General features: G+C 72.2%; 201 protein-coding genes and 2 tRNA genes (2 of these 203 only partly in view). 81 read left to right on the forward strand and 122 right to left on the reverse strand.

The genetic code is table 11. From position 1 onward, the window contains the following. On the forward strand, positions 1-139 hold the 3' portion of the coding sequence (locus IE241_RS11630) for a helix-turn-helix domain-containing protein (RefSeq protein WP_308433671.1). It extends 965 nt beyond the left edge of the window; 139 of the gene's 1,104 nt are visible here — the last part of the coding sequence; the start codon falls outside the window, past its left edge; the stop codon is at positions 137-139. A 175-nt stretch (positions 140-314) separates the two neighbouring features. After that, entirely contained in the window at positions 315-1,193 is an 879-nt protein-coding gene (locus IE241_RS11635) for an HNH endonuclease family protein (protein WP_190021641.1), read from the forward strand. 53 nt (positions 1,194-1,246) lie between these two features. Here IE241_RS11635 and IE241_RS11640 read toward each other — a convergent pair whose 3' ends face one another. From IE241_RS11640 to IE241_RS11650, 3 genes are all read right to left on the reverse strand, one after another. Then, positions 1,247-2,443, reverse strand: coding sequence for a MarP family serine protease (locus IE241_RS11640; RefSeq protein ID WP_190021856.1), 1,197 nt, complete (start codon positions 2,441-2,443; stop codon positions 1,247-1,249). A gap of 584 nt (positions 2,444-3,027) precedes the next feature. After that, entirely contained in the window at positions 3,028-5,244 is a 2,217-nt protein-coding gene (locus tag IE241_RS11645; protein ID WP_190021642.1) for an MMPL family transporter, read from the reverse strand. Between the two features lie 112 nt (positions 5,245-5,356). Further along, positions 5,357-5,956, reverse strand: coding sequence for a TetR/AcrR family transcriptional regulator (locus tag IE241_RS11650; protein ID WP_229899140.1), 600 nt, complete (start codon positions 5,954-5,956; stop codon positions 5,357-5,359). A 218-nt stretch (positions 5,957-6,174) separates the two neighbouring features. On the opposite strand from IE241_RS11650, the gene IE241_RS11655 reads away from it, so the two are divergent. Continuing rightward, positions 6,175-9,525 carry a S41 family peptidase gene (locus IE241_RS11655; protein WP_190021644.1) on the forward strand — a complete coding sequence of 1,117 codons (3,351 nt, stop codon included), beginning with the start codon at positions 6,175-6,177 and terminating at the stop codon, positions 9,523-9,525. Between the two features lie 100 nt (positions 9,526-9,625). Here the strand turns inward: IE241_RS11655 and IE241_RS11660 are convergent, their stop codons facing one another. The 4 genes from IE241_RS11660 to IE241_RS11675 all read right to left on the reverse strand — a co-directional run bounded on the left by IE241_RS11660 (position 9,626) and on the right by IE241_RS11675 (position 12,523). Then, positions 9,626-9,811, reverse strand: coding sequence for a hypothetical protein (locus IE241_RS11660; protein WP_190021645.1), 186 nt, complete (start codon positions 9,809-9,811; stop codon positions 9,626-9,628). Between the two features lie 16 nt (positions 9,812-9,827). Next, positions 9,828-10,010: a hypothetical protein gene (locus tag IE241_RS11665; RefSeq protein ID WP_190021646.1), complete on the reverse strand. Its 183-nt coding sequence runs from the start codon at positions 10,008-10,010 to the stop codon at positions 9,828-9,830. Positions 10,011-10,109: 99 nt separating this feature from the next. Further along, the gene (locus tag IE241_RS11670; protein ID WP_190021647.1) at positions 10,110-10,988 is read right to left on the reverse strand and encodes an SDR family oxidoreductase; all 879 of its coding nucleotides are present in this window, start codon (positions 10,986-10,988) and stop codon (positions 10,110-10,112) included. Between the two features lie 11 nt (positions 10,989-10,999). Then, complete coding sequence (locus IE241_RS11675; protein ID WP_190021648.1) at positions 11,000-12,523, reverse strand: flavin-containing monooxygenase; 1,524 nt, start codon at positions 12,521-12,523, stop codon at positions 11,000-11,002. A gap of 138 nt (positions 12,524-12,661) precedes the next feature. Between IE241_RS11675 and IE241_RS11680 the strand changes: the two genes are divergently transcribed. Further along, the gene (locus IE241_RS11680; protein ID WP_229899142.1) at positions 12,662-13,543 is read left to right on the forward strand and encodes a MerR family transcriptional regulator; all 882 of its coding nucleotides are present in this window, start codon (positions 12,662-12,664) and stop codon (positions 13,541-13,543) included. A 207-nt stretch (positions 13,544-13,750) separates the two neighbouring features. On the opposite strand, the gene IE241_RS11685 is transcribed toward IE241_RS11680, so the two are convergent. After that, a complete protein-coding gene (locus IE241_RS11685) occupies positions 13,751-14,539 on the reverse strand; it encodes an exodeoxyribonuclease III (protein ID WP_190021649.1) in 789 nt (262 codons plus the stop codon). A 35-nt stretch (positions 14,540-14,574) separates the two neighbouring features. On the opposite strand from IE241_RS11685, the gene IE241_RS11690 reads away from it, so the two are divergent. After that, positions 14,575-15,057 carry a GNAT family N-acetyltransferase gene (locus IE241_RS11690; RefSeq protein WP_190021650.1) on the forward strand — a complete coding sequence of 161 codons (483 nt, stop codon included), beginning with the start codon at positions 14,575-14,577 and terminating at the stop codon, positions 15,055-15,057. Between the two features lie 53 nt (positions 15,058-15,110). On the opposite strand, the gene IE241_RS11695 is transcribed toward IE241_RS11690, so the two are convergent. Both IE241_RS11695 and IE241_RS11700 read right to left on the reverse strand, forming a co-directional pair. Next, on the reverse strand, positions 15,111-15,605 hold the full coding sequence (locus IE241_RS11695; RefSeq protein WP_190021651.1) for a hypothetical protein: 495 nt from the start codon (positions 15,603-15,605) through the stop codon (positions 15,111-15,113). 37 nt (positions 15,606-15,642) lie between these two features. Next, the gene (locus IE241_RS11700; protein ID WP_190021652.1) at positions 15,643-16,914 is read right to left on the reverse strand and encodes a sensor histidine kinase; all 1,272 of its coding nucleotides are present in this window, start codon (positions 16,912-16,914) and stop codon (positions 15,643-15,645) included. Between the two features lie 240 nt (positions 16,915-17,154). Here IE241_RS11700 and IE241_RS11705 point away from each other — a divergent pair, with 240 nt between their 5' ends. After that, on the forward strand, positions 17,155-19,521 hold the full coding sequence (locus tag IE241_RS11705; RefSeq protein ID WP_190021653.1) for an alpha-N-acetylglucosaminidase: 2,367 nt from the start codon (positions 17,155-17,157) through the stop codon (positions 19,519-19,521). A gap of 77 nt (positions 19,522-19,598) precedes the next feature. On the opposite strand, the gene IE241_RS11710 is transcribed toward IE241_RS11705, so the two are convergent. The 7 genes from IE241_RS11710 to galU form a co-directional block, all read right to left on the reverse strand. Continuing rightward, positions 19,599-19,672 (reverse strand) — tRNA-Ala (locus IE241_RS11710). A 100-nt stretch (positions 19,673-19,772) separates the two neighbouring features. Beyond that, positions 19,773-20,906: a divisome protein SepX/GlpR gene (gene sepX / locus IE241_RS11715; protein ID WP_190021654.1), complete on the reverse strand. Its 1,134-nt coding sequence runs from the start codon at positions 20,904-20,906 to the stop codon at positions 19,773-19,775. A 151-nt stretch (positions 20,907-21,057) separates the two neighbouring features. Further along, positions 21,058-21,621, reverse strand: a complete 564-nt coding sequence (locus tag IE241_RS11720; RefSeq protein ID WP_229899183.1) for a GNAT family N-acetyltransferase — start codon at positions 21,619-21,621, stop codon at positions 21,058-21,060. A gap of 56 nt (positions 21,622-21,677) precedes the next feature. After that, on the reverse strand, positions 21,678-22,184 hold the full coding sequence (locus IE241_RS11725) for a MogA/MoaB family molybdenum cofactor biosynthesis protein (RefSeq protein WP_190021655.1): 507 nt from the start codon (positions 22,182-22,184) through the stop codon (positions 21,678-21,680). After that, positions 22,181-22,684 (reverse strand): cyclic pyranopterin monophosphate synthase MoaC, encoded by a 504-nt coding sequence (moaC, locus tag IE241_RS11730; RefSeq protein ID WP_190021656.1) that lies wholly within the window; start codon positions 22,682-22,684, stop codon positions 22,181-22,183. The genes IE241_RS11725 and moaC overlap by 4 nt, the downstream gene beginning before the upstream one ends. Before the next feature lie 69 nt (positions 22,685-22,753). Further along, a complete protein-coding gene (glp, locus tag IE241_RS11735; RefSeq protein ID WP_229899184.1) occupies positions 22,754-24,034 on the reverse strand; it encodes a molybdotransferase-like divisome protein Glp in 1,281 nt (426 codons plus the stop codon). Between the two features lie 67 nt (positions 24,035-24,101). Continuing rightward, entirely contained in the window at positions 24,102-25,004 is a 903-nt protein-coding gene (gene galU / locus IE241_RS11740; protein WP_190021658.1) for a UTP--glucose-1-phosphate uridylyltransferase GalU, read from the reverse strand. An 81-nt stretch (positions 25,005-25,085) separates the two neighbouring features. Between galU and IE241_RS11745 the strand changes: the two genes are divergently transcribed. Further along, positions 25,086-25,679: a 5-formyltetrahydrofolate cyclo-ligase gene (locus tag IE241_RS11745; RefSeq protein WP_229899144.1), complete on the forward strand. Its 594-nt coding sequence runs from the start codon at positions 25,086-25,088 to the stop codon at positions 25,677-25,679. An 84-nt stretch (positions 25,680-25,763) separates the two neighbouring features. Here IE241_RS11745 and IE241_RS11750 read toward each other — a convergent pair whose 3' ends face one another. Next, positions 25,764-28,625 (reverse strand): penicillin acylase family protein, encoded by a 2,862-nt coding sequence (locus IE241_RS11750; protein ID WP_190021660.1) that lies wholly within the window; start codon positions 28,623-28,625, stop codon positions 25,764-25,766. A gap of 263 nt (positions 28,626-28,888) precedes the next feature. Between IE241_RS11750 and IE241_RS11755 the strand changes: the two genes are divergently transcribed. The 8 genes from IE241_RS11755 (at position 28,889) to IE241_RS11790 (ending at position 36,617) form a co-directional block, all read left to right on the forward strand. Beyond that, positions 28,889-30,538, forward strand: a complete 1,650-nt coding sequence (locus IE241_RS11755) for a potassium/proton antiporter (RefSeq protein WP_373300660.1) — start codon at positions 28,889-28,891, stop codon at positions 30,536-30,538. Between the two features lie 214 nt (positions 30,539-30,752). Continuing rightward, complete coding sequence (locus IE241_RS11760; protein WP_190021661.1) at positions 30,753-32,024, forward strand: MFS transporter; 1,272 nt, start codon at positions 30,753-30,755, stop codon at positions 32,022-32,024. 66 nt (positions 32,025-32,090) lie between these two features. Beyond that, positions 32,091-32,420 (forward strand): FmdB family zinc ribbon protein, encoded by a 330-nt coding sequence (locus IE241_RS11765; protein WP_190021662.1) that lies wholly within the window; start codon positions 32,091-32,093, stop codon positions 32,418-32,420. A 100-nt stretch (positions 32,421-32,520) separates the two neighbouring features. Next, positions 32,521-33,372 (forward strand): S-methyl-5'-thioadenosine phosphorylase, encoded by an 852-nt coding sequence (locus tag IE241_RS11770; RefSeq protein ID WP_190021663.1) that lies wholly within the window; start codon positions 32,521-32,523, stop codon positions 33,370-33,372. Positions 33,373-33,462: 90 nt separating this feature from the next. Further along, positions 33,463-33,936, forward strand: a complete 474-nt coding sequence (gene mscL, locus IE241_RS11775) for a large conductance mechanosensitive channel protein MscL (protein ID WP_190021664.1) — start codon at positions 33,463-33,465, stop codon at positions 33,934-33,936. A 34-nt stretch (positions 33,937-33,970) separates the two neighbouring features. Continuing rightward, entirely contained in the window at positions 33,971-34,180 is a 210-nt protein-coding gene (locus IE241_RS11780; protein ID WP_190021665.1) for a hypothetical protein, read from the forward strand. 114 nt (positions 34,181-34,294) lie between these two features. Further along, entirely contained in the window at positions 34,295-35,506 is a 1,212-nt protein-coding gene (locus tag IE241_RS11785; RefSeq protein ID WP_190021666.1) for a low temperature requirement protein A, read from the forward strand. A 13-nt stretch (positions 35,507-35,519) separates the two neighbouring features. Continuing rightward, complete coding sequence (locus IE241_RS11790) at positions 35,520-36,617, forward strand: P1 family peptidase (protein WP_190021667.1); 1,098 nt, start codon at positions 35,520-35,522, stop codon at positions 36,615-36,617. A gap of 292 nt (positions 36,618-36,909) precedes the next feature. On the opposite strand, the gene IE241_RS11795 is transcribed toward IE241_RS11790, so the two are convergent. From IE241_RS11795 to IE241_RS11815, 5 genes are all read right to left on the reverse strand, one after another. Then, positions 36,910-37,638 carry a VIT1/CCC1 transporter family protein gene (locus tag IE241_RS11795; protein ID WP_190021668.1) on the reverse strand — a complete coding sequence of 243 codons (729 nt, stop codon included), beginning with the start codon at positions 37,636-37,638 and terminating at the stop codon, positions 36,910-36,912. A 28-nt stretch (positions 37,639-37,666) separates the two neighbouring features. After that, positions 37,667-38,452 carry a class I SAM-dependent DNA methyltransferase gene (locus tag IE241_RS11800; RefSeq protein ID WP_190021669.1) on the reverse strand — a complete coding sequence of 262 codons (786 nt, stop codon included), beginning with the start codon at positions 38,450-38,452 and terminating at the stop codon, positions 37,667-37,669. A 63-nt stretch (positions 38,453-38,515) separates the two neighbouring features. Continuing rightward, a complete protein-coding gene (locus IE241_RS11805; RefSeq protein WP_190021670.1) occupies positions 38,516-39,475 on the reverse strand; it encodes an ABC-2 membrane transporter-related protein in 960 nt (319 codons plus the stop codon). Next, positions 39,472-40,383 carry an ABC transporter ATP-binding protein gene (locus IE241_RS11810; RefSeq protein ID WP_229899148.1) on the reverse strand — a complete coding sequence of 304 codons (912 nt, stop codon included), beginning with the start codon at positions 40,381-40,383 and terminating at the stop codon, positions 39,472-39,474. The genes IE241_RS11805 and IE241_RS11810 overlap by 4 nt, the downstream gene beginning before the upstream one ends. Beyond that, positions 40,380-40,826, reverse strand: coding sequence for a GntR family transcriptional regulator (locus IE241_RS11815; protein ID WP_229899150.1), 447 nt, complete (start codon positions 40,824-40,826; stop codon positions 40,380-40,382). The genes IE241_RS11810 and IE241_RS11815 overlap by 4 nt, the downstream gene beginning before the upstream one ends. 231 nt (positions 40,827-41,057) lie before the next feature. Between IE241_RS11815 and IE241_RS11820 the strand changes: the two genes are divergently transcribed. The 4 genes from IE241_RS11820 to IE241_RS11835 all read left to right on the forward strand — a co-directional run bounded on the left by IE241_RS11820 (position 41,058) and on the right by IE241_RS11835 (position 44,231). Beyond that, complete coding sequence (locus IE241_RS11820) at positions 41,058-41,810, forward strand: DUF6879 family protein (RefSeq protein ID WP_190021671.1); 753 nt, start codon at positions 41,058-41,060, stop codon at positions 41,808-41,810. Further along, entirely contained in the window at positions 41,807-42,652 is an 846-nt protein-coding gene (locus tag IE241_RS11825) for a helix-turn-helix domain-containing protein (RefSeq protein ID WP_190021672.1), read from the forward strand. Before IE241_RS11820 ends, IE241_RS11825 begins: the two co-directional genes overlap by 4 nt. Before the next feature lie 86 nt (positions 42,653-42,738). After that, the gene (locus IE241_RS11830; protein ID WP_190021875.1) at positions 42,739-43,071 is read left to right on the forward strand and encodes a hypothetical protein; all 333 of its coding nucleotides are present in this window, start codon (positions 42,739-42,741) and stop codon (positions 43,069-43,071) included. After that, on the forward strand, positions 43,068-44,231 hold the full coding sequence (locus tag IE241_RS11835; RefSeq protein ID WP_229899152.1) for a methyltransferase domain-containing protein: 1,164 nt from the start codon (positions 43,068-43,070) through the stop codon (positions 44,229-44,231). Before IE241_RS11830 ends, IE241_RS11835 begins: the two co-directional genes overlap by 4 nt. A gap of 170 nt (positions 44,232-44,401) precedes the next feature. Here IE241_RS11835 and IE241_RS11840 read toward each other — a convergent pair whose 3' ends face one another. The 3 genes from IE241_RS11840 to IE241_RS11850 form a co-directional block, all read right to left on the reverse strand. Then, positions 44,402-44,932, reverse strand: a complete 531-nt coding sequence (locus tag IE241_RS11840; RefSeq protein WP_190021673.1) for an NUDIX domain-containing protein — start codon at positions 44,930-44,932, stop codon at positions 44,402-44,404. 181 nt (positions 44,933-45,113) lie between these two features. Then, entirely contained in the window at positions 45,114-45,956 is an 843-nt protein-coding gene (locus IE241_RS11845) for an SCO4651 family lipoprotein (RefSeq protein WP_506004935.1), read from the reverse strand. Positions 45,957-46,126: 170 nt separating this feature from the next. Next, positions 46,127-47,605 carry an MFS transporter gene (locus tag IE241_RS11850; protein ID WP_190021675.1) on the reverse strand — a complete coding sequence of 493 codons (1,479 nt, stop codon included), beginning with the start codon at positions 47,603-47,605 and terminating at the stop codon, positions 46,127-46,129. 136 nt (positions 47,606-47,741) lie between these two features. Between IE241_RS11850 and IE241_RS11855 the strand changes: the two genes are divergently transcribed. Then, on the forward strand, positions 47,742-48,701 hold the full coding sequence (locus tag IE241_RS11855) for a helix-turn-helix transcriptional regulator (RefSeq protein ID WP_190021676.1): 960 nt from the start codon (positions 47,742-47,744) through the stop codon (positions 48,699-48,701). Between the two features lie 130 nt (positions 48,702-48,831). Here the strand turns inward: IE241_RS11855 and IE241_RS11860 are convergent, their stop codons facing one another. After that, entirely contained in the window at positions 48,832-49,833 is a 1,002-nt protein-coding gene (locus IE241_RS11860) for a sigma-70 family RNA polymerase sigma factor (protein ID WP_190021677.1), read from the reverse strand. 448 nt (positions 49,834-50,281) lie between these two features. Between IE241_RS11860 and IE241_RS11865 the strand changes: the two genes are divergently transcribed. Further along, a complete protein-coding gene (locus tag IE241_RS11865; RefSeq protein WP_190021678.1) occupies positions 50,282-50,728 on the forward strand; it encodes a hypothetical protein in 447 nt (148 codons plus the stop codon). A gap of 212 nt (positions 50,729-50,940) precedes the next feature. On the opposite strand, the gene IE241_RS11870 is transcribed toward IE241_RS11865, so the two are convergent. Beyond that, the gene (locus tag IE241_RS11870; RefSeq protein ID WP_190021679.1) at positions 50,941-51,735 is read right to left on the reverse strand and encodes a dioxygenase family protein; all 795 of its coding nucleotides are present in this window, start codon (positions 51,733-51,735) and stop codon (positions 50,941-50,943) included. A gap of 154 nt (positions 51,736-51,889) precedes the next feature. Between IE241_RS11870 and IE241_RS11875 the strand changes: the two genes are divergently transcribed. Continuing rightward, positions 51,890-52,429, forward strand: coding sequence for a MarR family winged helix-turn-helix transcriptional regulator (locus IE241_RS11875; protein WP_190021680.1), 540 nt, complete (start codon positions 51,890-51,892; stop codon positions 52,427-52,429). 215 nt (positions 52,430-52,644) lie between these two features. On the opposite strand, the gene IE241_RS11880 is transcribed toward IE241_RS11875, so the two are convergent. Then, entirely contained in the window at positions 52,645-54,150 is a 1,506-nt protein-coding gene (locus IE241_RS11880) for an MFS transporter (protein WP_190021681.1), read from the reverse strand. Positions 54,151-54,257: 107 nt separating this feature from the next. Next, positions 54,258-54,989, reverse strand: a complete 732-nt coding sequence (locus IE241_RS11885) for a TetR/AcrR family transcriptional regulator (RefSeq protein ID WP_190021682.1) — start codon at positions 54,987-54,989, stop codon at positions 54,258-54,260. A 276-nt stretch (positions 54,990-55,265) separates the two neighbouring features. On the opposite strand from IE241_RS11885, the gene IE241_RS11890 reads away from it, so the two are divergent. After that, entirely contained in the window at positions 55,266-56,558 is a 1,293-nt protein-coding gene (locus IE241_RS11890) for a M6 family metalloprotease domain-containing protein (RefSeq protein ID WP_190021683.1), read from the forward strand. Here the strand turns inward: IE241_RS11890 and IE241_RS11895 are convergent. Continuing rightward, on the reverse strand, positions 56,524-57,156 hold the full coding sequence (locus IE241_RS11895; protein WP_190021684.1) for a TetR family transcriptional regulator: 633 nt from the start codon (positions 57,154-57,156) through the stop codon (positions 56,524-56,526). The two genes, IE241_RS11890 and IE241_RS11895, sit on opposite strands and share 35 nt — an antisense overlap. 101 nt (positions 57,157-57,257) lie before the next feature. On the opposite strand from IE241_RS11895, the gene IE241_RS11900 reads away from it, so the two are divergent. The 3 genes from IE241_RS11900 (at position 57,258) to IE241_RS11910 (ending at position 57,853) form a co-directional block, all read left to right on the forward strand. After that, entirely contained in the window at positions 57,258-57,407 is a 150-nt protein-coding gene (locus IE241_RS11900) for a hypothetical protein (protein WP_190021685.1), read from the forward strand. Between the two features lies 1 nt (position 57,408). Continuing rightward, positions 57,409-57,741 (forward strand): hypothetical protein, encoded by a 333-nt coding sequence (locus IE241_RS11905; protein ID WP_190021686.1) that lies wholly within the window; start codon positions 57,409-57,411, stop codon positions 57,739-57,741. A 39-nt stretch (positions 57,742-57,780) separates the two neighbouring features. Then, positions 57,781-57,853 (forward strand) — tRNA-Arg (locus IE241_RS11910). Positions 57,854-57,901: 48 nt separating this feature from the next. Here the strand turns inward: IE241_RS11910 and IE241_RS11915 are convergent. The 8 genes from IE241_RS11915 to IE241_RS11950 all read right to left on the reverse strand — a co-directional run bounded on the left by IE241_RS11915 (position 57,902) and on the right by IE241_RS11950 (position 68,915). Then, positions 57,902-58,894 carry an aldo/keto reductase gene (locus IE241_RS11915; RefSeq protein WP_190021687.1) on the reverse strand — a complete coding sequence of 331 codons (993 nt, stop codon included), beginning with the start codon at positions 58,892-58,894 and terminating at the stop codon, positions 57,902-57,904. Between the two features lie 31 nt (positions 58,895-58,925). Beyond that, the gene (locus IE241_RS11920) at positions 58,926-60,338 is read right to left on the reverse strand and encodes an aldehyde dehydrogenase family protein (RefSeq protein ID WP_190021688.1); all 1,413 of its coding nucleotides are present in this window, start codon (positions 60,336-60,338) and stop codon (positions 58,926-58,928) included. Continuing rightward, positions 60,338-61,417: an AMP-binding protein gene (locus IE241_RS11925; protein WP_190021689.1), complete on the reverse strand. Its 1,080-nt coding sequence runs from the start codon at positions 61,415-61,417 to the stop codon at positions 60,338-60,340. Before IE241_RS11925 ends, IE241_RS11920 begins: the two co-directional genes overlap by 1 nt. Positions 61,418-61,527: 110 nt before the next feature. Continuing rightward, on the reverse strand, positions 61,528-62,793 hold the full coding sequence (locus tag IE241_RS11930; protein ID WP_190021690.1) for a 3-deoxy-7-phosphoheptulonate synthase: 1,266 nt from the start codon (positions 62,791-62,793) through the stop codon (positions 61,528-61,530). Between the two features lie 5 nt (positions 62,794-62,798). Further along, positions 62,799-63,494: a hypothetical protein gene (locus tag IE241_RS11935; protein WP_190021691.1), complete on the reverse strand. Its 696-nt coding sequence runs from the start codon at positions 63,492-63,494 to the stop codon at positions 62,799-62,801. Next, positions 63,491-64,864 (reverse strand): LLM class flavin-dependent oxidoreductase, encoded by a 1,374-nt coding sequence (locus IE241_RS11940; protein ID WP_268254378.1) that lies wholly within the window; start codon positions 64,862-64,864, stop codon positions 63,491-63,493. Before IE241_RS11940 ends, IE241_RS11935 begins: the two co-directional genes overlap by 4 nt. A gap of 44 nt (positions 64,865-64,908) precedes the next feature. Beyond that, positions 64,909-66,909: an asparagine synthase (glutamine-hydrolyzing) gene (asnB, locus tag IE241_RS11945; protein WP_308433674.1), complete on the reverse strand. Its 2,001-nt coding sequence runs from the start codon at positions 66,907-66,909 to the stop codon at positions 64,909-64,911. Positions 66,910-67,688: 779 nt separating this feature from the next. Then, a complete protein-coding gene (locus IE241_RS11950; RefSeq protein WP_229899190.1) occupies positions 67,689-68,915 on the reverse strand; it encodes an MFS transporter in 1,227 nt (408 codons plus the stop codon). Between the two features lie 208 nt (positions 68,916-69,123). Here IE241_RS11950 and IE241_RS11955 point away from each other — a divergent pair, with 208 nt between their 5' ends. Further along, positions 69,124-70,047: a LysR family transcriptional regulator gene (locus IE241_RS11955; protein ID WP_190021695.1), complete on the forward strand. Its 924-nt coding sequence runs from the start codon at positions 69,124-69,126 to the stop codon at positions 70,045-70,047. A 42-nt stretch (positions 70,048-70,089) separates the two neighbouring features. Here IE241_RS11955 and IE241_RS11960 read toward each other — a convergent pair whose 3' ends face one another. After that, complete coding sequence (locus IE241_RS11960; protein ID WP_190021696.1) at positions 70,090-71,379, reverse strand: cytochrome P450; 1,290 nt, start codon at positions 71,377-71,379, stop codon at positions 70,090-70,092. Positions 71,380-71,434: 55 nt separating this feature from the next. Continuing rightward, a complete protein-coding gene (locus IE241_RS11965) occupies positions 71,435-72,655 on the reverse strand; it encodes a cytochrome P450 (RefSeq protein WP_190021697.1) in 1,221 nt (406 codons plus the stop codon). Positions 72,656-72,985: 330 nt separating this feature from the next. On the opposite strand from IE241_RS11965, the gene IE241_RS11970 reads away from it, so the two are divergent. After that, on the forward strand, positions 72,986-75,100 hold the full coding sequence (locus IE241_RS11970; protein WP_190021698.1) for a restriction endonuclease: 2,115 nt from the start codon (positions 72,986-72,988) through the stop codon (positions 75,098-75,100). A 77-nt stretch (positions 75,101-75,177) separates the two neighbouring features. Beyond that, positions 75,178-77,091, forward strand: coding sequence for a DNA helicase RecQ (recQ, locus tag IE241_RS11975; protein ID WP_190021699.1), 1,914 nt, complete (start codon positions 75,178-75,180; stop codon positions 77,089-77,091). A 119-nt stretch (positions 77,092-77,210) separates the two neighbouring features. Here recQ and IE241_RS11980 read toward each other — a convergent pair whose 3' ends face one another. Then, positions 77,211-77,819 carry a class F sortase gene (locus tag IE241_RS11980; RefSeq protein WP_229899192.1) on the reverse strand — a complete coding sequence of 203 codons (609 nt, stop codon included), beginning with the start codon at positions 77,817-77,819 and terminating at the stop codon, positions 77,211-77,213. Positions 77,820-78,149: 330 nt separating this feature from the next. Next, on the reverse strand, positions 78,150-78,803 hold the full coding sequence (locus IE241_RS11985; RefSeq protein WP_190021700.1) for a GVDTG sorting domain-containing protein: 654 nt from the start codon (positions 78,801-78,803) through the stop codon (positions 78,150-78,152). Positions 78,804-79,139: 336 nt separating this feature from the next. On the opposite strand from IE241_RS11985, the gene IE241_RS11990 reads away from it, so the two are divergent. The 4 genes from IE241_RS11990 (at position 79,140) to IE241_RS12005 (ending at position 87,686) form a co-directional block, all read left to right on the forward strand. After that, the gene (locus IE241_RS11990) at positions 79,140-81,053 is read left to right on the forward strand and encodes a trypsin-like peptidase domain-containing protein (RefSeq protein WP_190021701.1); all 1,914 of its coding nucleotides are present in this window, start codon (positions 79,140-79,142) and stop codon (positions 81,051-81,053) included. Positions 81,054-81,187: 134 nt separating this feature from the next. Continuing rightward, entirely contained in the window at positions 81,188-83,554 is a 2,367-nt protein-coding gene (locus tag IE241_RS11995) for a tetratricopeptide repeat protein (protein ID WP_190021702.1), read from the forward strand. Between the two features lie 104 nt (positions 83,555-83,658). Further along, positions 83,659-85,323 carry a vWA domain-containing protein gene (locus IE241_RS12000; protein ID WP_190021703.1) on the forward strand — a complete coding sequence of 555 codons (1,665 nt, stop codon included), beginning with the start codon at positions 83,659-83,661 and terminating at the stop codon, positions 85,321-85,323. Further along, positions 85,320-87,686: a GlnX family signal transduction membrane protein gene (locus IE241_RS12005; RefSeq protein WP_190021704.1), complete on the forward strand. Its 2,367-nt coding sequence runs from the start codon at positions 85,320-85,322 to the stop codon at positions 87,684-87,686. The genes IE241_RS12000 and IE241_RS12005 overlap by 4 nt, the downstream gene beginning before the upstream one ends. A gap of 64 nt (positions 87,687-87,750) precedes the next feature. Here IE241_RS12005 and IE241_RS12010 read toward each other — a convergent pair whose 3' ends face one another. Continuing rightward, positions 87,751-89,610: a DUF8823 domain-containing protein gene (locus IE241_RS12010; protein WP_190021705.1), complete on the reverse strand. Its 1,860-nt coding sequence runs from the start codon at positions 89,608-89,610 to the stop codon at positions 87,751-87,753. Positions 89,611-89,765: 155 nt separating this feature from the next. Then, entirely contained in the window at positions 89,766-92,570 is a 2,805-nt protein-coding gene (locus IE241_RS12015; RefSeq protein ID WP_190021706.1) for a D-alanyl-D-alanine carboxypeptidase family protein, read from the reverse strand. A gap of 262 nt (positions 92,571-92,832) precedes the next feature. On the opposite strand from IE241_RS12015, the gene IE241_RS12020 reads away from it, so the two are divergent. From IE241_RS12020 to IE241_RS12030, 3 genes are all read left to right on the forward strand, one after another. Beyond that, positions 92,833-93,612 (forward strand): GOLPH3/VPS74 family protein, encoded by a 780-nt coding sequence (locus IE241_RS12020; protein WP_190021707.1) that lies wholly within the window; start codon positions 92,833-92,835, stop codon positions 93,610-93,612. A gap of 452 nt (positions 93,613-94,064) precedes the next feature. Beyond that, on the forward strand, positions 94,065-94,928 hold the full coding sequence (locus tag IE241_RS12025) for a helix-turn-helix domain-containing protein (protein WP_190021862.1): 864 nt from the start codon (positions 94,065-94,067) through the stop codon (positions 94,926-94,928). 272 nt (positions 94,929-95,200) lie between these two features. Further along, the gene (locus IE241_RS12030; RefSeq protein ID WP_190021708.1) at positions 95,201-95,404 is read left to right on the forward strand and encodes a DUF397 domain-containing protein; all 204 of its coding nucleotides are present in this window, start codon (positions 95,201-95,203) and stop codon (positions 95,402-95,404) included. 153 nt (positions 95,405-95,557) lie between these two features. Here the strand turns inward: IE241_RS12030 and IE241_RS12035 are convergent, their stop codons facing one another. The 4 genes from IE241_RS12035 to IE241_RS12050 all read right to left on the reverse strand — a co-directional run bounded on the left by IE241_RS12035 (position 95,558) and on the right by IE241_RS12050 (position 101,896). Next, entirely contained in the window at positions 95,558-96,667 is a 1,110-nt protein-coding gene (locus tag IE241_RS12035) for an ADP-ribosylglycohydrolase family protein (RefSeq protein WP_190021709.1), read from the reverse strand. Between the two features lie 56 nt (positions 96,668-96,723). After that, positions 96,724-97,968, reverse strand: coding sequence for a DUF8017 domain-containing protein (locus IE241_RS34165; protein WP_229899153.1), 1,245 nt, complete (start codon positions 97,966-97,968; stop codon positions 96,724-96,726). 304 nt (positions 97,969-98,272) lie between these two features. Beyond that, positions 98,273-100,867, reverse strand: coding sequence for a bifunctional FO biosynthesis protein CofGH (locus tag IE241_RS12045; RefSeq protein ID WP_190021710.1), 2,595 nt, complete (start codon positions 100,865-100,867; stop codon positions 98,273-98,275). A 168-nt stretch (positions 100,868-101,035) separates the two neighbouring features. After that, positions 101,036-101,896: a TIGR03619 family F420-dependent LLM class oxidoreductase gene (locus IE241_RS12050; RefSeq protein WP_190021711.1), complete on the reverse strand. Its 861-nt coding sequence runs from the start codon at positions 101,894-101,896 to the stop codon at positions 101,036-101,038. Between the two features lie 233 nt (positions 101,897-102,129). Between IE241_RS12050 and IE241_RS12055 the strand changes: the two genes are divergently transcribed. Both IE241_RS12055 and IE241_RS12060 read left to right on the forward strand, forming a co-directional pair. Further along, positions 102,130-103,707, forward strand: coding sequence for a CehA/McbA family metallohydrolase (locus IE241_RS12055; RefSeq protein ID WP_373300650.1), 1,578 nt, complete (start codon positions 102,130-102,132; stop codon positions 103,705-103,707). A gap of 623 nt (positions 103,708-104,330) precedes the next feature. Beyond that, on the forward strand, positions 104,331-104,825 hold the full coding sequence (locus IE241_RS12060) for a DUF7927 domain-containing protein (protein WP_190021713.1): 495 nt from the start codon (positions 104,331-104,333) through the stop codon (positions 104,823-104,825). Between the two features lie 164 nt (positions 104,826-104,989). Here IE241_RS12060 and IE241_RS12065 read toward each other — a convergent pair whose 3' ends face one another. Continuing rightward, positions 104,990-105,361, reverse strand: coding sequence for a DUF6415 family natural product biosynthesis protein (locus tag IE241_RS12065; protein WP_190021714.1), 372 nt, complete (start codon positions 105,359-105,361; stop codon positions 104,990-104,992). 282 nt (positions 105,362-105,643) lie between these two features. Between IE241_RS12065 and IE241_RS12070 the strand changes: the two genes are divergently transcribed. Then, the gene (locus IE241_RS12070; protein WP_190021715.1) at positions 105,644-106,513 is read left to right on the forward strand and encodes a helix-turn-helix domain-containing protein; all 870 of its coding nucleotides are present in this window, start codon (positions 105,644-105,646) and stop codon (positions 106,511-106,513) included. Then, entirely contained in the window at positions 106,503-106,733 is a 231-nt protein-coding gene (locus IE241_RS12075) for a DUF397 domain-containing protein (protein ID WP_190021716.1), read from the forward strand. Before IE241_RS12070 ends, IE241_RS12075 begins: the two co-directional genes overlap by 11 nt. 219 nt (positions 106,734-106,952) lie before the next feature. Here the strand turns inward: IE241_RS12075 and IE241_RS12080 are convergent, their stop codons facing one another. Both IE241_RS12080 and IE241_RS12085 read right to left on the reverse strand, forming a co-directional pair. Then, complete coding sequence (locus IE241_RS12080; protein ID WP_190021717.1) at positions 106,953-107,450, reverse strand: GNAT family N-acetyltransferase; 498 nt, start codon at positions 107,448-107,450, stop codon at positions 106,953-106,955. Between the two features lie 121 nt (positions 107,451-107,571). Beyond that, a complete protein-coding gene (locus tag IE241_RS12085) occupies positions 107,572-108,468 on the reverse strand; it encodes a sigma-70 family RNA polymerase sigma factor (RefSeq protein WP_190021718.1) in 897 nt (298 codons plus the stop codon). 96 nt (positions 108,469-108,564) lie between these two features. On the opposite strand from IE241_RS12085, the gene IE241_RS12090 reads away from it, so the two are divergent. After that, positions 108,565-109,026, forward strand: coding sequence for a carboxymuconolactone decarboxylase family protein (locus IE241_RS12090; RefSeq protein WP_190021719.1), 462 nt, complete (start codon positions 108,565-108,567; stop codon positions 109,024-109,026). A gap of 8 nt (positions 109,027-109,034) precedes the next feature. On the opposite strand, the gene IE241_RS12095 is transcribed toward IE241_RS12090, so the two are convergent. Continuing rightward, positions 109,035-109,607: a YceI family protein gene (locus IE241_RS12095; RefSeq protein WP_190021720.1), complete on the reverse strand. Its 573-nt coding sequence runs from the start codon at positions 109,605-109,607 to the stop codon at positions 109,035-109,037. 62 nt (positions 109,608-109,669) lie between these two features. On the opposite strand from IE241_RS12095, the gene IE241_RS12100 reads away from it, so the two are divergent. Continuing rightward, on the forward strand, positions 109,670-110,533 hold the full coding sequence (locus tag IE241_RS12100) for a serine hydrolase domain-containing protein (RefSeq protein ID WP_190021721.1): 864 nt from the start codon (positions 109,670-109,672) through the stop codon (positions 110,531-110,533). Positions 110,534-110,585: 52 nt separating this feature from the next. On the opposite strand, the gene IE241_RS12105 is transcribed toward IE241_RS12100, so the two are convergent. From IE241_RS12105 to IE241_RS12140, 8 genes are all read right to left on the reverse strand, one after another. Continuing rightward, complete coding sequence (locus IE241_RS12105) at positions 110,586-112,163, reverse strand: APC family permease (RefSeq protein ID WP_190021722.1); 1,578 nt, start codon at positions 112,161-112,163, stop codon at positions 110,586-110,588. Positions 112,164-112,634: 471 nt separating this feature from the next. Further along, positions 112,635-112,826 (reverse strand): hypothetical protein, encoded by a 192-nt coding sequence (locus IE241_RS12110; protein WP_190021723.1) that lies wholly within the window; start codon positions 112,824-112,826, stop codon positions 112,635-112,637. Next, a complete protein-coding gene (locus IE241_RS12115; RefSeq protein WP_190021724.1) occupies positions 112,823-113,080 on the reverse strand; it encodes a hypothetical protein in 258 nt (85 codons plus the stop codon). The genes IE241_RS12110 and IE241_RS12115 overlap by 4 nt, the downstream gene beginning before the upstream one ends. A gap of 159 nt (positions 113,081-113,239) precedes the next feature. Beyond that, a complete protein-coding gene (locus IE241_RS12120) occupies positions 113,240-115,006 on the reverse strand; it encodes an N-acyl-D-amino-acid deacylase family protein (protein WP_190021725.1) in 1,767 nt (588 codons plus the stop codon). A 143-nt stretch (positions 115,007-115,149) separates the two neighbouring features. Then, entirely contained in the window at positions 115,150-116,271 is a 1,122-nt protein-coding gene (locus IE241_RS12125; protein WP_190021726.1) for an LLM class flavin-dependent oxidoreductase, read from the reverse strand. Between the two features lie 127 nt (positions 116,272-116,398). Further along, on the reverse strand, positions 116,399-117,211 hold the full coding sequence (locus IE241_RS12130) for an SDR family NAD(P)-dependent oxidoreductase (protein ID WP_190021727.1): 813 nt from the start codon (positions 117,209-117,211) through the stop codon (positions 116,399-116,401). 170 nt (positions 117,212-117,381) lie between these two features. After that, positions 117,382-118,302: a TIGR03619 family F420-dependent LLM class oxidoreductase gene (locus IE241_RS12135; RefSeq protein WP_229899155.1), complete on the reverse strand. Its 921-nt coding sequence runs from the start codon at positions 118,300-118,302 to the stop codon at positions 117,382-117,384. A 124-nt stretch (positions 118,303-118,426) separates the two neighbouring features. Next, positions 118,427-119,653, reverse strand: coding sequence for an amidohydrolase family protein (locus tag IE241_RS12140; protein ID WP_190021729.1), 1,227 nt, complete (start codon positions 119,651-119,653; stop codon positions 118,427-118,429). 97 nt (positions 119,654-119,750) lie between these two features. Between IE241_RS12140 and afsR the strand changes: the two genes are divergently transcribed. From afsR to IE241_RS12155, 3 genes are all read left to right on the forward strand, one after another. Then, on the forward strand, positions 119,751-122,747 hold the full coding sequence (gene afsR / locus IE241_RS12145; RefSeq protein ID WP_506004936.1) for an SARP-family global regulator AfsR: 2,997 nt from the start codon (positions 119,751-119,753) through the stop codon (positions 122,745-122,747). 486 nt (positions 122,748-123,233) lie between these two features. Beyond that, positions 123,234-123,479: a hypothetical protein gene (locus IE241_RS12150; RefSeq protein ID WP_190021731.1), complete on the forward strand. Its 246-nt coding sequence runs from the start codon at positions 123,234-123,236 to the stop codon at positions 123,477-123,479. 624 nt (positions 123,480-124,103) lie between these two features. After that, positions 124,104-124,385, forward strand: coding sequence for a hypothetical protein (locus IE241_RS12155; RefSeq protein ID WP_190021732.1), 282 nt, complete (start codon positions 124,104-124,106; stop codon positions 124,383-124,385). Between the two features lie 21 nt (positions 124,386-124,406). Here IE241_RS12155 and IE241_RS12160 read toward each other — a convergent pair whose 3' ends face one another. Then, the gene (locus IE241_RS12160; protein ID WP_190021733.1) at positions 124,407-124,838 is read right to left on the reverse strand and encodes a pyridoxamine 5'-phosphate oxidase family protein; all 432 of its coding nucleotides are present in this window, start codon (positions 124,836-124,838) and stop codon (positions 124,407-124,409) included. An 89-nt stretch (positions 124,839-124,927) separates the two neighbouring features. Then, positions 124,928-126,625 carry an AMP-binding protein gene (locus tag IE241_RS12165; RefSeq protein ID WP_190021734.1) on the reverse strand — a complete coding sequence of 566 codons (1,698 nt, stop codon included), beginning with the start codon at positions 126,623-126,625 and terminating at the stop codon, positions 124,928-124,930. A gap of 261 nt (positions 126,626-126,886) precedes the next feature. Between IE241_RS12165 and IE241_RS12170 the strand changes: the two genes are divergently transcribed. Genes IE241_RS12170 through IE241_RS12180 form a run of 3 tightly spaced genes read left to right on the forward strand, consistent with a single transcriptional unit; the run spans position 126,887 to position 129,349 of the window. Continuing rightward, entirely contained in the window at positions 126,887-128,053 is a 1,167-nt protein-coding gene (locus IE241_RS12170; RefSeq protein ID WP_190021864.1) for a lipid-transfer protein, read from the forward strand. A gap of 4 nt (positions 128,054-128,057) precedes the next feature. Further along, positions 128,058-128,522, forward strand: a complete 465-nt coding sequence (locus IE241_RS12175) for a Zn-ribbon domain-containing OB-fold protein (protein WP_190021735.1) — start codon at positions 128,058-128,060, stop codon at positions 128,520-128,522. Continuing rightward, entirely contained in the window at positions 128,519-129,349 is an 831-nt protein-coding gene (locus IE241_RS12180) for an enoyl-CoA hydratase/isomerase family protein (RefSeq protein WP_190021736.1), read from the forward strand. Before IE241_RS12175 ends, IE241_RS12180 begins: the two co-directional genes overlap by 4 nt. Positions 129,350-129,461: 112 nt before the next feature. Here IE241_RS12180 and afsK read toward each other — a convergent pair whose 3' ends face one another. Then, a complete protein-coding gene (gene afsK, locus IE241_RS12185; RefSeq protein ID WP_190021737.1) occupies positions 129,462-131,999 on the reverse strand; it encodes a protein serine/threonine kinase AfsK in 2,538 nt (845 codons plus the stop codon). Positions 132,000-132,488: 489 nt separating this feature from the next. Here afsK and IE241_RS12190 point away from each other — a divergent pair, with 489 nt between their 5' ends. Continuing rightward, complete coding sequence (locus IE241_RS12190; RefSeq protein ID WP_168091090.1) at positions 132,489-133,136, forward strand: TetR family transcriptional regulator; 648 nt, start codon at positions 132,489-132,491, stop codon at positions 133,134-133,136. A gap of 179 nt (positions 133,137-133,315) precedes the next feature. Here the strand turns inward: IE241_RS12190 and IE241_RS12195 are convergent, their stop codons facing one another. Next, positions 133,316-133,807, reverse strand: a complete 492-nt coding sequence (locus IE241_RS12195; protein WP_190021865.1) for a nitroreductase family deazaflavin-dependent oxidoreductase — start codon at positions 133,805-133,807, stop codon at positions 133,316-133,318. Between the two features lie 56 nt (positions 133,808-133,863). After that, positions 133,864-135,225, reverse strand: a complete 1,362-nt coding sequence (locus IE241_RS12200) for an acyl-CoA dehydrogenase family protein (RefSeq protein ID WP_190021738.1) — start codon at positions 135,223-135,225, stop codon at positions 133,864-133,866. Positions 135,226-135,312: 87 nt separating this feature from the next. Between IE241_RS12200 and IE241_RS12205 the strand changes: the two genes are divergently transcribed. Together IE241_RS12205 and IE241_RS12210 are read left to right on the forward strand one after the other, a co-directional pair. Beyond that, on the forward strand, positions 135,313-136,491 hold the full coding sequence (locus tag IE241_RS12205; protein ID WP_190021739.1) for a thiolase C-terminal domain-containing protein: 1,179 nt from the start codon (positions 135,313-135,315) through the stop codon (positions 136,489-136,491). Between the two features lie 39 nt (positions 136,492-136,530). Next, positions 136,531-137,220: a pyridoxine/pyridoxamine 5'-phosphate oxidase gene (locus tag IE241_RS12210; RefSeq protein ID WP_190021740.1), complete on the forward strand. Its 690-nt coding sequence runs from the start codon at positions 136,531-136,533 to the stop codon at positions 137,218-137,220. Here IE241_RS12210 and IE241_RS12215 read toward each other — a convergent pair. Beyond that, positions 137,159-137,722 (reverse strand): Zn-ribbon domain-containing OB-fold protein, encoded by a 564-nt coding sequence (locus IE241_RS12215; protein ID WP_190021741.1) that lies wholly within the window; start codon positions 137,720-137,722, stop codon positions 137,159-137,161. The two genes, IE241_RS12210 and IE241_RS12215, sit on opposite strands and share 62 nt — an antisense overlap. A 186-nt stretch (positions 137,723-137,908) precedes the next feature. On the opposite strand from IE241_RS12215, the gene IE241_RS12220 reads away from it, so the two are divergent. The 3 genes from IE241_RS12220 to IE241_RS12230 are packed head-to-tail and all read left to right on the forward strand — an operon-like array spanning position 137,909 to position 141,750. Beyond that, positions 137,909-140,134 (forward strand): acetate--CoA ligase family protein, encoded by a 2,226-nt coding sequence (locus tag IE241_RS12220; RefSeq protein WP_190021742.1) that lies wholly within the window; start codon positions 137,909-137,911, stop codon positions 140,132-140,134. 37 nt (positions 140,135-140,171) lie between these two features. Then, positions 140,172-141,050 carry an enoyl-CoA hydratase/isomerase family protein gene (locus tag IE241_RS12225; protein ID WP_190021743.1) on the forward strand — a complete coding sequence of 293 codons (879 nt, stop codon included), beginning with the start codon at positions 140,172-140,174 and terminating at the stop codon, positions 141,048-141,050. Between the two features lie 49 nt (positions 141,051-141,099). Then, positions 141,100-141,750, forward strand: coding sequence for a flavin reductase family protein (locus IE241_RS12230; protein ID WP_229899157.1), 651 nt, complete (start codon positions 141,100-141,102; stop codon positions 141,748-141,750). 55 nt (positions 141,751-141,805) lie between these two features. On the opposite strand, the gene IE241_RS12235 is transcribed toward IE241_RS12230, so the two are convergent. Next, entirely contained in the window at positions 141,806-142,825 is a 1,020-nt protein-coding gene (locus IE241_RS12235; protein ID WP_190021744.1) for a hypothetical protein, read from the reverse strand. Positions 142,826-142,946: 121 nt separating this feature from the next. Continuing rightward, positions 142,947-144,344, reverse strand: a complete 1,398-nt coding sequence (locus tag IE241_RS12240; RefSeq protein ID WP_190021745.1) for an MFS transporter — start codon at positions 144,342-144,344, stop codon at positions 142,947-142,949. 102 nt (positions 144,345-144,446) lie between these two features. Here IE241_RS12240 and IE241_RS12245 point away from each other — a divergent pair, with 102 nt between their 5' ends. Continuing rightward, complete coding sequence (locus tag IE241_RS12245) at positions 144,447-145,478, forward strand: GlxA family transcriptional regulator (protein ID WP_190021746.1); 1,032 nt, start codon at positions 144,447-144,449, stop codon at positions 145,476-145,478. Between the two features lie 28 nt (positions 145,479-145,506). On the opposite strand, the gene IE241_RS12250 is transcribed toward IE241_RS12245, so the two are convergent. The 4 genes from IE241_RS12250 to IE241_RS12265 all read right to left on the reverse strand — a co-directional run bounded on the left by IE241_RS12250 (position 145,507) and on the right by IE241_RS12265 (position 150,204). Beyond that, complete coding sequence (locus IE241_RS12250) at positions 145,507-146,580, reverse strand: Zn-dependent alcohol dehydrogenase (RefSeq protein WP_190021747.1); 1,074 nt, start codon at positions 146,578-146,580, stop codon at positions 145,507-145,509. Between the two features lie 75 nt (positions 146,581-146,655). Further along, a complete protein-coding gene (locus IE241_RS12255) occupies positions 146,656-148,119 on the reverse strand; it encodes an aldehyde dehydrogenase family protein (RefSeq protein WP_190021748.1) in 1,464 nt (487 codons plus the stop codon). Continuing rightward, positions 148,116-149,279, reverse strand: coding sequence for an acyl-CoA dehydrogenase family protein (locus tag IE241_RS12260; RefSeq protein WP_190021749.1), 1,164 nt, complete (start codon positions 149,277-149,279; stop codon positions 148,116-148,118). The genes IE241_RS12255 and IE241_RS12260 overlap by 4 nt, the downstream gene beginning before the upstream one ends. 13 nt (positions 149,280-149,292) lie before the next feature. Continuing rightward, positions 149,293-150,204, reverse strand: a complete 912-nt coding sequence (locus tag IE241_RS12265; RefSeq protein ID WP_190021750.1) for an SDR family NAD(P)-dependent oxidoreductase — start codon at positions 150,202-150,204, stop codon at positions 149,293-149,295. Positions 150,205-150,306: 102 nt separating this feature from the next. Between IE241_RS12265 and IE241_RS12270 the strand changes: the two genes are divergently transcribed. Then, complete coding sequence (locus IE241_RS12270; RefSeq protein ID WP_190021751.1) at positions 150,307-151,230, forward strand: cyclase family protein; 924 nt, start codon at positions 150,307-150,309, stop codon at positions 151,228-151,230. Between the two features lie 245 nt (positions 151,231-151,475). Here the strand turns inward: IE241_RS12270 and IE241_RS12275 are convergent, their stop codons facing one another. From IE241_RS12275 to IE241_RS12290, 4 genes are all read right to left on the reverse strand, one after another. Further along, positions 151,476-151,946, reverse strand: coding sequence for an ATP-binding protein (locus IE241_RS12275; RefSeq protein WP_190021752.1), 471 nt, complete (start codon positions 151,944-151,946; stop codon positions 151,476-151,478). A 413-nt stretch (positions 151,947-152,359) separates the two neighbouring features. Then, positions 152,360-153,424 carry an acyl-CoA dehydrogenase family protein gene (locus tag IE241_RS12280; RefSeq protein WP_190021867.1) on the reverse strand — a complete coding sequence of 355 codons (1,065 nt, stop codon included), beginning with the start codon at positions 153,422-153,424 and terminating at the stop codon, positions 152,360-152,362. 2 nt (positions 153,425-153,426) lie between these two features. Then, positions 153,427-154,596: an acyl-CoA dehydrogenase family protein gene (locus tag IE241_RS12285; protein ID WP_190021753.1), complete on the reverse strand. Its 1,170-nt coding sequence runs from the start codon at positions 154,594-154,596 to the stop codon at positions 153,427-153,429. Positions 154,597-154,602: 6 nt separating this feature from the next. Then, positions 154,603-155,802: an amidohydrolase family protein gene (locus tag IE241_RS12290; protein WP_190021754.1), complete on the reverse strand. Its 1,200-nt coding sequence runs from the start codon at positions 155,800-155,802 to the stop codon at positions 154,603-154,605. A gap of 131 nt (positions 155,803-155,933) precedes the next feature. Between IE241_RS12290 and IE241_RS12295 the strand changes: the two genes are divergently transcribed. Next, positions 155,934-157,511 (forward strand): class I adenylate-forming enzyme family protein, encoded by a 1,578-nt coding sequence (locus IE241_RS12295; protein WP_190021755.1) that lies wholly within the window; start codon positions 155,934-155,936, stop codon positions 157,509-157,511. Positions 157,512-157,535: 24 nt separating this feature from the next. Here IE241_RS12295 and IE241_RS12300 read toward each other — a convergent pair whose 3' ends face one another. From IE241_RS12300 to IE241_RS12310, 3 genes are all read right to left on the reverse strand, one after another. After that, the gene (locus IE241_RS12300) at positions 157,536-160,676 is read right to left on the reverse strand and encodes a serine/threonine kinase C-terminal domain-containing protein (protein ID WP_190021756.1); all 3,141 of its coding nucleotides are present in this window, start codon (positions 160,674-160,676) and stop codon (positions 157,536-157,538) included. 364 nt (positions 160,677-161,040) lie between these two features. Then, positions 161,041-162,990: a serine/threonine-protein kinase gene (locus IE241_RS12305; protein ID WP_190021757.1), complete on the reverse strand. Its 1,950-nt coding sequence runs from the start codon at positions 162,988-162,990 to the stop codon at positions 161,041-161,043. Positions 162,991-163,341: 351 nt separating this feature from the next. Further along, positions 163,342-165,048 carry a glycerol-3-phosphate dehydrogenase/oxidase gene (locus IE241_RS12310; RefSeq protein WP_190021758.1) on the reverse strand — a complete coding sequence of 569 codons (1,707 nt, stop codon included), beginning with the start codon at positions 165,046-165,048 and terminating at the stop codon, positions 163,342-163,344. Positions 165,049-165,265: 217 nt separating this feature from the next. On the opposite strand from IE241_RS12310, the gene IE241_RS12315 reads away from it, so the two are divergent. Continuing rightward, a complete protein-coding gene (locus tag IE241_RS12315; protein WP_190021759.1) occupies positions 165,266-166,537 on the forward strand; it encodes a nucleotide sugar dehydrogenase in 1,272 nt (423 codons plus the stop codon). A gap of 55 nt (positions 166,538-166,592) precedes the next feature. Here the strand turns inward: IE241_RS12315 and IE241_RS12320 are convergent, their stop codons facing one another. After that, positions 166,593-167,744: a rod shape-determining protein gene (locus IE241_RS12320; RefSeq protein WP_058046777.1), complete on the reverse strand. Its 1,152-nt coding sequence runs from the start codon at positions 167,742-167,744 to the stop codon at positions 166,593-166,595. Positions 167,745-167,883: 139 nt separating this feature from the next. On the opposite strand from IE241_RS12320, the gene IE241_RS12325 reads away from it, so the two are divergent. Continuing rightward, positions 167,884-168,492, forward strand: coding sequence for a hypothetical protein (locus IE241_RS12325; RefSeq protein ID WP_190021760.1), 609 nt, complete (start codon positions 167,884-167,886; stop codon positions 168,490-168,492). A gap of 95 nt (positions 168,493-168,587) precedes the next feature. On the opposite strand, the gene IE241_RS12330 is transcribed toward IE241_RS12325, so the two are convergent. From IE241_RS12330 to IE241_RS12345, 4 genes are all read right to left on the reverse strand, one after another. Further along, the gene (locus IE241_RS12330) at positions 168,588-169,715 is read right to left on the reverse strand and encodes a GuaB3 family IMP dehydrogenase-related protein (RefSeq protein ID WP_071964501.1); all 1,128 of its coding nucleotides are present in this window, start codon (positions 169,713-169,715) and stop codon (positions 168,588-168,590) included. 217 nt (positions 169,716-169,932) lie between these two features. Then, positions 169,933-171,435 (reverse strand): IMP dehydrogenase, encoded by a 1,503-nt coding sequence (gene guaB / locus IE241_RS12335; RefSeq protein ID WP_190021761.1) that lies wholly within the window; start codon positions 171,433-171,435, stop codon positions 169,933-169,935. A gap of 191 nt (positions 171,436-171,626) precedes the next feature. Next, entirely contained in the window at positions 171,627-172,232 is a 606-nt protein-coding gene (locus tag IE241_RS12340; RefSeq protein ID WP_179081341.1) for a sigma-70 family RNA polymerase sigma factor, read from the reverse strand. Between the two features lie 369 nt (positions 172,233-172,601). Continuing rightward, positions 172,602-173,213 (reverse strand): response regulator transcription factor, encoded by a 612-nt coding sequence (locus IE241_RS12345; protein ID WP_003948568.1) that lies wholly within the window; start codon positions 173,211-173,213, stop codon positions 172,602-172,604. A gap of 400 nt (positions 173,214-173,613) precedes the next feature. On the opposite strand from IE241_RS12345, the gene IE241_RS12350 reads away from it, so the two are divergent. After that, positions 173,614-173,919, forward strand: coding sequence for a WhiB family transcriptional regulator (locus IE241_RS12350; RefSeq protein WP_030368345.1), 306 nt, complete (start codon positions 173,614-173,616; stop codon positions 173,917-173,919). A gap of 124 nt (positions 173,920-174,043) precedes the next feature. Here the strand turns inward: IE241_RS12350 and IE241_RS12355 are convergent, their stop codons facing one another. After that, a complete protein-coding gene (locus IE241_RS12355) occupies positions 174,044-174,955 on the reverse strand; it encodes a LysR family transcriptional regulator (RefSeq protein ID WP_190021762.1) in 912 nt (303 codons plus the stop codon). A gap of 79 nt (positions 174,956-175,034) precedes the next feature. Between IE241_RS12355 and IE241_RS12360 the strand changes: the two genes are divergently transcribed. The 3 genes from IE241_RS12360 to IE241_RS12370 all read left to right on the forward strand — a co-directional run bounded on the left by IE241_RS12360 (position 175,035) and on the right by IE241_RS12370 (position 177,458). Then, on the forward strand, positions 175,035-175,709 hold the full coding sequence (locus IE241_RS12360) for an MOSC domain-containing protein (RefSeq protein WP_190021763.1): 675 nt from the start codon (positions 175,035-175,037) through the stop codon (positions 175,707-175,709). 168 nt (positions 175,710-175,877) lie between these two features. After that, the gene (locus IE241_RS12365; RefSeq protein WP_190021764.1) at positions 175,878-176,651 is read left to right on the forward strand and encodes an SDR family NAD(P)-dependent oxidoreductase; all 774 of its coding nucleotides are present in this window, start codon (positions 175,878-175,880) and stop codon (positions 176,649-176,651) included. A gap of 93 nt (positions 176,652-176,744) precedes the next feature. Beyond that, positions 176,745-177,458 (forward strand): ester cyclase, encoded by a 714-nt coding sequence (locus tag IE241_RS12370; protein WP_190021765.1) that lies wholly within the window; start codon positions 176,745-176,747, stop codon positions 177,456-177,458. A gap of 109 nt (positions 177,459-177,567) precedes the next feature. Here IE241_RS12370 and groL read toward each other — a convergent pair whose 3' ends face one another. From groL to IE241_RS12385, 3 genes are all read right to left on the reverse strand, one after another. Beyond that, positions 177,568-179,190 carry a chaperonin GroEL gene (groL, locus tag IE241_RS12375; RefSeq protein ID WP_190021766.1) on the reverse strand — a complete coding sequence of 541 codons (1,623 nt, stop codon included), beginning with the start codon at positions 179,188-179,190 and terminating at the stop codon, positions 177,568-177,570. Positions 179,191-179,284: 94 nt separating this feature from the next. After that, positions 179,285-179,593: a co-chaperone GroES gene (groES, locus tag IE241_RS12380; protein WP_058046787.1), complete on the reverse strand. Its 309-nt coding sequence runs from the start codon at positions 179,591-179,593 to the stop codon at positions 179,285-179,287. Positions 179,594-179,914: 321 nt separating this feature from the next. After that, on the reverse strand, positions 179,915-180,835 hold the full coding sequence (locus IE241_RS12385; RefSeq protein WP_229899161.1) for a polysaccharide deacetylase family protein: 921 nt from the start codon (positions 180,833-180,835) through the stop codon (positions 179,915-179,917). 72 nt (positions 180,836-180,907) lie between these two features. Between IE241_RS12385 and IE241_RS12390 the strand changes: the two genes are divergently transcribed. The 4 genes from IE241_RS12390 to IE241_RS12405 all read left to right on the forward strand — a co-directional run bounded on the left by IE241_RS12390 (position 180,908) and on the right by IE241_RS12405 (position 183,689). Continuing rightward, positions 180,908-182,113, forward strand: coding sequence for a class I SAM-dependent methyltransferase (locus IE241_RS12390; RefSeq protein ID WP_229899163.1), 1,206 nt, complete (start codon positions 180,908-180,910; stop codon positions 182,111-182,113). Between the two features lie 29 nt (positions 182,114-182,142). Next, positions 182,143-182,790, forward strand: a complete 648-nt coding sequence (locus IE241_RS12395) for a Uma2 family endonuclease (protein WP_190021768.1) — start codon at positions 182,143-182,145, stop codon at positions 182,788-182,790. Positions 182,791-182,816: 26 nt separating this feature from the next. Continuing rightward, positions 182,817-183,131 carry a hypothetical protein gene (locus IE241_RS12400; protein ID WP_190021769.1) on the forward strand — a complete coding sequence of 105 codons (315 nt, stop codon included), beginning with the start codon at positions 182,817-182,819 and terminating at the stop codon, positions 183,129-183,131. A gap of 120 nt (positions 183,132-183,251) precedes the next feature. Then, a complete protein-coding gene (locus tag IE241_RS12405) occupies positions 183,252-183,689 on the forward strand; it encodes a hypothetical protein (protein WP_190021770.1) in 438 nt (145 codons plus the stop codon). 195 nt (positions 183,690-183,884) lie between these two features. Here IE241_RS12405 and IE241_RS12410 read toward each other — a convergent pair whose 3' ends face one another. The 4 genes from IE241_RS12410 to IE241_RS12425 form a co-directional block, all read right to left on the reverse strand. Beyond that, a complete protein-coding gene (locus IE241_RS12410) occupies positions 183,885-184,427 on the reverse strand; it encodes a Uma2 family endonuclease (RefSeq protein ID WP_190021771.1) in 543 nt (180 codons plus the stop codon). A gap of 1 nt (position 184,428) precedes the next feature. Continuing rightward, positions 184,429-185,316: a hypothetical protein gene (locus IE241_RS12415; protein WP_190021772.1), complete on the reverse strand. Its 888-nt coding sequence runs from the start codon at positions 185,314-185,316 to the stop codon at positions 184,429-184,431. Between the two features lie 256 nt (positions 185,317-185,572). Beyond that, the gene (locus IE241_RS12420) at positions 185,573-185,761 is read right to left on the reverse strand and encodes a DUF397 domain-containing protein (RefSeq protein WP_229899165.1); all 189 of its coding nucleotides are present in this window, start codon (positions 185,759-185,761) and stop codon (positions 185,573-185,575) included. Further along, positions 185,758-186,552, reverse strand: coding sequence for a helix-turn-helix domain-containing protein (locus IE241_RS12425; RefSeq protein WP_190021870.1), 795 nt, complete (start codon positions 186,550-186,552; stop codon positions 185,758-185,760). Before IE241_RS12425 ends, IE241_RS12420 begins: the two co-directional genes overlap by 4 nt. Positions 186,553-186,744: 192 nt before the next feature. Between IE241_RS12425 and IE241_RS34620 the strand changes: the two genes are divergently transcribed. The 4 genes from IE241_RS34620 (at position 186,745) to IE241_RS12440 (ending at position 187,827) form a co-directional block, all read left to right on the forward strand. Beyond that, complete coding sequence (locus tag IE241_RS34620; protein WP_268254381.1) at positions 186,745-186,876, forward strand: hypothetical protein; 132 nt, start codon at positions 186,745-186,747, stop codon at positions 186,874-186,876. Next, positions 186,873-187,034 (forward strand): hypothetical protein, encoded by a 162-nt coding sequence (locus IE241_RS12430; protein WP_190021773.1) that lies wholly within the window; start codon positions 186,873-186,875, stop codon positions 187,032-187,034. Before IE241_RS34620 ends, IE241_RS12430 begins: the two co-directional genes overlap by 4 nt. 122 nt (positions 187,035-187,156) lie before the next feature. Further along, positions 187,157-187,534, forward strand: coding sequence for a DUF6247 family protein (locus IE241_RS12435; protein WP_190021774.1), 378 nt, complete (start codon positions 187,157-187,159; stop codon positions 187,532-187,534). Then, positions 187,531-187,827, forward strand: a complete 297-nt coding sequence (locus tag IE241_RS12440) for a hypothetical protein (protein ID WP_190021775.1) — start codon at positions 187,531-187,533, stop codon at positions 187,825-187,827. Before IE241_RS12435 ends, IE241_RS12440 begins: the two co-directional genes overlap by 4 nt. A 16-nt stretch (positions 187,828-187,843) precedes the next feature. Here IE241_RS12440 and IE241_RS12445 read toward each other — a convergent pair whose 3' ends face one another. The 5 genes from IE241_RS12445 to tsaB form a co-directional block, all read right to left on the reverse strand. Beyond that, complete coding sequence (locus IE241_RS12445) at positions 187,844-188,209, reverse strand: hypothetical protein (protein WP_190021776.1); 366 nt, start codon at positions 188,207-188,209, stop codon at positions 187,844-187,846. Positions 188,210-188,270: 61 nt separating this feature from the next. Then, positions 188,271-188,879 carry a hypothetical protein gene (locus IE241_RS12450; RefSeq protein ID WP_190021777.1) on the reverse strand — a complete coding sequence of 203 codons (609 nt, stop codon included), beginning with the start codon at positions 188,877-188,879 and terminating at the stop codon, positions 188,271-188,273. 4 nt (positions 188,880-188,883) lie between these two features. After that, complete coding sequence (tsaD, locus tag IE241_RS12455; protein ID WP_190021778.1) at positions 188,884-190,029, reverse strand: tRNA (adenosine(37)-N6)-threonylcarbamoyltransferase complex transferase subunit TsaD; 1,146 nt, start codon at positions 190,027-190,029, stop codon at positions 188,884-188,886. Next, positions 190,013-190,495, reverse strand: coding sequence for a ribosomal protein S18-alanine N-acetyltransferase (gene rimI, locus IE241_RS12460; RefSeq protein WP_058047222.1), 483 nt, complete (start codon positions 190,493-190,495; stop codon positions 190,013-190,015). Before rimI ends, tsaD begins: the two co-directional genes overlap by 17 nt. Before the next feature lie 29 nt (positions 190,496-190,524). Further along, the gene (tsaB, locus tag IE241_RS12465) at positions 190,525-191,193 is read right to left on the reverse strand and encodes a tRNA (adenosine(37)-N6)-threonylcarbamoyltransferase complex dimerization subunit type 1 TsaB (protein ID WP_190021779.1); all 669 of its coding nucleotides are present in this window, start codon (positions 191,191-191,193) and stop codon (positions 190,525-190,527) included. Between the two features lie 180 nt (positions 191,194-191,373). On the opposite strand from tsaB, the gene IE241_RS12470 reads away from it, so the two are divergent. Further along, positions 191,374-191,991 carry a hypothetical protein gene (locus tag IE241_RS12470; RefSeq protein WP_190021780.1) on the forward strand — a complete coding sequence of 206 codons (618 nt, stop codon included), beginning with the start codon at positions 191,374-191,376 and terminating at the stop codon, positions 191,989-191,991. 25 nt (positions 191,992-192,016) lie between these two features. Here IE241_RS12470 and IE241_RS12475 read toward each other — a convergent pair whose 3' ends face one another. From IE241_RS12475 to alr, 4 genes are all read right to left on the reverse strand, one after another. After that, positions 192,017-192,229: a hypothetical protein gene (locus IE241_RS12475; RefSeq protein WP_190021876.1), complete on the reverse strand. Its 213-nt coding sequence runs from the start codon at positions 192,227-192,229 to the stop codon at positions 192,017-192,019. A 166-nt stretch (positions 192,230-192,395) separates the two neighbouring features. Continuing rightward, positions 192,396-192,953: a tRNA (adenosine(37)-N6)-threonylcarbamoyltransferase complex ATPase subunit type 1 TsaE gene (tsaE, locus tag IE241_RS12480; protein WP_229899167.1), complete on the reverse strand. Its 558-nt coding sequence runs from the start codon at positions 192,951-192,953 to the stop codon at positions 192,396-192,398. A 39-nt stretch (positions 192,954-192,992) separates the two neighbouring features. Then, a complete protein-coding gene (locus tag IE241_RS12485; protein ID WP_190021781.1) occupies positions 192,993-194,336 on the reverse strand; it encodes an alpha/beta fold hydrolase in 1,344 nt (447 codons plus the stop codon). A gap of 169 nt (positions 194,337-194,505) precedes the next feature. Further along, positions 194,506-195,663 carry an alanine racemase gene (gene alr, locus IE241_RS12490; protein WP_190021782.1) on the reverse strand — a complete coding sequence of 386 codons (1,158 nt, stop codon included), beginning with the start codon at positions 195,661-195,663 and terminating at the stop codon, positions 194,506-194,508. Positions 195,664-195,817: 154 nt separating this feature from the next. Between alr and IE241_RS12495 the strand changes: the two genes are divergently transcribed. Further along, the gene (locus IE241_RS12495) at positions 195,818-197,281 is read left to right on the forward strand and encodes an NAD(P)H-hydrate dehydratase (RefSeq protein ID WP_190021783.1); all 1,464 of its coding nucleotides are present in this window, start codon (positions 195,818-195,820) and stop codon (positions 197,279-197,281) included. Here IE241_RS12495 and IE241_RS12500 read toward each other — a convergent pair. Together IE241_RS12500 and IE241_RS12505 are read right to left on the reverse strand one after the other, a co-directional pair. Next, positions 197,262-200,597 carry a serine protease gene (locus IE241_RS12500; RefSeq protein WP_190021784.1) on the reverse strand — a complete coding sequence of 1,112 codons (3,336 nt, stop codon included), beginning with the start codon at positions 200,595-200,597 and terminating at the stop codon, positions 197,262-197,264. The genes IE241_RS12495 and IE241_RS12500 overlap by 20 nt on opposite strands. Positions 200,598-200,788: 191 nt before the next feature. Beyond that, complete coding sequence (locus IE241_RS12505) at positions 200,789-201,784, reverse strand: MerR family transcriptional regulator (RefSeq protein ID WP_190021785.1); 996 nt, start codon at positions 201,782-201,784, stop codon at positions 200,789-200,791. Positions 201,785-201,960: 176 nt separating this feature from the next. Between IE241_RS12505 and IE241_RS12510 the strand changes: the two genes are divergently transcribed. Both IE241_RS12510 and IE241_RS12515 read left to right on the forward strand, forming a co-directional pair. Next, positions 201,961-202,197 (forward strand): chaplin, encoded by a 237-nt coding sequence (locus tag IE241_RS12510; RefSeq protein WP_190021786.1) that lies wholly within the window; start codon positions 201,961-201,963, stop codon positions 202,195-202,197. Between the two features lie 156 nt (positions 202,198-202,353). Continuing rightward, positions 202,354-202,866 carry a hypothetical protein gene (locus IE241_RS12515; RefSeq protein ID WP_229899169.1) on the forward strand — a complete coding sequence of 171 codons (513 nt, stop codon included), beginning with the start codon at positions 202,354-202,356 and terminating at the stop codon, positions 202,864-202,866. On the opposite strand, the gene IE241_RS12520 is transcribed toward IE241_RS12515, so the two are convergent. The 4 genes from IE241_RS12520 to IE241_RS12535 form a co-directional block, all read right to left on the reverse strand. Further along, complete coding sequence (locus IE241_RS12520) at positions 202,863-203,360, reverse strand: RICIN domain-containing protein (protein WP_190021787.1); 498 nt, start codon at positions 203,358-203,360, stop codon at positions 202,863-202,865. The genes IE241_RS12515 and IE241_RS12520 overlap by 4 nt on opposite strands. Before the next feature lie 73 nt (positions 203,361-203,433). Continuing rightward, on the reverse strand, positions 203,434-203,997 hold the full coding sequence (locus IE241_RS12525) for an RICIN domain-containing protein (RefSeq protein WP_190021788.1): 564 nt from the start codon (positions 203,995-203,997) through the stop codon (positions 203,434-203,436). Positions 203,998-204,150: 153 nt separating this feature from the next. Continuing rightward, on the reverse strand, positions 204,151-204,627 hold the full coding sequence (locus tag IE241_RS34785; RefSeq protein ID WP_308433672.1) for a hypothetical protein: 477 nt from the start codon (positions 204,625-204,627) through the stop codon (positions 204,151-204,153). 143 nt (positions 204,628-204,770) lie between these two features. Further along, positions 204,771-205,016: a hypothetical protein gene (locus IE241_RS12535; protein ID WP_373300656.1), complete on the reverse strand. Its 246-nt coding sequence runs from the start codon at positions 205,014-205,016 to the stop codon at positions 204,771-204,773. Between the two features lie 244 nt (positions 205,017-205,260). Between IE241_RS12535 and IE241_RS12540 the strand changes: the two genes are divergently transcribed. Further along, positions 205,261-205,485, forward strand: coding sequence for a hypothetical protein (locus IE241_RS12540; protein WP_190021789.1), 225 nt, complete (start codon positions 205,261-205,263; stop codon positions 205,483-205,485). Further along, a complete protein-coding gene (locus IE241_RS12545) occupies positions 205,485-205,868 on the forward strand; it encodes a hypothetical protein (protein WP_190021790.1) in 384 nt (127 codons plus the stop codon). Before IE241_RS12540 ends, IE241_RS12545 begins: the two co-directional genes overlap by 1 nt. Before the next feature lie 78 nt (positions 205,869-205,946). Here the strand turns inward: IE241_RS12545 and IE241_RS12550 are convergent, their stop codons facing one another. Together IE241_RS12550 and IE241_RS12555 are read right to left on the reverse strand one after the other, a co-directional pair. Further along, a complete protein-coding gene (locus IE241_RS12550) occupies positions 205,947-206,261 on the reverse strand; it encodes a hypothetical protein (protein ID WP_190021791.1) in 315 nt (104 codons plus the stop codon). Between the two features lie 130 nt (positions 206,262-206,391). Next, complete coding sequence (locus IE241_RS12555) at positions 206,392-207,885, reverse strand: MFS transporter (RefSeq protein ID WP_190021792.1); 1,494 nt, start codon at positions 207,883-207,885, stop codon at positions 206,392-206,394. 96 nt (positions 207,886-207,981) lie between these two features. On the opposite strand from IE241_RS12555, the gene IE241_RS12560 reads away from it, so the two are divergent. Then, on the forward strand, positions 207,982-208,809 hold the full coding sequence (locus IE241_RS12560) for a helix-turn-helix transcriptional regulator (protein ID WP_190021793.1): 828 nt from the start codon (positions 207,982-207,984) through the stop codon (positions 208,807-208,809). A gap of 40 nt (positions 208,810-208,849) precedes the next feature. On the opposite strand, the gene IE241_RS12565 is transcribed toward IE241_RS12560, so the two are convergent. The 3 genes from IE241_RS12565 to IE241_RS12575 all read right to left on the reverse strand — a co-directional run bounded on the left by IE241_RS12565 (position 208,850) and on the right by IE241_RS12575 (position 211,430). Next, positions 208,850-209,218 (reverse strand): holo-ACP synthase, encoded by a 369-nt coding sequence (locus tag IE241_RS12565; protein WP_190021794.1) that lies wholly within the window; start codon positions 209,216-209,218, stop codon positions 208,850-208,852. Then, positions 209,215-211,062 (reverse strand): glutamine--fructose-6-phosphate transaminase (isomerizing), encoded by a 1,848-nt coding sequence (gene glmS, locus IE241_RS12570; protein ID WP_190021795.1) that lies wholly within the window; start codon positions 211,060-211,062, stop codon positions 209,215-209,217. The genes IE241_RS12565 and glmS overlap by 4 nt, the downstream gene beginning before the upstream one ends. Positions 211,063-211,190: 128 nt before the next feature. Next, a complete protein-coding gene (locus tag IE241_RS12575) occupies positions 211,191-211,430 on the reverse strand; it encodes a hypothetical protein (RefSeq protein ID WP_190021796.1) in 240 nt (79 codons plus the stop codon). 219 nt (positions 211,431-211,649) lie between these two features. Here IE241_RS12575 and coaA point away from each other — a divergent pair, with 219 nt between their 5' ends. Beyond that, complete coding sequence (gene coaA, locus IE241_RS12580) at positions 211,650-212,642, forward strand: type I pantothenate kinase (RefSeq protein WP_190021797.1); 993 nt, start codon at positions 211,650-211,652, stop codon at positions 212,640-212,642. Positions 212,643-212,727: 85 nt separating this feature from the next. Here the strand turns inward: coaA and glmM are convergent, their stop codons facing one another. The 4 genes from glmM to IE241_RS12600 form a co-directional block, all read right to left on the reverse strand. Beyond that, positions 212,728-214,086 carry a phosphoglucosamine mutase gene (glmM, locus tag IE241_RS12585; protein WP_190021798.1) on the reverse strand — a complete coding sequence of 453 codons (1,359 nt, stop codon included), beginning with the start codon at positions 214,084-214,086 and terminating at the stop codon, positions 212,728-212,730. A gap of 196 nt (positions 214,087-214,282) precedes the next feature. Next, a complete protein-coding gene (gene rpsI / locus IE241_RS12590) occupies positions 214,283-214,792 on the reverse strand; it encodes a 30S ribosomal protein S9 (protein WP_058046811.1) in 510 nt (169 codons plus the stop codon). 46 nt (positions 214,793-214,838) lie between these two features. Further along, positions 214,839-215,285 carry a 50S ribosomal protein L13 gene (gene rplM, locus IE241_RS12595; RefSeq protein WP_030368385.1) on the reverse strand — a complete coding sequence of 149 codons (447 nt, stop codon included), beginning with the start codon at positions 215,283-215,285 and terminating at the stop codon, positions 214,839-214,841. Positions 215,286-215,572: 287 nt separating this feature from the next. Continuing rightward, positions 215,573-217,192: an ABC-F family ATP-binding cassette domain-containing protein gene (locus IE241_RS12600; protein ID WP_190021799.1), complete on the reverse strand. Its 1,620-nt coding sequence runs from the start codon at positions 217,190-217,192 to the stop codon at positions 215,573-215,575. A gap of 65 nt (positions 217,193-217,257) precedes the next feature. Here IE241_RS12600 and IE241_RS12605 point away from each other — a divergent pair, with 65 nt between their 5' ends. Beyond that, on the forward strand, positions 217,258-218,364 hold the full coding sequence (locus IE241_RS12605) for a hypothetical protein (RefSeq protein ID WP_190021800.1): 1,107 nt from the start codon (positions 217,258-217,260) through the stop codon (positions 218,362-218,364). A gap of 28 nt (positions 218,365-218,392) precedes the next feature. Here the strand turns inward: IE241_RS12605 and IE241_RS12610 are convergent, their stop codons facing one another. Further along, on the reverse strand, positions 218,393-219,223 hold the full coding sequence (locus IE241_RS12610; RefSeq protein ID WP_190021801.1) for a hypothetical protein: 831 nt from the start codon (positions 219,221-219,223) through the stop codon (positions 218,393-218,395). Between the two features lie 419 nt (positions 219,224-219,642). On the opposite strand from IE241_RS12610, the gene IE241_RS12615 reads away from it, so the two are divergent. Beyond that, a complete protein-coding gene (locus tag IE241_RS12615) occupies positions 219,643-221,769 on the forward strand; it encodes a glycosyltransferase family 4 protein (RefSeq protein ID WP_190021802.1) in 2,127 nt (708 codons plus the stop codon). A gap of 80 nt (positions 221,770-221,849) precedes the next feature. On the opposite strand, the gene truA is transcribed toward IE241_RS12615, so the two are convergent. From truA to rpsK, 4 genes are all read right to left on the reverse strand, one after another. Next, the gene (truA, locus tag IE241_RS12620; protein WP_190021803.1) at positions 221,850-222,704 is read right to left on the reverse strand and encodes a tRNA pseudouridine(38-40) synthase TruA; all 855 of its coding nucleotides are present in this window, start codon (positions 222,702-222,704) and stop codon (positions 221,850-221,852) included. Between the two features lie 79 nt (positions 222,705-222,783). Further along, positions 222,784-223,248: a 50S ribosomal protein L17 gene (rplQ, locus tag IE241_RS12625; protein WP_087927579.1), complete on the reverse strand. Its 465-nt coding sequence runs from the start codon at positions 223,246-223,248 to the stop codon at positions 222,784-222,786. Between the two features lie 185 nt (positions 223,249-223,433). After that, complete coding sequence (locus IE241_RS12630) at positions 223,434-224,456, reverse strand: DNA-directed RNA polymerase subunit alpha (RefSeq protein WP_004946635.1); 1,023 nt, start codon at positions 224,454-224,456, stop codon at positions 223,434-223,436. Between the two features lie 133 nt (positions 224,457-224,589). Beyond that, positions 224,590-224,784: the 3' portion of a 30S ribosomal protein S11 gene (rpsK, locus tag IE241_RS12635; protein ID WP_003948617.1), read on the reverse strand. The gene runs 210 nt beyond the window's last position; the window shows 195 of its 405 coding nt (coding positions 211-405); its start codon lies off the right edge, out of view; it ends in the stop codon at positions 224,590-224,592.

Consider the following 224,784-nt stretch of genomic DNA (forward strand, 5'->3'; position numbering starts at 1 on the left):
ACTGCACAAGGGCCTCACTCTCGTCCGCGCGGGCGACCGCGAGGGCGGGGTGGCCTGCGCCCGGGCGGCGCTGGAGGCTCTGCCGCAGGACAAGTGGTGCGGCACGCTGCAGATGCTGATGGCGGAGATCGCGGCGTGAAAGTGCAAGCCTTCCGCGCATTCCGTACGAGTGAAACTCCCCTGCCCAGACAGGTGAATTAATCAGAATATACGCACATTTGACCCGCACTTGGTCAATTCCTCATGACGACCACCTCGGCATCCACAGCACCGCAGAGCACAGCACCGCACAGCAGAGTCTGAGGAGATGCGTCATGCGCCGGTACAGACGTCTGGGAATCGCCTTCGCCATCGCCGCCGCCGTCCTCCCGGCAGCGCTCCCCGGGACCGCGGCCCGGGCCACGCCCCCGCCGGAACCCGCCACACCGCAGGCCGCGCAGCAGGCCGGCCGGCACCAGCACCGGGCCCCGCTGGACTTCGACGAGAACGAGTGCGAGGGGCCGGCCGCGGACGAGGGGGACATCTACACGCGGCCCCCCAACACCGGGCACCCGGCGACCACGCCCACGACCACAACCACGACCACGCACACGCCCACGCCCACGCACCGCCGCGGCCTGCCGCTGAAGTGGCCCCGGAACCTGCCGGACCGCAAAGAGGCCGTGCGCATGCTGGGCGAACTCGACGTCAAGGCCTTCAGCAGCAAGGGCTATCACCGCAGTCACTTCGGCTCCGTCTGCTGGGTCCGGCACGGCGTCGACCGGTGCACCACCCGGCAGATCGCCCTCAAGTTCCAGTCCGTCGTCCCGGCGACCCTCGACGGCCGGTGCAAGGTCGTCGGCGGGCGGTGGCACAGCGAGTACGACAACAGGGACATGGGCGACCCGGTGCACGTCGACATCGACCACATCGTGCCGCTGCGGCACGCGTGGGGGTCCGGTGCGCGCACCTGGACGGCCAAGAAGCGGCAGGAGTTCGCCAACGACCTGACCGCCTCGCCGCAGCTGATCGCGGTGTCCACCTGGGCCAACCGGCGCAAGGGCGACAAGGGACCCGACAAGTGGATGCCGGTGGCCGGCGCCGAGTGCCTCTACAGCCAGGCGTGGATCGGGGTGAAGGACTACTACGGGCTGTCCGTCACCCGGAAGGAGAAGGCCAAGCTGCAGCAGGTGCTGGCCGGCTGCAAGAAGTGACCCGGGGCCGGGCGTGACCCGGGGCCGGGCGGCGCCGCTCCCCCGCCGGGGCGCTACAGCGCCGCCCGGCTCCCCGTGGTCACCGGCGCCGTCGCCGTGGCCGCACGCTCGGCGGCGTCCGCGACCTGGGCCGCCGTGAGGACGTAGCCCGTCTCCGCGTCCGCCGTGGAGCGGGCGAAGACCACGCCGTAGACCCGGCCGGCCGGGGTCAGGAGCGGTCCGCCGGAGTTGCCCGGGCGGATCGTGGACCGTACGGAGTACACCTGCCGGGTGGTCACGCCGTCGCCGTAGATGTCCTGGCCCTTGGCGCGGAGCTCGTTGGCGACCGTGGCCGCCCGGATGTCGAGCCCGCCGTTCTGCGGGAAGCCGGCGACGATCGCCGTGTCCCCGCGCTTGGCCGACTTGTCGAACGGCAGCACGGGGGCCTTCAGGCCCGGCACGTCCAGGACGGCGACATCCGTCCTCGGGTCGAAGAGGACGACCTTCGCCTTGTACGCCTTGCCGACGCCGCCGACGCGTACGGTCGGGCTGTTCACCCCGGCCACGACGTGGGCGTTCGTCATCACGTGCTGCGCGGCGTAGACGAAGCCGCTGCCCTCCTGGCCGCGGCGGCCCTCGCCGGTGTCGGCGACGCCCTCGACCTTGACCACGCTCTCCTTGGCCGCCCTGGTCGCGGCGGGGGTGACGGCGTCGCCCGACGGCCTGGGGACGCTCGTCGCCGGCTCGTTCTCGAAGGGGTTGAAGACCTGCGGGAAGCCCGCGCCGTTCAGGGCGTCCGTGGTGCGGCTGAACCACGTCGGCGCCTGCTCGGGCATCGCCTTCTGGACGGCGCCCAGCAGCGCCGACTCCCTGATCTGCCGGGTGAGCAGCGGCGAATTCGCCGAGGCGAGCACGCTCGCGGCCACCCAGCCGACGAGCAGCACGGCCAGGGAGTTCACGACGGCGCCGCCGACGCCGTCGATGCCGCGGACCGGGGCCCACGTCAGGCGACGGCGCAGGCCGTAGGCCAGGCGGGCGGCCAGGGCGTGGCCGATCGCGGCCGGGACGAGGACGACCAGGACGGCGACGACCGCGGCGGTGGCGGTCCCCGCCTCGAAGGGCTCCAGGGCGAACGGCAGCACCCACACACCGAGGACGGCTCCGCCGAGGAAACCGGCGAGCAGCACGACGCTGGCGACCAGGCCGCGGCGGAAGCCGGAGACGGCGTAGCCGAGGACGACGAGCAACAGCAGCAGATCGAGCAGGTTCAACACGGAGCCCTTTCCTTCGCGCGCGCCCCCGAACGCGCCCACGGGTCGGTTGACCCGTGGACTTGAAGAAACGCGGGCACGGCAGGGGGCGGTTCCCATTCCGGGCGAATTCATGGCGTACGCCACGTTGCCGCCGGGCGCGGGGCGTACGACCACGGCGCGCTCGGCACCGCCGGGCTCCCTGACGGTGGCTGCTCGCCGTCGCGGCGGGGGAAAGGCCCCGGCCCCGCCCTTTCACCGTTTCCTGGGGCAAGCCCCAGCCCCCGCCGGGTGCGCGGGCAGCGGGGCGCCGACCCGACCCGCCCCCCCCCGGGGGGCCGGGGAACCTCCCCCGGGAAACGGTGAAAGGGCGGGACCGGGGCTCCCCTCCCGCCGCCGCGGCGATCAGCCGAAACGGCGCGGCCCGGCGGTGCCGGATCCCACTTCCGTGGGGAAGGCACCGCCGGGCTCCCTGACGGTGGCCGGACGCCGTCGCGGCGGGCGGAACCGCTTGCCGCGGCGCCCAGCCGAAACGGCTGCGGCCCGGCCGCGCCTCCCCCACCGAGTGGGGTCGGCACCGCCGGGCCGCAGCCGCAAAGCGAAGGTCAGGCCTTGACCAGTTCCCGGTCCTCGTCCGCCTCCGGCGCCTTCGGCGCCCCGGGCTCGGCGAGCCGCTTCTGCAGGCCCTCGCCCTCGACGTCCACGTTCGGGAGGATCTTCGCGAGCCATCCCGGGAGCCACCAGGCCGACTGCCCGAGCAGGGCGAGCACCGCCGGCACGATCGCCATCCGGACCACGAACGCGTCGAAGAAGACCGCGATCGCCAGGCCGAAGCCGATCATCTTGATCATCTGCTCGGAGGAGCCGATGAAGCCGGCGAAGACGCTCATCATGATGACGGCCGCGGCCGTCACCACCCGCGCCCCGTGCTTGAAGCCGGTCACCACGGCCTGCCCGGGCCGCTCGCCGTGGACGAACGCCTCCCGCATCCGCGTCACGAGGAAGACCTCGTAGTCCATGGCGAGACCGAAGACGACGCCCACCATGAAGATCGGCATCATCGACATGATCGGGCCGGTCTCCTCGACCCCGAAGAGCGAGCCGAGCCAGCCCCACTGGAAGACCGCGACCACGGCGCCCAGCGCGGCGACCACGGACAGCAGGAAGCCCAGCGCGGCCTTCAGCGGCACGAGCACGGACCGGAAGACGACCATCAGCAGCAGGAAGGCCAGGCCGACGACCAGCGCCAGGTAGGGCAGCAGGGCGTCGTTGAGCTTCTGCGAGACGTCGATGTTCATGGCCGTGGCGCCGGTGACGAGCACCTCGGCGCCGGTGTCGGCCTTGAGCGAGTCGCCCTTGCCGCGGATCGCGTGGACCAGGTCCTCGGTCTCCGTGCTGGTCGGCTTGGACTTGGGCACGACGGTGAGCATGGCCGTGTCACCGGCCGGGTTGAAGGCCGCCGGGGTCACCGTGGCGACGTTGTCCAGGCCCTTCAGGGTGTCGCCGACCTTCTGGACGGCGCCCTTGCGGTCCTTGGCGTCGGCCACGTCCGTGATGACCATGAGCGGGCCGTTGAAGCCCGGGCCGAAGCCCTCGGACAGCAGGTCGTACGCCTTGCGCTGCGTGCTGGTCTTGGAGGCCGCCCCGTCGTCGGGAAGGCCCAGCTCCAGCGAGGCCGCCGGGACGGCGATCGCGCCGAGGCCGATCACGCCCGCGGCCAGCACCAGCAGCGGCTTGCGCAGCACGAAGCGGGCCCAGCGGGTGCCCATGTTGGGCTTGTCGCCGGCGACGGCGTCCGGCCCGGCCTTGCGGACCTTGCGGGCGAGCACCTGCTTGCCGGCGAAGCCGAGCAGGGCGGGGATGAGCGAGAGCGCGATCAGCACCGCGATGGTGACCGTGCCCGCCGCGGCCATGCCCATCTTCGTCAGCATGGGGATGTTGACGACCATGAGGCCCGCGAGCGCGATGACGACCGTCAGGCCCGCGAAGACCACCGCGGAACCGGCCGTGCCGACGGCCCGGCCCGCCGCCTCCTCGCGCTCACGGCCTTCGGCCAGCTCCGCGCGGTAGCGGGAGACGATGAAGAGCGCGTAGTCGATGCCGACCGCGAGGCCGATCATCATGGCGAGCGTGGAGGTGTTGCTGGAGAGGTCCAGCAGCGGCGCGAGCGCGGCGATGGACGAGACGCCGATGCCGACGCCGATGATGGCCGTCAGGAGCGGCAGCCCGGCGGCGACCAGCGAGCCGAAGGTGATCAGCAGGACGATCGCGGAGATCGCGATGCCGATGGCCTCGGAGCCGCCCTCGGGCATCTCCTGCAGCACGCTGCCGCCGACCTCGACGGTCAGCCCGGCGTCGCGCCCGTGCTGCGCGGCGTCCTTCAGCTCCTTGCGCGAGTCCTCGGTCAGGTCCATGGACTTGACCTTGTACGCGGCGGAGGCGTAGCCGGTGGTCTCCGCCTGGTTGACGGTGTGGCCGGCGAAGGGGTCGGCGGCCTGCGCGACCTGCGGGCTGCGCTTGAGCTCGCCGATGACCTTCTCGACCGCCGCCTTGTTCCCGGCGTCGGTGAGCTTCTGGCCCTCGGGGGCCTTGAAGACGATGCGGGCGGAGGCGTTCTGCTCGTTGTTGCCCGGGAAGCGCTTCTCCAGCAGGTCGAAGGCGCGCTGCGCCTCGGTGCCGGGGATGGAGAAGTCGTTGTTGGTGGACTTGGACGCCGTGGCGGCGCCGAAACCGGCGAGGACCAGCAGCGCCACCCATATGAGGGCGAAGTACCAGCGCCGCCGGAAGGCGGTCCGGCCGAGTCTGTAGAGGAACGTGGCCACGAGAAGTGGTGCTCCCGTCGGATCAGTGGGCTAACAGGGCATGGGGAAGCAGCCCGGCGACGAGAGCGGCACGTCAGGTGGGCAGTGTGGGGGAGGGTGAAACTGTGGGGGGTCAGGCGCCGAGGGCGGGGAGGACCACGGCGTCGATGTAGCGGGACAGGTACGCGGTGTCCGCGACCTTGTCCTCGATCAGGGAGCGGGCGACGAACGCGCCCAGCATCATGTGCGCGACGAAGTCGATCGCGGGGTTGTCCGCGGCCACCTCGCCCCGGTCGACCGCGCGCCGCAGCATCGCGCGGAGCCCTTCGTGCTCCGGCAGGATCAGCAGGTCGCGCAGTGCTTGATGCAGGTCGGGGTTGGTGTGGATCGCATGCCCCAGGCCGCGCATAAGGGCGGCGTCCTGCGCCATCCGGTCATCGTCCACCTCGCACGCCATCTTGCGGAGGTCGCCGCGCAGCGAGCCGGTGTCGATGTCCGCCAGCCTGACCGGCTTCTGGTGCCGCAGCGCGCTCGCGACCAGCTCCGGCTTGCCCTTCCACTGGCGGTAGAGGGTGGCCTTGCTGGCGTGCGTGCGGGCGGCGACGCCGTCCATGGTCAGGCCGTCGTAGCCGACCTCGCGCAGGATCGCAAGGACCGCCTCGTAGAGCTCGGCCTCGCGCTCGGGGGTGAGCCGGGTGCGGCGCGCCGCGGGCTCGGTCGGTTCCGTGGACACGTCCACCTCCTGGACCCCACTCCCGTACGAAACGGTTTCGTACACCCAGACGATACGACGCCGCGGCATCGAAACGGCGCCGTTTCGCAAGTGTTCTCCGTCACGGCCGGTTACCGCACCGGGTCACGGCCGGTTGCCGCATCAGGTCACGGCCGGTTACCGCACCGGCCCGGGCCGACCGAGTTGCCGCGGCACCCGGGGGCCGAAACGATGGTGGAGTGAGTGATTCTTACCTGAGATTTCCTCATCTCCACGGTGGCCTCCTCTGCTTCACGGCGGAGGACGACCTGTGGCTGGCCCCCCTGGAGCCCCCGGCCGGATCCCCGGCCCCGCCCGGCCGGGCCTGGCGGCTGACCGTCGACCGCACCCGGGTCGGCCACCCCCGCTTCTCCCCCGACGGCCGCCACATCGCCTACACGAACTGGCGCAGCCTCGACCCCGAGATCCACCTGGCTCCCGTCGACGGCGGCCCGGCCCGCCGGCTCACGTACTGGGGCAGCAGCGACGCCCGCGTGTGCGGCTGGGCCCCCTCGGACCGCGACGGCGGCTACGACGTCCTCGCCGTCTCCTCGCACGGCCAGCCGTTCTCGTACTTCTCCTGGGCCTACCGGGTGCCGACGGACGGCAGCCCGGGCCTGCGGCTGCCCTGGGGGCCGGTGTCCGACATCGCGATCGGCGAGATCGGGGGCGAGCACCGCACCCTGCTGCTGACCGGCAAGCCGCCGCACGAGCCCGCCGCCTGGAAGCGCTACCGCGGCGGCGCCATGGGCCGGATGTGGCTGCACGGCACCCGGCTGGTGCCGGAGATCGGCGGCCACCTCGACTCGGTGATGTTCGCCGGCGGCCGCATCGTCTTCCTCTCCGACCACGAGGGCGTCGGCAACCTCTACTCCTGCCTGCCCGACGGCTCGCAGCTGCGCCGCCACACCGACCACGACGACTTCTACGCCCGGCACGCCTCGACCGACGGCGAGCGCGTGGTCTACCAGTGCGCGGGCGAGCTGTGGCTGGTGGACGACCTCGGCCCGGACGGGAAGCCGCGCCGCCTGGAGGTGACGCTGGGCGGCCCGCGCGCCGGGCGCCGCCCGTACCAGGTGTCCGCCGCCTCCAACATCGACGGCGTCACCGTGGACACGACGGGCCGCGCGAGCGCCGTCCAGGTGCGCGGCAGCCTCTACTGGCTCACCCACCGCGACGGCCCCGCCCGCACCATCGCCGACACCCCGGGCGTGCGGGTGCGGCTGCCGGAGATGCTGGGCGCCTCCGGGCGGGTGGCCTACGTGACGGACGCGGAGGGCGAGGACGCGATCGAGATCGCCCAGCTGCCGCGCGCGGCCGGGCCCGCCGAGCCGCGCCGCATCGGCGCGGGCCGGATCGGGCGGGTGCACGAGACGCTCGCCTCCCCCGACGGCGAGCGGCTGGCGCTGGCCACGCACGACGGACGGCTGCTGCTCGTGGACACCTCGGCCGAGAGCGAGAGCGCGGGCGCGGGCGAGAGCACAGGAGAGGGAGAGGGCGGGGGCGGGAGCGCGGAAAAGGGCGCGAGCGAGGCCCCGGACGAGGTCAGCGAGCTGATCCGGTCCGCCAACGGGCCCGTGCGCGACCTCGCCTTCTCCCCCGACTCGGAGTGGCTGACCTGGTCCCACCCCGGCATCGGCCGCTCCCTGCGCCAGATCAAGATCGCGCGCCTCAAGGACCGTACGGTCGTGGACGTCACCAACGGCCGCTTCGAGGACGAGCAGCCGGTCTTCACCCGCGACGGCCGCTACCTGGCCTTCCTCTCCTGGCGCGGCTTCGACCCGGTCTACGACGTGCACACCGGCGACCTGTCCTTCCCGCTCGGCTGCCGCCCCTATCTCGTACCGCTGTCCTCGGCGACGCCCTCGCCGTTCGCGCTGACGGCCGAGGGCCGGCCCGCGGGCGGCGGGCTCGACCAGGAGGACACCGGGCCCGGCGGGCCGACGCTGGTGGAGGTGGAGGGGCTGGAGAGCCGGGTGACGCCCTTCCCCGTGGCCGCCTCGAAGTACTCGGCGCTGCGCCCGGTCAGCGGCGGCGGCCTGGTGTGGCTGCGCTGGCCGATCTCCGGCGCGCTCGGCGAGACCTTCGCCAACCCCGCCGACACCTCCGGCCGCCCCACCCTGGAGCACTTCGACCTCACCAAGGCCAAGCGCACCGAACTCAGCAGCTCCCTCGACTGGTTCGCGGTCAGCGGCGACGGCACCCGCCTCGTCGTCAACGACGAGGGCGACCTGCGGTCCGTCCCCGCCACGGACACCCCCGACCCCGAGTCGACGGTCTTCATCGACATGCGGCGCATCCTGCACGACGTGGACCCCGGCGCCGAGTGGCGGCAGGCCTACGAGGAGGCGGGCCGCATCGTCCGCGCGTACTTCTGGGAACCGGGGATGTGCGGCATCGACTGGGACGCGGTGCTCGGCCAGTACCGGCCGCTGGTCGACCGGGTCTCCTCCCCCGACGACTTCGCCGATCTGCTGCGCGAGGTCCTCGGCGAGCTGGGCACTTCGCACGCCTACGTCGTCCCGGCCCGCCGCAACGAGGGCCCGCCGCACTACCAGCGCGCCATCGGCCTGCTCGGCGCGAACTTCACACACCAGAAGGACGGCACCTGGACGGTCCGGCGGATCCTTCCCGGCGACTCCTCGGACTCCAAGGCCCGCTCACCGCTGGCCGGTTCGGGCATCCGCGAGGGAGCGGCCCTCACGCACGTCGACGGCCGCCCGGTCGATCCGGTCGCGGGCCCGTACCCGCTGCTCGCCGCCGCCGGCGGCACCACCGTCGAGCTGACCTTCCGGCCGACCGAGAGCGAGGGCCACGCGCGCCGCGTCGCCGTCGTCCCGCTGATCGACGAGCGCCCGCTGCGCTACCAGGACTGGGTGGCCAAGCGCCGCGCGGTCGTCCGCGAGCTGAGCGGCGGCAAGTGCGGCTACCTGCACATCCCCGACATGGGCGGCTCGGGCTGGGCGCAGTTCAACCGCGACCTGCGGATGGAGATGTCGCGCCCGGCGCTGATCGTGGACGTGCGCGGCAACGCGGGCGGCAACATCAGCGAGCTCGTCGTGGAGAAGCTCACCCGCACGATCATCGGCTGGGACCTCACGCGCGACGCCCAGCCCGTGTCGTACGCGAGCAACGCCCCGCGCGGCCCGGTCGTCGCCATCGCCGACGAGATGACCTCCTCCGACGGCGACATGATCACCGCGGCGTTCAAGCTGCAGGGCATCGGCCCGGTAGTGGGCCTGCGCACCTGGGGCGGCGTGGTCGGGATGACCGGCCGGCACCGGCTCGGGGACGGCACCTCGATCACCGTGCCGATGAACGCGGCGTGGTTCGACGAGTACGGCTGGACGGTCGAGAACCGCGGCGTCGACCCCGACGTCGAGATCGACCGCACCCCGCTCGACTGGGCCGAGGGCCGGCACCGGCAGCTGGACGACGCGGTGCAGATCGCGCTCGACCTGCTGGAGCGGCACGGCGCGGCACAGCCTCCGGACTACTCGGGGGCACCGGACCTGCGGCGGCCGAAGCTGCCTCCGCGGAGCGGGAACTGACGGGCGGAGCGGGAACTGACAGCGGGGCGCACCCCGTACGGGTGCGCCCCGGACTCCGGATCCCGACTCCGGTTCTCCGCCGTCAGATGGTTCTCCGCCGTCAGATCTCGAAGTTCTCGTCGAACGTGTCGCGACGGTCCCACTCCTCCTGCTCCTTGCGGATCAGTTCCAGGCGGGCCTTGTCGCTGGCGTTCTCCTTGGCCTTCTTGCTGCCGGTCCTACCGGCACGATCGGCCTGTTCCTTCTGCTGCTCGGCCTTGCTCTTGGCCCTGTCTCCCTTGGCCATGAGGCTCAGAGCTCCCTCAGGTGCGGTCGTCGAGCTCGTCGCGCAGGTCGTCGAAGGACTGCTGGCGGCCCTCCTGCTCGCGGCGCTCCTTGAGCCGGTCCTGCGCGTCCCGGCCCTTCTGCTGCGCCTGCTGCCTGGCCTGCTCCACCTTCTGCTTGGCCTGCTGGGCCTTGGCCTGCATCTCGTCCTTGATACCCATGGCTGTTCTCACTCCTCAGCGAGGGGAATTCGGGGCGTTTTACCCCGAAACAGCCTGACATCCACCATCTTAGCCCGCATATCGTATGACTACGCTGCGCTACGCGCCCGTACGCTCCTTCTCGTCCGCCGCCCCTCCCGCACCCACCAGCCCCGCGCGCATCCCGGCGATCCCCGGCTCGAACCGCCGCATCTCGCGCTGCGCGCCGAGCGCGAGCACCCCGGGCAGCCAGCCACGGGCGCCCTGCAGCAGCCGCAGCCACCCCTGCCCGTAGACGTGCGCCGAGCGCCGCTCGATGCCGTCGACCAGGCGGTCGGCGGCCGGGCCGAGCGGGTAGGTGCGGTTGGCGGGCCACGGCAGGCGCTGCCGCATCTCGCGCATCACCTCATGCTCGTCGGCGCCGCGCACCATGTCCGTATCGGTCCAGCTCAGATAGGCGACGCCGACCCGCACGCCCTTGTGGGCGACCTCGCCGCGCAGGCAGTGCGCGTACGCCTCGACGCCCGCCTTCGACGCGCAGTAGGCGCTCATCATCGGCGCCGGGGCCATCGCGGCGAGCGAGGCCACCTGCAGCAGATAGCCGCGGCTCTCCGCCAGCAAGGGCAGGAAGGCGCGGCCCGTGACGGCGCTGCCGACGAGGTTGACCTCGACGACGCGGCGCCAGCTCGCGAAGTCGGATGCGGCGAAGGGGCCGCCCGCGGCGACGCCGGCGTTGGCGACGACGATGTCGGCCTTCCCGAAGCGGGCCTTGACCTCGCGGGCCACCTGCTCCATGGCCGCCTGGTCGGTGACGTCGGCGTGCCAGTGGGCGGCGTCCTCGTGCAGCGAGGAGGCGACGCGGGCCAGCCGGTCCGGCTCCAGGCCCACCAGGGCGATGCGCACGCCGCGCGCGGACAGCTTGCGGGCCAGCTGCTCCCCGACGCCGCGGGCGGCCCCGGTGACGACGGCGACCTGCCCCTCCAGGCTCACCCTGCTCATGCTCACCGGGCTCATCGGGCGGCCTCCGTAGCAGCCGCGGGCACGGCCCTGCGCGGGGCGCGCGGCGGCCGCAGCACCTGGTACTCGGCGAGGTCGACCCGGCGGGTGACCCGGCGGAACTCGGCGGTGGTGCCGGGCCAGACGACGGTGTTGCGCCCGTGCTCGTCCAGGTACCAGCTCTGACAGCCGGCGTTCCAGACCGTGCGCTCCATGCGGCGCTGGAGGCCGCGGTTCCAGGCGTTCACGGCGGACGGGCGGGCGTCGAGCGCGGCCTTCCCGCCGAGGGTGTCCAACTGCCGCATGAAGTCGGCGAGATAGTTCAGCTGGGACTCGATGATGAGGATCATCGAGCTGTTCCCGAGGCCGGTGTTGGGCCCGATGACGAAGAGGAGGTTGGGGAAGCCGGCCGCGCTGGCGCCGCGCAGGGCCGCCATGCCGCCCTTCCAGTGCTCGGCGAGCGTGCGGCCGTCGGCGCCGGTGACCCGCTCGCCGATGGGCATGTCGGTGACCCGGAAGCCCGTGCCGAAGACGATCGCGTCGGCCTCGGTCTCCGTGCCGTCGGCGGCGACGAGCGTGGACCCGCGTATCGCGGTCAGCCCCGCGCTCACCAGGTCCACATTGGGGCGGGTGAGCGCCGGGTAGTAGTCGTTGGAGAGCAGGATGCGCTTGCAGCCGATGCGGTAGTCCGGCGTCAGCCGGGCGCGCAGGGCCGGGTCCGCGACGGCCCTGCGCAGGTGGGTCAGGGACAGCTTCTCGACCAGCCGCATCCGCTCCGGGCGCTTGGTGAAGTTGCTGACCTGCAGCTCCCGGATGCCCCAGAGGACGCCGCGGCGCAGCGCCGCGGTCGCGGGCAGCCGGGTGTGCAGGTAGCGCTCGGCGGCGGAGACGGGGCGGTCGAAGCGGGGCAGCACCCACGGCGGGGTGCGCTGGAAGAGGGTGAGGCGGCCCGCCTCGGGCTGTACGGCCGGCACGATCTGGATGGCGGAGGCGCCGGTGCCGATCATCGCGACGCGCTTGCCGCGCAGGTCGTAGTCGTGGTCCCAGCGGGAGGAGTGGAAGACCTTGCCGGGGAAGGAGTCCAGGCCGGGGACGTCCGGGATCCTGGGGTCGGAGAGCGGCCCGGTGGCGGAGACGACCACGTCGGCCGTGTAGTCCCCGGCGGCCGTGACGACCTCCCAGTGGAGCGCCTCGGGGTCCCAGCGCAGCTGCTGCACCTCGGAGTTGAAGCGCAGGTGGGGCCGCAGGCCGAAGGTGTCGGTGACGTGTTCCAGGTAGGCGCGGATGTGGGGCTGGCCGGAGAAGCTGCGCGGCCAGGCGGGGTTGGGGGCGAAGGAGAAGGAGTAGAGGTGCGAGGGCACGTCGCAGGCGCAGCCGGGGTAGGTGTTGTCCCGCCAGGTGCCCCCCACGGAGTCCGCCCGCTCCAGGACCACGAAGTCGGTGATCCCCTCGCGCCGCAGCCGGACGGCCGCCCCCAGTCCGCCGAAGCCGGACCCGATCACCGCCACCCGTACGTGCTGACGCCCATGCTCGGCCATGCCGCCGCCTTTCGGATCCGACACAACTGCGCCAGCGATTACTGGCACGATGGGGAGCGTAGGGCAGAGCCTGATCGAGCGATAGGGGTACGGGGAAAGGCAGTTACCGGCGGTCGCACGTACTCTTACGCTTCGCGCGTGGCCACGGACGGGAGGGGCGCGATGGGCGACGAACGGGGCCGCCGTGCGACGGGCGAGCACGAGGCCCGCACCACAGAGCCGCCCGGAGCCGCCGCACGGCAGCACCGCACGGCGGAGCCGGCCGAGGAGGCCGGCGCCCACGAGTACCGCACCGCGGAGCTCGCGGCGGCCGCCGGCATCACCGTGCGCACCCTGCGCTTCTACCGTGAGCGCAAGCTGCTCCCGCCCCCGCGCCGCGAGGGCCGCATCGCCTGGTACGGGCCCCGGCACCTGGCCCGGCTGCGCACGATCGGCGCACTCCTGGAGCGCGGGCACACCCTCGGCGGCATCGCCGAGCTGCTGAGCGCCTTCGAGTGCGGGCGGGACGTGGGCGAACTGCTGGGGCTCGCGGGAGCCGCCGTCACCGTCCCGTGGACGGAGGAGGCGGCGATCCGCCTCACCCCGGAGGAACTGGCCGACCGCTTCACGGGCGAGGTCACCCCGGAGAACCTCGCCGCCTCGCTCGACCTCGGCTACCTCGGCGTCGACGGCGAGGAGATCGTCCACGTCAGCCGGCGCCTGCTCGACGCCTCGACCGAGCTGGTGCGGCACGGCATCCCGCTGGCCGCGGTGCTCGCCGCGGGCCGTGAGGTACGGGCCCACGCCGACGCCCTGGCCGAGACCTTCACCGGCCTCATCCGGGACCACGTGCTGGCCGGCCTGCCGCCGGGCGAGGCCGGCGGCGCCGGCGAGACCCTGGAACGGCTGCGCGCCGTCGCCAGGACGGTCGTGGACGCGGAGCTCTCCATGGCCGTGGACCGGCGCGTGCGCACCGAGCTCGATTCCCGGCTCGGTGCGCACGGCGCCGCCGGCGAACCGGGACCCGCCAGACCCGGCTGACGGCGGCGAGGACGCACGGGCGCGCCATGCCGCGACCACACCCGCACGCCGGCCGGTCGGGCCAACTGTGCTCGTACAGAAGAGAATTGAAGCAGTCCGGCCCGCCCCGGAGGGCGGGAAGCCAAGGTCTGCCCGTGCAAACGGCGTGATTGCGCCGAAAGCAGCGGGACCCTCCCGTTCACGCGGAGGGCCGGTGCCCTCGGCTGCTCAGGCGAAGACGCCCGTCACCGGCGCGTGGTCCGACCAGCGCAGGTCGTGCGAGGCCGCCCGCTCCACCGTCGCCTTCAGCGCCCGCTCCGCCAGCCCCGGCGTCGCGACGAGGTAGTCGATGCGCCAGCCCGAGTCGTTGTCGAAGGCGCGGCCGCGGTAGGACCACCACGAGTACGGTCCGTCGACGCCCGGGTGCAGGGCCCGGACCACGTCCACGTACTCCCCGAAGACCTTCGTCAGCCAGTCCCGCTCCTCCGGCAGGAAGCCCGCGCTCTTGCGGTTGGCCTTCCAGTTCTTCAGGTCCGCCTCGGTGTGCGCGATGTTCCAGTCGCCGCAGACCAGAACCTCGCGGCCGTCCGCCGCCGCACGGGCCTTCAGGGCCACCAGATACGGCAGGAACTCCGCCATGAAGCGTTCCTTCTCGTCCTGCCGCTCCGTGCCGACCTCGCCCGAGGGCAGGTAGAGGCTCGCGACCGTCACACCCGGGAGATCGACCTCCACGTAGCGGCCGCTGCCGTCGAACTCCGCCGAGCCGAAGCCGATGCGCACGGCTTCCGGCTCGCGCCGCGAGTAGACCGAGACGCCCGCCCGGCCCTTGGCCGCCGCCGGGGCGTGGACCGTGTGCCAGCCCTCGGGCTCACGGACCTCGTCGGGCAGCTGGTGCGCCTCCGCGCGGACCTCCTGCAGGCAGACCACGTCCGCCCCGGTCTGCGCCAGCCACTCCACGAAGCCCTTCTTGGAGGCGGCGCGCAGCCCATTCACATTTACGCTCGTAACGGTCAGCATTCCGGCACGATACCGACTTCCGTACGATGCCTTGAATGCAGATCTTGCCGGTCGCATACGACCATCCCGACGCGGTGAAGCTCCAGGACCGGGTGCAACTGGAGTACGCGCAGCGGTACGGAGACGGTGATCTCACCCCGCTGGGCCCGGCCCAGTTCACCCCGCCGCGTGGCCTATATCTCATCGCCTACGAACCCGGCGGCACGCCCGTGGCCACCGGCGGCTGGCGCGCGCAGGAGGCGGGCGAGGAGGGCTACGCGGACGGCGACGCCGAGCTGAAGCGGATGTACGTGGTGCCGGAGGCGCGCGGGCGCGGCCTCGCGCGGCGGATCCTCGCGGCGCTGGAGGACAGCGCCCGGGAGGCCGGCCGCATACGCATGGTCCTGGAGACCGGCGACAAGCAGCCCGAGGCGATAGCGCTGTACGAGTCGTCCGGATACGCACCGGTGCCGCAGGAGAGGAAGTTCGGCACCTACCGGGAGTACGAGGGCAGCCGCTGCTTCACGAAGCCGCTGTAACGGCTCCGCAGGCAGGCGCCCGGTGCCGGGTGCCAGGCGCCGGGCGCCAGGCGTCAGTGCTGTGCGATCGCCGCCTCCACCTCGTGACGGATGTCCTCCGTCCGGTAACGCGTCGCCTCCCCGTACGGGGCGAGGATCTCGTCGGCCGCCGCCGGCCCGTCCTCGACGATCTCCACGGCCAGGACGGTGCTGCCCGGCGGGACCTCCGCCGCGAGCATCTCCAGGGCGGCGTTCGCGGCCGTGGCCTCGCGCGCGTCGCGCACACCGCCGATCAGGCCGCCCGCGCCGAAGCCGATCATGACGCCGAGCGGGCCGCCGAGGATGCCCAGCAGGCCGCCGATCAGGCCGCCGACGGCGAAGGCGCGGGCCGTGCCGGAGTTGTCGACGGCGTCGGGGAAGTCGAGGCTGCCGTCGTCGGCGCGGGCGATCACCGCGCCCTCGCGGAGCGTGAGGCGGCCCGCGGTGTGCCCCGCGCGGAGGTCGTCCAGGGCGCGGTGGCCCTTCTCGGGCGAGGGGACGTTCAGGAAGAGGACGTTGTCGTCTTTCATGGCTTCCACTGTTGGGCCAGTCGGCCCGCCCCGCACCTCAGGAGGCCTCGGGGTCCTCCTCGTCCCGCACCGACGCCGTCAGGTCCAGCGTCGCCTCCGCTCCCCCGCCGTCCCGGTTGGCGAAGGACAGGCCCGCGCCCAGCACCCGCGCCTGCCCCGCGGCGATCGTCAGCCCCAGGCCGAGGCCGGAGCCCGAGCCCGTACGGAAGCGCTGCGGGCCGCAGACCAGCAGCTCGGCCGGGAAGCCGGGGCCGCCGTCGCGGACCCGGACGGTGCCGCCGTCGACCTCCACCGTCACCGGCGCGCCGCCGTGCCGGAAGGCGTTGGTGACGAGGTTGGCCAGGATCCGCTCGACGCGGCGCCCGTCGGTCTCGACCAGGCAGTCGCGCACGACCCGCACCTGCACCGCGCCCTTGCCGTCCTTGCCGTCCTTGCCGTCCTTGCTGCCGTTGCCGTCGTTGGCGTCCGCCACGGAGCGGACGGCGCGCCGCGTCAGCTCGCCCAGCGCCCGGACCTCGGTGTCGGCGCGCTCGGCGGAGCCGTCCAGGCGGGCGACCTCCAGGACGTCCTCCATCAGCGCCCGGACCCGCTCCGCCCGCTCCCGCACCATCTCGGCGGGCCGGCCGGGCGGCAGCACCGCAGCGGCGGCGACCAGGCCCGCGACGGGGGTGCGCAGCTCGTGGGCGATGTTCGAGGTGACTTCACGCTCGGCCTGCAGGCGGTCGGCCAGCGCGTCGGCCATCGTGTTGACGGCGACGATCAGACGGGCGATCTCGTCCTGCCCGCCGCGCGGCTTGAGGCGGGCGCTGAAGTCGCCGTCGGCGATGCGCTCGGCCGTCCGGGCGGAGGCGTTGAGACGGCGTCCGGCGACGGTCGCGAGGCCCACGCCGACGATGCCCGCGAAGGCGGTGCCCAGGCCGCCCGCCCACCACAGGGCCTCGTCGAGCCTGCGGAGGTTCTCGGCCTGCCGGGTGTAGGGGTGCTTGACGACGATCGTGTCGCGGCCGAGGCGGCTGCCGGCCCACAGCATCGGTACGGTGCCGCTGCGGTCCAGATAGGTGGCACGCCTGCCCCCGTCGACGGCCTTCCGCAGCGGCCCGGGTATGTGCTCGGGGTTGATGAGCGTCCGCGGCCGGTGGACACCCGCGGCGTGGTCCTCCACGGCGGTCAGGAGCCGGCTCTCGATGGCCTCGCGCGCGATGTCCAGCTGGTTGCGGGCGGTGCGGTGATGCACGACCAGCCCCATGATGACGGCGACCAGGGCAGCGGTGGCGGTGATGGCCACGCCGATCTTCGTGCGCAGTCCCATGGCTTCTGGCTCCTCGGCGGCTAACGCGGGGGGACGGGCCGGCGGAGGGCCGGAGTGGCGGACGGGCCTAGCAGGTCGGGTCGTTCCGATGGGGCCATTCGTGCCAAATGTAACCGGCGTGGCTGGTTTGCCGACCGCGTCCTTGCCGTGCGGCGGTCATCGGCTCGTAGGATCACCGCGCCCACGTGGTCCGGTCCAGTCGCTGCAGCGTCACGCTCCTCGTCACGGTGGAGGTCACTCATGCATATTGCCCGTCGCAGGCTCCTCGGCGCCCTCGCGGGGGCGGCGGCCGCCGGCGCGGTGCCCGGCGTGGCCGCCGCGGCCGTGCCCGGGGGCCCGGGAGGCCAGGGAGGCGCGGATGCGGACTCCGCCGGCGCGGAATCCGCCGACGCCGACTTCGAGGACGTGACCTCCGCCGGGGACGAGGCCGCGACGACAGGGCTCCCGGAGACCGGGGCCGGGCCGGACGCCGGGGCGGACGCCGGAGCCGCCCCCGCCGCCCCCGCCGCCGCGGGCGCCGCCGGAGCCGCCGCGGCCGCCCTGGCCCGGCTGCTGCCCCGCCACCACCGCCAGGTCACCTTCCGCACGGCGGCGCGCAAGGGCGGGGCCGACACCTTCCGGGTGTCCGGGCGGGCGGGCGCGATCGTCGTGTCGGGCACGACGCCCGCGGTGCAGCTCACCGGCTTCCACTGGTACCTCAGACACCTCGCCCACGCCCACTTCTCCTGGAACGGGGCCCAGACCGCCGCCCTCCCCGACCGCCTCCCCGGCGTCCGTACCCCCCTCACCAGGACGGCGAACGTCACCCACCGCTTCGTGCTCAACGACACGAACGACGGCTACACCGGGCCGTACAACGGGTGGGACTACTGGCAGCGCGAAATCGATGTACTGGCGCTGCACGGCTTCAACGAAGTCCTCGTCTACGCGGGCGCGGACGCGGTCTACCACCGGACGTTCCGCGAGCACGGCTACGGCGACGCCGAGCTGCGCGCCTGGCTGCCGGGACCGGCCCACCAGCCGTGGTGGCTGCTGCAGAACATGGACTCCTACGGCGGCCCCCTGTCCACCGGGCTCCTGGAGCGCCGCACGGCCCTCGCGAAGAAGATCGTGGCCAGGCTGCGGGAGCTGGGCATGACGCCGGTGTTCCCCGGCTACTACGGCACCGTGCCGCCCGGCTTCGCCAAGCGCAACCCCGGCGCCCGCACCGTCCCGCAGGGCACCTGGGGCGGCTTCCGCCGGCCCGACTGGCTCGACCCGCGCACCGCGCACTTCCGCCGCGTCGCGGCGACCTTCTACCGGGTGCAGAAGGAGCTCTACGGCGCCACGTCGATGTACAAGATGGACCTGCTGCACGAGGGCGGCAAGCCCGGCGACGTGCCCGTCGCCGACGCCGCCCGCGCCGTCGAGAAGGCCCTGCGCGCCGCCCACCCGCGCGCCACCTGGGCCATCCTCGGCTGGCAGGAGAACCCGCGGCGCGAGATCGTCGACGCCGTCGACCGCAAGCGCATGCTCATCCTGGACGGGGTCTCCGACCACTACCCCAAGGTCACCGACCGCGAGGACGACTGGGGCGGCACGCCGTACGCCTTCGGCTCCATCTGGAACTTCGGCGGGCACACCGCCATGGGCGCCAACACCCGCGACTGGGCCGCCCTCTTCGAGGAGTGGCGCACCAAGCCCGGCAGCGCCCTCAAGGGCATCGCCCTGATGCCCGAGGCCGCCGACAACAACCCCGCGGCCCTCGCCCTCTTCAGCGACCTGGCCTGGACGGACGGCCGGGTCGACCTGGAGGACTGGTTCGCGCAGTGGCCGCGCTACCGCTACGGCGCCGCCGACCCGCACGCCGTGCGCGCCTGGGACGTCCTGCGCCGCACCGCCTACGGCACGACCCGCGCCGACGGCTGGAGCGAGGCCGCCGACGGCCTCTTCGGCGCCCGCCCCGACCTGGCCGTCGCCCACGCCGCCGCCTGGTCGCCCCGCGAACTGCGCTACGACGCCGACGCCTTCGACGCCGCCCTCCCCGAACTCCTGGCGGTCGCCCCGTCCCTGCGCCACAGCTCCGCCTACCGCTACGACCTCCTGGACGTGACCCGCCAGTCGATCGCCAACCGCAGCCGCACCCTCCTCCCCCGTATCAAGGCGGCCTTCGAGGCGGGCGACCGGGCGCGGCTGCGCGATCTGACGCGCCAGTGGCTCGACTGGATGACCCTCCTGGAGGAGACCGTCGCCACCGACGGACACCATCTGCTGAGCCGCTGGACGGCCGCCGCCCGCGCCTGGGGCGCGACGGAAGCGGAACGCGACCGCCTGGAACACGACGCCCTGACCCTGCTGACCACCTGGGGCCCCCGCCCCTCGGCCGACGGCGGCAAGCTGCACGACTACGCCAACCGCGAGTGGTCGGGCCTGGTGGGCGGCCTCTACCGCAAGCGCTGGAAGACGTACTTCAAGGAGCTGGACGCGGCCCTGTCGGCCCGCCGCAGGCCGAGGCCGGTCGACTGGTACGCCCTGGAGGAGGACTGGCTCCGCCACCGCCCGGCCCTGCGGACGAAGCCGGCGGGGGACGTGGTGAAGGTGGCCCGGAAGGTCGCGCGGCGCCTGTAAGCGCCCGGCGACAGGGCCGGAAACGCATCAGAGCCCCCGTCGGATTTCTCCGACGGGGGCTCTGATGCGTTGTGTTGTGGACCTGAGGGGATTCGAACCCCTGACCCCCTCGATGCGAACGAGGTGCGCTACCGGACTGCGCCACAGGCCCTTGCAACGAGTGAAACTCTAGCACCCCCATCCGGGTGCTCGGAAATCCGCTCGCCGCTGGTCAGCAGCGGGGGCCCGTCGAGGTGGCGCGGTGGCGCGGGTCACTCGTTGGCGGCGCGGGGGCGGTCGTCGTCGGCGTACTGGTCGAAGAGGGGGGTGCGGCCCCCTTCGCGGGGGCGGCGGCGGGCGCGGGAGCCGCGGCGCTCCTCGGCGGTGGCGCGCACCCGGTCCCCGGCCGGGTCGGCGGTGCTGGAGCGGGCGGAGCTCCAGGTGTCCGGAGCGCCCAGGTCGACGCTGTCGCCGGCGCGCGGGGCGACCGGCGCGGTGACGTACGTCGGCAGGGGGACGGGGACCGGTTCCCAGCTCTCGGCCGCGCCGCGGTCGCGCTGCTGGTCGACCCACTCGGCGTGGTCGGTCTGCTCCACGAGGGCGCGGCGGCCCGCGGCGGGCGAGGGCTCGGCCGGCCGCTCGGCGGCGGGCGCCGGGTGGGCGACGGTGTCAACGGGGTCGGCGGCGTCGTGGGCGTCCGCCGCCTGGCGAGGGCGGATGCGGCCCTCGCGCAGGCGCTGGGCGGCCAGTTCGGCGCGGCGCTGGTCCATGGTGAAGGCGAAGCGGCGCCGCTCCTGGATCCGCAGGTAGACGATGTACGCGCTGAGCAGCGCCGCCGGGACGGCCGGCACCCACAGGAAGGCCAGCCCGCCGACGCCGGCGACGACCGCGCCCAGGGTGAAGGCGAGGAAGAGGACGACCGTGGTGCGGCGACGGCGCGCGAGGACCTTCGTGCGCCGGGCGCGTGCGGCGGCGGCCGTCGGGGTCGCGGACGACGCGGCGCGCTCCCCCGCTGCCGCCTGGGCGCCCGGGGATGCCGCGGAGCCCTGGGGGCCGCCGGGCGGGCCCGCGGAGCCCGGCACTTCCGCCGGGGCCCCGCCCCCCGCCCCGGGCATGCCGAAGGGCCGGACGTCGACCATTTCGGTCGGCGCTTCCGGCTCGGGCGCACGGGCCGCCGGCTCCCCGGGCTCGCTTGAGACCGGCGCGTCGTCGGCGGCGCGCACTTCCAGGTCCTTGGCGTAACGGCGCTCCATCCCCGCCCGGCCCGACAGGAGCCGGATGGCGGTGCTGAAGCGTTCCGTCGGACGGGCTTCATTGAGCTCGTCCTGCCTACGGAGCCACATCGGCACCAAGTAGGCGGCCCAGGCCCCGACGATGACTGCGTAGATGAGGCCGCTGCTGCTCACACTTCACACCGTAGAGGGGTACGCGCAGGGGATTCCGCCAATTGGCCCGGTGTGTCGCACGATCCGGCTGATATCTCGAACTTTTTTTGTGATTGTTGGGACCGAGTCCACTCGAATACCGTCGATTGACGGTCACTTTCGAATATCTATTCTATTTCTGGGGGGTCCCGGGCCGGGAGCGGTGCCAGCGCTGCAGGAGCCCCTCGGGGACCTCCTCGGCCGTCAGTGCGTAGACCAGGTGATCGCGCCAGGCGCCGTCGATGTGGAGGTAGCGCGGCCGCAGCCCCTCCTCCCGGAAGCCCAGCTTCTCCACCACCCGGCGGCTGGGCAGGTTCTCCGGCCGGATGCACACCTCCACGCGGTGCAGGCCGACCGAGCGGAAGCAGTGGTCGACGGCGAGCGCGACCGCGGTCGGCATCACGCCGCGGCCCGCGACGGCCGCGTCCACCCAGTAGCCGATGTGCGCCGAGCACATCGAGCCCCAGGTGATCCCCGCCACGGTCAGCTGGCCGGCCAGCCTGCCCTGGTAGTCGATGACGAACGGCAGCATGCGCCCGGCGTGGGCCTCGGAGCGCAGGTGGCGCACCATCTGCCGGTACGTGGGGCGGTGCGCGACCGGGCCGCCCGGAGGGGGCGGCGGGATCGTGGCCTCCCAGGGGCGCAGCCAGTCGCGGTTGCGCCGGTTGACCTCCCGCCAGGCGTGCTGATCGCGCATCCGGATGGGGCGCAGGAGGACGTCGCCGTCCACGAGCTCCCCGGGGCGGCCGGCGTTCAGTGCGGGCCCCCCGGTCTCGGGTGGTCGCCCCCGTGCACCTGCTCCACGGCGTGGACCAGCAGCCGGCCCAGCACGGCGAGGCCGTCGCGGACGCCGCCCGTCGATCCGGGCAGGTTCACGATCAGCGTCCGCCCGGCGAGGCCGGCCAGGCCCCGGGACAGGGCGGCGGTGGGCACCTTGGCCAGCCCCTCGGCCCGGACGGCCTCGGCGATGCCGGGGACCTCCCGGTCCAGGAGGGGGCGGGTCGCCTCGGGCGTGCGGTCGGTGGGCGACAGGCCGGTGCCGCCGGTGGTGACGATCACGTCGTACGCGGCGGTGATGCCGTCCCGCAGGGCGGTCTCGACCGGCGGCCCGTCGGGGACGACGACGGGCCCGTCGACGGCGAACCCGAGGGCTTCCAGCCCGGCGGCGAGGAGCGGGCCGCCCTTGTCGGGGTAGACGCCTGCGGCGGCGCGGTTGGAGGCGGTCACGACGAGGGCGCGGTAGCCGTTCGGCCCGGTCATGACGCGTCCCTCACATAGCGGCCCGACTTGCCGCCCGTCTTCTCCTCCACCCTGATGTCCGTGACGGTCGCGCCCTTGTCCACGGCCTTGACCATGTCCACGACCGTGAGGGCGGCGACGGCGACGGCCGTCATCGCCTCCATCTCCACGCCCGTGCGGTCCGTCGTCTTCACCGTGGCCGTGATCTCCACGGCGTCGTCGGCGACGGACAGGTCGACCTTCACGCCGGAGACGGCCAGCGGGTGGCACAGCGGGATCAGGTCGGGGGTGCGCTTGGCGCCCATGATGCCGGCGATGCGGGCCGTGGCGAGGGCGTCGCCCTTGGGGACGCCCTCACCGCGCAGCAGCTCCACCACGCGCGGCGCGACGAGGACCCGTCCGCTGGCGCGGGCCGTGCGGGCGGTGACCTCCTTGGCCGAGACGTCGACCATGCGGGCCGCGCCCGCACTGTCGATGTGGGTGAGGCGGGAGGGCTCGGGCGGGTCCTGGGCGCTGCTCATGGTTCTCCTGGTCCGGTCCTGTTGGGCAGACACCGTACCGGCAGCACGCGGCGCACGACCGGCCGAGAGTCAGCCGAGGAGGACCACGTCGACCTCCGCGCCCGCGGGGACGGAGGTCGTCTCCTCGGGGACCACGACGAGGGCGTCGGCCTGGGCGAGGGCCTTCACCAGGTGCGAGCCGGCGCCGCCGACGAGGGAGACCGTGCCCTCGCCCGGCTCGTAGCGCGCCCGCAGGAACTGGCGGCGGCCCTGCGGCGAGGAGGCGACGGCGTCGGTGCACACGGCGCGCACGGTGGTGCGGTCGACGGGCGGGAGCCCCATCAGGGCCCGCACGGCCGGGCGGACGAAGAGCTCGAAGGAGACGTAGCAGCTGACAGGGTTGCCCGGCAGGGCGAAGAGCGGGACGCGGTCGGGGCCGATCCGCCCGAAGCCCTGCGGCTTGCCCGGCTGCATGGCGAGCCGCCGGAAGGAGACGCTGCCCTCCTCGCCCGCGAGCCCGGAGAGGGTCTCCTTGACCACGTCGTACGCGCCGACGCTGACGCCGCCGCTGGTGACGACGGCGTCGGCGCGGATGAGCTGGTCCTCCAGGGTGGCGCGCAGGACCTCGGCGTCGTCGTCGACGGCGCCGACGCGGTAGGCGATGGCCCCGGCGTCGCGCGCGCAGGCGGACAGCACGAAGCTGTTGGAGTCGTGGATGCGGCCGGGCGCGAGCTCCTCGCCGGGCTGGACGAGCTCGCTGCCGGTGGACATGACGACCACGCGGGGCCGCGGCCGGACCAGGACGGTGGCCCGCCCGATGGCCGCGAGCAGCCCGATCTGGGCCGGGCCGAGGACGGTGCCCGCGGCGAGGGCCAGCTCGCCCGTACAGGCGTCGCTGCCGCGGGCGCGGACGTGGGCGCGGGCGGCCACGGGCCGGTGGACGCGGACCTCCCCGCCGGAGCGCTCGGGGACCTTGCTGTGGGCGTCCATGGCGATGGCGGGGCCCGCGCCCGCGCCGCCGTCGGTCCACTCCACGGGCACGACTGCCTCGGCGCCCGCCGGCAGCGGAGCCCCGGTCATGATCCGGGCGGCCTCGCCGGGCCCGACCGTGACGGCCGCCCCGGCGCTGCCCGCCGCGATGTCACCGACGACGGCGAGGACCGCGGGGAACTCCTCCGTGGCGCCCTCGACGTCGGCCGTACGGACCGCGTAGCCGTCCATGGAGCTGTTGTCGAAGGGCGGCAGGGCGGCCGGGACCGTGACGTCCTCGACCAGGACGCAGCCCTGGGCGTCCGGCAGCTGCAGCTCGATCGGCTCCAGGGGACGGATCTTCGCCAGGATGTCGGCGAGGTGCTCCTCCACCGTCCACAGTCGGTCCGGGTCGTCCGCTGCGGCGGGGACGGGGTCGGTGGCCGTGTCGGCGGTACTGCTCAAGGTGCTACATCTCCTCGGTGACGTAACGGCGGAGCCAGGCGCGGAAGTCCGGTCCTAGATCCTCACGCTCGCAGGCCAGTCTGACAATGGCGCGCAGGTAGTCACCGCGGTCGCCCGTGTCGTAGCGGCGGCCCTTGAAGATCACGCCGTGCACGGGCCCGCCCAGGCCGGGCTCGGCGGCGAGCGCCTGCAGGGCGTCGGTGAGCTGGATCTCGCCGCCGCGGCCGGGCGGGGTCTCGCGCAGCACGTCGAAGACGGCGGGGTCGAGGACGTACCGGCCGATCACCGCGTAGCTGCTCGGCGCCTCGGAGGGGTCCGGCTTCTCCACCAGGCCCGTGACCTGCACCACACCGTCGGTGTCGGTGGGCTTCACGGCCGCGCAGCCGTACATCCCGATCTGGGCGGGGTCGACCTCCATGAGGGCGATCACGCTGCCGCCGTGCTTGCGCTGGATCGCGACCATGTGGGACAGCAGGGGATCCCGGATGTCGATCAGGTCGTCGCCGAGGAGGACGGCGAAGGGCTCGTTGCCGACGTGCGGGGCGGCGCACAGGACGGCGTGGCCGAGGCCCCGGGGGTCGCCCTGGCGGACGTAGTGCATGGTCGCCAGGTCGCTGGACTCCTGCACGCGCGCGAGGCGGGACTCGTCGCCCTTGCGGCGCAGCGCCTCCTCCAGCTCGTAGTTCCGGTCGAAGTGGTCCTCGAGCGGGCGCTTGTTACGCCCTGTGATCATGAGGACGTCCGAGAGACCGGCGAGGACGGCCTCCTCCACCACGTACTGGATCGCCGGCTTGTCCACGACAGGCAGCATTTCCTTGGGCGTGGCCTTGGTGGCAGGCAGAAATCGGGTGCCGAGACCGGCTGCCGGGATGACAGCCTTGCTGATCCGAGGACGCGAGTGAGTCATGGGCCGAACACTATCCGTTGAGATTGTGCGGAGGATGAGGCTCCACCGAGTATGCCCCCAGCCAAGGAGTTTGTACGCACAGTGATCAAGTACGACGGTAGCAAGGCCGGGTTGCGGCGCGCCCTCCTGGCGGTGAGAGCGGGGTTGACCTCGGATGACGTGACGGAGGCGGGGGCCGCGCTGGCCCGCCGCGCCCTGGAGCTCCCCGAGCTCGCGGAGGCCGGGACGGTGGCCGCGTACGTCTCCGTGGGGCGCGAGCCGGGCACCCGCGCGCTCCTGGAGGCGCTCCGCCGCCGGGGGGTACGGGTGCTGCTCCCCGTCCTCCTGGAGGACAACGATCTCGACTGGGCGCCGTACGGGGGCCCGGACCGTCTCGTACGGGCCGGGCGGGGGCTCCTGGAACCGGACGGGCCCCGGCTCGGGCCGGACGCCGTGACGTCTGCGGATGCGGTGCTGCTGCCGGGGCTGGCCGTGGACGGCCGGGGGATGCGGCTCGGTCGCGGCGGGGGGTCTTACGACCGGGTGCTGGCCCGGCTGGACCGGGCCGGGGCGACTCCGTCGCGGGTGGTTCTGCTGTACGACGACGAGGTGATCGCCGAGGTCCCGGCGGAGCCGCACGATGGTCCGGTGGACGCGGTGGTGACGCCGTCCGGCGTACGGCACTTTTCGCGCTGAACGCGCTCGTCCTCAAACGCCGGACGGGCTGGATTTTGCTGAGCTCAGCAAAATCCAGCCCGTCCCGGGCGCCGGAGGCAAGCCTTACGGCTTAAGGGTCAGCTCGGCGTCCGTGCCCTTCTTCACCGCATTCGGGCTGAACGCCCAGGGAAGGAGCTCGCCCTTCGCCCACTTGTCCGTCTGGTCGTAGTAGTGCGCGTTGTACGCGTGCCCGGACGCGCCGGTGAGGTTGATCCACCGGGACTTGTCGAGGTCCGCGAGGTTGACGACCATCCGCATGGACGGGACCCAGATCACGTCGTAGCCGCCGGCCGCGTTCCAGCCCGCCGCGTTGACCGCGGCCTCGCCGCCGGCGAGGTTCCACGGGCCGCGGTTGAGCATCCAGCGGACGATGCCGGGGCCGTCCTTGCCGAGGGTCTGGTTCTTCAGGTTCAGCTGGTGGAGGCGGCCCCAGCTCCAGGAGTTGACGTCCTTGCCGAGCTTGGAGGTCAGCTCCCAGCGGGCGTCCTTCATGGCGCGGGCGAGCAGCTCGTCGCGGTTGCCGGCGCCGGCGCGGCCGCCGGTCTTCCACCAGTCGTCGTTCGGCTTGTCGAGGATGCCGCGGACGACCTCGAACCAGCGGTCGCCGCCGTCGGGCTGCGCCGAGTCGGGGTCGCGCTCGCCGCACTCGCGCACCAGGCGGGTGTTGCCGTCGAGGTCCTCCTGGGGGCCGGCGTCGTTGGCCGGGCGGACCCGCAGGCACTGGCCCTTGACGCGCAGCTCCTTGGGGAGCTTGTTGCCGAAGGCGAGCTTGAGGGTGTTGCGCCACACGGCGTTGAAGTACGCGGCGGCGGCCGAGTCGGCCTCCTGGGTGTAGTCCCAGCCTTCCAGGAGCTTCTGGGCCTCGCGGACGTACTTCGTCTCGCGCTCGTTGTCGGCCTTGATGTCGATCTTCAGCAGGTAGGGCGTCAGCAGCTTGGCGATCTCGCTGCTGTTGTCCATCTGCATCTTCTGCATGTCGTCCGTCGAGATCTTCCCGCCGTCCTTGATCTTCGACTGGATGAGGTCGTCGATCCGCCGGCTGCGGGCGCCGTAGCCCCAGTCGCCGGTCAGGGAGTAGGGGTACTTCTTGTCGGTGACGGCCTGGTTGGCGGTGACGATGTAGCCGCGCTTGGGGTTGAGCTCCCACGGCAGCTCGCCCGGCTTGAGGAAGCCGGTCCACTGGTAGGCGGGGTCCCAGCCGGGCGCGGGCATGCGGCCGTCACCCTTGCGGACGGGGATGCGGCCGGGGGCCTGGTAGCCGATGTTGCCCTTGGTGTCGGCGTAGATCAGGTTCTGCGAGGGGACCTCGAAGCCGGCCGCGGCCTTGCGGAAGGACGCGAAGTCGGTGGCGCGGTCGAGGTCCATCAGGGCGTCCATCGTCCGGCCGGCGTCGAGCGCGGTCCAGCGCAGCGAGACGGCGTAGCCCTCGGCGCGGTCGGGCGCCGGGTCCTTGACGGGGGCGTCCTGGCCGACCTTGCCCAGCTCGCTGTTGCGGTCGGAGACGACGGGGCCGTTCCGGGTGGAGCGGACGGTGATGGTGCGGTCGCTGCCGCCGGCGACCTTGATGGTCTCCTTGCGGGTCGCGAAGGGGACCTGCTTGTTGTCGTAGAGGTAGCTGTCGGAGGTGACCTTCTCCAGGTAGAGGTCGGTCACGTCCGCGCCGAGGTTGGTCATGCCCCAGGCGATGTCCTGGTTGTGGCCGATGACCACGCCGGGCATGCCGGCGAAGGTGTAGCCGGCGACGTCGAACGGGCAGGCCGCGGACGTCTTGGTGCAGTGCAGGCCCATCTGGTACCAGAGCGAGGGCATCTGCGGGGCGAGGTGCGGGTCGTTGGCGAGCAGCGGCTTGCCGGTCGTCGTGTACTGGCCGGAGACGACCCACGAGTTGGAGCCGATGCCGTTGCCGGAGGGGCCCATCAGCGCCGGGATCTTGTCCAGGGTGCCGGAGAGCGCGGTCAGGCCGGAGCGCAGTCCGCCGGCCGCACCGGCGCCGCCGCCGGTGGCGGGGCTGCCGTTGTTGTTCTGGGCGCCGGAGGTGCCGGGGGTGCCGTTCGCGCCCGGCGTGCCCGCCGTGCCCGTACCGCCGGGCTGTCCGTTGCGGCCGTTCTGACCGGCCTGGCCGGTCTGACCCGTCTGACCCTCCGTCGGCGTGGCCTTCGGGTCGAACTCCTTGGTGGCCGGGTCGATCGCACCGCCCTCGACGACCGGCTTGTTCCGGTCGTACGGGTACGACGGGTACAGCTGCTCGATCTGCTGGGGGTTCAGGCGCGTCGAGGCGAGCGAGCGGTCGATCTCGCTCTGCAGGTTGCCGCGGAGGTCCCAGGCCATGGCCTTGAGCCAGGCGACCGAGTCGACCGGGGTCCACTTCTCGGGCTTGTAGTCGTTCTCGAACTCCAGGGCCGCGTACTCGACGGACAGCGACTTGCCCTGATGGTCCTTGAGGTAGGCGTTGACGCCGTCGGAGTAGGCCTGGAGGTACTTCTTGGTGGTCGCCGACAGCTTGGTGTCGTACTCCTCCTGTGCGACCTTCCGCCAGCCCATGGTCCGGACGAACGCATCCGTCTCGACCTGGTCGTCGCCGAACATCTCGGACAGGCGGCCCGCCGTCAGGTGGCGGCGGACGTCCATCTCCCAGAACCGGTCCTGCGCCTGGACGAAGCCCTGGGCGCGGAAGAGGTCCTCGGCGCTGTCCGCGTAGATCTGCGGAATGCCGTGGTCGTCACGCGCGACCTTCACCTGCCCATTGAGACCCTTGAGCTGGAGGGTGCCGCTGGTCTCCGGGAAGGAGGCGCGCACGGTGCTGACGCTCCAGTACGCGCCGAAGCCGATGCCCGCGACGAGCAGCAGCACGACGGTGATCACGAGCAGGCGGGCACGTCGCCCCTTCTTTTTCTTGCCGGAAGGGCCGGTCTTGTTGGCGGGCATCGCTGTCCTTAGAGGGGCAGGGTGGTCCTGGAGTGCTGGAAGCAACCATAGGCGCAGGGCGGTGAGCGCCCGGACGCGGATGCCGGAGCGTGCAGTGACCTCCGTCCCTCTCGGCCCCTCCCGGCACCCTCGCGAGGCCGACCGGCGTCAAGAACCCGTAAAATATTAGATGAGGAAATGAAGTTCCCCTCGGCCGGAGGAACGTTCCGGCCGTCGTCCGTGGCAAGACACTCGTCGCAAGACGCTCGTGAAGGGACCGGCCCCTGACTGTCCACCACCTCAACGAACTCCTGCTGATCTGCTCCCTCGTCCTGCTCGTCGCAGTGGCGGCGGTGCGCATCTCTTCGCGCAGCGGGCTGCCGAGCCTGCTCATCTACCTCGGCATCGGGGTCGCCATCGGCCAGGACGGCATCGGCGTCTCCTTCAACGACGTGGGCCTGACCCAGGTCATCGGCTACGCCGCCCTGGTCGTCATCCTCGCCGAGGGCGGTCTCGGCACGAAGTGGCACGAGATCAAACCGGCGCTGCCCGCGGCCGCCGTCCTGTCCACCTTCGGCGTCGCGGTGAGCGTCGGGCTGACCGCCGCGGCCGCGCACTACCTCGCGGGCGTCGACTGGCGCCAGGCCCTGATCATCGGTGCGGTGGTGTCCTCGACGGACGCGGCGGCCGTCTTCTCCGTCCTGCGCAACGTCCCCCTGCCGTCCCGGCTCACCGGTGTCCTGGAGGCCGAGTCCGGCTTCAACGACGCCCCCGTCGTCATCCTCGTCGTCGCCTTCTCGGCGGCCGGCCCCGTCGAGCACTGGTACCTGCTGCTCGGGAAGATCGCCCTGGAGCTGGCGATCGGCGCCGCCGTCGGCATCGCGTTCGGCCTGCTCGGCGCGTACGGGCTGCGGCACGTGGCGCTGCCCGCCTCCGGCCTCTATCCCATCGCCGTGATGGCCATCGCCACCGCCGCCTACGCGGGCGGCGCCCTCGCGCACGGGTCCGGCTTCCTCGCCGTCTACCTCGCGGCCCTGATCCTCGGCAACGCCAAGCTGCCGCACTGGCCGGCCACCCGGGGCTTCGCCGAGGGGCTCGGCTGGATCGCCCAGATCGGCATGTTCGTCCTGCTCGGCCTGCTCGTCACCCCGCACGAGCTGGGCGACGACATCATTCCCGCGCTGGTGGTGGGGCTGGTCCTGACCATGATCGCGCGGCCGGTCTCCGTCTTCCTGAGCACGGCGCCCTTCCGGACCCCCTGGCAGGAGAAGGCCCTGCTGTCCTGGGCCGGGCTGCGCGGCGCCGTACCGATCGTCCTGGCCACCATCCCGATGGTGGCCGGCGTGGAGGACAGCCGCACGATCTTCAACATCGTCTTCGTGCTGGTGATCGTCTACACGCTGGTCCAGGGTCCGACGCTGCCCTGGCTGGCGCGGCGCCTGCGGCTGGGCGAGAACGAGCCGGAGGACCTCGGCATCGAGTCGGCGCCGCTGGAGCGGCTGCGCGGCCACCTGCTGTCCGTCGCCATCCCCGAGGGCTCGCGGATGCACGGCGTGGAGGTCTCCGAGCTGCGGCTGCCCGCCGGGGCGGCGGTCACGCTGGTCGTCCGGGACGGCAAGAGCTTCGTGCCCCAGCCCGCGACCGTGCTGCGCCGCGGCGACGAGCTGCTCGTGGTGGCCACGGACCCGGTGCGCGACGCGGCCGAGAAACGGCTGCGGGCGGTCGGCGAGGGCGGCAAGCTGGCGGGCTGGCTGGGTGCGACGGGAAACCACCGGGAACGGTCCGCCGGACCGGCCCCGGGAAACCCCGGCGGGCCTTCTGCGGAGAGCCCCGCCGGACCCTCCGCCGGGCCCTCCGCCAAACCCCCCGCCGGGCCCTCTGTGACGAAGGCCATAGGCATATCCAAGGGTCCCCGTATGATAAAGAGGAAGTAATCATTCACTCCCGCTCCCAGCGGGAGATTTCCCTAGATTCACACCGAACCAACTCTGCCTGATGCAGGGCTGGCGCGACCGCACGGCGGCCGCGGTCGCACAAGGCGGCCGGAAGGCATCTACCACGGTCCTGCGCGAGAGGACAGCTCTCGGCGCGCTCCGTGGCGGCTTGCCGTTCGGTGGCGCGCTACCAGGCGGCGGAAAGGCCTGGGCCGTGGCATCCACGGTCAACGAACGGCCCGGATACGGGCAGCTGCTGCGCACCCCCGGCGCGTGGACGTTCCTGCTGCCGGGCTTCCTGGCCCGGCAGCCGTTCGCGATGCTGACGATCGGCATCCTGCTGCTGGTCAACGACACCACCGGCTCCTACGGCACCGCGGGTACCGTCTCGGCGACGGCGGGCGTGGCCATGGCCCTGTTCGCGCCGCAGAGCGGCAAGCTCGCGGACCGCTTCGGGCAGGCCGCGGTCCTGATCCCCGGTGTCGTCGTGCACGCGGCGGCGATCTCGCTGCTGACGGTGCTCGCGCTCTCGGACGCGCCCCTGTGGGCGCTGCTGGCGGCCGCGGTACCGGCCGGTGCGTCGACGCCGCAGATCGGCCCGATGGTGCGGGCCCGCTGGGCCGCCAAGCTGGACGGCTCCCCCCTGATGTCGACGGCGGCGGCCTTCGAGTCCGTCACCGACGAGTTCACCTTCGTGATCGGCCCGGTGCTGGCCACGGCGCTGTGCACCGGCGTCCACCCGGCCGCCGGTCTGGTCGCGGAGGCCGTGCTGACCCTGGGCGGCGGTCTGCTGTTCGCCACGCAGCGGCGTACGCAGCCGCAGGCGAGCCGCGCGGCGGCCGGTGGCGCCGAGGCCGGCAAGCGCGTCTCGGCGCTGTCCGTGCCGGGCGTGCGGGTGCTGGCGGTCGTCATGCTGGGCATCGGCACCGTCTTCGGCGGCATGCAGGTGTCGATGACCGCCTTCACCAAGGAGATGGGCGAGCCGGGCCTCAACGGTCTGATGTACGGCGCCTTCGCGGCCGGAAACATGATCGCGGGCATCGCCTGCGGCGTCATCGCCTGGAAGCTGAGCCCGCAGCGCCGTCTGCTGCTGGCCTTCCCGCTGCTGGTGCTGGCCACGACCCCGCTGTGGGCGGCGCACCACATGGTCCTGCTGGGTGCCCTGGGCATGCTGGTGGGTCTGTGCATCGCGCCGTCGCTGATCACCGGCTACACGCTGGTGGAGAAGCTGGTCCCGGCGGGCGCCCGTACCGAGGCGTTCACCTGGCTGACCGGCGCCGTCGGCCTCGGCCAGGCGGCCGGCGCGACCGTGGGCGGCCGGCTCATCGACGCCCACGACGCGAGCGCCGGATTCCTGGTGCCGCTGGGCGGTACGGCGATCGCGCTGGTGGTCCTGCTGGCGCTGCGGAAGGCGCTGACGCCGCACTCGGAGTCGGTCGTCGCGGCACGTGGGGTCGGTCACCGTGAGCCCGTCTCGGTGGACTGACGGACAGGAATACTGCAGTATGGACCGTCGTTAGCACTCAACGAGTGAGAGTGCCAGGAGGAGCAAGTGCCGACTTACCAGTACCAGTGCACCGAGTGCGGCGAGGGCCTTGAGGCGGTGCAGAAGTTCACCGATGACGCCTTGACCGAGTGCCCCGGCTGCCAGGGGCGCCTGAAGAAGGTCTTCTCTGCGGTCGGCATCGTCTTCAAGGGCTCCGGCTTCTACCGGAACGACAGCCGTGGCTCGTCGTCCAGCAGCTCGCCCGCGAAGCCCTCGACGACGTCCTCGTCGTCCGCCTCGAAGAGCTCGGACGCGAAGTCCTCGGCGTCCTCTTCTTCGTCGTCTTCGTCCTCGTCCTCGACGAGCACTGCGGCCACCGGCACCTCGGCCGCCTGACCGGGCACACCCGGCGCCTTTCTTCCCACAGAGCCCTTCGCCTCCCACCGGAGGCGAAGGGCTCTGTGGCATGCGCTGACGCGCCGTTAGGGTGGCTCCCATGGTCGACATGCACAGCGCGCGTGCGGATATAGGCGTCATCGGCGGGTCCGGTTTCTACTCCTTCCTGGAGGATGTGACCGAGGTCACGGTCATGACGCCGTACGGGTCACCGAGCGACTCCCTCTTCGTCGGCGAGCTCGCCGGACGGAAGGTCGCCTTCCTCCCCCGCCACGGCCGCGGCCACCACCTGCCGCCCCACCGCATCAACTACCGGGCCAACCTGTGGGCCCTGCGCTCGCTCGGCGTGCGGCAGGTCCTCGCCCCGTGCGCGGTCGGCGGGCTGCAGCCGCAGTACGGGCCGGGCACCCTCGTCGTCCCCGACCAGCTCGTGGACCGGACGAAGGCGCGGGCGCAGAGCTACTTCGACGGCGAGATGCTGCCCGACGGCCGGGTGCCCAACGTCGTCCACACCTCCTTCGCCGACCCCTACTGCCCCACCGGGCGCGCGGTGGCGGTCGCGGTGGCGCGCGGGCACGGCTGGGAGCCGGTGGTGGACGGCGGCACGATGGTCGTCATAGAGGGCCCGCGCTTCTCCACGCGGGCCGAGTCGCGCTGGCACGCCGCGCAGGGCTGGACGGTCGTCGGCATGACCGGGCACCCCGAGGCCGTGCTCGCCCGCGAGCTGGAGCTCTGCTACACCTCGATGGCGCTGGTCACGGACCTGGACGCGGGCGCCGAGACGGGCGAGGGCGTCTCGCACGACGAGGTCATGCGGGTCTTCGGGGAGAACGTGGGACGGCTGCGCGAGGTGCTCTTCGCGGCGGTCACGGCCCTGCCGGAGACCAAGGAGCGCGGCTGTCTGTGCGCGGACGTGCACAAGGGGTGGGACCTGGGTATCGAACTGCCCTGAGGCCGCCCCTGCCCCCGGCCGGATATGGAATCATCCATTCCGGAACATCCGGACCATCCGGGCGGAAGCAGTGACAGAAAGGCTTGAGCAGTGACGACGAAGACCGGGGTCCTCGGCGGTTTCAAGGCGTTCCTCATGCGGGGCAACGTCATCGACCTCGCCGTCGCCGTCGTCATCGGCGCCGCGTTCACGAACATCGTGAACGCGGTGGTCAAGGGCGTGATCAACCCGGTGGTGGGGGCCTTCGGCACGAAGGACCTCGACCACTACGCGGTCTGCATCAAGGGCCCGTGCGCCGTGAACGCCAAGACGGGCGAGGTCACCCAGGGCGTCTCGCTCCAGTGGGGGTCCGTGCTCAGCGCCTCGCTGACCTTCCTCATCACGGCCGCGGTCGTCTACTTCCTGATGCTGCTGCCCATGAAGCGCTGGCAGGAGCGGCAGGCGGCCCGGACCCCGGCCGCCCCGGCCAAGGAGACCGAGCTGGAGCTGCTCACCCAGATCCGCGACGCGCTGGTGGAGCAGCGGCGCGAGCCGGAGGCGGAGACGGTGCCGGCGCAGAGGTAGCCGCGCAGGCAGCCCCTCCCCGTACCCTGGACGCATGAGCGACACCGCCCCCGAGCCCGCCTCCGAGCCCGCACCGCAGCCCCGCAGGAAGCCTGCCGCCGCCCTGATCTTCGACGATCCGCTGGCGCAGCAGTCCTCCGACGACACCGACCGCGGCTGGGGCGAGCGACCGGGCAGCGGCGGCGACGGCTCTGCCGCCGACCTGGCCCGCTTCCTGGACGAGAAGCCGCCGCACCACGTCTGAGCGCGGGGCGCGGCTGCCTCCGCCGGGGCCCGGCTGCCTCCGCCCCGGCCCGGCTGCCCCCCCTTTACGCGCGCTCCGCGCGCGCCTCGCACGCCGTACGGTGAGAATCGCCGTATGAGCGAGGACGCCCCCCGCCCCCTGCCGGACGGCGGACCACCGCCCTCCCGCGTCCTGCGCCGGATGGCGGGCCGCGGGCGCGAGGAGGAGCACCGGGCGGCCACGCCTCTGGAGCTCTTCTTCGACCTGTGCTTCGTCGTGGCGGTGGCCGTCGCGGGGCGGGAGCTCGTCCACGCGCTGGCCGAGGGGCACGCGGCGCACGGCGTGCCCGGCTACCTGATGGTGTTCTTCGCCATCTGGTGGGCGTGGGTGAACTTCACCTGGTTCGCCTCCGCGTACGACACGGACGACGTCCTGTACCGGGTGGTGACACTGGTCCAGATCGCCGGCGTGCTGATCCTGTCGGCGGGCATCCCGCGCGCGTTCGACGACGCCGACTTCTCGGTGGTGTGGTTCGGCTATCTGGTGATGCGTCTGGCGCTGGTCTCGCAGTGGCTGCGGGCCGCGGCCTCCACGACGGGCGCGGAGCGGCGGACGGCGCTGAAGTACGCGGCCGGAGTGTGCCTGTGCCAGGTGGGCTGGCTGGGCGTGCTGTTCCTGCCGGACCATGCCAAGCCGTGGGTGTTCCTGCTGATGGCCGTCCTGGAGATGTCGGTCCCGGCCGTCGCGGAGATGCAGCAGGAGACGGCCTGGCACCCGCACCACATCGCCGAGCGGTACGGGCTGTTCACCATCATCGTGCTGGGCGAGACGGTCTCGGCGGCCACGGTGGCCGTGCAGTCGGCGCTGGAGGAGAACGAGGCGCTGGACGAGCTGCTGCCGATGGCGGCGGGCGGCCTGCTGCTGATCTTCGCCGCGTTCTGGATCTACTTCGCCGTCCCCATCCACCTGCACCTGGCCTCGAACCGGCAGGCGTTCCTGTGGGGCTACGGGCACTACCTCGTCTTCGGGTCGGCGGCCGCGATCGGGGCGGGCATCGAGGTGGCGATCGAGCAGGCCGTCGGCAAGGCGCACGTCTCCGCGTTCGCGGCGGCGGGCGCGGTGACGGTCCCCGGCGCGCTGTTCATGTTCTCGGTCTGGCTGATCCACTCCCGTCACTACAAACGGGGCCCGGCCCAGCAGTTGGTGCTCCCGATGTCCGCACTGGCCGTACTGGCCTGCACGTTCGCGGGGGACCGGGCGGTGCTGCTGACGGGGCTCGTCGCGTCGGCGACGGTGGCGACCGGGGTCTGGTTGTCCACAAGGAACCCACCGCCTACCGAGGCGTGATACGCATGGCTGTATGACGAACGCAGCCGCCCCAGGGGCAATGGACGCGCTCACCGACGTTCCCGGCATCCGCGTGGGACACGCACACCGCACGGGCCCCGGGGCCCTCACCGGCACCACCGTCGTCCTCACCGCGGAAGGCGGCGCCGTGGCCGCCGTGGACGTCCGCGGCGGCGGCCCCGGCACCCGCGAGACCGACGCCCTCGACCCGCGCAACCTCGTCCAGCGCGTGGAGGCCGTCGTCCTCACCGGCGGCAGCGCCTTCGGGCTGGACGCCGCATCCGGCGTGATGGCCTGGCTGGAGGACTCCGGCCGCGGCTTCCGGGTCGGCCCCGACCCCGCGCAGGTCGTCCCGGTCGTCCCCGCCGCCGCCCTCTTCGACCTCGGTCGCGGCGGCGACTGGCGGGCCCGCCCCGATGCCGCGCTCGGCCGGGAGGCCGCCGAGGCCGCGGCGGGCGAGGACGTGGGGGCGCCCGTCGCCCAGGGCAACGTCGGCGCGGGCACGGGCGCGGTGATCGGCGGACTCAAGGGCGGCGTGGGCACGGCCAGCGTCGTCCTGCCCTCGGGGACGACGGTCGCGGCGCTGACGGTCGTCAACGCCGCGGGTTCGGCGGCCGATCCGGCGACCGGGATCCTCTACGGGCGCGCCTTCGAGGGCGTGGCCGTAGAGGCCCCCGGCCGGGAGCGGCACGAGGCCGCGCAGAAGCGGCTGGCCGAGGCGAGGGAGGAGTCCGCGAAGCGCTCGGCGGCATCGGTCCGGCCGCCGCTCAACACCACCCTCGTGGTCGTCGCCACCGACGCCGCGCTCACCCGCGCCCAGGCACAGAAGCTCGCGGGCACGGCCCATGACGGCCTGGCCCGCTCCGTCCGCCCGGTGCACCTGCTCCACGACGGCGACACGGTATTCACCCTGGCCACGGGCGACCGCCCCCTGGTGGCCGAGGACGTCTTCGGCGATGCGGCGACCCTGCTGGCGGCGGGCGCCGTGAACGAGATCCTTGCGGCGGGCGCGGACGTAGTGACCCGCGCGGTGGTGAAGGCGGTCCTCGCGGCGGAGCCGGTGGACGGCCCGGGCGGGGTGTTCCCGTCGTACGGGGAGCTGTACGGCTGAAGGGACGGCGGGCGTCGTGCGCCCTGTAAGGGGCGCGGGGCGGTGTCGATCTGCGGCTCCGCCGCGTGAGCGCGACAGCAGGCGCCATGCGCCCCATAAGGGGCGCGGGGAACTGCGCGACCAGCCACATACGGCCCGCAGCCGAAGGAAGCCGTGCGGCTGAACGGACCCCCCGGCGGGTCCGCCGACGGCCGCAGCGGTCACGCGCCCCATAAGGGGCGCGGGGAACTGCGCGACCAGCCACGTACGACCTGCAGCCGACCAGCCGGCCGCACACCCCGCGGAGCCCCCGTCACACCCCGGCCGCACCCAGCAACGACCCCGCCCCATACGTAACCGCCATCGCAAGCGCCCCGCCCGCCGCATTCCGCAGCATCGCCCGCCCGGGCGGGGCGTCCCCCATCCGCGCACTCCCCCACCCGCACAGCACGAGCGCGGCGAGCACCGCCACGACGGTGACGGGCAGCCGTACGTACGGCGGCGGCAGGACGATGGCGAGCAGAGGCAGCAGCGAACCGGCCGTGAAGGCGAGGAAACTCGCCCCGGCGGCCTGCCAGGGGCTGGTGAGTTCGTCGGGGTCGATGCCGAGTTCGACCTCGGCGTGCGCGCGGAGCGCATCGTGTTCGGTGAGCTGCTCGGCGACCTCGCGGGCGAGGTCGCCGGTGAGCCCCTTGCCCTCCAGGAGGGCGGTGAGCTCGTCGAGTTCGGCCTGCGGAGCGGTGGCGAGCTCACGGCGCTCCAGCGCGAGCGCGGCCTGTTCGGAGTCGCGCTGGGTGCTCACCGAGACGTACTCGCCGGCGGCCATGGACATGGATCCGGCCAGCAGCCCGGCGAGCCCGGCGGTCAGCAGCGTGCCGCGTGCGTCGGTGGCACCGGCGACGCCGACGACGAGGCCGGCCGTGGAGACCACGCCGTCGTTGGCGCCGAGGACGGCAGCCCGCAGCCGGTTGAGGCGGTTGCCGAGAGCACCCTCGTGGGGCTCGCCTTCATGCTGCGTAGGGCCGTTGGTGTCATCGCTCACGAGGCGAGGTTCTCACCGGACGAAGCCCTTATTCGGGCAGGCACACCCGGATCTTCGACTGACCGTGCGGCCGCTTCTCCCAGTCCTCCATGAAGCGGGCCCGCAGCCCGTGCTTCTCGGCGAGGGCGACGAGCGTGCCGGTGCGGTAGTAGAAGTCCTCGCGGAGCACCTGGTGCTCCGCTCCCTCCGTACGGTCGAACGTGAAGTCGAAGAAGCCGCCGGGGGCGAGGATCCGGCCGACGTGGGCCAGGCACTCCTCGATCACCTCCAGGGGCGAGTGCGAGAACACGCTGTGGGCGTGGACGACGTCGAAGTGCGCGTCGGGGAGGAAGTCGAGGGTGAGGTTCTGGGTGATGGTGAGGTGCGGGAGCTTCTCCTGGAGCCCGTAGGTGGTCAGGGTCCGCTTGGCGGAGATGAGGATGTCGGGCGAGATGTCGATGCCGTAGTAGTGGCCGGCGTCGAGGTAGTCGATGAAGAGCCGGCCCGCGCGGAGGTTGCCGCAGCCGATGTCGAGCATGCGGTGGCGCGGGGCGAGGCCGTGTTCCTTGAGGTAGTCGAACTGCATCTTGCCGAGGGCGAGCCAGCGGTCGTGACTCTTGCTGCCGACGGCGGCCTCGGGGCTGCGGGCGGTGTCGGAGGCCATCACCGCGCGGTAGTAGTCGACGTGGTCGGGGTGCTTGATGCGGAGCCAGCCGTCGCGGGCGGTGCGCTTGAGGTAGGGGGCGATGCGGGCGGGGTGGGTCACCGCGTAACGGACCTTGTGGGAGAGGTTGCTGCGGTTCTTGAGCAGTGCGGTTGCTTTGCGCGAGGACACGGGCGGAACCTCCGTGGTGAGGGGCTATGCGGGTACGTAGAGGTACGAGGGGACGGACGGGGCCTACGGAAGGGGACGACGCTTCAGCACGACGCAGACGCCCGCTATGAGCACGGCGGCGAGACCGAGGAAGATGCCGGTCTCGATCCACTGGAAGGTCCAGAAGTCGCTGCTGGGGAAGACCGTGCGGTAGCGGCCGACGTAGCCCTGACCGGCCATGCAGCGGGCGAGGTTGTCGTCCACGGGGCAGGCGTCGGGGATGCGGATGCGGTGGCCGGCGGCGTCGAGGTAGCCGAACTCGCCCGTGGACCAGCCGCTGCCGATCTCCCGGCGGGACGCGTCGCCCTTGCTGATCCACAGCTGGGGCGAGATCCAGTCGGAGCGGAAGGTGTTGAGCGCGAACCGCAGGGCCACGACGGCACCGAGCACCACGGCCATCGCGGGCAGCGTGCGCCGGATCAGCAGGCCGGCGGCCGTGCCGGCGGCGAGACCGAAGAGGGCGCAGGCCACGGCGGCGGGGCCGGTGGCGTTGAAGATGTAGCCGTCGTGCCAGTAGAGGCCGTTGAGCATGTTCGAGACGGGCGACCACCACCAGGCGACGAGCGCGGCGAGGACGGCCGAGCCGAGCACGGTGCAGAGGGCGGCGAGCGCGAAGCGGGTGACGAACCAGCGGCCGGCGCCGACGCCCTGGGTGAGGGCGAGCTTCCACGTACCGCTCTCCAGTTCGCGGCCGATGAGCGGCGCGCCCCAGAAGACGCCGATGAGGACGGGCAGGGCGGCGCTGAGGGTGCCGAGGGCACGGATGGGGCCGGTGGTGTCGTCCAGCAGCTGGATCGTGGCTTCGCTCTCGCAGCCTCCGTCCCAGCCCTTGCAGCCGGCGGTGTCGATGTGGCGGCTGCTGATGAAGTCCGTCATGTCCGTGCGCATGATGACGACCCATGCCGTCACGGCGAGGAGGACGGCGGCGCCGGTCAGTATGAGGGCGCGCTGCTGGCGCCAGGCGAGCCAGAGGGTGCCTTTCATGCGGCGGCCTCGGGGGCGGGCGCGGGCGTGCTGTCGGAACGCAGATAAGCGAGCAAGAGATCTTCCAGGGAGGGGTTTTCGACGACCCACCGGTCGTCGCCGGGGAGGGGCCCGGTGTGACGGAGCAGGGCGTGCACCTGCCGCCCGGTGACGGAGGCCTCGACGACGCCGGCGCGGTCGAGGGCGGGCGGCAGCCCGTCGTCGGTGGACGGGTCGGCGAGCCCGGTGATGCGGACGTGCGTCTCGCAGAGCTGCTGGGCGTCGCCGTCGAGCCGTACGGCGCCCTGCTTGAGGAGCAGGACGTGGTCGCAGGCGTTCTCCAGCTCGGACAGCACGTGGGAGGACATGACGACGGTGATGCCGCGGTCGGCGACCTCCGCCATGACCAGGCCCATGGCCTCGATGCGGACGAGCGGGTCGAGGTCGGCGAGCGGCTCGTCGAGGAGCAGCAGCCCGGGGCGCTTGCCGAAGGCGAGGGCGAGGGCGACGCGGGTGGCCTGGCCCTGGGAGAGGGCGCCGACGCGGGCGTCGAGGGGGATGTCGCCTGCGCGCACGATGCGCTCGGCGGCGGCCTGGTCCCAGTCGCCGTTGAGCTCGCGGCCGAAGCGCAGGGTCTCCTCGACGGTGAAGCGGGGGTAGAGCGGCTTGTCCTGGGCGAGGAAGGCGGTGCGGTCGCGGGCGGCCGGGCTGCCGGGCTCGGCGCCGAAGACGCGCAGCTCGCCCGCGGTGGGCCGGAGCAGGCCGGTGGCGAGGTGGAACAGGGTGCTCTTGCCTGCGCCGTTGGGGCCGACGAGGGCGGTGATCCGCCCGGCGGGCAGGGCGAAGTCGCAGTCGCGGAGCGCCCAGCCACCGCGGAACCTCCGTCCCAGGCGGGTCGCCCGCAGGGCGGTGGTGGGGTCGTCGGTCACGTGTCTTCCTCCAGCGTCTGCGGTGATCGGGGGGCCGGGATGAAGGGAGGTGGCAGCTCGGGGGGCGGAAAGGAGTCGTCGAGGACGGAGGCGGCGAGCGCCGCGACGTCCTCCCGCTCCAGCCCGGCCGCGCGGGCGCGCGCCACCCAGGCGGCGGCCTCGGCCCGCAGCGGCGAGTCCGTGGCCGCGGCGGCCCGCGACAGGGACCGCCGCACGAACGTGCCCCGGCCGGGCCGCGGCTCGACCAGCCCCTCGCGCTCCAGCTCCCGGTAGGCGCGGAGCACGGTGTTGGGGTTCACCGCGATGGCCTCGACCACTTCCCTGGCCGTCGGCAGCCGGTCCCCCGGCTCCAGGACGCCCAGGCGAAGCGCCTGCCTGACCTGCTGAACGAGCTGCAGGTAGGTGGCCACGCCGCTGCGCCGGTCGATCCGGAACGCGATCATTCGGCACCCTCGTTTCACTAACGTGTTAGTGGAATGATGCGGAGGGGGTGCGGGGGTCGTCAAATCAGACAGTGTGTACGGGGTCGGCGACTGTGAGCTACGAGGGGAGCGCGGCGGCCCGGGCGGGGGCCCGCAGACACCGCCCCGTACGGCGTCCTGTCGCGTTTCTCGATCACCCCACTACGTTGCGCATCACGTCGGCACGAGCCGACGCGACGAGAGGGGTTCACCATGGCTCGCAGGCTCTGGATGATCGGCACGAACTCCGGGAACAACGGCTGCCCCACCCTGTACGAAGACCTCGACAGCAAGGAAATCCTCGTCCAGGGAGACCAGGTGACCGACCCGGACGACATCGCCCAGCTCAAGAACGTCAAGGACGGGGAGGGATTCGTCGTCGTGCCCCGGGAACTGCTCGCGAACTTCGGCCCCAAGGAGGCGGAACACGTGCCTGCGTTCATCAGCTTCGACGAGTTCGACGCCATGTTCGAAACGTTTGAGCACACGGCATGGCGGCTCGAAACGCGGCGCGCCTACCGGTCCGACGAGGAGACCGAGTCTTATCAGCGGTTCATGCAGGGCCGGGACGCGGGCTACGACCTCGACGACCCGTGGTGCACCTCGCGCCGCGAACAGTCCACTCTCGGAAAGCGGTTCGAACGCGTACGGGTCCTCGACAACCCGCCCACTCCCGGCCAGCTCTACCTCCTCGACGGAGCACGGCGGAACGCGGCCGTCGGGGAAGACATCCGCAATCTCTGGCGCAACGACGCGGAGCGCCTTCGGCTGCCCGCCGAGGATTTCTGGCTCTTCGACTCCCGGGTGGCAGCCCTCCTGCACTTCGACGGCGCCGATCGCCTCACCGGCGTCGAGCTGATCACCGACCCGGTGAAGGTCGTGCGCTACTGCCAGGTGCGGGACGCGGCCTGGCACCACGCGATCCCCCATGAAGAGTTCGCGGGTCGGGTAGCTTCCGCTGGGTGACGACCGATTTCCAGCAGGGCCGGATCGCCCTCGGTGTGCGGCTGCGAGAGCTGCGCACCGAGGGCGGGCTTACGGTCCGGCAGTTGGCCGCAAAGTGCGGGTGGCCGTACTCCAAGATCTCGAAACTGGAGAACGGCAAACAGACGGTCACCCCGGCCGACCTGGAGACCTGGGCGAGAGAAACCGGCTTCTCCGACGCCGGTGAAGAACTGAAGGCCCGGCTGCGCGGCCTGGAAACCAGCCAGCGAAGCTGGAGGCGGCAACTTGCCGCAGGCCACCGGCCGGTTCAAGAGGCCCTGGCAGTCGAGTACCAGCGCTCGGCAGTACTGCGGGCCTGGGAAGCCGCAATGATCGTGGGCGTGCTCCAGACCGCGGAGTACGCCCGCCACATCTTCACGGCCTACGCGGACCTGCATCGATCGGTCCGGGACGTGGACGAAGCCGTGAGGGCCCGCATGAAGCGCCAGGAAGCGCTGTACGCGCGCGGCAAGCAGTACCACGTCGTCATGGGCGAGGCCGCCCTCCACACCCTCGTATGCCCGCCCTCGGTACTCGCCGGGCAACTCGACCGCCTCATGGGCGTGGTGACGGGGCTGGACACGCTCTCCCTCGGCATCGTCCCGTTCACCGCACAACTGGGACTGCCGCCGGCCAACGGATTCTGGATCTACGACGAACGGCTGGTCATCGCCGAGGACTGGCACGCCGAGCTGTGGCTGGATGACGCGGAGAACGTAGCCCTGTACACGCGAGTGTGGGAGACCCTGAGGAAGAGCGCCGTCTACGGCCACCAAGCGCAGCGGCTGATCGCCCGCGCCCGCGCGTCTCTCGACCTCGCGTAAGCAACACCAGGACACACTCCTCCCCATGCGCGAAACATCGAGAAACACAGCGGGATGTGCGAAACAGCAGCCCGTACGGTCCGGACATGACCGCAGAAGCTGTTGCCGCTGCTCCCCGCAGCGCGCTGTGCAGGACATGCATCCGGCTCACCCTCGCGCGGGCGACCGCCGTGCGGGACGGCCGCTGGGGCGACGTCATCGCGCTCTCGGAGGCGAGGTCGCGGCACGAGCAGGAGCACGCCGAACAACCGGAGGGGCGCGTGATGAGCGTCCGATCGAGCACCCCGTACGTACGAACCGGCGGGCACGGAAAGCCCCAGGAGGAAGACGACGGATACCCCGGGCAGCCCTGGACCCCGACCGACGAGCCGACCCCGGACGGGTCGACGCCTCCCGGCGGCGGGACGCACGGCAAGTGACGCCGCCGACCGCGCAGGCCGTGGACTCCGGCCGGGACGGGCTCCGCCGTCTCCTCCTCGACACAGGCGCCCTCGAACCCGCGTGGGTCCCCGCCTTCGACGCCGTACGCCGGGCCGGCTTCCTGCCCGACGTGATGTGGCCGCACGACATGGGAACCGGCCGCAGCCGCACAGTGGACAAGGCACACGACCCGGACACGTGGCAGAGGTACGCCGACTCCGACTGCCCCATCGTCACGCAGTGGGACGACGGGGCCCACAAGGGACCCGAGCCGGGAAGGTCGTTCAGTTCCTCGTCGTCCATGCCGAGCCTGGTCTTCTCGATGCTGGCGGACCTGGATGTCGGGGAAGGGCACCACGTGCTGGAAATCGGCACGGGCACGGGATGGAACGCGGGGCTGCTCGCCCACCGAGTGGGCCCAGCCGGGAGCGTCGTCACCGTGGATGTGGACCGAGCCGTGGCCTCGGCAGGCCGGGAGGCACTGTGGCGGGCGGGCCTGACCGCCCGTGTCCTTCACCGTGACGGTTTCCTCGGCTTCCCCGAGCGCGCCCCGTACGACCGGGTCATCGCCACCTGCGGGCTGCGGACCATCCCGTTCGCATGGGTCGAGCAGACCGCCCCGGGCGGGGTGATCCTCGTGCCTTGGGGCACGTACTACGGACCGGAGGAAGCAACGGCGCGACTGGTCGTCGCGGAGGACGGCCGAAGCGCGTCCGGACCCTTCACGCAGCCGGTGGGCTTCATGCGGATGCGCTCACAGCGACTGGTGCGGCGGCAGCACGCGGCGTACGTACCGCCGGGCGCCATGGACCGGGCCGACGTCTCGGTCACCACCCTGCGCGCGGCGGACGCGGCCGGGTTCGTGATGGGCCTGCTCGTACACGATGCCACGCATGTGGCCGACCGCGAGCGAGACGGCCGCCGCGCCGTCTGGCTCTACGGACTCTCGGACACGTCATGGGCCGTGGCCGACTTCCGCGACGGCCGCGATGAGGCCAAGGTCTACCAGTCCGGGCCCCGCCGGCTCTGGGACGAGGCGGAAGCCGCGCACCAGTGGTGGGAGGCAGAGGGCCGCCCGGGGTTCGAACGCTTCGGATTGACGGTGATGGAGGGCGGACGCACCGCGCTCTGGCTGGACGACCCGGCCGGCGTCCTCTGACGGGACGGAAATCTGCCGGGTACCGGCATCGTCGTGGTGAGCATCAAGACAGACTGGCAGCTGCCGCGATGTGGTTGCGCCCGGTGGGGGCCGCTCCGCTCAACTCGCCGACACTGTGGTTGCGCGTTCGACTGCCGGCCTGTGGACAGAACCTGGCATCACGCAGCCCCCTACGGCGAGTTCGGGAAGTCCTCTCCGTTGCAGAGATAGACCGGACACCCGGAGGTGAGCGCGACCACTGCGGCGGCGAATCGGCGGGCGAGGCGGGGCCGGAGCATTGCGGCCGCTTTGCTGCCAGAGGTGAAGCGTGCTTCGGAGAGCTCGGCATCACGAGGCCGGAGGGCGGTGGCCGCCTCGTCGTCGAGGACTCCCCCGTCGAATATGAACGCCACCTGGTCGTCCCAGGGGCCGTGCGGAGCGACCCAGTCCACGACGAGGAGGCCACGTGTCGCCACCGCCAGGCCGAGCTCCTCCTCAAGCTCCCGGAGCACGGCCCGGTCCGGGGCCTCATTCGCCTCCGCCATGCCGCCGGGCAGGTCCCAGCCGGGCTTGTAGGTGGGCTTGACCAGGAGAAAGCGCCCGTCGGTATCGCGCAGGAGAACGTCGGCGGCGACGCGCTTCCGGGCCTGCTTGGCGTTCCCTTCGGCCAGGTAGGCATTCCAGGCGGCGGAGTCGGGGGCGTCCTCGGGGCCGGGCGTCATACCCGTATGACGCCCACCCACGCTGCAGGCGTTCCCCCTCACGAGGGCGCGCCCTCCGTAAACCCCAAGGCTCTCGGCGTCCGTGTTCTCGAGGACGCCGAGAGCGTTGTCCGTGCCTGCCAGGCCCGGGACGCGGCCTGGCATCACGCCGTCGCCACGGCGGACTTCCAGGCGCAGGCGGTCAGCCCGGGAGGACGCCGCTGATGGACGTCGCCGGGACGACGTCCGACTCCGCCGGGGGCGTCGCCTCCACCGGCTTGCCCAGGTCCGACAAGGTCATCGTCGCCACGCTGCCGACCGGGCCGAACGTGTACGACAGCCGGGTGCGGACGACGCGGCCCTTGGCGTCGACCCACGCTTCCGCGCGGACGGGGAGCTTGCCGCCCATCGCGTCGCGCACCTTGGCGCCCTTCGCTCGGGACTCCGGGGTCATGCGGAGGGTGAGCGTGTCGAAGTCGAGGTTGCCGCGGTAGTGCGCGGTGGGGGCGCCGTTGACCGTTTCCTCGCCCTCCTTCTTGACGTCGCGCATCGCGGACACCTGGCGCAGGACGTGCTCGGGGTCGTTGACGGGCGCGCGGAGGAGGTAGTGGGCCTCCGGCTTGTCGCGGTCCATGGAGCCCCACATGTCCGGGGACTCCGGGACGACGCCCTTCAGGTAGACCTTGCCGTCGGCGAAGATCTCCTCCAGGTGCCGCTTGCCCTGGAGGTCGACCTTCAGGCCTCCCTTGTCGCCCGCCATGTCGAAGTCGCCCTTGATGGTGAAGGTGAACTTCTGCGCAGGGCCGCCGGTCACCTCGATCTGTTCGTCGATCCGGGCCGTGCTGCGGCCCGTCGCCTCCACTGCCGCCCGCACCGTTGCCCCGTGGTCCGCGGAAGGAGTGGGGGCGGGGGCGGACGACGCCGGCGACTTCTCGGGGCGTTTCGCTTCCGTCGTCTGCGTTCCCGTGGAGTCCGAACAGCCCGCACACAGCATCAGGGCTGCGGCAGTAGCGCTGGCAACGACAAGGGGGCGGCGCAGGGGCACGTATTCTCCGGAAAGTGCGGTTCGGCCGGTTCGGCCGGTTCGGCCGGTTCGGCCGGTTCAGCAGGACAAGGCGTCAAATATACGTTCGATCACCACGCCTTGCGCACCATAAAAAAGCGCCGGGCGGGCCGAATATCCGGCCCGCCCGGCGCCCCGGGTCCCACGAAACGTCAGGCCGTCGCCAGCTCCGCCTCGTCCGCCGGTGCGGACGTCTCCGCCACCTTGTGCCTGGGGAGCAGGAACATCAGCCCGAACACCACCACCAGGCCGCCCACGACCCACCACATCGCATGCGTGAACGCGCCGCTGAAGATGTCGGCGATCGCCTCGCGCCGCGGGTCCGCCTTGTCCACGACGGAGAAGAACGCCACCGAGACCAGGCCGAGCCCGATCGCCTGGCCCAGCTGCATCGTGGTGTTGATCAGGCCGGACGCGGAGCCCGCGTGCTCGCGCGGCACCTCGGAGAGGATCGCGTCCGTGATCGGGGAGACGATCAGGCCCATGCCCGCGCCCATCACGATCAGCGGCAGCGCCATCTGCCAGGAGGAGATGTCCGCGCCGTAGCGGTCGGCCTCCCAGATGTAGGTCAGCACGCCGGCGGCCATCACCACGGCGCCCGCCGAGAGCACGTTGCGCCCGAAGCGCGGCACCAGCTTCTGCACGGACATGCCGGCCGCCACCGAGACGGCGATCGAGAACGGGATGCCGGTCAGGCCCGCCCGCAGCGCGGACCAGCCGAGGCCGAGCTGCATGTACATCGTCCAGACCATGAAGAAGATGCCCGTGGTCATGCCGAAGACCAGCTGGACGCCGACGCCGCCCGCGAAGCTGCGCACCTTGAACAGCGACAGCTCGACCAGCGGCGATCCGTCCTTGCGGGTCTTGTGGCGCTCGTACGCGACGAAGCCGGCGAAGACGGGCAGGGAGGCGGCCATGGAGACGAAGCCCCACAGCGGCCAGTCGTGCTCGCGGCCCTGGGTGAGCGGGTAGAGCAGCATCAGCAGGCCGGCGCTGGCCAGGGCCACGCCGACGAGGTCCAGCTTGAGGGCCTTCGGGGCCTTGGACTCGGTGATGAAGCGGCGGCCGAGGAGCAGGCCGGCGATGCCGACCGGCAGGTTGATCAGGAAGATCGGGCGCCATTCGAGGCCGAAGAGGTTCCACTGGGTGAGCAGGGCGCCCAGCAGCGGGCCGGAGACGGCGCCGAGGCCGACGACCGCGCCGAACATGCCGAAGACCTTGCCGCGCTCGTGCGCGGGGAAGGTGACGTGGATGATCGACAGCACCTGCGGCACCATCATGGCGCCCATGAGGCCCTGCAGGACGCGCGCCGCGACGAGCAGCTGCGGGTCGCTGACGATGCCGCACAGCATCGAGGCGAGCGTGAAGCCGCCCATGCCCAGCAGGAAGACCTTCTTGCGGCCGTAGATGTCGCCCAGCCGGCCGCCGGTGATCAGGCCGATGGCGAAGGCCAGCGCGTAACCCTCGCTGAGCCACTGCAGGACGCTGAACGAGGCGTCGATGTCGCGCTTGATGCTGGGCATCGCGATGTTGACGATCGTCACGTCGACCAGATCCATGAAGGAAGCGGTCATCACTACCGCGAGCGCCAGCCAGCGGCGGCGGTCGGTGGGCGGTGAATCGGTGGTCATGGACGGACCTGGCCTTTCGGTCGTGAGGTGGGTGCGAGGGTGGGCGTGAGGGTGGGTGTGGCGCGTTTGGCGTATGAACCGACCGTAGACCTCATATAGGACAGCTTGTGTCCCACTTGGCTGAGACCCTGGTGTTATGAGCGACACTCCGGCACGGCTCCTGAACCTGCTGTCCCTGCTCCAGACCCCGCGCGAGTGGCCCGGCAGCGAACTCGCCGAGCGGCTCGGGGTGACCACGCGCACCATCCGGCGCGACATCGAGCGGCTGCGGGACCTCGGCTATCCCGTGCAGGCGACCCTGGGCGCCGTCGGCGGCTACCGGCTCGCGGCCGGCGCCGCCATGCCGCCGCTCGTCCTGGACGACGAGGAGGCCGTCGCGATCGCCGTCGGGCTGCGGGCGGGGGCCGGGCACGCCGTCGACGGCATCGAGGAGGCGTCCGTACGGGCCCTCGCCAAACTGGAGCAGGTGCTGCCGTCCCGGCTGCGGCACCGGGTCTCGGCGCTGCAGGCGGCCACGGTGCCGATCACCTCCGGCGACGGCGCGACGGTCGACCCCCGGACCCTGACGATCATGGCGTCGGCGGCCACCGGCCACGAGCGCCTGCGCTTCGCCTACCGCAAGGGGGACGGCACCGAGATGCAGCGGCTCGTCGAGCCCCACCGGCTGGTGAGCACCGGGCGCCGCTGGTACCTCGTCGCCTACGACATCGACCGCGGCGACTGGCGGACGTTCCGCGTGGACCGGGTCAGCGAGCCCTTCGCCACGGGCGCGCGCTTCACACCGCGGGAGCTGCCGGCGGCGGACGCGGCCGAGTTCATGAACCGCTCGCTGGGCCGGATGCAGCCGACGGTGCGCGTCGTCGCGACGCTGCACGCCCCGGCGGAGTTCGTCGCGGCGCGGCTCCCCCAGCACCTCGGCGCACCGGAGCCGGTGGACGACCGCACGTGCCGCCTCGACCTGGAGCTGACCGACTCGGTGGAGTGGATCGCCTTCCGGCTGGCCCTGCTGGACTGCGACTTCACCGTCCACGAGCCGCCGGGGCTGGTGGAGCACCTGCGCGAGCTGGGGGCGAGGATCACCCGGGCGGCCGGGTGAGAGACGTACAGCGGACCGTACGGCGACAGGACCGCACGGCGACAAAGGAGGGCCCCGACGCAGGGGGGGTGGCGCCGGGGCCCGGTCTATGAGGTTATGCCCTATTAAGCCGCTACGTCACTACGGCGCACTACGCCGCCGCGTCAAAGCCCGTGTCGTGTGCCATCTTCTTGAGCTCCAGCAGGGCGTGCTTCTCGATCTGCCGGATCCGCTCACGGGTGAGGCCGTGCTGCTTGCCGACCTCGGTGAGCGTGCGCTCGCGGCCGTCCTCGATGCCGTAGCGCGCCTTGATGATCGAAGCGGTCCGCTGGTCGAGGCGGCCGATCAGGTCCTCCAGCTCCTCGCTGCGCAACAGGGCGATCACCGACTGCTCGGGCGACACCGCGGAGGTGTCCTCCAGCAGATCGCCGAACTGGGTCTCGCCCTCGTCGTCGACGGACATGTTCAGGCTGACCGGGTCACGGGCCCAGTCCAGGACGTCGCCGACGCGCTCGGCGGTGCTGCCCAGCTCCTCGGCGATCTCGGAGTGCTCGGGGTCGCGCCCGTTCTCGCGGTTGAACTCGCGCTGGACGCGCCGGATCCGGCCGAGCTCCTCCACGAGGTGGACGGGCAGCCGGATCGTACGGGACTGGTCGGCGATGGAGCGGGTGATCGCCTGGCGGATCCACCACGTCGCATACGTGGAGAACTTGAAGCCCTTGGTGTAGTCGAACTTCTCCACCGCGCGCACCAGGCCGGCATTGCCCTCCTGGATCAGATCGAGGAGGGGAAGGCCGCTGCGGGGATAGCGCCGGGCGACGGCGACGACGAGGCGCAGGTTGGACTTGATGAAGACGTCCTTGGCGCGCGCACCCTCGGCCGCTATGACCTCCAGCTCCTCGCGCTTGGCCGCCTTGGCACCCTTCCCGGGCTCCGCGAGGCCGTCGAGGAGCTGCTGGGCGTAGACGCCCGCCTCGATGGTCTGGGAGAGCTCGACCTCCTTGGCGGCGTCGAGCAGGGGCGTACGCGCGATCTCGTCGAGGTACATGCCCACCAGATCGCGGTCTGCGATCTCCCCGGAGACGCGCGCACTGCTCGCCCCCTCAGCGCCCTTGTCGGCAGTCTTACGACGGGCGACGGCACGGGTTGCCATGCGTACTCCCTTGCGATGAGTCGGTCGCGGGACGGACGGGCTCGATAGGGCTCCCTGTAAGGGCGGACCCTGTCACGTTTGCCCCGTCCGATGGAAAGAACGACTGGAATCCGGACAGAATTCCCACGGAACGTCTTCTTTTTGGTGATCATGCAGTACCCTGTGCGGCCGCAACCGGAACGCATGCCGAGGAGACCTACGGAAGCGCAGGTCAGACCAGACGGGAAGGCGTCCCGGGGACCCCATGGGCCCCTGCCGCCGCGGCCGGGTGAGACGGCCGTCACGCCCGCGCGACAGCCGTCCCTGACGGCCGGGAGCCGTCGCCCTTGACCGCGCTCCCACCCTCAAGGACGGCGCGGACGGCTCCGTGGTTGCCACGCTCCGTTTGATCGAGTTGCCCGCGCCCCGGCCCGGGTGTGCGCTGGTGGGACGAGAGAGGAGCCCCGCGATGACGCACTCGATCATGCCCGGGCACCACCACCACGCCCACGAGGGCCCCGGCCCGGTGGCGCGCGGCACTCACCTCCGCGCCGGGCAGCCGGCCCGCTGGCCCTGGGCCGTCCCCGTCGTCGGCGGGATCGCGCTCGGCCTGTTCGCCGTCTTCCTGGCGAGCAACAACGGCTACACCGTGGGCGCCGCCGTCGTCATCGGCGTCGTCGCCGGCCTGATCGCGATGGCGGCCGGCTACGCCCTGCTCCACGAACGCAACACGATGATCACCGAGGTCCGCGCGGCGGCCTTCGGGGCGCTCTTCGGCGGCAGCATGGGATTCCTGCACAGCCTCAGCGGCGGCACGGTGCTGCGCTCCACGGGCATCGGGCTGCTGACGGGGATCGGCATGGGCCTGGCCTCGTACTACGTCTTCTACTGGCACGAGCACCGGGCGGACGTGTGACGGCGCGTGACGGAGGCCGGCTCTGAAAACCGGGCCCCGGACCGGTGACGAGGTCCGGCGACGTAGGACCTCAGACGGTTCCGTGTATGTGACAACCGGCCCTAGCGTGAGGGCCGATGCCACGACGTGAACTGCACCTGTCCGAGCGGCGCCCGCCCGAACCGCATCCATCCGAACTGCATCCATCCGAACCGCAGCTACCCGAACTGCAGCTATCCGAACTGCACCGAGCGCTTCGCCAGTCCCATCCAGAACCCGTCGATGACACTGCGCTGGCTGTCCAGCTCGTCCTCGGCGGCGCCGAGCGTGACGAAGAGCGGTGCGAAGTGCTCGGTGCGCGGGTGGGCGAGGTGTCCCGCAGGGGCCTTGCGCTCGAAGTCCAGGAGCGCGTCGACGTCCCGTGCGGCGAGCACCTCCCGGCCCCAGGCGTCGAACTCCGCCGACCATCCGGGCGGCCCGGATCCCGCGTGCCGCAGCGCGGCCAGGTTGTGGGTGAAGAACCCGCTGCCGACGATCAGCACGCCCTCGTCGCGCAGGGGGGCGAGCCTGCGCCCGATCTCCATCAGCCGGCGCGGTTCGAGGGTGGGCAGGGATATCTGGAGGACGGGGATATCGGCGTCCGGGTACATCTCGACGAGCGGGACGTAGGCGCCGTGGTCCAGGCCCCGGTCCGGGACGTCCTGGACGGGCGTGCCCGCCCCGCGCAGCGTCTTGCGGACGCGCTCGGCCAGCCCGGGGGCGCCCGGGGCGGCGTAGCGGACCCGGTAGTAGTGCTCGGGGAAGCCCCAGAAGTCGTAGACGAGCGGCACGGTCTCGGTGGCGCCGAGGGCGAGCGGCGCCTCCTCCCAGTGTGCGGAGACGACGAGGATCGCGCTGGGCCGCGGCAGCTCCGCGCCCCAGGCGGCGAGCTGGGCGGTCCACAGCTCGTCGTCGGCGAGGGGCGGGGCGCCGTGGGAGAGGTAGAGCGCGGGCATGCGCGCGCCGGTACGGGTGTCGGTGGCCGGCATGGACCCTCCAGGTCGGGGCAGTACTCCAAGAAGTACTTGAACTCTCAAGCTCTTGGGTATGAGCTTAACTCTCCCTTATTTAAACTTCAAGGATCCAGAGCGCGACCGAGAGCGCGACAGCGACAGGAAGCCGGTGGGTGAAACAGTGGATGTCATGACCAAACGACCCGAAGAGGACATCGCGCGTCGGGAGCGGGAGGCCTCCGGCGCCGCGGCGGAGCCGCGCTGGCTCACCGACGCCGAGCAGGACGTCTGGCGGGCGTTCCTGCACGCCACCACCCTGCTGGAGGACCACCTCGACCGGCAGCTGCAGCGTGACGCGGGCATGCCGCACGTCTACTACGGGCTGCTCGTCTCGCTCTCCGAGGCGCCCCGCCGCCGGATGCGGATGACCGAGCTGGCCCAGCACGCCAAGATCACCCGGTCCCGGCTCTCGCACGCCGTCGCGCGGCTGGAGAAGAACGGCTGGGTGCGTCGCGAGGACTGTCCCTCCGACAAGCGCGGCCAGCTGGCCGTCCTCACGGACGACGGCTTCGCGATGCTGCAGCGGTCCGCCCCGGGTCACGTCGCCGCCGTCCGGGCCGCGCTCTTCGACCGGCTCTCCCCCGAGCAGGTCGTCCAGCTGGGCGAGATGTGCCGGACGATCGCGACGGGGCTGCAGCCGGCGGGCGCGGACCTGCCCTGGCTGCGCTGACTCCCCTTACGCGTGCGGGCGCTTTGCGTCCCTTTCGCGTACGCGTACGCGAAAACCCCTGCCAGGGACGGCAGGGGTTTTCGTGGATCCGGCGGCTCGCCACGGGGCTGCGCCCGTTCGGCACCGCCGGTCCGCTTCATGGTGGTGCTGCGCTGTTGCGGCGGGAAAAGGGCCCGCCGCAACCGGCGCGTTCGCCGTGACCCGCCGGGCGGGCGCTAGTGCGCCATGACCGGCACGGCGTTCTCCGCGCCCTCGCCGTCGCCCGAGCCGGCGACCGCGCCGCCCTGGTGACCGGCGTTGACGAAGACGACCGCGACCGCCGAGGCCAGCGTCAGGATGCCGACCGCCCACCACACCGCGGTGGAGTAGCCGTGCACCATCGACTGGAAGGTGAGCAGCTTCGGGTCGGACCCGGCGCCCATGTGCGACTTGAAGTAGTCGGTGGTGGCGCTGGCGGCGACGGTGTTCAGCAGAGCGGTGCCGATGGCGCCGCCGACCTGCTGCGAGGTGTTGACCATCGCCGAGGCGACACCCGCGTCACGGGCCTGCACCCCGTACGTGGACAGGCTCATGGCCGGCATGAAGGCCGTACCCATGCCGAGGCCCATCAGCATCAGACCGGGCAGGACGACGCCCGCGTAGGAGGTGTCCAGGTCGATCCGGGTGAGCAGGACCATGCCGACGGCCGCGAGCAGGAAGCCCGGGCCCATCAGCCAGCGCGCCGGGACGCGGGTCATCAGGCGGGCGCCGATCTGCGTGGAACCGGTGATCATCGTGGCGATCATCGGCAGGAACGCGAGACCGGTCTTGACCGGCGAGTACCCCCGCACGACCTGCAGGTAGTAGGTCAGGAAGAGGAACAGACCGAACATCGCGATGGCGGCGAGACCCAGCGAGACGTAGACACCGGCGCGGTTGCGGTCGGTGAGCACGCGCAGCGGCAGCAGCGGGGCCTTGACCTTCTTCTCCACGAGCACGAAGGCGAACAGCAGGACCGCGGCGGCGGCGAAGAAGCCGAGGGTGCTGCCGGCCGTCCAGCCGTCGGACTCGGCGCGGGTGAAGCCGTAGACCAGCGAGACCAGGCCGAGGGTGGCCAGGATGACGCCGGGGACGTCCAGCTTCGAGGGGTTGCGGCCCTCGGCCGGCTCACGGATGACGGCGATCGCACCGGCCGCGGCGACGACGGCGAAGGGGATGTTCACGAAGAACGTCCAGCGCCAGTTGAGGTACTCGGTGAACAGGCCGCCGAAGATCAGGCCGACGCCACCGCCCGCACCGGCGATGGCACCGAAGATGCCGAACGCCTTGGCGCGCTCCTTCGCCTCGGTGAAGAGGACGGCGAGCAGCGACAGGGCGGCCGGGGCGAGCAGCGCGCCGAAGACGCCCTGCAGGGCGCGGGCGCCCAGCAGCATCCCGGTGTTGACGGCGGCGCCGCCGAGCGCGGAGGCGGCGGCGAAGCCGATCAGGCCGATGACGAAGGCCCGCTTGCGGCCCCACAGGTCGGAGATGCGGCCGCCGAAGAGCAGCAGACCACCGAAGGCGAGCGCGTAGGCGGTGATGACCCACTGCCGGTTGCCGTCCGAGATGCCGAGGTCGGCCTGGGCGGAGGGCAGGGCGATGTTCACGATGGTCGCGTCGAGGACGACCATGAGCTGGGCCAGGGCGATGAATATGAGCGCTTTCCAGCGCTTCGGGTCGAGGGGGGTACTGGTGTCTGGCATGAGTGTGTCTACCTCGGCGGCAGTGGTGCGGGACGGTGGGGTCGTGGTGGTGGTGCAGACCCGGCGGGTCTGCGAAGTCCGGTGAGGTCCGGTGAAGTCCGGTGGGCCTACCGGGAACCGGAACCGGTGCCGGGACCGGCTTCGACATCGGATCCGGAGGCGGAACCGGGGTCGGCTGCGGAACCGGGGCCGGACGACGCGGAGCAGTGCTTGTGACGGCGCAGGTCCTCCAGCGTGGCGGCGGATCCCGGGAGTTCGGACCTGGCCGGGGCCATCAGGCCGTCGAGGAACAGCTGCAGATGCCGGTGGACGAACTGATCGAAGGTCGCGCAGCCCTTGCCCGGCAGCGGCCGGGTCAACTGCGTGATGGCGACGATGAGATCGCCGAGGCCGATGTCGTCGCGCAGCTGACCGGATGCCCGGGCGTCGGCCATGATCCGCTCGACCTGCTCGTCGAGGCGGTCACGCGCCGCCACCAGCTCGGGGTGGCCGGGGTCGATGCCCTCTTCCAGCAACGTGCAGAGGGCGCCGATCCGTTCGTCCGCGGCGTCATGGACGAACCGCCTCAGCGATCGGAAAGCATCGGGCTCCTCGGCTCGTGCCGCCTCGGCGCGGTCCGCAAGGCGGGCCATGACCGAGAGGGTGACGTGATGGATCAGCTCGCGGCGGTCCGCGAAGTGCCGGTACAGCGTGGCATTGCCGACCCCGGCCCGTCGAGCGATTTCATCGAGGGAGCTCTCCGCCCCGTACTCGACCAGCGCCTCCCGCGCGGCGGAGACGATCCGCTCGCGGTTGCGCAGGGCATCGGCGCGCAGGCGCGGCGGGTGGGCGATGACCACGGCCTTGCTCCTTCGGGATGGGGGTCTGCAACCGGGGACTGGTTCCCCGTTTTCCTCGGACGAGGGGTAAACGGGGAGAAGGTCCCCGGATATTTCCCGGGCGGAGCGTGACGCGCATCACGCTTGTACGCATCGCACCGCGTATGGGCATCACGCCGCCTATGGGCACCACGCCACCTATAGGCATCTCGCCGCCTATGGGCCTGTGTGACGCGCATGCCCCATCTGCCGCAGTCCGGGGAGCGCGCCGGGGGACGGCGGCGGAAAGTGATCATCATGAAGATCCTGGCCGTCGTGGTCATGGCGGCCACCACGCTCGCCATGACCTCACCGGTGCCCGCCGGGCGCACCGGGCCCGACGCCGAGACCGGGGCGGGCGGGCCGCCCGCCGCCGCGGACACCGGGGGGCGGCCCCCCTCCGGCCCGTGCGCGCTGCCCGGCGCCACCGACAACGTCTCCGAGACCGCGCACACGCCGCCCGGATACGCCCGCTCCAGCGGCACCGTCCGCGCCGTCACCTTCCTGGTCGACTTCCCGGACTCCCCCGCCACGACCACCCCGCAGGCGCGCTACGCCGAGTTCTTCCCGGCCGTCGCGGACTACTACCGGGCCGGCTCCTACGGGCGGCTCGACTACCGCTCGACGCCGGTGCTGCGCTGGATCCGGATGTCCCGCCCGTACGCCGCCTACGGGATCGAGCGCGGCACGCCCTTCGACGCGAGCAGCGACGACGGCTACCACGCGATCGCGGCGGAGATCCTGGACGCGGTGGACGACACCGTCGACTTCCGGCGCTACGACCTGATCAACGTGCTGGTGACGCCGGGCGCGGGCCCGCCGGCCACCGAGGACGTGCGGTCGGTGACGTTCGCCGGCTCCCCCACCGGGCTGACCACGGCCGACGGCACCCCCTTCAAGAACGTCTCGTTCATCTGGAGCCGGCAGACGGGCGACAGCCCCTTCCGCGTCCTCAACCACGAGAACGCCCACAGCTTCGGCCTGCCCGACCTCTACTACACGGGCCGCGGCGCCGCCCTGCTGAAGACGCCCGTGGGCCACTGGGACCCGATGGACGAGGACTGGGGCCCGTCCAACGACTTCCTCGCCTGGCACAAGTGGAAGCTGGGCTGGCTCGCCCCCGCCCAGGTGCGCTGCCTCGACGGGCCGGGCATCCGCTCGTTCGCCCTGACCCCCACGTCGGTCCCGGGCGGCCTCAAGCTCGCCGTCGTCCCCGTCTCCCGGCACACCGTGATCACCCTGGAGGCTCGGACGCCCGGGCCGCTGGACCACGCGGTGTGCCGCCCCGGCGTCCTGGTCACCGCGATCACGACCACCATGTACACCGGCTCCGGCCCCGTGCGCACGGCGGACGCCACACCCGCCAGCAAGGGCTGCTACACCACCGACCTGAACGTGAACGCGGCACTGAGCGACGCCCCGTACACCGCCGGGCAGCGCTACACCGGGCCCGGCGTCTTTGTCGACGTGCTCGGCGAGGACGACGAGGGCGACTGGCGGGTGCGCGTACGGACCGTCAGGCCGCGCGCCAGTGACGGCGGCCGAGACTGATCAGCCGCAGCTGCCGCCGGGCGGTGTCGGCGATGGCCTGCCCCTCCTCCGGGGACGCCTCCAGGAACGCCGACGCGGTCATCACCAGGTGGTCGACGTAGAGCCCGGCGAGCATCCGTACGTCCTCGGCGCTCCACCCCTGCGAGACCTCCTGCGCGGCGAGCGCGGCGGCCACCTCTTCCCCGAACCGCGCCAGCTCCGCCGCGATGGCCTCCCGCACCGCCCGCACCCCGCCGTGCCGCTCGCGGGCGATGAACCGCACGTGCGCCGGATGCCGCCGTACGTGATCCGCCACGGCCTCGACGCTGCGGTCGATGACCTCCTCGGCCTCCTGCTGCTCCGCCAGCACGGCCCGGATCATCACGTGCAGACTGCCGAGCGACTCCTCGACCAGCGCGACGCCGAGCTCCGCCATGTCCCGGAAGTGCCGGTAGAACGCGGCGGGCGCGACCCCCACGACCCGGGTGACCTCCCGCAGCCCCAGGCTGCTCAGGCTCTGCTCCTCCAGCAGCCGCAGCGCGGCGTCGAGGAGGGCCTGACGGGTCTTCAGCTTCTGGGCCTGGCGGACCCCGAGGGTGGCGTGGGTGCTGCTGCTCATGGATTCAGTAAACAACTGTTTGCCACGGGGCGCCAGGAGCGCTACGCTGGATTTCAGTGAACAACTGTCATTCCAACTGTTCACCCAAAGAAGGGAAGGACATGATCTTCCTCGTGGCGGCCGTGCTCCTGCTGGGAGTCCTCGTGGGCGCCGCCGCCCATCTCGCACTCCCCGTGGTCATCCCGGCGGCGGCGGCGATCGCACTGTGGCTGCTGGTCTTCGCGATCCGCGAGCGCAGGAGGGAGCACTGAGATGCCGACGACGACGCTGACGAAGAACACGGCAAGGCGGTCCGCGGCCCCGGAGGCGAAGGCGAAGGCGAAGGCGCCACAGGCGAAGTCACCCCGCCGCCGGGAGGCCGACGGCATGGCGGTCGCCTCCTTCGTCCTCGGCCTGATGGGCCTCCTGGTCTTCAACCTCGTCCTGGGCCCCCTGGCCCTGGGCCTGGCCGGCCTCGCCCTGATCCGCGGCACGGACCGCCGCGGCCGCGCCGCCCTGGGCCTCGCCCTGGGCACCGCCGACCTGATCGTCCTGGCGGCCCTGGCCACCACGGACCACACCCTGTCCTGGAGCTTCGGCCCCTGACCTCCGCCCGCCGCCACCCGCTACACTGGCGGCTACCTTGCCTCCGTAGCTCAGGGGATAGAGCACTGCTCTCCTAAAGCAGGTGTCGGCAGTTCGAATCTGCCCGGGGGCACGTCGCATCGGCCCCGGACTAATCGTCCGGGGCCTTTTGCGTGGGCGGTCAGGTGTTGAGCAGACGCATCGCGGGCTCGGCGTAGCGGGCTCCGGAGACCGCGTGCCGGGAGATCGCTTCCTGCAGTGCGCGGCGCTCCGGCTCCGGCAGCGACACCCCGGCCGCCTGCGTGTTCTCCGTCAGGTAGGCGATGCGCTTGGTGCCGGGGATGGGCACGATGTCCTCGCCCTGGGACAGCAGCCAGGCGAGCGCCAGCTGGACCGGGGTGCAGCCGATCCGCGCGGCCGTCGCGCGGACCGTCTCGACCAGAGCGAGGTTCCGCGCGAGGTGATCGCCCTGGAAGCGGGGGTCGTTACGGCGGTAGTCGTCGTCCGCCAGCTGGTCGAGGGAGGTCAGGGCACCGGTGAGGAAGCCCCGCCCGACCGGCGCGTACGGGACGATCCCGATGCCCAGCTCCCGGGCGGCGGGCAGGATCTCGTCCTCCAGCTCCCGTTCCCACAGCGAGTATTCGCTCTGGAGGGCCGTCACGGGGTGGACGGCGTGAGCCCGGCGCAGCGTGTCCGCGCTGACCTCGGAGAGCCCGATGTGGCGGACTTTGCCGGCCTGCACCAGCTCGGCCAGAGCCCCCATGGTGTCCTCGACGGGGACGTCGGGGTTGCGCCGGTGCAGGTAGTACAGGTCGATGTGGTCCACGCCCAGCCTGCTGAGCGAGGCGTCGCACGCCTGGCGGGCGTACGCGGGGGTGGAGTCGATCAGGGGACCGCCCGCCGGTCCGCCGCTCAGGGAGCGGATGCCGAACTTGGTGGCGATCACGGCCTCGTGGCGGCGGCCCTTCACCGCGCGGCCCACGAGCTCCTCGTTGTGCCCGTCGCCGTAGGCGTCCGCGGTGTCGAGGAGGGTGACGCCGGTGTCGAGCGCGTGCCGGATCGTCTCGACGGCGGCGTCCTCGTCGCGCGGCCCGTAGCACACCGACATGCCCATGCAGCCCAGGCCGATCGCGGATACGGACAGGCCGGACGAGCCGAGAGTGCGCTGTCGCATGAAGTGCTCCTTCAGTGTCCTTCACGGTCCTTCAGTGGGATGGGGCTCCTGTGCGGGAGCCCACGACGGCCTTGTTCCGCATGAGGAAGTCGCCGAGGTAGCCCTCGTGCGGGAGGTTGCCGTCGCTGTGCACGGTCGGCGCGTCGACGTGGACGTTCGTGATGCTCGGCTCGTGCAGCAGGGCGTCGATGAGGTCCGCGTCGTCGGTCATCGCGTTGACGACCAGCGAGTTGCGCAGCGGGGCGACGCCGTCGGCCTTCGTCCAGGGCGCGACCCAGACGCAGGGGAACGGCAGCTCCGTGGCCAGGAGGCCGTCATGGGGATCGTCGACGGTGAACACCGCGGGGCCGAGCACGACGCCCCCGTCCGGATGCGGTACCGCCACCTCGTCGAGGGGGATCACGGCGTGCGCACGGGACGCACTGCGCCGCAGATGCCCGATCAGCGCCTCGGCCGCCTGCTCGGTGACGCGCGGCCCGAGGTGCTGCGCTGTGGTCTGCCGCTCCCCGGCCCGTTCGCGGAGCACGCCCGCGAGATCGGCGGCGAAGCGGGCGTGGTCACCCTCGACGAGCACCGCGGTGGTGTTCACACAGGCCGCACCGGACAGGGCGGAGACGGACTCCGCGATGCCGCCGAGCGAGGAGGCGCCGGAGTAACCGCTCCCCACCAGCGTCTTGGTACGTCCCGGGCCGCCGACCTTGACCGTCGGCGACGAGCCGTACCGGGACTTGACGTCGTCGCCGCCGTAGACGAGCGCGAGGTCGGCGCGCCCCAGGAGGGCCGGCACTCCCGCGTGCGTCGTCGGCAGGTACACGGCGTCGGTGTCGCGGAACCCCGCCGCACGGAGCGCCGCGATGACCCGGTAGGCGGTGAAGGGTTCGCGGCGGGAGGGCCGCACCGCGACGCGGTATCCGAGGGCCAGGGCCTGCAGCCAGCCGTTCTGGATCGTCGGCGCGTTTCCCGAGAGCACGGCGGCCAGCGTCTCGCCGCGCCGGGTCCACACCCCGCTCCCGGGCCCTTCGACGGCCTCGCGCCACGAGCGCAGCGAACCGTTCGGCCGGGCGCGGTCGGCGCGGTCCGGCGCCTCGGCGATGCCCGCGGCGACGGCACGGCTCAGCTGCTCGGTGACCGGCACGTTGTGCCCGCTGACCCGGTTGACGTACGCGCAGTGCTCCTTGAACGAGAGCCCGCCGATCACGTCGTCCAGGAACCGCTGCGCCGCCTCGGCGAGGCATTTCGCCCGCTCGTGCGCGGGCAGCGGGGCGGCGTCCTTCTGCGCGAGGATGCTCTGCGAGGTGAGCAGGTCGGGGCTGAGCGAGAGGGAGGCCAGGGGGCTGCCGTCGACGGCGTGAACGATCTCCTGGGCGCGCGTGCTGCGCACCCCGCGGTGCGTCAGCAGCGGCAGCGCGACGACGTCGCCGGCCTTGTCGTCTGCGGCGGCCATCAGTACACCCCCTGGATCACGGGCTCCCCGTCGAACGCGGCGAGCGGCTCGGGCGATTGCAGGGCGTCGCCGACGCTCCCTTCAGCAGCGGGCACGCGGATCGCCGAGTCCCGTTCGAGGTTGTTCGGGATGAACATTCCGCTGCTCACGTGCGTCATCCGGACCTGGCCGCGCTCGCCGTACGCCACGGGCTCCCCGGTCTCGGGGTCGAGGACGGTGAAGACGACGAACGGCGAGTAGCCCTCGTAGACGGCGGAGAGCGGCGGTGCGGTGGGGGTGCGCAGCTTGGCGGTGGTCAGCACCATGGTGCTGCCGTAGATGTTCTGGATCACGGTGCCCGGCAGCGCGTCGGCGATGAGTTCGCAGGTGTCGTCGTCGAGGTGCGCCCCGGCCAGGGCCAGGTACTTGAGGTTCCGGCGCAGCGGCTCCGTCAGCCCCTCGTGCAGCAGCAGTTCCGAGAGGATCGGCGGCGTGGTCGTCAGGGCGGCGATGTTCTGCGTACGGATGATGTGGCCGAGCTGGTCGACCAGATGCGCGACGTAGGTGCCGGGGCTCTCGCCGGAGGCGATCAGCTTCTTCACCCAGCGCGGGTCGAGGTCGACCGTGTGGAGGACGGACCCCAGGGCCTTCGCCTGCAGCCGCGTCGTGTTGCCGAAGGCGTGCGGGCCGGCGGGCATGGCCACCAGCCAGGGCTCGCCGGCGGGGAAGCCGGCCTCCTTGAGCTCGGCCGTCTTCCAGGCGAGGGCGCGCTGCACCCAGCGGTCGGTGTAGACGAGGCGCTTGGGAGAGCCGGTGGTGCCGCCGGTCTCGAAGACGGAGGGGGCGGGCTCGTGCGCCAGCCCCTTCGGTATCAGATCCGCGACGGGCCGGTCCCGCAAGTGCCCGGCGATGTCCGGGAACTTCCCGAGGTCCGCGAACGAGCGGATGTCGGTGAGCGGGTCGAAGCCGAGCTGCCCGGCGAGGTCCAGCCACAGCCGGGAGCCGGTCTCCTCGGAGAAGTGCCAGCGCAGCGCTGCCTGCAGGTACTCCTCGGGGTCGATGGTCGCGGCGTTTTCGAGGTCGAGGAGGGAACGCACCATGGGGTGTCCTTTCGGGGATTGCCTGTGCGGGGACGGCTCGTGCGGGGATCGCTCGTGTGGGGATTGCCCGGGTGAGGCGATGTGCGGGGCGATGTGCGGTCGCGCCGCGGTCACACGAACCAGTGGCTCAGGACCCGTGCCGTCTGCTCGGGGTTGAGCCGGGGGTCCAGGAGCGTCCGGTAGCGGGCCGGGTCGCCGGGCTCGCGGCCGTTCTCCGCGCACTCGTACACGTCCTCCGGCGTCGCCTCCAGATGGAGACCGGCGGGGTGCCGGCCGGCGTCGCCGACGATGGTCTGGAACTGCTCCAGTTCGGCGATGACGTCCTCGACGTGGCGCGTCTTGAATCCGGTCGCCGCCTGGACGGTGTTGCCGTGCATCGGGTCGCTGATCCAGCTCACGTGCTCGACGCGCCGGTGCACGGCCTGCAGGATCGGGGCCAGCCGCCCGGCGTTCTTGCGGCCCATACGGGCGATGAAGGTGAGCTTGCCGGGCTCGTCGCCGGGGTTCAGCCTGGCCGCGAGCTCCGCCGCGTCGTCCGGCGAGGTGCCCGGACCGATCTTCACGCTGACGGGGTTGCTCAGCGTGGCCGCGACGGCGACGTGCGCACCGTCGAGCTGGCCCGTACGCAGTCCGATCCACGGCCAGTGGGTGGTCGCGAGGTGATTGCCGGTGAGCCCGTTGCCGGTGAGGTGGTCGCCGGTGAGGTGGTCGCCCGGCTCGCCGTGGCGCAGGAACTGCAACTCGTAGTCCAGGAGCAGCATTTCGTGGCTCGTCCAGATCGGATCGAGGTGCGCGGTCGACCGGTGGTAGTCGGCGATCGTCGCGTACGCCGTCTGTGCGGCGGCGTGTGCCTGCACGATGCGCGACGGCGACGGACGGCGCGCCTGGAGGATCGGGCGGGGGGAGTTGACGATCGGGCCGCGGAAGCTGGGCAGGGTCGTCCCGTCCACGACCTCGTGGTCCTGCGAACGCGGTTTGGCGTACTGACCGGCGAGGCGCCCGACGCCGATGACGTGCCGGCCGGTGCGGGCACGCAGGTGCGACCGGAAGTGCGTCAGGAAGGTGATCTTGTCGCAGGTGGCGGAGCGCACGTCGGTGTCGATGTCCTCGACGCAGTCCCCGAGCTGCAGGACCAGGCCGCCGCCGGTCTCCAGGTTGGCCAGCTCGCGCTTGAGCTCGTGCACCGAGGCGCGGGTCACGAGATCCTGCTGCGGCAGCGCGTGCAGCACCGCGTCGAGGGCTTCCCGGTCGGGCCATGCGGGCTGCTGGTGCGCGGGGAGTTCACGGAAACGGCGCCAGTCCGGCGCGGTGAGGGCGTTCGGCGCGGACGTGGTGTGGGACATGGTGTGGGACGTGGTGTGTGCCTGTGCCGTCATGTCGGTCATCCTTCGGACTCGTGGTGGCTGGCCTGTGCGGGTCGGCAGGGCTTGCGCGAGGCGGTCCAGACGCACCCCTTGCCGCTGGGGCCGTCGGTGAGTTCGTGTGCGGCGTTGAGTCCCTTGCTGGTGATCATCGCGGTGGTCGCGGGCACGCAGTATTCGCACGGCGACTGGAGGGTGATCGTGACTCCGCGCTTCCGGGCGAGTTCCCGGTAGTCCCAGATGGCGCAGTGCCGGATGTTCAGGACCGCGCGATCGGCGCCGTCCTCGACCCACTCGGTGTCGGAGTCGTAGAGGCCGGCCTGGGCGTCGAGCCGCTGCAGCGGTACGACGGCGTCGTGCTTGGGGGCGGAATCGACGGCCGCGTAGATCGTGCTGTTCGACGCGGCCCATGTCGCGAGTTCGTCGTGGCCGAAGTGGCCGACGAGGAACTGTTCCATCAGCGCCTGTCCCCGGAAGAACGCCGCCTTCCACTCCTGTTCCCCACCGCTCTCGGGGAGTGATTCGAAGATCGCGTTCTTGACCTTCAGCAGGCTCTGCATATGTGCGCCCGCCCTGGCTTCGACCACGAAACGGGTCAGTCCCGCTTCCGCTTCGAAGAGGCGCCGCTTCCACAGGGCCGTACGCTCCTCGGCGCCGGGCTGTGCATCCGCCTCCGTGGGTTCGGCGGAAACCAGTGCGGTGTTGATTTCGGTCATGTGCGGTTACCTGTCCTGTTCCCTGAGAGAAGCCGGGGGACGACGCTTTCGCAGAGTGCGTCGAAGTCGTTTCCGAGGATGAGCTGGAATCCGTCGACGCCGCCCTCGTCGTACCACCGGCGAAGCTCGTCACCCACCTGCTCGGGGGTGCCGGTGAAGCGTGCGTGCTCGCCGAGCGTGACCGCCTCCGCCGCGAACTCCCCCACGGACCGGCCGGGCACCCGGGCCAGGTCCCACAGCGGCAGATAGTGCGATCCCAGCGTCGCGAAGGCCTCGTCCGGATCCTCCGGAAGCACATCCGGGGGGAGCGGGTCGGCCGGGCTCGCGCCGTCCAGGCGCACCCGGGGGAACCGCGCCCGCAGCGCGTCGAGGGCGGGCTGCCCGCCGAAGGCGCCGGCACGCCGGGCCTGGGCGCGCGTCAGCATCTCGGCTTCCTCCCGGCTGCCGACGATCTGGACGAAGGCGCCCGGCAGCAGAGCCACGCCGTCCTCGGGGCGGCCGGCCCGCCGCACCTCCTCGCGGAGGATGCGCCGCATCTGCTGCGCCGCGCCCAGGGTGGCCGTTCCCGCGAAGACACCGTCGGCGGTGCGGGCCGCCAGGCGCAGACCGGCCAGGGAGGACGTGGCCTGCAGGGTGAACGGGAACGCGGCCGAGTACGGAGGCATGTCGAGGGGACCCGACTGGACGTAGAACTCGCCGTGGTGGCCGACGTCCGTGATGAGGTCGTCGCGGATGAAACGGCCCGTCGCCGGGTCGGGGACGTTCGCCCCGGGCGGCCAGCTCGCCCACAGCTTCCGGGCGACCTGCAGGAACTCCTCGGTCTGGTCGTGCCGGCGCTCGCGGGGAATGTCGCGCTGCATGCCGATGGCCGTGCCCGGCCGGAAGGACGATACGAGGTTGACCCAGGCCCGCCCGGTGGATATCCGGTCCAGGCTGGCGAGACTGCGTGCGAAGGAGAACGGGTGGGTGTAGAGCGTGGAGACGGTCGGCATGACCGCGATCCGCGTGGTGGCGCCGGCGATGATCGCGGCGGCCTGGAACGGTTCGAAAGCCGTCAGGGGCGGACCGGCCCGCAGCCCGGCGCGGTGCACGCCGGAGAAATCGGCCTGGAAGAAGGCGTCGAACCCTGCGGCCTCGGCCTGCTGGGCCGCCCTGACGAAGGTGTCCATCGTGAACGGGGAATCGGCACGCCCCGTATCGGTGCGCCAGTCCCGACTGGACGGCAGGTATTGCGCGTTGAGCAGCAGGACCGGTTTACCGCGGGGCTGACGCCCGCTTGCCGGCCCGGTGCCGGTCTCGGTGCCGGTTGCAGTTCCGGTTGCAGTTCCGGTTGCAGTTCCGGTTGCGGTTCCGTTGAGCAACGAGGTCATCGTCGTTTCCTTCCTGGTCCCTTTCTCCGGATCGCCGGTTGTGTCTAGACGACCAGTTGCGGGGAGTACTGCCGCAGCCACGAGGCGAAGTTGAGAATGACCTCGCCCTCGAAATTGCTGACCAGGCCGTGGGACCTCGCCGAATCGGCGATCCGGGCCGGGTCCAGCACATGGGCGGCGAAGATGTCCCGGAGCCCGTCGGGCGGGGCGGCGAGGACGCTCGCGACCTGCGCTTCGAGCTTGCGCGAGTAGTCCGGGTCGGGCGAGGTCGGATAGGGCGACTTCTTCCTGGTGAGCACGCCTTCCGGCAGCAGATCGCCGACCGCGGCGCGCAGTACGCCCTTCTCCCGGCCGCCCGCGTTGTGGATGCTCTGCGAGAGCGTCACCACGAGCTCGACGATCCGGTGGTCGCAGAACGGGACGCGCATCTCAAGGCCGGCGGCCATGCTCAGCCGGTCGCTGCGGTCCAGCAGCATGGTCAGGAAGTAGGTGACGGCGAGATAGATGATCTCCCGGTGCCGGCGCTCCGCCCTGCTCAGCGCGGGGTCGAAGGCGAGCCCGCCGAGCGCGGTCGCGTACTCGTCGCTCAGGTACTCGTCGATCCGCAACTGCTTGACCAGCTGGGGGTCGATCGTGCTCAGGACGCGCTGGTGGAGATAGCCGTGGGCGGGGCTGTCGGCGATCCAGGGAAACGTGTCCGCCCCCACTGCGGCGGGCTCCTGGAACCACCGGTAGCCGCCCAGGATCTCGTCCGCCGCCTCGCCGGACAGCGCGACGGTGGCGTGCTTGCGCACCTCGCCGCAGAGCAGGAGCAGGCTCATTTCCAGGTCGCCGAAACCGTTGGGCAGGTCCCGCGCACGCACGGTGGCGTCGCGGACGGCGCCGTCGGCGAGCCGTGAGCTGTCCAGCACGATGTTGGAGTGGTGCGAGCCGATGAACTCCGCGGCTTCGAGCGCATAGCGGCGGTCCAGCGCGGACCGCGAGTCGGCCGAACCGGCCGCGTCCGTGAAGTCCACGGAGAAGGAGCCGACCCCGCGCCGCCCGGGCAGGCCGTTCGCGATCGCCGTGATGGCCGAGGAGTCCAGACCGCCGGAGAGGAAGGTGCACAGCGGCACGTCCGAGATCGTCTGGCGGGCGACCGTGTCGTCCAGCAGCGAGCGCAGCTCCTCGGCCGCGTCGTCGAGGTCGTTCGCCTCGGCCGGCCGGACGATGAGCGACTTGAGGTCCCAGTAGCGGGTCGTGCGCACGCCCCGCCGGGAGAACTCCAGCACCTGACCGGGCAGCACCTCCGACACCCCGCGGTACGGGTTGGTCCCCGGGAACTTCAGCAACGGCAGTACGAGCTGCCGCAGACCGTCCTCGTCGATCGCCGTGGACACCCCCGGATGCGCGAGGACCGACTTGGCCTCGGAGCCGAAGATCAGACGGTCGCCTTCATGGTGATAGTGGAGCGGCTTGACGCCGAGGTGGTCGCGGACCAGCCACAGCGTCTCCTCCCGCTCGTCCCACACCGCGAAGGCGAAGATGCCGTTGAAGCGTTCGACGGCGCGCACGCCCCATTCCGCCCAGGCGGCCAGGATGACCTCGGTGTCGCTCGACGTACGGAAGGCATGGCCCCGGGAGGCCAGCTCGCTGCGGAGCTCCCGGTAGTTGTACAGCTCGCCGTTGTACGTGAGCACCAGCCGGACCTCGGATGCCGTCGGTCCGGGCAGGACCATCGGCTGAGCGCCGTTCTCGACATCGATCACCGACAAGCGGCGATGCGCCAGTACCGCGTAACGGGAAAGCCATGTCCCGGCCCCGTCCGGGCCCCGGTGCACGTGCTCGTCGTTCATTTTTTCCGCTACAGCCTGCGCGTCAGGGCCGAGCCCGGAGTATTCCACCCATCCGGATATTCCGCACATGACAACACCTCCTGGTTCTCTCGCATGGGACGGTGCCGTGGTATTCCAAAAAAGGACAGGAGCAACCTGCCCGGCACCCGTAAAAGGGCAGGGAGATATAGACCGGCCGCGCCGCGTGCGATCGACGCTGATCGCACGCATCACGAATGCGCGAATACACGAATGAATGCATGCATGAATGCATGAATACGCGAATGCGCGAGTACGCGAGTACGCGAACCGGTATCGGGAATGAAGGGAGTGCGCAGCGCCTCTGCGCCCCGCCGGGGCGGCGCACGCGAAGCCGGCCGAGCCGACGGTTCGCCGACCGCCGAGTCGATGGGTCGCGGGATTCCGCCGGGGCGGAAATGCCGCCGGAACACCACGTCCAGGCCTGAAAGGCCAGGCCAGGAGGGTGTGCACGCCCGTAGTGCGCGCTTACGGTGCGCGCTTGTAGGCGCACCCCCGTAGCCGGCCGGCAGGCCGGGACGGGATCAGCGCGATCCGGGGCGCTTTCGGCCGGATATCACAACGCCATCGCCCGGCAGGGGGGTGGTGGCACGGAAGACGCGGAACGGAGCGGGACCTTTTCCGGGACGCTCGACGTTGCCGGTGAAAATGGGTGAAGGTGTGGGAGGCGGGTGACTGATAACACGGCCGGACGCCCTCGTGGTCGGTTCTTGGGGGATAGATGGCACACCGGATGGACCTGCCGCACGCAACCCGCGGCATGTCACAGCTGCTTCAATTGCCCGGCAATACCGATGGCCGGACAATGAAACAGTAACTTCCATCTACATCTTCCGCAAGGACCATATAAACCGGTCCACCGACCGCATTTTTAAAGTGCAAACATTATGTGGCCTGGCTAACACGGCCCGCACGCCGGTGCATGCACCGGGAAAACCGGTTCATGCACCGGGAATACGTGACGGGCCGGTTCACGCTTGCGATCCGCCGGTCCCCGTGGCGGCGGCCGCCTCGACCGGCTCCGGGGCGGAGCCGGATGCGGAGTCGTCGCCGGTCCGGCCGGGCAGGGGGGCAGGGCGGGGGCCGGGGGCGAACAGCCCCACGGCGAGGGCCACGACCGCGAGCGCAGCGGCGCTCCACAGCAGCGGCGTGATGCTGGCCGCCTCCACGACGATGCCGCCGAGGAACGCGCCCAGGGCGATGGCGGCCGTGAAGACGCCCACGTAGAGCCCGGTGACGTGTTCGGCGCGATGCGGCGCGGACTGCGTCATCCAGATCTGGCCGGCCACCGACAGGCCGCCGTACGTCAGACCCCACAGGGCGATGCTGACGCCTGCGACACCGGCGATGGTGCCGAAGAGTGCGAGCAGCGCGATCGATACGCCGATGCCGACCGTCAGGCCCAGCATCGTGACCCGCGCGCGGCGTGCCGCCAGGGCGCCGGAAGCGAAGTTGCCGATCAGCCCGAAGACGCCGTAGAGCAGGAGGAGCAGGGCGATGGCGCCGGGCGACGAACCGGTGCGCTCTTCGAGGACGGGCCGCACGTAGGTGTAGGCGGCGAAGTGCGCGGTGACGAGGAAGACGATCAGTGCCAGGCCGGCGACCACCGGGGCGTTGCGCAGCAGCGGTTCGCGGCCGGCGTGGTCGTCCCCGGCCGGTGCGGCCGGGCGCGGCAGGCCGGGCAGTGCCATCAGCAGACCGGCCGCGAGGATCACCGCGGCGCCGGACAGGGAGCCGAACGCGGCCCGCCAGCCGAAGGTGTTGCCGACGAAGGTGCCCAGCGGCACGCCGATGACCGAGGCCGCCGCGACCCCGCCGATGGCGAGGGAGATGGCGAGCGTGGCATTGCGGGGCGCCACGAGCCGCGGCGCGACGGCGGACGCCAGGCCCCACACCGCGCCCATGCCCACCCCGATGACGATGCGGGAGACGACCAGCAGGCCGAAGCCGCCGGCCATGGTGGTCAGCGCGTTGCCGGCGGCCAGCACCACCATCGCCACGGCCAGCACGACGCGCCGGTCGAGCGCGCCGACGACGCGGGGGACCGCCGGGGCGGTGACGGCGGTGACCAGGCCGGTGATCGACAGGCTGAACCCCGCCGTTCCCGCGCTGATGTGCAGGCCCTCGGCCATGGGGGTCAGCACGCCGACCGGCAGCATCTCCGACGTCACGACCACGAACGTGCTCAACGACAACACGGCAACCGCCACCCACTGCCACGGCGTGGTGCGAGTCGAATGGGGGCCGGAGCCCTCGACCGACGTATGTGAACTCATGCTGCCAGCCAAGCAATGGGGCAGAGCCGGAACAACAGCGATCTCCTCAACGATCGATGAGCTAGCCTGATCGATGAGCTGCCGAACCACACCGCCGACCTGACCTGAAGAGACACCCGGGGAGGACGCGATGAACCAGGTCCACGTCCAAGAGATCGAGTGCCTGCTCACGCTGGCCGAGGAGTTGCACTTCGGCCGGACGGCCGTACGCCTGGGCTACTCCCAGAGCCGCGTCAGCCAACTCGTCGCAGGCCTCGAACGCCGCCTCGGCGTGCGGCTGGTCGAGCGCACCAGCCGGCGCGTACAACTGACCAGATTCGGCACGCAGTTCGCCGACGAGGTGCGTCCGGCCTACGAGTCCCTGCTCACCGTCTTCGCCCAGGCCTCCGAGCGCGCCAGCCGCGGCTCCCTGTGCCAGTTGCGCATCGGCTTCAGCGGCAGCGTCTACGAAGAGGTCACCGAGGCCTGCCGCCGTCTGCGCGCCCACCACGAGGTCGCGACGGCGCTGAGCGAGATCCCCCTGGGCTCGCCCTTCTCGGCCGTGCTCGAAGGGCGGCTCGATGCCGCCGTGGTCGAGCTCCCGGTCAGGGACGCCGCCCTGACCGTCGGGTTCCGCTTCCCTCCGCAGGACCGGCTGCTCGCCGTCGCCTCCTCCCACCCGCTGGCCGGCGCCGGCCGCGTGCACGTGGAGGAACTGGCGCACCTGGACGTCCTCCGCCCGACCGGGGACGCCCCGGACTACTGGATGGCCGCGCGGGTGCCGCTCACCACGCCCGCAGGGGCACCCGTCCGTTCGAGCACGGGGATCGCCACCCTCCAGGAGGGCCTCGTCCTCGTGGCCGCCGGCGACCACGCCATGCTGATCTGCCGCCCCCTGACCGAGCGCATCATCCGCAGCGACGTGCGCTACCTCGTGATCGACGGCCTGCCCGAGCCCTCGCAGATGGCCCTGGTCTGGCGCACCGACCGTGCCACCCCGCACCTGGCGATGCTCTCCCGGCTCCTCGGCGAGGAGTTCTCCCGGGTGGAGATCCCCGAGAAGCTCCCTGCGTGATCTGCGTGATCTGCGTGATCTGCGTGATCTGCGTGATCCGGTCTACCAGGCGACCGGAAGGGATTCCGGGCCGCGGTTGATGGAGCCCCGGCGCCAGCGCATCTCGTGTTCGGGGACGGCGAGCCTCAGGTCCGGGAAGCGGTCCAGGAGGGCGGTGAGCATGACCTCGGCCTCCATCCTGGTCAGCAGGGCGCCGACGCAGTAGTGCGGGCCGTGGCCGAAGGACAGGTTCGGGGCGTCGTCGCGGGTGAGGTCGAGGCGGTCCGGGTCGCGGAAGACCGAGGGGTCGCGGTTGGCGGCCAGGTAGGAGACGTAGACGACCTCGCCGCTGCGGATCCTCGCCTCGCCCACCTCGATGTCCTCGGTGGCGATGCGGGGCAGACCGACGCCGTTGCGGTGCGGGATGAAGCGCAGGAGCTCTTCCACGGCCTGGGGCAACAGGTCCGGTTCGGCGCGCAGCCGGGCCAGTTGCTCGGGGTGGGTGAGCAGCGCGTAGACCATGTTGGACACCTGGTTGCGGACGGCGTCCATGCCGTTGAGCACGAGCATCACCGCGAGCGAGATCAGCTCCGGCATGCTGAGGCCGTCCACCTCCTTGTTCTGGGCCTCGACCAGGGCGCTGAACAGGTCGTCGCCCGGGTGCTCGCGGCGGTGCGCGGCCATGGCCTTGAAGTAGCCCGCGATCTCGCCCTTGACGGCGTTGCTCTCCTGCTCGGAGTGGTTGCTGGAGAGGATGACGCTGCGCCAGTTCTGCAGCCGGCCGAGGTCGTGGGCCGGGACGCCGAGGAGCTCGCCGATGAGCTGGGCGGGCAGGGGACCGGTGAGCCACTCGGTCAGATCCGCCGGGGCGCCCTGCTCCGCCATACGGGAGAGCATCTGACCTGCGAGCTCCTCGGCGCGGGGGCGCAGGGCGGCGACGCGCTTGCGGCCGAAGGTGAGGGCCACGTGACGGCGGATCCGGGTGTGGTCGGGCGGGTCGGTGCGGCCGACGCCTCCGGCCGGGGCCACGACGTGCGGCGTCATGCTGGTGACCGGCCGGTCGACGGTGAGGGCGCGGCTCAGCCGGGGGTCGGCGGCGACGGTCTTGACGTCCTCGTACCGCGTGGCCAGCCAGGCGTCGCCCTCGCCGAACCGCAGCCGGATCCGGGCGATCGGCTCCTCGCGCAGCAGGCGGTGCATGAGCGGGTCGAATTCCAGGCCGGGGAGGTGCTCCACCGGCCAGTCGTGGACCGTCTCGCCCGGTGTGCGGAAGGCGGGGCAGGACTCCCCGGGCCCGGCGGGCTCGGGGGCGGACGACGCATCGGGTGCCGGATTCGTCAGCGGTTCGGCCATCGGACCCTTCCTCGCATACCGGGCTCGCCCATCAGGCTCAGGGCACTCACCACGCTCACCACGCGACGGGCAGGTGCTCAGGCCCCCGGATGAGCGCGCTCCGCTGCCACCGGATCTTCTCCACCGGCTCCGCGAGGCGCAGGTCCGGGAAGCGCGCGATCAGGCTGGTGAGGATGATCTCGGATTCCAGGCGGGCGAGCATCGAGCCCAGGCAGAAGTGCGGCCCGTGCCCGAAGGACAGGTGCGGATTGTGCTCCCGGTCGAAGTCGAGCTCGTCCGGGTGGTCGAAGACGGAAGGGTCGCGGTTGGCCGTGAGGTACGAGGAGTGCACCACTTCCCCGGCCCGGATCAGGACGCCCCCGACCTCCACGTCCTCCATGGCGATGCGGCCGAGGCCGACGGCGTTGCGGTGCGGGATGTAGCGCAGCAGCTCCTCGATCGCCTGCGGGAGCAGCCCGGGCTCGCGGCGCAGCCGCTCCAGGTGGTGGGGGTGGGTGAGCAGGGCGTAGACCATGTTGCTGCTGTTGTTGCGCACGGCGTGGGCGGCGCTGGCCTGGATGAGCAGGGCGATGGCGACGGCTTCCTCCGTGCTGAGGTCGCCCTTCGCGATGGCGGCGGCCAGCTCGCTGGCGAGGTCGGGGCCCGGCTCCGCGCCCTTGCACGCCAGCATCTCCACGAAGTAGGCCGCCATCTCCGCCTTGGCGCGGTCGCTGGCCTCCCGCCCGTGGCCCGCGGACAGCAGGACCTCCGTCCAGCGCGCCATGCGCGGCAGGTCCTCCTCGGGCACGCCCATCAGATCGCTGATGACGGCCAGGGGCAGCGGCCCGTTGAGGTGTGCCATCAGATCCGCCGGGGGCCCCTCGCGCTCCATGGCGTCGAGGAGTTCACCGGCCACGCGCTCGGCACGCGGCCGGAGCCGCTCCAGGCTGGCGGGCGTGAAGGAGCGCGCCACGGCCTTGCGCAGCCGGGTGTGCTCGGGCGGATCGGCGAAGCCCACCGCCTCGTCGAGCGGGATGAAGTGGGGGGCCAGCCGGGTGATCGGGCGGCCGAGCACGGCCTGCCGGCTGAACCGCGGGTCGGACGTCACGAACTTGACGTCCTCATAGCGCGTCACGAGCCAGGCGTGCCCCTCGCCGTGGGGGAGCTTCACCCGGGCGATGGGCTCCTCCCGGAGCCGCTCGGCCATGAACGGGTCGAAATCGAGCCCGCGAAGATCCTCCACGGCCCAGAAGCGCACCGGGTACTGATCCGAGTCGGATGCTGTCGTGGTCACCATCAGCTGTCCCACCCACCCTGTTGCTTGCGAATGCTGGTGCTTGCGAATCCTTGTGAACGCTTGCGAACCGGCCGTCTGTGAACGATTTCCCTTCCAGGGCAAGCTCCCCGGAAAGCCGCACCTGCAACGGGGCACGCCGGGAAAATCACCCGTACGGCTGAGGAGACCGCCGAGGAGGGGTCCGGCCTCTTCCACACCGCCCCCCTCGTACGACTTGCAGCTGATCGGATTGTCCGTCAGGCGGCTAAAGTCGACTTGACCACTGGTTGTCGGGGCCAGTGCACGTGGTTCCGGGACGCCGGGTGTCCCGGGGGGAGGGCATGTATCCGCATGAGTCGTCGCTCCAGTGGACTGATAGGGATCTGGGCCGAAGCGCAGCGTCAGCAGCAGCGCCGGCGTGAGGCCGAGCACCGGGAACAGGTGCAGTTCCAAAGGGAGCAGGAGCGGCGGGAGCGTGCGGCGGCGCGGGATGCCTCGCGGGCCGACCGGGAGCAGCGGGCCGCCTACCGGCAGCGGCGCGAGGCCGAGGCCCGGCGGCGTACGGAGGAGATAGAGGCGCGCGTCGCGGAGCTGACCGGGCTGCTGGTGACCGGGTGTCAGGTGCCCGCGTTCTCCACCGCCGCGCTGCGCCGGCCCGAGGCCGTGGAGCCCTTCAGCCCCGGCCACCTCGGGCAGCCCGTCCCCATGCCGGACCCGGGGCTGTACCAGGCCCAGGGCGGCTGGGGCTTCGGCGCGGGGCACGGCCGTGAGCAGTACGAGCACGACCTGCGGACCGCGCAGGCCGCCGAGGCCACGCGCGTGCAGCAGCTGGCGGCGTACCGGGGGCAGTACGAGCAGTGGGCCGCCGGGCAGCTCGCCGAGATCCGGGAGCACAACGCGGGCGTGGAGGAGATGGTCACGGCGCTGCGCACCGGGGACCCCGACGCCGTCGTCGACTACTTCTCGGCCGCCCTCTACGCCTCCTCCGCGTGGCCCGGCGAGTTCCCGCACCAGGTGGCGGCCGCCTACGACCCGGCCGCGCGGCAACTGGTGCTGACGTGGGAGCTGCCGGGGTACGACGTCGTGCCGGAGGCGAAGGCCGTGCGGTACATGCCGACCGCCGACCAGGAGAAGGAGACGGTGCGGCCCGCGGCGCAACGCCGGGCCGTCTACCGGGACGTGCTGGCCCAGTGCGTCCTGCTGGTGCTGCGCGACCTGTTCGCGGCGGACGGGTCCGGGGCGCTGGAGTCCGTCGTCGTCAACGGCTTCGTCGACGACCACGACCCGGCCACGGGCCGCCGTGCACAGATCGTCCTCGCGTCGGCCACCGTCTCCCGCTCCGTCTTCGCCGGGCTGCACCTGGAGCAGGTCAGCGCCGTGGACTGCCTCACCGACGGGCTCGGCGGGCTGCTGTCCGCCCGGCCCGACCAGCTCGCCGCCGTGCGCCCGGGCCGGATGCCCGCCGACGTCGGCCGCGGCGTCGTCTCCCACGGGGGCGGCGACGACCCCGACCTCTACGAGATGGACCCGGTCGCGTTCGAGGCGCTCGTCGCCCAGCTCTTCCGCGCCCGGGGCATGCAGGCCGTGATGACGACCCGCTCCAACGACGGCGGCGTGGACGTCGAGGCCCTGGACCCCGACCCGATCAGCGGCGGCCGGATCATCGTGCAGGTGAAGCGGTACCGCAAGACGGTCCCGCCGACGGCCGTCAGGGACCTGTACGGCACGGTCCAGGGCGCCGGTGCCAACAAGGGCGTGCTGGTCACGACGTCCGGCTTCGGCCCCGGCTCGTACACCTTCGCGAACGGCAAGCCCCTGACGCTCGTCTCGGGCGAGGAGCTGGTGGGGCTGCTGGGGCGGCACGGGCTGCGGGGGCGGCTCGGCGGCGGCAGCGGGACGTCCGGCGGCCGGCAGCCCGCTCCCCCGGCGGGCGCCCCGGACGACGGCACGGCCGGAGAGCACGGCGGGGCCGGAGAGCACGCGGAGCACAACGTCCTCGGCATGTCCTGGTCCGGCGCCGTCGCCCTCGACGTGTGCGCCCTCGTCTGCCGGGGCACCAGCGTGCTCAGCGACGACCACTTCGTCTTCTTCAACAACCCCGCCACCCCCGACGGGGCCGTGCGCGCGGTGCCGCCGCCCCGCGGGGACAAGGCCGCCGTCCGCGTCGCCTTCGACGCGCTCCCGGCGGACGCCGACCGGCTCGTGCTCGTCGCGGCGATAGACCCCGCCGTCAACCCGGACGCCGATCTCGCGGGGTTCACCGACGCCCGGATCCGGCTGGCGGACGGCGCCGGGGCCGAGCTGGGGCAGCTGGAGGTCTCCGACGGCCGCGCGGGCGAGACCGCGCTCGTCCTCGGCTCCTTCCGGCGGCGCACGAGCGGCGACTGGGACTTCGTCCTCGGCGGGCAGGGGTACCGGGGCGGGCTGGAGGAGCTGCTGGGGGACTACGGGATCGAGGTCGCGTAGATCGCCGGGGCGGTGCGGGCCCCGTGAGTTATCCACAGGCCCCCGTGCGTGTCGGCGGCCCGCCCTAGACTTTCCGCATGGCCGACCTCACCGAGACCGCCCGCCCCGCTGACCCCTTCCCTTCCCCCTCCCCCACACCCGATGCCGCGGGCAGTGAGGCTCTGGGCTGCCTGCGGCGCGTCTTCGGTTACGACGCCTTCCGGGGCGATCAGGAGGCGATCATCGAGCACGTCGTCGCCGGCGGCGACGCGCTCGTCCTGATGCCCACCGGCGGCGGCAAGTCGCTGTGCTACCAGATCCCGGCCCTGGTCCGGCCCGGCGTCGGCGTCGTCGTCTCCCCGCTCATCGCCCTCATGCAGGACCAGGTGGACGCCCTGCGCGCCCTCGGCGTGCGCGCGGGCTTCCTCAATTCCACGCAGGATGCGGACGAGCGGCGGATGGTCGAGGCCGAGTTCCTCGCCGGCGAGCTCGACCTCCTCTACCTGGCGCCCGAGCGGCTGCGCGTGGAGAGCTCGCTGCGCCTGCTCGACCGCGGCAAGATCTCCCTCTTCGCCATCGACGAGGCGCACTGCGTGGCCCAGTGGGGCCACGACTTCCGGCCGGACTACCTGGCCCTGTCCGCGCTGCACGAGCGCTGGCCGGACGTGCCGCGCATCGCCCTGACCGCGACGGCCACCGAGGCCACCCACACCGAGATCGCGTCCCGGCTGAAGCTGCAGGACGCCCGGCACTTCGTCGCGAGCTTCGACCGGCCGAACATCCAGTACCGCATCGCGCCGAAGAACGACCCCAAGAAGCAGCTGCTGGAGCTCCTGCGCACCGAGCACGCCGGGGACGCGGGCGTCGTCTACTGCCTCTCCCGCAAGAGCGTGGAGGACACCGCGCACTTCCTGGCGCAGCACGGCATCGACGCCCTGCCGTACCACGCCGGGCTCGACGCGGGCACCCGCGCCGCCAATCAGGCGCGGTTCCTGCGCGAGGACGGGGTCGTCGTGGTGGCCACGATCGCCTTCGGCATGGGCATCGACAAGCCCGACGTCCGCTTCGTCGCCCACCTCGACCTGCCGAAGTCCGTCGAGGGGTACTACCAGGAGACGGGCCGCGCCGGGCGCGACGGCCTGCCGTCCACGGCCTGGCTGGCGTACGGCCTGCAGGATGTCGTCCAGCAGCGCAAGATGATCGACGGCTCCGAGGGGGACGACGCCCACCGCCGCCGCCTGGCCGCCCACCTCGATGCGATGCTGGCCCTGTGCGAGACCGTCGAGTGCCGCCGGGTGCGGCTGCTGGCGTACTTCGGGCAGGCGAGCGGCCCCTGCGGCAACTGCGACACCTGCCTCACCCCCGCCGAGACCTGGGACGGCACGGTCGCCTCCCAGAAGTTCCTCTCCGCGGTCTACCGGCTGGCGCGCGAGCGGCGGCAGAAGTTCGGCGCGGGCCAGATCATCGACATCCTGCTCGGCAAGAAGACCGCGAAGGTCGTCCAGCACGACCACGACGGCCTCACCGTCTTCGGCATCGGCACCGAGCTGAGCGTCGCCCAGTGGAGGGGCGTGGTGCGCCAGCTGCTGGCGCAGGGTCTGCTCGCCGTCGAGGGGGACTACGGCACGCTCGTCCTCACGGAGGCCAGCGGCGAGGTGCTCGGCGGGCGGCGCGAGGTGCGGCTGCGCAGCGAGCCGGAGCGGCCGGCGCGGGCCTCGGCGAAGTCGGGCGGCTCCGGGTCCGGCTCCGGCAAGCGGGCCGCGCCCGTCGACCTGCCCGCCGAGGCGGTCCCGGTCTTCGAGGCGCTGCGGGCGTGGCGCGCGGCCACGGCCAAGGAGCAGGGCGTCCCGGCCTACGTGATCTTCCACGACGCGACGCTGCGGGAGATCGCGACGGCCGCGCCCGCCTCGCTCGACGCCCTGGCCGGGGTGAGCGGCGTGGGCGAGAGCAAGCTGGCCAAGCACGGCGAGCGGATCCTGGAGCTGCTGGCGGAGATGCGGGGCGAGGAGTGAGCGGGCCGGGCCCGGGGCCGCGGCCGGGGCCGTGATCAGCGGGCCGCGGCGGCGGCCGTGATCAGCGGGCCGGGCCCCGGGGCCGGGGCCGTGATCAGCCGGCCGCGTGCCGCGTGCCCTCACCTCACCCCGGTGAGGTGGGCGTAGACGACCACGTTGCCCATGTAGGCGTGGCTCTCCTCGGAGAACCCTCCGCCACAGGTGATCACCCGCAGCTCGGCGCGCTTCGACGGCCCGTACACCTTCTGCGACGGGAAGTCCGTCCGGCTGTACACCTCGATCGCGTCGATGGTGAAGAGCGCCGTACGGCCGTCCGCGCGCGCCACCTCCACCCGGTAGCCCTTCTTCAGGGCGCCGAGGTTGTAGAAGACGGCGGGCCCGGTGTCGGTGTCGACGTGGCCTGCGACGACGGCGGTGCCGGTCGCGCCGGGCGCCGCGCCGTCCGCGTACCAGCCGACGAGGTTGGTCTCGTCGTCCCGCGGGCTGGAGAGGCTGCCGTCGCGCAGCAGGCCCAGCGGCTGCAGCGGCGCGTCGACGTCGATCGCCGGGATCCGGAACCGCGTCGGCACGGCGACCGGCAGCGGCGGCACCGCGCGCTCGCCGCGCACCGGGCCCAGGGGCGCCCCGGCGGCCGGGAAGGCCTCGGCCGCGGAGGGCTGCGGGGGCGGGTCCTGGATGTCGGCACCGCGCTGGATCAGCCAGCTCCCGAAGCACAGGGCGACGGCGATGCACGCGGCGGCGACGGCCTTGCGCCGGGACTCGCGCCGGGACTCGCGCGCCTGCTGCGAGGACCGCGGGGGGCGGCGAGGTCCGCGCGGGAGGGCTGCGGAGGGCCCGGCGGAGAGCGGGGCCGCCGGGGACACTGCGGCCGCCGCGGCCCGTCTGTTCGGATTCCGGCGCATCCGCCGCGAGTTCCGCGGCTTGCGGGAACCGTGCGCCCTGCGGACGGCCCGTTCGCCTGCGTTCTGCGACTGGGACATCGATCTCCTCCACCGCGCCCCTGGTCCCCGGACGCGCGCGCGTTCGGGGACCAGGGAACGGAGCCGGCCGGGGGCGCGTCAGACCCGGTTGCCGTTGCTGCCACGGCGCCGCAGGTACCAGGTGCCGCCCACCGCCGCGGTGGCCAGCACGGCCGCACCCGCCATGAGCTCGGTCATTCCGGAGTCGTCGCTGGTGGAGCCGACACCGGTCTTCATGCCGCCCTTCGGGGGCTTGGCCGGGGTGGAGGAGGAGCCGGAGCCCGAACCCGAGCCCGGTGCCGCACTCGCGCCCGACCCCGACCCCGAGCCCGAGCCCGACCCCGAGCCCGAGCCCGAGCCCGACCCCGAGCCCGTCGCCGGGCCGGCGCTCGATCCCGAGCCCGTGGAGACGACCAGGTCGCCCGTGGCCTCCTTGCCGCTGTGGCACTTGACGCCGATGCCGTACGTGCCGGCCTTCGCGCTGTTCGGAACCTTGAAGGTGCCGGCGACGGACTCCTTGTGCGAGCCCGGCTTGAGCTGGAACGAGGCCGGGCCGCCGACGGCGCTGGCGTCGCCCGTCCCCGAGCCGTTGGAGCCACAGGCGGTGGTGTTCACCGTGACCTCGGTGCCGGGCTTCGCGGGGTTCGGGCCGACCTCCAGCTTGCCGAAGTCCCCGGCGAGCGCGGGAGCGCTCGCCAGCCCGAGGGCGGCTATGGACAGGGCGGTCCCGGTGAGCACTCGTGAGTTACGCATGCTTGTTCCTCCGTGAGCGCGGCCGCGGCACTTCGATGTGCCACCGAAAGGAGTGGGGGGTCCGCGCTCCTCAGAGCCGAGCGAACCGGGATCCGGCCCCTCCCGCACCCTGACGTCACATCAGAATCGCCGGTCCGGAACGGCCCGGGCGCCTTGGCGGCAGCCGTAAGGGCAGGTCACGGAAGGTGACCGTACGGTAACCGGAACGATCGCCGCCGGACGCGGCAAACGGGTGAACCCCGGGGGGCGCGCGGCGCCCGCCGTGAATCACACGGAACGGTGACCCCGCAGTCGGAGGGGGCATTTCCGCCGGACGCGCGCGTATGCTCTGCGCCCATGGGGGAGGAGACCGAGGTCCCCGTCAACACCGAGATGCGCGGCGAGACTTGGCGGGTCCGCATTTCCACGTCCGGCGGGGACGTCCTGGGTGCCGGCATTCTGCTGGCCGCCGATGCGGTTCTCACCTGCGCCCATGTCATTCCCGCCGGTCCCTGTGACCCCGATCCCCGTACCCCCGGTCCCCGCGCCCCCGGTTCCCGCGACCCCCACGCCCCCGCCTCCCCGGCCGCCCCCGCCGGCGAGGTGCTGGTCGAGCTGGTCGGGGTGCCAGGCGCCCGCGCCGTCCCGGCCCGAGTGGCCGACGGCTGCTGGGTGCCGGAGCTGGAGGACTCCCGGGGCGATGTCGCCCTGCTCACCCTGGCCGAGCCGCAGGACGTCCGCCACGCCGCCCCGCTGCACCGCGTCGCACCCACCCGCGGCCGGACGGTATGGATGTGCGGCTTCCCCAGCACCAGGGAGCTCAAGGACGGGGTGTGGTTCCGGGCCACCCTGGCGGGTCCGTCGGGGCCGCGCGGCGAGTGGGTGCAGATGTTCCCCGTGACGCCGGAGGAGACGGTGCGGCCCGGCTTCAGCGGGGCCGCCGTGACGGACGCCGAGACCCACCGCGTCCTCGGCATGGTCGTCAGCCGCTACGACGACCGCTCGTCGGCCGCGCCCGCCGATCAGCGGCTGCACCTGTCGTACATGATCCCCATCGAGACCGTCGTCCGGCACCTGCCGGTCATCGCCCGCTACGTGAGCGGCGAGCGGGGCAACGGCCTGCCCTCGGTGCCGCGGAGCGCGGCCCGGGACCGTGACTTCGCCCGCTGGCTCGCGCGCTGGTTCGCCGGCGAGGAGGGCACGCGGCGGATGGAGGCGATCGTCATCAAGAAGGGCGAGGCGGTCCGCTCGGCCACGCTGAGCAGGGCGGTCGCCCTGGCGGACCGGGAACTCCCCGCGGACGCCCCGGATCCGGCCGGCGCCACCGCCTCGCCCCCACCGCACCTGCCCCCACCACACCTGCCACCGCATCTGCCACCGCAGAGACCCGACCCCCGGCCCCCGCCCCGCGCCAACGGCACCTCCCGCCGCCCCCCGCCCCCGTACGAGACGGAGGACGACGTCCTGCCGCCCCTCGGCAGCGTCGACCTCGCCCTGGACGTCTCCGGGGAGACCGTCGCCCGGGTCGCCGAGCGCGTCGCCGACCGCCTCGGGCTGCGCGCCGCCGACGGGGAGGGATCGGCGGTCGGCCGCCTCGGCGCGGCGAGGAGCGTGCCGCTGACGATCGTCGCCGAAGGCGTCGACTACGCGGTGGCCCCCCTGGCCCTGGTCGAGTTCACCGGGCTGCTGGCCGCCCGGGGCGCCCGGCTGCTCCTCGTCTTCCGCAACCCCGAATCGCAGAGCCTGGAGCTGGCGCTGAGGATGGCTGACCCCGCCAAGGACGACATCGCCGCCCGGCTCGACCGGGTGCGCGAGGGCATCGACAACATCGCGCGCCGCGAGCGCACCGCTTTCGAGAAGACCGCCCTGATCGCCCCGGTGCCCCCCGTGCCGCAGCGAGCGGCCGCCCTCCGGCTGGACCTCACGGCGCTGCGCAAGCACCCGGAGCCCGGCGGCGGGCGCTTCCTGACCGACCTCGGCGCCTTCGAGCGGACCGTGCAGTCGGCGCTCATGCGCATAGAGGAGGTGATCGGCCTGGCCGAGGCCCGGATCGCCCGGCGCAACGAGCTGCGCGGCCGGCTGGAGGCCTTCTTCGCACTGCTCGCCGCCCGCAGCCTGGAGGAGGAGCGGGCCGCCGCGCCCCTCTACCGCACCGCCCACAACCTCCTCTACCAGGCGCCCTGTGAGCTCACCGAGGCCGAGCGCGCCGTGGAGCGCTTCGCCGACGCCGTACGGCACCACACCCACCGCCCGCGAGGGGGCGACGCCTGATGACTCCACCCGGGAATCCCCCCGACCGCTGCAACCGGCCCGGCTGCAGCGGTCGTATCGAGGCGACCGGCTTCTGCGAACGGTGCTGCCGCCGCCCCCTGCCCGAGGCCCCGCCCTCGCCGGAGAGCCCTCCCATGCCCGAGAGCCCGTCGACGGCGGAGAGCCCGTCCACGGCCGGCACCCAAAGGCGGGCCCGGACCGACCGGCTGTTCACCGTGGGCCCCGCGGGCGACGGCCTCCTCGACCTGCCCCACATCGCCACGCCCTCCCCTGAAGCCCTGGTCGTCGAGGACCCCAAGGTCCCGGCCGGCGGCAAGACCTGCGGGCACGCCGGGTGCACCGCGATCGTCGCCCGTCCCTACGGCGGGCAGCCGGCCCTGCCCAAGGGCTTCTGCGAACGGTGCGGCCACGCCTACGACTTCACCCCGCGCCTGGCCCCCGGCGATCTGGTCGGCGGGCAGTACCGCGTGGTGGGGTGCGTGGCCAACGGCGGCCTCGGCTGGGTCTACCTCGCGCACGACATCCGGCTGGAGAACAACCCCGTGGCCCTCAAGGGCCTCATCAACACCCGCGACCCCGACGCCCTGCACAACATGGGCGTGGAGCGGAACAACCTCATCAGCAACAGCCACCCCGACATCGTCCGCATCATCAACTTCGTCACCCACCCGGAGCCCGCGGCAGGCGGCGGCGCACCGGACGGGGACGGCCCGGACAGCAACGGCGACGGCGACGGCAATGGCGACAGCGACGTCCCCACCCGTTACATCGTCATGGAGTTCGTGCGCGGCATGCTCCTCTCCCAGGTGCGCGAGCGGATCATCCGCCGCGAGGGCCCCTTCGGCGAGGACCGCATCTTCGAATACGTCCTGTCCTACGGCTGCCGCATCCTCGACGCCCTGGAGAGCCTGCACCGCAAGAACTACGTCTACTGCGACCTCAAGCCCAACAACGTCATGCACTACGCGGACCAGATCAAGGTCATCGACCTCGGCGCCACCCGCAAGCTGGGCGACGAGGACGGCGTCCTCTTCGGCGCCCGCGGTTTCACCGCCCCCGAGGTCGTCCGCCTCGGCATCCGGGGCCTGTCCGTCCGATCGGACCTCTTCAGCCTCGGCATGACCCTGCGCGCCCTCTCGGACCACGCCGACCGGCAGCCCCCGGGCCTCGGTGCCGAGTCCTACCGGCGGGCCATCGCCCGCGCCACCGCGGAGAAGGCGGCCGACCGCTTCGCCTCGGCCCGCGAGATGGCCGAGCAACTGCGCGGCGTCCTGCGCGAGATCCGCTGCCTGCGCACCGGCACCGAGCACCCCGAGCCGTCCACGCTCTTCGCCCCCGCCGCCACCCTCCTCGACGCCTCGCTCGGGCGCGTGCCTCCCCTGGAGCGCTGGCTGAGCGGCGAGCGGCGCCCGCTCCTCGACCCCGGCCTGCCCGCGGCCGACCGCGTCCCGCGCCACCTGCCCGTGCCCTACCCCGACCCCGGCGACCCGGCCGCGGCCCTGCTGGGCCAGCCCACCACGAGCGGTCCGCGCCGCCTGATCCAGCAGCTGTCCACCTCGGAGCACAAGCGGGTGTCGGTGGAGATCCGCCTCCGGCAGCTGCGCGCCCACCTCGAACTGAGCGAACTCGACGCCGCGGAGCAGCGTCTGGCGACCGCTGGGAAACTCCTGGGCGACCGGGCCTCCCACGACTGGCGGATCTCCTGGCACCGGGGCCTGATCCACCTCGCCCGGAGCGAGCCGGGCGCCGCGGAGGGCGAGTTCGACCGCGTGTACCGCGATCTGCCCGGCGAGTACGCCCCCAAGCTGGCCCTCGGCTACTGCGCGGAGCGGCGCGGCGACGCGGCCGCCGCCGAGCGCTACTACCAGGCCGTATGGCAGCGCAACCGCTCCCAGGGCAGCGCCGCCTTCGGGCTCGCCCGGCTGCGGCTGGCCGACGGCGACCGCACCGGCGCCGTCGAGATCCTCGAAGGCCTGCCCGAAGCGTCCCGCCACTACGACGCCGCCCGCATCGCCTGCGTGCGCATCTTCTCGGGGCGCCTCTGCGCCGACGGCGACAGCGCACCACCCGGCCGACCACCCGGCCGACCGCCCGGCCACGGACCGTCCTGCCCCGGGCTGCCCGGCCGCGCCGACCTGGCCTCGGCCCTGGACCGGCTGCCCCGGCTCTATCTGGACGAGGGCCACCCCGGCGGCCCGGCCCGCGACCGGCTGGAGGCGGAGACGCTCGAAGTGGCCCTGGAACGCGTACGGGCGGAAGCGGCGGCCGGCGTGCGGGGCGGCACGGCCGGCGGCGGAGGCGAGCGCGTGGGCGGCACGGCCGGCAACCAGGGCGGCGGCAGCACCGCGCTCTTCGGTGCGGGCGACGAGGAAGAAGAGTTCGCCCTCCGCACCCGGCTGGAGGCGAAGCTGCGTCGGCTGGCCCGGCAGGCGCCCACCCCCGGCGGCCTCGCCGCCCTGGTCGACCTGGCGAACAGCGTCCGCCCCAGGACCCGCTTCTGACACGAGGGAACGCATGGACCGAGGCAACGGACCGAAGCAAGGGACCGAGGCAGGGGACCGAGGCAAGCGAGGCAAGGGACCGACGCGATGAACCGAGATACGCGATGAACCGGGACGACGCCGCGGGCCCGCAGGACCGCGCACCGACGGCGGCCCTGCCCGCTCTCACCGTCCAGCTGGGACAGAACAAGTACCTGCCGGCCGGCCCCGAAGCCGTGCCGGCCCACGCCATCCTCACCGTCGAGGGCCACGGCCTGGGCGGGCTCACCGCCCACGCCTCCTCCGCCGAGGTCGTCGTCATCGACTGCTCGGGGTCGATGAACTGGCCCAGCACGAAGATCTCGGCGGCCCGCAAGGCGGCGGCCGCCGCCATCGGCGTCCTGCGCGACGGCACCCGCTTCGCCCTCGTCGAAGGCACCGACAAGGCCCGCGTCGTCTATCCCGCGACCGGCCGGCTGGCCGTCGCGGGCCCCGCCACCCGGGCCGACGCCGCCCGTACCGCCCACGCCCTCGTCGCCGCGGGCGGCACGGCCGTCGCCTCCTGGCTCGCCTGCGCCCGCGATCTGCTCACCGCCCCGGAGCAGGACCACCCCATCCGGCACGCCCTCCTGCTGACCGACGGCAGGAACGAGCACGACCGGCCCGGCGAGCTGGAGCGCGTCCTCGCCGACTGCACGGGGAAGTTCACCTGCGACGCGCGCGGCATCGGCGACCAGTGGGCGGCCGCCGAGCTGCGGGCGATCGCCTCCCGGCTGCACGGCAAGGCGGACGCCGTCGAGCGCGACTCCGACCTGGAGGACGAGTTCCGCACGATGATGACGAGCGCCATGGCCAAGGCGCTGCCCGGCATCCGCATCCGCGTCCGGCCGCGCGCCGGCAGCGAGATCCGTTTCTTCAAGCAGGTCTTCCCCACCGAGCTGGACCTGACGAAGGAGGGCGTGCAGTCCGGCGAGCGCAGCTGGGATTTCCCGACCGGCGCGTGGGGCGACGAGTCCCGTGACTACCACCTGTGCGTCACGGCCGACCGCGCCGGCGACCCCATGGGCGAGGACATGCAGCTGGCCTCGGTGTCGCTGGTGCCCGACGCCGTCGGCGACCACCCCGCCGAGGCCGTCGTCGCCGTGCCCCTGCCCGTGCCGCTGCTCGTCCACTGGACCGACGACGCCGGCCTGTCCACGCAGGTCCATCCGCGCGTCGCCCACTTCGCCGGCCACGCCGACCTGGGCCGGGCGGTCAACGCCGGCTGCGAGGCGTACGAGCGCGGCGACCGCGCGGCCGCGGAGGAGGAGTGGGGCCGGGCCGTGCGGCTCGCCCACGAACTCGGCGACGAGAAGATGCTGCGCCGGCTGCGGCGCCTGGTGCGCATCGACGACGCCGGGGAGGGGCGGGTCCGGCTGCTCGGCGTCATCGCGGCCGGTGACCTCAACGCGGCCTGGGTGGGCTCCGACCACAGCACGCAGACGCACAAGTCCTGGGAGCCGCCGCCCGGGTCGCCCGAGCCCGCTCCGCCGCCCTCCGTGCCCGGGCCGCGGCGGGTGCCCGGTGCGGCGGACGCCCGTATCTGCGGCGCCCCCGGCGCGTCCGGTGTGCCCGACGTCGTATGTCCCCGCCCTCAGTGCGGGCGCATCTCCCCCGGCACGGCGAAGGTCTGCCCCAAGTGCGGGCACAGCCTCCCGGCGAGGGGCGCGTCGCCCGCGTCACCCGCGCCGCTCGCCCCGCCCGAGCAGCACGAGCGGCCGGAGCACGAGCCACCGGAGCCGCCCGCATGACCACCCCCGCGAACAGCTCTGCGAACAGCCCGGCGAACAGCTCCGCAGACGGCTCTGCGAACAGCCCGGCCCGCAGTCCCGCGCACAGCCTCGCGTACGGCTCCGCGCACACCAGACCCTGGCTGATACGCCGGCTGGCCGCCCTGCTGGTGGCGACGGTGCTGGCCTGCGGCGCCCTCCTCGCGGCGTACTACGGGGTGAGCCGGGACGCCGCCCAGGTGCCGGACCGCACCGTGCCGGCGATGGCCCACGTCGCCGCGACGGAGAAGGCCCTGCAGGACTCGCTGAAGGCGGCGGACACCGCCCTGCACAGCCCGGCCGCCGCCACGGAGGGCCCCGGCGAGGACTACCGCGCAAAGATCAACGCCGCCTTCAGGAGCCTGGAGAAGGCGGCCGCCACCACCGTCGCGGGCTCCGCAGGGCAGAGCGCCCTGAGCACGGTGGCCGGCCAGCTCTCCTCGTACGACTACCTCATCGGGCAGGCCGCCCGCAGCCAGGCCGACGACAAGCTCCGCGACACCTATCTGCACTACGCCGACAGCACGCTGAACCGCAAGAAGAGCGGCGCCATCGCCCGGCTCGCGAAAGTCCAGGACCGGCAGACCGCCGTGCTGGACTCCCAGACGTCGACCGGCTGGCTGCTCAAGCTCGCCTGGGGCGTGGCGGTCCTCCTGTGGTGCGCACTGGCCTGGCTGCTCGTCGACACCCAGCTCTTCCTCCGACGCCGCTTCCGCCGCCGCTTCAACGGCCCCCTCGCGGGGGCCACCCTGCTGCTGGCGGGGCTCGTGCCGCTGCTCCTGGCCGCCGCCGTGCAGCTCCAGGACGACCTCGGCCTGGCCTACGACGCGGCCCGCGGCGGCGAGGTCTCCGGCAGCGTCCCGGAGACGGTGCGCGACGGCATGCAGGACACGCGGTGGCTGACCGCCGTGCCCGCCTGGATCCCCCTGGCGGCCGTCGTCATCGCCGCGCTGGCCGTCCTCGGCCTCCAGCCTCGCATCGAGGAGTACCGCTTCGCGCGCGTGCCGCAGAGCCTGGGGCGGCGGATCCGCTCCTTCGAGGCCGCGACCGTCCTCCTCGTCGTGTGGCTGGTGCTGTTCCCCGCCGTCGGCAGGGGCGACGCGCGCACCGAGCACCACGGGCGCGTCAGCGTCCTCGCCCCGTGGACCGACACCGAGGAGAAGCGCTTCCGCCAGGTCCTCGACGCGTACTCCGCGAAGTACCACGTCGACGTCGACTACCAGGGCACCACGGCCCTGCGCGAGGTGCTGCTCTCCCGGCTGAACGCGGGCAACGCCCCGGACGTCGCGATCCTGCCGAGCCCCGGCGAGGTCCGCGAGTACATCGGCTCGGAGACCCCGCCGCAGGAACTCACCCCCGTCCTCAAGGGCGCCCTGGACGGGTACGGCCCGCTGTGGGCCCCCAGGACCGGCGACAAGGTCTACGCCGTCGCGGTCAAGGCCGATCTGAAGAGCGTCGTCTGGTACGACCCCGGCCGCGGTCAGGACCTGCGCACGCTCGCGGCCCAGGGCGGCCGGTGGTGCGCGGGCATGGGTGACGACGCCACCTCCGGCTGGCCGGGCACGGACTGGATCGAGGACATCCTGCTGCAGCAGAGCGGCACGGTGGCCTACGAGGAGTGGGCCCGGGGCAAGCTGCCGTGGTCGCGCGGGGCGGTGGCCGAGGCCTGGCGGACGTTCGGGGGGATCTTCACCAAGGGCCCGGCCGCGGCCGCCCTGAGCCAGGACTTCGCGAAGAGCATCTTCTCCTCGCCGTGCTCCCTGCAGCACCAGGGATCGTTCATCCGCGACGCCGACTACACCCGCCGCGCGGCCTTCGTGCCCACGCGGGAGGTGCTCCCCGAGATCGCCCGGCAGCCCGCCGCCTCCGAGGTGTCCGCGGACTTCGCGACGCTCTTCGGGAAGAGCGGGGCCGCCCGGGATCTGATGCGCTTCCTCGCCTCCCCGCAGGGCCAGCGCGCCTGGGCCGAGGCACCGGCCCCCGACCCCGGCCCCGGCAAGGACGGGCAGCAGGGAGCGGACGGAAAGGCCGCGAAGGACCCGGGCAACCCCGGCCGGCCCTTCTTCGTCACCGCGGACGCACCGCAGCCCGGCCCCTCCGAGCGCGTCAACGCCGCCGTCGCCGAGGCCCTCCGCGACCGGAAGCCGCCCAAGTGCCTGGACGCCTCGGACGTCATGCCGCTGCGGATGCGCTTCGCCTTCCAGCACGCGGTGCTGGACTACCTGAGCGACCCCGGCCCGGAGCGGCAGCAGAAGGTGCTGGACTACCTGGAAGGCGTGCGGAAGGACCTCAAGCCCCCGCAGGGCACCGCCGCAGCCGGGTCACCACCGCAAGTCTGCGAGTGACCCGGCAGATCCGAAAGATCCGGCACGTCCGGCAGGTCCGGCAGATCCAAAGGATCCGGCAGCGCTACTTCGCCAGCTTGTCCGGGCAGCCCGTGCCGCGCGGCAGCTTGTAGCGCGCCACGATGTGGTACGTGCCCGGCTTCGGCGCGCGCAGCAGCGTCCAGTCGTCCTCCGGCCGGTCCTCGCGGGCCTCCTGGACCTCCTTGGACAGGCAGCCGTTGACGTTGACCGCCGGCTCGCCGCGCGGCCCCGCCTTCGGGGGCTGGACGTCCTTGCCGTCCTTGTCGACCAGGCCCAGCCACGGCGAGTACGGGATGCGGATGAGCACCGGGCCCGGCTTGTCCACGGTGATCGTGAGGCCCTCCGCGTCCGTGCGCTCCACGACCGCAGGGGGGTCGGCGAGCGGCGTCGGCGCCTCGACCTCGTACAGCCGCCAGTTGTCGTCGGACCACACCTGGCGCAGGTAGGGCTGGCCCTTGGCGACGAGCTTGGCCTCGTCGACGGCCGCGGGGTCCGGCTCGTCGGTGGGCAGCACGACGTAGTGCACGGCCCAGCGGTCGAGCCAGGCGCGGTAGCTGGAGGAGTTCAGCAGGCCGGGCTCGTAGAAGAGCGGGTTGCGCTCGCGGTCGGCCTGCCGGTTCCAGCCGCGGGCGAGGTTGACGTACGGGGTGAGGGCCGAGGACTCGCGGTGGCTGCGGGCGGGCACGACCTCGACCCGGCCCCGCGCCGCGTCGGTCTGCTGCAGCCGGTTCACCAGGGGCGCGAGTTCACGCGCCCAGGAAGCGGCGGGCGTGGTGTGGATGATGTCGCCGATGGCGTTGGCGAGCTGCCACGACGTGCACGTGACGAGGGCGAGGATGAGCGCCGTCCAGCGCAGGCCGCTCTTGAGCAGCTCCGCCGGCCGCGGCACCTTGAGCTCCGGCAGGGCCGCGACGAGCACCGTCCCGCCGAAGATCATGCCGAGCCGGGAGACGTTCGTACCGATCTGGGAGGGGATGAGCCAGACCAGCAGGACGGCCAGGACGTAGAGCGCCGAGGCCATCCGGACCGTGCGCCACTCCTTGGGGACGAACACCACCCCGAAGACGCCGCTCAGCAGCGGCAGGATCGCCGAGACGAAGGCCATCGGCTGGTGACCCGAGAACGGGAACAGCCACGCCGACAGACCCACCACCACGGCCGGGGAGACGCCCAGCGCGTACGCCGCCGGGCGCCGCTTGCCCAGCCACAGGGCGGCCGCGACGAAGCCCACGAACAGGCCGGCCACCGGGCTCGACGCCGTCGCCAGCGCGGCCGCCAGCGCGGCCAGCCCCGCACGGCCCCAGCGGTACTTGCCCACCGAGCGCCAGCGCATCGGCCAAGCGAAGATCACGGCGACGGCCGCCAGGCCGAACATCGTGCCGAGCCCGAAGGTGACCCGGCCGGATATCGCGTTGCACGTCAGCGCGAAGGTGCCGTACAAGGCCGGCACGAGCGGCCGGCGCACGACCCTGCTGCGCACGAGCAGCAGGGCGATCAGGCCGGCGGACAGCGTGCCCGCGATCATCATCGTGGTGCGGACGCCGATGCTGGCCATCAGGTACGGCGAGATCACGCTGTACGAGACGGGGTGCATGCCGCCGTACCAGGCGAGGTTGTACGCCGAGTCGGGGTGCTGGCCCACGAACTCGGCCCAGGCGTCCTGGGCGGCCAGGTCGCCGCCGCTGTTCGCGAACACGTACACCCAGAGCACGTGCGCCGCCGCCGCCACACACAGGGTGGCGAGGACGGGGCGGCCGGCCGTCGCGCGGCCCGCGCGCCTCAGACGCCCGCGCAGGCCTGTGCCGCCGGAGGGTTGCGGAGCTCCTGGGAAGCCGGAGCCTCGCCCGTCCTGCTCACCCGGCTCGTCCGGCTTGCCGGCCCGTGCCGGGTCCACGGTGGTCACTGCAGTTCTCCCCGTCTTCCCCCGGAGGTCATCCCCCATCTTCGCGCTGCCCCGGTCCTACGGGTAGCGGCACGGCGCCGGCCGTGCTCAAACCCTCGCGACGCTAGCACGCCGCGAGGGTCCGGCCGGAGCGGCGAGCGCCGCTCCCGCGCAGCTCAGCCCAGGCGCGTGAGCTTCGCACCGAAGCCCGGCTCGGCCAGCGGCGCCTTCAGCGCCACCGGCACCCGGACCTGGCCCTGGCCGCTGCCCACGGTCAGCATGCCGACCTCGGCACCGGACTTCGCCGCGTGCGGCAGCTTGTGGCCGCCGTCACCGAGCTCCAGGCCGACGGTCAGGCCCGCCCAGCCGACGGCCGTGACGTCCTTGGTCGCCACGACCGGGGTACGGCCGCCGAGGCCGTCGTCCACGGCGCCCACGACGTCGCCCTTCTTGACGACCGTCTTCGCCTCCAGCGCCTTCTTGGCGGACTCGATGGCGTCCTTGGTCGCCGCGACCACCGAGTCGATGATCGGCGTCTTGTGCTGCGCCAGCACCGCTCCGACGATCAGCTGCGTGGTGCCGCCGATCTTCTTCTCCGCGGCGAAGAGCAGGTTGCCGCCGGCCGCGGTGGTCGTGCCGGTCTTGATGCCCGTGCCGTACAGCGGAACGATCGGGTTGAAGTTCTTCTGCTTCTCGCCGTTGCTGTCGATGTACTCCGTCAGCCCGGAGATCTCCTTGAAGACCGGATCCGCCATGGCCTTCTTGCCCAGCTTGACCAGGTCCTTCGCGGTGCTCTTCGTCGTGGCGTCGAAGCCGCTCGGGTCGGTGAACGTCGTGTTCACCATGCCGAGCTCCTTGGCGGTGTCGTTCATCTTCTTGACGAACGCCTCCTCGGAGCCGGCGTCCCAGCGGGCCAGCAGCTTGGCGATGTTGTTCGCCGACGGCAGCATCAGCGCTTCCAGCGCCTCGTACTCCGAGAGCTTCTGGTTCTCGGTCACGCGGACCAGGGACTCACCCTCGGGCTTGCCCTTCTGGTAGTCGCTCACCGCCTTGGCGTCGACGGTCATCAGCGCGCCCTTCTTGTCACCCTTCTTCATCGGGTGGTCGCGAAGGGTGATGTACGCGGTCATCACCTTGGTGACGCTCGCGATCGGGACGGGCTTCTCCTCGCCGGCCTCGCCCAGCGCGCCGAGGCCGTCCACCTCGACGTACGCCTGGCCCGACGACGGCCACGTCATCTGCGCCTTGTCGCCGTCGAACCTGAACGTCTTGTGCGCCGTCAGCACCAGCTTCGGCTCCGGCAGCGGGCGGAACGCCTGCACCACGCAGAAGACGATCGCCAGCAGGACCACGAGCGGGGTCCAGATCTTCACCCGGCGCAGGACCGTGCGGACGGGCGTCTCCGGCGGCGGAGGCGTGTTCGTCAGCTGCGCCAGCAGGTCCAGCGGCGCCGCGGGCTGCCCCGCCGCCGGGGGGACCGTGGGGCCGCCGCCGTCCGGCTTCGGGGGGAACGGCTGCTGCTGCGTCCGCTCGGAGGGGGCGGGCGGGGTCACGCTGACCGGTATGGCGGGCTTGGCGGGGGCGCCGCCCTTGGCGGAAGCGCCGCCCTTGGCGGGGGCCTTCGCGGGGGCGGGCACCGGCGCCTTGGCGGGCGCCTTGGCGGCGTCCTTGACGGGCACGGCCGGCTTCGCGGGGGCCGCGGACTTGGCCGGGGCGGCCGCCTTCGCGGCACCGTCGAGCGACTTCAGCGGCACGAACTGGCTGGTGCGCTCGGAGTCGGAGTCCGCGGGCCCGGCAGCGCCGTCCTTCTTGGAGGCGCCGTCCTTGGCGGCGGTGTCCTTGGAAGGGCCGTCCTTGGCGGCACCGTCCTTGCGGGCGGGCTCCTGGACGACGGGGGCCTTGATCAGGGCGGTCGGCTGATCGTCGGCGACGGGGGCCTTGATCAAGGCGGTCGGCTGATCGTCGGCGACGGGGGCCTTGCCGTTGGCGGAGGGGGTGCCCTTGCCGGACGGGGCCTTCGCGGCGTCGGCGGACGTGCCGTCGGCCTTCGGCCGGACCGTACGGAAGACGGCGGTGGCCTGGTCGGCGGCAGGGGAATCACTGCCCTTGCCTTCGCCGGAGGCGGACTTCGCCGCCTCGGCGGCCTTGCCGTCACCGTCACGGGACGAAGCGCCGGCCTTCGGCCGGACCGTACCGAAGAAGGCGGTGGCCCGGTCGGCGGCAGCGTCCTCGGCGTCCTTGCCCTCGCCGGAGGCGGCCTTCGCGGCGTCGGCAGCCTTGCCGTCACCGTCACCGTCACCGGACGAGGCACCGGTCTTCGGCCGGGCCGTACGGAAGACAGCCGTGGCCTGGTCGGCAGGCGCGGAGTCCTCACCCTTGGCGGCCGAAGCCTTCGAGGCCGTGCCGTCACCGGCGGCGGCCCGGTCCGCGGCGGAACCGTCCTCGCCCTCGCCGGAGGCGGACTCCGCACCGGCCTTCGGCCGGACCGTACGGAAGACAGCCGTGGCCCGGTCGGCAGGCACACGCTCGCCCGGCGAAGCCTTCGCACCCTCGCCGGAGGCGGACTCCGCAGGGGCCTCGGAGGCAGCCTCAGGAGCCTCGGAGCCCTCTCCGGCCTCCTCCTCGTCCGTACCGGCCACCCACGCCGCCACCGCGGCCTTCAGGCGGGCATCGCCGCCCGCCGCCGGACTGCCCTTGCCGGAAGGCTTCGCGGAAGGGCTCCCGGAAGGCTTCGCCTTCGCCGGGGCCTCCGCAGAGGACTCGCCCTTTGCATCCGCATCGGCCTCACCGGGCGCCGGGGACACTTCTTCACGGCCGCCTTCGGCGGCATCCGCGGCATCCGCGCTCTCGGGCGCGTCAGCTTTCCCGGACGGCTTTCCGGAGGTTTCCCGGAAAACCCCGAGTCGCGGGTCGTGCTCGCCGCCAGTCGTCTCCCCCGACGACTTCCGCTGCTCCGACTTGCCGGGGGACTCGCCCGCCACCGATGCCTCCTCGAATTCCCACGCGATACGCCACCGCGGGGTGCTCCGCACCCCGCAGGCCGAACCTTCTCAAACGCTTACCAGTGTCCTGTGTCGCAGCCCCGTCACCGCGCAACCGCACCGCCAGAAGGGATCGACCGGCCTCACCGTCGTGCTAGACGAGACGACATACCTACCGGTTCCCACCCGAAGCCACCACGCACTCTCGACAGACCAATGTGAGAGGGGTCACCCTGTCAGTCATCCACGCGGGGAGGCATGGATGGGCAGGAGCCGCAGAACAATTCCGGAGGAGCTTCTGCTGCTCGCTTTGGACCCGGCCACGGGAACCACGGCGCAGCCGCAGTCGCTCGACCTGGGTCTCGCCGGGGCGCAGCTAGTGGAGCTGGCTCTGGCTGGACGGATAGCCCCAGACGGGGATCGTATCGCCGTGGTGATGCCGCGGCCGACAGGAGATCCGACGCTGGACACCGCGCTCGAACTGCTGCGCCGCCGCGGCAGTCCGGTGCGCGCCGTCCACTGGATCGGCGGGCCCCGGCTGGGGCTGCGCCAGACGTATCTCACGCACCTGGAGCGGTGCGGCATGGTGCATGCCGTGGCGGGCCAGATGTGCGGGGTGCTGCCGACGACGCGCTATCAGGCGACGGACACCGCGATCAGCCGGGAGATCAGGGCCCGGCTGGACAGCGCGATCCGCACCGGCGTCCCGCCGGACCCGCGGACCGCGGCGCTCGCCGCCCTGGCCCACGCGGTGGGTCTCGGCAAGCACCTCTACCCGGGCAACGAGGGGCGGTCCTCCCGCTCCCGGCTGCGGGATCTGATCAGGCACGACCCCATGGGCGGCCTCGTGGCGCACGCCGTGATGGACGTGCAGAACGGCGTCGCGGCACAGCCGCGGCGGGCCGCCCCGGCGGCGGCCGGTTCCGGCGCGGGCGCCCACGGCACCGGCGGCTCGGGACGGCGCACGTCCGTCCGGGGCGGGGCGTCCGGGCAGCAGGTGGCCCAGGGGACGGCCGTGATGGCCCGGGCCGGGGCCTCGTGAGCCGACGCCGGCGAGGGCATCGAGGGCGTCGATCGCGCCGCTGACCGCCCAGGACCGCCCGGCATCGCTCGGCACTGCCCGGCACCGCCCGGAGAACAGCGCAACGCACCACAGCACGTCGCACGACAGCACCTCGCAACACCGCAGCACCGCAACACCCGTACAGCAACACCCACAGCACACCCAGAGCTCGACCGACCGCAGCGCAGTCCCCCGGCCCGGTTCGGGAGCCGCGATATCGCGCGGGGTGGTGGGCCGGCCGCCCGGGACGGCGGTCCGGACCACCACCCCGCGTGCACATGCACGGGACGATGCACGGTCCGCAGCGGCCGGCCCCGGCAACCCTTCACCGCAGGCGGACTCTGTGTGGCATTTTCCAGCGCCGCCCCGGCATGTGGTGGCAGGCTGCGAGGTCAGGAGACAGCAGCATGACGGAGCCGGAGGTGCGTCCCGTGGCGTCCAGTGTCAATCCCACCGTTAGGCGGCGCCGCTTGGGGCAGGAGCTGCGCAAGCTCCGCGAACTCAAGGGCATGACCGCCGAGGAGGTCGCCGAGCGGCTGCTCGTCTCCCAGTCGAAGATCAGCCGGTTGGAGAACGGCCGCCGCAGCATCAGCCAGCGCGACGTACGCGATCTCTGCGGGGTGTACGGGGTCGAGGACCACCGCATTGTCGATTCGCTGATGCAGATGGCCAAGGAGTCGCGCCAGCAAGGCTGGTGGCACGCCTTCGGCGACACTCCCTACAGCGTCTACATCGGCCTGGAGACGGATGCGGCCTCACTGCGCGTGTACGAGGCATCTCTCGTACCGGGTCTGCTGCAGACGCCCAATTACGCGAGCGCCGTGACCGAGGGCTCCTGGCCGGAGGCGACGACGGCGGATATCGAGCGGCGCGTGCAGGTGCGGATGCGGCGGCAGGAGCGGATCACCGATCCGGAGAATCCGCTGCGGCTTTGGGCGGTCATCGACGAGTCGGCGCTGCGCCGGATCGTGGGCAGCCGGGAGATCATGGCGGAACAGATGCGCCAGCTCGTGCAGTTCAGCCTGGAGCCGCACATCACGGTGCAGGTGCTGCCGTACGACGTGGGTGCACATCCGGGCATGTACGGAAAGTTCTCCATTCTTGAGTTCAACGACCCGCAGGATGCCAGCACGGTCTATCTGGAGGGGATCACCAGTGACCTCTACCTGGAGAAGCCGAACGATGTGCAGACCTACAGCGTGATGTACGAACATTTGCGAATGCAGGCTCTCAACGCGGATCACTCCCGGCAGTTCATCGACCGGGTCGCGGAGGAGTGGGCGGCGGAGGTCTGAGCGGAGGTCTGAACGGCGGTCCGCGCGAAGGCCCGAGGGCGGCCCCGTACGCGGCCCGTCCGGACCATCCGGCCCGTCTCCTGGGCAGCCGCCGCACGGTACACCCTCCCCCCGTCTACAGGGAAGGGCGTTCCTGAATATGCCATCCGGTCGAGTGAATGGCCCGTTCATCAGGTGATGTTGGCGCGTAACGTCGGTCGCACCTCGGGAAACCGGCGTAACGACCGGCGTTTCTGATCAAGGCACATACTCACCAAGGCATGGGAGCAATCATGGCCATCCAGCAGGGAAACACCACGTGGCGCAAGTCCTCGTACTCGCTGGCCAACGGCGACTGCGTGGAGGTCGCTTCCCCTCTCCCCCAGTCCATCGCGGTCCGTGACTCCAAGGACCCCCAGGGGCCGATTCTCGGTTTCACGCCCGGCGCCTGGTCCTCGTTTGTGACGACCGTTTCCCGTCGCGCATACGACTTCTGATAAGTCCGGCCGATACGACGTCTTCACCACCCCTAGGCAGTTCCGCGCAGAACCCCCTCGACTGGTCCGCCGTCCCGGCCGAGGGGGTTCCGCCGTATCCGGAGTCTGCGACGGCACGGCCGCAACCCACGGGTTGTGCGATCGCAACGGCCGCTAGCCCAGCGGGTAGCGCTCCGTCCACACCGTCGAGGTCACGCCCGGGCCGTGCAGCTGCGCCCCCTGGGTGATCTCCAGGGCGAAGTCGTCGGCGAGTTCGGCGATGGCGGCACGGCCCTCCAGCTCGGCCAGCAGGTCCGGCGGCAGCGCGGTCTCGCCGTGCAGCGCGCCGAGCAGGTTGCCGCAGACCGAGCCCGTGGAGTCGGAGTCGCCGCTGTGGTTGACGGCGAGCAGCAGCCCGTGCCGCATGTCCTCGGCGACCAGCGCGCAGTACAGGCCCATCGCCAGGGCCTCTTCGGCCACCCAGCCCTCGCCGAGCGCTTCCAGCCGCTCGGCGCTCGGCGCCCCCTGGCGTACGGCGTCGAGCGCCTGCCGGACCGCGGCCGTCACCTCCTCGTGGCCGCCCCACTGCGCCAGCAGGTCGAACGCCTGCCGCACCGAGGTCTCCAGCGTCCCGCCGCGGACGATGCCGTGCACGATCGCCGCGAAGGCGGCCGCCGCCAGGATGCCCGAGGCGTGGCCGTGGGTCTGCGCGGCACACTCGGCGGCCAGCCGGAAGACCTCCGCGGGCTCCCGGTCCACCAGCAGCCCGAACGGCGCCGAACGCATCACGGTGCCGCAGCCCTTGGACCCCGGGTTCTTGGGCGCGGTGAGGGTGCCCATCCGGTCGTCGTCGAGCCCGGACAGGCAGGCGTTGCCGGGGGCCCGCTGCGCGTGGAGCCACGGCTGGCGGCCCAGCAGTCCCAGGGCCGGGTCGCGCAGGTCCGGCTCCTGATACCGCTGGGTGGCCCGCCAGCGCAGGTACGCCCGGTGCACCTCCTCGGCCGCGGGCCAGGTGCCGCCGTCGCGCCGCACCTGGGCGCGGATCAGGCCGTCCACGGTGAACAGCGTCATCTGGGTGTCGTCGGTGACGGCGCCGCGCCGCCCGTAGGCCCGGACGTAGTCGGCTACGCCGGCGGGCCCGTGGTTCCCGCGGATCATGTCGAGCGAGTGGAACTCGATGCCCGCGCCGAGGGCGTCGCCGATCGCCCCGCCGAGCAGGCAGCCGCGGACGCGGGCGCGGAAGTCCTGCTGCTGCGCCCGGCTCCACAGTGCGGTGGTGGTCATGGTGCCCCGCCCCTTCGTGCCTGTTCCTGCCTGTTCTTGCCTGTTCCTGCCTGTCCTCAGCCCTTGAGCGGGCGGACGGTCTTCATGATCTCGTCGATCCGGGACTCCGGCAGCGCGCCGGAGACGCCCTGGTCGGCGTACATGATCCAGCTGCTGAAGCTGCCGTCGGGGAGCTTGGTGACGATGCTCTTGACGATGGCCGTGGGCGGCACGCACGGGCTGGGGCGGTTGAGGACCTTGACCTTGGCGGTGGCGGTCCAGCCGTCGATGCCGTTCTGCTTCCAGGGCTTGGCTTCGCTGACCTCGATCTTGGGCTTGTTGCCGAGACCGCCGTACGCGTAGACGCCCCAGTTGCCCGCCCAGTTGCGGGCGTTCTCCTGGATGCTCAGGGAGGAATCGCCGCTCGCCGTGCCGACGGTGGCGAGCTGGCCCTTGCCCGCCTCGCCGACGGCGTTGGGGTTGGCGGACGAGGAGCAGCCGCCCTCGCTGAAGTTGGCGGTGTCGCGCATCGTGATCTGCGGCTTACCGGAGGCGTCCGCGTACGCGATCATCGTGTCCTGGGGGAAGATCTTCCACTTCTCCCCCGTGCCGGGCACGTCGTACTGGAGCTTGTACTTCTTGCTGGTCTGCGTCTGCCACCCGGCGGGCGCGGCCTGCGGGCCGTCCGACGGGGCCGGGTTGTCGGCACCGCCCGGGGCGGGCTGCTGCTGATTGCCCGCGGCCGGGGCGCCGGAGGCCTGCGGCGTGCCGCCTGCCTTGGCGTCCTTCTTGTCGTCGCCGCCCTTGAGGAAGAAGAACGCGCCGCCGCCGATGACGGCGAGCGCCACGACGCCGCCGACGACGGCGAGCAGGGTCTTGTTGTTCCGGCCACCGCCGCCACCGCCACCGCCGTTCGGCGGGGCGGGCGCGGGGGCCGGAGCCGGGGCGGGGGCCGTCCAGCCGCCCGGCGGCGGGGGCGGGGGCGGCACGGAGGCGCCGCCGACCGGCTGCGGGTGCCCCTGCGGGTGCTGCGGCTGGACGGCGGGCTGGGCGAAGACGGTCGGCTGCGCGTGCGCGCCGCCGCCCTGCGGCGGGGCGGGGGGCGGCTGGACCGCGGGCTGCGCGAAGGCGGTGGGCGCCGCGTGGACCCCGCCGGGCGGCGGGGCGACGGCAGGCTGATCGACGGCAGTGGCCTCCGGCCCACCCCACGCCCCGCCCTGCGGTGCGCCCTGCGGTGCGCCCTGCGGTGTGCCCTGCGGAGGCTGCGACGGATGCGGCTGCGGCGGCTGGTGGGGCTGCTGGGGATTCTGAGGCCAAGACATGCGGGCCACCCTAGACGGCCGTCGGTTGCCGTCTTGTCGAGGCATCTCGACAAGACGGCAACATCTGTGACGCGCTGGTGGCCAACAAGCCCGGAACCACGGCCCGGGGCGCAGCCCCACCCACCCCACCCGGGGGTCCGGGGGCGCAGCCCCGGGAAACTGGGGGCACCTCCCAGCGGTAGCTGGGGGAGAAAGGGTGGGACCGGGGCCAATCCCCCGCCGCGACGGCGAGCGGCCACGACGGTGCGGGTCCGGCGGAATCCGCGACAACCGCACCGCACCCCGGGCCGACGAAAAGCGACGGCTAGTCGCCCAGCACCGGCAGCAACTCCGGCAGGTGCCCGTCCGAAGCCATCGCGGCAGCCACCCGCTCCGCCGGCACCTCCCCGTACAGCGTCGTCCGCGCCCGGGCCGGCCGCCCCGCCGCCTCCGCGATCGCGATGAGATCGCGGACCGACCGGTACGAGCCGTACGAGGATCCCGCCATCCGGGAGATGGTCTCCTCCATCAGCGTCCCGCCCAGATCGTTCGCCCCGGACCGGAGCATCTCCGCCGCCCCCTCCGCGCCGAGTTTGACCCAGCTCGTCTGGATGTTGGTGATGTGCGGGTGGAGCAGCAGCCGGGCCATGGCCGTGACCGCCCGGTTGTCCCGCATGGTCGGGCCGGGGCGCGAGATGCCCGCCAGGTACACGGGCGCGTTCGTGTGGATGAAGGGAAGCGTCACGAACTCGGTGAACCCGCCCGTCTCCTGCTGGATCTCGACGAGGCGGCGGAAGTGCCCGAGCCAGTGCCGCGGCTGGTCCACGTGCCCGTACATCATCGTGGAGGAGGAGCGGATCCCGAGCTCGTGCGCCGTGCGTACGACCTCGATCCACGTCGCGGCGGGCAGCTTGCCCTTGGTGAGGACCCAGCGGACCTCGTCGTCCAGGATCTCCGCCGCCGTCCCCGGAATGGTGTCCAGCCCGGCCTCCTTCGCCGCGGCCAGCCACTCCCGTACGGACATGCCCGTACGCGTCGCACCGTTGACGATCTCCATCGGCGAGAAGGCGTGCACGTGCATGCCCGGCACGCGCTCCTTCACCGCCCGCGCGATGTCGAAGTAGGCGGTGCCCGGCAGGTCGGGGTGGATGCCGCCCTGCATGCAGACCTCGACCGCGCCGACGTCCCACGCCTGGGCGGCGCGGTCGGCGACCTGGTCCAGGGAGAGGGTGTACGCGTCGGCGTCGGTGCGCCGCTGGGCGAAGGCGCAGAAGCGGCAGCCGGTGTAGCAGACGTTGGTGAAGTTGATGTTCCGCGTGACGATGTAGGTGACGTCGTCGCCGACGACGTCCCGGCGCAGGTCGTCGGCGATGCGGCACACGGCGTCGAGCGCGGGCCCGTCGGCGTGCAGCAGGGCGAGGGCCTGGGGGTCGGTGAGCCGGGTGGGGTCGTCGGCGGCCTGCCGCAGCGCCTCGCGCACGTCCGCGTCGATCCGCTCGGGCGCCATGCCGGGCGCCGCGGCCTCGCGCAGCGCCTCCCAGTCCCCGTAGACCTCGTCGAAGTCGTCGCGCCGGTCGGCGGTGCGGCCCTCGGTGTCGATCGCGCGGTGCAGCTCCGTACGGCCGGAGGGGACGAAGACGTCCTCGGGCTCCTGCCAGGGCAGGCCCTTGACCTCGGCGTGCTCGTTCGCCAACCCGGTCTCCGGGTCGGCCAGGGCGCGTACGTGCGGCAGTACGCGCGGGTCCAGCCAGGGCTCGCCGCGCTGCACGAACTCGGGGTAGACGGCGAGGCGTTCCCGCAGCCGGAAGCCGGCGGCGGCGGACCGCTCGGCCAGCTCGTCGATCTGCGGCCAGGGGCGCTCGGGGTTGACGTGGTCCGGGGTGACCGGGGAGACGCCGCCCCAGTCGTCGATGCCGGCGCCGATGAGCCGCTCGTACTCGCCCGCCACGAGGTTGGGCGGCGCCTGGAGACAGCCGGACGGGCCCATGATGTGCCGGGCGACGGCGACGGTGGCGACCAGGTCGTCCAGCTCGGCGTCGGGCATGCCGCGCATCGCCGTGTCCGGCTTGGCGCGGAAGTTCTGCATGATCAGTTCCTGGATGCCGTGGTACGCACGGGAGATGCGGCGCAGCGCGAACAGCGACTCGGCGCGCTCCTCGTAGTTCTCGCCGATCCCGATCAGCAGGCCGCTGGTGAACGGCACGGAGCTGCGCCCGGCGTCCTCCAGGACGCGCAGCCGGACGGCGGGCTCCTTGTCCGGGGAGCCGTAGTGCGGGCCGCCCGGCTCGCTCCACAGCCGCTCGGCCGTGGTCTCCAGCATCATGCCCATCGAGGCGGAGACCGGCTTCAGCCGCTGGAAGTCCGTCCAGCTCATCGCGCCCGGGTTGAGGTGGGGCAGGAGGCCGGTCTCCTCCAGGATGCGGATGGAGATGGCGCGGACGTAGGCGATGGTGTCGTCGTAGCCCGCCGCCTCCAGCCACTCGCGGGCCTCGGGCCAGCGGTCCTCGGGGCGGTCGCCGAGGGTGATGAGGGCTTCCTTGCAGCCGAGTTCGGCGCCGCGGCGGGCGATGGCCAGGACCTCGTCGGGGGACATGAACATGCCGTGGCCCGCGCGGCGCAGCTTGCCGGGGACGGTGGCGAAGGTGCAGTAGTGGCACTTGTCCCGGCAGAGGCGGGTGAGGGGGATGAAGACGCTCTTCGAGTACGTGATGACGCCGGGGCGCCCGGCGGCCTCCAGCCCCGCGTCCCGCACCCGGGCCGCGGACGCGCACAGGTCGTCGAGGTCCGCGCCGCGGGCCTGGAGGAGCACGGCGGCCTCGGCGACGTCCAGGGCCACACCGTCCCGGGCTCGTTTGAGGGCGCGCCGCATGGCGTTGGCGGTCGGTGCGGATCCCTGCGGGGGCGGCGGGGTGGAAGTCATTGTCCGAGCATACGAGCGGGTGACGGTCCGTCCGGTGGAGGCCGGGCAGTGACTCGTGTGCGGCTCGTCACGCCAGCCGGAGGAGGCCTCCGTATGCCTGGTACGGGTCTCCATGCCTGGTACGCGTCTCCGCCGCCTGCGGCGTGCCGCGGCTACGGCGTGCCGCGGCTACAGAAACTCGGCGTGGGCGTCCAGCGCCCGCAGGATCTCCGCCTCCCCCGCCGACGGCAGCCCCACCACGACCTCGCCGAGCCCCAGGTCGGCGAAGTGTGCGAGCTTCCCGGCCGACGGGTGCACCGCGTACGGGACGACCTGTGGCTCACCCGGCCGCCCGGCCTCCTGCCAGGCCCGCTGCAGCTGCGGAACGGTCTCCTTGAGGCCGCTGCCGCCGACGGGCATCCAGCCGTCCGCGTACTCCGCGATGTGCGCGAACAGCTTCGGCCCGGCGGCTCCCCCGATCAGGGTGCGCGGCCCGATCAGCGGCGGCACGTCCGCGCCGCGCTGCCGCGGCGTCCGCAGCGGCTTGGGGTGCGCGAAGCTGGCGCTGACGGCGCCGAACTCGCCGCGGTAGCCGGTCGGTTCCTCGGCCCACAGCGCCCGCATCATGGCCATCCGGTCACGCACCAGATCGCGCCGGGTCTTCCACTCGACGCCGTGGTCGACGGCCTCCTCCACGTTCCAGCCGAAGCCGATGCCCAGCGTCAGGCGGCCGCCGCTGAGGACGTCGAGCGTCGCGATCTGCTTGGCGAGCGCGATCGGGTCCTGCTGGGCGATCAGCAGGACGCCCGTGCCGAGCTCGATCCGCTCGGTGACCGCGGCGGCCTGAGCGAGCACCACGAGCGGGTCCAGGGACCGGCCGTACTCGCGCGGCAGCGGGTCGCCCATGGGCGCCGGCGTCTCCCGGCTGACCGGGATGTGCGTGTGCTGCGGGACGTACAGCCCGTCGAAGCCCCGCTGCTCCAGCTCACTCGCGAGCCGGACCGGGCTGATCGTCTCGTCAGTGAGGAAGACCGTGGTCGAGATCCGCACGGGCCGGCACCTCCTTGCGTCCTCGTGCGCGTGCTGCGTGCGCGTCCTACGTGGAATGGGGCTCACCGTAAGCCCAAACGGGCTCCGGGGGCCCTCGGCGGGGCGGTACCGCCATGCGAATGTCGCAATACGAATGTCGCAATCGCGGGGCTTCCTGTACCCCTGCACGCCATCGGGGCGTACAACAGTGCCCCCAGTACCCCCGAAGGACCCCTCTTCCGCGGGAGGACACCATGAAGCGAATGCACCGACGACGCGACGTGCTCACGGCTGTCGCGGGCGCGGCGGGCGTGCTTACCCTCGATACCGTGACGTTCGCGAGGGACGGACAGGGCGGCCAGGGCGGCCAGGGCGGCCAGGGCGGCCAGGGCGGCGAGAACGGCGGGGACGGCAGGGACGGCGAGGCCGTGACCCGCAAGGTCTCGGGGCGGCTCCCGGCCGGAGCGCCCGACTACGTCTACCTGCCCGTGGAAGTGCCGGCCGGCGTGCACGAGATCGCCGTCTCGTACGCGTACGACAGACCGTCCGTACCCGCCGGCACCCAGGGCAACGCGTGCGACATCGGCATCTTCGACGAGCGCGGTACGGGGCTGGGCGGCGCGGGCTTCCGCGGGTGGTCGGGGGGCGCCCGGACCGAGTTCGCGATCAGCGCCGATCGGGCCACGCCCGGCTATCTGGCGGGCCCCGTGCGGCCCGGCACCTGGCACGTCGTCCTCGGCCCGTACACGGTCGCGCCGCAGGGCCTGGCGTACGAGGTGACGGTGACGCTGCGGTACGGGGCCGGGGGCACGACCCCCCGTCCGGTGTACCCGCCGCAGCGCGCCCGGGGCCGCGGCCGCGCCTGGTACCGCGGCGACAACCACCTGCACAGCGTGCACTCCGACGGCAAGCGCACCCCCGCCGAGATCGCGGCCGCGGCGCGGGCGGCCGGCCTGGACTGGTTCACGACGACCGAGCACAACACGACGTCGGCGCACGGCGCGTGGGAGGGCCTGTGGGGCGACGACCTCCTGATCCTCACAGGAGAAGAGGTCACCACGCGCAACGGCCACGTGGTCGCCCTCGGCACCGACCCCGGCGTCTTCATCGACTGGCGCTACCGCGCCCGCGACGGCGCCTTCGGCCGCTTCGCCCGGGCGATCCACCGGGCAGGCGGACTGGTCGTGCCCGCGCACCCCTACGCGACCTGCGTCGGCTGCAACTGGAAGTTCGGCTTCGAGGACGCGGACGCGGTGGAGGTGTGGAACGGCCCGTACACGCCGGACGACGAGATGGCGGTGGCGGCGTGGGACGCGATGCTGGTCGCGTCGGTACGGGACGGCGGCCGCTGGCTACCGGCCATGGGCAACAGCGACGCCCACCGCGAGCCGCAGGTGGTGGGCCTGCCGCAGACGGTGGTCCGGGCGGACGACCTGACGCGCGAGGCGCTGCTGGCGGGGATCCGGGCGGGGAGGAGCTGGATCGCGGAGTCGTCGGCGGTGAAGCTGTCCTTCACAGCGACGGGCGGCCGCGGCCGCCACGCCGGCATCGGCGAACGCCTCCCGGTCGGCCGGGACACTCCGGTGACGGTCCGCCTGGAGGTCTCGGGGGTACCGGAGGGCTGCACGGCGTCCTTCGTAACGGACCAGGGCCGCCTGTACGAGACACCGCTGCCCGCCTCGCTGCCCGCCTCGGGCAAGGGAACGATCGAGTGGCGGACGACGCCCTCGTACGCGGCGTACGTACGGGCGGAGGTGCGGCGCGCTCCGGCAGCGGGCTCGGGGATGCCGGGGGCGATGGTGGCGCTGACGAATCCGGTGTTCCTGGGATAGCCGACCAGACTCCGGATCGAACACGAGGCGCACAGAAAAGGGCCGATCAACCTTTCGTGGTATCCGCCGAGTTGGCCCCATTCATGGCGATAGAGTCACGCTCAGCGCTTCGAGAGCGCCCCCCTTCAAGAGGTCCCGACATCGGGATGTCGCTCCAGGGTGTCCCGGTCCGGGCTCCCTCCGGCGCGGTCACCGGATTCTGGCCGCAGCCCGATGAAGGGGGGCGCCAGTGGGGCGTCACCGTAAGAAGCCTCTGCACGAGCGGATCGCAGCCGTGGTTCGCGAGCTGTGGAGGTGGTGCACCAAAAGGTGACCACCGGACGGCGACCGGCAATCCTCACACCAGCTGAGGACTGACGGTCGGATCCGTCCCTTACGGTTGGCCCTCGCCCGGGTGTCCGGCCCGAGGCGGGGGCCTCTTTGTATCGATCCCTAAGCTACCCAGGGATCGCGTCACATGCGAGCCCTTCCGTGAGCGGGCGAGCGGCGAGTTCCTCGAACACCGCCGTGCAACCATGGCCGGCCTGAGCGCGCGTTCACCCCTTGGGGCGGTTTATGGGTAGTGCTCATGTCCCGGTGCAAGCCATCTCCCCACTGAATGCGTGCAGGGAGAGGGGACAGCCATGCCTGATCGTCTGCCCAGAGTTCTGACCCTCGTCGCCTTCCTGGTGGGCGTGGGAGTGATCACCGGCGCCGCCATGATGCCGGCGGCGCCGTTCGACACCATGGCGACCTCCATCAGAATCGCCAAGACCGCAGACCGGACGACGGCGCGTCCCGGCGACACGGTCAACTACACGGTGACGGTGACCAACACCGGCACCACCGCGATCAACGGCGCCGAGTTCTCCGACGACCTGTCGGACGTGCTGGACGACGCCCGGCTCAACTCGGCCACGTCCGACAGCGGTTCGACCCGGCACTCGTCCCACGCCCTCACCTGGCAGGGCGACCTGCCCTCCGGCGCCAAGGCCACGATCAGCTACTCGGCGAGGGTCACCGACCCCCGGGCAGGCAACGGCCGCCTGACCGACAAGGTCACCTCCACGACGACTGGCAACAACTGCCCTGCGGGCAGCCGGGATTCGGCCTGCTCGACCAGCACGCCGGTGTCATAGGGGCGGGCTCTCCCGGCAAGTACAGCCAGGCAGGGCTGTGAGCGCGGCCGGGCCACTGGTGTGAGGAACAGGCACCGGCCACATCCGGGCGCCCGCCCGGCGCGGGCCCGACGGTAAGACCCGCGCGGGCCGCCACCACGTGCGCAGGGATCTCCAGGCCGCCCTCATTTCAGCCCCCGCTGGAGGCTGAGGAGATCCTTAGCCGCCAGGCCCAGGCCCCTCGCGAAGGTGATCGCCGAGGCGTACCCGTCCCCGGGCCCGAGCCCCAGCCGGTGCCGGGCCTCGCGCACGGTGGCGAGGGTCTCCTCGCCCGCGCCCGCGCCCGCTTCCAGCGCGGAAGCCGCCTCGGCGATGTAGACGCGGAGGCGGTCGGTGATGGCACTCACGCGGCTGGGGGCGGGGAGCCAGCGGTCCATGGCGATGGCGTCGCGGATCACCGCGTCGATTCCGTCGAGCGTGCGCCCGGCCGCTGCGGATGGCGGCACGACGAAGGTGAGGCCTCCACCGGTGTGGCCGGTGTACGGGCATAGGGGCATGACGGCTCCTTCGGGGGCGACGTGAGAGCGGTCCGCGCGAATCGGTGCGGGCTGCTGAACCACGGTCCCGCGGCGGCTCCTTCGGTCGCAACCTCAATCAACCCCGTACAACAAATTGGCATATGACAGACCGCGGACAGAGCTTGCCCGACGGGGTACAGGCAGTGGGAAACTCCCAACAGGGCTGCTGCGAGGGGTAGCTGAGCATCGCCGCAAGGCAGCACATCCGCGCCCGCGGAGAACAAGAGCGCGCCGAGAAAAATATCTTCAGGGAGCTCACGAGTGGCAGCACGACGCGGTCCGACGTTTCGTCGGAGAGAGCTGGGCAAGGAGCTTCGGCGCCTGCGAGAAAGGAAGGGGTACGGCACCAAGGAAGCCGCCGCGGCCATCGAGAGCTCGGAGGCGAAGCTCAACAGGGTCGAAACAGGCCACAACCAGCTGCCTCGTGTTCGCGACCTGGAAGACCTGCTCGATTTCTATGGCGTCACCGACCCCGACGACCGCGATCACCTGCTGATGTTGCACCGCGAGTCACTCAGCCACGATTGGTACAGGCCGTACCAGAACTTCCTGCCGTCAGGAGCACAGCTGTACGCGGGTCTAGAATCCGATGCGGCCACGATCCGAGCATGGCATTCACAGGTCGTCTTCGCGCACCTGCAGACCGAGAGCTACGCCCGGTCCATCTTCATGACGTCGAAGCCCGTTGACGAGAGGACAACCGAGTTCGTTGAGGAGAACGTAGCCCTCCGCATGAAGCGCAAGGAGATCCTGCTCCGGGAAGATCCGCCTGAGCTGCGCGTCATCCTTGACGAAGCGGCGCTGCGCCGCGTCATCGGCGGCCCGGAGATCATGCGTGAACAGTACAAGGAGATCGAGCGTGTGGCTGCGCTCGACCACGTGACGGTGCAGATCCTCCCCCAGAACCTTGCGACGTACCGGTCTGGGGCGGATTTCGTTCTCTTGAACTTCGACGCCAAAATCGACTCCGTGGTCATGCTGGACAGCGCACTGGGCACGACTTTGTCCGACAAGGCACGTGAAGTCGGGGCCTACACACGGCGGTTCGACGCCATGCGTGAAGGCGCCCTGGCACCGGTGAAGACTCCCGAATTCCTCCACAAACTGGCAGGAGAGCTCGATGTCGACTGATACCCGCATAACTGCTCTCGAAGCAGCCGATGAATCGGCCTGGTTCAAGTCCTCCTACAGTGGCGACAACCACGGCGTCAGTTGCGTCTCGGTCGCGGCGCTGACTGACAACGTCGCCGTGCGTGACTCCAAACAACACAACGGCCCCGTCTTCGTTACCCCGACCGCGGCGTGGTCCTCCTTCGTCCGCGAGGTCCGGTCCGGGAATTGGCCGGCATAGGGCGAGTCACCGCCGCCCCGGCGGGCGCGTACGCGCGCAGGGTTCGGGCGATCTTGCCCGGGCTGGCGGGGAGCGGGCTGCTGCCGCGATGTGACTGAGCCCGTCGTGGGCGCTTCGCTCGGCTCGCCACCATCGTGGTTGCGCGTCCGGCTGCGGATGGTGGTGGGTGGCGGCCTTTCGGGCGCGGAAATCAACCGGCCGGTGGCAGGGGGCGGCGGATCAGACAGCGGCCAGGCTCTTCGCCATGACCCGCTCCCTGCCAACGCCATCGGACAGAAGCTCGCCGGGCTCACCCGTGTCCGTGAAACCGTGCCGCTCATAGAGCGCGGTCGCCTTGCGGTTGTCCGGCATGACGGACAACCGCAGCGTCGTGGCACCGCGCTCCACCGCCCACCGCTCGACCGCCTGGATCAGGCAGTCGCTCACGCCCCTGCCCCGAGCCGTGGGGCTGACCCACATCGAGATCAACTCCACCTTCTCGGCTCCCTCGCCCGGCACTCCGCTGGCTATGCCCACCGGAAGGCCGTCGAGGAACGCGACGAGATCGTGCGCGCCAGGAATCGACAGACGGGCGCGCCAGCGTTCCTCTCGGTCGCCGGAGCCCTGCCACTGAGCCAGCGTCGATCCGAACGCGTAGGGCGCCTCAGCGAGCGCGGCCAGTCGCAACTCCCGCCAAAGGGGCCAGTCGTCTGATTCCACAGTGCGCAGTTCAAGCATGATCCAGACCCTGCCCGCCCGCCGGGACGGACAGCAAGTTGATTACCACCATGCAAACGAGGTCGTTCAGCCCTGCGACCAACGCAAAGAAGGGGGCGGCCACCGGCCGCCCCCGCCCGACTCACCTCATCAGCACACTCACATCGATCCGCGCCAGCCGCTCCGGGTCCGTGAGGATGTCCAACGCAGTGACCCTGCCGCCCTGGATGGTGAAGGCCATGACCGACATCGGCCGGCCGTCCGCGACGGCCACGAATCCCGGCGTGCCGTTGATCAACGCCGGAAGCGCCGCCTCGGCGAAGCGGGCGAACATGAGCGCCTGGGAGGCGACCTCGGTCGCGCCCCGGAGCAGCCCGCCCGGGCGCAGTGTGCCGCCGTCCGAGCGGGCCACGATGTCCGGGTCGAGGACGGCGACGAGGGCGTCGAAGTCACCGCCGCGCGCGGCGGCCAGGAAGGCGTCGACGACCCGGCGGCGGGCGGCCAGGTCGGTGTCGGGCGCCGGGGCCTGGCCCTGCACGCGGCGGCGGGCGCGGCTGGCGAGTTGCCGGGTGGCGGCCGGAGTGCGGTCGATGACCTCGGCGATGTCGTCGAAGGGCACGTGGAACATGTCGTGCAGGACGAAGGCGAGCCGTTCCGCGGGGGCGAGGGTCTGCAGGACGACCATGAGGGCGATGCCGACCGAGTCGGCCAGGAGGATCTCCTGTTCCGGATCGATGCGGTCCGCCCCGCTGATGACCGGGTCGGGGAGGCGGACCACCTGCCCGTCCTGGTCGTGGAGCGGCTCCTCGTGCCGCGTGGCGCGCGAACGCAGCATGTCCAGGCACACCCGCCCCGTCACGGTGGTCAGCCAGCCGCCGAGGTTGCCGACCTCGCTGACGTCGGACCGGCTCAGCTTGAGCCACGTCTCCTGCACGGCGTCGTCGGCCTCGGAGAGCGAGCCGAGCATCCGGTAGGCCACCGCCCTCAGGTGCGTCCGGTGCTCCTCGAACCGCCGCGCCAGAATTTCTTTCTCGGTCACCTGTCACATCCCCCTGTTTCCATCCGTCAGTGAAGTGAACGGACGACAACCGGCCGGGGAGGACGCCCCGGCCACCATGACACAGAGGATTTGATCATGACCGCTCGGATGAAGAACCCTGCGAAGGTCCTGCCCGACACCATGACGGGTATCCAGAATCTCTTCAAGGCCATTCACAAGGGCGGCGTGCCGCAGGAGCTCCTGGAGCTGGTCCACCTGCGGGTCAGCCAGATCAACGGCTGCAGCGCCTGCGTGTACGGCGGTGTGGCGAGCGCGAAGAAGGCGGGGGTCGGCGAGGACCGGCTGCACGCCGTAGCGGCCTGGCAGGAGGCCCCGTTCTTCACCGACGCCGAGCGCGCCGCGCTGGCCCTGGCCGAGGTCTCCACGCGGCTCGCCGACCACACCGGCAAGGCGGTGCCGGACGACATCTGGGACGCGGCCGCCGACCACTTCACCGAGGAGCAGCTCGCCGCGATCATCCTCATGGTCGCCACGAGCAACTTCTTCAACCGCCTCAACACCACCATCGAGGAGCCGGCCGGGACGACCTGGAGCTAGGCCGCTCGTTACGCCGCGGCGCCGCCGCCCTCCTGCACCGCCTCGACGTCAACCGTGACGTCGACCATGTCGCTGACGACCACACCACCCCGGTCGACCACGTCGTTCCAGCTCACCCCGAAGTCCTGGCGGTTGATCCTGGTGGTGGCCGTGAATCCGGCCCTGCGCCTGGGGCCGGCATCGCGGCCGTCCTCCCACCAGGGGGTGTCCCACTGCCCCAGGTACGTGACGTCGAACGTCACAGGGCGCGTCACCCCGCGGATGGTGAGGTCCCCGGAGACCTCGAATTCCGTCGCGCTCGCCTGATGGACGCCCGTCCCGGTGAAGGTCCATTCCGGGTGGTTGTCGCAGTCGAAGAAGTCCGCACTGCGGAGGTGGGCGTCGCGCTGTTCCTGGCCCGTGTACACCCCGGTCGCGTCGATCACCGCTTCCACGCGGGCGTTCTCCGGGTCGTCGGGATCGACCTCCAGCGAGCCGCGTACGTTCTTCAACTGCCCGCGCACGTAGGTGACCATCATGTGCCTGGCGCGGAATTCGGCGCCGGTGTGGCCGGGCTCGAAGAACCATCTGGTGCTGCCCATGGCACCTCCCGGGCAGAGGTTTCCACCCTTCGGACCTGCCCCTTCCGCCAGGATAGGTCGCCATGGAGTTCTCTGCGCCTTCGTGCGTCCTGGGCAGCGACGGCCTCTGCGCGCCCCACACCGACCGCGGCCACGACCCCGGTGCCTTCGTCGAGATCGGCTCGCTGACGAAGGTGCTGACCGGAACGCTGCTGATGCAGCTCACGGCCCAGGGCGTCGTCTCCCCGGACGATCCCGTGGAGCGGTGGCTGAAGACGCCCGCGGGTACGGGCATCACGTTGCGGCATCTGCAGGAGCACACCTCGGGGCTGCCCCGCCTGCCCCCTCCGCTGCCCGGCACGACCCGCTCGGACCCGTACCGCCCCTTCACCGACCAGGCGCTGCGCGAACTCCTCGCGGCCGGCCTCGGCCCCCTCGTCGCCGCTCCTCCCGGGGAAAAGGAGGAGTACTCCAATCTTGGTTACGCCGTGCTCGGCGCCGCGTTGTCGGCAGCGGCGGGTGGCCCGTACGCCGACCTGCTGGCCGCGCACGTGCTGGATCCGCTCGGCATACGCAGCGACGTCACGCACCGGCCGCCGCCCGGGCGGAGCCTTGTTCCGACCGGCCTCTTCGGCCGGCGGCTGCGGCCGTGGACGATGACCGGCGCGATTCTCCCTGCGGGCGGCATGTGGGCGACCCCGCGCGCGGCGGCCCGCATACTCACCGGCCTGGTGGTGGAGCGTGTGCTGGGCGAACCGGCCCCGGCGTGGCAGCGGGCGGGCGAACTCGTCTGGCACAACGGCGCCACCCGGAACTCCTCCGTCTTCGCCGGCGCCTTCCCGGACGGCCGCTGGATCCTCGTCCACCGCCTCGGCGGCACCGCGGACACGACGGACCGCATGGCCGTCGACCACCTGCGGGGGACGAGGTGCGGCCGCGCCGGCTGAGCGCCCCGACGATGCGGCCGGGGCCGAGCCCCCGGCCAGGCTGCGCCCCCGGTTACTCCTCCACCACCAGCGCCGGCGTCGACCGCGTCAGCACCTCGCCGCGGAAGAACGCCGGGCTGCGCCTGCGCATCAGCTCCATGAGGACCGCGCCGGCCAGCAGCAGCCCCACCCCGATCACGAAGACCGAGCCCACGCCCAGGACGGAGCTCCCGCTGCCGTACGACGGGTCCCACATGTCGTACAGCGTCTTGCAGAAGACGGCGGCCAGCAGCACGCCGCCCAGGACCGGGAAGACGCCCTTGAAGAGCGCGTCGCGCGCCGAGCGGCCCAGTTCCCCGCGGAAGTACCAGGCGCAGGCGAAGGCCGTGATCGAGTAGTAGAAGCAGATCATCAGACCCAGCGCGTAGATGGTGTCGATGAGGACGTTCTCGCTGAGGAAGCTCATGGCGGCGTAGAAGACGCCGGTGGCGATGCCCGCCGCGACCGTCGCGCGCCCCGGCGACTTGAAGCGCGGGTGGATGCGGGCGAAGGACGGCGGCAGGGCCTCGTAGGCGCTCATGGCCAGGACCGTGCGGGCCACGGGCAGGAACGTCGTCTGGAGGCTGGCGGCGGCCGATGCCAGGACCGCCACGAACAGCAGCACGCCCAGCGCCGTGCCCATGACCGGGTCGGCGAGGGCGGCGAAGACGTTGCCGGCGGTCTCGGGGTTGCCGAGGCCGGTGCCCTCCTCGCCGACGCCCGCGAACATCTGGGCGGCGACGGCGGTGACCAGGTACGAGCCGACGAGGACGGCCATGGCGAGGAGCGCGGCGCGGCCGGGGGTCTTCGCGCTGCCCTCCGTCTCCTCGTTGACGGTCAGGCACGCGTCCCAGCCCCAGAACATGAAGATCGAGAGGGAGAGCCCGGCGGTGAAGGCCGCGAAGGACTGGACGGCGAAGGGGTTCAGCCAGGTCCAGGAGAAGCCGATGGAGGCGGGCAGGTCGCCCGAGCGGGCCTTGGCCAGGGCCATGACCGCGAAGACGGCCAGGACGGCGAGCTGCAGGGCGACCAGGGCGTACTGCACGCCCTTCGTCGCGGTCATGCCGCGGTAGCTGATGGCGGTGGCCACGGCGATGAAGGCGAGGCACGTCGCCACGTGCACGGGGCGGTTCCCGTCGAGGGCGGCCACCGCATCGCTTCCGGTGATCTCGCCCAGCAGGAGGTAGAAGAAGGACGTGGCCACGCCGGCCAGGTTGGACAGCACGATGATCGTGGCGATCACCAGGCCCCAGCCGCACATCCAGCCGACGCGCGGCCCGAACGCCTGCACCGTCCAGGTGAAGGACGTGCCGCAGTCGGGCACGGCCTTGTTCAGCTCGCGGTAGGCGAAGGCGACCAGCAGCATCGGCAGGAACCCGGCCAGGAAGACGGCGGGCATCTGCACGCCGACCTGGCCGACGGTCGGGCCGAGGGTGGAGGTCAGGCAGTAGACGGGGGCGACGGTGGAGATCCCGATGACGGCGCTGCCGAGCAGGCCTACGGAGTTGCCGCCGAGGCCTTTGCCCTGGCCTTTGCCGGTGCGCTCACCGGTGCCCTCGGCGACGCTCGTCACCGTGTCTCCGGCCCCGGGCCGCGGGTGTACCTGAACCATGGGCAGGACGGTAGGGGGTGCTGTTTCCGCAACCGGAGCCCAGACATCCAGAAACTGGACCTTGAACATCCGGCGCCTGCAGGCCAGTTGACCTGGCAAATGAAGGCCATACGCGAGTTACGTTCGGTAACAGCAAGGAGGCTGCCACGATTCCCTCCACTGCGAGAACCGCAGCCCCGCCCCCTTTGCCCCGATTCAAAAATTTCCCGTGACCGCTCCGGAACGTCTCACACGTCTCACACCGTGACCGTCGTGCCCCGGTCGTCCCAGCCCCAGGTCCCGAAGGGCCGCCAGCCTCCCCAGGCGCCCGCCCTGAGATGCACCTTCCGGTCGCTGCTCAGCCAACCCGCTCCGTACAGCGTGGCCCGCGACGTCGACGTGCCGGAATCGCCGTTGCCGCACGGGGCTTCCAGCAACTTCCACGATTCGCCACTGCCCCCGTATTCGAGGCCCATGTCAGGGTAGGCCGCATTAGTAGTAGTTCTGGAACGGCTCGTACTCGCCCCCGTGGGAGTACCAGACGTTCGCCGTGGCCGTCGCAGCCGAAGCCGGCGTGGCCCCGCCCACCGCCATCACGGCCGATACCCCGGCGCACGCCAGGCCGCGCAGCGCCCTGCGGGCCACCCCGGCCACCCCGGCCGCCCTGCCCGTCACGGCCTTCACAGGAGACTCCCCGGGCCGTCGACGTACTGCCCGACACCGGGCACGACGTGGTCCAGCTGATTCCCGATCCCGGCGGCGAAGGCATCCTTCACATTCAGCGGGATGCCCTTGTCGAATACGAGGTTCTCGATTCCGAGCGGCGTTTCGATCGAGCCGCCGCCGACAGCCGAAGGCTCCGCTGCGGATGCCGCGCCCACGGGCGCGAGAACCAGCAGTGCGGCAACGACAGCGGGAAATCCGTAGCGCTTGAACACCTGCACCCCATCCCGGATCGCCGCCCGCGCGACACGACCGGGGCGGGTCGGAAAAGGGCTGCCCAGCGCCCGTTCAGGGCATGCCGACGCCTCCCGGAGCGACCACATCGGGCGATCCCATGAACAGAGGTCCAGCCGAATATCCGCTATCAGCATTCCTCACCCGATCGCCGTCCCCACCGTCTCCGTATCCCGCCCCGACCGCAGCACCGTCCCCGGCAGCGCCCCCGTCACCACGTCGTGCCGCACCGTCTCCACCCCGTTGACCCGTACGCTCACCACCCCCACCGCCCGCGAGTCCAGCCGCGGCCCGTCGCCCGGCAGGTCGTGGACGAGCGCGGCCGGTCCGGCGTCGATGCGGCCGGGGTCGAAGAGGACCAGGTCGGCCGCGTACCCCTCGGCGATCCGGCCGCGCCCGCGCAGGCCGAACAGGCGCGCCGGCTCGTCCGTCAGCATCTGCACGGCCCGCTCGACCGGCACCAGCTTCCGGCCGCGCAGGCAGTCGCCGAGGAAGCGCGTCGTGTACGGCGCTCCGCACATCCGGTCCAGGTGCGCGCCCGCGTCCGAGCCGCCCAGCAGCACGTCCGGGTGCTCCCAGGTGTCCCTGCGCAGCTCCCAGCTGGCGGGGTCGTTGTCGGAGGGCATCGGCCACAGGACGGTGCGCAGCTCGTCGGCCGCGCAGATCTCCACCAGGCACGCGAAGGGGTCGAGGCCGCGCTCGGCGGCGATGTCGCCCACGACGCGCCCGGTCAGGCCGTCGTTCTCCTTCGCGTACGTATCGCCGATCACGTACCGCCCGAAGTCGGCCAGCCTGCGGAAGACGCCCGCCTCGGGGCTGCGCGCGCGGCGCAGCATGTCGGCCTGGACGGCGGTGTCACGCAGGGCCGTTATGCGGTGCGGCACGGGCAGGGCCAGGATCTCGCCCCAGCCGGGGATGAGGTTGAGCGCGCAGAAGGTGCCCAGGGACATGTTCATGGGCGTGAGGATCGGCATGGTGAGCGCGACGATCCGGCCGCCTGCGGCGCGGGCCCGCGCGCTCGCGCCGAGCTGGCGGGGCACGCGCTCCGGGACGGCGGCGTCGATGGTGAGGACGTTCCAGTTGAGGGGGCGGCCGGCGGCGGCCGTCATGTCCGTCAGCAGGTCGATCTCGGCGTCGTCGAACCGGTCGAGGCAGCCGGAGACGATCGCCTCGATCTGGGTTCCCTCGTGCTCGCCGACCGCGGCCGACAGCGCGAGCAGCTCGGCGGGCAGGGCGTGCCGGGAGGCGACGGGGCAGCCGTCGCCGTCGGAGTGGGTGGACGACTGCGTGGTGGACAGGCCCCAGGCGCCCGCGTCCATCGCCTCGTGCAGCAGGGCGGTCATGCGCCGCAGCTGCCCGGCGTCGGGCTGCCCGCCCACGGCGTCGGGACCCATCACGTACCGGCGCAGGGCACAGTGCCCGGCCATGAAACCGGCGTTGACGGCGATCCGCCCGTCCAGCGCGTCCAGGTACTCCCCGAACGACGTCCAGTCCCAGGGCGCCCCCTCCTCCAGGGCGGCCAGCGACATGCCCTCGACCTTGCTCATCATGCGCCGCGTGTAGCCGGCGTCGGCGGGCCGCGCGGGGTTCAGGGGCGCGAGGCTGAAGCCGCAGTTGCCGCCGACGACGGTGGTGACGCCGTGGCTCAGGGAGGGCGTGGCGTAGGGGTCCCAGAAGAGCTGGGCGTCGTAGTGGGTGTGCGGGTCGACGAAGCCCGGGGCGAGGACCAGCCCGGTGGCGTCCTCTTCGGTGCGGGCCCGCTCCCCCAGCCTGCCGCCCGCCTTCACCCGGGCCGGGGACCGTCCGATCAGGGCGATGCGCCCGTCCCGGATGCCGACGTCGGCCACATAGGAGGGGGCTCCGGTGCCGTCGATGACGGTGGCGCGCTTGATCAGGTGGTCGAGCATGGTCGCATCACCTTTGCTGTCAGTCGCCTGCTGTCAGTCGCCGTGGCCTGCGAAGACATCGGCCGGAGGCCCGGGCCGGGGCGGCGGATCCGGGAAGACGCCGCCCCGGTGCACGAAGGAGGGTCCCAGGACTGAAGGGACCCTCAAGCAGCCCGCCGCATCCGGGTCGTCCGGTGCACGGGATCCGTGTCGATCTTCGGGATGACGTGCTCGCCGATCAGCCGGATCGTCCGCATCGTGTCCTCGTAGGGCACCCCGACCGGCAGCCCGAACGACAGCTGGTCCGCGCCCGCCTGCTCCCACCGCTTGCACTGACGGAAGACCTCGTCCGGATCGCCGCAGATCATCAGCTCCTCGGCGATGAGGAGTTCGATGATCTCCTCGGTGTACTCGGGCAGCAGCTCCGGCCACCGCGGGATGCCCTCGGGGCGGGGGAACGTGTCGTGGTAGCGGAACAGCAGCGACTGCAGGTAGTGCAGCCCGCCCGCGGCCGCGATCCGCACGGCCTGCGCGTGCGTCTCCGCGCAGATGGCCGTGGACGTGACCATGACGTTGTCGTTGACGTAGGCGCCGACGGGCTCCGCGGACGCGATCGCCGTCTTGTACGAGTCGACGACCCACTCCATGTCGGCGACCTTCTGCACGCTGAAGCCGAGGACGCCGAGGCCCTTGCGGGCGGCCATCGCGTACGACGAGGGCGACCCGGCCGCGTACCACATGGCGGGGTGCGCGGGCCCGTACGGCTTGGGCAGCACCTTGCGCGGCGGCAGGGACCAGTGCTCCCCCCGGAAGCCGGGGTACTCCTCCTGCAGCCACATCCGGGGGAACTCGGCGATCGTCTCCTCCCAGATCTCCTTCGTGCGGTTCATGTCGGTGATGCCCGGCAGGAACCCGAGGATCTCGTGGCTGCCCGCGCCGCGCCCGGTGCCGAACTCGAAGCGGCCGCGGGAGAGGTGGTCGAGCATGGCGGCCTTCTCGGCGACCTTGGCCGGGTGGTTGACCTGCGGCAGCGGGTTGAAGATGCCGGAGCCGAGGTGGATGCGATCGGTCGCGTGGGCGAGGTATCCGAGGAAGACGTCGTTCGCGGAGAGGTGCGAGTACTCGTCGAGGAAGTGGTGTTCGGAGGCCCAGGCGTATTTGAAGCCCGACTTGTCGGCCTGGATGACGTACTCGGTCTCCTCCATCAGCGCGTGATGCTCGGCCTGCGGGTCACCCCGCCTCCGGCTCTCCGGAACGTAGCCCTGCACGAAGATCCCGAATTCCACGGAGGTTCACCGTCCGTCCGCTCGCTCGTTCACTCACTCATTCATTCATTCGTTCATTCGCTCAAGATTTTCTGACGCTAAGTCAGATTGGAGATGGAGGAGACTCTGGCACCGGCGCACGGGAGCGTCAAGACACCGGCAGCGGAACCCCGGCCAGCCACCCGCCGTCCACGACGAAGTGCTGCCCCGTCACGTACGAGGAGTCGTCCGCCGTCAGGAAGAGGGCCAGCCTCGCCACCTCCTCCGGGCGCCCGATCCGGCCCAGGGGCACCGCCTTCCGGTAGAACGCCGCGGCTGCGGCCGCCGCCTCCGCCGCCCGGCCGGGGTCGGCGGAGGGGTCGGCGGAGGGGTCGAGGACGGCCGGGTCGGTCATGGGCGTGTCGACCGCGCCCGGGCACATGGCGTTGACCCGGATGCCCCGGCCCGCCAGCTCCAGGGCGGCCACGCGGGTCATGGCGAGGACTGCCGCCTTCGAGGCGGCGTAGGAGGTGAGGAAGGGCATGCCCGCCAGCGCGGCGTACGAGGACGTGTTGACGATGGTGCCGCCGCCCGCCGCCGCCAGTCCGGGCGTGACCGCGCGCATCCCGAGGAACGCGCCGAGCTGGTTGACGCGGCAGACCTCCGCGAACTCCTGCCGGGACGTGTCGGTCAGCTGGTTGCAGCGCAGGATGCCGGCGTTGTTGACGAGCCCGTCGAGTGAGCCGAAGGTCTCCGCGGCGGCGGCGACGGCCGCAGCCCAGTCCGCCTCCTCACCGACGTCCAAGTGGACGTAGGCAGCGGCGTCCGGCCCCAGCTCCTTCGCCACGGCGCTCCCCTGCTCGTCCAGGATGTCCGCGAGGACGACCTTCGCGCCCTCTTCGGCGAACAGCCGTGCCTCCTGCTCGCCTTGCCCGCGCGCCGCACCCGTGATGAGCACGACGCGGCCGTCGAGTTTGCCCATGGTGTGTTTTTACCTCCGTGGTATTGATCAGGCGGGTGCAAAAAATGCTGGTGCGTGCGGCGCCACGCCCCGTAAGGGGCGCGGGGAACTGCGCGACCAGCCACAGACGACCCGCAGTTACATGCCCCCCGGCTCCCCGCGCCCCGCGCCCCGCGCCCCGCGCGAACCGCTCAGCCGTCCAGCAGCGGCGCCACCCCGTCCGCGAACGCCTCCATCTGATCGAGCAGTTCGCCGAGGTCGCGGCAGCGGAACCGGACCTGGATCTGGTTCACGCCCATCGCCCCGTACACCCGCAGCGACTCCGCGAGCGTGCCGGGGAGCCCGGTCAGCGTGCGGGCGCCCGTGTCCCAGGTGAGCGTGCCGACGTAGAGCGCCTCGGAGATCGCCCCGACCGCGAACGACCCCCCGAGCCCGCCCAGCCCGGCCTCCTCGCGCAGCCGCCGCAGCGTGGCGATGCGCTGCGGCAGCTGATCGCGCCGGTCGCCCTGCGACAGCCAGCCGTCGCCCCGCTGCGCCGCACGGCGCAGCGCCGCGGGCGAGGAGCCGCCGACCCAGATGGGCGGCCGCGGCGTACGGGCCGGGCGGGGTGCCTGCCCGAGGCCGCGGAAGGCGAAGCGGCGGCCGCTGAACTGCGGGAATTCGGACGGCCCCAGGGCCTCTTTGAGCGCGTCGACCGTCTCGTCCAGGATCGCGCCGCGCCGTCCGAAGTCCACGCCGAGCGCCTGGAACTCCTCGCGCACGTGCCCGGCGCCGACGCCGAGGACCAGCCGGCCCCCGGCGAGCCGGTCGACGGTGGCGTACTGCTTGGCGAGCGCGAGCGGGTGCCGGAGCGCGGCCACGGCGACGTGGCTGACCAGCAGGGTGCGCTCGGTGACGGCGGCGAGGTGGGCGAGGGTGGCCACGGGGTCGTACCAGACGGTGCCCATGGCGGCGGCCAGGCGTACGGGGACGGCGACGTGGTCGCAGGTCGCGAGGTAGGCGAAGCCGAGCCGGTCGGCGGCCGTGGCGACCTTCCGCAGGTCGGCGGGGCCGGCCTCGACCTCCCACGGTTCGGCGTAGAGGGTGCTGAGGGAGGTGATGGGCAGCTGCATGCCGTACGAGAGACGCCCTTCGGGGAGGACGCGCAGGCCCTCCGGCCGAACCGCCCCTCCCTCAGACAGGCCCTCCCGCGGAACCGCCCCTCCCTCTCCCGCCCTTCCCCCGACCGCCCCTCCCTCAGCGGGCGGCATGCGCCCACAGCCCTTCCTCCGTGAGCCCCAGCAGCTCGATCGCGTTGCCCCGTACGATCCGCTCCACGACATCCGGCGCCAGGTGACCCATCTGCTCCTCGGCGACCTCCTTGGAGCGTGGCCAGGTGGAGTCGGAGTGCGGGTAGTCGGTCTCGTAGAGGACGTTGCCGACGCCGATCGCGTCGAGGCTGCGCAGCCCGAAGGCGTCGTCGAAGAAGCAGCCGTGGACGTGTTCGGCGAAGAGTTCGGAGGGTGGCCGCAGGACCTTGCCGGCGACGCCGCCCCAGCCGCGGTTCTGCTCCCAGACGACGTCCGCGCGCTCCAGGGTGTACGGGATCCAGCCGATCTGCCCCTCGGCGTACATGATGCGCAGGTCCGGGAAGCGGTCGAAGGCTCCGGACATCAGCCAGTCGGCCAGGGAGAAGCAGCAGTTGGCGAAGGTGATGACCGAGCCGACGGCGGGCGGGGCGTCCGCCGAGGTGGACGGCATGCGCGAGGAGGAGCCGATGTGCATGGCGATGACCGTGCGGGTCTCGGCGCAGGCGCGCAGGAAGGGGTCCCAGGCGTCGGTGTGGACGGAGGGGAGGCCGAGGTGCGGGGGTATCTCGGAGAAGCAGACGGCGCGCACGCCGCGCTCCGCATTGCGGCGGACCTCGGCGGCGGCGAGTTCCGCGTCCCACAGGGGGACGATGCCGAGCGGGATGAGTCGGCCGTGCGCCTCGGGGCCGCACCACTCCTCCACCATCCAGTCGTTGTACGCGCGCACGCCCAGGAGGGCGAGTTCGCGGTCCGGGGCTTCGGTGAAGGTCTGCCCGCAGAAGCGCGGGAAGGTGGGGAAGCAGAGCGCGGACTGGACGTGGTTGCGGTCCATATCGGCCAGGCGTTCCGCGACGCTGTAGGAGCCCGGGCGCATCTGCTCGTACGTGATTCCCTCCAGTCTGACGTCGTCCCTGGAGTATCCGACGGCGGTATCCAGCCGAGTGAGCGGACGGTGCAAATCCTCATAGATCCACCAGTCCGCCTCCGGGCCGTCGTCGCCCGGGGCGCCCATGACGGGAGCGAACCTTCCGCCGACGAAGGTCAACTCCTTGACGGGCGCCCGGACGATCCGCGGCCCGACGTCGCGGAACTTCGCCGGTAGCCGGTCCGACCAGACGTGAGGAGGCTCGACCGTGTGATCGTCCACCGAGATGATCCTGGGGATGCTCTCCATGGCTGACACGTTAGCGACGATCTGACGATCCGTCAGTAAGCTGCGTGCGCAGCCGTGGTCGGTCTCTGGCAGGCCTTGTGGAGAGGCCGGACCCCTGCTGACGCAGAGCCCCCGGACAAGGCAGACTGGCCGTGCGACCGAGCGGGACAAGCAGGGGGTCACCATGGCCGGCGATACAGGGCACGGGCAGCAGCTCCGATTCACCGTGCTCGGGCCCGTGCGGGCCCGCCGCGGCAGGGAGCTGCTGAACACCGGCTCGCCGCAGCAGCGGGCGCTCCTCGCCGCCCTGCTGCTGCGCGGCGGGCGGACCGCCACCGCGCCCGAGCTGGTGGACGCCCTGTGGGGGGACGAGCCCCCGCACGCCGCCCTCGCCGCGCTGCGCACCTACGCCTCGCGGCTGCGCAAGGCCTTCGGGCGCGACGCCGACGCCCTGGTCAGCGAGTCCGGGGGGTATGCGATCCGGATCGGCCTGGGCTGCCTCGACATCGACCGGGCCGAACACCTCGTCGCCGAGGCCGAGAAGACCCGCGCCTCCGGCGACCGCCACCGCGCCCGCGATCTGATCAACGAGGCCCTCGGCGTGTGGGACGGCGAGCCGCTCGCCGGCCTGCCCGGCCCGTACGCGGAGACGCAGCGCACGCGCCTGGACGAGTGGCGGCTGTCGCTGATCGAGACCCGCCTGGACCTGGACCTGGAGGTCGGCAGCCACGCCGAGGCCGTCTCCGAGCTGACCGCCCTGACCGCCGCGCACCCGCTGCGCGAGCGCCTGCGCGAACTGCTCATGCTCTCCCTCTACCGCAGCGGCCGCCAGGCCGAAGCCCTCGCCGTCTACGCCGACACGCGCCGCCTCCTCGCCGACGAGCTGGGCGTCGATCCGTGCCCGGAGCTGTCCGAGCTGCAGCAGCGCATCCTCAACGCCGACGCCGACCTCGCCCTGCCCTTCGTCCCGGACGACCGGCCCTGCGCGGGCCCCGCCTTCATCCGGCCCGCACAGCTGCCCGCGACGGTCTCCGACTTCACCGGGCGCGCGGCCTTCGTGGACGAGCTCGGCGACCAGCTGGCGACGTGCTCCGGCGGGGTGATGGCCGTCTCCGCGGTGGCGGGCATCGGCGGCGTCGGCAAGACGACGCTCGCGGTGCACGTCGCGCACGCCGCGCGCCACCACTTCCCGGACGGGCAGCTCTACGTCGACCTGCAGGGCGCGGGCCCGCTGCCCGCCGAGCCGGAGGCAGTGCTCGGATCGTTCCTGCGGGCGCTCGGAATCCCGGATGCCGCCATTCCGGAAGGGGTGCAGGAACGGTCCGCGCTCTTCCGCTCCACCCTCGACGGCCGCCGCGTGCTGGCCCTGCTGGACAACGCGCGCGACGCCGCCCAGGTCCGCCCGCTGCTGCCGGGCACGGAGGGCTGCGCGGCGCTCGTCACGAGCCGCACGCGCATGGTGGGCCTGGCCGGGGCCCATCTGGTCGACCTGGACGTGATGAGCCCGGACGAGGCGCTGGTGCTGTTCACCCGCATCGTGGGCACCGAGCGCGTGGAGGCCGAGCGGGACGCCGCGATGGACGTCGTGGCCGCGTGCGGGTTCCTGCCGCTGGCCATCCGCATCGCCGCCTGCCGCCTGGCCGCCCGGAGGACGTGGACGGTGTCGGTGCTCGCGCGCAAGCTCGGCGACGAGCGCCGCCGCCTGGACGAGCTGCGCGCCGGCGACCTCGCCGTCAAGGCCACCTTCGAGCTGGGCTACGGGCAGCTGGAGCCGGGCCAGGCCCGCGCCTTCCGGCTGCTGGGACTGGCCGACGGCCCGGACATGTCGCTCGCGGCGGCCGCAGCCGTCCTGGACCTTGACATCGATGCCACGGAGGAGCTGCTGGAGTCGCTCGTCGACACCTCCCTCCTGGAGTCCGCCGCACCCGGCCGGTACCGCTACCACGACCTCGTACGCCTCTACGCGCGTGCATGCGCGGAGCGGGACGAGCAGCCTCCCGAGGAGCGCGAAGCCGCCCTGTCGCGGCTGCTGGACTTCTACCTCGCGACGGCGGCGGGGGTGTACGTCCTGGAGCGGCCCGGCGACCAGCTCCTCGCCCACCTGACGCCCACGAGCCACCCGGGGCTCGTCTTCACCGACCGGTGCGCGGCGAGCGACTGGCTGTTCGCCGAGGCCGGGTGCCTGCTCGCCTGCGTCCGCCAGCACGCGACCGCCTCGGGCGACACCCTGCGCCGCGCCGTCGACCTGCTGCTGGCCGCCAAGGACCTCGCCGAGTCCGGCGCCGACTTCCGGCTCTACGAGCAGGCCGCCACGGCGCTGCTGACCGCCGCGCAGGCGACCGGGGACGCCCGGGCCGAGGGCCGCGCCCGGACCGTGCTCACGCACGTGAACAGCCTCGCGGGCCGCTTCGCCCAGGCCGACGAGCACGCCCTGCACGCCGTCCTCCTCGGCCGCGCCACGGAGGACCCCATCCCGTGCGGGTACGCCTCCAACAACCGCGGCATCGTCGCCATCTACCAGCACCGCTACGACGACGCCGAGGCGTACATCAGGCAGGCCCTGGAGTGCTTCCGCGACGACGGCAACCGGCCGTGCGAGGCGACCGCCCTCAGCAACCTGGCGCGGGTCCACCTCGACAGCGGGCGCTCCGCCTCGGCCGTCGCGCTCGCCGAGCAGGCCATCGGCATCTTCCGGGAGATGAACGTCAGCTGGCGGATCGCGAACGGCCTCTACACGTACGGTCTGGCGCTCACCCGGGCGCGGCGGTACGAGGACGCGCTGCGGCAGCTGAGCGAGGCCATGCCGATCTTCATCGACAACCGGCAGCGGCTGTGGGAGGGCATGACCCACTACCGGATGGCCGAGGTCCACCTCCTGGCCGGGCGGCCGACGGCCGCCGCCCACCACGCCGAGCAGGCGCTGAAGCTGCGCGGCATCGGCGGGGAGTGGCGGCGCGGCAACGTCCTGACCGTGCTCGGGCGCTCACTCGACGCCCTGGGGCAGCCGGGCCGGGCGCGCGCCTGCTGGACGGAGGCGCTGGCTATCTACGACCAGCTGGGGTCGTCGGAGGCCGACGAGGTGCGCGATCTGCTGTCGGTGGCGACTGCGGCGTAGGGCGGGGGCGGCGCCGGGCGGTGGGTGGACTCCGGACGGTGCGAGGACTGCCGGGCGGTGGGAGGACTGCCGGGCGGAGGATGAACTGCCGGGCGGTGGGTGGAACTCTGCGCTCCGGGGTAGCGGACAAGTAGCGGGCGTCAGGGCACGGCGCGGAATCCTGCATTTCGCAGTGAGTCCGGCGTGTTGTGCGACACATGGAACGCCTCTCCGGACGTCCTCCGGAAGCGGTCACCGCAGCCGTACAGCCCCGGAAAAACGCTGTCACGTGCCCGTTCATCGATCGTTTATCGCGACAGGGCAGTCTGAGTTCTGTCGATCCGTCGCGTCGGGGGGCAGACGGGTCGTAGGTGAGGCCTCACCTCAGGGGTGATCAGCCCCAGTCCCCGTCCGGCGGCCATCGGGGGAGTCGCCGGGCGGGTTCTGCATCCCAGCACCAACCCCTCACGCCAAACGACTCGCACCGACCCATCGGAGTTGATCGCTATGAGCGACGAGCGCAAGCTCACGCCAGGCGTGGCCACACCGCAGGACGACCATCCCACGGGGGGACCGTTCAACGCGGCGCAGCAGTTCGCGCCGCCGCCGGACGACCACGCCACCATCGGGGAGCCCATCGCCCTCAAGGGCGACAAGGTCCTGAAGAAGAAACCTCTCCCGGGCGACGAGCTGGTCGTCATGGACGACCACGCCACGGGGGACAAGCCCAAGCCCGCATCCGGGCTGGTCTGATCGGCTCCCGGGGCGGGGGATTTCTGGCCGGAGACATCGGCGGGCAGGAATCCCCCGGCCGGGGGTCTCAGGGGGAGCACGACACGGGGACGTTCCGGGGGAGGAAGATCCGCAGGGAACGCACCCGGGCACGACGTACGACGGGGGAATCGTACGGGGGACGTACGGGGGAGACGTACGGGGGACGTACGACGGGGGAACGCACGACGGGGGAGATCCAACGGGGGATTTCCAACGGGGGTCGTCCGACGCAATGAGCAGAACGGGGGGCGTCGGGCGGGGAGAAAGGCGCCACTGCACGGGGGAAATCACGAAGGACCGTACGGGGAAAGCACGGGGGACCCGTACGACAACTGAATAGGGTCAACGGGGGAACGCGCACAACAACTGAACAGGGATGTTCCAACGGGGGACTGTCAGGGGCCGGCGTCGGCAGCACGGAGGGGAAGCCGTCGACGCCGACCCCTGCGGTCATGCGCCAGTGGCGCTGAACTGCATGCAAAAGGACCGGAGTTCGGCCACGCACTTCGATCCGAACGGCGGACGTAAGCCATCCTCACCCGCTACCTTCGCCGTCACGTGCACCACCACTGCACCATCACCCCTGAATCAGAGGAGTCGGAAATGAACGGTACGAGCAGGCGCACGAAGAAGGCGCTTGTCATAGCTGCGATAGCCGCCATGACCGGCGCCGGAACGCTGGCCGCAGCGGGCCCCGCAGCCGCCGACCACCACGCCGGCGTGGTGCGGCTCGCGCACCCGGTCGGTGACAACGCGGACGCTCCCGGGGACGACCACGGCACGGGCGGGCGCGACGACCACGGCACGGGCGGCGGCGACGACCACGGCACAGGCGGACGCGACGACCACGGCACCCTCTGGGCCGGCTCCGCAGCGACGCGCTAGGCGCGGCACCGGCCCTACCGGTCAGCTCGCGCCGCCCAGGTCGGCCGAGAGCCAGTGCTGCGGCCGCATCCTGATCGCCACGACCGCTTCCGGGTCGGCCATGATTCTCTCCACGTGCGCGTCCACTGCCGCTTCCGTCGGCAGGTAGCGGACAGCGATCTCCCTCGCCAGCTCCTCCGTCGCCGTTTCGAGCGACACGAGCTCGCCTTCCACGGAGACGTACCGGTACGTCGGAGACGTCTGGTCCACCAAGAGCGTAAATCGCCCGGCATCGGCGATGAGCTGCGCTTTGCGGGAGGCGCGGCCGGTGACGAGTACGACCTCACCACCCGGACGGTAGACGTACCAGACGGGCACGTTCACCGGTCCGCGTCCCCCGCCCGCCTCAACGGCGATCGCCGCAACGTGCGGGCCGGCCAGGAATTTCTCACGCTCTTCGACGGAAAGCGGCATCGCTCCACCTCGTTCACGGTCGGTCGGGGCTCCGAGGCCATCTTCACCCCCTGCCCCGTACAGCGCAGTCGGCCGCGCCGCTGTTCCCCTCATTGCCTTCTCATGCGTCCCTCATCCGCCTGCCCCTCACCGGACGGCCGCAATCCGCCCTTGACCACCTTGCCGGAGGCATTCCGCGGCAGCACGGCGACGAACTCCACCTCGCGCGGCACCTTGTACGCGGCCATCTCGTGCCGCGCCCAGGCGATGAGCTCCTCGGCGGACGCTGCCGGGCCGCCGCGCCGGCGGACCACGAAGGCCTTGCCGGCCTCGCCGAGCCGCTTGTCCGGCACGCCGACGACGGCGACCTCGGCAATGCCGGGGTGCCGGGCCAGCGTCCGCTCCACCTCCGCCGGATAGACGTTGAAGCCGCCGGCCACGAACATGTCCTTGATCCGGTCGGTGATCCGCAGATTGCCCTCGCCGTCCAGCACCCCGATGTCACCGGTGTGCAGCCAGCCGTCCACGTCGACGGCCTCGGCCGTGGCGCGCGGGTCCTCGAAATAGCCGGCCATCACCTGATAGCCGCGCACCAGGACCTCGCCCGCACGCCCCGGCGGCAGCGCCTTCCCGTCGTCCCCCACCACCTTGACCTCGGTGTCCGGGATGGCCCGCCCGGAGGTGCCCGCGATCACCTCGGCGCGGTCGTCGCGGCGGCACATCGTGACGACTCCCGTGGCCTCGCTCATCCCGTAGGCCGTCAGCACCATGGGGATACCGGCCTCGTCCCGCAGCCGCTCGACCAGCCGGGGGTCGACATCCGCCGCTCCCGTCACCACCAGCCGCAGCGAGGACAGCCCTCCGGCGGTACGGGCCGGATGGTCGAGCAGGGCCTGATGGAGGGTGGGCGGGCCGGGCAGCACGGTGATGCGCTCCGCCGCGACATGGGCCAGCACCGCGTCCACCGCGAAGACGGCCTGCGGCACCATCACCGCGCCGCGCATCAGGCAGGCGAGGACGCCGGCCTTGTAGCCGAAGGTGTGCGAGAAGGGGTTGACGATCAGATAGCGGTCTCCTCTCCGCAGCCCGGCCAGGTCGCTCCAGGCACCGAAGGTACGCAGACTCTGGGCATGGGTGACGACCACGCCCCTGGGTTCGCCCGTGGTGCCGGAGGTGAAGATGATGTCCGACGGCGCCTCGGGGCTGACGGCGTTCGCCCGCGCTCTCACCGACCAGGCCGGCATCGCATCGCCCGCCGCGAGGAACTCCTTCCACGTCCGGAAGCCCGACGGCGCGTCCTCGGCCAGCACCACGACCTCCCGCAGGTGCGGCAGCCCGGGCAGGGGTACATCGGGGCGGTGGCTGCCACTGGCAGCGCCGGTGCCGCCGATGCCGCTAGGGCCGCCGGCCGTGTGCGTACCGCCTGCAGCGCGGCGCAGGGCGGCGACGTAGGAGGTGCCGAGGAACGTGCCGGTGACGAACAGCAGCTTCGCCCGGGTGCGCGCGAGCACCTGCACCGCCTCGGCTCCCCTGAGCCGAGTGTTGACCGGGACGAGGACCGCGCCGGCCGTGACGGCTCCCAGGGCGGAGACGATCCAGTCGAGCGTATTCGGCGCCCAGACGGCCACGCGGTCACCGGCCTCGACGCCCGCCGCGAGGCATCCGGCCGCAGCCCGCTCGATCCGGGCGGCCAGCTGCTCGTAGCCGATCCTGGTCCGGCCCTCGACCACGGCCTCGCGGTCCCCGTAGCGCGCGGCGGCCGTGCGGACCAGCCGGGGTATGGACATGAACTCCAGGTCTCCGCGCATCGCGTGCCCTTCCCGCCGCCCCGGCCCGCCCACTGCTGCTGACTGTTCGTCAGATTAGCGATACCCTTCCGCGCTGTCAGCAGGGGCAGCAGCGACAGCAGGGGGAGCACCCGGGGCACAGAGGACACGGAGGCCACGGAGACGACGGAGGCCACGATGGCCGCGAGACGTACGACACCCGCAGGACCTACGGCGCGCACGAGCGCCATGACCACCGCGGCCGCCAGGGCCGCCACGGCCACCACACCCGCCACGGCGTCGATGACGGCGCCCCCGGCGCCCCCGACCCTCAAGGACGCCACCGCGATCGTCGGCATAGGACAGACCCCCTTCGCCCGCCGGCTCGATGCTTCGGAAAAGACCCTGGCCTGCCGCGCGATCCTGGCCGCGCTGGACGACGCGGGCATCCCCCCTTCCCAGGTCGACGCCTTCGCCTCCTACACCATGGAGGAGACCGACGAGGTCGAGGTCGCCAAGGCCGTCGGCGCGGGCGACGTGACCTTCTTCGCCAGGACCGGCTTCGGCGGCGGCGCCTCCTGCGCGACCGTCGCCCACCTCGCCGCGGCCATCGCCACGGGCCAGGCGTCCGTCGGCGTGGCCTGGCGCTCCCGCAAGCGCGGCTCCGGCCCCCGCCCCTGGACCGACACCCGCAGGCAGCTCCCCACCCCGGCGCAGTGGACCCGCCCGTACGGCCTGCTGCGGCCGGCCGACGAGATCGCCATGCTCGCCCGCCGCTACATGCACGAGTACGGCGCCACCCGCGACCACTTCTTCAACGTCGCCCGGGCCTGCCGCAACCATGCCCACCGCAACCCTGCCGCGATCATGCACGGACGCCCGCTGACCCGTGAGACCTATATGAGCTCCCGCTGGATCAGCGAGCCGCTCTGCCTCTTCGACAACTGCCTGGAGACGGACGGAGCCCTGGCCTGCGTCGTCGTCTCCGCCGAACGCGCCCGCGACTGCCGCCGCTCCCCCGTCTACGTGCACGCCGCCGCCCAGGGGCTGCCCGCCCAGCACCACGGCATGGTCAACTACTGGAACGACGACCCGCTCACCGGCCCCTCCTGGACCGCCGCCCGGCAGCTGTGGAAGACGGCCGACTTCGGCCCGGAGGACGTCGACGTCGCCCAGATCTACGACGCCTTCACCCCGCTCATCCCGCTCTCCCTCGAGGGCTACGGCTTCTGCGGGCGCGGCGAGGGCGCCGCCTTCACCGAGGACGGCGCCCTCGAACTCGGCGGCAGGCTCCCTGTGAACACCGGCGGCGGCGGGCTCAGCGAGGCCTACGTCCATGGCTTCAACCTCATCACCGAAGGCGTCCGCCAGCTGCGCGGCACCTCGACCGCGCAGGTGCCCGGCGCCACGACCTGCCTGGTCACGGCGGGCGAGGGAGTCCCCACTTCGGCTCTGCTGCTGAGGAGTTGAGCTCATGTCCTCCATGATGAGGGGCACCACTGACAACGGCCTGCTGCCGCCCGAGCCCGACGACGACGGCGCGCCCTTCTGGGAGTTCGCGGCCCGCGGCGAGCTGCGCATGCAGGCCTGCGCCGGGTGCGGCGAGCTGCGGTTCCCGCCCCGCCCGTGCTGCCCGCACTGCGCGTCCTTCGGCAGCGAATGGCAGCGTATGACCGGCCGCGGCAGCATCTGGTCGTACGTCCTGCCCCACCCGCCACTCCTGCCCGCCTACGCGGCGCGGGCCCCGTACAACGTCGTGGTCGTGGAACTGGCCGACGCGCCGCACATCCGCCTCCCCGGCAACCTCGTGGCGGCGCCCGACGCGGACATCGACTCCGTCGACCCGGCCCTCCTGTGTATCGGCGCGCCCGTGCGCGTCACCTTCGCACGGCTCACCGGCGGCGTCGTCGTGCCGCGCTGGCTGCTGGAGGCGTCATGAGCGGCGACGGCGGGGAGGCAAGTGCAGGCGGGGAGACAGGCGACGGCGGGGAGACAGGCACCGGCGTCCGTACCGAGATACGCGCGGACGGCGTCGCTCTGGTCACCCTCGACCGGCCCGAGCGGCACAACGCCCTCGACCTGGCGACCGCCGCCGAACTCACCGCCGTATGGCGCCGCTTCCGCTTCGACGACAGCGTCCGGGCCGTCGTGCTGACCGGCTCCGGGGACCGGGCCTTCTGCACCGGCATCGACCGCTCCGCCGCCGTCCCCCAGCCGGGCTCGCCCTACTCCCTGGACGATCCCCTGCGCACCGTCGGCCCCAAGTCGTCCGACCTGTGGAAGCCCGTCGTCGCGGCCGTCGGCGGAATGGCCTGCGGCGGGGCGTTCTACCTGCTCGGCGAGGCGGAGTTCGTCGTGGCCGCCGAGAACGCCACGTTCTTCGACCCGCACACGACCTACGGCATGGTCAGTGCCTACGAGGCGATCCACATGGCGCAGCGCATGCCCTTCGGCGAAGCCGCCCGCCTCGCCCTGATGGGCACCGCCGAGCGGCTCTCCGCGCGTCGGGCGTACGAGATCGGCCTGGTCTCCGAGCTGACCGCGCCCGGCGGGGCCGTCGACGCCGCCCTGCGCGCGGCCGCCGTCATCGCCGCCTGCCCGCCGGATGCGGTGCAGGGCACGGTGCGGGCCCTGTGGGCGGCGAAGGAAGCCACGCTGGAGCGCGCCCTTTCCCTCGCCCCGCACCTGATCTCCCTCGGCAACCTGCCGCCGGAGCAGCAGGCGCGGCTCTTCGCGTCACGCGAGCGGGGGCACCGCCTGCGCTGAACGGCCACCACGCCGGGCGCCCGCCGTCGCTCCGCGGAGCCCGCCCCGCGGAGCCCGTTACGAGGAGCGGCAGTCACGCAGAGCGGCCGTCATGCCGCGCGAAGGGCCGTCCTCACCTCCGTGAGGACATGCCGGTCCCCTTCGCGGCGTCCAGCGCGTACACGCAGCGGTCCTTGCTGCACGCGTACACCACGCCGCCCGCCACCACCGGCGAGCCGGTGATCTCCCCGCCCGTGGCGAGCTTCCACCGCAGCTGACCACCCGCTGCGTCGACCGTGTACAGGCAGTGGTCGGCGGAGCCGAAGTGGATGCGGCCGTCGGCGACGACGGGCGCGCCCACCACATCGCCGCCGGCGGCGAACCGCCACTTGGGCGTGCCGGTGACCGCGTCCAGCGTGTAGAGCGCACCTCCGCTGCCCAGGTGGACGGAGCCGGCCGCGACCAGCACCGGCTCGGTGGACTGCCGGGCCTCCGTGGCGATGCGCCAGCGGTCACGGCCGGTGGCCGCGTCCAGGGCGTAGACGGTGCCCAGGTAGTCGGCGATGTAGACGCCGCCTCCGGTGACCGCGGGGCCGGGAGCGTAGGCCGGCGGGCTGAGGAAGACGGCGGGCGCCTCGAATCGCCAGCGCACGTCACCGCGCGCAATGTCGATGGCGAGGACGCGCGTACCGGCGGCGACGTACACCACGCCGTCGGGGGCCGTCAGGAGCCGGACGGGCACGCCACCGCAGGAGGCGGTGTCGCCCACGGGGTAGGACCAGCGCTCGGCGCCGGTGCGGGCTTCGAGGGCGCGCAGCCGGGCGTCGGCCCATACGTAGACGGTGCCGTCGTGGATCAGGGGGCCGCAGTCGGGCGTCTCGAAGTCCGTCTGGGCGCCGCCCATCTCCCACAGCAGCTCGCCGTTGGCGGCTTCCCAGGCCTGGACGCCGCCCCCGCGGGTGCCCGTGACGACCGTGCCGCGGTCGGCCCGGAGGGAGTAGACCCAGCCGTCGGTGGCGAGCCGCCAGCGCTCGGAGCCGTCGGCCGCGTCGAGGGCGTAGAGGGTGGGGCCGTCGGAGGCGTGGATGCGCCCGTCGGTGACGGCCATGGCCCAGGCCACGTCCCGGGTCTTGAACTGCCGCCGCCCGGTGGCCACATCGAGGGCGTGCACCTCGAACGAGGTGACGTACAGCAGCTCGCCGGCCACCGTGGGCGTGCCCCAGACGTCGTTGGACATGCGGAACCGCCAGGGGCGCCAACGCCCCTGGTCACCGGGCGCATTGGTGGCGCCGTCGGCCGCCGGGCCGGCCGTCTGGGCGGGAACGGACGCGGGGGCGGGCGCACCGCCGGGCACGCCTGCGGGCGGGCGCACCCAGCCCGTCGCGGGCCCGGTGCCCCCGGGGGAGCGGGTGTCACGGCCTTCGGCGACGCGCGGGCCGGGGCCGATGGGGACCTGCGAGCCCGCCAGCCGTACGGCTCCGTCGTGCGCGGGCGCCGCGGCGTAGCGGCCGGGGGCGGCGAGCGGGGCGGTGCCTCCGCCTGCGCGGGAGTCGTGGGGTGCGCTCAGGCCGCCGCGCGGGTCGTGCCCGACGGGCATCGGGGAGCGGCCGGTGCCGGCCGCGCCGCGGCCGTCTCCCCAGGCGGGGCCGCTGTGGGCGGGCGCCGGCGGCGCATAGGAGGGCGCGGGGGTGGGCGGCTGCGCGGGCCGCGGAGGGGCGGCGGACCGGGCACGGCCGGGCCTGCCGGCGCCTGCTCCGGCGGCTGTGGGCCGCTGGCCGGCGCGCCGCTGCTCGATGAGCGAGACGGCGTTGTCCGGCAGCCAGGCGGAGGCCGTGCCGCTGTCGTCGCCCCCGCCGGAGGCGAAGAGGTGCGGAGCGAGCTCGGACTGCAGGTCGGCCGGGCTGGGCCGCTGATCGGCGGCCATCTGCATACAGGAGTCGATCAGGGGCCGCAGCTCGTCGGGCAGGCCGCTCAGGTCGGGGCCCTCGCGGAGCAGCATGAAGACCGTCTCCACCGGATTCGCGCCGTGGAAGGGTGCGTGGCCGGTGGCCGCGAAGACGAGGGTGGAGCCGAGGGAGAAGATGTCGCTGGAGCCGGTGACGCTGCGGGAGTCCCGCGCCTGCTCGGGCGACATGTAGGCGGGGGTGCCGACGGCGACGTTGGTCATCGTCAGCCGGGTGTTGGAGACGCCGGAGGCGATGCCGAAGTCGATGACGCGCGGGCCGTCCTCCACGACCAGGACGTTGGACGGCTTCAGGTCGCGGTGGACAAGACCGGCGCCGTGGATGGACTGCAGGGCCTCGGCGATGCCGGCCGCGAGCCAGCGCACGGCCTGGGCGGGCAGGGGCCCGCACTCGTTGACGATCTCCTCCAGGGAGGGCGCGGGCACGTACGCGGTGGCCAGCCAGGGCACGGCGGCGCGCGGGTCGGCGTCGACCACGGCGGCGGTGTAGAAGCCGCTGACCGCGCGGGCCGCCTCGACCTCGCGCGTGAAGCGGACCCGGAAGAGCTGGTCCTCGGCGAGCTCCGTGCGCACCGTCTTGATCGCCACCCGCCGGCCGGACGCCGAGCGGGCGAGATAGACCAGCCCCATGCCACCGGCACCGAGTCGGCCGAGCACCTCGAACGGGCCGATCCGTCTCGGGTCGTGCTGCGTAAGCTGCTCCACCACTGACCTGCCACCTCCCCGTCGGGGCTTGAAGGGTTTCAGCCCCGTGCAGCGTCTCACCGCGAATTATCCCGGGGTACGCATGCTGATTCTTCCTGGCGAACGACGCGGTGGCGAACCCGGGTCGCGCTTCACCCTCTCTCCACCACATGCGGAACGCCTCGCCCCGCGCCTCCTACCCCCGCTTCCCGTCCCCGATCCGCCGCCGCCCCCAAGAGCTTCCGCCATGGCCCGCGGGGTGTGTCACGACTGCCACGTTAGCGGGGGACCGCCGCCTTCCGCGGGGCCTGTGGACAACCGTGCGAAGGGGCTCGGGAGGGCGTTGTCCACAGCCTGTTGATAAGAGGATTCACCGGTACGGGCCAATCCCGTCCGATCTTCCCGCGGCCCCCCGCAACCCCCCTGAGCTGGCCTTACACCCCACTCCACACCCCTGCCCCCATTTGCATGCGGCCGAATCGCGCTCCGATCACCCCTCGGTAAGCTGACGGCATGACAGGACAAGTACGCACCGTCGACGGCCGCGTGGCCGGCCGACGCGGCCAGGCGACGCGGCAGAAGCTGCTCGACTGCCTCAGCGAAATGCTCAGCTCCTCTCCCTACCGAGACGTCAAGGTCATCGACGTCGCCCGCAAGGCCGGCACCTCGCCCGCGACCTTCTACCAGTACTTCCCGGACGTCGAGGGCGCGGTCCTCGAGATCGCCGAGGAGATGGCGAAGGAGGGCGCGAGCCTGACCGAGCTCGTCGCCGGCCGCTCCTGGGTCGGCAAGTCCGGCTGGCAGGCCGCCGAGGAGCTCGTGGACGGCTTCCTCGGGTTCTGGCGCAAGCACGACGCCATCCTGCGGGTGGTCGACCTCGGGGCGGCCGAGGGCGACAAGCGGTTCTACAAGATCCGCATGAAGATCCTCAACGCCGTCACCAACTCCCTGACGGACTCCGTCAAGGAGCTCCAGTCCAAGGGCAAGGTGGACAAGGACGTGAACCCCGCGGCCGTCGCCGGGTCGCTCGTCGCCATGCTCGCCGCGGTGGCCTCACATCAGAAGGGCTTCCAGAGCTGGGGCGTCAAGCAGGCCGAGCTCAAGCCCAACCTCGCCCTCCTGGTGCACCTGGGCATCACGGGCAAGAAGCCGACGAGGTAGCGCTTCCGGCACCTCGCACGTCTGCACGTCCTGTCATCGCAGCGGCGGGCCCCCTCCCGGCCGGGCCCGGAGGGGGCCCGCCGCAGTGATTTCCCCCTTGATCCGCCCCTTGGGCCGCCCCTTGATCCGCCCCTCGGTCCGTCCCCCTCGATCCGTCACTCCTTACGGCCCGGGTTCCCTCACTCCTCGCCGTCCGGACGCGGCTCCAGCCGGAACAGCCGGATCTCCCGCTCCACGCGCGCCTGGTACCGCGCATACGGCGGCCAGAACGCCACCACCGCCTTCCACGCGGCCTCCCGCTCCGCACCCCGCAGCAGCCGGGCCCGCACGGGCACGTCCCGCCCTCTCCAGCTGATCTCCGCCTCCGGGTGCGCCAGCAGATTCGCCGTCCAGGCGGGGTGACCGGGTCGGCCGAAGTTGCTTCCCACCAGCACCCACGCGGCCGGCGGTCCCCCCTTCGGCCCCTCCGTCATGCACGCGAGCGGCGTGCGCCGCGCCTGCCCCGTCCGCGCACCGGTCGACGTGAGCACCAGGCCCGGCAGCAGACGGGCGCTGAGCAGCGTCCTGCCCCCTGTCAGCCGGTGCACTGCACGGTCCAGGGCCGGCACGCAGCGGGGTGCGATCCGCGCGAACGTACGGGTCGAGGAGAGCCTCTGCACCACGCGCTCCAGGCGCTCCGGGCGCCCCCTGCCTTCTCCGCGCTCCCTGCGCTGCGCCGCGGTGCCTTTCACGGGGCCACCGCTTCCCGGTCCGGACGGGTGGCAAACAGCCCGGCGAGCTCCGCGGCCCGGCCCCGCAGCCTGTGCGCCGGGCCGAAGAGCAGGTCGTCCGACGCAGCCCGTTTGAAGTACAGCTGCACGTCGTGCTCCCACGTCACCCCGATGCCCCCGTGCAGCTGGACGGCCTCCGCGGCCACCGTCCGCAGCGTCTCCAAGGCCTGCGCGAGGGCAACCCCCGCGTCCCCGCCGGAGCCGCCATCCGGCGCCCCCGCCCCCGCCTCGGCCTCCCCCTCCGCCTTCGGCCGGTTGCCGGCCACGGACCCCGCCTCCTCGGATCGGTTGCCGGCCACCGATCCGAATTCCTCCTCCGGACCGACCGGCGCCCGGCCCGCCGCCCACGCCGCGTAGTACGCCGCCGAACGTGCGGCCTGCACGGACACGTACAGATCGGCAAGGCGGTGCTTGACGGCCTGGAAGGAGCCGATGGGTCGCCCGAACTGCTCACGCGTCCGTACGTGTTCGACCGTCAGCTCCAGCGCCCGGTCCGCCGCGCCGACGGCTTCCGCGGCCAGCATCGCAGCGACGCTCCCGCCCAGCCGGGCCAGCGCTGCCGTCACCCCGCCGTCCGCGCTGCCCAGGAGGTCGGCCTCCGCGTCCCGCAGCTCGATTCGGGCTTGCGGGCGCGTCTCGTCCAGCGTGGTCAGCCGCGTGCGACGCACCCCGCGGACCACGTCCGGCCGCAGGACGAACAGCAGCGTGCGGCCGTGGGCGTACCCGCCCGCGCGAGCGGCGACCAGCAGGACCCCCGCGCTGTGCCCGTCGAGGACCTGCGCGGCCTCGCCGTACAGCCGCCAGCCCGGTCCGTCCCCGGCCGGCCGCGCCTGCACGCCGCCCGCCCTGCCGCCCCCGGCCCAGTCGCCACCGTCCGGCCCGGTCGGGGGACCGACCGCGGGGACAGTCAGGCCGAGCGCCGCCGGGAGCGGGGCACGGGGCAGCGCGAGCGCGCCCGTCAGCTCACCGGAGGCGATGCGCGGCAGCAGCTCCGTCCGCTGCGTGCGCGTGCCCAGCGCGGCGACCAGGGGGGCCACGAGACCCGCCGTGGCCAGCAGGGGGGACGGCAGCAGCACGCGGCCCGTCTCCTCACAGGCCAGGGCGAGCTCCGCGGGGCCGCACCCCACGCCTCCGTAGCGCCGCTCGACGGCGAGCCCGGGCAGTCCGAGCTGTTCGGCCAGCTGCCGCCACAGCGACTCGTCGTAGCCGGGCCGGGTGCGGACAGCGGTCCGCACCCCGTCCGGTCCGCAGCGCTTGAGCAGCAGTTCGCGCAGGGTGCGCCGGATCTCGCCCTGCTCCTCGGTGAATGCGGCATCCATGGGACACGCCCTCCCGGATCTGACGGGCCGTCATCGTAAGTGCGGCAACCCGACTTTCCCACCCCCTATCTGATGTAGCGTCAGTTCATGGCCTCCGTCCGCCGCGCACGCAAGGTCGCCGTCGTCGGCGTCTCCCTCTCGGACTGCGGGAGGACCGATTCCGCCACCCCTTACGACCTGCACGCGCAAGCGGCCCTTCGCGCTCTCGCCGACTCCGGGCTCGGCAGAGCCGCCGTCGACGGCCTCGCCTCCGCCGGACTGGGCACGCTGGCCCCCATGGAGATCGCCGACCACCTGGGGCTGCGCCCCACCTGGGTGGACTCGACCTCGGTCGGCGGCGCCACCTGGGAGGTCATGGCTGCCCACGCCGCCGACGCCATCGCCGCCGGGCACGCCAACGCCGTCCTCCTCGTCTACGGCTCCACCGCCCGCGCCGACCTCAAAGCGGGCCGCCGGACCGCCGGCCTCTCCTACGGCACCCGGGGCCCGCTGCAGTTCGAAGCCCCCTACGGGCACACGCTCATCGCCAAGTACGCCATGGCCGCACGCCGCCACATGCACGAGTACGGCACCACACTGGAGCAGCTCGCCGGCATCGCCGTCCAGGCGCGCGCCAACGCCTTCCACAACCCCCACGCCATGTACCGTGAACCGATCACCGTGGACGACGTCCTCGGCGGTCCGGTGATCGCCGACCCGTTCACCAAGCTCCAGTGCTGCATCCGGTCGGACGGCGGCTGCGCCGTGCTGCTGGCGGGCGAGGAGTACGCCGCGGACGCCGCCCGGCCGCCCGTGTGGGTGCTGGGAGCCGGCACGGCGGTGTCCCACACGGCGATGTCGGAGTGGGAGGACTTCACCGTCTCCCCCGCCGCGCGCTCCGGACGGCTCGCCTTCGAGCGCGCCGGCGTCACCCCCGCGGACGTGGACGTGGCCGAGCTGTACGACGCCTTCACCTATATGACGCTCGTGACCCTCGAAGACCTCGGCTTCTGCGCCAAGGGCGAGGGCGGCGCCTTCGCGGAGAAGGACAGGCTGACGGTGGGCGGCGGGCTGCCGGTCAACACGGACGGCGGCGGCCTCTCCGCCTGTCACCCCGGGATGCGCGGCCTGTTCCTCCTGGTCGAGGCCGTGCGGCAGCTGCGCGGAGAGGCCGAGGAGGGCCGCCAGGTGCGCAGGCCGGACGGGGCGCTTCCGCAGATCGCCGTCGCATCGGGCACGGGCGGCTGGTTCTGCTCGGCGGGGACGGTGGTCCTGGCGCGCGACTGAACCGGGCGAGTGCGGCATGCGGCCGTGTTGTATAGCCCCATGAGCGACGACGCCCCGGACATCCGTCAGCAGAACTTCCGTGCCCTCCTCCGCTCCCTGCCCGTCTGGGACACCGAGCTGCCGCACTTCGACCCGGCCTCCGCCCCCGCCGACCCCCTGCCCCTCTTCCAGCAGTGGCTGACCGAGGCCGCCGCGGCCGGAGCGCCGGAGCCGCACACGATGACGCTCGCCACCGCCGACGCGACCGGCCGGCCCTCCCTGCGGACGCTGATGCTCCACGACGCCGACGAGCACGGCTGGCACTTCGCCACCCACCGCACGAGCCGCAAGGGCCGGGAACTGGCCGTACGCCCGGAGGCTGCCCTGGGCTTCTACTGGGCGGCGCTCGGGCGGCAGGTCCGTATCCAGGGCATGGTGACGGCCGCGGGCGCCGCGGAGAGCCGGGCGGACCTGGCCAAGCGGTCTACCGGTGCGCTGGCGGCGGCGCTGGTGGGCAGGCAGAGCGAGGTGCTGGCCTCGTACGAGGAGCTGGAGCGGGCCTCGGACGCGGCCTGGGAGCGGGCCCGCCGCGAGCCGGACGCCCCGGTCGGCAGCTGGACCCTCTACGTCCTGGAGGCGCAGGAAGTCGAGTTCTTCCAGGGGGACGCGCAACGGCGCCACGTACGCCTCAACTACCGCCGTCGCCCTCCTGCGGAGGGAGGCTGGACGACCGAGCTGCTCTGGCCGTGACCGCATCAGGAGCCGTATCCGGGGATGCGTCCGATGCAACCCCGAACACCGGTATGCACAGGGGTGGTTCGCCTTCGGTCCGCGCCCCCTCCAGTTCCCGGAAGCGGACCGTCAGCGCCATGCCGATCCGCAGCCTGCTCTCCGCGCACCCGACGACTTCGGTCATCATTCGCGGCCCTTCGGCGAGATCCACCACGGCCGCCGTATAGGGCACCCGCCCGCCGAAGGGCGGGAGGTCGTTCACATGGACGACCGACCAGGTGTAGAGCACGGCCCGGCCGCTCGCCGCCTCCCAGACCACGTCCTCGCTCCAGCAGCGCGGACAGAACTCCCTGGGGTAGTGGTGTGCCAGCCCGCAGCCGGCCGCGCGGCAGCGGCGTATCAGCAGCCGGCCCCGGCCCGCCGCTTCCCAGTAGGGACGAGTGAAGGCGTCGACCTCGGGGATGTCGAAGCGCGGCGCCCGCGGACCGGCGGAACGCGACGTCGCGGAACGCGGCGGCAATGACGCCGGTGGACGATTCGCGTGCAATTCACCGGCCCCCTTGTATTCCGCGCCCGTTTCCACGGGAGTTTCCCCGCCCCCGCCTTCCGTTTGTTTGCCCGTCGCGCCATTCCTGACAGTACGTCAGCTCTGTAGCCTGACTATACGTCAGCTTGTCGGCCATTGAGCAGGAGTGGACGAGACACGATGCTTGGATCGACTCACGGCACCCTCACCACCACCTCCCGTCCGGCCCGCGTGGTGGCCTGCGGCGAGCGTCCGGGCCCCGCCGTCCACGGCACGGCCGACGGCACCGAGGACGTCGACGTCAGCGGCAGGCCGTTACGCTCGGAGACACCCGACCTGGACCGGCTCTTCCGCCCCGAGACCGTCGCCGTCGTCGGGGCCTCGGACGCCGAGGGCCGCCCCAACACCGGCATCACCCGGCAGCTCATCGCCTGGTCCGAGAGGGTCGGCGCGCGCCTGCACCCCGTACACCCCACCCGTACGTCCGTCTTCGGCCTCCCCTGCCATCCGTCCGTCCGCGACCTGCCCGAACGCGTCGACCTCGCCGTCCTCCTCGTGGGCGATCCGCTCCCCGTACTGGAGGAGCTGGACGGCTCCAAAGCCGCCTTCGCCGTGGCCTTCGCCGCCGGATTCGCCGAGACCGGCCCCGCGGGCGCCGCCGCCCAGGCCGCCCTCGCGGAAGCCGCCCGGCGCTCCGGGGTCCGCCTCCTCGGCCCGAACACCAACCTCAACGCCTTCGAGCACTTCCGCGAGGACCTCGACGGCCCCGCCATCGCCCTGATCACCCAGTCGGGCCACCAGGGCCGGCCGGTCTTCGCCCTCCAGGAGCTCGGCATACGGCTCTCGCACTGGGCGCCCACGGGCAACGAGGCGGACCTGGAGAGCGCCGACTTCATCTCCTACTTCGCCACCCGGCCCGAGGTCGGGGCGATCGCCGCGTATGTGGAAGGGCTCAAGGACGGCCGCGCCTTCCTGCTCGCCGCTGACCGGGCCGCCCGGCACAAGGTGCCCGTCGTCGCCGTCAAGGTCGGCCGGACGGAGGCCGGCGCCCGCACCGCCGCTTCCCACACCGGCAAGCTGACCGGCGCGGACGACGTGGTGGACGCGGCCATGCGGCAGTTCGGCGTGATCCGCGTCGACAGCCTGGACGAGCTGCAGGACACCGCGGCGCTGCTGGCCCGCGCCCGGCCGCCCCGGGCCCCCGGCGTCGCCGTCTATTCGATCTCCGGCGGCACCGGTGCCCACTTCGCCGATCTGGCCACGGCCGCCGGGCTCCCGCTCCCGGCCCTCTCCGCCACAAAACAGGCCGAGCTCCACCAGTGGATCCCGGAGTACCTGAACGTCGCCAACCCCGTGGACTGCGGCGGTCACCCCGTGGGCGACCGGCGCGGGCGCCGGATCATCGACGCACTGCTGAACGACCCTTCCGTCGGCGTGCTCATCTGTCCCGTGCCGGGGCCCTTCCCGCCCATGAGCGACAGGCTCGTGCGCGATCTGGCCGACGCGGCGGAGCAGACGGACAAGCTGGTCTGCGTGGTCTGGGGCTCCCCCGTCGGCACCGAGGACGCCTATCGCACCACCCTTCTCGGCTCCTCGCGCGTGGCCACCTTCCGCACCTTTTCCAACTGCATCACCGCCGTACGCGCCTATCTCGGCCACCACCGCTTCACCGAGACCTACCGCTCCCCCTTCGACAACGCGCCCCGCACCCCGTCCCCTTCGGCGCGCAAGGCCCGGGAGCTCATGCGCCCGGGCGAGCAGCTCAGCGAGCACGCGGCCAAGCAGCTGCTGCGCGCGTACGGCATACGCGTGCCGCGCGAGCAGCTGGTGACCAGCGCGGCGGCGGCCGTGCGGGCGGCCGGCCTCGTGGGCTACCCGGTGGTGATGAAGGCCTCGGGCCCGCAGCTCGCCCACAAGACCGAGCTGGGCCTGGTCAAGATCGGGCTGACCTCGGCCAGCCAGGTCCGCGACGCATACCGCGAGCTCACCGACATCGCCCGCTACGAAGGGCTGCCACTGGACGGCATCCTCGTCTGCCAACTCGTGGGCTGCGGCGTCGAGATGGTCGTCGGGATCTCGCCGGACAGCCTCTTCGGCCCGACGGTGACGGTCGGCCTGGGCGGGGCGCTGGTGGAGGTCCTGCACGACACGGCGGTGGCCGTGCCGCCTTTCGGTGAGGGCCACGCGCGCGCCATGCTCGAAGGACTGCGCGGTCGCGCCCTGCTGGACGGCGTCCGGGGGGCGCCCCCGGCCGACGTGGACGCGCTCGTGGAGACCGTCCTGCGTGTCCAGCGCATGTCTCTGGAGCTGGGCGGGGCACTCGCCGAACTCGACATCAACCCCCTGGTGGTGCTCGAGCGCGGTCAGGGCGCCGTGGCCCTGGACGCGCTCGCCTTCTGCCACTGACCAGCGCGCGGCAGCGCGTGGAAGCAGGAGAACCCCCATGTCCCTCTCCCCCCGTGACAAGCCGCTCGGCCGCGGCGGTCCCGATGACTCAGTGATACTCCACACCACTGACAACGGGGTCTCGTGGATCACGCTCAACCGGCCCGAGGTCATGAACGCCATAGCCCCCGAGCAGCGAGAACGTCTGATTTCCCAGCTTTCCGGGGCCTCGGCCGACCCGGCCGTCAGGGCCGTCGTCATCACGGCCACGGGCGCGGCGTTCTGCGCCGGCGCCGACCTGCGCGCCACCCCGTCGAGCGCCATGGACCCGGCCGTACCGGGCGTGTCGGCCGCCTCCGTCGCAGCCGGCCGGCTGCCCGGCGACGTGGCCCGTACGATCCGCCGCGGGGCCCAGCGGCTGATCGCCGCCGTGCTGGACTGCGAGAAGCCCGTGATCGCCGCCGTGAACGGGACCGCGGCGGGGCTGGGCGCCCACCTCGCGCTGGCCTGCGACCTCGTCCTCGCGGCCGAATCCGCCACCTTCGTCGAGGTGTTCGTCCGCCGCGGCCTCGTCCCCGACGGCGGCGGCGCGTATCTGCTGCCGCGGCTGGTGGGGCCGCAGCGGGCGAAGGAGCTGATGTTTTTCGGCGACGCGCTCACCGCCGCCGAGGCCGAACGGATGGGGCTGGTCAACCGCGTCGTGGCCGGGGCGGGGCTGGCGGCGACGGCGCGGTCGTGGGCCGAGCGGCTGGCCACGGGTCCGACGCGCGCCCTCGCCCTCACGAAACAGCTGGTCAACGCCTCACTGGACAGTGACCGCGCGGCCGCGTTCGCCGCTGAGGCCGCCGCTCAGGAGATCAACATGACGACGGAGGACGCACGGGAGGGCGTCAAGAGCTTCCTCGAACACCGCAGCCCCGCCTACCGGGGGCATTAGCGGCTCCGGGAGCCTTCAAAACTGACACTGCATCAGTTTCAATGAATGCATGATGGGACACGCAGGCATGGCCGCGCTCGCCGTCCGGTATCTGCGGCCCGCCGGCGCGCCGGTCCCCGGAGCGCGGCCGCCCGACCCGCTGCCCCGGCCGGAGCTTCGGGCCGTCCGGACGGACGAGAAGCCGCCACCCGCTCCCCGCGAACTGCGCCGTGTTCTGGGCCGGTTCGCCAGCGGCGTCACCGTGATCACCGCTCCCGGTGCCGACGGCGGACCGGCCGCGGGATTCGCGTGCCAGTCCTTCGCCTCGCTCTCCCTCGACCCGCCGCTCGTGGCCTTCATGGTCGGGCGCACCTCCACCACCTGGCCGCGTATCGCCCGCGCCGGGGTCTTCTGCGTCAACGTCCTCGGCGCCGGGCAGAGTGCGCTCTGCAAGGCCTTCGCGGTGAGCGGCGCACAGGCTGCCGACAAGTTCGAGGGCGTACGGCACAGCCCTTCGCCCGCGACGGGGTCGCCCCTGCTCGCGGATGCGCCCGCGTGGGTCGACTGCACGGTGCACGCCGTGCACACGGGCGGGGACCATCTCATCGTCGTGGGGCGCGTCGAGGCACTGGGGGCGGACGAGGGCGAGGCCGCGGCCCAGGACGGGCCGCTGGTCTTCTACGGGAGCATCTTCGGAACCTTCGCCGCGCTCAACCAGTGACCCGCCGGGTCCACCGCATCAGTGACCGCCGGGCCCACCGCGCGTCCGCCGCAAGTCACTTCTTGTGCTTGACGACCTTCGTCAGGACGTACCGCTTGCCGGAGCCGGGCTTGCCGATTTCGTGGAAGAGCCGGGGCTCCTTGTCGGTGCCGCTGACGCTCCAGTTGCGCTTGAGCTCGCAGGAGCCGATGCGCAGCGACAGGCCCTGGATCCTGCCCTGGTCCTTGACGGGCTGCCACGTGCCCGAGCCGTCGCAGTCCTTCGGCCTGTCCTTGCCGGTGCCGTCCCACACGTAGTTGTCGAGGCCGTCGGCCACGGCCGTGCCGTCGGCGGCCAGCTTGACCGTACCGTCGCGGCCGTCGGTCCAGACGCCGGCGAACTGCGCAGTGTCGAGCTTGGGCGGCTGGTAGACCTTGACCGCTCCGGTCCCATAGACCGCCGCCCCGACGGCCCCCACGGCGAGCCATGCGATGACGCCGTCGCGCACCACCCTGCGAGCCACGCGCGCGTACCGGCCGTCACGGACGCGCCGTCCGGCGACTCCGGCGATCAGGGTGGCGGGCAAGAGGGCGACCGTGAGAGAGGCCCACCACAGGAGGTACTTCAGCGGGGCTGCCAGGGAGAGGCTGCCGACGGCCGACACTCCGCCGAACACGGCCACCACGGCAGCCGATACGAAGGGCACCGCAGCGGCGTTCCACAGCAGGCCGTCGCGACGGCCCAGACGGCGGGTGACCGTACGGGCGAGCGCCAGTGCAGGCATCACGGTGACGGCAGTGACGAACCCGCTGACGAGAACGCCGAGCAGGGCGACCGCGAACACGAGCCCGGCGATCACGAGGAGGCCGTGCGGCAGTCCTTCGTGCTCGCGCGAGAGCATCACGAGGATGCCGGTGGTCCCGGCGACGGCAGCCTCCGCGCACAGCGCGGCCATGGACGCGCAGAAGGCCGCCCCGAACCCGTCCGGGTGCATCACACGTTTCTGCGCCCGAGAGGTCTCCTCGGGCCCGGTCCCCGCCTCCGCGTCGACCGGTGCCGCTTCCGGTATCGCGCCCGGCTCAGCCTGCTGTGTCATCACTGCCCCTCTCTCCAAGACAGATTCCCCGGGAGGCTGAGAGGTTGCTTTTGCCGACTGATTAATCCCTGCTTGCCCTGATACGGGCGGGTGGCAGCGATATACGGGCGGGCAGCAGCGGTCACGCCGGCTCCGCCGCGAGCCGCCCGTCCGCACGCGGCCGCCTGCGGATGACCAGGGCCATGAGGGCCGCCACGGCGCACAGCGCGCCGGAGGCGTACCAGACCACGTCGTACGACCCGAAGGCGTCACGGGCCACGCCGCCCAGGAAGGCCACCACTGCGGCGCCGACCTGGTGGGAGGCGAGCACCCAGCCGAAGACGATCGCGCTGTCCTCGCCGTAGTGCTCGCGGCACAGGGCGATGGTGGGCGGCACGGTGGCGACCCAGTCGAGGCCGTAGAAGACGATGAAGAAGATCATCGGCGGGTGGACGGACGGCGCCAGCAGCATCGGCAGGAACATCAGGGACACGCCCCGCAGCCCGTAGTAGACGGCCAGCAGCCTGCGCGCCTCGAACCGGTCGGTGAACCAGCCGGAGGCGATGGTCCCGACGACGTCGAAGACGCCGATCACTGCGAGCAGGCCCGCTGCGGCCGTCACCGGCATGCCGTGATCGTGCGCGGCGGGCACGAAGTGCGTCTTCACCAGACCGTTCGTGGAGGCGCCGCAGATCGCGAAGGTCCCGGCGAGCAGCCAGAACGGTCCGGTGCGGGCCGCGCCGAGGAGCGCCCTGACCGCGCGCCGCGCCGCGCCGGGCGCGGGGACCGGCTTCGGTACGGGGGCATCGCTGCCGTAGGGGGCGAGGCCGACGTCCGCCGGGTGGTCGCGCAGCAGCAGCCACACGAACGGCACGACGACGAGGGCGGCGACGGAGACGGTCACGGCGGCGGGCCGCCAGTCGTGGTGCTCGACGATCCAGGACAGCAGCGGGAGGAAGACCAGCTGCCCGGAGGCTCCGGCGGCGGTGAGGATTCCGGTGACCAGTCCCCGGCGGGCCGTGAACCACCGGTTGGTCACGGTGGCCGCGAAGGCGAGGGCCATCGAGCCGCTGCCCAGGCCGACGAGTACGCCCCAGCACAGCACAAGCTGCCACGCGGTGGTCATGAAGACCGTCAGCCCGGCACCGGCGGCGATCACCGTCAGGGCGCAGGCTACGACCTTGCGGATGCCGAACCGGTCCATCAGGGCGGCGGCGAAGGGGGCCGTGAGGCCGTACAGGGCGAGGTTGACGGAAGCGGCGAAGCCGATCGTGCCGCGCGACCATCCGAACTCACCGTGGAGCGGCTCGATCAGCAGCCCGGGCAGGGAGGCGAAGCCGGCCGCGCCGATGATCGTCACGAAGGTGACGGCGGCCACGGACCAGGCGCGGTGCAGGCGCGGGCGGCGCCTGCCGGGGCCTGCGGCGGGGGCCGATCGTGCGGAGGGGCTCTCCGGCGGGGTGGGAAGTCCGGTTGTCTGGGTCACGCCCTCAGCATCGAGAGACGCTCCCACCCGGGCGAGTGGCCGAAAGGACAGCATCCGCTAGGATCGGGCCACGCGGCCCGGCGGGATCGCGGGATCCGGGATCGCGGGATCTCTCCGCGCCGGCCCGGAACGAAAACGCTTTGGGGGCGGACGGGAATGACGCAGCAGGCAGCCGGAATCACTCGCTCCGATCAGCATCCCGATGCGCCGCCGCACCGCGTGGCCGTGCTCGCCCTGGCCGGCGTGATTCCGTTCGAGCTGGCCATCCCGTACCGGATCTTCGGCAAGGCCAGGACGTCTTCGGGAGACCCGCTGTACGAGGTGGTGACCTGCGCCCTGGCGGCCGGGCCGGTGCAGACCGACGCCGATTTCTCGATCAACGTCGAGCTGGGCCCGCAGGCCCTCGCCGAGGCGGACACGATCGTCGTTCCGGCCTCCTACGAGTTCGGGCTGCCGTACGACGAGGGCCGGCTGGGCGACGAACTGTCCGCCGCCTTCGCCCTCATACGGCCCGGCACGCGCATGGTGTCGATCTGCACCGGCTCGTACATCCTCGCGGCCGCAGGCCTCCTCGACGGCCGCCCCGCGACCACGCACTGGTCCAGCACGGAGCGCTTCCAGCGGCTGTTCCCGTCCGTCCGGGTGGATGCCAACGTGCTCTTCGTCGACGACGGCGACGTCCTGACGTCGGCCGGGGTGGCCTCCGGCATCGACCTGTGCCTGCACATCGTGCGGCGCGACCACGGCACCTCCGTGGCGAACGAGGTGGCCCGGCGCAGCGTCGTCCCGCCGCACCGCGACGGCGGCCAGGCGCAGTACATCCAGCGGCCGGTCCCCGAACCCCAGCTCGCGACGACCACGGCGGCCCGCGCCTGGGCCCTGGGGCGGCTGGACCAGCCCATCCAGCTGCGCGACATGGCCGAGCAGGAGGCGATGAGCGTGCGGACGTTCACGCGCCGCTTCCGTGAGGAGGTCGGCATCAGCCCGGGCCAGTGGCTCACGCAGCAGCGCGTCGAGCGGGCGCGGCACCTGCTGGAGGACAGCGACCTCTCCGTCGACCAGGTCGCGCGGGACGCCGGGTTCGGCACGGCCGCCTCGATGCGGCAGCACCTGCAGGCGGCGCTCGGGGTGTCCCCGTCCGCCTATAGGCGGACGTTCCGCGCGGTGAACCAGGCCTCGCGCGGCTGAGGACGGCGGGGCGATGCCGTCCGGAGCCTCAGCGGCGGAAGGTGAGGACGGCGCGGGAGACGCGGCCGTGGAGGGTGTCGTCCGCGGCCTGCGCGAAGTCCTCGACCGGGTAGGTCCTGGTGACGAGTTCGTCCAGGAGGAGGCGTCCCTCCTGGTAGAGCCGGGCGTAGAGGGTGATGTCGTGCTGCGGGCGTGAGGAGCCGTAGCGGCAGCCCAGGATCGCCTTGTCGAGGTAGAGGGAGGAGACGCGGAAGGACGCCTCGGCCCCGGCGGGCGGCACACCGAGCAGCACCGCCTGGCCGTGCCGGTCCAGCAGGTCGATCGCCTGCCGGACGAGTCCGGTGTCGCCGACGCACTCGAAGGCGTGGTCGGCACCGGCCGGCAGGATCGCGCGGACGGCCGCCGAGCTGTCGGGGACCGCACCGGCATCGATGAAGTGGGTGGCGCCGAACCGCCGTGCTGCCTCCTCCTTGCGCGGGTTGGCATCGACGGCCACGATGACCGAGGCCCCCGCGATCCGCGCGCCCTGAAGGACGTTGAGCCCGATCCCGCCGGCGCCGATGACGACGACCGATTCGCCGGGACCGACCCGGGCCCGGTTGAGTACGGCGCCGACGCCGGTGAGTACGCCGCAGCCGATCAGCGCCGCCGAGGTCAGCGGTATGCCGACGGGAATCCTGACGGCCTGGACCGCTTTGACGACGGCGCGTTCCGCGAAGGCGGAGCAGGATGCGAAGTGGAAGAACCGCTCACCCCGGCGGGTGAACGGGCGGGCCGGTTTGCCGATGGACTCGCGGCACATGGTCGGCCGGCCCCGGTCGCACTCGCCACAGGCGCCACACCCGGCGAGCGTGGACAGCGCCACATGATCACCGGGTGCGACGTGGGTGACTCCGGGGCCGACCGCTTCGACCACACCTGCGCCCTCGTGCCCGAGCACCACGGGCAGCGGGTAGGGGATGGTGCCGTCGGCCACGGAGAGGTCGCTGTGGCACAGGCCGGCGGCCGCGACGGCGACGAGCACCTCACCGGGGCCCGGGTCACGGACTTCCAGATCGTCGGCGACCAGGACGTGCTTTCCGTCGAAGATGACGCCTCGCATGGCTGCGGTCCTCTCGGAAGGGTGCGGCGCGGGGAGATGCGGTGCGGCACGGCGGGCCTCAGGCGACCAGCAGGTTCAAGAGGCCCAGACGACCGACTGGAGTTCGCTGTACGCGTGCAGGCCGAACGAGCCGCCGTCCCTGCCGACGCCGCTCTCCTTGAAGCCGCCGAAGGGCGTCTCGGGGTGCCGTTGGACGGTGTTGATGCCGACGTTCCCGCTGCGCAGGCGCGCGGCGAGGGCCCAGGCGCGGGCGGTGTCTGCGGTGAAGACGTAGTCGTGGAGGCCGTAGGAGGTGCTGTTGGCGATGCGGACGGCTTCCTCGTCGTCCTCGAAGGGCAGGGCGACGACGACGGGCCCGAACAACTCCTCGCGGACGACCGGGCTTTCGGGGTGGACGTCGGTGATGAGGGTCGGGGCGACGTAGAAACCCGGTTTGACGTCGGGGCGTGTGCCGCCGACGACGATCCGGGCGCCCTCCGCACGGGCCGCGGCGATGGACGCCTCGACCCGGTCGCGCTGGGCGGCGGAGATCAACGGACCGACGACCGTGGAGTTATCCACAGGGTCCCCGATCTTCAGCGCCCGGGCGTAGTGTTCAAGACCGGCGACGACCTTCGCGTACAGCGGCCGCTGCACGAGCACCCGGGTCGGAGCCGTGCAGACCTGCCCGCTGTGGAAGGACCAGACCGAACCGACCGCCCCGATCGCCGACTTGAGCACCGTGTCGTCGGCGTCCCCCAGGACGATGGCCGCGCCTTTGCCGCCCAGCTCGAGCAAGGTGCGCTTCATCGACCTCCCCGCGGCCTCGGCGATCTGCCTTCCGACCGCGGTGGAGCCGGTGAAGCTGATCATGTCGACACCGGGGTGGGACACGAGCGCTTGCCCGGCGCCCGGTCCCGAGCCCGTGATGACGTTGAAGACACCGTCCGGGAGGCCGGCCTCCCGGAGGATCGGGCCCAGGGAGAGGCAGCAGAGGGGATCCTGCGGCGCCGGCTTGGCGACGACTGCGTTTCCCATGGCCAGGGCGGGCGCGAGCTTGCCCGCGAGGTTGACGACCGGGAAGTTGTAGGAGGTGATGCAGGCGACGACGCCCACGGGCCGCCGGGCCGCGGCGGCGCCCATCAGGCCGCCGGGAGCGAGCGGGCTGCCCTGCACCGGGTGCGGCGCGAGCGGGAGGACCGCCGGCTCCACCGCCCCGCGGGCGTAGCGGCGGAAGCGGTCCACCGCCGGGGGCAGTTGCAGGGCCGAGGTGACGCGCGCCGTCGCGCCTGTCTCGGCCTGGAGCAGGGGCAGGAGCTCCGCTCCGTGTTCGGTGAGCAGTTCCGCTGTCCGGTCCAGTACGGCCGCGCGCTCGCGCGGATCCGTACGGGACCAGCCGTCCTGCGCGGCCTGCGCGGCGGTCACGGCGGCGGCGACCTCGGCGGGGGTCGCCTCCGGTGCCGCCCCGACGACCTGCTCGGTCGCCGGATTGACAACTGGATAGTGACCCTTTTCGGGCGTGCGCCACGTACCGCCGATCCAGTGGCCGTACGTCCTCATGGCCGGGGCTCCTTCGGCAGGCCGAGTACGCGCTCGGCGATGATGGTGCGCTGCACTTCGGCCGACCCTCCGTAGATCGTGTCGGCTCGGGAGAAGAGGAACGACCGCTGCAGCGCATCGAGTTCGTAGGGCTTCTCCGCACTCCAGGCGTGCGGCCCGAGGGCGGCCTCCGGGCCTCGTACGTCCATGGCCAGTTCGCCGAGGCGCTGGTGCCAGCTGCTCCACAGCAGCTTGGCGACGCTGGGGGCACCGGGGGCGTCCGCGCTCCCCAGGGTCCGCAGGGCCGTCCACCGCATGGTCCTCAGCTCGGCCCACTGCCGTACGATCCGGTCGCGCACCGCCGGATCCGCTGCGGCTCCGTTCTCCTGGGCGAGGCGGACGATGCGGGCGAGCTCGGCGGCGAAGCCGATCTGCTGCGCGAGGGTGGCCACGCCTCGCTCCCGTCCGAGGAGGTCCATGGCGACGCGCCAGCCGTTTCCCTCCCCGCCCAGCACATGGTCGGCGCGGGCCTCGGCGCCGTCGAAGAACACCTCGTTGAAGTCGGCCTCGCCGGTCAGCTGCCGGATCGGGCGGACCTCGATGCGGCCGGGCTGGTCCATCGGCACGAGCAGAAGGGAGAGACCGTGGTGCCGGTGGGAGCCTGCGGTGGTGCGGGCGAGCAGGAAACACCAGTCGGCCTGGTGGGCGTAGGAGGTCCACAGCTTCTGGCCGGTGATGCGGTAGATGCGGCCGTCGGCGTCCTTGACGGCGGCGGTGCGGACGGCGGCGAGGTCGGAGCCGGCGCCGGGTTCGCTGTAGCCCTGGCACCAGATCTCCTCGCCTCGGGCGATGGCGGGAAGGAAGCGGGTGCGCTGCGCGGGGTCGCCGTGGGCGAGGAGGGTGGGGGCGAGGAGGTGCTCGCCCATGTGGCCGAGGCGGGCGGGTGCCCGGGCGCGGGAGTACTCCTCGGCCCAGACGACCTGCCCGGTCAGGGCGGCGGTGCGGTTGCCGTAGCTGCCGGCTGCGGGGTCCCAGCCGAGACCGATCCAGCCGTCGGCGCCCAGTTCGCGTTCCCAGGCGCGGCCCGCGGTGGGGGCCGGCTCCCCGGCGAGGTGTTCGGCGAGCCAGGCGCGCGCCTCCTGCCGGAGGGCCTCGTCCTCCGGCCCGAAGGAGAAGTCCATGGGTGGCTCCCGGTCACGCGTTGGGGCGGGCTTTGGCGGCGGCCGCTTCGGCCATCGCCTCCAGGTGGGCGAGCATCGGCATGGGGTCGGTGCCGACGGTACGGGGGAGCAGGTCGGCGACCCTCTCCGGCGTCCAGGGGCCTTCTGCGCAGACGGAGCGCAGTTCGCGGGGCTGGGCCCACACCGCGATCCTGGGCCCGGCCACCGTGTAGACCTGCCCGGTGACGCCCTGTTCGCGGGCCTGTTCACCGAGCAGGTAGACGACGAGCGCCGCGACGTCCTCGGGGTCGCCGATCTCCTGGAGTTCCACCGGCACGTTGGCGGACATCCGTGTCCTGGCCACGGGGGCGACGCAGTTGGCCGTGATCCCGTATTTGTGCAGGCCGAGAGCGGCGCTGCGGACGAGGGAGATGATGCCCCCCTTGGCGGCGGAGTAGTTGGCCTGGGCGACGCTGCCCTGGTGGTTGCCGCTGGTGAAGCCGATGAGGGTGCCGTGTTTCTGGCTGCGCATGACCGCGGAGGCAGCGCGGAAGACGGTGAAGGTGCCCTTGAGGTGGGTGGCGATGACGGGGTCCCACTCCTCCTCGGTCATGTTGAACAGCATCCGCTCGCGCAGGATCCCGGCGGCGCAGACGGCGCCGTCGAGCCGCCCGTACCGGGCGAGGGCCGTGTCCACGATCCGCTGTCCGCCGGACATGGCCGACACGTCGTCCGCGACGGCGACGGCCTCGCCTCCGGCCGCCTCGATCTCCTTGACCACACCGGCGGCGACCTCGCTCGTGGGCTCGTTCCCCTCGATGGAGACGCCGTAGTCGTTGACCACGACCTTTGCGCCCTCGGACCCGCAGGCGAGGGCGACGGCGCGGCCGATGCCGCGGCCCGCCCCGGTGACGGCGACCACCTTTCCGGCCAAGAAGCTCCCCACGGCGCACGCCCCTTCCCGCTCCATCTGACGGACCGTTAGATTTTTGGGCAGAGCCGGCGAAGGCACAAGCCCCGCACAGGCACCGATCCGGGGAGGGAGCCCATGCCACTGCCACCGGAGTTCCACGAGATCGCCAAGCGGGTCAACAACTGGGGCCGTTGGGGCGAGAGGGATGAGATCGGCACCCTCAACCTGATCACGGATGCCGTCGTCCGCGAAGCCGCGGCCACCGTGCTCACCGGCCGGAGAGTGGCCCTGGCCGTACCCCTGCGGCAGCGCGGGATCCAGACCGGCCTGATCCCCGGCAGGGTCAACCCCCTGCACACGATGATCTCCATCAACCAGGAATGCGCCCCCGAATCAGTGGCCACGAGCGACGACGCCGTCATCATGGGCCTCCAGGCGGGGACGCACTGGGATGCGCTGCCGCACGTCTCCCACGGCGGGAGGATCTACAACGGCCGCCCGGCGGACTCGGTCACGGCCCATACGCGCGCCGCCTTCAGCGGCATCGAGAAGGCCCGGCACGTCGTCTCGCGCGGGGTGCTGCTCGACGTGGCACGCGCCCGGGGTGTGGCGCACCTGGAGCCCGGCCGCGCCGTCACCCCGGAGGATCTGGAAGCGGCCGAGGACATGGGCGCGGTCGCCGTGGGCCCCGGCGACATCGTGCTCGTTCGCACGGGCCATATGCAGCACTACCTGTCGGGCGACCGGCGGACGTACGGGCATTCGTCGCCCGGGCTGTCGATCCGGGCGCCCGAGTGGTTCCACGCCCGGGATGTGGCGGCCGTCGCCAATGACACGCTCTGCTTCGAGGTCTTCCCGCCGGAGATCGAGGGCCTGTGGCTGCCGGTGCACGCACTGCACCTGGTGGAGATGGGGATGCTGCAGGGGCAGAACTGGAATCTGGAGGAGCTCTCCGCGGCCTGCGCGGAGGAGCGGCGCTACGCCTTCCTGCTGACGGCGACGCCCGAGCCCTTCGAGGGCGGGGTGGGGGCGCCCGTGGCGCCGGTCGCCGTGCTCTGAGCCGAGGCGGAGGAGTTCCGGGGGACGTGGGCGGGCGGCGACGTGCCGATGCGCACCCCGAGCACGGCACCGCACGTCGCCGCCGGCTCCGGCGCTGGAGCCCTGCAGCGCGCCGGACCGCGACCCGCACTCGCCAAGGCGGCCCGGTGACCATGGGCCTCTCGACGTCCCCTCGCAACGAATCGCTGCATCCAAGGGTGATCACGTGGACACTTCACGTCAACACCTGGTCTGGACTTTGTCGATTAAGCCCGATTTATGACGGCGCGTGGGGAGTCGAAAGCGCCGACCCACGAGGAGCCCGTGCGGTCGACCTCGCACCAGATGCGCTTGCCGCTGCCCTCCGCCTGCCAGCCCCAGCGGTCGGCGAGACCGTCGACCAGCTCCAGGCCGCGGCCGCCGGTGTCCTCGCCGCCCGCGCACCTGCGGCGGGGCGGGCGGGCGCTGATGTCGGCGACCTCGACGCGGACGGTGCCTCCGTAGGCGCCGGCCCCGGCGCCGCCTGCTCCCGGGAAGAGCATGCGCAGCACGGCCGGGCAGCCGGTGTGGACCACGGCGTTGGTGACCAGCTCGGAGATCAGCAGGATCAGCGTCTCGGCGAGCGGCTCATCGACGCCTATCCCCGACCCGGCCAGTCGCGATCTCGCCCACCTGCGGGCCCGCCCCACTTCCGCGGGGTCGGCCCGGACCTCCATCTGCATCTGAAGCACCTGCACCGCTCACACCATCCGTACCGGCGGACACAACGCCTCGCGTCTCCGAGGGATCACGGAACGTGATCTCCTTCCGAGACAGCATGGTTGACGCACAGTCACCCCAACAAGCGCTTCGGGCATATTCCGGCGCAAAGGAGTATGGCTACTGCATACTGTGCGACGCGTGCTGCGGAGACTCGAACACCGAGGGCCTTTCGGGCCCGTTCCGGGACGAGCATCAGACATGCGCACGCCCGGCGACGCCACATGGGCAACTTCCGCCTCGCCGCGCTTCTGAACCTCTCGCATTCAAGGGAGAGTACCCGAGCCGGGCCCTGACTCCGCCCTGTGACGAGTAACGTCCGGGACACAGCCTGATATCGACATGCTGCGAGCGGTTCGGCATGACATGCCCGGCATTTCGCCCATGACGATTACGCCGTGACATTCTCTGCGTCCAGAACATCCGTTGCATCATTCGCCGGAAGGCGCTCCGGGATGTGTGAAGCCTCGCAGAGCAGGGTATTCGCAAGCAATTCCTCGGAATCGATCGACGACTGCCATTGACGGAGCCTCAGCCAGGCGCGTTTGAGGTGCAGATGAACGTCCGATTCCCAGGTGAACCCCAGGCCGCCATGCACTTGCAGACAGTCACGAGCGTTGCGTACAGCTGCACTGTCAGCGAGCAGTTTGGCTGCAGCGATTTCAGCCGGTTCGTCGGGTTCCATCGAGAGTGACGCCGCGTACACCGCGGCGCGCGCGAGCTCGGCGCGCACGAGCATCTCCGCACACAAGTGCTGCACCGCCTGGAAGCTGCCGACCGGGCGGCCGAACTGGGAGCGGCGCCGGGCGTGGGAGACCGCCAGTTCGACGGTCCGGAAGGCGCTGCCGAGTTGCTGCGCGGCGGTCAGCAGGGCGGCCTCCAGCCGCATCCGGGCGGCATCGATGGGCAGAGCCGCATCACTCCCGTCCGGCATCCGGGGCAGCTGCCGTACGAGGTGGAGGGGCGTCGTCGGGTCCACGCACCGGACGGGGCGTGCCCGCAGGGCGCGCGGGGCTCCCCCGGCGCCCGTGCGCAGGAGCCGGGCGGCCGGGCCGTCGAGCAGCAGGACGGCGTCCGCGGAGGCGAGGTGCTCGGCCGCTCCGGGCCCGTCCAGGGCCGTGACGACGCAGCCGCCCTCGGCCGCGCCCGGGACGAGGCCCGCGGCGAGGTACGTGGCGACGAGCGGGCCGGGCAGCAGGGCGCGCCCGGCCTCCTCGAAGAGCAGCACCGCCTCGGGCATCCCGAGCCCCACGCCGCCGTCCTTCTCCGCAAGCCGCAGGGAGAAGAAGCCCGCCTCCCCCAGGGCCCGCCACAGCGCAGGGTCCGGTGCCCGGGGGCCGTCCGGGGAAGGCGAATCGGCCAGGGCGCGCAGCCGCTCGTGGGGATGGCGGGCGGCGAGGAGGCCCCGCATTCCCGCCCGCAGGGCCCGCTGGTCGCCGGTGAGGCGGAAGTCCATGGTCATCGCCCCTTGGGGAGGCCGAGGATGCGCTCGGCGATGATGGTGCGCTGGATCTGGGAGGTGCCCGCGGCGATCGTGTAGGAGAGCGAGGACAGGCGCTGCGCCGTCCATTCCTGGCGGGCGTCCAGGGACTCCGGTCCCAGCACCTCGGCGGCCGCGTCGTAGAGCTCCTGGCGCGCCTGGGAGTAGCGCAGCTTGAAGACGGATCCGCCGGCGCCCGGCACTCCGTCGCCGCCGGTGCGCGCGGCGTGGGCGGCTTCGCTGACGTTCCACTGGACGAGCCGCCACAGCGCCGTGAACTCGGCGTGCAGGCGCCCGAGGCGGCGGCGCAGGACGGCGTCGTCCCAGCGGCCGTTGGCGCGGGCGGTGCGGGCGAGCCGGGCGAGGGTGCGGCGGCAGGCGACGACCTCTCCCGCGAAGGCGGTGCCGCGCTCGTAGGAGAGGGTGACCATGCTGACGCGCCAGCCGTCGTTCTCGGCGCCGATGCGGTGGGTGGCGGGCACCCGTACCTCGTCGAGGAACACCTCGGCGAACTCCGCGGTCCCGGCGAGGGTGCGCAGCGGCCGTACGGTGACGCCGGGGGCGTTCATCGGCAGGGCCAGCCAGGAGATGCCGCGGTGCCGGGGGGCCGCGGGGTCGGTGCGGACGAGGAGTTCGCACCAGTCGGCGATCTCGGCGTAGGAGGTCCAGATCTTGCTGCCGGTGACGACGTAGGAGTCGCCGTCGCGGACGGCGCGGGTGCGTAAGGAGGCCAGGTCGGAGCCGGCGTCGGGTTCCGAGAAGCCCTGGCACCAGATCTCCTCGCCGCGCAGGATCGGGGGCAGCCAGCGGGCGCGCTGGGCTGCGGTGCCCTCAGCGGCGATGGTGGGGCCCGCGTGCAGGAGCCCGACGAAGTTGGCGCCGACGTAAGGGGCTCCGGCTCGCTCGGCCTCCTCGATGAAGATCAAGTGCTGGGTGGGGGTGGCGCCTTGGCCGCCGGCTTCGGGAGGCCAGTGCAGGCCTGCGTAGCCGGCGTCGTGGAGGGCGCGCTGCCAGGCGCAGTCGTAGGCGCGCCGTGCGGGCCAGTCGTCGGCGGGCGGCTCGGGGGGCAGTCCGGGCAGGGTGTCGCGCAGCCAGGCGCGGAGGCGTCGGCGGAACTCCTCCTCGGCCCCGGTGAGAGTGAGGTCCATCGCGCATCACCCGCCCAGGGGGTCGAGGTCCAGGCCGAGCATGCGGATGGCGTTGCCGCGCATGAGCTTGCGGACGGTCTCGTCGTCCAGTCCCCGCACGTGGTCGAGGGCGACCTGCCTGGTGTGGGGGAAGGTCGAGTCGACGTGGGGGTAGTCGGTCTCGAAGGTGGCGTTGTCGCGGCCGACGACGTCGAGCGAGGCGATGCCGTGTTTGTCGCGGAAGAAGCAGCAGAAGATCTGGCGGTAGTAGTAGGTGGACGGCGGCTCGGGGATGATGTCGCGCACGCCGCCCCAGGCGCGGTGTTCCTCCCAGACGTCGTCGGCGCGCTCCAGGGCGTAGGGGATCCATCCCATCTGACCCTCGCTGTAGGCGAGTTTGAGGCGGGGATGGCGCACGAGGACGCCGCTGAAGAGGAAGTCGGCCATCGAGGCCATGGCGTTGTTGAAGGACAGGGTCGCCTGGACGGCGGGCGGGGCGTCCGGGGATGCGGCGGGCATCTGCGAGGAGGAGCCGATGTGCATGTTGACGACGGTGCCGGTCTCCTGGCAGGCGGTGAAGAAGGGGTCCCAGTAGCCGGTGTGGATGCTGGGGAGGCCGAGGCAGGTGGGGAGCTCGCTGAAGGTCACGGCCCGGACGCCGCGGGCGGCGTTGCGGTGGATCTCGGCGACGGCGAGGTCCACGTCCCACAGCGGGATGAGGCACAAGGGGATGAGCCTGCCGCCGCTGTCGCCGCACCACTCCTCGACCATCCAGTCGTTGTAGGCGCGTACGCACGCGAGGGCGACTTCCTTGTCGTGCGCCTCGGCGAAGGTCTGGCCGCAGAAGCGCGGGAAGGTCGGGAAGCAAAGAGACGCCTCGACGTGGTTGAGGTCCATGTCCTTGAGGCGTTCGGCAGGATCCCAGCAGCCGGGGCGCATCTCGGCGCGGGTGATGCCCTCAAGGGTCATCTCGTCCCGGTCGAAGCCGACGGCGGCGATGTTGCGCTTGTAGGGGAAGCGGAGGTCCTCGTAGATCCACCAGTCGGCGGGTGGCCCGTCGGGGTCCATGGAGATGGCGTACTTGCCGCCGGTGTACTCGAGCCGGCCGATGCCGGCGGTCAGGGGGCGGGGGCCGCGGTCGCGGTAGCGGGCGGGCAGCCAGCGCTCGAAGAGGTGGGCGGGCTCGATGACGTGGTCGTCGACGCTGACGATGCGGGGCAGTTCCATCGGGGGCGCTCCCGTTATCTGACGGTCAGTCAGCTTCGAGGCTAGCCCCCGCCCCCTGGACCGACAAGCCGTGACGGCCTACGCTTCGCGGCACTTCTCTGACGTACAGTCAGTTTCAGTGGAGGCCCGCCATGACCCGCGCCGCCGACGACCTGTCCGCCTCCCGCACCCTGTGGGAGCTGCTCGACCGCCGCGCGGAGCTGACCCCCGGCGCACCGGCCCTCATCCAAGCCGGCGGCCAGGACGGCGCCGGGCCCGGAGCGGATGACCGCACGGCGACCTTCGGAGAGCTGCGGACGCGCGCCGAACGCACGGCCGCCGGGCTGTACGAGCTCGGGGTGCGGCCCGGCAGCCGGGTGGCCTGGCAGCTGCCGACCCGCATCGAGACCGTCGTCCTGTCCTTCGCCCTGGCCCGGATCGGCGCCGTGCAGACACCCCTCATCCCCTCCTACCGCGACCACGAGGTCGGTCACGCGCTGCGGGCCACCGAAGCCGGATTCTTCGCCGTCCCCGGCATATGGCGGGGCTTCGACCACTCCCTCATGGCGTGCCGCCTCGCCCTCGCGCTCCCCGCGCCGCCGCTCGTCCTCACCGCCCACGGCAGCCTGCCCGAAGGGGACCCCGCGGTGCTGCCGCCACCGCCCGCCGACGGCACCGCCGTCCGCTGGATCTACTGGACCTCCGGCACCACCTCCGCCCCGAAGGGTGTCCTGCACACCGACCGCGGGCTCATCGCCGCCGGCGCCTGCCTGGCCGCCGCACTGCGGCTCACCCCGCAGGACGTCGGATCCATGGCCTTCCCCTACGCGCACGTCGCAGGCCCCGACTACACCGTGATGCTCCTCCTGCGCGGTTTCCCCGCCCTCCTCGTGGAGCACTTCTCCCTGCCGGGCTCGCTCGACGCCTACCGCCGCAACGGCGTCACCGTCGCGGGCGGATCGACCGCCTTCTACTCGATGTTCCTCGCCGAGCAGCGCAAACAGCCCGGGCGGAAGATCATCCCCACGCTCCGGCTCCTGGCGGGCGGCGGCGCGCCCAGGCCGCCGGAGCTCTACGACGAGGTGGTCCGCGAGCTGGGGTGCCGGCTGGCTCACGGCTACGGCATGACCGAAGCCCCGATGATCACCATGGGGGACCCGGAGGACACGGCGGAACACCTGGCCCGCACGGAGGGCCGGCCCCCCGCAGGCATGGAGATCCGCGTGACCGATGCGCACGGCGCGCCCGTGCCGGCCGGCACCGAGGGCGGGATACGGCTGCGCGGCGAGGCCGTCTGCCAGGGCTACCTCGACGCCGCACAGACGGCCGAGGCCTTCGACGCCGACGGCTTCCTCGTCACCGGCGACCTCGGATTCCTCACCGCCGGCGGCCACCTCGTCCTCACCGGCCGCGCCAAGGACGTCATCATCCGCAAGGGCGAGAACATCTCCGCCCAGGAGGTCGAACAGCTCCTGCGGCGCCACCCGGGCATCGAGGACGCCGCAGTGATCGGCCTGCCCGACCCCGTACGCGGAGAGCGCGTCTGCGCCGTCGTCCAGCAGGTTCCCGGAGCCCCGCCGCTCACGCTCGGGGAGCTGGCCTCCCACCTGACGGACGCCGGGCTGTCCGTGTACAAGATCCCGGAACAGCTGGAGCTGGTCGGCCTGCTCCCCCGCGACAACACCCTGCGCAAGGTGCTCAAGTACAAACTGCGGGAGCGCTTCTCCTGACGAGCGCTTTGTCGTAACGCCTGCTCAGCGGGCCCGGTAGCCGGCCGCCGCCTGCTCGAAGAAGCGGTCCACCGCGCGCTGCTCTTTCACCGGCCCGATCACCTGCAGCAGGTGATAGCGGCCGTCCAGGATCGTGGCGGAGTTGCGCACGTAGACCTCGCGGCCGCTGCTGTCGGTCCAGTTGAACGTGCCCTCCGCCGACGCCGTCCTGCCGACGTCGATACGGCGCAGCCCTGAGGCGCCGGACCACGACGAGGAGCGGAACGCGGCCAGCTCCGGCTCCTTTTCCTGCTGGTACGTCATCGGGTCGCTGCCGAACTCCGCCACCTTGTCCCGGCCGGGCACCACGATGAGCCGGTAGTCCCCGCCGGCGTAGACGACCTGCCCGCGGTCGTTCTCCCCCCGCCGCTGCCAGTCCTTGGCGACGGGCACGGTGAATCCCTTGGGGTCCTCGCGCAGGGTGAAGCCCTCGGCAGGGCCGCCGGACTCGGCGGCCCTCGCCTCCGGGGTGGCCCGTGCCTCCGGGGTGGCCTGCGTGGCCGGCGAGCCGCTCCCGCCCGACTTGCCGGTGGTGGCCGGAGCCTTCGGCGGCGCCGCACTGCGCGCACCGGCCGCGCCCGTGCGGTCCGCGGGCGCCCGGTCCGCGCTCTCCTCGGCGCGCGGCATGAACAGCATCGCGTACAGCACCGCACCGATGAGAAGCAGCAGGACCAGCCCCAGCAGCAGGCGGCCCAGGCTGTACGCCGAGCGGGCCGGGCGGCCGCGCTGCTCCTGCAGGTGGCCGGTGCGGGGTTCCGCGGGGCGGGGGGCCGGGGCGTTGTCCTTGACCGTCTTCTTGTGGCGGCCGTGCGCGGCCGGGGCGGCGGTGTCCACGGCCGTGATGGGACGGCCGCGCCTGCGGCGCACGACCTCGCCCTTGCGCCGGACGATCGGGAGGCGGTGCTGGTCGGCCGGGGCTTCCGGAGGGGCGGGAGGCACCGTGAGGGTGCGGCCGCCGGGCTCCGGTTCCGGGGCCGAGCGGATCAAGGAACGCAGCCAGCCGCGGAGCTCCTCGAACTCCGGGCGTTCGGCAGGGTCCTTGCGCATCAGCGACTCGACCACGGGACGCAGGGCGCCGCACTCCTCCGCGAACGCGGGCGGCTCCGCGCACACGACCTGGACCAGCTCGGCCGCGCTGTCCTCGGGGTAGGGGGCGTGTCCCTGCACGACGCGGAAGAGCAGGGCTCCGAGCGCCCACAGGTCGGCCGCGGGGCCGACGGGCGGAGCCAGCTGCCAGTTCTCCTGGACGGGCCACGCCTGCTCCGGGGCCCACCGTTCGGTGACGGCCCCGACGACGACGATGCGTGCCTGCCGGGCCCGCTCCGCGGCGAGGGCATTCGCAGGCTGCTGCCCGGCGGCTCCCCAGGCGACCGGGGCACTGTCTTCAGGGCGGCGCGGCCCGGGTGGGGGTGCGGGCGTGGGAGTGGGCACGGGTGCAGGTGTGGGTGCAGGTGTGGGTGGGAGCAGGGGCGCGGCGCCGGGGCCTCCGGCGGGGGCGGCAGGCGCGCGGGGCGGGGTCAGGCCGGGAAGCCCGGGAAGGCCGGGCCAGGAGGCGGCTGTCCCGGGGAGCTTCACCTCGGGGACGTCCGGCCTGGCGGCGTTCGTCCCCTCGGCGGGGTCGCCGGGCCGCTTCCTGCCGGAGGACGTGCCCTGGAGGGGGCCGACGGCCCAGGGCCGGGGCGTCGGGGCGGACCCGCTGGCGGCACTGCCGCCGCCCCATGTGGACGAACCTGTCGGCGTCGCGGGCGGCGCGCCCTCCCCGGCCGCACGGGCGGCCGCGGCCCGGGCGGCGCCCGCGCGATAGGCGGCGATGGCCGACGATCGCACCTGCCGCGCCCCGCCCTCCCGGCCGGACTGCCCGACACCCTGTGAGCCCGGATGCCCGGCACCCTGCGAGCCCGGACGCCCGGAGCCCTGATCGCCGGGGCGCCCGGCGTTCTGACCACCCGACGCCCCCGTGCCCTGACCGCCGGGGTACACAGCCCCTTGCCTGCCCGGCAATCCAGCGCCCGGCCCACCGGGATCCGCAGTTCCCCGCCCGTCCGGGCGGCCCGCGCCCGGACCGCCCGGACGTCCCGCGCTCTCTCCGCCCGGATAGCCGCCACCCTGCCCACCCGGACCTGGGCCCGGACCCGGACCCGGGCCCGGACCCGGGCGCCCTGCGCCCCGGCCGGACGGCGACGGCCCCGCGCCCGGACCGCCCGCCGCCGGACGGAAGCCGTCCGGCGGCCAAGGCCTGCTGCCCGATGGGCCCGCGGTGCTCGGCGGCAGGAATCCGCCCGCGGCGCCCTGGTCCCGGTACGGCGGGTGTTCCGGCCTCGGTCCCCGCCCGCCTGAGTCCGGTCCGCCACCGGACCCGCGCCCGCCCCGCCGGTCTCCGTCCCCGCCCCCGCCCGGCACGCCCCCCGGGCCCGCCAGGCCTGCCGGGGCCCCCGGGCCGCCTCGGCCTCGCGGCGCCGGCATTCCGCCCCGGTCGCCCCGGCCCGCAGGCGAGGTGACGCCTTCCGGGACGGGGTCGTAGCCGCAGAGCGCTTCCTCGGCGGCGCCGGCGGCCAGGCCGGTGAGGATGGCGCGGCCGTCGTCGCAGATGAGGACGGTGCGCGTGGTGATGTTGCGGTGGGTCCAGCCGTGGGCGTGCAGGGCGCGCAGCGCGGTGAGGACGTCGGCGGCGACCTCGGCGGCACGGTGAGGCGAGAGGGGCCGCTCGGCCAGGAGCGCGGCGAGCGGGCGGGCGGGCAGCAGCTCGCTGACGACCCACAGGCTGCCGCCCTCGGCGAAGACGTGGAAGACCTGGTCGAGCCGGGGGTGATCGGGGACCTGCGCCGCGGCCGCGGCGGCGGCCAGGGCCCGGCTCACCACCGGATCGCCGACACCACCAACGACACCGGCACCACCGGCTGCCGCTCCCGGCGTACGGCCTCGGCCTCGGCGTCCTCCGCCGCCCGCGCCACCCGCGCCGTCAAGCACCTCCGCGTCCACGACCTCCGGCAGCGGGATCTGCCGGACGAGGACCTCCTGGCCGCTGAAGGTGTCGAAGGCGCGGGTCTCGACGAGCTCGAAGACGTCGGACGGCGGCAGGGGCAGGCGATACCGGTCGGCCAGGACCCGCCCTGCGTAGTCGTCCACGACGCCTCCCCAAGCGCGCGATCCGCACCTCGCCCGTATGCCCGGACAACCGCCAACAGCGTTCAATTTGCTGCCTATTGCGGCTGCGTACCGTCCACGACACCTCACGATACGTGCCGAACCCGCCCCTTCGGGCGCGTACGGCTCAGTACGTGGTCCGGTAAGTGGCTCGGCACGGGGCCCACAGGCGGACCGGGGCGCACCCGTCTCGCCACACCCGTCCGCCGGGTCGGCACCAGCCTCCCGAGCCACTGACACCTAGGCGCCTAGGTACGCAGGCGCCTAGGTACACAGGAACAGCCACGGGCAAAGGCGCAGACACACAGGCACAGAGACGCAGAGACACACAGGCCCAGGGAGCCGGTCAGTCCTCCGGCGAGAAGGTCTTGAACGCAGCGTCACGCAACGCCCGGCAGTCGGCGTCGCCCCACTTGCCCTTCTCGCACGTGATCATGATGGCGTAGCCGCGCTCGTCGTCCACCTTGAAGCCGCGGTTGAGGACCTGGACGCGCTTGCCGTTCTGGTCGCGCTCGAACGACCAGTCCGCGATGGTCGGGTAGTCGTGCCCTTCCCATCCGCGGATCTCCTGAATGGAGAGCGTGTTGTAGTTCGGCATGCTCTGCCGGGCGCCGGACTCGGCGTCGCGCCACGCCTTGACGGCGTCCGGCTTCGGCTCGGAACCGAAGTCGACCTGAATGCGCGGGAAGCCGCCCGAGGCGCTGTAGATCGCGCCCGAGTGCTCACCGGCGGTGCCGGTCTGCTTCCAGCCCTCCGGTACGGCGATCCCGAAGTGGTAATCGTCGTTCTCGATGTGCTTGAAGCCGGCGATGTCCGCATCGGCGCCCCGGCCGCCGGAGCCGGAAGCGGACTGGGGCTTGAGGTCCTCGCCCTCCTTGCCCCCCTTGCCACCCTTGCCCTGATCGCCCGCCGTGCCGGACGACCCGCCCGGGGCCTTCGCCCCCTTCGCCGCCTTGCCCGACGCCCCGGCCGAAGGCATCTGCCCGGTCACGGACTTGCCTTCCTTCTTGCCCTCCTTGCCGTCGCTGTCGTCACCGCCGCTCAGCGCGAAGGCGAGGACCGTGCCGAGCACGGCCAGCACGACGACGACCGCAGCGACGACCAGCGTCCGCCGCGGCACGACCTCCAGGACGCGCCCGATGCCACCCTGCCGGGTGCCGTACAGGCTGACGCCCTCGCTCCCCCGCCCGCCGGGGGTGCCCCCGGAGAACGGGCGGGCGGTGGGCTGGGCGTCCGCAGCGCCCGGCGTGCCGTGCACCCCGGGCGCAACGCGGGGCGCCGCCTGCGGCAGAGGCGCCTGCGCGGTCTTGCCCGCGGACTCTCCCGCCCGCTTCACAGGGCGCTTGGCCGACGGCCGGGCGGGCACGGCCGCCTCGGGTATCGACGGCACGGCGATGGCCTGCGTGGCGTCCAGGTCCGGCGTGGACGGCTTCGGCTTGGGGGGAAGGCGCTCGTCAGGGGCGTTGACGGCGTCGGTGAGCAGCGCGCGGGCGCCCGCCTCGTCGAGCCGCTTCTCGGGGTCCTTGGCGAGCAGCCCGTACATGACCTCGGCCAGCGGGCCGGCGTTCTTCGGCGGGCCGAGCGGCTCGGTCATCACGGCGGTCAGGGTGGCTATGGCCGAGCCCTTGTCGTACGGCGGAACGCCCTCGACCGCCGCGTAGAGCAGGCCGCCGAGCGACCAGAGGTCCGCCGGCGGGCCGGGCTTGTGGCCGCGGGCGCGCTCGGGGGAGATATACGAAGGGGCGCCGACGAGCATGCCGGTGGAGGTGACGGAGGGGTCGCCCTCGACCTGCGCGATGCCGAAGTCGGTGAGGACGACGCGGCCGTCGTCCGAGATGAGCACGTTGGACGGCTTCACATCGCGGTGCAGGATGCCCTGGCGGTGCGCCGCACCCAGCACGTCGAGGACGGCGACGCCCACCTCGGCGGCCCGACGCCACTTCAGCGGCCCGTCCTCGCGGATGACATCGGCGAGCGAGCGGCCCTCGATGAGCTCCATGACGATCCAGGGGCGGTCGTCCTCGTGCACGACGTCGTAGACGGTGACCGCGCCCGCACTGCGGATCCGGGCGATGGCCTTCGCCTCGCGCAGCGTGCGCGTGATGAGGCGTCGCTTCTCGTCCTCGTCGATGTTGGCCGGGAACCGCAGTTCCTTCACGGCGACCGTACGGCCCAGGGTCTCGTCACTGGCGCGCCAGACCGTGCCCATGCCGCCACGGCCGAGGACGTCCCCGAGGCGGTACCGCCCGGCCAGGAGGCGCCCTGCCGTGCCCTGCGTCTGCTCCGCCTCCGACATGCGTCCCCTCTGGCAATCAGCTCTGCGACCAACCGACCCTGGCAGAGCCACCATTGTCTCTCATCCACGGACCGGCGGAAGGCCAGGGTCCGCAAGCCGGCGGACAATACGGGCGCACTGCCGCCCATCGCCCTCCGTGCGGCGCGCGCCGGCCGCCGCCGCACCGACCTGGCCGACCTGCACCGCGGCGGCCCGGCGACGCCCCGCATGACAACGACGGCCGGCACCGCACTCGTCCGCTGCCTTTACAGGACCCGGTTTCGGACAAGACGGTTCCCGGCGCGTCGGAGCCGTCACATGACGCTCATCGGATCTCACCGGGCACACCCGCCCCAACGGGGCATCAGAGGATCAGACCGGCTGGACGTCCGGTGCCCCCAGCCGTGCCGCATCCGCCGTCAGGTCGTCGGGCTGCAGCTGCGATTCGCGCTCCGCCTCCACCCGCTTCTCGTAGCGCTCGACCTCCTTCTCGACCTGCGACCGGTCCCAGCCCAGCACCGGCGCCATCAGCTCGGCGGCCTCGCGGGCGCTGCGCGTGCCGCGGTCGAAGGTCTCGATGGAGATGCGGGTCCGGCGGGTGAGGACGTCGTCGAGGTGGCGCGCGCCCTCGTGCGAGGCGGCGTAGACGACCTCGGCCCGGAGGTAGTCGTCGGCGCCGGTGAGCGGGTCGCCCAGGGAGGGGTCGGCGGCGATGAGCTCCAGCACCTCGTCCACCATCGAGCCGTACCGGTTGAGCAGGTGCTCCACGCGCGCCACGTGCAGGCCGGTGCTCTGGGCGATCCGCGCGCGCCCGTTCCACAGCGCCTTGTAGCCCTCCGCGCCCACGAGCGGCACGTCCTCCGTGACGCACTCCGCCACGCGCCGGTCGAGCGCGTGCACCGCCTCGTCGACGGCGTCCTTGGCCATCACGCGGTACGTCGTGTACTTCCCGCCCGCCACGACCACCAGCCCCGGCACGGGATGCGCCACGGTGTGCTCGCGCGAGAGCTTGCTGGTCGCGTCCGACTCGCCGGCCAGCAGGGGACGCAGCCCCGCGTACACCCCCTGCACGTCGTCCCGGGTCAGCGGCACGGCCAGGACCTCGTTGACGTGCTCCAGCAGATAGTCGATGTCCGCGCTCGACGCCGCGGGGTGGGCCTTGTCCAGGTCCCAGTCGGTGTCGGTCGTGCCGATGATCCAGTGCCTGCCCCAGGGGATCACGAAGAGCACGCTCTTCTCGGTGCGCAGGATCAGCCCGGTGGTGGAGTGGATGCGGTCCTTGGGCACCACCAGGTGGATGCCCTTGGAGGCCCTGACGTGGAACTGGCCGCGCTCGGCGATGAGCTTCTGGGTGTCGTCCGTCCACACCCCCGTGGCGTTGACGATCTGCCGGGCCCGGATCTCGAACTCGCCGCCCTGCTCCAGATCGCGCACCCTGGCCCCGACCACCCGCTCGCCCTCGCGCAGGAAGCCGGTCACCCGCGCCCGGTTGGCGACCTCGGCGCCGTAGGCGGCCGCCGTGCGCACGATGGTGGTGACGTAGCGGGCGTCGTCCATCTGGGCGTCGTAGTACTGCAGCGCGCCCACCAGCGCGTCCTTCTTCAGGCAGGGCGCGACGCGCAGGGCCCGCTTGCGGGTGAGGTGACGGTGGGTGGGCAGGCCGCGGCCGTGCCCGGAGGAGACCGACATCGCGTCGTAGAGCGCGACGCCCGAGCCCGCGTAGAGGCGCTCCCACCCGCGGTGCTGCAGCGGATAGAGGAAGGGCACGGGCTTGACCAGGTGCGGGGCGAGCCGCTCCAGCAGCAGGCCGCGCTCCTTGAGGGCCTCTCTGACGAGGGCGAAGTCGAGCATCTCCAGGTAGCGCAGACCGCCGTGGATGAGCTTGCTGGAGCGGCTGGAGGTGCCCGCGGCCCAGTCGCGCGCCTCGACGAGGCCGGTCGTGAGCCCCCGCGTGGCCGCGTCGAGCGCGGTGCCCGCGCCGACGACCCCGCCGCCGACGACCAGGACGTCCAGTTCCCGCTCCGCCATCCGGGCGAGTGCCGCACTGCGCTCGTCCGGCCCGAGTGTCGCTGTCCTCACCGCTGCCTCCGTTTCGGCCGCCGGTTGCTCCGCTGGTCCCTGCGCCTGCGCGCTCCTCCTTCGATGCTGCCCCAGATCCGCCGGTTCGGCCGCACCGGCGGCGCATGGGAGCGAGGCGCGCCGCGTTGATCCCGAATAACAGTCATATATCCGCTTAACCTGATGTAACTCGTTCGCGTGCCGAACCCCCCGGCTTCCCGGGAAGGACCGCCTCGCCATGCCCGCAGATCTCGCCGTCATCGGACTCGGCCACCTCGGACTCCCCCTCGCCCAGGCCGCGACCGCCGCCGGCATCGACACCATCGGCTACGACCCGGACCCGCACACCGTCGCCGAGCTGCGCGCCGGCCGGCTCCCCCCGGAGTGCGCCGACGGCTCCCTCACCGCCGCCGAGGTCCGCCGGATGCTCGCCGCGGGCTTCCGCCCCACGACCGCCGACGCCGAGCTCGGCAAGGTGCGCACCGCCGTGATCTGCGCCCCCACCCGGCTCGGCGAGGACAGGGCCCTCGACCTCTCCGCCATCGGCGCCGCCGCCCGCGCGCTCGCCGTGCGGCTGCGCCCGCACACCACCGTTCTCCTGGAGTCCCCCGTCTACCCCGGCGCCACGGAGGAATACCTGCGCCCCCTGCTCGAATCCGGCTCCGGGCTGCGCGCCGGCCAAGACTTCCACCTGGCCTACTCCCCCAGCCGGGTGGACCCCGGCGGCAAGCGACACGGCTACGCCGGCATCCCCAAGGTCATCGGCGGCCTCACCCCGGCGTGCACGGAGGCCGCCGCCGCCTTCTACGGACGGGTCTGCGAGAAGGTCGTCCGCGCGCGCGGGCCGCGCGAGGCGGAGGCCGTCCGCGTCCTGGAGACCAACTACCGGTACGTCAACATCGCGCTCGTCAACGAGATGGCCGTCTTCTGCCACGACATCGGCGTCGACCTGTGGGACGTCGTGCGCTGCGCCGAGACCAAGCCCTTCGGCTTCCAGGCCTTCCGCCCGGGGCCCGGGGTGGGCGGCCCCGGCGTGCCCATCGACCCGAACTACCTCTCCTACCAGGGCCGCAGCCTCGGCTATCCGCTGCGGATGGTCGAGGTCGCCCAGGAGGTCAACGGGCGCATGCCGCGGTACGTCACCCAGCGGTGCGCCACGCTCCTGAACGAGCACGGCAAGTCGGCGCGCGGCGCGCGCGTGCTGCTGCTGGGCGTCAGCTACAAGGCCGACGTCTCCGACCAGCAGGGATCGCCCGCCCGCGAGATCGCCTCACGGCTGATGGAGCTGGGGGCCCAGCTCAGCTACCACGATCCGCACGTGCCGCAGTGGCGCGTGCTGGGGCGGCCGGTGCCGCGGGCCGACAGCCTCTACGAGGCTGCGGCGGCCGCGGACCTCACGGTGCTTCTGCAGCCCCACCGGACGTACGACCTCCAGGGGCTCGCCGTGAAGGCGCAGCTGCTGCTGGACACCCGCGGCACGACGCCGGCGGGCGCGGGGCACCGGCTCTAGGGTGCGCCGCCCCGCGCGGGTGACGACCTACGGGTGACGACCTACGGGTGACGAACTACAGCCTTCCCAGCCCCAGCGCCCGGTTGGGCGCATCCAGAACCGTCCTCAGCGCCGCGAAGTCCTCCACGCAGCGCCCCGTGCCGACCGCCACGCAGTCCAGCGGGTCGTCGGCGATGATGACCGGGATGTCGAGCTCCTTGCTCAGCCGGACGTCCAGGCCGCGCAGCAGCGCGCCGCCGCCGGTGAGGACGATGCCGCGGTCCATGATGTCGCCCGAGAGCTCCGGCGGGGTCTCGTCCAGGGTCTGGCGGACCGCCATGACGATGGCGTCGACGGGCTCCGACAGCGCGTGGCGGATCTCGTCGGCCGTCAGCTCGCGCGTCTTCGGCAGGCCGCTGACCTGGTCGCGGCCGCGGATGGTGCAGCGCTCCGGCGGCTTGAGGCCCTGGGTCTCCTCCGGGTCGCCGCCGACCTCCTCCAGGCCGGTGTCCTTCTCCAGCTGCTTGGCGAGGGCTGCCAGCCCGGCCGCGGACCAGTAGCCGGTCGGCGCGGCGGAGCCGATGTTCATCTTGATCTCCTCCGCGGTGCGTTCGCCGATCGCGAGGGAGTACTCCTTCTTCACGTACGAGATGATCGCCGCGTCCATCGCGTCGCCCGCCGTACGGACGGACCGGGCGGTGACGATGCCGCCCAGGGATATGACGGCGACCTCGGTCGTACCGCCGCCGATGTCGACGACCATGCAGCCGGTCGGCTCGCTGACGGGCAGGCCCGCGCCGATCGCCGCGGCCATGGGCTCCTCGACGAGGTGCACCTGGCGGGCCCCGGCGCGCGAGGCGGCCTCGATGACGGCGCGCCGCTCGACGCCGGTGATGCCGGAGGGCACGCACACCACGACGCGGGGGCGGGCGAAGAAGCGGTTGCCCATGACCTTCTTGATGAAGTGCCGCATCATGCGCTCGGCCACCTCGAAGTCGGCTATGACGCCGTCGCGCAGCGGGCGGACCGCGACGATGTTCGAGGGGGTGCGGCCGATGGTCTCCTTGGCCTCGGAGCCGACCGAGAGCACGCTGCCGTCATCGGCGTTGACGGCGACGACTGACGGTTCGTTGAGCACCACTCCCTTCCCGCGCACGTACACCAGCGTGTTCGCCGTGCCGAGGTCGATCCCCATGTCCCTGCCGCTGAACGACTTGCTTTGCGCCATAAGTTGCCATTATTCCTTACGGTCGAACTTTTATGCGGAGTTCACAGCCGCTTGATCGCTGTGGGTGACGTCGGTGTCGTTGCGCGCTGATACCTTTTGGCCCCTACTCAACACCGAGGACATTCGGGGGACATCACAGATGAGCCAGCCCTGGCAGCAGCCACAGCAGCCGCCACATCCGCAGCAGCCGCCCCAGCCACCGCAGCACTCCCCGTACGGCCAGCAGCCGCCCCAGCCGTACCCGCCGCAGCACCAGCCCCAGCCGCCCTACGGCTACGGGCAGCAGCCCCCGCCGCCGTACGGTCCTCCCGGCGGCTTCCCGCCGCCGCCCGCGCCGGTCCGCCGGGGCAACCCCGCCCTCGCCGTGGTCCTCGGCGTCGTGGCCATGCTCGTCGGAGCCGGTGTCTACGGCGGGATCCTCAAGGCCTCCGACGGCGGCCAGATCGGCTATCTCGCCGTCGGTACGGGCGCCCTCATCGGCGCCGCCCTGGGCAAGGTCGGCGGCCGCAACCCCGCCCTGCCGGTGGTCGGTGTGCTCCTCGGGCTGCTCGGTGTCTACCTGGGCCAGATCTTCGGCATCGCCCTGGAGATGAGCGACGTCTTCCACGTCCAGGTCACCGAGATCATCTTCGAGCACTTCGACTCGCTGTCCGAGGCCTGGAAGGAATACCTGGAGCCGATCGACGCCCTCTTCTTCATATTCGGCGGCGCGGGCGCCTTTCAGACCGCCCGCAAGCTGGGCGGCTGACGGGCCCGGCCCCGCACGGCACCAACGCCGAAGGGCCCGCACCGCCGAGGCGGTCCGGGCCCTTCGCGTGACTACCGGCTACCGGCTGCCGGGCGTCAGCGGTTGTCGTGCTGCGACGGCGCGACCGTCACCTCGACCCGCTGGAACTCCTTGAGGTCGCTGTAGCCCGTGGTGGCCATGGCACGGCGCAGCGCGCCGAACATGTTCATCGAGCCGTCCGGGGTGTGCGAGGGACCGGTGAGGATCTCCTCGGTGGAGCCGACCGTGCCCAGGTTCATGCGCTTGCCGCGCGGCACGTCCTCGTGGACGGCCTCCATGCCCCAGTGGAAGCCGCGGCCCGGCGCGTCGGTGGCGCGGGCGAGCGGGGAGCCCATCATCACGGCGTCGGCACCGCAGGCGATGGCCTTGGGGAGGTCACCGGACCAGCCCACGCCGCCGTCGGCGATGACGTGCACGTAACGGCCGCCGGACTCGTCCATGTAGTCCCGGCGGGCGGCGGCCACGTCGGCGACGGCGGTCGCCATCGGGACCTGGATGCCCAGGACGTTACGGGTGGTGTGCGCGGCGCCGCCGCCGAAGCCGACGAGGACACCGGCCGCGCCCGTGCGCATCAGGTGCAGGGCGGCGGTGTACGTGGCGCAGCCGCCGACGATGACCGGCACGTCGAGCTCGTAGATGAACTGCTTGAGGTTCAGCGGCTCGGCCGCGCCGGAGACGTGCTCGGCGGAGACGGTGGTGCCGCGGATCACGAAGATGTCCACGCCGGCGTCGACGACGGCCTTGGAGAACTGCGCGGTGCGCTGCGGGGAGAGCGCGGCGGCGGTCACGACACCGGAGTCGCGGACCTCCTTGATGCGCTGGCCGATCAGCTCTTCCTTGATCGGCTCGGCGTAGACCTCCTGCAGACGCTTGGTCGCGGCGGTCTCGTCCAGCTCGGCGATCTCGGCGAGCAGCGGCTCGGGGTCCTCGTAGCGGGTCCACAGGCCCTCGAGGTTGAGGACGCCCAGGCCGCCCAGCTCGCCGATGCGGATGGCGGTCTCGGGCGAGACGACCGAGTCCATCGGGGCGGCCAGGAACGGCAGCTCGAAGCGGTAGGCGTCGATCTGCCAGGCGATCGAGACCTCCTTCGGGTCGCGGGTACGGCGACTCGGGACGACGGCGATGTCGTCGAATGCGTATGCCCGGCGGCCGCGCTTGCCGCGCCCGATCTCGATCTCAGTCACGTGTGTGGCCTTTCCTTCTACGTCCTGCCGCATCCAGTATCCCCGACGCGGCGGAGCCCGCGGCCTGAGCGGTCGCGGGCTCCGTGAAAATGCTTTAAACGCGTACTACTACCGGTGGCAGTAAGAACTACCGGCGGGAGTAGTTCGGCGCCTCCACCGTCATCTGACAGCTCCTCCCGGGGGGGGCAACCCCCGGACCCCCGGCCGGGGGCTCGACTCAGCGTCGCGAGTAGTTCGGCGCCTCCACCGTCATCTGGATGTCGTGCGGGTGGCTCTCCTTCAGGCCCGCCGACGTGATGCGGACGAAGGTGCCCTTGTCCTTGAGCTCCTGGATGTTGGCGGAGCCGACGTAGCCCATGGAGGCGCGCAGGCCGCCGATGAGCTGGTGCGCCACCGAGCCCAGCGGGCCGCGGTAGGGGACCTGGCCCTCGATGCCCTCGGGGACGAGCTTGTCCTCGGAGAGGACGTTGTCCTGGAAGTAGCGGTCCTTGGAGAAGGAGCGGGCCTGGCCGCGCGACTGCATGGCGCCCAGCGAGCCCATGCCCCGGTAGGACTTGAACTGCTTGCCGTTGATGAAGACCATCTCGCCCGGCGACTCCTCGCAGCCCGCGAGCAGCGAGCCGAGCATCACCGCGTCGGCACCGGCGGCGATCGCCTTGGCGATGTCGCCCGAGTACTGCAGACCGCCGTCGCCGATCATCGGCACACCCGCGGCGTGGCACGCCTGCGCGGCCTCGTAGATGGCGGTGACCTGCGGGACGCCGATGCCGGCGACGACGCGGGTGGTGCAGATCGAGCCCGGGCCGACGCCGACCTTGACGCCGTCGACACCGGCGTCGATGAGCGCCTGGGCGCCGTCGCGGGTGGCGACGTTGCCGCCGATGACATCGACGTTGATGTTGGACTTGACCTTGGCGATCATGTCGAGGATGCCGCGGCTGTGGCCGTGGGCGCTGTCGACGACCAGGAAGTCGGCACCGGCCTCGACGAGGGCCTGGGCGCGCTCGTAGGCCTCGTCACCCACGCCCACCGCGGCACCGACGATCAGGCGGCCCTCGGCGTCCTTGGCGGCGTTCGGGTACTGCTCGGCCTTGACGAAGTCCTTGACCGTGATGAGGCCCTTGAGCAGACCGGAGTCGTCGACCAGCGGCAGCTTCTCGATCTTGTGGCGGCGGAGCAGCTCGATGGCGTCCTCGCCGGAGATCCCGACCTTGCCCGTGACCAGCGGCATCGGCGTCATGACCTCGCGCACCTGACGGCTGCGGTCGAGCTCGAAGGCCATGTCGCGGTTGGTGACGATGCCGAGGAGCTTGCCGGCCGGGTCGGTGACCGGCACGCCGCTGATGCGGAAGCGCGCACAGAGCGCGTCGGCGTCGGCGAGGGTGGCGTCCGGGCGGACCGTGATCGGGTCGGTGACCATGCCGGACTCGGAGCGCTTGACCAGGTCGACCTGGTTGGCCTGGTCCTCGATGGAGAGATTGCGGTGCAGGACGCCCACGCCGCCCTGGCGGGCCATGGCGATGGCCATGCGCGCCTCGGTGACCTTGTCCATCGCCGCCGACATCAGCGGGATGTTCACCCGGACGTTGCGCGAGACCCGGGAGGAGGTGTCGACGGCGTTCGGCAGGACCTCCGAAGCGCCCGGCAGCAGCAGGACGTCGTCGTAAGTCAGACCGAGCATCGCGAATTTCCCGGGCATTCCGTCGACGTTGTCAGTCATGACACCTTCCCAAATGGTCTTGCCCCAGCGCGGACTCCCATGCTAACGGCCGCCACACGTGTCCCATTCCACGACGGCTGAGGATCGCGTCACTTGGAGATTCGTACGAATGGAGATTCATACGAAGACGGGCTGTTGAAACGTGTGAGACGTGAACGTGGGAGACGTGATGGAGACCGTACGGGCAGCGGCTACTGCTCGGCCAGCGCGCGCAGCCTGCTGAGCGCCCGGTGCTGAGCGACCCGAACCGCACCCGGCGACATGCCCAGCATCTGCCCCGTCTCCTCGGCGGTCATGCCGATGGCGACGCGCAGCAGGACCAGCTCGCGCTGATTCTCCGGAAGGCTGGCGAGGAGCTTCTTGGCCCACTCCGCATCGCTGCTGAGCAGGGCCCGCTCCTCCGGCCCGAGCGAATCATCCGGCTGCTCGGGCATCTCGTCGGAGGGCACGGCCGTGCTGCCGGGGTGGCGCATGGCGGCCCGCTGGAGATCGGCGACCTTATGCGCGGCGATGGCCACGACGAAGGCCTCGAAGGGGCGCCCGGTGTCGCGGTAGCGGGGCAGGGCGCAGAGCACGGCGAGACAGACCTCCTGTGCGAGGTCGTCCACGAAGTGGCGGGCATCACCCGGCAGCCGCGACAGCCGGGTGCGGCAGTAGCGCAGCGCGAGGGGGTGCACGAGGGCCAGCAGGTCGTGGGTGGCCCTGCGGTCACCCTCGACGGCGCGGGCGACGAGGGCGCCGATCTCTCCCGGGGCGGCCGCCGCAGCCGGGGGCACCGGGGTCTCGTCGTCGCGCATCGTTCCATGGTGCCTCGGCGCCGGGCGATCCACGGCATCGCCCTCGTCGTCGTGCGCCGAACCGTTACGTGTCGGCGTCCTCGCACTCACGTCTCGTGTCGCCCCCTTCCGGGTATGCCCGCCCCGCGCCCATGACTCCACCGATAGCTTGTGCCCCGTGCCACACGGCACCGGACAGGGCTTGTCCGTCATGAGGTCTCTGCCGGCCGAGTGAGAAGCCTCGGCCTCCGCCGGGGAGGAGTCACACTCCAAGGATGCGGCATTCCTCGGAGTTTCGGCGTCAGACGCCGAAGCGGTGAGATCGCGGTGCGCGCCACCGGCCCGGGTGACGCGCACCGCGATCTCACTGCGCTACGCGCCACGGCCCGCCTAGCGGACCAGGCCCCAGCGGAATCCGAGCGCCACGGCATGCGCCCGGTCCGATGCACCCAACTTCTTGAACAGGCGCCTGGCGTGGGTCTTGACGGTGTCCTCCGAGAGGAAGAGCTCGCGGCCGATCTCCGCATTCGAGCGGCCGTGGCTCATCCCCTCGAGGACCTGGATCTCCCGCGCGGTGAGCGTGGGTGCGGCGCCCATCTCGGCCGAGCGCAGCCGGCGCGGGGCGAGCCGCCACGTGGGGTCGGCGAGGGCCTGCGTCACGGTGGCCCGCAGCTCGGCGCGCGAGGCGTCCTTGTGCAGATAGCCCCGCGCTCCGGCGGCGACCGCGAGCGCGACACCGTCGAGGTCCTCGGCGACGGTGAGCATGATGATGCGGGCCCCGGGGTCCGCGGACAGCAGCCGGCGCACGGTCTCGACTCCACCGAGACCGGGCATGCGTACGTCCATCAGAATCAGGTCCGAACGATCGGCTCCCCAGCGGCGGAGGACTTCCTCGCCGTTGGCTGCCGTCGTCACACGCTCGACGCCGGGCACGGTCGCCACCGCACGGCGGAGCGCCTCACGGGCAAGCGGGGAATCGTCGCAGACGAGGACGGATGTCATGACCGTCCTCCGCAGCTGATGCGCGTCACCTTGAGCCTCCAGGCTGGTACTGATCGTCACCTGTGCGATCGACGACTCTGGCGCCGGGTCGGACACCTGCCCGACTGCTTCATCCGTCAACCGCCTCCGCCCTCTCAACGACGGTCACCCGAAAGAGTTACGGGGTCGGTCGAGCACGTTCGGCACTCTACGTGAGGGCGCGGACACGGAGCAGGGCGCATTGGGGGCGCCCGGCACACCACCCCTGTCACACCCCCGCCCCACCCGTGCCACAACTGCGATATGCCCCATTTGCCCATGCGGAGCAGTTTTTCTTCCCATTTGCTGGTGTCTATGACTAGATTCGCAATCAGTCATATTTACATCCGCCCGGCAGACCGTTCGCTTCGAGGGGATAGCAATGGCAGATTTCTCCCGGCTTCCCGGTCCCAACGCCGACCTGTGGGACTGGCAGCTCCTGGCCGCCTGCCGCGGGGTCGACAGCTCGCTGTTCTTCCACCCCGAGGGTGAGCGCGGCGCCGCCCGCAGTGCGCGCGAGACCTCGGCGAAAGAGGTGTGCATGCGCTGCCCGGTGCGCGCCGAATGCGCGGCGCACGCGCTGGCCGTACGGGAGCCCTACGGCGTGTGGGGCGGCCTCACCGAGGACGAGCGCGAGGAGCTGATGGGCCGCGCGCGACACAGAGCGATCGCCGCGGCCGGCTCATAAGCGCGCCCGCGGACACAACCCACGGGGGTAGGCCACGGCGCCCGGCCGCGCCTGCGGACGGACCCCACGGCGCCAGGCCTCAGCGCCCGGCCGCGCCCTCGGACCCGCCCCGCGGCGGCAGGCCTCAGCGCCCGGCCGTGCCCGCCAGTCTGTCCAGCATCGCGTCCACCGCCGGGACCCGCGCCAGGTCCGGCAGGGTCAGGGCCACGATCTCGCGGTGCACCGCGGGCTCCACCGGAACCACCCGCGCGCCCTTGGGACGTACGGACTCCAGCGCCAGCTCCGGCATGACCGCGACGCCCAGCCCCGCGCCGACCAGGCCGAACACCGCCGGGTAGTCGTCGGTCGCGAAGTCGATGCGCGGGGTGAAGCCGGCGCTCTCGCAGATCTCCACCAGATGCCGCCGGCAGCGCGGGCAGCCCGCGATCCACGGATCCTCTGCCAGATCGGTGATGCCGATCCGATCCGCCCCGGCCAGCCGGTGCCCCTCCGGGACCACGCCGATGAGCCGGTCGGTCAGCAGCGGGCGGACGACGAGGTCCTCCCACTCCGCACCGGCGGCCGGATCCGCACCCCGGACATCCGGGTAGCGGAAAGCCAGCGCGATCTCGCACTCGCCGTCGCGCAGCATCTCCACCGAGCGCGGCGGATCGGCCTCGACCAGGGAGATCTCGGTGCCCGGGTGCGCCGCCCTCATCTGCGCGAGCGCGCCCGGCACGAGCGTCGAGCTGCCGCTGGGGAAGGACACCAGCCGCACCCGGCCCGCGCGCAGCCCGGCGATGGCCGCGATCTCCTCCTCGGCCGCCGTCAGCCCGGCCAGGATGCCGGAGGCGTGCCGGACGAGGGCCGCGCCGGCCTGGGTGAGGCGCATCTCGCGGCCCGTGCGCACCAGCAGGGGCGTGCCCGTGGACTGCTCCAGCGCCTTCATCTGCTGGCTGACGGCGGGCTGGGTGCAGCCCAGCTCGCGGGCCGCGGCGGAGAACGAACCGGTCAGGGCCACCGCGCGCAGCACCCTCAGGTGACGAGCCTCGATCATTCTTCGAGCATAAGGCAGCCTTGGGGGAGATGCGAAATACCCCCTGGTGACTTTGAGTTGCAGCGAGTAACCTCGGACCATGCACCTGCTCTCCGTGAATGTGGGCCGAGCCGCCACGGCGGACCTCCCGGGCGTGCCCGGTTTCGAGGCCGGCCTGGCCACCGGGATCGACAAGCGCCCTGCCGAGGGGCCGGTCGCCGTGGCCGCGCCGGGTCCCAAGGGCATAGGCGGCAGCGGCCTCGCGGGCGATGAGATCGTCACCCTGCGCCACCACGGCGGGGACGACCAGGCCGTGTACGCGTTCGCGCGCGAGGATCTCGACCGCTGGGAGCAGGAGCTCGGCCGCCCCCTGCCCAACGGCTCCTTCGGCGAGAACCTCACCACCAGCGGCGTCGACGTCAACGGCGCACTGATAGGCGAGCGTTGGCGCGTCGGCGCCGATCTGGTGCTCGAAGTCAGCGCTCCCCGCATCCCCTGCCGGACGTTCGCCACGTGGCTCGGCGAGGCGGGCTGGATCAAGCGGTTCACCCAGGAGGCAGCCCCCGGCGCCTACCTTCGGGTGATAGAGCCGGGCGAGATACGCGCGGGTGACCCCGTCACCGTCGTCCACCGCCCCGGCCATGAGGTGACGGTCTCCTTCCTCTTCCGTGCCGGCACCGTCGAGCGGGCCCTCCTCCCCCGCGTTCTGGCAGCCGGGGAGGCCCTTCCCGCCGGTACGCGCGAGAAGGCGCTGGCGTACCAGGCGAGTCTCTGAGGCCTCCGAGGAGGCTCGGCAGGCAGGCCGGGCGGGCGGCGGCGCGCCCCTGACCGGGCGTCCGGAGCCCCCCGGCCGCCGTCCGGTGACCGTCAATCAGCGCCCGACCCGCCGTCAAAACGCCGGACGGCATCGGCAAGCGCCGCCGCCGGGCTCTACGGTGCCGGTATGACGACTGTATTGATCACTGGGGCGACAGCCGGGATCGGCGCCGCGTTCGCGCGCCGCCTGGCGGGCGACGGACACGACCTGGTCCTCGTGGCCCGCGACGAGGAGCGGCTCGGCCGCCAGGCGACCGAGCTCCACGACCGGCACGGCGTGGAGGTGGAGGTCCTCCGCGCGGACCTCTCCGAGGACGAGGGCATCGAGGCGGTCGAGGCGCGCCTGCGCGACCGCGAGCGCCCGGTGCACCTGCTGGTCAACAACGCCGGGTTCGGTAACAAGGGCAGCTATCTGGAGGTGTCCCTGGCCGATGAGCTCAAGATGCTCAAGGTGCACTGCGAGGCGGTGCTGCGGCTGACGTCCGCGGCGGCCGAGGGGATGCGGGAGCGCAAGCGCGGTGCGGTGATCAATGTGGCGTCGGTGGCCGCGTTCGTCCCGCGCGGCACCTACGGCGCGAGCAAGTCCTGGGTCGTGCAGTTCACCCAGGGTGCCGCGCGCGACCTGGCCGGCAGCGGGGTGCGGATGATGGCGCTGTGCCCCGGCTTCGTGCGGACGGAGTTCCACCAGCGCGCCGGGATGGGCACGGACAACGTGCCCGGCTGGCTCTGGCTGGACGCCGACAAGGTGGTGACGGCCGCGCTGCGGGATCTGTCGCAGGGCAAGTCGCTGTCCGTGCCCGATCCGCGGTACAAGGCCATGACCGGCCTGATGAAGCTGGCGCCGCGCAGGGTGGTGTCGCGGGCGTCGTCGACGACGGGCCGCAAGTACGGGCCGAAGTAGCGCGCCTTCTCCGCTTCTCCGCCGGAGCGGAGAATCCCGCCCTCCCGGGTGATCCATACAGGACTAACCTGGATGTATCACCCGGGAGGCGCCATGACTTTCGTACAGATCATCGACTGCAAGACGAGCCGGTACGACGACATGAACCGGCTGATGGACGACTGGGTCACCGCGACCGAGGGGAAGCGCACCGCCACGCACTCGATCGTGGGCAAGGACCGCGCGCAGGGCGATCACTACGTGGAGATCGTGGAGTTCCCCTCCTACGAGGACGCGATGCGCAACTCGAAGCTCCCCGAGACCGACCGGATCTTCGCCGAGATGGTCGCGCTCTGCGACGGGGTGCCGACTTTCACCGACCTCGACGTGGTCCGCGACGAACAGCTCAAGGACGAACAGCTCAACAAGGCCACGGCCCGCCGCTTCTTCGAAGAGGTGGCGCGGGACGGCGACCTCGGCCTGATCGACGAGATCTTCACCAGCGACCTGCGCGACCACGACATCGGCAAGGCCGAACCCGACATGAGCGGCCGGGACGTCATCCGCTCCGACGTCGAAGGCTGGCGGGAGGCGTTCGACTTCGCCTTCACCCTCCACTCCCAGATCGCCGACGGCGACGAGGTCGCCACGCGCTGGACCTGGCGGGGCACGCACCAGGGCGACTTCATGGGCCACCAGCCCACCGGGCAGGAAGTGCTCATGACGGGCACCACCGTCTTCCGCTTCCGGGACGGGAAGATCGCCGAGAGCTGGTGGTTCTACGACCTGATGCGGCTGATGCGGCAGCTGGAGGCGGGGCCGGTGTGAACCTGGATGCGGGGCCGGTGTGAACCGCAGGCAACCGTGAACGGCCGGAGCCCGGCACCCACGAGGGGTGCCGGGCTCCGGATCACTGCTGTCGCGTCAGACTCTCGCGTCAGTGCGAGTGACCGTGGCCGTGGCCGGCCTCGGGCTCCTCGTCGGCCGGCTTCTCGACGACCAGGGTCTCGGTCGTGAGCAGCAGCGACGCGATGGACGCGGCGTTCTCCAGGGCGGAGCGGGTGACCTTGACCGGGTCGATGACGCCGGCCTTCACCAGGTCGCCGTACTCGCCGGTCGCGGCGTTGAAGCCCTGGCCCTTGTCGAGCTCCGCCACCTTGGAGGTGATGACGTAGCCCTCGAGGCCGGCGTTCTCGGCGATCCAGCGCAGCGGCTCGACGGCGGCGCGGCGGACGACGGCGACACCGGTGGCCTCGTCGCCCTCCTTGCCCAGGTTGCCCTCGAGCACCTTGACGGCGTGGACCAGCGCGGAGCCACCACCGGAGACGATGCCCTCCTCGACCGCGGCGCGGGTCGCGGAGATGGCGTCCTCCAGACGGTGCTTCTTCTCCTTGAGCTCGACCTCGGTGGCCGCACCCACGCGGATGACGCAGACGCCACCGGCGAGCTTGGCGAGGCGCTCCTGGAGCTTCTCGCGGTCCCAGTCGGAGTCCGTGGCCTCGATCTCGGCCTTGATCTGGGCGACGCGGCCCTGGACGTCCTCGGAGTTGCCGCCACCGTCGACGATGGTGGTGTCGTCCTTGGTGATGGTCACGCGGCGGGCGGAGCCCAGCACGTCCAGGCCGACCTGGTCGAGCTTGAGGCCGACCTCCTCGGCGACGACGGTGCCGCCGGTCAGGGTGGCCATGTCGCCCAGCATCGCCTTGCGGCGGTCGCCGAAGCCCGGGGCCTTGACGGCCACGGCGTTGAAGGTGCCACGGATCTTGTTGACGACGAGGGTGGAGAGGGCCTCGCCCTCGACGTCCTCGGCGATGATCAGCAGCGGCTTGGAGGAGCCACCCTGGATGATCTTCTCGAGCAGGGGCAGCAGGTCCTGGATGGAGGAGATCTTGCCCTGGTGGATCAGGATGTACGGGTCGTCGAGGACGGCCTCCATACGCTCCTGGTCGGTGACCATGTACGGGGACAGGTAACCCTTGTCGAAGGCCATGCCCTCGGTGAAGTCCAGCTCCAGGCCGAAGGTGTTGGACTCCTCGACGGTGATGACACCGTCCTTGCCGACCTTGTCCATCGCCTCGGCGATGAGCTCGCCGACCTGCTTGTCCTGGGCGGACAGGGCGGCGACGGCGGCGATGTCGCTCTTGTCGTCGATCGGGCGGGCGGTCGCGAGCAGCTCGTCGGAGACGGCCTTGACCGCGGCGTCGATGCCCTTCTTCAGGGCGGCCGGGGAGGCACCGGCGGCGACGTTGCGCAGACCCTCGCGGACCAGCGCCTGGGCCAGGACGGTCGCGGTGGTGGTGCCGTCACCCGCGATGTCGTTGGTCTTGGTCGCCACCTCCTTGACGAGCTGGGCGCCGAGGTTCTCGTACGGGTCCTCGATCTCGACCTCACGGGCGATGGTGACGCCGTCGTTGGTGATGGTCGGGGCACCGAACTTCTTGTCGATGACGACGTTGCGGCCCTTGGGGCCGATCGTCACCTTGACCGTGTCGGCCAGCTTGTTGACACCGCGCTCGAGGGCGCGACGGGCGTCCTCGTCGAACTTCAGGATCTTCGCCATGGTTGCTTCAAGTCCTCTCAAACGAACCGCGCCCCGGACCCCGGCGGCATATACACACGGGAACCAGGGCGCAGATCACATCAAACGGGGTGAATTACTTCTCGATGATCGCGAGCACGTCGCGAGCCGAGAGGACGAGGTACTCCTCGCCGTTGTACTTCACCTCGGTGCCGCCGTACTTGCTGTAGAGCACGACGTCGCCGACGTTCACGTCGAGCGGAAGACGGTTGCCCTCCTCGAAGCGGCCCGGGCCCACGGCCAGGACGACGCCCTCCTGGGGCTTCTCCTTGGCGGTGTCCGGGATAACCAGGCCAGAGGCCGTGGTCTGCTCGGCGTCGAGCGGCTGGACCACAATGCGGTCCTCGAGCGGCTTGATGGCAACCTTGGAGCTGGCGGTCGTCACGATCCGACCTCCCCCTTCGGAGATTCACGGGGTTATCTGTCTGAGGTGGCGACCAGGAGGATCCGTCGTCGCGGGTGCCGGATTCTGCCCGTCGCTGTGTTTGGCACTCCCGGGTGGAGAGTGCCAACGGAGCCGAGACTATGACGCGGTTAGCACTCGGTCAAGCGGAGTGCCAATTCGCCGTGCGGCGAGCTTGCGGTTCACCCGTGCGGGTAAGGGCCAGGGACCTTCCGGCGCGGGGCGCGCCGGCCCGCGCAGATCTTCCCGCGTGCCGCTACCCGCCCGGCCCTCTACGTAACCCTCGCTGGAGGGAAACCCTCGCTATACGTAATCCTCCAGGCGCGCCACGGTGAAGCCCTGCCGCTCGATGCTGCGCAGCATGTTGGCGACCATCTTCGTCATGGTCGTGCCCTTGAGCTCCGAGGGGCCGCGGAAGTGCGCGAGGACGATGTCGCCGGGGCGCAGCTTGTCGCCCTCCGCGTAGCGCATGTCGTTGATCTGCATCGTCGCCTCCCACAGCATCAGCGCCTTCACCCCGCAGCCGCCGGCCGCGGCGAGGGTGGCGTCGTTGTAGTTGCCGTAGGGCGGACGGAACAGGGGCGGCTTGCCGCCGTACCGCTTCTCCAGGACGTCCTGCTGGCCGCAGACCTCGCGGCGCTGCGCGTCGGCCGAGAGGGTGCGCAGGTTGGGGTGGGAGAGGGTGTGGTTGTTGATGCTGTTGCGGTTCCCCTCGCCGCGCAGCTGCTCGAAGTAGCCGTAGCCGCTGCCCGCGCGGGCGATGTCGTCGGTGAGGAACATCGTGAAGGGCAGCTTCAGGTCCTTGGTCATCTTCACGAATTCCGGGTCCTTCTCCGCCCCGTCGTCGAAGGTCAGGAAGACGACCTTGTCGTGGGTGGGAATCCGCCGGATCACCTTGGGCGTGGCGCCGGCCTTCATCCCGTCGGTCAGCTTGGCGGCCGGCGGGGCGGGGGGCGCGGCGAGGGGCTTGTCGAGGCCCCAGCGGCGGTAGGCGGCGGCGTCGGGGGTGTTCGGAGCGGGAACGGGCGAGGCCGGGGCCGTCGATTCCGTACGGGAAGAGGGAGCGCCGGACGCCTTCGTCCCGCCGCTCCCGCCGCTCCCGCCGGACGACCCGGAGCAGCCGGCGAGGAGGAGAGGCAGCAGGAGCGCGCCGACGACGGCGGCGCGGGCGGATAGGGGACCGGATGCGGGTCCGGATATGGGTCCGGATATACGGGAGCTCACACCTCCGATTGTTGTGCATGTGTTCGACATCGGCAGCGGCGGCCTGTCAGCGGGCTGGGCAAGAATGGCCGGGTGCCAGCACAGAACGAACCGAACGCATCCGCGGCCGTCACCGCCTTCACCGCCCTCCTCACGGACGAGGGCCGCAGCCTGCTCGCCGAGCTGCGCGACCACGACCCCGCGCAGGAACTGGCCACGGCGACCCGGCTGCGCCGCGACCACCCCGCGGAGCTCGTCTCGGCGGCGCTCGGCATGGCCCGGCTGCGGCAGCGGGCGGTGGCGAAGTTCGGCGCGGAGGATGCGTACCGGATGTTCTTCACGCCGAACGGCGTGGAGCAGTCGACGCGGCGGTCCGTTGCCGAGTACCGCGCCGGCCGGTTCGCGGCGCTCGGCATCCGCTCGGTGGCCGACCTGTGCTGCGGCATCGGCGGCGACGCGATCGCGCTGGCGCGGCTCGGCATCCGCGTCCTCGCGGTCGACCGCGACCCGCTGACCTGCGAGGTCGCCCGCGCGAACGCCGAGGCGCTGGGGCTGGCCGAGCTGATCGAGGTGCGCTGCGCCGACGTCGCGGACGTGGACACCTCGGGCTACGACGCGGTGTTCGTCGACCCCGCGCGGCGGGGCGGCCGCGGCCGCATCTTCGACCCGGAGGCGTACTCCCCGCCGCTGTCATGGGCGATCGAGGCGGCCCGCCGGGCCCCGCACGCCGCCCTCAAGATCGCCCCCGGCGTGCCTCACGAGGCGATCCCGGACGACGCCGAGGCCGAGTGGATCTCGGACGGCGGCGACGTGAAGGAGGCGGTGCTGTGGTTCGGCACGGCCCCGGGCACGCACCGGGCCACGCTGCTGCCGGGCGGGCACTCGCTGGTGGGCGCGGGGCTGCCGGACCCGGCGGTACGGCCGGTGGGGCGCTACCTGTACGAGCCGGACGGCGCGGTGATCCGCGCGCACCTGGTGGCGGACGTGGCGGCCGCGCTGGGCGACGGCGGGCTGATCGACGAGACGATCGCGTACGTCACGAGCGACGAGCTGCGGGCGACGGAGTACGCGTCGGCGTACGAGATCACGGACGTCATGCCGTTCAACCTGAAGAAGCTCAAGGCGCTGCTGCGCGAGCGAAAGGTCGGGGTCGTGACGGTGAAGAAGCGCGGCTCGGCGGTGGAGCCGGAGGAGCTCCGCAGGAAGCTCAAGCTCGAAGGGGTGAACTCCTGTGTGATCGTACTTACGCGCGTCGACGGTTCACCCAGCATGCTGCTGGGGCACCCCGCCCAGGCTTAACCTGGCATCAGCGACAACGGAGGACCGCAGTGGCCGCCGATCCCATCACCGAGCCGATGAAGCCGATGAGGCCGATGAACAAGGCGCAGGACCCCATCGAACTGGTCAATCTGCTCGAAGAGGTGTCCGAGGACCCGATTCGACCGGAGTGCGTCGAGGGATGGGTCATCGTGCCACCACAGCCCGACTACAACCACGGCAAAAGCGCCTACAAGCTGTCCGTCCAGCTGACCGCCGCCGGCCTCGAACTGGCAGGCATGGGCATGGGCTTCCGGGTAAGCGCCCACGTCGATCAGCGGGAGACGACATGGGCCCTCGTCATTCCCGACTTCTACGTCCTGCACCGCGAACCCACCGACTTGGACGAGGCATATCGCAAGGCCCACAAGGGCTGGTATCCGATCGACCTCGTCGCACTCGCCGGCGAAGTCACCTCCACCAACCACGAGACGGACACCGGCCCGAAATACCGGAGCTACGCCGCTGCCGGCGTCCCCGTGTACGTGGTCGTGAACCGGCAAGAGCGTCAGGTGCAGGTGCACTCCGAGCCGGTGGCCGATCCGGACGACCCGACGAAGAGCCACTACCGCACCACCTTGAGCACCGAGCTGGGCGGCAAGGTCGAGCTTCCCGCGCCGTATCCGGTGCTGGACACCGCGTTGATGGCGAACGACTGACGCGGTTTTCCTCCTACGCTCGGCCCATGACCGAGAACGAGATCAAACTCAAGGCCATCGCGGCGCTCACGGCCCTGCGCGGCGGCGTGGGGACGGACTACGTGTCGTCCCTGCTCGGCGAGGTGATCCCGGACGAGTTCACGGTGCCGGTCGGCGGGCAGGCGCGCGAGGTGGGGCTCGCCGTGCTGAACCAGCTGTCGGCGCCCATGAGCGCGCTGATCAGCGGATTGATGCTGGCCTTCGAGGCGGTCGCGGACGCCTACGACCAGACGGTGCCGGACGCTCCGACGGAGGAGATCCTGCAGACCCTCGCGCTCGAACTCGCACGCGATTCCGAATGACGTCGGCCCGCCGTCGACATCCGGTCGTATTTCCCTCCGAATGGGCTTTGCGGGCACCCTTTCGACGCTAGCGTGCGTCGCGTCCGGCACGGGGCACGTTGGCAACGAGGGGCGAGCGAGATGCTGAGCGAGGCACTGGCGGCTGCTGCCGCGGCAGGCGGCACGGCGGTCGTACAGGCGGCGGGGACGGATGCGTGGACCGGGCTCCGGCAACGGATCGCCCGCTGGTTCGGGCGCGGCGACGAGGCACGCGAGCACGTGGAACTCGAACGGCTCGACCGCACGGCCGGCGCGCTGGAGGCCGCGGCGCGGTCCGGGGAGACGGACCGGGTACGGGACCGCCACGAGGCCGTGTGGCAGGACCGCTTCGAGACGCTGCTGGAGGGTCTCCCCGCGGAGCAGCGGGAGGCCGTGGCGGAGGAGTTGAAGGCCCTCGTGGAGGAGCACGGGGCGCCCTCGCAGGCGGCGGGGCAGGTGTCCGGGAACGTCTTCCGCGGGCCGACTGCGTTCCAGGTGGGTGAGAACAACAAGCAGGACAACCGGTTCGGGGTGCAGTGACGGAGCGGGGTACGCGGGGCGCGGGCGGCGGCGGGGGCGGGGTCCGGGGCAACACCTTCCACGGCCCTGCCGTGTTCCAGGTCGGGGACCACAACGCCCAGGGGGCGGTGGGTACGGGGGCGCCCTGGCCCCGCCAGGTCGGCACCGTTCCGCCGCAGGCGGGCTATAAGAGGAATGGACCGGGTCGTGCTCGGTTCAGTCGGCGTAGTCCTTCAGCTTGTCGGTGTCCAGGGTGATGCCGACCGGGTCCGGGAGCTTGACCGTGGAGCCGTAGGGGTGCGTCCTCCGGATTCGGTATGTGCCGGATTCGGGCTCGGTGTAGACCACTACCGTCTCGGCTTCGCGATCGATCAGGACGTAGACCGGGATGCCCGCGGCCGCGTAGCCGTCGCGCTTGGCGCGGAGGTCTCGGTGGTCTTGGCCCGGGGCCGCGGGGGCGATCTCCACCGTCATCAGGACGCCCTCCGGTGGGGACCACTCGCCGTGTCCGACGAAGGTGCGGAGCGGCGCCAGCGCGCCGTCCGGTAGGTAGCGGCCCGCCTCGGCGTGTTCCGTTTTCAGGCCGCGGTACGGGTACAGGCCCCAGTCCGGGCGCTCGATCAGGAAGCATCTGGTCAGCCAGGACAGGATGCAGCAGTGCTTGCCGTCAGTGGCCGGCTTCTCCTGGAGGCGGCCGGCGATCAGCTCCAGCCACACCGTTTCCGGGGCGCCGTGCGCCAGTTCCTCGAAGTCGTCCACATCAGGCGCGGGTCCTTGCCGGGGTGCGGAGCGTGGTGCGGATGGCGTCGGCTCGGCGGTGGATTTCCGCCGGGGGGATGGCCTGGGGAACGTACGGGGCCGGTTCGCCGCGGCAGTCGCGGCAGAGGCCGCCGGGGAGGGCCTCCGGGCGGCCCGGGGTGTGGCAGATCGTGCAGTCCAGCATGCGGAGGGTCCGGCCCGGCGGCGGCTGCGTCGGCAGCTCCGGCGGGAGCTTGTCCCGCAGGCGACGGCGCGCCAGTGCCGCCCCGTGGTGGACTTCCGGTGGCAGGCCGGCGGTGAGTTCCCGGGCGATGTCCGCCGGGGTCGACCCCCTGGCCAGCCATTTCTCTGCGAGGGGCTCCAGCGCGGTGCAGTCCGCCGCCGACAGCGTCATGCGCGGGTCCATGCGGCCCGCCATCGCGAGGGCCTCGTACGCCTGCGAGCGGGGCGGTTTTCCTGCCGGTTGCGTGGGTGGCCGCGGCTCTGACCTGGGCACATCGCCCGCCTGGAAGTCCGCCCACCAGGCGTCGTCCCGCGCCGTGCGCGAGAAGTACGTCCTCGTCACCCAGTGCGTGCTGCCGCCGTCACCCTCGATCCGTTCGGTCACCCTGCGCAGGTGGCCTTCCTCCGACAGGCGGCGGAGCGCGGTGCGGCAGGCCGCCTGGCCGTAGTTCGGGATGTGCGCCGCAAGTGTTTTCGCATCCATGGCCGCGCCTTCGGGCAGGCGGTCGATGAACGTGGCGATCTGCGCCTCGCGTGGCGGGAGGTGCGCGAAGTCTTTGCCGGTGCGGCGTTCCTGGTCCGGGGCGGATCGTTTGCCGTAGCCCGGCTTCGCCTGGGGGTGAGCCTGTACGGGGCGCGCAGCGGCGCTAGAGTTGGCCTCAGCCATGGGATCGAGGTCCTGTCGATCTTGATGGTCAAGCCCCGGTTCGGTGTTGGCGCACCAGCCGGGGCTGATTTGTTGCTGCGAACGCTAGAGGCCCGTGACGGTTCGTTGCAACCCGGTCGCCCAAAGTGAACTCGTGTGGTATGCGGGGCCGTTGGCCCTCGCGTACGCGAGGAAGGGAGGGCGGGTGGGTTATCACCCCACCCCTTCCTCAGAAAGAGCGCTCGGGGTCCGACCCCCGAAGCCCGGAGCGCACCGCTCAGGCCGCGTGGCCTCTCATATACGTCACGAAGGCCGCCCAGACCCTGGCGGGGACGCCCAGTTGGGCGCCACGTATTCGCTTGGAGTCCCGCACGCGCACGGTGTCCCCCGCTGCCGCCACTTCAACACAATTGTTGCCCGCAACGTCGGAGTAGCTGGACTTGCGCCAGCCACCTATACCGCTCACAGCTCCTCCAGTAGTTTCTCGATGAAACGTGACGACTCGCTGGGATCCAGGGCCAATCGACCCACCTCTGCATGGCGCTGGGCGAAGACACTGACCCTTTCGAGATCCGCGTCCAACGACCCCACGCCATTGGCTTCCTGGTAGGCGATGCGCTGCCTGCTGGGCAGCTCCAGGACCACGAACGAATCGGCGATCGGGCAACGCTCGGCAGGCATCACCTGAATGACCACGTTGCGCCGCTGAACGACTTCCAGCAAGTGCCTGAGCTGACGCTTGTGGGCGTCCATGCGACCGACAGGGTGACGGAGGGGCAGCTCACCGATCACGAAGACGAACGCCACGGACCGCTTGTCCAACAGAGGTTGACGTCCCAGTCGAACCGCGACCCGTTCCTCGATCACCTCGTCTTCCTGTGGCGGCCACGCCATGTTGAGCAGCGTCCGTACCGTCTCCTCGGTCTGCAGCAGGCCCGGAATCAGCATCGGCTCGTACGAGCTGTGCGAGATCGCCTCCGCCTCGTACCGGAAGAAGTCCTCTCCTCGGTTCACAACCGGCTCCGGCCCCAGATAGTCCTGCATGGCGATCAAAAAGCCATGCGCCCCGCACATGTCATCCGTCACCTGAAGGAACCGTTCCGTCGGCCTTCGCCGACCCTGTTCCATCGATTTCACGGTCTCGAACTCGTAGTTGGCCTCCCGGGCCACTTCCTCCCGCGTCACCCCCGCCCGCGTCCGCCAGAGCTTCGCCTGGTTACCGCAAAGTCGCCACGTCATCGGCGGTTGAGAGCCCATGCTCGTCACCGCACCCCACCTTCCCGTGAAGATCAACGGTACCCACTTGCCTCGTACCGTGGAGGTTTCTCCCGAGGCTAACGACGGGCCATAACCCTAGGTAGCGTGAACAATGAAATTCCGCCGCTCGGGGCATACGTCATCGACACACGTACCGATCGGGTAGGCCAAGTCATCAAGTACAGCGGGGATTTGGTGCACCTGCACCCGCCCTGCAGCGGTGCCGGGTGGGACTGCCCGGTCTCCGAGATCCAGGCGACCACCCTGCGCGCCTACCTCCGCGCCCGCGTCACCGAGGTCAACCGTCAGCGGAGGCTCGTGTGACCGGCGCCGCCGCGCCGGAGGGGCCGTCCGGGCACACCCCGGACGACCTCCGCGCGGCGGTCGCCGCGGCCGGGTCCCCCGACGAGGCCCACGCCGCCGTCGCGGCGCTCGGCCCTGTCGTCGCCGACGCCGCCACCCAGGAGGCCGAGGCCCGGTGATCAGCAGCAGTTTTCCCGCCGCCCCCTCTAAGCTTGAGGTGCTCCACTCAGCACACCGCAGCGCCGGTGCCACCGGGGACCGTCAGCGGTGCGGCCTACGCGACCCAGGAGAGTGCTGCCCCATGAGCACCGCTGCATCGGAACGGCCTGACGGTCCGCTCATTCCTCAGCCTGCCAACAATCCGGAAGATCTCAGGGCTGCCATCGCCCAGATCATGCCCAAGGCCCTGGCGAAATTCGACGCCGACCGCTCCGAGGCGCTGCAGGAGGCCCGCCGCACCGGCAATGCCGGACCGATGCGCCAGCTGGTCAGCCTGTGGGCCGTGCACGTGGCCGTCGCACGGTTCCCTGATCGCGCCGCCAGGCTCCGCGAGCTTGAGGACATTGCCGCATCGACCGATTCCCTCGACGAGGCGCGGGCTGTCGCTTCCGAGATCGGCCGCATCCTGGATCAGGCGTCCGACGATGCCGGAATCTCCCGGGGGTCGGCCACCCGGTGAACGATGCGCAACACGAGCGGTGGGTCTGGGAGTACGACCCCGACCGTGAACATGTCGTCGGCGGCTTACCCGGGACCGTTGTCGCCCAGGTCGAGAAGATTGCGGATGATCTGGTCTCACTGTGCAACATGGGGGTCGACGTGACCGACCTCGGGGAAGGAGGGCCGCTCGGACGCCCCGGCGGAGTGCGTCGTCTGCAGCTGTCTCCCGACGGCTGGGTGCACGTACTTCCGGCTCCCCGTCTCAGGATGGTCGCGGTCGTCCAGGTCACTCCGCCGTTCCAGCACCTCTGAGCACCTCTGAACGGCCTCACGCCAAGTCCGTCAGGTCCTCCGCGTAGAACGTCATCAGCGGCTGCGGGCCCACGTACTGCTGGCAGTTGCACTGCCTCAGCTCGTACGCCGTCGGCTTCTTCTCCGCGTCCCAGGACACCGGCGTCTCCGACGCCTCATGGCACTTGCCCTGCTTGTCGTGCTTCGCCAAGTGGTGTGTGCAGCCGCATATCGGCTGGGGTGGCTTCGCCGCCGCCTCCACGGCCGCGCGTTCCGCGCGCTCCGTCTCCAGGAGTTCCAGCCTGCGTTCATGGCGGGTGCGCAGGGCCTGGCGGGCCGTGTCGGCGAGCTTCGTGAAGCCGCCCACGCCGAAGAAGATCAGCACCCACCAGAGCCACTCCATGCCCGGCACCTCCGCGTCCGCCGCGTGCCCCGCCCGCTCCCCCGCCAGAATACGCCCGGCGCTACCGGGGGTTGAGGGAGCGGAACCAGCGGCGGTGAGTCAGGGCCGTGGCCACGCCGTACGCCCCGGCGGCCGCCGGCGGAGCCGTCAGGCCCCACGCGTAGGCCAGGGCCGAGCCGTCCTTCGGCACGGTGGTCGCCGTCAGCATCTCCGCCACCGCCGCGCCGCCCACCGCCAGCGCGCCCGCGCACGGCAGCAGCGACATCAGCAGCCAGAACCACACCCGGCCGGCCGCCCGGAAGCCCGCGTCCGTCACCGCGTCGCGGTCCAGCGCCGCCCACAGGCGCAGCCTGCGCCCGGCCTCCGCGGACGCCCGGAGCCCGGACCTGACGCCCAGCAGCGCCGGGACCGCCGCCCCGGCAGCCAGGATCAGATACGCCGCCGCGTAGATGTACTCCACGCCGCCCTCGGCCAGAGACCGCAGGCCCAGTACCGCGAACGTCCAGCCCAGCATGAACACGCCCGTCAGCAGCCAGGCCGTGAGCAGGCGGCCCGGTGACAGCACCTTCCCTATGAGCGCGTCCAGCGCCCTCGACCGGTCGGCCAGCATGGCCCCCCGGTCCGGCCACGTGCTCAGGTGCCACGGCGGGGGCGGTGGCGGCAGCTTCACGACCTCACGCCTCGTACAGGTTCTTCTTGCTCAGTTCGTGGACGTGGTCGTGATCACGGGAGTGGCCGTGGCCGTGGGCGTGACCATGGTCATCCACCTCCGCCGGCACATGCGTCTCCGTCACCGGCAGCGAGCTGTCCGCCGACAGGTCCCACGACGACGCCGCGCGCCCCCGCGCCACCATCTCCGCGCCCAGCGCCGCCACCATCGCCCCGTTGTCCGTGCACAGCTTCGGCCGCGGCACGCGCAGCGTGATGCCCGCGTCCTCGCAGCGGCGCTGCGCCATCGCCCGCAGCCGCGTGTTCGCCGCCACGCCGCCGCCGATCATCAGGTGGTCGACGCCCTCGTCCTTGCACGCGCGTACGGCCTTGCGCGTGAGGACGTCCACGACGGCCTCCTGGAACGACGCGGCGACGTCCGCGACCGGGACCTCCTCGCCCGCCGCCCGCTTGGCCTCTATCCAGCGGGCCACGGCCGTCTTGAGACCCGAGAAGGAGAAGTCGTAGATCGGGTCGCGCGAGCCGGTGAGGCCGCGCGGGAAGCGGATGGCGTCCGGGTTGCCCTCGCGCGCGTAGCGGTCGATGACCGGGCCGCCGGGGAAGCCGAGGTTCAGCACGCGGGCGACCTTGTCGAAGGCCTCGCCCGCCGCGTCGTCGATCGTCGAGCCGAGCGGGCGGACGTCCGAGGTGATGTCGGGGGCCAGGAGGAGGGACGAGTGGCCGCCGCTGACCAGCAGCGCCATCGTCGGCTCGGGCAGCGGGCCGTGCTCCAGCTGGTCGACGCAGATGTGGGAGGCGAGGTGGTTGACGCCGTAGAGCGGCTTGCCGAGGGCGTACGCGTACGCCTTGGCCGCCGAGACGCCGACGAGCAGGGCGCCCGCGAGCCCGGGGCCCGCCGTGACCGCGATGCCGTCGAGGTCCTTGGCGCTGACGCCGGCCTCCTTCAGCGCGCGCTGGATGGTCGGGACCATCGCCTCCAGGTGGGCGCGGCTCGCCACCTCCGGGACGACGCCGCCGAAGCGGGCGTGCTCGTCCACGCTGGAGGCGACGGCGTCGGCGAGCAGCGTGTGCCCGCGGACGATGCCGACGCCGGTCTCGTCGCACGAGGTCTCGATGCCGAGGACGAGGGGTTCGTCAGCCTTGCGAGCCATGGGTCATTCCTTGCACTGCGGAGAGGGGATCGGAGAGGCGCATCACGAGGGCGTCGATGTTGCCCGGCTGGTAGTAGCCGCGGCGCACGCCCACCGCCTCGAAGCCGAAGCGTTCGTACAGGCGCTGCGCCCGGGTGTTGTCGACGCGCACTTCGAGGAGCACCTCGCGGCACTCGAAGTCGGTCGCGGCGGTCAGGAGCTCGCCGAGGAGGCGGGAGCCGAGGCCCGTGCTCCAGTGGTCCTGGGAGACGGCGATGGTCTGGACGTCGCCCGTGCCGTCGATCGCGGCGAGGCCCGCGTAGCCGACGACGCGGCCCTCGTCGTTCTCGGCGACGACGTAGCGGCGGGTGGCGCCCGCGCCGCGCGCGTGGGCCAGCTCGGACCAGAACAGGCCCTTGGACCAGGCGTCGTCCGGGAACAGCGCCCGCTCCAGCTCCAGCACCGGCCCGATGTCCCACCAGCGCATCTCGCGGACGCGCACGCGCACGTTCACCGTCACTTGGGGGTGACCACCTTGTAGTTGGCGGGCACCTGGGCGTCCGGGCGGCGCAGGTAGAGCGGCTGGTCCGGCAGGAACTCGCCGCCCGTGCGCAGGCGCTCCGCGGCGAGGGAGGCCAGGGCGCCCGCGGACTGGTGCTCGGGCATGTCGGCCCGCACGTCCGTGAAGGAGTCGGCGTAGAGCACGGCGCCCGCGCCGACGACCGTCAGGCCGGCCAGCTTCTCCGTCAGGTCCGCCGGGCGGTCCACGGCGGGCTCGGTGATCCGGGTACGGGCGTCCGCGTACCGCGCCCAGTAGACCTCCTTGCGGCGCGCGTCCGTCGCCACGACGAATTCGCCCTCCAGACCCGCCTGCCCGGCCGCGTACGCGATGCCGTCGAGCGAGCACAGGCCGCGCACGGGCACGCCGAGCGCGGCGGCGAAGGTGGCGGCGGTGACGATGCCGACCCGCAGGCCCGTGTACGGGCCGGGGCCGACGCCGACGACGATGTCGGTCACGGCGTCGAGCTTGCAGCCCGCCTCGCCGAGCACGCGGTCGACGGCGGGAAGCAGCAGCTCACCGTGGCGGCGCGCGTCGACCTGACGCGATTCGGCGACGACTTTGTCGCCGTCGTGGAGGGCAACGGTGACGGCGGGCGTGGCGGTATCAAGAGCGAGCAGCAGCACACTGACAGACTACGGCTCGCCGTGGGGCGGGCGGTGCGGCGTGCCCGTGCGGGCGGCTCCGGCGGGCGCGGTGCGGGGGCCCGCGGGTGCTACGGTCGCCGCAACACACCGTATGAGTATGTACGAAGGTACGTAACGTACGTTCCGAGGTTCCGAAGTTCCGAGAAGGGTTACGCAGCCGTGGCACGCAGCAGCTCGGGGGTCATCGTGGCCGCGCTCACCGCGGCGGCCCTCGCGGGAGTCGGTTTCCTCGCCTTCCAGGCCGAGGCAGCGCCCGACAAGCCGCATTCCTCGCACGCTGCGGGCGCGGGCGCGTCCGGCAAGGGCGAGGACAAGGGCAAGGGCGACGCACCGGGCGACAACGGCTCCGGCACCGGTTCCGGCAAGGACGACGGCGCCAAGGCCGCTGTCCCGGACGTGCCCGCCGGCTCCGGCACCGGCAAGCGGGTCGTCTACGCGCTCGGGCAGAAGCGGGTGTGGCTCGTCGGCACGGACGGCAAGGCGACGCACAGCTTCGAGGTGGCGCCGAGCGCCGTGAATCCGGTGCCGGGGTCCTACGCGGTGACGTCGCGGTCGGCGACCGGGACCGGGTCCGACGGCAAGGCCATCGAGCACGTGGTGCGGTTCCACAGCGATCCGGCCGGGGTCGTCTTCGGGTTCAGCGCGGCGGTGGACGGGTCCTTGCCGGATCCGACGGCGGCGCCGAAGAAGACGGGGGCCGTGCGGGAGATGCCTGCCGACGGGCGGGCCATGTGGGACTTCGCCCTGAACGGTACGAAGGTGGTCGTGGTCGCGTAGGGCGCGTAGGGCTCGTAGGAAACGCCTACGCGGCGTCCTGCGTCCCCGGCGCCTCGTCGTCGCCCGGCGCCCTCGGCGGTTTCGATACCGCGTCCGCCGCCGCACAGGAAGCCAGCAGGTCGCGCATCGAGGTCGGGACCGACGGAGGCCGCTCCTCCGAGCCGGGCTCGGGCTGCGACTGCGGCTGCGGCTGCGGCTGCGGCTGCGGCTGCGGCTGCGGCTGCTCTGGTGCCGGCATGGTGCCTCCTGAGGGGCATCTGGGCAAGGTTAGGTAGACCTAACCGTGTCTCTGCCTACCATGTGACCACGCCCGCAGCCGCCGACGCAACATCTTGCCGACGGCTTGTCGGAACGTATAGCGGCGTACAGCAGCGCGTGTTCCTCAGGCGTTCCTCAGCTGTTCCTCAGCCGAGCGACGACAGGTCCACGCCCGTCCAGCGCGCCCCCACACCCGTCACCCGTACGCTCCGCACGTCGTCCACGTCGTCCGCCGCGTGGGACACGTCCGCCGCGTCCGCGGCGCTCGCGCCCACCGCGCGGTGGATGACCACGTGCAGCCGGTCCTCCGAGAGCTCCTCGACCTTGCCGTCGCCCCACTCCACGACGATCACGGACTCGGGGAGGGAGACGTCGAGGTCCAGGTCCTCCATCTCGTCCAGGCCGCCGGCCAGCCGGTAGGCGTCGACGTGGACGAGCGCGGGGCCGCCGCCGAGGTGCGGGTGGACGCGCGCGATGACGAACGTCGGGGACGTGACCGCGCCGCGGACGCCGAGGCCCTCGCCCAGGCCGCGGGTGAGCGTCGTCTTGCCCGCGCCGAGCTCGCCGGTGAGCAGCACCAGGTCGCCGGGGCGCAGCAGGCCGGCCAGCCGGCGGCCCACCTCCCGCATGGCGTCGGCGGTCTTGACCGTGAGCTCTGCGCTGGTCGCGGTGGTGGTGGCGGTGATGTCAGGCTGGGCGCTCATACCCGCCGATGGTACGGGGCCGGGCGGCCCCGGCGCGTTTCAGGCGCGGCCGCGCGCCCCGGCCGCCGCGCGCTCCCCGCGGCCCAGGGCCCCGCCGCCGGCCGCCGCGGCGAGCAGCTCGGTCAGCTGGTCGGTGACCACCTCGGGCCGCTCCAGCATCACCAGGTGCCCGGTGTCCTCCAGGAGGAGGAGCCGGGCGTCCGGCAGGGCCTCCGCGATGGCCTCGCTGTGCTCGCTCGGGGTGAGGAGGTCCTTGTCGCCCGCCGCGACGACCACCGGCATGCCGTCGAAGGCGCGCAGCGCCTCCCGCTTCTCGTGCTCGGCGAAGACCGGGTAGAACGCGGCGACGACGTCGACCGGCGTCGCCTCGATCAGCCGTTCCGCGAACCGCACGACCGCCGGGTCCACGTCCTTGGACCCGAACGAATACCACCGGAGAATGCCCGCGAACAGGTCGGACGTGGCCCGGCGGCCCTTCTCGATCAGCTCGGGCCGGGCGGCCATCAGCTTGAAGGCGCCCGGCAGGACCAGCCGCCGGACCACGGCCATCCCGGCGGCCGGCAGCCCGTACGTGTTCTCGGCGAGCCCGCCGGAGGACGTGCCGAGGAAGGCCGCGCCGACGACGCGCTCGGCGATCAGGCCGGGGTACTGCGCCGCCAGTCCCATCGTCGTCATGCCGCCCATCGAATGCCCCACGAGCACCAGCGGCCCCGCGGGGGCAGCGGCGTCGATGACGGCCTTGAGGTCGCGGCCGAAGAGGTCGATGGAGACGGCGGCCGTACGGGTGCGCTCGGAGCGGCCGTGGCTGCGCTGGTCCCAGAAGACCGCGCGGACGCCGGCGGCGCGCAGGGCGGCGCGCTGGAAGTGCCAGGAGTCCTGACTGAGACAGTAGCCGTGGCTGAAGACGACCGTCAGGGGCGGGGCGGCGGGCGTACGGCGGCCGCCGAAGCGCCGCCGGGAGCCGGAGCCGGGGCCGGATCCCGAGCCGGAGCCTGGGCCGGATCCGGATCGGGAGGCGCCCGCCTCCTCGTCCGCCGCGCCCGGCTCGTCCACCTCGTAGTACAGCCGCGTGCCGTCCTCCGCGACCGCCGTGCCCGGCGTCCCGCGCAGCGTCCCGTACGGGCCCGCCGAGTCCAGGGCCAGCCGGGCGTTGCGGCGCATGCCGCGCCCGACCGTCAGCCGTTCGACCGCCACCCCGACCGCGGCTCCCGCGGCCAGGACGCCCAGAGCCGCTCCCGCGACGCCCGCGCCGCGCCGCCAGCCGGTGCCCGGCCCCGGCGCCAGGCCGCCCGCCGCCGCGACGGCCTCGACGGCTTCGAAGGCCCCGACGGCCGCAGCCGCCGTGCCGGACGCCGTGCCCGCGCCTGTGCTGTCCCTGTTCATCGCGCGCCCCCCGTGTCCCCGCTTTTCGGCATGTCCACGTCCGCGTACTAGTCGTGCCGTGCTCGTGCCCGTGCGGGCCGGACCCAATCGTGCGGCCTGACGACCCAACCATGCGGCCTGATCAGGCGGCCTGCCCGCCCGGTCTACCCGCCCGGCCTGCCCGCCCGGTCTATTCGGTGTACCCGTCCACGTTCTCACCGACATAGACGCGAGGCACCCGGTTGGAGATGCGCGTGACCACCTCGTAAGCGATCGTTCCGGTGGCCCGCGCCCAGTCCTCGGCGGTCGGCTCGCCCCGGTCGCCCGGCCCGAACAGCACCGCTTCCTCGCCCACCTGCGCCGTATCGCCGCCCAGGTCGACCACGAACTGGTCCATGGCCACCCGGCCGGCCACCGTCCGCCACTTGCCGCCCACCAGCACCGGGCCCGTGCCGGAACCGGCGCGCGGGATGCCGTCCGCGTAGCCCACGGGGACGAGCGCGAGGGTCGTGGGGCCCGGGGTGACGTAGTGGTGCCCGTACGAGACGCCGTGGTCGCCCGGCACCCGCTTCACCGACGCCAGGTACGCCGACAGCGTCATCACCGGCTTCAGGCCCAGGTCCTGCGGCGTGCCGACCTCGGGGCTCGGCGAGACCCCGTACATCGCGATGCCCGTCCGCACGAGGTCGAAGTGCGCCTCGGGGAGCGTGAGGGTCGCCGGGGAGTTGGCTATGTGCCGCACCTCGGGCTCGACGCCCTGCCGCTCCGCGTACGCCACCGCGTCCCGGAAGACCCTCAGCTGGGCCTGGATGGAGGGGTGGCCCGGCTCGTCGGCGCATGCGAAGTGCGACCAGATGCCGGTCACCTTCAGCAGGCCGGCCTCCTCCGCCTCGCGCGCCGCGGCGATCAGTTCCGGCCAGTCGTCGGGCTGGCAGCCGTTGCGCCCCAGACCGGTGTCGATCTTCAGCTGGACGCGGGCGGGGCGGCCCGCGGCCCGTACGGCCTCCGAGACCTCCGCGAGCGCCCACAGCCCGCTCACCGTCACGTCGACGTCCGCCTCGACGGCCTCGCGCCACGGGCCGCCCGGCGTCCACAGCCAGCACATCAGGCGGCCCCGGTCGCCCGCCGCGCGCAGCGCCAGCGCCTCGTCCGGCGTGGCCGTGCCGACCCACTCGGCACCGGCCTCACGGGCCGCACGGGCACACTGCACCGCGCCGTGGCCGTACGCATTCGCCTTGACCACGGCCATCAGCTGCGCCCCGGCCGCGCGGGCCTTGAGCGTGCGTACGTTGGCCCGCAGGGCGGCCAGGTCGACCAGGGCACGGGCGCGCATCGGAGTCTCGTTCATCTCCGTCAGTCTCTCAGGAGGTCCGCGGGGGCGGTGAGGGGTGGGCCTCAGGGAGGGGCGAGGGGTGTCATTTCGGGGGTGTGAACGACGCGCCGCGGTGCGGGTGACTGATCGCGCCATGGTGAGACCGGCGCGCCGTGGCGAGACTGAGGGCATGAGGACTGCCTACAGCGTCGAGACCGTACGGGCCGCCGAGCGCGCGCTCATGGCCCAGCTCCCCCACGGCGCCCTGATGCAGCGCGCCGCCGCCGGGCTCGCCGCCGCCTGCGCCGGGCTGCTCAGGCGGGTGTACGGGGCACGCATCGTCCTGCTCGTCGGCAGCGGCGACAACGGCGGCGACGCCCTTTACGCCGGGGCCCGGCTCGCCCGGCGCGGCGCGGGGGTGACCGCCGTGCTCATCGCGCCCGAACGGGCGCACGCCGCCGGGCTCGCCGCCCTGCGGGCCGCCGGGGGCCGCGTCGCCTCCCCCGAGGCCGCGGACGGGGCGCTCCGCGGCGCGGACCTCGTCCTCGACGGGATCGTCGGCATCGGCGGCAAGGGCGGTCTGCGCCCGGACGCCGCCCAGCTCGCCCGGGCCGCCGCCGACGGCGGCGCGATCATCGTCGCCGTCGACCTGCCGAGCGGCGTCGACGCCGACACCGGGGAGGTACACGGCACCGCCGTACGCGCCGACGCGACGATCACCTTCGGCGCGTACAAGCCCGGGCTGCTCGTCGACCCCGCCCGCGAGCACGCCGGCGCCCTCCGGCTGATCGACATCGGCCTGGAGCTGCCTGCCCGGCCCGACGTGGAGGCCCTGCAGCACGCGGACGTCGCCGTGCTGCTGCCGGAGCCGGCCGCGGAGAGCGACAAGTACCGGCGGGGCGTCGTGGGCGTCGTCGCGGGCTCGGCCCGCTACCCCGGCGCGGCCGTCCTCGCCGTCGCCGGGGCCCTGCACGGCGGCGCGGGCGCGGTGCGCTACGCGGGCCCGGCGGCCGACGCCGTGATCGCCCGCTTCCCGGAAGCCCTCGTCTCCGCGGGCCCCCCGTCGAAGGCGGGCCGGGTCCAGGCGTGGGTCGTCGGCCCCGGCCTCGGCGACGGCGCGGAGGCCCGGCAGGCGCTGGAGGACGTCCTGGCGTCGGACGTACCGGTGCTCGTGGACGCGGACGGGCTGCGGCTGATGTCGGCCGACGCCGTACGGGACCGGGCGGCGGAGACCGTGCTGACCCCGCACGCCGGGGAGGCGGCGGCCCTGCTGGGCGTCTCGCGCGAGCGGGTCGAATCCGGTCGCCTGGCGGCCGTCCGCGCCCTCTCCGAGCGCTACCGGGCCACCGCCCTCCTCAAGGGCTCCACGACCCTGATCGCCTCGACGGGCGGCCCCGGCCACGGCCGCCGCACGGTACGCGTCAACCCGACGGGAACACCGTGGCTGGCGACGGCCGGGAGCGGCGACGTCCTGTCGGGCGTCACGGGATCACTGCTGGCGGCAGGGCTGCCGGGGTGGGACGCGGCGGCGGCGGGGGCGTATCTGCACGGGCTGGCGGCACGGGAACGCGGGGCTGCGCCGCTGACGGCGATGGGGGTGGCGGAGGAGCTGCGGGGGGCTTGGAGGGGGGTGCTCAGTTCCGATCGGCGATGAGGGTCAGTTCGGAGCCTTCGGCCAGGGCGTCCTGGTTGATTACGGGGCCCTGGTACCTGACCTGCACGTCCAGCGAACCCAACCCCGACAGGGGCGCCAGGTCGAGAGGACCGTTGTCGAGGACCACCGGATCGATGAGGCGGACCTTCTTCAGCCGTGGATACGCGCGCGACAGGTGGGCCAGTCCGTCAAGGCCGAAGGGCTCAGTGAGCCTGAGCTCCTCCACCTGCGGCAGGGGCTCCACCTCCGGCAAGGTTCTCAGATCTTCCCCTTCGACTCCCAGGTACTCCAGACGGGGCAGAGATTCGAGAGGAAGGCGCTTCCGGGAGCCATCCCTGGCGCTGAACACCAACCGCTCCAGTCCGGGATGGCCCTCCAGGCCCGACAATCGCATGCCATTGGAGACGCCCTCCCTGAGATGCAGAAACTGCAGCCCTGGAGGCACCGACAGCGCCGGATTGTTGTAAGTACCCGACGCCCGCTGCCACTCCAGGGTCAGAACGCGCAGCTCCGTCATGCTCGCGAGCACGTCAAGATCACCAGGTTGATGGTCCAGCGACAGGAAAAGCAGCTCCATCGCCGTTCCGTCCAGCTCGCCCAAGTGAATGAGGCGCTCACACCCGAGGACGCGCAGGGCCCGCAGCGGACGGCACCCGTGCAGCACGCGCAGATCCAGGGCCTGGTTCTCACCGTAATCCCAGAAGGTCACGTGGCTAAGTGCCGGCGTGGGCAGATCCACCAGGTCCTCGGCGGCCAGCGGGCCCCGTACCTGTACCCGCGGCCGCCCACCGAGCCGCTTGAGCGCAGCAAGGTGCTGCTTCGACTTCACGACGAAGTCGAGCCAGCCGCCCACGGCGGTCCCCTCGTACGCCAACCGGCTAATCACCGTTTCCGCGTAAGGCGCCGTCTCGAACCGGTCCCACGCCCACGCGAGCTGCGCTCGCACCTCCAGCGAAGGGTGGTCCACGTACCGGGACAGCAAGGGCAACGCCTTGTCGTCCGCCACCGTCGTCGCCGCGACCACCACCGCATGCGCGACCTCGTCCGAAAGCCCCTCCGGCCCGGGGAGCAGGTCCAGGACGACCCGGCCCGCCGCCGCGAGCTCCTTCGCCGCTTCAAGATCCCGCGGCGGAACCAACTCCCCCGCCGCCTTCTCGACCCGCGTGCGGATCTCCCAGTCCACCTCCGTGGCGTGTTCGAGGCAGGCCGCTGCGAGGAGGTGGAGGCGGGCGCGATGGCCCGGTTCCTTGTCGCCGCGCTCCAGCAGCAAGCGCAAGAGCTCCGCGCGGGCGCGCGGCGGGGCGTGGCCGACGGCCATGCGCAGGACGTCCTCCCACTGGTCGTCGTGGGCGTGGTGGACCAGGACGTTGAAGTCCCAGTCGTCCACGGCGGCCTGGGCGCCGAGGTAGTCCTGGAAGGTGCGGTGGATGAAGTCGAGGGTCTCGCTGGTGGGGCGGCGGAGCAGGCCGCTGCGCAGGACGAGGTGGCGCAGGATGTCCTCGGCGCTGCCGCGGGCCGCGACCGTCGGCATGGCGGGCAGTGCGCGGTCGAGGATCTCGACGGCCTTGTGCCATTCGATCTCGGAACGGCCGTTGCGGATCAGCCAGTAGGCGATCTTCTGCAGCAGGGCGACCTGCTGGCCGTGCTCCAGCTCCGGGCCGTCCTCGCCGGTCACCACGCCCCGCTCGCGGTCGCGCCGCACGAGCAGCAGTTCCAGCGCGGCGCGGTAGAGCTCCATGCGGCCGTGCGGGAGATAGCCCTTGCGGGAGCGGTTGAGGGCGCAGATCAGCGCGCACATCAGGGGGTTGGTGGCGAGCATGCCGAGGTCGCGCTTGGTGACGACGGCGGTGGTGAGGGCGTCGCAGAAGTGACGCAGGGGCTCGTGGTGGCGCGCGCCCGCCGCGTCGTGCCAGCGGCCGATGAACGAGATGACGTCGCCGCGGCTCATGGGGAGCAGTTCCAGCTCGGTGAAGCCGGCGTCGGCGAGCCAGCCCTCGCGGACGGCGGAGGGGCGGGTGGTGATGACGTAGCGGGCGTCGGGGTAGGCGGCGAGGAGGTCTTTCACCCAGGTCAGGGTGCGGCGGCGGTCGGCCTCGGGGACCTCGTCCACGCCGTCGATCAGCAGCAGTGCCGTGCCCTCCGTCAGCCTGCGGGTCACCCAGCCCTGGGCGGCGGGCAGTCCGGCGAGCGGGCCCGCGGCCGCGGCCAGGAACTCCTCGGGCTGCGGGAGTTCGCCGCGGCGGATGAGCGTACGGAGGGGGAGGGTGAGCGGCATGCAGCCGCTGAGGTGGCCGAGGCCGGGCGGCAGGTCGCCGCGGGCGGTGATGGTGGCGAGCCACTGCAGCAGCGTCGTCTTGCCGGATCCGGCGGCTCCGCGCAGGAGCACGCGGCGCCGGCCTGCGAGGGCCTCTTCGGCGCGCTTGGGGGAGGGCGTGGAGTTCTCGGGCAGCCACTCCCCCATCGCTCTGGCCTCGGCACCGCCTGCGCCGCGCACCGGACCGCCGCCGGTCAGCTCCAGGCTCAGGTAGGCGGCGTCCAGCGGCCAGGTCTCGCCCTCGCCGTCGGAGAGGGTCAGGCCGATGATCGTCAGCTCGCCGGACTTCTCGACGATGTAGTCGCGCAGGCGCCGCTCGAAGGCCTCGATCTCCAGCTGCCGCGGGGAGGCGAGGGAGCGGGACTCGGGCTTGTGCCCCACGAGCAGGCACTCGCTGAGGAACGCGAAGTCCTGCCAGAGCGTGGCGGACGGGGTGACCGTGAGCCGCCCGTGCCGCCAGCCGCCGGGGTCGGCGCAGACCACGCCCGCGAGCAGGCCGTCCACGAAGACGGCGGCGCCGGACATCCCGGCCCACGGCGAACCGCCGTCGGCGGGCGGCTGCGGGGGCGCGTACTCGCTGTCCAGCACGTGCCGGCCGCTGAGCAGGTTGCTGCCCGGCTTGAGGGAGCCGACGATCTGCTCGGTGTCGAGCTCGCCGGCCTCGTCGCGCTGGACGTGCGGGAAGCCGACGGCCTGGGCGCCGGGCCAGACCCTCAGGTCGTAGGCGCGGCCCCAGACGAGGGGTTCGAAGGCTTCGGCGACGCCCTCGGGGACGAGGTCCCGCTCGCCTACGAGGAGGGCGACGTCGCAGCGGCGGTTGTCGTCGCGCGCCCAGACCACTTTGCAGCGCACCTGCCCGGCCCCGCCGGGGACGATCACCCGCGGGTTCGCGCAGTCCCCGACCACGTGTGCGGCCGTCAGCACCAGGTTCGGCGCCAGCAGATAACCGCTGCCCTGGCTCCGTCCGAATACCGCTGCAATGCGTTCCTTCGCCGGGTGCACCACTGTCTCCTCTGGCTGCGCCTTCCGCCAGTCGACGATACGTCAGGAGGGGGGCGGTGACAGGGGGTTCCGCCGATGCGGAACATGCGACCGGCGCCCGCACCCCGGGCGGGGTGCGGGCGCCGGGTGCGAGCGCCGGATACGGACCCGGGGCGCACCCCGGATACGGCTCCGGGTGCGGGCCACGAGGCTTACGCGCGCGCCGTCGCCCGCAGCGCAGCCGTGAACCACTGCGTGGCCGGTTCCATGTCCGGCAGCGCCCAGCCGTTGATCACGGCGATGAGCCGCCAGTACCGCCCGTAGCGCGGATCGTTGCCGGCCTCCAGCCGCTCCAGCAGCCAGGCCCGGAACTCCGGCCCGTCCTCGCGGCGCGAGACCTCCGCGAGGACGGCGGCGAGCTCGTCGACGTACGGCCGGGCCGCAGGGCTGTCCGGTTCGATCCCGGCCTTCCGCGCCTCGGCCGTCCGCTCCTTGATCGCCTCCGCGGCGCGCTTCGTCCGCTCGCCGTCGGGCCGCCCGGACTCCTGCCAGACCCGCGTCTGGTCCTCGGCCGCCCGGCGGATCCCGGCCCGGAAGTCCTCGTCCTGGACGAGCTCGGCGAGCTCCACCCAGGCGTCGAGCTGCTCCTGCGAGGGGTCCTCCGGCAGTTCGGGCATGCCGCCTCGCATCGAGGCGAGGAAGTCCGGGTCGACGTCCAGGCCCTCGAAGGCGCTGTCGATGAATTCGTTGATCAGGCGGCGTCGTTCCTGATCGGACAGGGTTGCGAGCTTGTGCATGAGTTCCAACTCCTCGGGTGTCGAACCGCGCCCGGCCACCGCGCGCAGCACGGCCTGACGCAACCGCAAGGTGCGGATCTGCACGTCCAGGGCCTCGGCGTGGACGGCCGCGACCTCGGGGACGGTGATCTCCCGCTCCAGCACCTGCCGGATGACGGGAAGCCCCACGCCGAGATCGCGCAGCGTCCGCACGAGGCCGAGGCGCGCGAGCGCGTCGGGGCCGTAGAGGCGGTAGCCGGCGGGTGTGCGGTCGGTCGGCGGCACCACGCCCGTGTCGGACCAGAACCGGATGGTCCTGACGGTCAGCCCGGTCAGCCGGGCCAGCTCCCCGATCGAGTGCAGAGAATGCGGGGAGCCCAGGGAGCCCGGCGAGTCCGGGGAGTCCGAGGAGTACGCGGTGTCGTCGTCCATGTCCCTCACCTTGGAGTCTCCGGTCGGTGGAGAGTCAACACCGGATGCGCGGGCCTGTGGGTACCGGGCGCGCCGCCGCATTCGTCCCGGTACGGCACACGCCACAAATGAGACAAAAAGGGAGAATTATGCGCCAGACTTGGCCGCGCATCACCCCCCCATCCCCGGGAGTTCCCATGACACCCTCCGCCAAGGCCGCCACGGCGGCCGCCACCGCCACGCTCCTCGCGGCCGCGGGCGGCGCCGCCACCGCCGACAGCGTCGCGGTCGGCCACGCCGACAAGTCCGCCGGCGTCATCACGGGCAACACGATCCAGATCCCCATCCGTGTGCCCATCACACTGTGTTCTCTCCCCATCAACGTCATCGGCCTGCTCAACACGGCCACCGGCAACGTCTGCATCAGCGACTGACCCTCGGCCCCACCCGGCTCGTCCAGGCCCCCTACGGGGTGACCCCGGGCAGGCCCCTGAGGCCGGGTGGGCAGCGTCTCGTCCGAGTGAACGATGATCGGACAGCGAGCGGAACGGATCCTGGTAGCGACCCCTGAGGGAAGCGAAAGGATCACCATGGCAACGCGCAGGAAGCCGCTCGCCGAAGGCCGCGCCGAAGGCCCCGTCGAAGGCCTGAACCACCCGGGCATCCAGCGGGCGTTACGCAACACCAAGCGGCTCATAGCCTGCTTCGTCGGCCTCAGCGTGGGCACCCTCGCCGCCGTCGTCCTGCTGCGCAACCACCACGACATCGTGACCGACGCCGTCTGGGTCCGGACGAGCATCGTCGTCGCGGCGTCACTGCTCATGGCCTCCTGGGCCGCCAAGACGGCCCGCGGCCACGGCCGGTCGTACACCCGGCTGCGCTTTTCCTCGGTGGGCATGACGGTGGCGATCGCCGTCATCGTCGCGCTGCCCGGCGCGTTCCCGACATGGCTGAAGGTGGAGCAGGCCGCGTGCGGAGTTCTACTGCTCGGCGTCCTCTTGGCCGTGAACGGCAAGCAGATGCGCTCGGTATTCGCCAAACCCGGGATCCAGCGTCAACGGCCCCGTCCGGAGACGGGGCCGCTTCCCGGTGACGGCCGCTAGTCCATATAGAAGCGCTGATTGGCGGCGCTCGTGCACTTCCACAGGATGAGGCGGGCCCCGTTGCCCTTGCCGGCACCTGCCACGTCCAGGCACATGGTGCCCACGTGGATCTCCCACGTGTCGCTGCCGTCGCCGAGTATGCGGCGTACCGGATTCCAGGCCTGGTTCAGCCCGTTCTTACAGGGCCACTGAATGACGTGGCGGCCCTGCTTGATGTCCTTGCCGTCGAGACACTTGTTGCTCGACTCGGACTTCACCCAGTACCGGGGCCCGTTCGTCAGGAAATTCCAGCGCTGGTTGTCCTGACGCGCACAGGTCCACTGGTCGATCAACGCGCTGGTGCTGTTGTCCCAGCCGTGCACGGTGACGCACTTGTCGGGCGCGTGGGCCGGCCTGAGGTAATGCACGCCGGGGATGGGCAGGCCCGCCGCGGTGGCCGCCGAGGCCGGCGTCGCCGAGGCGGCGGGCGCCGTCGCGCCCAGCGTGCTCGCCACGGCCAGTACGCTGCCGGCCAGGAGAACCCTGCTCTTGTTAACTGTTTCCCTCCCTTCCGAGGAACCGCGGAACCTAGGCACGGACCATCTCGAACTGCTGGTTGGCGACGCTCTTGCAATTCCAGAGGATCAGCTGCGTGTTGTTCTGCTGGGATGCGCCCGGGACGTCCAGGCACTTCTGTGACGCGTGCTTGGGCTTGAGCGCCACCGTGCCCGTGAGGTTCCTGACGTGGAAGACCTGGTTGTCACGGCCGTTGCAGTCCCACGTGATGATCTTGGCCCCGTTGTCCTTGCTTCCGCCCTGCACGTCCAGGCACTTCCCGCCGTGCTCGGAGATGACGTAGGACACTCCCCACTGGGAGGTGCTCAGCACCTTCCAGCGCTGATTCGCCTGCCCCACGCAGTCGTACTGGTCGACCGCCGCGCCCCTGGCGGTGTTCGCGCCGTGGACGGTCATGCACTTCTTGCTGTGCTTGGCCTTGAAGTACCAGACGCCTCCGTCACGCGCCTCCGCCGACGCCGGTGCGGCCGACGACGACGGCCGGTGCGCGGCCTCCGCCGCCGGTGCGAGCGCCAGGCCGGTGCCCAGGGCGGCCGATGCCGCCGCCAGCGCGGCCCGCTTGCCGATGAGATTCACAGGCGTTTCCCCCGTTGCTGGGTTGCTGGATTTCCCACGCCTGGAAACTACGCAGTCGCAGGTCACAGCGCGTCCAGCAACGGCTGTATGTCCGCCGTCAACCTCGGCGGTACGCCGGGGCCGCCTGCAACCGGCGCGGTATCACGCGTCCGTCTACGCCCCGTTCCCCCAGCGGCTCGCCCTGTTCGCCTCCGCCACCTTGGCGTGCAGCTGCTCGGCCTCCGTGGCGGGGCGCAGCAGAGCCGGTTCCGCCTCCCACGCTTCGCCTCCGGCGGGCGGACGCAGGCGCAGGCGGGGGCCTTCCGCGGCTACGACCTGGGCCAGTCTTCCGCCGCGCGTGTCCACGACGAACGCCCCGACGGCGGGCGTAACGCGGTCCGCGCGCGTGGAGCACGTGCAGGTGGTCAGGGAGTGCCTGGGCCTGAGGTCGATCCCGTGGGCGGTCGCCCAGACGTAGATGCCGCACGCGCCGGGCTTCTCGTGGACCGGGGGCGCCTCCGGCGCGGCGGGCACAGCGGGCGCGGCAGGCGCGGCAGGCGCGGCAGGCGCCGAGGCTGCGGGTTCCTGGGTGGTGGCCGGTTCGCGGCCGATCCTCAGCCAGGCGGTCAGGCGGCGGATAGTGTTGCGCATGTCGACGCTCCTACGTGGCGTTGGCCATGCCCCCGGGCCGTTCGCGCGGCCGCGGGGGTCTTCCGACCACCACAGAGTGGCGACACAACAAGGCCGGAACTACCAGGAGTTGCTGATAGCCCCGGCCACGGCCTAGCCGCGCGTCACCGCTCCAGCCAGGCCCCGTAGTTGCTGAACGTCTCCGGCATCCGCCGCCTCGCCGACTCCAGCCCCGCGAACGTCTCCCGCACCGTCGGGTGGTAGCGCGTCTGCTGCGGCGCCACCTTCCGGGCCAGCTGCAGGTTCCTGAAGGCCGCTTCCGTACGACCGGTCCACAGCTCGGCCCGTGCGACCTCGGTGTAGTGGTGGGCCCGGCGGGACGGCGGCCAGGCGGCCGGGATCATCGTCACCCATGGCCCCCTTCTTCGCCCGACCCGCCGGGGCGTCCTCCGACGCCCCGGAGTGACATCGAATGGACCCCGCCCACGACAGCAAAGCCCTGACAGCCGTCCGCGCTCTCCCCCGACCACCCCTACGCCGCACTCGTCCGCAACAACGTGGGCCACCTGCACCCCGCCCTCCGCCGGGCACCCCCGGAGCTTCGGGCCTGCGCGGCACTCCACACACACTGCTAGCAATTGCTACACTGCAGGTATGGCGACTGAACTGAAGCAGCTGAACGTCAGAGTCAAACCGCGTACGCACGAGCTCCTCAAGGCCCGCGCAGACCGCAACGGCGTGACTGTGCAGGCATACGTCTCGGGACTCGTCGAGAGCGATGTCGACCCCGTCCGCGACTCGTTCGTCTCCGGCCTCGTCGACGACATGACCGAGTTCCTGGCAGAGTTCGAGGAGACCTTCGAGGCGGGTAACCGCTGATGTTCCTACGGATCGACGCCCGCTGGATCGAGGACGCGCTCCAGCAGTTCGAGCAGCAGTCGGGACTCGAGATCGGCATCGACGACTGGGGCGCGCTCGCAACCACCGTCTACCGGCACGCCTACGAACTGCACGCAGGCGAACCCTTCTACGTCGAGACCCCTGTCCGCGCAGCGGTCCTGCTCCAGACATTCGTCGCCCTGCAACCCTTGGCGGACTACAACGGCCTGGTCGGCAGCACTTTAGCGGTCCGGTACATGCGCGAGTCCGGCGAGCCGGTCAAACCTCCTGCGGGCGGCATGACCAAGCTGGTAGCCGGCATCCGCGAGAACAGGCTGACCCTGCGGGCAACGGCGGCACTGCTTCGCTCCTGGGTCGCATAGCGACCTCGGGCGACGCCCGCATCACGACCTACAGCCAGCCCAGCGCGAACGCCCCCCGCTCAGGGGGCCGTTCGTACGCTAGAGGTGCGCGCCTACGGAAACCCTGGTGCCCCCCTCGCCATCGCTGCCGATTTCGGACGACACGGCTCCGTAGAAACCGCCCACGTTCCTCGTATTCGCCAGAAGGTTCACCTCGACCGGGCCGTTGGTGATGTTCCGGAAGTTGAGCGTCCGATGAATGTCGAGGAGCGCCTGGTCCGACGTACCGGCCGCCCCTTGGGAGGAGGACGCCGTGACGACATCCACAGCCACGAACGTTCCCCCCGCCAGGACGGCGACCGCTGCGATCGCCGCAGCCGCCCACTTGGGCAGTGCGACAACGGGAAGGTGCATAGGAATCCCCCTGTTCGGCGGGTAGGCCATGTGATCAGGTGATACCCACGCAGGTCGGTCACCCCCGCCGCAATGCGCGTACGCGCCACGCAACACCACCGCACGCCGTACAACGGGAACCCTCCCCGTCCTACCGCCGCCCCGGCAACCCCCGTAGCAGCACGCAGATCAGCCCGCACAGCACCGCGTCGAAGCCCAGCGCCGCGGCCAGCGCGTGGCCGTACGTCACGACATCGCCGCCACGGGCACCGGCACCGGCACCGACGCCGACGCCGACGCCGACGCCGACGCCGACGCCGACGCCGCCCAGCGTCCCGTAGTAGAGGACCCCCACCACCGCCACCCCCACCGCGCCGCCCACCTGCTGGCCCGTGGAGAGGATGCCCGAGGCCATGCCCGTCTCGTCGGAGCGGACGCGGGCGAGGACCGAGCCCACCAGCGGGGTGACGAGCAAGCCGTAGCCCGTGCCGATCAGGAGCAGGCACGGGGCCAGCCACCAGCCCGACAGGTGCGCGCCCGCGCTCCACGTCACCGCGATCGTCACCGCGAAGCCCGCCGCCGCGAAGCCCGCGCCCGGGCGCAGCACCCGCGGCCCCCGCCGCCCGGCGACCAGGCTGCCCGCGAAGAACGCCACGGCGAAGGGGACGTAGGTCAGCGCCGCCCCCAGGGGGCTCGCGCCCAGGCCGTCCTGCACCGTCAGCGACAGCACCAGGAAGAAGGAGTTGATGCCGGAGTACGCCAGCAGCACCAGCGTCATCCCCACCGCGAACGCCCGCTCCCTCAGCAGGCCCAGACGTATCAGCGGCGCACCACCCGCCGCCTCCGTGCGCCGTTCGATTCCCGCGAACACCACGAACGCCGGCGCCGATGCCGCGAGGCTCGCCCACGTCCACCACGGCCAGCCCTCCTCCCGGCCCTCCACCAGCGGTACGACCAGCAGGAAGAGGGCCGCGGTGAGGACGGCGGCGCCCCGCAGATCCAGCCGCCTCGCACCCGGCGCCCCCGCCCCCACCCCCGGCCCCCGCGACTCCGGTACGTACGCCGCCGCCAGCGCCAGCGTCGCCACGCCCACCGGGACGTTCACCCAGAACACCGGGCGCCACGACGTACCGAACAGGTCGGCCGAGACCAGGAATCCGCCCAGCAGCTGGCCGCTCACGCCCGCCACCCCGATGACCGCCCCCAGCACCCCGAACGCCCGCGCCCGCCCCTCCGCCGGCACCAGCACCTGGATCATCGAGAACACCTGCGGGAACATCATCGCCGCGCCCAGCCCCTGGACCAGCCTCGCCGCGATCAGGACCCCCGCCCCGGGCGCGGCGGCGCACGCCACCGACGCCAGCGTGAACACCCCCGCCCCCGCCAGGAACATCCGCTTGCGGCCGAGCAGATCGCCCAGCCGCGCGCTGGTGATCAGCGCCGTCGCGTACGTGAGCTGGTAGCCCGCCAGGATCAGCTGGACGTCGGCGTCCGACGCCCCCAGGTCCTCCTGGATCGCCGGCGCCGCCACCAGCACGATGAAGGTGTCCAGCACCGCCATGAAGACGCCCACCAGGAGGACGGACAGAGCCCGCCAAGGAGTTCGCACGACAGCCATGGCAGCCGTGTCAGCCGTGTCAGTCATGCCTGCCAGGCTCGTCCTCCGCCCCGGCCCGCTACAGATGCTCTTTATGCTGGTGGCGCCACCACCCCCGTACCCGTGCCGAGGAACCGAGGAGCCATGGACCGCCGCCGCGCCCTCGCCGACTTCCTCCGCTCACGCCGCGAACGCCTCACCCCGCACGACGTCGGCATCCTCCCCGGCCCCCGCCGCCGCACCCCCGGCCTGCGCCGCGAAGAGGTCGCCCAGCTCTCCGGCGTCAGCGTCACCTGGTACACCTGGCTGGAGCAGGCCCGCGACATCACCGTCAGCCGTCAGGTGCTGCACAGCCTCGCCCGCGTGCTGCTCCTCTCCCCCGCCGAGGCGCGGCATCTCTTCGCCCTCGCGGAGGAGACGAAGGAGACGGCATCGACACCCTCGGCCTCAACCCCGGCCCCCACCCACAACCCCGCCCTCCAGCGGCTCGTCGACGCCCTCGACCCCCACCCCGCCTACCTGATCGCCCCCAACTGGGACCTCGTCGCCTGGAACCGCGCCGAAGCCGGCCTCATCGGCGACCCCGCCCGCTGGGAGCCCGCCGACCGCAACCTCCTCCGGTTCGTCTTCCTCGAACCCCGCGCCCGCGACCTGCTCGCCGACTGGCCCGGCCAGGCCCGCGCGCTGCTGGAGCAGTACCGCGCGGGCGCCGACCGGCACACCGGCGACCCGGAGTTCGCCGGCCTCACCCGGGAACTGGCCGGCCGCAGCGAGGAGTTCCGTACGTGGTGGGACACCCACGACGTCGCCGACTTCCGGCCCGCCCGGCGCGCGTTCGACCACCCGCGCCTCGGGCGCCTCTCCTTCGACTACGTCAAGCTCAACGCCGCCGACGCCCCGGGCCTCAGCCTCGTCGCCTGCCTGCCGGCGGACGACGAGACCGCCGGCAAGCTGCCCGGCCTCGCTCCGTAACGGCGGGCCGGGGCGTCGTTGCCGCCGGGCTGCTTCCGCGCTACTTCTCCGCGATCACCACAGCGGAAGCGACCCCCGCGTCATGGCTCAGCGATACATGCCACGACGTCACCCCGAGCTCCTCCGCCCGCGCCGCCACCGTGCCCCGGACCACCAGCCGCGGCTGGCCGCTGGTCTCCGTCGTCACCTCGGCGTCCGTCCACAGCAGGTTCCCCGGCGCGCCCAGGGCCTTGGCCACGGCCTCCTTCGCGGCGAAGCGGACCGCCAGGGACGCGATGCCGCGCCGCTCCCCGCTCGGCAGGTGCAGTTCCCCGTCCGCGAAGAGCCGCGTCGCCAGCCCGGGCGTACGCCTGAGGGCGGCTTCGAAGCGGTCGATCGCGGCGACGTCGATGCCGACTCCGACGATCATTCGACGGTCACCGACTTCGCCAGGTTGCGCGGCTGGTCGACCTCGTTGCCGCGGGCCGTCGCCAGCTCGCACGCGAAGACCTGCAGGGGCACCGTGGCCACCAGCGGCTGCAGCAGCACCGGCGTCTGCGGGATCTCGACGAGGTGGTCGGCGTACGGCCGCACCGCCTCGTCGCCCCGCTCGGCGATCACGATCGTCCGCGCGCCCCGCGCCCGGATCTCCTGGATGTTCGACACGATCTTGTCGTGGAGGACGGAGCGGCCGCGCGGCGAGGGCACGACGACGACCACCGGCAGGTCCTTCTCGATCAGCGCGATCGGCCCGTGCTTGAGCTCGCCCGCCGCGAAGCCCTCCGCGTGCATGTACGCGAGCTCCTTGAGCTTCAGCGCGCCCTCCAGGGCCACGGGATAGCCCACGTGGCGGCCCAGGAACAGCACCGTGTTCTTGCCGGCCAGGGAGCGCGCGAGCTCGCGCACGGGCTCCATGGTCTCCAGGACCTCCTCCACCTGCCCCGCGATCTGCGACAGCTCGCGGATCACCGAGACGATCTCGTCGCCCCACTTGGTGCCGCGCACCTGGCCCAGGTACAGCGCCACGAGGTAGCAGGCCACCAGCTGCGTCAGGAACGCCTTCGTCGATGCGACGGCCACCTCCGGGCCGGCGTGCGTGTACAGGACCGCGTCCGACTCCCGCGGGATCGTCGAGCCGTTGGTGTTGCAGATGGCGAGGACCTTCGCGCCCTGCTCCCGCGCGTGGCGCAGCGCCATCAGCGTGTCCATGGTCTCGCCGGACTGGCTGATGGCGATCACCAGCGTGCGCTGGTCCAGGATCGGGTCCCGGTAGCGGAACTCGCTGGCCAGCTCCGTCTCGCAGGGGATGCGGGTCCAGTGCTCGATCGCGTACTTGGCGATCATCCCCGCGTGGTACGCGGTGCCGCACGCCACGATGACGATCTTGTCGGCCTCGCGCAGCACGGACGCCGGGATCCGCACCTCGTCCAGCGACAGCGTCCCCGCGGCGTCGATGCGGCCCAGCAGGGTGTCCGCGACGGCCTTCGGCTGCTCGGCGATCTCCTTGAGCATGAAGTAGTCGTAGCCGCCCTTCTCGGCGGCCGAGGCGTCCCAGTCGACGTGGTACGGCCGGACGTCCGCGGGCGCCCCGTCGAAGCCGGTGACGGTCACGCCGTCGCGGCGCAGCTCCACGACCTGGTCCTGGCCGAGCTCGACGGCCTCGCGGGTGTGGGCGATGAAGGCGGCGACGTCGGAGGCGAGGAAGGACTCGCCGTCGCCGAGGCCGACCACGAGCGGGGAGTTGCGGCGCGCGCCGACCACCACGTCCGGCTCGTCCGCGTGCACCGCGACCAGCGTGAACGCGCCCTCCAGCCGGCGGCAGACCTGGCGCATCGACTCGGCGAGGTCGCCGCAGGAGGAGAAGGACTCCGACAGCAGGTGCGCGACGACCTCCGTGTCGGTGTCGGACGCGAGGGCGTGGCCGCGCTCGGCCAGCTCGGCCCGCAGCCCGGCGAAGTTCTCGATGATGCCGTTGTGGACGACGGCGACGCGGCCGGGGTTGTCCAGGTGGGGGTGGGCGTTGACGTCGTTGGGCGCGCCGTGCGTGGCCCAGCGCGTGTGCCCGATGCCGGTCGGGCCGGACGGCAGCGGCCGGCCGGACAGCTCCTTCTCCAGGTTGGCGAGCTTGCCCGCCTTCTTCGCGGCGGCGAGCCCGCCGTCGGCCAGCACCGCGACCCCGGCCGAGTCATAGCCGCGGTACTCCAGCCGCCGCAGCCCCGCCAATACGACATCGAGGGCGGACTGCCCTCCCACATAGCCAACGATTCCGCACATGCGGAGCAGGTTACGGCCCGGGCGGCCCCGCGCGTGGCGGCATCGGCGCAACCTCCACCACCCGCTGCGCCTCACACCACCTGCTGCGCCTCACACCACCTGCTGCGCCTCACACCACCCGCTGCGCCTCAGCAGCCCCGCTCGATCCTGTCGATCGCGTCCTGCACCATCTCCAGGTACTCGACCTCCTCGCAGCGCGGCTTGCTGCCGAGCTCGTAGCGGTCGAGGCAGTCGTCCAGGTCCTGGGTGAGGTCCTCGTCGGGCAGGTCGTCGGCCAGCTCGGCGCAGACGCGCGCGGCGAGGGCCTCCCGGTCGGCCTCGGCGGAGCGCCGGCGGGGGCTGCGGGGGTGGTTTCGGAGAGCGAACACGGCCGTCCCTAGCGTGAAGCGGCCGCGTGGGGGGCAGGTGCGCGGGCGGCCTGCGAGCGGAACGTAGTGCCTGACCGGTCAGTAGGTACAGGGTTGGATGAAAGTTCACCCAACGAGGCGGGCCGGTTACCGCCCGTACGACTCACCCAAACCCCACGAGAACACCCGTTCCCGCCACCCGGAAGTGAGCGCCGGGCGCGACCCGCGCACAATGGGGCCGTGCCGACCACCACAGACCAGCCGCAGCAGCGCCGCCGCGCGGACTCGTCCCCCTACGTGGACCTGACCCGCGCCGAGTGGAGCGCCCTGCGGGAGAACACGCCGCTGCCGCTGACCGCCGAGGAGGTCGAGCGGCTGCGCGGCCTCGGGGACGTCGTCGACCTCGACGAGGTCCGCGAGGTCTATCTGCCGCTGTCCCGGCTGCTGCACCTGTACGTGGAGGCCACCAGCCGGCTGCGGGGCACGCTGAACACCTTCCTGGGCGACGTGGGCCACGGGCACGGCTCCCAGCCCGGCACGCCCTTCGTCATAGGCGTCGCGGGCAGCGTGGCGGTCGGCAAGTCGACCACCGCACGCCTGCTGCAGGCGCTGCTCGCCCGCTGGCCCGAGCACCCGCGCGTGGAGCTGGTCACCACGGACGGCTTCCTGCTGCCCAACGCAGAGCTGCAGAGCCGCGGCCTGATGTCGCGGAAAGGTTTCCCCGAGTCCTACGACCGGCGCGCCCTGACCCGCTTCGTCGCCGACGTGAAGGCGGGCAAGGACGAGGTCTCGGCCCCCGTATACTCCCACCTGATCTACGACATCGTGCCCGGCGAGCGGCTGACCGTGCACCGCCCCGACATCCTGATCATCGAGGGCCTCAACGTCCTCCAGCCGGCCCTGCCCGGCAAGGACGGCCGCACCCGCGTCGGACTCGCCGACTTCTTCGACTTCAGCGTGTACGTGGACGCCCGCGCGGAGGACATCGAGCGCTGGTACTACGAGCGCTTCAAGAAGCTGCGCGCGACGGCCTTCACCGACCCCGAGTCCTACTTCCGGCGCTACACCCAGGTCTCCGAGGAGGAGGCCCTGGACTACGCGCGCCGCAACTGGCGCACCATCAACAAGCCCAACCTGCTGGAGAACGTGGCCCCCACGCGCGGCCGGTCGAACCTGATCCTGCGCAAGGGGCCGGACCACAAGGTGCAGCGGCTGTCCCTGCGCAAGCTCTGAGAGCCTGCACAAGCCCTGAGAAACAGTCACGCCTGCCCGCCCGGAGCGATTCCGGACGGGCAGGCGCGTCAGGGCCTCAGGAGGCCTAGCCCAGGGCGGACTTCACCGCGTCCGCGAGGCGCTGCGCGACGGTGCGCGCCTGCTCGATGTCGGCGGCCTCCACCATCACGCGGACGAGCGGCTCCGTGCCGGACGGGCGCAGCAGCACCCGGCCCGTGGTGCCCAGCTGCTCCTCGGCGTCGGCGACGGCCGCGGCGAGCTCCTGCGAGGACTTCACCCGGGACTTGTCGACGTCGCGGACGTTGATGAGGATCTGCGGCAGGCGCTCCATGACCCCGGCCAGGTCCGCGAGGGAGCGGCCGGTGGCGGCGACGCGGGCGGCCAGCATCAGGCCGGTCAGGGTGCCGTCACCCGTCGTGGCGTGGTCGAGGACGATGACGTGCCCGGACTGCTCGCCGCCGAGGGCGAAGCCGTGCGCCTTCATCTCCTCCAGGACGTAGCGGTCGCCGACGGCCGTCTGGATCAGCTCGACGCCCTCGCGCTCCATGGCCAGCTTGAAGCCCAGGTTGGACATCACGGTCGCGACGACGGTGTTCTTGCGCAGAGAGCCCGCCTCGCGCATCGCGAGGGCCAGGACGGCCAGGATCTGGTCGCCGTCGACCTCGTTGCCCTTGTGGTCCACGGCCAGGCAGCGGTCGGCGTCGCCGTCGTGCGCCACGCCCAGGTCGGCGCCGTGCTCGACGACGGCGGCGCGCAGCTTGTCCAGGTGCGTGGAGCCGCACTCGTGGTTGATGTTGAGGCCGTCGGGCTCGGTGCCGATCGTGATGACCTCGGCACCGGCGCGGGCGAACGCCTCCGGGGAGACGCGGGCCGCGGCGCCGTGCGCGCCGTCGATGACGACCTTCAGGCCGTCCATGCGGTTGGGAAGGACGCCGATGAGGTGGGCGACGTAGTTGTCGAAGCCCTGGTCGTACTCGCGGACGCGGCCGACGCCGGCACCGGTGGGACGGTCCCAGGGCTCGCCGGAGGCGTGCGCCCGGTAGGTCTGCTCGATGCGGTCCTCCAGCTCGTCGGCGAGCTTGTGGCCGCCGCGGGCGAAGAACTTGATGCCGTTGTCGGGCATGGCGTTGTGGCTCGCGGAGAGCATCACGCCGAGGTCGGCGCCGAGCGCACCGGTGAGGTAGGCGACGGCGGGCGTGGGCAGCACGCCCACCCGCAGCACGTCGACGCCGGCGCTGGCCAGGCCGGCCACGACGGCGGCCTCCAGGAACTCCCCGGACGCGCGCGGGTCACGGCCCACGACGGCCACCGGGCGGTGGCCCTCGAACGTCCCCGCCTCGGCGAGCACGTGCGCCGCGGCGACCGACAGGCCGAGTGCGAGCTCGGCCGTCAGATCGGCGTTGGCGACGCCGCGCACACCGTCCGTACCGAAGAGTCGTCCCACTGGTGTCCTCCGAAAAACGCGCGGATACGGGGCCTGCCTGTGAACGGGCTCCCGCAAACAAAAGTGTCGGGTCAGGAACCGGAACGTTGACTTCAGGTATACGCCGATACGTCCCGGGTGACCGATAGCCGAAACGCCCCGGCGGGCACGGAGTGTGCCGCCGGGGCGTTCGAGCAGAAGCAGCGAAGCCGCGTGATTAGCGCTTGCTGTACTGCGGAGCCTTGCGGGCCTTCTTGAGACCGGCCTTCTTGCGCTCGACCGCACGGTCGTCGCGGCTCAGGAAGCCGGCCTTCTTCAGCGGGCCGCGGTTGTTGTCCACGTCCGCCTCGTTCAGCGCGCGGGCCACGCCGAGGCGCAGGGCGCCGGCCTGGCCGGAGACGCCGCCACCCGAGATGCGGGCGATGACGTCGTAGCGGTCGTCGAGCTCGAGCACCTTGAAGGGCTCGTTGACTTCCTGCTGGTGCACCTTGTTGGGGAAGTAGTCCTCAAGGGTGCGACCGTTGATCTTCCACTTGCCGGAGCCCGGAACGATCCGGACGCGGGCGATGGCGTTCTTGCGACGGCCCAGGCCGGCGGCCGGCTGCGGGTCGCCGAAGCGGGACGCGAGGGACTCGGAGGTGTACTCCGACTCAACGACCTCGGTCTCGGTGGTGTACTCCTCGACGCCCTCGGTCTCAAGGGGGGTCTCGGCGGTGGTCTCAGCCACGATTCTCCTCAGATGCTTTCTGTCTGGTTCGGCGGTGTGGCCGGGACTAGCCCTGCTTGACCTGGGTGATCTCAAACGGGACCGGCTGCTGGGCGGCGTGCGGGTGCTCGCTGCCCGAGTACACCTTCAGCTTCGAGAGCATCTGACGGCCCAGGGAGTTCTTGGGAACCATGCCCTTGATGGCCTTCTCGACGGCCTTCTCCGGGTTCTTGTCGAGCAGCTCGTCGTAACGAACCGAACGCAGACCGCCCGGGAAGCCCGAGTGGCGGTAGGCCATCTTCTGGGTCTTCTTGTTGCCGGACAGGTGAACCTTGTCGGCGTTGATGATGATGACGAAGTCACCCATGTCCATGTGCGGGGCATACACGGGCTTGTGCTTGCCACGCAGGAGGTTGGCGGCCTGAGAGGCCAGACGGCCCAGGACGACGTCCTGCGCGTCGATGATGTGCCACTGGCGCTGGACATCGCCGGGCTTGGGGCTGAACGTACGCACGGTCGTAGCCTTCGCTTCTTCAGTGAGTGGGTCCTGACACGGCCCGCCTGAGGCGGCTGCCGACGAGGGACGCACTCCGGGGACGCAACCCGGGTGCGGGCCGCTGGCGGCCACTCTGGTGGGCAAGCGTAAGGGCCCCTCGCGTGAGAACGACCAAGCCAATACGCATAACGAACTCGTAGAGTACCGGGAGCCCACCGGCGGGGTCAAAACACATGGTCTCACCGCTCGGACAATTCAGCCCGTCCGGCGTTTGAGGACACCGCCGCAGGCGGTCGCCTGCACGGTCACCGCGCCCGCGCCACGCGCCCCTCGTCCCACACCGGCTCCGGGACCTCGCGGATCCGCCCGTCCGCACCGAAGACCAGGAAACGATCGAATGTACGAGCGAACCAGCGGTCGTGTGTGACACACAGCACCGTCCCCTCGTACGCCTCCAGACCCTCCTGGAGGGCCTCCGCGCTCTCCAGGTCCAGGTTGTCCGTGGGCTCGTCCAGGAGCAGCGCGGTCGTGCCCGCCAGCTCCAGGAGCAGGATCTGGAAGCGCGCCTGCTGCCCGCCCGAGAGCTTCTCGAAGGGCTGGTCGCCCTGCTTCTCCAGCTCGTAGCGCCGCAGGGCGGACATCGCGCCGCCGCGGTCCTTGGCGTGCTCCGTCCACAGGATGTCGACGAGCGTGCGGCCCACCAGCTCCGGGTGGGCGTGGGTCTGCGCGAAGTGGCCGGGGACGACCCGCGCCCCCAGCTTCCAGGAACCGGTGTGGGCCACGTCCTCCCCGGCCAGGAGCCGCAGGAAGTGCGACTTGCCCGAGCCGTTCGAGCCCAGCACCGCGACCCGCTCGCCGTAGAAGACCTCCAGGTCGAACGGCTTCATCAGGCCGGTCAGCTCCAGGCCGGCGCAGGTCAGCGCGCGGACGCCCGTCCGCCCGCCGCGCAGCCGCATCCGGATGTCCTGCTCGCGGGGCGGCTCAGGCGGCGGGCCCGCCTCCTCGAACTTGCGCAGCCGGGTCTGCGCGGCGGCGTAGCGGGAGGCCATGTCGTGGCTGACCGCGGCCGCCTGCCGCAGCGTGATCACCAGCTTCTTCAGCTGGGCGTGCTTCTCGTCCCAGCGCTTGCGCAGCTCCTCGAAGCGGGCGAAGCGGTCCTTGCGGGCCTGGTGGTACGTGGCGAAGCCGCCGCCGTGCACCCAGACGTCGCTGCCCGCCGGGCCCGGCTCGACGCTGATGATCTTCTCGGCGGCGCGGGCCAGCAGCTCGCGGTCGTGGGAGACGAAGAGGACGGTCTTCTTCGTCTCGCGCAGCTTCTCCTCCAGCCAGCGCTTGCCGGGGACGTCCAGGTAGTTGTCCGGCTCGTCGAGCAGGAGGACCTCGTCCGTGCCGCGCAGCAGCGATTCCAGGACCAGCCGCTTCTGCTCGCCGCCGGAGAGCGTGCGCACCTGGCGCCACTGCGCCTTCTCGTACGGGACGCCGAGCGCGGCCATGGTGCACATGTCCCACACGGTCTCGGCCTCGTAGCCGCGGGCCTCGGCCCAGTCGGACAGAGCCTGCGCGTAGGCCATCTGCGCGGCCTCGTCATCACTCTCCATGATCGCGAGCTCGGCGGCGTCGACCGCCTTCGCGGCCTCGCGGATGCGCGGCTGGGCGACGGAGACCAGCAGGTCACGGACGGTACGGTCGTCCCGCACCGAGCCCACGAACTGCGGCATCACGCCCAGGCCGCCGCTGACGGAGACCGTGCCGCCGTGCGGCTGCAGCTCGCCGGCGATCAGGCGCAGCAGCGTGGTCTTGCCCGCGCCGTTGGCACCGACGAGGGCGACCGCGGCGCCCTCGCCGACCCGGAAGGAGACATCGCCGAGGAGCACCCTCCCGTCCGGGAGGTAGTACTCCAGATGTCCCGCTTCCACATGTCCCATGGGCGGGATTCTCCCTGCTCTCCGGAGGGGCGACCAACCCGTTTTCGCGGTTTACGATGCACGCCATGAGCTTTGGGCAGGCAGGGGCGTACGGGCCTCCGGGGGATCCGCAGCAGCCGAACCAGCAGCCGGGTCAGCCCTCGGGGCCGCCGTCAGGACCGCCGCCGGGCTCGCAGCCGATGCCGCCGGCCGGGCAGTTCGGTCCGCCGCCGGACCTGTCGCCGCAGCCGCAGCAGCCCGCGGCGCCGCCGCCCGTGGGGCAGCAGCCCCTGCCCCAGCAGCCGCAGCCGGTGCCGCAGCACCCCGTGCCGCCCGCACCGCCCGCGCCGTGGGCCTCCGGACCGGGCCGGGCCGCCTCGCAGGCCGCCTCGCAGACCCCCGACTGGAACGCCCTCGCCGACACCACCGCGGCCCGCGGCCGGCGCCGCAAGTGGGTGCTGATCGGCGGCGGCGCGCTGGCCACGGTCGCCGTCGCCGGCACCGTGGCGGCACTCGTCGTCGGCTCGCACAAGAGCGACAAGTCCGCCTCCGGCCTGCCCTCGCCGCAGAAGCTGCCGAGCTCCCCCGCCTCACCCGAGCCGTCGTTCTCGCAGGTCGCACCGCCGCCCCCGCCCAACCCGCGCGACTTCATAGCCAGTGCGGACAAGGACAAGGCGCCGCTCAGCACGAAGACGCTCTTCCCGCACAGCAAGCCCTCCCTCGACAAGCGCAAGTACGACCGCATCGACACGGCCACCACCGAGGACTGCGCCTCGGCCACGCAGGGCGGGCTCGGCTCCGTCCTCGCCGACAACGGCTGCCGGAAGGTGCTGCGGGCGACGTACACGCGGGACGGGGTGGCCGTCACGGTCGGCGTGGCCGTCTTCGACACGAAGGCCGCCGCGGACAAGGCCAAGGAGCAGTCCACGGGGAACATCGCCTCGCTCTCGGGCGACGGCCCCTCCTTCTGCCGGAACACGGCGTGCCGCCTGACCGCCAATGCGGAGGGGCGCTACGCGTACTTCACCGTGGCCGGCTTCCTGAACGGCAAGGCCGTGCCGGACGACGACAAGGAAGCCCTGCAGGCGGGCCGCGACGTGGCGGGCTACACGTTCCGCCGCATCATGGCCCGCGCGAACGCCCAGGCGTCGGCGTCGGTGGCGACCCCGACCCCGGGAAAGAAAGAGGCCTAGCGGCCCCGCCTTACGGCGTCACCCCGCGTCACCCCGCGTCCCCGCTGTCCCCCGCCTCCCCGCCCTCCCCCACCGCCATGGGCGACGACGGCGGCGGCACCGTCGGCGCCTTCTGTTCTGCGCGTTCCAGTTTGGCCACCTGCGCGTCGACGAGTTCGGGCGGGATCTCGACGTCCTCCGGGTCGGCCAGGCTCGTGGCGAAGAACATCGCGAGCGTGGCGCCCGAGCGCACGACCGTGATCAGGCTCGGCGCCCGCTCCGCCGCGTTCTCCAGCCGGTACGCCACGGCCTCGTCCCCCAGCCGGGGCGCCGTGAGCGTCCGTACGGCCCGGAACTCCTGAGGTTCGCCCTCGCCCGTGCGCATACGGAAGCCGCCCGCGCACCGCGCGGCGGCGGACCGCAGCCCGTCGAGGGTGGAGACCGCGCCGTCACCCCGGTAGGTGGAGACGCGGATCATCCCCATGAGGCCCTGGAAGTCGAGATCCTCGCCGGCCTTGGCGAAGGTGTTGACGACGGACGCGGCGGGCGCGGGCCGCGGCCGGGAGCCGAGGGCCTCGACCAGGGGCCGGCAGGAGGCCTCGTCGGTGACGGGCCGCCCGCCGCCCGCCGCCCCGCTGCCCGCCCGTTCGATCTGGAAGCCGGGAACCTCGCGCGGCCCCAGCTCGACATGCCGGAGCTGAGCGGTGCTGAGTATCCGCACGGCACCGCGCGTGCCCTTGGCCTCGCCGCGGCCGCTGCCACGGCCGCCTCCTCCGCCGGAGCCGCCGTTCCCGTCGAGTCCGCCGTCGCCGCCACTGCCGCCGCAGCCCGCCGTCAGCCCGAGGGCCACGACCGCGGAGACCGCCACCATCGCCTTCACAGGGCCAGCCTCCCAGCGCCCGCGGGGTCCGTCCCCGCGCCACGCCCGGCCACACGGTTACCCTCTGGACTGCCGTTCGATCCGGCGCTTGACAGAGGGTTCGCGGCTACCCCTACAGTTCGCTCGCCGAACGCACGGGCGCACTCCGTCTGTCCACCCGGCGCGCGACCTGGAACACCCGGTCCGGGGTACCGTCGCCGTGCGCCCCGTCTTCGACCCGGAGAACGATCTCACCCTTGACGTAAGCGACGTGACTCAAGCCACAATGTAGCCTGCACAGGCAACCGAAACCCCTCCCAACGGTCTTAACCGACGGATCGGACCGGACCACCGAAGCTTCCGGCCGACAGGGGAGACCCGTACACCCAGGCCAGGGGGAAGGACGGACGCGCCGCCCGTAACGCCGCGCACACACCGCCATGAAGATCTCTTTCCTTTTGCAGAACGCCTACGGCATCGGCGGCACGATCCGCTCCACCTTCAACGTCGCCAGTGCGCTCGCCGCCCGGCACGACGTGGAGATCGTGTCCATCCACAGGACCGGTGGCACACCCAAGCTCCCCCTGCACCGCAAGGTGAAGCTGGTCCACCTCATCGACACCCGCGCCGAGACCGGCGCCGACCGGGACAACCCGCTCCTTGAGCAGGACAGCGCCCACATCCCGCCCGTCGAGGCCAAGGGCGCCCACTTCAGCGCCCTGACCGACAAGCGCGTCGCCGAGCACCTCGCCCGCACCGACGCCGACGTCGTCGTCGCCACCCGCCCCGGCCTCGTCATGTACCTGGCCGAATTCGGGCAGGAGCGCTATCTGCGGATCGGCCAGGAGCACCGGATCTACGGCACCCACGAGCCGAACATCCGCGCCGCCCAGGACCTCGCCATCCCGCACCTGGACGCCCACACCGCCGTCTCCGACGCCGACGCCGCGACGCACCGCGAGCAGTTCCCGGACGTCAAGACGAAGCTCATCGCGCTGCCCAACGGCGTCCCCGCCTCCGAGGTCGAGCCCTCCGACGGCAAGGCCAAGCTCGTCGTCGCCGCCGGCCGCCTCATCCCCGTCAAGCGCTACGACCTCCTCGTCAAGGCCTGGGAGACCGTCGCCGCCGCCCGCCCCGACTGGAAGCTGCGCATCTACGGCCGCGGCCCCCAGCAGGCGAAGCTGCGCGAGCAGATCGACCAGCTCGGCCTCACCGAGCACATCACCCTCATGGGCGCCCACTCCCCCATCGAGACCGAGTGGGCCAAGGGCTCCATCGCCGCCGTCACCTCCCGCGAGGAGTCCTTCGGCATGACGATCGTGGAGGCCATGAACTGCGGCGTCCCCGTCGTCGCCACCGACTGCCCGCACGGCCCCGGCGAGATCATCAAGGACGGCCACGACGGCCTCCTCGTCACCAACCTCGACAGCGACGCCATCGCCAAGGGCCTCCTCAAGCTCATCGAGGACGACGAGCTGCGGCGCACCATGGGCAAGAACGCCCTCGTCTCCGCCGAGCGCTACCACCCCGACGCCATCGCCCGCCGCTACGAGGAGCTCATCGAGAGCCTCGGCGGGGTCCGCGACGGCTCCGCCCCGGCAGCCGCCCCCGCGGGCTCCGGGACCGCCGAGCGCAAGCCCGCGCCCGTCCCGCTGACGAAGATGCTGCGCCGCACCGCCGGCAAGATCCTCCGCCCGCTGCGCCGCGGCGTCGCCAGGCCCTCCACCCCGCCGGTGAAGGCCGCGCTCAAGGAGATCGTCCGCAAGCCCCTGCGCTGCACCGCCTCCTGCCGCATCGACGCCGACGGCAACATCCTCGTCTCCGTCGACCGCAAGGGCCTCTCGGGCGAGAAGCTCTCCCTCACGGTCACCCGCCGCAAGGAGGGCAAGCCCGTCGCCGTGCCCCTGAAGGCACCGGTGGGCCCGAAGGACCCGTACACCGCCGTCCTCGACCGCAAGCAGCTGCGCCTGGGCGAGGGCCGCTGGGACCTCCACGTCGTCCGCGGCGACGACGGCGCCCGCCGCCGCGTCGTCTCCCACCTCGCCGAGGGCCGCGGCCTGGTCGAGCTGGAGCCGCTGCCCGGCGCCCCCTTCACCTGGTGGGTGCCCTACCCGACGGTCGACGGCTTCCTCGCCCTGCGCGCCTGGAACCGCCCCGTCCACGCCGAGGCCCGCCTCGTCCGCCAGGACGAGACCGCGCTCACGGTCGAAGGCACCCTGCACGGCGCCGAGTTCACCGACGGCGCCGAGCCGGTCCTCGTCGCCACCCCGCGCGCGGAGACCGCCGACCGGGTGACCGCCGAGGTCACCGCCGTCGACAGCACGACCTTCCGCGTGACCGTCCCCTACGCCGACCTGCGGCACGCCCGCGGCACGGGCGGGGGGAACGAGGAGAGCACAGTCTGGGACCTGGCCCTGCGCCTGACCCCGGACGGCGAGCCGGTCAAGGTGGCCCGCCTCGTCGGCGACATCGTCGACCGCAACAAGACGGACCTGTACCCGAAGGTCGACGGCATCAAGCCGTACTTCACGGTCAACAGCGACCTGGCGATCAGCTGCCCGGCCTGAAAACCCCATCGCCGGACGGCCCTGTAACAACAGAGCCGTCCGGCGATTGAGGACCGGGGTCCGGGGCAGAGCCCCGATCTCTAGCAGCAACCCGCTCCGGGCAGCGTCCTCTTGTTCCGCGCCGCCAAGTTCCGCGCCGCCAGCTCGGAGTCGGCCGGATAGCCGACCTCCTCCAGGGTGAGCCCGTGCGGACGCACCACGTGCACGGCCGAATCGCGCACCCGCGCGGCCAGCACCTTGCCCGGCCAGTCCACCGGCCGGTGCCCGTCACCGACGAACAGCAGCGCGCCCACCAGCGACCGCACCATGTTGTGGCAGAACGCGTCCGCCTTCACCGTCGCCGTGATGACGCCGGAGGCATCCCGCTCCCAGCTCAGCTGCTGCAGCGTACGAATCGTCGTCGCGCCCTCGCGCCGCTTGCAGTAGGCGGCGAAATCGTGCTCGCCGATCAGCGCCTTCGAGGCCGCGTTCATCGCATCGACGTCCAACGGCCAGTCGTGCCACAGCACATGACCGCGCAACAGCGGATCGACACCACCGTGATGGTCCGTCACCCGGTAGGCGTAGCGCCGCCAGATCGCGGAGAAGCGCGCATTGAACCCGGCCGGCGCCTCGGCGACCTTCCACACCCGTACGTCGTGCGACAGCCGCCCCGCCAGCCGGCGCAGCAGCTTCTCCTCGTGCTCGGCCCACACCTCGGCCGGCAGGTCGACGTGCGCGACCTGGCCCCGGGCGTGCACTCCGGAGTCGGTACGGCCCGCGACCGTCAGCTCGTACGTCTCCTTGGACCGCGTCACGGTCCGGATCGCGGCCTCCAGCTCGCCCTGCACCGTGCGCTGGCCCTCGCGCTGCTTGGCCCAGCCGGAGAAGTCCTTGCCGTCGTACGACAGGTCCAGCCGCACCCGTACGTAACCGGGTGCCACCTCGTCACTCACCAGGTGTTCCTCTCAGAAATGCGGGACGGGCCCGCCCCCGGAAAAGGGGCGGGCCCGTCACTGACACGCATCAGCGTCGTCAGGCGTCCTTCGACTCCTCGGCCGGAGCCTCGGCAGCAGCCTCGGACTCCTTGACCGCACGCTTGGTGGCGGCCTCGGCCTCGGCGACGGTCGCCTTCTTGGCGATCTCGCCCTCGACCAGCTCGATCACGGCCATGGGCGCGTTGTCGCCACGGCGGTTACCGATCTTGGTGATACGGGTGTAGCCACCCGGACGCTCGGCGAAGCGCGGAGCGATCTCGGTGAAGAGCACGTGCACGATGCTCTTGTCCGTGATCGTCTGCAGCACCTGGCGACGGTTGTGGATGTCGCCCTTCTTCGCCTTGGTGATCAGGCGCTCGGCGACCGGACGCAGGCGGCGGGCCTTGGCCTCGGTCGTCGTGATGCGGCCGTGCTCGAAGAGCGACTTGGCGAGGTTCGCCAGCATCAGCTTCTCGTGCGCGGCACCGCCGCCCAGACGGGCACCCTTGGTGGGACGCGGCATGGTGTTTCTCCTAGGTGTCTGCCCCGGCCGTATCAGGTACCGGGGTCAGTATCCGAGCAGGCGGTTGCCTGTCGGAGATCCGAGGCTGCGCCCCGGAGGGTCCGCGCCCCGTAAGGGGCGCGGGGAACTGCGCGACCAGCCGAAGCGGACCCGCAGCCGAGATCAGACCGTAAAGGCCCGAGCTCTTAGTACTGCTCGGTCTCGACGAAACCGGCGTCCGCGTCGTCGTCCGCGCCAAAGGCGTCGGCCGCAGCGGTCGGGTCGAATCCGGGCGGGCTGTCCTTGAGGGCCAGGCCCATGCCGGCCAGCTTCGCCTTGACCTCGTCGATCGACTTCGCACCGAAGTTGCGGATGTCGAGCAGGTCGGCCTCGGAGCGGGCGACGAGCTCACCCACGGAGTGGATGCCCTCGCGCTTGAGGCAGTTGTACGACCGAACGGTGAGCTCAAGCTCCTCGATCGGCAGCGCCAGGTCGGCGGCCAGGGCGGCGTCCGTCGGGGACGGGCCCATGTCGATGCCCTCGGCGTCGATGTTGAGCTCACGGGCCAGACCGAACAGCTCGACCAGGGTCTTACCGGCGGACGCCATGGCGTCGCGCGGGCGCATGGCCTGCTTGGTCTCGACGTCGACGATCAGCTTGTCGAAGTCGGTGCGCTGCTCGACTCGGGTCGCCTCGACCTTGTAGGTGACCTTGAGAACCGGCGAGTAGATGGAGTCGACCGGGATACGGCCGATCTCCTGGCCCACCTGCTTGTTCTGGACGGCGGAGACGTAGCCGCGACCGCGCTCGACGGTCAGCTCCATCTCCAGCTTGCCCTTGGCGTTCAGGGTCGCCAGGACCAGGTCGGGGTTGTGCACCTCGACGCCGGCCGGCGGGGCGATGTCGGCGGCGGTGACCAGACCCGGGCCCTGCTTGCGCAGGTACATCACGACCGGCTCGTCGTGCTCCGAGGAGACGACCAGCTGCTTGATGTTCAGGATGAGGTCGGTGACGTCCTCCTTGACGCCCGGCACGGTGGTGAACTCGTGCAGGACACCGTCGATGCGGATGGACGTGACCGCCGCACCCGGGATCGAGGAGAGGAGCGTACGACGCAGGGAGTTGCCGAGGGTGTAGCCGAAGCCCGGCTCCAGCGGCTCGATCACGAACCGCGAGCGGAACTCGTCGACGACCTCTTCGGTCAGCGAGGGGCGCTGAGCGATCAGCATGCGATGAATCCTTCAGTCATGGACACCCACTATTTGATGTCCCGAGGTATGACAAGGGTACGGGCGGCACGGCCCCCCGCAAGGGAAGCCGTACCGCCCAGACCCTCAAGGCAGCAGCCGAAGCCGCGCCGCGTCAGACGCGACGACGCTTCGGGGGGCGGCAGCCGTTGTGCGGGGTCGGGGTGACGTCCTGGATGGAGCCAACCTCGAGGCCGGTCGCCTGGAGCGAACGGATGGCGGTCTCACGACCGGAGCCCGGGCCCTTGACGAAGACGTCGACCTTGCGCATGCCGTGCTCCTGCGCGCGACGCGCGGCCGACTCGGCGGC

It is taken from the genome of Streptomyces hiroshimensis (assembly GCF_014650335.1).
Lineage (GTDB): Bacteria > Actinomycetota > Actinomycetes > Streptomycetales > Streptomycetaceae > Streptomyces > Streptomyces hiroshimensis.

What these genes read in the sequence shown, in the direction of transcription:
- IE241_RS12360 (WP_190021763.1), top strand. Translation starts at nt 175,035, where the DNA reads ATGCACCTGCTCTCCGTGAATGTGGGCCGAGCCGCCACGGCGGACCTC.
- IE241_RS12555 (WP_190021792.1), bottom strand. Translation starts at nt 207,885, where the DNA reads ATGACTGACACGGCTGACACGGCTGCCATGGCTGTCGTGCGAACTCCT.
- alr (WP_190021782.1), bottom strand. Translation starts at nt 195,663, where the DNA reads ATGAACGAGACTCCGATGCGCGCCCGTGCCCTGGTCGACCTGGCCGCC.
- guaB (WP_190021761.1), bottom strand. Translation starts at nt 171,435, where the DNA reads ATGACTGACAACGTCGACGGAATGCCCGGGAAATTCGCGATGCTCGGT.
- IE241_RS12365 (WP_190021764.1), top strand. Translation starts at nt 175,878, where the DNA reads ATGACGACTGTATTGATCACTGGGGCGACAGCCGGGATCGGCGCCGCG.
- IE241_RS11670 (WP_190021647.1), bottom strand. Translation starts at nt 10,988, where the DNA reads ATGAGCAGGGTGAGCCTGGAGGGGCAGGTCGCCGTCGTCACCGGGGCC.
- asnB (WP_308433674.1), bottom strand. Translation starts at nt 66,909, where the DNA reads ATGCGTGCGATCAGCGTCGATCGCACGCGGCGCGGCCGGTCTATATCT.
- IE241_RS12435 (WP_190021774.1), top strand. Translation starts at nt 187,157, where the DNA reads ATGAGCACCGCTGCATCGGAACGGCCTGACGGTCCGCTCATTCCTCAG.
- IE241_RS12210 (WP_190021740.1), top strand. Translation starts at nt 136,531, where the DNA reads ATGAGCGACGACGCCCCGGACATCCGTCAGCAGAACTTCCGTGCCCTC.
- IE241_RS11965 (WP_190021697.1), bottom strand. Translation starts at nt 72,655, where the DNA reads ATGGTGACCACGACAGCATCCGACTCGGATCAGTACCCGGTGCGCTTC.
- IE241_RS11850 (WP_190021675.1), bottom strand. Translation starts at nt 47,605, where the DNA reads ATGACCACCGATTCACCGCCCACCGACCGCCGCCGCTGGCTGGCGCTC.
- IE241_RS12270 (WP_190021751.1), top strand. Translation starts at nt 150,307, where the DNA reads ATGCCACTGCCACCGGAGTTCCACGAGATCGCCAAGCGGGTCAACAAC.
- IE241_RS12505 (WP_190021785.1), bottom strand. Translation starts at nt 201,784, where the DNA reads ATGGACGACGACACCGCGTACTCCTCGGACTCCCCGGACTCGCCGGGC.
- IE241_RS11665 (WP_190021646.1), bottom strand. Translation starts at nt 10,010, where the DNA reads ATGGGTATCAAGGACGAGATGCAGGCCAAGGCCCAGCAGGCCAAGCAG.
- IE241_RS11685 (WP_190021649.1), bottom strand. Translation starts at nt 14,539, where the DNA reads ATGCTGACCGTTACGAGCGTAAATGTGAATGGGCTGCGCGCCGCCTCC.
- IE241_RS11900 (WP_190021685.1), top strand. Translation starts at nt 57,258, where the DNA reads ATGATCTTCCTCGTGGCGGCCGTGCTCCTGCTGGGAGTCCTCGTGGGC.
- IE241_RS12200 (WP_190021738.1), bottom strand. Translation starts at nt 135,225, where the DNA reads ATGGATGCCGCATTCACCGAGGAGCAGGGCGAGATCCGGCGCACCCTG.
- IE241_RS12340 (WP_179081341.1), bottom strand. Translation starts at nt 172,232, where the DNA reads ATGCGCGACGACGAGACCCCGGTGCCCCCGGCTGCGGCGGCCGCCCCG.
- IE241_RS12170 (WP_190021864.1), top strand. Translation starts at nt 126,887, where the DNA reads ATGACGGCGCCCCCGGCGCCCCCGACCCTCAAGGACGCCACCGCGATC.
- IE241_RS12315 (WP_190021759.1), top strand. Translation starts at nt 165,266, where the DNA reads ATGCCCGCAGATCTCGCCGTCATCGGACTCGGCCACCTCGGACTCCCC.
- IE241_RS12305 (WP_190021757.1), bottom strand. Translation starts at nt 162,990, where the DNA reads ATGTCGGAGGCGGAGCAGACGCAGGGCACGGCAGGGCGCCTCCTGGCC.
- IE241_RS11995 (WP_190021702.1), top strand. Translation starts at nt 81,188, where the DNA reads ATGCCCGAGAGCCCGTCGACGGCGGAGAGCCCGTCCACGGCCGGCACC.
- IE241_RS12615 (WP_190021802.1), top strand. Translation starts at nt 219,643, where the DNA reads ATGAAGATCTCTTTCCTTTTGCAGAACGCCTACGGCATCGGCGGCACG.
- glmS (WP_190021795.1), bottom strand. Translation starts at nt 211,062, where the DNA reads ATGTGCGGAATCGTTGGCTATGTGGGAGGGCAGTCCGCCCTCGATGTC.
- IE241_RS12605 (WP_190021800.1), top strand. Translation starts at nt 217,258, where the DNA reads ATGAGCTTTGGGCAGGCAGGGGCGTACGGGCCTCCGGGGGATCCGCAG.
- IE241_RS12090 (WP_190021719.1), top strand. Translation starts at nt 108,565, where the DNA reads ATGACCGCTCGGATGAAGAACCCTGCGAAGGTCCTGCCCGACACCATG.
- IE241_RS11690 (WP_190021650.1), top strand. Translation starts at nt 14,575, where the DNA reads ATGCAGATCTTGCCGGTCGCATACGACCATCCCGACGCGGTGAAGCTC.
- IE241_RS11805 (WP_190021670.1), bottom strand. Translation starts at nt 39,475, where the DNA reads ATGAAAGGCACCCTCTGGCTCGCCTGGCGCCAGCAGCGCGCCCTCATA.
- IE241_RS12055 (WP_373300650.1), top strand. Translation starts at nt 102,130, where the DNA reads ATGAAGCGAATGCACCGACGACGCGACGTGCTCACGGCTGTCGCGGGC.
- IE241_RS12095 (WP_190021720.1), bottom strand. Translation starts at nt 109,607, where the DNA reads ATGGGCAGCACCAGATGGTTCTTCGAGCCCGGCCACACCGGCGCCGAA.
- IE241_RS11915 (WP_190021687.1), bottom strand. Translation starts at nt 58,894, where the DNA reads ATGCGACAGCGCACTCTCGGCTCGTCCGGCCTGTCCGTATCCGCGATC.
- IE241_RS11855 (WP_190021676.1), top strand. Translation starts at nt 47,742, where the DNA reads ATGAGCGACACTCCGGCACGGCTCCTGAACCTGCTGTCCCTGCTCCAG.
- IE241_RS11695 (WP_190021651.1), bottom strand. Translation starts at nt 15,605, where the DNA reads ATGAAAGACGACAACGTCCTCTTCCTGAACGTCCCCTCGCCCGAGAAG.
- IE241_RS12150 (WP_190021731.1), top strand. Translation starts at nt 123,234, where the DNA reads ATGAGCGACGAGCGCAAGCTCACGCCAGGCGTGGCCACACCGCAGGAC.
- IE241_RS11705 (WP_190021653.1), top strand. Translation starts at nt 17,155, where the DNA reads ATGCATATTGCCCGTCGCAGGCTCCTCGGCGCCCTCGCGGGGGCGGCG.
- IE241_RS12100 (WP_190021721.1), top strand. Translation starts at nt 109,670, where the DNA reads ATGGAGTTCTCTGCGCCTTCGTGCGTCCTGGGCAGCGACGGCCTCTGC.
- IE241_RS12355 (WP_190021762.1), bottom strand. Translation starts at nt 174,955, where the DNA reads ATGATCGAGGCTCGTCACCTGAGGGTGCTGCGCGCGGTGGCCCTGACC.
- rimI (WP_058047222.1), bottom strand. Translation starts at nt 190,495, where the DNA reads ATGCGCTGGTGGGACATCGGGCCGGTGCTGGAGCTGGAGCGGGCGCTG.
- recQ (WP_190021699.1), top strand. Translation starts at nt 75,178, where the DNA reads ATGGCCGACCTCACCGAGACCGCCCGCCCCGCTGACCCCTTCCCTTCC.
- IE241_RS12160 (WP_190021733.1), bottom strand. Translation starts at nt 124,838, where the DNA reads ATGCCGCTTTCCGTCGAAGAGCGTGAGAAATTCCTGGCCGGCCCGCAC.
- tsaD (WP_190021778.1), bottom strand. Translation starts at nt 190,029, where the DNA reads ATGGCTCGCAAGGCTGACGAACCCCTCGTCCTCGGCATCGAGACCTCG.
- IE241_RS11895 (WP_190021684.1), bottom strand. Translation starts at nt 57,156, where the DNA reads ATGAGCAGCAGCACCCACGCCACCCTCGGGGTCCGCCAGGCCCAGAAG.
- IE241_RS11870 (WP_190021679.1), bottom strand. Translation starts at nt 51,735, where the DNA reads ATGCCGGCCACCGACACCCGTACCGGCGCGCGCATGCCCGCGCTCTAC.
- IE241_RS11840 (WP_190021673.1), bottom strand. Translation starts at nt 44,932, where the DNA reads ATGACGCCCGGCCCCGAGGACGCCCCCGACTCCGCCGCCTGGAATGCC.
- IE241_RS12425 (WP_190021870.1), bottom strand. Translation starts at nt 186,552, where the DNA reads ATGGGCTCTCAACCGCCGATGACGTGGCGACTTTGCGGTAACCAGGCG.
- groL (WP_190021766.1), bottom strand. Translation starts at nt 179,190, where the DNA reads ATGGCGAAGATCCTGAAGTTCGACGAGGACGCCCGTCGCGCCCTCGAG.
- IE241_RS12540 (WP_190021789.1), top strand. Translation starts at nt 205,261, where the DNA reads ATGGCGACTGAACTGAAGCAGCTGAACGTCAGAGTCAAACCGCGTACG.
- IE241_RS12560 (WP_190021793.1), top strand. Translation starts at nt 207,982, where the DNA reads ATGGACCGCCGCCGCGCCCTCGCCGACTTCCTCCGCTCACGCCGCGAA.
- IE241_RS11940 (WP_268254378.1), bottom strand. Translation starts at nt 64,864, where the DNA reads ATGACCTCGTTGCTCAACGGAACCGCAACCGGAACTGCAACCGGAACT.
- IE241_RS12515 (WP_229899169.1), top strand. Translation starts at nt 202,354, where the DNA reads ATGGCAACGCGCAGGAAGCCGCTCGCCGAAGGCCGCGCCGAAGGCCCC.
- IE241_RS12485 (WP_190021781.1), bottom strand. Translation starts at nt 194,336, where the DNA reads ATGAACAGGGACAGCACAGGCGCGGGCACGGCGTCCGGCACGGCGGCT.
- IE241_RS12320 (WP_058046777.1), bottom strand. Translation starts at nt 167,744, where the DNA reads ATGGCGCAAAGCAAGTCGTTCAGCGGCAGGGACATGGGGATCGACCTC.
- IE241_RS12020 (WP_190021707.1), top strand. Translation starts at nt 92,833, where the DNA reads ATGGGCAGGAGCCGCAGAACAATTCCGGAGGAGCTTCTGCTGCTCGCT.
- IE241_RS11985 (WP_190021700.1), bottom strand. Translation starts at nt 78,803, where the DNA reads ATGCGTAACTCACGAGTGCTCACCGGGACCGCCCTGTCCATAGCCGCC.
- moaC (WP_190021656.1), bottom strand. Translation starts at nt 22,684, where the DNA reads ATGAGCAGCGCCCAGGACCCGCCCGAGCCCTCCCGCCTCACCCACATC.
- IE241_RS12065 (WP_190021714.1), bottom strand. Translation starts at nt 105,361, where the DNA reads ATGCCCCTATGCCCGTACACCGGCCACACCGGTGGAGGCCTCACCTTC.
- IE241_RS12225 (WP_190021743.1), top strand. Translation starts at nt 140,172, where the DNA reads ATGTCCCTCTCCCCCCGTGACAAGCCGCTCGGCCGCGGCGGTCCCGAT.
- IE241_RS12565 (WP_190021794.1), bottom strand. Translation starts at nt 209,218, where the DNA reads ATGATCGTCGGAGTCGGCATCGACGTCGCCGCGATCGACCGCTTCGAA.
- IE241_RS12545 (WP_190021790.1), top strand. Translation starts at nt 205,485, where the DNA reads ATGTTCCTACGGATCGACGCCCGCTGGATCGAGGACGCGCTCCAGCAG.
- IE241_RS12260 (WP_190021749.1), bottom strand. Translation starts at nt 149,279, where the DNA reads ATGGACTTCTCCTTCGGGCCGGAGGACGAGGCCCTCCGGCAGGAGGCG.
- IE241_RS12190 (WP_168091090.1), top strand. Translation starts at nt 132,489, where the DNA reads ATGACAGGACAAGTACGCACCGTCGACGGCCGCGTGGCCGGCCGACGC.
- IE241_RS34785 (WP_308433672.1), bottom strand. Translation starts at nt 204,627, where the DNA reads ATGCGCAACACTATCCGCCGCCTGACCGCCTGGCTGAGGATCGGCCGC.
- IE241_RS11675 (WP_190021648.1), bottom strand. Translation starts at nt 12,523, where the DNA reads ATGGCCGAGCATGGGCGTCAGCACGTACGGGTGGCGGTGATCGGGTCC.
- IE241_RS12240 (WP_190021745.1), bottom strand. Translation starts at nt 144,344, where the DNA reads ATGCTGTCCTTTCGGCCACTCGCCCGGGTGGGAGCGTCTCTCGATGCT.
- IE241_RS12030 (WP_190021708.1), top strand. Translation starts at nt 95,201, where the DNA reads ATGGCCATCCAGCAGGGAAACACCACGTGGCGCAAGTCCTCGTACTCG.
- IE241_RS12510 (WP_190021786.1), top strand. Translation starts at nt 201,961, where the DNA reads ATGACACCCTCCGCCAAGGCCGCCACGGCGGCCGCCACCGCCACGCTC.
- galU (WP_190021658.1), bottom strand. Translation starts at nt 25,004, where the DNA reads ATGACTCACTCGCGTCCTCGGATCAGCAAGGCTGTCATCCCGGCAGCC.
- IE241_RS12000 (WP_190021703.1), top strand. Translation starts at nt 83,659, where the DNA reads ATGAACCGGGACGACGCCGCGGGCCCGCAGGACCGCGCACCGACGGCG.
- IE241_RS12105 (WP_190021722.1), bottom strand. Translation starts at nt 112,163, where the DNA reads ATGGTTCAGGTACACCCGCGGCCCGGGGCCGGAGACACGGTGACGAGC.
- IE241_RS12325 (WP_190021760.1), top strand. Translation starts at nt 167,884, where the DNA reads ATGAGCCAGCCCTGGCAGCAGCCACAGCAGCCGCCACATCCGCAGCAG.
- IE241_RS11780 (WP_190021665.1), top strand. Translation starts at nt 33,971, where the DNA reads ATGAGCGACACCGCCCCCGAGCCCGCCTCCGAGCCCGCACCGCAGCCC.
- IE241_RS12285 (WP_190021753.1), bottom strand. Translation starts at nt 154,596, where the DNA reads ATGGACCTCACTCTCACCGGGGCCGAGGAGGAGTTCCGCCGACGCCTC.
- IE241_RS11635 (WP_190021641.1), top strand. Translation starts at nt 315, where the DNA reads ATGCGCCGGTACAGACGTCTGGGAATCGCCTTCGCCATCGCCGCCGCC.
- IE241_RS12205 (WP_190021739.1), top strand. Translation starts at nt 135,313, where the DNA reads ATGGCCTCCGTCCGCCGCGCACGCAAGGTCGCCGTCGTCGGCGTCTCC.
- IE241_RS12445 (WP_190021776.1), bottom strand. Translation starts at nt 188,209, where the DNA reads ATGGAGTGGCTCTGGTGGGTGCTGATCTTCTTCGGCGTGGGCGGCTTC.
- IE241_RS11815 (WP_229899150.1), bottom strand. Translation starts at nt 40,826, where the DNA reads ATGATCGCGTTCCGGATCGACCGGCGCAGCGGCGTGGCCACCTACCTG.
- IE241_RS12075 (WP_190021716.1), top strand. Translation starts at nt 106,503, where the DNA reads ATGTCGACTGATACCCGCATAACTGCTCTCGAAGCAGCCGATGAATCG.
- IE241_RS12180 (WP_190021736.1), top strand. Translation starts at nt 128,519, where the DNA reads ATGAGCGGCGACGGCGGGGAGGCAAGTGCAGGCGGGGAGACAGGCGAC.
- IE241_RS11930 (WP_190021690.1), bottom strand. Translation starts at nt 62,793, where the DNA reads ATGACGGCACAGGCACACACCACGTCCCACACCATGTCCCACACCACG.
- IE241_RS11790 (WP_190021667.1), top strand. Translation starts at nt 35,520, where the DNA reads ATGACGAACGCAGCCGCCCCAGGGGCAATGGACGCGCTCACCGACGTT.
- IE241_RS12295 (WP_190021755.1), top strand. Translation starts at nt 155,934, where the DNA reads ATGACCCGCGCCGCCGACGACCTGTCCGCCTCCCGCACCCTGTGGGAG.
- IE241_RS12045 (WP_190021710.1), bottom strand. Translation starts at nt 100,867, where the DNA reads ATGACTTCCACCCCGCCGCCCCCGCAGGGATCCGCACCGACCGCCAAC.
- IE241_RS11990 (WP_190021701.1), top strand. Translation starts at nt 79,140, where the DNA reads ATGGGGGAGGAGACCGAGGTCCCCGTCAACACCGAGATGCGCGGCGAG.
- IE241_RS12140 (WP_190021729.1), bottom strand. Translation starts at nt 119,653, where the DNA reads ATGGAGAGCATCCCCAGGATCATCTCGGTGGACGATCACACGGTCGAG.
- IE241_RS11770 (WP_190021663.1), top strand. Translation starts at nt 32,521, where the DNA reads ATGGTCGACATGCACAGCGCGCGTGCGGATATAGGCGTCATCGGCGGG.
- IE241_RS11905 (WP_190021686.1), top strand. Translation starts at nt 57,409, where the DNA reads ATGCCGACGACGACGCTGACGAAGAACACGGCAAGGCGGTCCGCGGCC.
- IE241_RS11860 (WP_190021677.1), bottom strand. Translation starts at nt 49,833, where the DNA reads ATGGCAACCCGTGCCGTCGCCCGTCGTAAGACTGCCGACAAGGGCGCT.
- IE241_RS11890 (WP_190021683.1), top strand. Translation starts at nt 55,266, where the DNA reads ATGAAGATCCTGGCCGTCGTGGTCATGGCGGCCACCACGCTCGCCATG.
- IE241_RS12495 (WP_190021783.1), top strand. Translation starts at nt 195,818, where the DNA reads ATGAGGACTGCCTACAGCGTCGAGACCGTACGGGCCGCCGAGCGCGCG.
- IE241_RS12220 (WP_190021742.1), top strand. Translation starts at nt 137,909, where the DNA reads ATGCTTGGATCGACTCACGGCACCCTCACCACCACCTCCCGTCCGGCC.
- IE241_RS11785 (WP_190021666.1), top strand. Translation starts at nt 34,295, where the DNA reads ATGAGCGAGGACGCCCCCCGCCCCCTGCCGGACGGCGGACCACCGCCC.
- IE241_RS12400 (WP_190021769.1), top strand. Translation starts at nt 182,817, where the DNA reads ATGACCGAGAACGAGATCAAACTCAAGGCCATCGCGGCGCTCACGGCC.
- IE241_RS12350 (WP_030368345.1), top strand. Translation starts at nt 173,614, where the DNA reads ATGGCAGATTTCTCCCGGCTTCCCGGTCCCAACGCCGACCTGTGGGAC.
- IE241_RS12255 (WP_190021748.1), bottom strand. Translation starts at nt 148,119, where the DNA reads ATGAGGACGTACGGCCACTGGATCGGCGGTACGTGGCGCACGCCCGAA.
- IE241_RS11830 (WP_190021875.1), top strand. Translation starts at nt 42,739, where the DNA reads ATGACCGCAGAAGCTGTTGCCGCTGCTCCCCGCAGCGCGCTGTGCAGG.
- IE241_RS12165 (WP_190021734.1), bottom strand. Translation starts at nt 126,625, where the DNA reads ATGCGCGGAGACCTGGAGTTCATGTCCATACCCCGGCTGGTCCGCACG.
- IE241_RS12005 (WP_190021704.1), top strand. Translation starts at nt 85,320, where the DNA reads ATGACCACCCCCGCGAACAGCTCTGCGAACAGCCCGGCGAACAGCTCC.
- IE241_RS12630 (WP_004946635.1), bottom strand. Translation starts at nt 224,456, where the DNA reads ATGCTGATCGCTCAGCGCCCCTCGCTGACCGAAGAGGTCGTCGACGAG.
- IE241_RS12135 (WP_229899155.1), bottom strand. Translation starts at nt 118,302, where the DNA reads ATGCAGCTGCCCATCACCTCCCTCAGCACCCTCTACGCCGAACCGTGG.
- IE241_RS12120 (WP_190021725.1), bottom strand. Translation starts at nt 115,006, where the DNA reads ATGCTCGACCACCTGATCAAGCGCGCCACCGTCATCGACGGCACCGGA.
- IE241_RS12130 (WP_190021727.1), bottom strand. Translation starts at nt 117,211, where the DNA reads ATGGGCAAACTCGACGGCCGCGTCGTGCTCATCACGGGTGCGGCGCGC.
- IE241_RS12475 (WP_190021876.1), bottom strand. Translation starts at nt 192,229, where the DNA reads ATGCCGGCACCAGAGCAGCCGCAGCCGCAGCCGCAGCCGCAGCCGCAG.
- IE241_RS11660 (WP_190021645.1), bottom strand. Translation starts at nt 9,811, where the DNA reads ATGGCCAAGGGAGACAGGGCCAAGAGCAAGGCCGAGCAGCAGAAGGAA.
- IE241_RS11970 (WP_190021698.1), top strand. Translation starts at nt 72,986, where the DNA reads ATGAGTCGTCGCTCCAGTGGACTGATAGGGATCTGGGCCGAAGCGCAG.
- IE241_RS12035 (WP_190021709.1), bottom strand. Translation starts at nt 96,667, where the DNA reads ATGACCACCACCGCACTGTGGAGCCGGGCGCAGCAGCAGGACTTCCGC.
- IE241_RS11920 (WP_190021688.1), bottom strand. Translation starts at nt 60,338, where the DNA reads ATGGCCGCCGCAGACGACAAGGCCGGCGACGTCGTCGCGCTGCCGCTG.
- IE241_RS11925 (WP_190021689.1), bottom strand. Translation starts at nt 61,417, where the DNA reads ATGGTGCGTTCCCTCCTCGACCTCGAAAACGCCGCGACCATCGACCCC.
- IE241_RS12370 (WP_190021765.1), top strand. Translation starts at nt 176,745, where the DNA reads ATGACTTTCGTACAGATCATCGACTGCAAGACGAGCCGGTACGACGAC.
- IE241_RS12250 (WP_190021747.1), bottom strand. Translation starts at nt 146,580, where the DNA reads ATGCGAGGCGTCATCTTCGACGGAAAGCACGTCCTGGTCGCCGACGAT.
- IE241_RS12230 (WP_229899157.1), top strand. Translation starts at nt 141,100, where the DNA reads ATGATGGGACACGCAGGCATGGCCGCGCTCGCCGTCCGGTATCTGCGG.
- IE241_RS12345 (WP_003948568.1), bottom strand. Translation starts at nt 173,213, where the DNA reads ATGACATCCGTCCTCGTCTGCGACGATTCCCCGCTTGCCCGTGAGGCG.
- IE241_RS12080 (WP_190021717.1), bottom strand. Translation starts at nt 107,450, where the DNA reads ATGCTTGAACTGCGCACTGTGGAATCAGACGACTGGCCCCTTTGGCGG.
- IE241_RS12155 (WP_190021732.1), top strand. Translation starts at nt 124,104, where the DNA reads ATGAACGGTACGAGCAGGCGCACGAAGAAGGCGCTTGTCATAGCTGCG.
- IE241_RS12280 (WP_190021867.1), bottom strand. Translation starts at nt 153,424, where the DNA reads ATGGACTTCCGCCTCACCGGCGACCAGCGGGCCCTGCGGGCGGGAATG.
- IE241_RS12235 (WP_190021744.1), bottom strand. Translation starts at nt 142,825, where the DNA reads ATGACACAGCAGGCTGAGCCGGGCGCGATACCGGAAGCGGCACCGGTC.
- IE241_RS12550 (WP_190021791.1), bottom strand. Translation starts at nt 206,261, where the DNA reads ATGCACCTTCCCGTTGTCGCACTGCCCAAGTGGGCGGCTGCGGCGATC.
- IE241_RS11720 (WP_229899183.1), bottom strand. Translation starts at nt 21,621, where the DNA reads ATGCGCGATCAGCACGCCTGGCGGGAGGTCAACCGGCGCAACCGCGAC.
- IE241_RS12405 (WP_190021770.1), top strand. Translation starts at nt 183,252, where the DNA reads ATGCTGAGCGAGGCACTGGCGGCTGCTGCCGCGGCAGGCGGCACGGCG.
- IE241_RS12415 (WP_190021772.1), bottom strand. Translation starts at nt 185,316, where the DNA reads ATGGCTGAGGCCAACTCTAGCGCCGCTGCGCGCCCCGTACAGGCTCAC.
- rplQ (WP_087927579.1), bottom strand. Translation starts at nt 223,248, where the DNA reads ATGCCGCGTCCCACCAAGGGTGCCCGTCTGGGCGGCGGTGCCGCGCAC.
- IE241_RS11935 (WP_190021691.1), bottom strand. Translation starts at nt 63,494, where the DNA reads ATGACCGAAATCAACACCGCACTGGTTTCCGCCGAACCCACGGAGGCG.
- IE241_RS12060 (WP_190021713.1), top strand. Translation starts at nt 104,331, where the DNA reads ATGCCTGATCGTCTGCCCAGAGTTCTGACCCTCGTCGCCTTCCTGGTG.
- IE241_RS34165 (WP_229899153.1), bottom strand. Translation starts at nt 97,968, where the DNA reads ATGTCTTGGCCTCAGAATCCCCAGCAGCCCCACCAGCCGCCGCAGCCG.
- IE241_RS12175 (WP_190021735.1), top strand. Translation starts at nt 128,058, where the DNA reads ATGTCCTCCATGATGAGGGGCACCACTGACAACGGCCTGCTGCCGCCC.
- IE241_RS11865 (WP_190021678.1), top strand. Translation starts at nt 50,282, where the DNA reads ATGACGCACTCGATCATGCCCGGGCACCACCACCACGCCCACGAGGGC.
- IE241_RS11725 (WP_190021655.1), bottom strand. Translation starts at nt 22,184, where the DNA reads ATGACCGGGCCGAACGGCTACCGCGCCCTCGTCGTGACCGCCTCCAAC.
- IE241_RS11955 (WP_190021695.1), top strand. Translation starts at nt 69,124, where the DNA reads ATGAACCAGGTCCACGTCCAAGAGATCGAGTGCCTGCTCACGCTGGCC.
- IE241_RS11880 (WP_190021681.1), bottom strand. Translation starts at nt 54,150, where the DNA reads ATGCCAGACACCAGTACCCCCCTCGACCCGAAGCGCTGGAAAGCGCTC.
- IE241_RS11820 (WP_190021671.1), top strand. Translation starts at nt 41,058, where the DNA reads ATGGCTCGCAGGCTCTGGATGATCGGCACGAACTCCGGGAACAACGGC.
- IE241_RS11960 (WP_190021696.1), bottom strand. Translation starts at nt 71,379, where the DNA reads ATGGCCGAACCGCTGACGAATCCGGCACCCGATGCGTCGTCCGCCCCC.
- tsaE (WP_229899167.1), bottom strand. Translation starts at nt 192,953, where the DNA reads ATGAGCGCCCAGCCTGACATCACCGCCACCACCACCGCGACCAGCGCA.
- IE241_RS11750 (WP_190021660.1), bottom strand. Translation starts at nt 28,625, where the DNA reads ATGCCCGCCAACAAGACCGGCCCTTCCGGCAAGAAAAAGAAGGGGCGA.
- IE241_RS12600 (WP_190021799.1), bottom strand. Translation starts at nt 217,192, where the DNA reads ATGGGACATGTGGAAGCGGGACATCTGGAGTACTACCTCCCGGACGGG.
- IE241_RS11700 (WP_190021652.1), bottom strand. Translation starts at nt 16,914, where the DNA reads ATGGGACTGCGCACGAAGATCGGCGTGGCCATCACCGCCACCGCTGCC.
- IE241_RS12245 (WP_190021746.1), top strand. Translation starts at nt 144,447, where the DNA reads ATGACGCAGCAGGCAGCCGGAATCACTCGCTCCGATCAGCATCCCGAT.
- IE241_RS12290 (WP_190021754.1), bottom strand. Translation starts at nt 155,802, where the DNA reads ATGGAACTGCCCCGCATCGTCAGCGTCGACGACCACGTCATCGAGCCC.
- IE241_RS11875 (WP_190021680.1), top strand. Translation starts at nt 51,890, where the DNA reads ATGACCAAACGACCCGAAGAGGACATCGCGCGTCGGGAGCGGGAGGCC.